We start from the raw sequence: 226,400 nt of genomic DNA on the forward strand, positions 1-226,400 counted from the left end.
GCATGGTCCCGCCGATGTCGACGACCACCGGTTCGCCGATCCCGATCACCCGGTCGGAGGTGCCGTGGTGCGGACTGGCCCCGTTCGGGCCGGCGGCGACGATCGCGAAGTCGGCGGTGGCGTGGCCGGCCTCCCTGATCCCGACCGAGATGTCGGCGGCGACCTGCGCCTCGGTCCGGCCGGGGCGTAGCCACTCGGCCATCCGGTCGTGTACCGCGTCGATCGCGGCGCCGGCCTCCCGCAGCGCCGCCACCTCGGCCGGCGACTTGCGCAGCCGCAGCCCCCGCAACACCTCGCCGGCGAGCCGCTGGGTGGTGCCGGGCAGCGCGGCCCGCAGCGCGAGCACCTGCTCGGCCCACATCCGGTCGCCGAGCCCGACCGCGCCGACGGGGCCGCCGAGGGCCCGCACCACCAGCGGGTACGGGTCGGTGCCGTCCGGATGGTCGACGATGCGTACGCCCGTGCGCGGCGCCGGTGACGCCTCGGCGGCCGGCCGCTCCAGGGTCGGTACGACGAGCGTGGGCGTACCGGTCGCCGGCAGCACCAGGCAGGTGAGCCGTTCGAGCGCGTGCGCGTGGTAGCCGGTCAGGTAGCGCAGGTCGGAGCCCGGCGGGATGAGCAGGGCGTCCAGGCCGGCTTCGGCAGTGGCTTCCTGGGCTGCCGCCAGCCGGTGCGGCGGATAGAGGTCTTCGTCACCCACCTCCTTAGCTTAACGGTCGTTCGGGCGCATTCGACCGCCGGGACAGCCCGGAAAACATCTCCGCCCGGCACCTCGACTCCGCGTTCCGGAGGAGTCCCGGAGCCAGGAAAGGGGTCGGCAACCGACAAGGCGATGTGTCTTGACAAGAAAAGTTGTCGGTGAAAGAGTTCTCCCACGGCCGGCGCCACCGGGAGCCGGCGACCAGATCTTCGACACACACCGAGGAGTTTCGAGATGACCACCATGACCACCGCCCAGCCGATCACCCCGACCGTCACCGCCGCCCCCTGCAAGGGTCGGGTCCGCCGGCTCCGGCTCGGTGCCGTCGGCGCCGCAGTGCTGGTCAACAGCGCGATCTACCTGGGTGGGCGTGCCTTCGGCACCGACTTCGTGCTCACCGCCCCGGGCAACCCGGTGCCGCACCCGCTGATCGTGGCCGAGATCGTCGTCATCACCGCGGTGTTCGGGCTGCTGGGCTGGGGCAGTCTGGCCCTGCTCGAACGCTTCACCCGCCGGGCCCGGCAGATCTGGGCCGTCCTCGCCACCGTGGTCCTGGCGCTGTCCTACGTGCCGCTCGGCATCGAGCTGGCCACCGTGGATACCAAGATCCTGCTGGGCGTGATGCACCTCGTGGTCGCCGCCGCGCTCTTCCCGATGCTGCGCCAAACCGCGGTCCGGCGCTGAACCCGCCAGCCCCACCCCGCTCCCCCACCCCCGCATGAACCGCAGGCGGCGACCCGAGAAGCGGCCCGGATCCGACGGCTGGAATGCCAGCGGTGGGATCCGGGCCGCTTCCGTCGCCGCACCGCGACACCGTCGTGCCCGCCCCGGTGGCGGAGCGTCTCCCGACCGGTCGGAGCGGGTGCCGTCGACCCGCCGTCAAGGGGCCTGCGACCGGGGCGGGCGGTGCTGTGCCAGGCTGTCCGGGTGAACGACAGCCGCCCCCTGCTCCTCATCGACGCACCGAGCCTCTACTTCCGGGCCTACTTCGGCATCCCGGAATCGGCCGCCAAGGCGCCGGACGGCAGCCCGGTCAACGCCGTCCGGGGCTTCCTGGACATGCTGGCGACCCTGATCCGCACCCGCCGGCCCGACCGGCTGGTCTGCGCGCTGGACTACGACTGGCGCCCAGCCTGGCGGGTGGCCCTGCTGCCGTCGTACAAGGCGCACCGGCTGGCGCCGGAGGGCGGCGAGGTGGTGCCGGACACCCTCTCCCCACAGGTGCCGCTGATCCTCGAACTGCTGGCCGCGATCGGTATCCCGGCGATCGGGGTGGACGGCTACGAGGCCGACGACGTACTCGGCACGCTGGCCGCGACCTCGCCGGCACCGGTGGAGGTGGCCTCCGGCGACCGGGACCTGTTCCAGCTCATCGACGACAGCCGGCCGGTACGGCTGCTCTACTGCGGCCGGGGCGTGGCGAAACTGGAGGACTGCGACGACACCGCCGTCCGGACCAAGTACGGCGTGCCGGCCGCCGGATACGCCGACTTCGCCGCGCTGCGGGGCGACCCCAGCGACGGCCTGCCCGGGGTGGCCGGGGTCGGCGAGAAGACCGCCGCCCGGCTCGTCGACCGGTACGGCGGCCTGGACGGCATCCTCGCCGCGCTCGACGACCCGTCCTCCGGCTTCGCGCCCGGGCTGCGGACCAAGCTGAACGCGGCCCGGGACTATCTGGCCGTCGCGCCGACGGTGGTCCGGGTGGCCCTGGACGTGCCGCTTCCACCGTTGGATCCCACCCTGCCGGCGGCGCCGGCCGACCCCGACCGGCTGCTCGCGCTCGCCGAGCAGTGGAACCTCGCCGGCCCGTGCCGCCGGCTGGTCGACGCTCTCGCCGGCAACAGCGTGCCCGCCTGACCCGGCCCGCCGGCGACCCCGTGCCGCCCGCCGCGGTGCCGGCCGGTGCCGTCTGCACGGGTGTCGGGGAGAGCGGCCCGCCGAGGCGCGGGAGGTCAGAAGGGCTGGCGGGTCTTGAAGCGCCGGCCCGGACCGGAGGTCGGGGCGGAGCGCTCGGCCGCGCCTGCGGCAGTCTGCTCCGTGCCGCGCCGCTCGGCCGCCACCCGGTCGGCCGCCAGCCGCTCGGCGGCGCGGTCGGCCAGGTACGCCGAGGCGGCGCGGTCGTCCGCGGTGGGGGTGGCGAGCAGGGCGTAGAACAGTACGAACGCCACGAAGATGACGATCAGCATGATCGGCAGCAGCAGGTTCGCCCCGCTGGCGCCGGTCGGTGCCGGGGCGGACGGCTGGGGGTGCACCGACAGCGCCGCCATCCCGGTGTAGTGCATGCCGCTGACCGCCAACCCCATCACGAAGGCGGCGCCGGTCACCGCCCAGGTCCCGCTTACGTTGACGGCGAGCCAGAGCGCGGCGGTCGCGGCGACCACCGCGATCAGTACCGAGACCACCACCAGCGAGAACTCGTAGTCGATCCGCCCGCGCATCCGCAACGCCGACATGCCCAGGTAGTGCATGGCGGCCACGCCGAGCCCGGCGAACACCCCGCCGAGCAGGATCCGCGGCCAGGCGACCCGTCCGAACACCGCCACGACCAGCCCGACCCCGACGGTGAGCACCGCGACCAGGGCGCTGGCCACCGTCATCGGCACGTCGTACCGGATCGGGGTACCGGCGACGCTGAACCCGAGCATCGCGGTGAAGTGCATGGTCCAGATGGCCGTACCGCCGATCGCCCACGCGGCCAGCGCCAGCCACCAGATCCGCCGTCCCGGGGTGGTCGCCTCCCGGACCCGTACCGCACAGAGCAGCCCCAGGAACGAGCCGAGGACGGCGAGTCCGTAGCTCAGCACGGGCGTGACCCAGCCGTACTGGAAGTGGTGGATGGTGGCCATCTCGGTGATCTCCTCGCGCCGTCGCACGGCGGTCCCGCGCCCCCGAATGATGATCACTTGGGGTCCGACCAGCCACAACGGTGGTTCGGGCGGTTCTGCTGGCCGGAGGGCCCTGGGCAGGGTGCCCGGAAAGATCATCACCGGAGGAGTGCCGGCTGGCCTGACGGAACACGACGGCTGGCTGAACAGCCGAGCCGGAGGCGCGCGGCCGTCAGGTCGCGCCGTGGTAGGCCAGTACCCCTCGATTGATCGTCGCCATCGCCTGCCGCGCCGTGCCGCGCAGCTCCACCGAGGCACCCGCCGAGTCCGCGACCTGTCCGAGCAGGTCCACCACCTGGCGGGCCCAGCGCACGAAGTCACCCGCCGGCATGTCGCCGTCCAGGTTGTGGCCGCTGGCCAGTACCTTCGCCAGCGCCTCGCCCCGGGCCCACCGGTACACCGGCCAGACGAAGCCGAGATCGGGCTCCCGGGTCACCTCCAACCCCCGGGCCGCCTCGTCGGACTCCAGCTCGGCCCAGATCTTCAGGGTCTCGCCGACGGCGTCCGACACCGGCCCCCGGGGCACCGAGGCGCGCTCGTCGGTGTCCCGGCGCGCCTCGTAGACCACCACCGAGACCGCCGAGGCCAGCTCCGCCGGGGAGAGCCCGTCCCAGACCCCGCGCCGCAGGCACTCCGCCACCAGCAGGTCCGCCTCGGTCCAGATCCGGCCGAGCATCCGGCCCGCGTCGGTGACCTCGCCGGCCTCGGAGAGGTAGCCACGGGCGGTGAGGATGCCGCAGACCCGGTCGAAGGTCCGGGTCAGCGATCCGGTACGCCCGGAGACCCGCTGCCGCAGCTCGGCGGTGTCCCGCTCCAGGCGACGGCGACGCTCCGCCCAGCGGGCGTGTTCCTCCCGGTCCGGGCAGCCGTGGCAGGGGTGCCGGCGCAGCTCGGCGCGGAGTTGGCTGAGCCGCTCGTCCTCGCCACCGCCGCCCCGGGACCGGCCACCACGCCGGGCGTGCCGGTCCAGCCCGGTGCCGCTGACCGCCGCGGCCAGATCCCGCCGGGCGGCCGGCGAGCGGTGGTTGAAGTGCTTCGGTACCCGGATCCGGGCCAGCACCTCGGCCGGGGTGGTGAAGTCGCCGGGGGTGATCCGGCCGGCCCAGCGGTCCTGGGTCAGCACCAGCGGGCGGGGCTCGCCGAACCCACCGACGCCGGGATCGAGCACCACCGCCAGCCCGGCCCGCCGACCCGACGGCACCCGGATCACGTCACCCACCCGCAGCCGTTCCAGCGCGGCGAGGTTGGCCGCCCGGCGCTGCGACTGACCCTGTCGGGCCAGCGTCTGCTCCCGGTCGGCGATCGCGAGCCGCAGCCCGAAGTACTCGTCGAAGTCGCCGTGGTGGCAGCGCACCTCCGCGCCGTACGCCTCGATGGTCTCGACGTTGCGCTGCACCTGCCGGGCCAGGCCGACCACCGACCGGTCCGCCTGGAACTGCGCGAACGACGACTCCAGCAGCTCCCGGGCGGGCGCGGCACCCACCGACCCGACCAGGTTCACCGCCATGTTGTACGACGGCCGGAAGCTGGACCGCAGCGGGTAGGTACGCGTCGAGGCCAGCCCGGCCACGTGCCGGGGATCGACCTCCGGCGACCAGACGACGACGGCGTGCCCCTCGACGTCGATCCCCCGCCGTCCGGCCCGGCCGGTGAGCTGGGTGTACTCCCCCGGCGTCAGGTCGACGTGCGCCTCGCCGTTGAACTTCACCAGCCGTTCCAGCACGACGCAGCGGGCCGGCATGTTGATCCCGAGCGCCAGTGTCTCGGTGGCGAAGACCGCCTTCACCAGCCCCCGGACGAACAGCTCCTCGACCACCTCCTTGAACGCCGGCAGCATCCCGGCGTGGTGGGCGGCGAGGCCGCGTTCGAGGCCGTCGAGCCACTCCCAGTAGCCGAGCACGGCGAGGTCCTCGCCGGGGACGCTGGTGATCCGGCTCTCCACCACCCGGCGGATCTCGGCCCGCTCGTCCGGGGTGGTCAGCCGCAGCCCGGCGGCGAGGCACTGCGCGACGGCGGCGTCGCAGCCGGCCCGGCTGAAGATGAACAGAATCGCCGGCAGCAGCCCCTCGCGGTCGAGCCGCTCGACGATGTCGGCCCGGAGCGGGCCGCGCCAGCGGGGCCCCCGGGGACCGCCGCGCCCCCACCCCGGCCCGTGCGTACGGCCGTCGCCGAGTTCGAGCCGGCGCAGCATCTCCCGGGTGTAGCGGAGCAGTTCCGGGTGCACGTCGTGTTTGCGGGCCGCGTCGGCGTCGTGGAACAGGTCGAACATCCGCCGGTTGACCAGCATGTGCTGCCAGAGCGGCACCGGGCGGTGTTCGCTGACCACCACCTCGGTCTCACCGCGTACGGTGATCAGCCAGTCGGCGAACTCCTCCGCGTTGGAGACCGTCGCGGAGAGCGAGACCAGGGTCACCGACTCTGGCAGGTGGATGATCACCTCTTCCCACACCCCGCCCCGGAACCGGTCGGCGAGGTAGTGCACCTCGTCCATCACCACGTACGCCAGGCCGGTCAGGCTCGACGAGCCCGCGTAGAGCATGTTCCGCAGCACCTCGGTGGTCATCACCACCACCGGCGCGTCCCCGTTGATCGCGTTGTCCCCGGTGAGCAACCCCACCTGGTCGGAGCCGTACCGGTCCACCAGGTCGTGGTACTTCTGGTTCGACAGCGCCTTGATCGGAGTCGTGTAGAAGCACTTCCGGGTCGGTCCGTCCGGATCGGCCCCGGCGTCGGTGCGCAGCGCCAGGTGCACGGCGAACTCGCCGACAACGGTCTTGCCGGCGCCGGTCGGGGCGCAGACCAGGACACCGCTGCCCCGCTCCAGCGCCTGACACGCCTCCCGCTGGAAGTCGTCGAGATCGAACCCCAGTTGCTGGGCGAACTCGTCAAGCGCGGGAAACATGCTGGCCTGCGCGGCCCGGCGGCGCGCCGCGGCGTACCGCTCGGCGGGGCTCGACATGAACCCAAGATTAATGCGTACCGGGTGGTCGCACGTCGGCAGGCCGTAGAGCGGGCCTTCGGGAGCCGGTCGGTAGGGTGCACGACGTGCCGGATCATGCCGAACCGCCCAAGCCTCGTACGTCGAGCGGAACCTCCGATCCCGCCCCCGGAACGCCACCCCGGCGCCCGGTGGACGCGGTGCTCTTCGACTTCCACGGCACCCTCGCCCAGGTGGAGGAGCCGGTCGCCTGGGTGACCGCCGCCGCCGCGGCCTGCGGGGCGACGCTGGACCGCGCCCGGGCGACGGCGCTGGCCGACCGCCTGGTCACCGCCGGCCGGGCCGGCGGACCCCTGCCGGCCCGGGTCCCTCCGCACCTGGCCGAGGTGTGGGCGGAACGGGACCTGTACGGCCCCGCCCACCGGGCCGCCTTCGTGGGACTGGCCGAGACGGTGGACAGCGGCGTGCACGGCCTCGCCGAGGCCCTCTACGACCGCCTGCTGGTCCCGGACGGCTGGCTCCCGTACGCCGACACCAGGGCAACCCTGCAAGCGCTGCGCGCGGCCAAGGTGCCGGTGGCGGTGGTCAGCAACATCGGTTTCGACCTCCGGCCGCTCTTCGACGCCTGGGAGCTGACCGAACTGGTCGACGCGTTCGTGCTCTCCTACGAGGTCGGGCGCTGCAAGCCGGACCCGGCTATCTTCTACCGGGCCTGTGGCCTGCTCGGTGTCGACCCGGAGCGCACCCTGATGGTCGGCGACACCCCCGCCGATGCCGGGGCGGTAGGCGCCGGCTGTGCGGTGCTGGTGCTGCCGGCGGCCGAGCCGGGGCAGGTCAACGGGCTGACCGCGGCGGTGGACCTGGCGGTCGCGAACGGCCGCTGACCGGCGTGGCCCCCGCCGCCCCCGGGTGACTGGCCGGGAGGGTGTCTCGGCGCGGCGGATCAGCGCAGCAGGCGTACGGCGCCGGGGACCGCGGTCACGGTCACCGGAAGCGGCAGCGCGCGTTCACCGTCGGCGTACCCGACGATGCCCTCGGCGACGAGTTCGACCGTACGGGCCCGCTGGGTGTGCACCATCGGGTGCGCCAGGTGGGTACCCCGGTAGACCCGGGGCTTGATCCGGGTCAGCGTCGTCCGGCCGACCGGGCCGGCGTAGACCACGTCGAGCAGGCCGTCGCCCGGGTCGGCCGTCGGGCAGATCCGCATCCCCCCGCCGTAGCTGGGGCAGTTGCCGACCGCCACCAGCACCGCGTCCAGCTCCCGGGTCACCCCGTCCAGCCGGAGCAGGTAGCGGCGGGGCCGCAACCGGGCCAGCTCGACCAGGATGGCCAGGTCGTAGCGGCGCGGGCCGCGCGGCCAGGACATCCGGTTGGCCCGCTCGTTGACGAGCGCGTCGAAGCCGGCCGCCAGCACCGCGCCGTACCACCGCCGGGCGCCGTCCGGACCGGTCATCCGGGCCAGATCCGCCGGGCGGGTCCGGCCGGCGGCGGCCGCCGCCGCGATCGCGTCGACCGCGGCGAGCGGGTCGGCCGGGTAGCCCATCCCGACCGCGAAGTCGTTGCCGGTGCCCGCCGGGACCGGGCCGAAGGCGACGCCGGTACCGGCGACCGCCTGGAGCGCCAGATGGACCGTGCCGTCACCGCCGACCGTCACCAGGGCGGCGGCGCCGTCCACCACGGCGGCCCGGCAGGCCGCGCTGGCCTGCCCGGGAGTACCCGCCTCGAGCAGCCGCACCGGCCGCCCCACCGTGCCGAGCCGGTCGAGTACGGCCGGCAGCAGCCCCCGGAACCGGCCCCGTCCGGCGGTCGGGTTGGCCAGCACCGCCAGGTACCCGTCGGCCAGCCGGCCGGCGGAGACGGAGCCGGGCAGTTGATCGTTGGCGGTCACGGCGAGCACCGTACCGCCCGCCGTGCCGCCTTCGACAGCTCAGGTCATGTCGTCGTAACGCCGGTCGATCGGCTGCGGCGCCGGGACCGGGTCCGGTGCGGAGACCGGCGCGACCGCCTCGACCCGCTCACCGGCGGTCACCGGATCCGGTTCCAGGTCGAGCGGCGAGACCTCGTCGTCGTCCAGTCCGGCGTAGACCTCCTTGCCGCGTCCCCGGCGCCGGTCGTTGAGCATCGCCACCCCGACCGCCGCGAAGTAGAGCGCGCAGAGACAAATGGCCAGCGCGGTCATACCGAACGGGTCCGGGGTGGGCGTGACGATCGCCGAGAAGAGGAAGAACACGAAGACGGCGATCCGCCACCAGCCGAGCATCTTCCGGCCGCTCACCAGCCCGACGAAGTTGAGCATCAGGACGATGAGCGGGAACTCGAACGCGACCCCGAACATCAGGATCATGTTCGTGACGAAGGAGATGTACCGGGTGATCTCCAGGGTGTTGGCGACGTCCTCGCCGGCCAGGCCGACCAGGAACTCCAGCCCCTTGGAGACCACGAAGAACGCCAGCACCGCGCCGGCCGCGAAGAGCGGGGCGGCGAGCGCGGTGAAGATGTAGGCGTACTTCCGTTCGTGCCGGTGCAGCCCCGGGGCGATGAACGCCCAGAGTTGGTAGAGCCAGACGGGTGCGGCGACGATCAGCCCGACCCAGAGGGCGATCTTGAGGTCGAGCAGGAGGATGTCCGCCGGACCGAGCTGGGTGAACTGGCACTTGCCGTCCACGGTCGAACCGTCGAGCTCGCAGTAGGGCTGCTGGAGCAGGTGGCGGACGTTGTCGGCCAGCCAGATGCCGAGCCCGAAGCCGACCACGATGCCCAGGGATGCCTTGAACAGCCGGTTGCGCAGCTCCCGGATGTGCTCGATGAGGGTCATCGAGCCGTCGGCGGCTCGCTCGAACCTGCTCGGACCGCGCCGGCGCAGCAGGGCGAAGGCCACGGGACGGGCCCCGGTCAGTTGTCGCGGACGCGCTGCACCGGGTCGTTGACCGGCGCCGCGGGCGGCTGGTAACCGGGCTGGTGCACGCTGGTCGGGTGGACGGTGTCACCCGGCAGCGGCTGGCGGCCCGCCTGCGCGTCGGCCTTCTCGGCCAGGTCCTTGTCGTCTTCGGAAAGGCTCTTCGTCTCGGCCTTGATGATCCGCAGCGAGCGGCCGAGTGACCGGGCCGCGTCCGGAAGCCGCTTCGCGCCGAAGAGCAGGACCAGCACAGCCACGAGTACGAAGATGTGCCACGGCTTGAGGGCGCCCATGGAAGCTCCAGTTCGATGTTTTGTCCAGCAAAGGGGTGTGTCCTGGCCCATCGTACGTGCGTCGGGAAGGAGTGCCACCCGCCAGGCTGGTGACTTTCCGGCCGGCTGGTGAAGTCTTGACCAACCTGGGGCATCCGTCAAGCACATGATCGACGGCCCTGAGCAGGGACTATCCCTCGGCGCTGCGGCGATTCTCCGCCAGGTTAGTCTTCGCCGCCGCGCTTGGCGCGGATCAGCACGAGCCGCTGCTGGAGCGTCTCGACCTGCTGCTGCATGGCCTCCGCCCGGTCCTGCACGGCCAGCGCCACCCGCTGGAGGTCCTCGGCCTGCTCCTGGCGGCGCTGCAGGCCCAGCGCGGCCCGGTGCAGTCGCGGCAGCCGGGTCAGCACCCGGCGGACCGCCAGCCCCAGCACCAGGAGCCCGACGAGGACGGCCGCGAGCACGATCCACTTCACCACGTCGGCCAGCCTAGTGGCTTCCGGCCGTGGTCGCCGGATCGGCGCCCGGGGCCAGTTCGACGCCCGAACCCGGGGCAGCCGCCTCCGGTGCGCCGTCCGGGGGCAGCGTGGCGTACGCGTCGAGCGCGGCGGCGGCCCGGTCGCGTACCTGGTCGGCGAGTTCCGCGGGGGCGACCACCGTGACGTCCGGCCCGAGCCCCAGCACGAACCGCCGGGCCCAGTCGAGGTCGGTGACCCGCAGCGAGACCAGCCACTCCCGGCCGGCCCGGTCGGCGTCACCGGCACCCGGATCCGGCTCGACCCGCTCGCACGGGTAGTACTCGGTGATCCACCGGCTGGACCGGCCGACCCGCAGGGTCACCAGCGGCAGGTCCTGGTCGGGGCGGAAGATGCCGGCGCTGAGGTCGTGCAGCCGGGCCTGTGGTGGCGGTGCGGCCGGCTCGTCCAGCTCGACGAGCGCGTCGATCCGGTCGGCCCGGAATAGCCGCACCGACTCCGCCCGCCGGCACCATGCCTCGAGGTAGGCCAGCCCGCCGACCATCAGCACCCGGATCGGGTCGACAGTGCGTTCGGTGGTCTCGTCCCGGGTCGCGGCGTAGTAGGTGATCCGCAGCGCCCGGCCGCGCTGCACCGCGCCGTGCAGCGCCGCCACCCGGTCGCTGTCCCCCGGCATCCGTACCGCGACGGGGGCGTCGGCGAGTTCGCCGGCCGCGTTCTCGATCTTGGCGAGGGCGCGTTCGATCGCGTCCCGGTTGGCCATTCCCGGCGTCTCGGCGAGCATCCGCAGCGCGACCACCAGCGCCAGCGCCTCGTCCGGGGTCAGCCGCAGCGGGCGGTCGATCCCCGCGTCGTAGGTGATGGTGACCCGATCACCGTCGAAGGCCATGTCGATCAGGTCGCCCGGCCCGTACCCGGGCAGGCCGCAGACCCAGAGCAGCTCCAGGTCCTCGCGTAGCTGCCGCTCGGTCACCCCGAGGTCGGCCGCTGCCTCGGACAGCTCGATCCCCGGCCGGGCCAACAGGTATGGCACCAGGTTCAGCAGTCGGGCCAGCCGGTCGGCCGAGGTCCGCGCAGCGCCGCCGGACCGTTGCGCCGGACGAGTCACGCCGGCTCCCCCCTCTGGTCAGTTCCCGGGGCCCCAACCCCGGTCCGCCCCGCGTTACCCCGACGCCCGGGCGGTCGCCATCTCGTCGTGCCGGGCGGTGATCTCCTTGAGCCGCTGGATCACGGCGTCCCGGATCTCCGGCGGATCGAGCACCCGGACATCGGGACCGTAACCGACGAGCCTACCGGCGAGCGACTCGGCATCGGCGTACGGCAGGACCAGGCGGTCGCCGTCGGGCCCGCTGATCACCTCCCGGGCCCACCTGCGGAGCCCGGCGGCGCGGCCCGGTGCGACCAGCACGGTGGCTCGGCCGGAGCGCTCCACCGGACCGGACCACTTGGCGACGTGGCTGATCAGGTCGACGCCGACCGGCGGGGAGAAGGCGCCCGGCCTACTGATCATCCGGACCGCCCCGCCGACGATCCGGGAGAGCCGGAAACAGCGGGCCGCGTCGCGGTCGAGGTCGTGGCCGACCACGTACCAGCGGGCTCGCCAGCAGACCACGCCCCAGGGTTGCAGCCGGCGGCTGGTCGGGGCGTCGCCGTCGGGTACCCGGTAGTCGAAGCCGACGGTGCGCCGATCCCGGGCTGCGGCGGTCAGCGGCCCGAACGCCGGGTCGACGGTGACCACCGGCTCCACCCCGAGGGTGGCCTGCGGGTCGACGTCGACACCGGCGGCACGGAGCTTCGCCAGCCCGGAGGAGGCCGCCGCGGCCAGCCCCGCGTGCCGCCAGAGCCGCGCGGCTATGCCCACCGCCGCCGCCTCGTCGGGCTCCAGCGGGATGTCCGGCAGCGCGTACTCCCGGTGGGCGATCCGGTAGCCCGGCTCGGCGTCGAAGGCGCTGGCCGTGCCGGTCTCCAGTGGTACGCCCAGCTCACGCAGCTCGGCCTTGTCCCGCTCGAACTTGCGCTGGAAGGCCTCGTGGTCACGTGGGTCGTCCGGATCATGCTCATAGCCCGGCACGGTCGCGGCGATCTGCGCGGCGGTCAGGAACCGTCGGGTGGACAGCAAACAGATCACCAGGTTGACCAGGCGTTCGGTACGGGTCCGCGACACGACACAGACGCTAGCAGTGTCGGATCACGAAGCGGGTACCCGCGCGGCACCCCGGCCGACCGGTCAAGGCGGTCTTCCTGGAGGACACCGCCGCGCTGATCGGGATCTCGGTGGCCGCCGCCGGACTTGCCCTGTCCCACCTCACCGGCACCGAGTTCTGGGACGGGCTGGCCTCGATCCTGATCGGGCTGCTGCTCCTGGTGGTCGCCACCATCCTGGCCCGGAGCAACATCTCGCTGCTGGTCGGCCGGGCCGTACCGCCGCCGATGCACGACGAGATCCACCGCGAGCTCTGCGGGCTGCCGACGGTGGACCGGGTGGACACCCTGCTCACCATGCATCTGGGCCCGGACGACATCCTGGTCGCCGCGAAGGTCGACTTCCGGGACGAGGCGACCGGGGCGGACGTCGAGGCCGGCGCCGAGGAGGCCGAACGCCGGCTGGTCGCGCGCTTCCCGCACATCCGGTACGGCTTCCTCGACCCGACCCGGAGCGGCCGGCCGTAGCCGGTTACCCTGCCGGCCATGGTGCGATGGCGGTCCGGCACGGTCACGGCGGTCCGGCGGAGCTGGCGCGGCGCCGTCGAACTCGACGTCCGGCAGTCCGACGGAGCGCAGGTGCGGGCGCTGGCGTACCCGGAACTGGTCGGCACCCCCGAGCCGGGCGACCGGGTGCTGCTGAACGTGGGCGCGCTGCTGATGGGACTCGGCACCGGCGGGTACGCCCTGGTGGTGGCGCTGCCGGACCGGCTGCCGGCGGATCCGCCCCGGACGGTCGACACCCGGGACGCCGGGCATCTGGTCAAGGCCCGCTACACGCCGCTGCAACCGATCCTGCTCGGTGTCGACGAGGAAGCCTCCCCGCACCGGACGGCGCTGGTCGACGCCGACGACCTCGGCGGGCTGCCGGTGGTCACCGCCGACCTGCACTCCGCGCTGCCGGCGATCGTGGCGGGGATCCGGGCCGACGCGCCCGACGCCCGGATCGGCTACCTGTGGACCGACGGCGGTGCGCTGCCGGCCTGGTTCTCCCGCACCCTGCACGGGCTGCGCGCCGAACTCGCCGGCACGGTCACCGTCGGTCAGGCGTTCGGTGGCGACCTGGAGGCGACGAACCTGCACAGCGGACTGCTCGCGGCCCGGCATGTGCTGCGGGCCGACGTGGCGATCGTGGCGCAGGGGCCGGGAAACCTGGGCACCGGCACCCGGTGGGGCTTCTCCGGGGTCGCCGTCGGCGAGGCGGTCAACGCGGTCGCCGCGCTGGGCGGCCGGCCGGTGGGCTCGCTGCGGATCTCCGGCGCCGACCCGCGGGACCGGCACCGGGGGCTGTCGCACCACAGCCTCACCGCGTACGGCCGGGTCGCGCTGGCCGCCGCCGACCTGGTACTCCCGGCGGAGTTGCCGGCGGAGCTGGCCGCGCTGGTCGAGCCGGCCGTGACCGCGCTGGCGCGGCGGCACCGGGTCGTCCGGGTGCCGGTGCACGGGCTCGACGAGGCGCTGCGGGCCAGCCCGGTCCCGCTTTCGACGATGGGCCGGGGACTGGCCGAGGAGCACGCCTACTTCCTGGCGGCGGCCGCCGCCGGCCGGTACGCCGCCGGCCTGGGCTGACCCGGCGCCTGGGCGCTCGGCGAACCCGGTGGGGTGCGGGTCAGCTCAGGAAGACCAGCGCCAGCCAGCCGGCCACCACCAGGACGAGCGCGAGGGTGAGCACCCAGGTGGGCACGGTGTACTCACCCCGGCGGTTGCGCTCGATCTCCTCCCGGATCTTCGCCCGCCGCCGCTCGATCCGGTTCTGCCGGATCGTCTCGGGGCGGCGGTGCTCGTCGTCGTCGCGACCGTCTGGATGCGTCATAGCGGGAGAAAGCCTAACTGCCCGGCCTCACATGCTCGCGATCAGCCGCTCCACCCGCTCGTCGTACGCCCGGAACGGGTCCTTGCAGAGCACCGTGCGCTGGGCCTGGTCGTTCAGCTTGAGGTGCACCCAGTCGACGGTGAAGTCCCGGCGCTTCTCCTGGGCGTGCCGGATGAACTCGCCGCGCAGCCGGGCCCGGGTGGTCTGCGGCGGGGTCTCCTTCGCCTCGAAGATCTCCGGATCAGTGGCGATCCGGTCCACCTGCTTACGCCGCTCCAGCAGCCCGTAGAGGCCACGCCCCCGGCGCAGGTCGTGGTACGCCAGGTCCATCTGGGCGATCCGGGGGTGCGACAGCGGCAGGTCGTTCTTGCGCTGGTAGCGCTCGATGAGCTGGAGCTTGGTCACCCAGTCGATCTCCCGGGAGACCGGCTCAAGGTCGCCGGTCTCGACCGCGCGCAGCACCCGGCCCCAGAGCTCGACCACCCGCTTCGCGGTCTGGTCCCCGCCCCGCCGCTCGACGAACTCGGTCGCCTTGGCCAGGTATTCCTGCTGGATCTCCAGCGCGCTGATCTCCTTGTTCGAGGCGAGCCGGACCTTGCGCCGGCCGGTGATGTCGTGCGACACCTCCCGGATCGCCCGGATCGGGTTCTCCAGCGACAGGTCGCGCATCACCACCCCGGCCTCGATCATCCGCAGCACGATGTCCGCGCTGCCGACCTTGAGCAGGGTGGTGACCTCGTTCATGTTCGAGTCGCCGACGATGACGTGCAGCCGGCGGTAGCGCTCGGCGTCGGCGTGCGGCTCGTCCCGGGTGTTGATGATCGGCCGGCTGCGGGTGGTCGCGGAGGAGACGCCCTCCCAGATGTGCTCGGCACGCTGGGAGAGGCAGTAGACGGCGCCGCGCGGGGTCTGCAGCACCTTGCCGGCGCCACAGATGAGCTGCCGGGTGACCAGGAAGGGGATCAGCACGTCGGCCAGCCGGCCGAACTCGCCGTGCCGGGAGACCAGGTAGTTCTCGTGGCAGCCGTACGAGTTGCCGGCCGAGTCCGTGTTGTTCTTGAACAGGTAGATCTCACCTGCGATGCCCTCGTCGTGCAGCCGCTTCTCGGCGTCGACCAGCAGACCCTCCAGGATCCGCTCGCCGGCCCGGTCGTGGGCCACCAGGTCGGAGACCGAGTCGCACTCGGGGGTGGCGTATTCCGGATGGGACCCGACGTCGAGGTAGAGCCGGGCACCGTTGCGCAGGAACACGTTGCTCGAGCGGCCCCAGGAGACCACCCGGCGGAAGAGGTAACGGGCGACCTCGTCCGGGGACAGCCGCCGTTGGCCGCGGTAGGTGCAGGTGACACCGTACTCGGTTTCAAGGCCGAAGATTCGCCGCTCCATGATTGGAGATTAGTCGCCCGAGGCCCGAGTTGGTCAGCCTCGGGCCGTGGCGTTGTGTGGGAACTCCGGCGGCCGATCGTCGTGGACCGGTCACCGACCGGGATCCTCGAGGATGCCGAAGAGGTACTCGCCGTAGCCGCTCCGGCTCAGCGGCTGGGCCAGCTCGCGGAGCTGCTCGTCGGAGATCAGCCCGCTGCGCCAGACCACCTCCTCGATGCAGCCCACCTTCAGGCCCTGCCGCTCCTCGATCACCCGGACGAACTCGCCGGCCTGGACCAGCGAGGTGAAGGTGCCGGTGTCCAGCCAGGCGGTGCCCCGGTCCAGCGCGGTGACCTGGAGCCGACCCGCCGCCAGATAGGTCTGGTTGACCGCCGTGATCTCCAATTCGCCCCGGTCGCTCGGGGTCAGCCCCTTGGCGACCTCCACCACGTCGTTAGCGTAGAAGTAGAGGCCCGGGACCGCGTACCGGGACTTGGGTTTCTCCGGCTTCTCCTCGATCGACAGCGCCCGACCGTCGGAATCGAACTCGACGATCCCGTAACCCTCGCAGTTCGCCACCGGATAGGCGAAGATCCGGCCACCGTCCGGGTCGCCGTTGCGGGCCAGGCTCCGGCCCAGTCCGGCGCCGTAGAAGATGTTGTCGCCGAGGATCAGCGCGACCGAATCCCCGGCCAGGAACTCCTCGCCGAGAAGGAACGCCTGCGCGATTCCGTCCGGACTCGGCTGCGCGACGTACTCCAACCGGAGGCCCCACTGGGAGCCGTCGCCGAGGAGTCGCCGGAACTGCCCCTGGTCGTCCGGAGTGGTGATGATGAGGATCTCCCGTATTCCCGCCATGACCAACGTGGAGAGCGGGTAGTAGATCATTGGTTTGTCGAAAACCGGCATGAGTTGTTTCGATACGGCCTGGGTGATCGGCCAGAGCCGCGAGCCGGTGCCGCCCGCCAGCAGGATTCCGCGCATTCGCGCAGGCTACCGGGGGGGTAGCCGGTTAGGAGAGTCAACTCGCCGACAGCTCGGCCTGACGGTGCGGCCGACAAACGGCGCATAGACTTTCCGATTCATGAGGATCCTCGTGACCGGTGGAGCCGGGTTCATCGGTTCTGAATACGTACGTATGCTGCTGACCGGCACCGGTCCCCGGCTCGCGCCGAGCGCGGTCACCGTGCTGGACAAGCTCACCTACTCCGGCAACCTGGCCAACCTCGAACCGGTCCGCGCCGACCCCCGGCTCCGGGTGGTGGTCGGCGACATCTGCGACCCGGCGGTACTCGACGAGGTGGTCCCCGGGCACGACGTGATCGTGCACTTCGCGGCCGAGTCCCACGTCGACCGCTCGATCCACCGAGCCGCCCCGTTCGTCACCACCAACGTGCTCGGCACGCAAACCCTGCTGGAGGCGGCGCTGCGGCACCGTACCGGCCGGTTCGTGCACGTCTCCACCGACGAGGTCTACGGCTCGATCGAGCAGGGTTCCTGGACCGAGTCGACCCCGCTGGCGCCGAACTCGCCGTACTCGGCCGCCAAGGCCGGCTCCGATTTGCTGGCCCTGGCCTACCACCGCACCTACGGGATGGACGTGGTGCTGACCCGCTGCTCCAACAACTACGGGCCGTACCAGTTCCCGGAAAAGGTGATCCCGCTCTTCGTCACCAACCTGCTCGACGGCGGCACCGTGCCGCTCTACGGCGACGGCGGCAACGTCCGGGACTGGCTGCACGTGCACGACCACTGCGTCGGGGTCGCCCTGGTGCAGGACAAGGGACGGCCGGGCGAGGTCTACCACATCGGCGGCGGCACCGAGCTGACCAACCGCGAGCTGACCGCCCGGCTGCTCGCCGCCTGCGGCGCCGACTGGGACCGGGTCAGGCCGGTCGCCGACCGGATGGGGCACGACCGCCGCTACTCGCTGGACATCACCAAGATCAGTGAGGAGCTCGGGTACGCCCCCCGGATCGACCTCGACCGCGGGCTGGCCGAGACGGTCACCTGGTACCGGGAAAACCGGGCGTGGTGGGAGCCGCTCAAGGCGCGGCTGAGCGGCGAGGAGATCGGGCGCCCCGGGCCGGACGTCCGGTGACCGTGCAGCGGGACGCGGAGCCGCCGAGCGCCCAGCCGGACGCGGAGCCGCCGAGCTGGCTGGTGACCGGGGCCGGCGGGATGCTGGGCCGGGACCTGGTGGCGGTGCTCTCCGCCCGGCACCCGGGGCGGGTCACCGCCGCCACCCGGGCCGAGGTCGACCTGACCGACCCGGCGGCGGTACGGGCAGCGGTGGCCGGGCACCGGATCGTGGTCAACGCCGCCGCCTGGACCGACGTGGACGGCGCGGAGCAGCGGGAGGCGGCCGCTACCGCCGTCAACGGCACCGGGGTGGCCAACCTGGCGGCGGCCTGTGCCGAGACCGGCGCGCGACTGCTGCACATCTCCACCGACTACGTCTTCGCCGGCGACGCCGACCGGCCCTATCCCGAGGACGCCCCGACCGCGCCGGTCAACGCGTACGGGCGGAGCAAGCTCGCCGGGGAGCTCGCCGTCGCCCGACTGCTGCCGCAGACCGGATACCTCGTACGCACCGCATGGCTGTACGGCGCACACGGCCCCAACTTCGTCACCACGATGCTCCGGCTGGCCACCCAACGCCCGCACCTCGACGTGGTGGACGACCAACACGGGCAGCCGACGTGGTCGTACGCGCTCGCGGAGCGGCTGGCCGAGCTCGGCGCCGCCGCCCACCGGGGAGCCGCACCGGCCGGCATCTACCACGGCACGGCGAGCGGTCGGACCAGCTGGTACGGCCTGGCCCGCGAGGTCTTCGCCCGGACCAGGCTCGACGCGGACCGGATCCGTCCCGTCGGCAGCGACCGGTTCCCCCGCCCGGCCCGCCGGCCCGGTTACAGCGTGCTCGGGCACGCCGGGTGGTCCCGGGCCGGGCTGGCCCCGATGGCGGACTGGCGGGCGATGCTCGCCGAGGCGCTGCGACCGGACGGAACGCTGGCCGACGCCCGCCGGCCGGCCGGACCGAGCCACGCCGCCGCCGACCGGATCCGCTCCGGCTCGCGTTAGCGGCGCGACGGGGCGAGTGGCAACGTGCGCGTCCGGTCCCCTGACCGGACGCGCACGGGGCGGCGACTGGAGCGGCGCGGTCCTACTCGGACTTCTCCTCGCCGTTGGTCGACTTGTCAGTGCCGGCCGACGTGGCCTTGCCCTCCAGGTCGGCAGAGCCGGCGGACTCGGCCGGCTTGTCCGGGCCGGGGGCCGGGGCCTTCGGCTCGGCCGGCGGTGCCTCGCCGCCGTCGGCCCTGGCCGGTGCCCCGTCCAGCAGCGAGACCAGCGCGGCACCGGTGATCCGGCGGAAGGTGCGGCCGACCCGCCGCCGGTCCAGGATCGCCACCTCGAGTTGGCTGGCGGCGATGGTCCGGGGCGCACCGCCCTCGCCACCGACGCTGCCGAGCGCCCGGACCGCCAACTGGACCGCGTCGTCCAGCGACATCTCCGGCTGGTGCTGTTCGCGCAGCGCCCCGGTGACCGCCTCCGCCTGCCCGCCCATCGCCATCCGGCCGGGCTCGTCGTTGACCGAACCGTCGTAGGTGATCCGGTAGAGCTCGTCCTGCTCCGGTGTGCTGCCCACCTCGGCGACGCAGATCTCCACCTCGAACGGCTTGGACTGCTCGGTGAAGATCGCGCCCAGGGTCTGGGCGTACGCGTTCGCCAGCGCCCGGCCGGTGACGTCCCGCCGGTCGAAGCTGAGCCCGATGGCGTCCGCCATCCGTACTCCCGCGCGGCGCAGGTTTTCGAACTCGTTGTACCGGCCGACCGCCGCGAAGGCGACCCGGTCGTAGATCTCACTGACCTTGTGCAGGGCGCTGGAGAGGTTCTCCGCCACGAAGAGCACCCCGCCGGAGTAGCTGAGCGTCACGGCGCTCCGCCCGCGCGCGATGCCCTTGCGGGCCAGCTCCGAGCGGTCGCGCATGATCTGCTCGGGTGAGGCGTAGAACTGCATGGCCACGGCGGCGGTTCTCCTAACCGGTTCTGCTGACGACGGCGGGTTGCGGGTGGTGCGGGGCGGTCAGCCGCCCGGGTTCTCCATCCGGGCGGCGACCACCGCTTCGGCGACCTCGGCCGCCTCGGCGTCGGAGAGCCGGTTGGTGCCCTCCGCGGTGGCCGTCATCACCACTGGGAAGATGCGGCGGCTCAGGTCGGGACCACCGGTGGCGCTGTCGTCGTCGGCGGCGTCGTAGAGCGCCTCGACGGCGATCCGGATGGCGTCGGGGGTGCTCAGCCCGGGGCGGTACCGCTTCTTCAGCGCCGCCTTCGCGAAGAGCGAGCCGGAGCCGATGCCGTCGTAGCCGGTCTCCTCGTAGGGCCCGCCAGCGACGTCGAAGCTGAAGATCCGGCCGGCCTTGGCCGGGTCGGTGGCCGCCAGGTCGAAGCCGGCGAAGAGCGGGATGACCGCGAGCCCCTGCATCGCCGCGCCGAGGTTGCCACGGATCATCGCGGCGAGCCGGTTGGCCTTGCCGTCGAGGGAGAGCATCGCTCCCTCGATCTTCTCGTAGTGCTCCAGCTCCACCTGGAAGAGTCGCACCATCTCCAGGGCGATGCCCGCCGTACCGGCGAAGCCGACCAGCGAGTATTCGTCGGCCGGGTGCACCTTGCGGATGTCCCGGCTGGAGATCAGGTTGCCCATGGTGCCGCGCCGGTCACCGGCCATCACCACCCCGTCCGCGGTGCTCAGCGCGACGATGGTGGTGGCGTGCGGAACGAGCTCGCTGGCGGACCCGGGCGGCAGCGGCCGGCGACCGGGCAGCAGGTCGGGGGCTGCCGTGCTCAGGAACTGGGTGAACGAGGACGTCCCCACGTTGAGGAACACGTCTGGTAGACGCCCGGTTGGATCAAAAGCCGCTGCCACGTGCTCCCTCTCAGCTGTCTCATCACGTCGCCCGGATCCCCCGCGTCAGCGCGGGAACCGGGCGAGGCCACCGTTGCGGTTGAAGCAGAGTATCCCCCGGATCTCCCCGGTGCGATGATCGTCGCCGCCGTGTTGCGCCACTCCCGACGGCGCCGGACCGGTGTGCCCCGGCCGCCGCCGGTGCGCCGGCCGGTCGCGCCCCGGGCGCCAGGGTCGGGCCCCGCGCTCCACGCTCGGCCGCCACGCCGGTGCGTCGGCACAGACACACACCGCCGCGCACCGCGCCGGGTTCGGCGTGGGTGGACCACGTCCGACCCGGCCCGGGTACGGCTACTGTCCGCCCTTCTGGACGTAGCCCCGGACGAACTCCTCGGCGTTCTCCTCGAGCACCGAGTCGATCTCGTCCAGCAGGTCGTCGACGTCCTCGGTGATCTCCGCGTGCCGCTCGGCGACCTCCGGGTTCGCCTCGGTCGCGACCTCGTCGACCTCCTCGTCCCGGCGCGCCTTACCGGACTGTGACTGACCGCCGGTGTCACGGGTAGCCATATCTGCTGCCTCCTCCACGATCGCCTGGGGAAAACTTACCTCGGATGGACGACGAATCCTTCGGCACCGCCGCTGCCGGCGGCACGGGGCCCGGCGTCAGCCACCGGTGATCGTCTCCAGCAGGTCCTTGGCGCTCGCGCACCGGTCGAACAACGCTCCGACGTGCTTGCGGGTGCCCCGCTCGGGCTCCATCATCGGGACCCGCACCAGGGACTCCCGGCCGACGTCGAAGATGACCGAGTCCCAGCTCGCCGCCACCACCTCTGAGGCGTACTGGGCGAGGCAGCGGCCCCGGAAGTAGGCCCGGGTGTCCTCCGGCGGTTCGGTCATCGCCGCCCGGGTCAGCTCCTCGGGCAGCAGCGTCGCCATCGAACCCCGGCTGACCAGCCGGTGGTAGAGGCCCTTCTCCGGGCGTACGTCGGAGTACTGCAGGTCGACCAGTTGCAGCTTGTGCGAGGCCCAGCCGAGCTTCTCCCGCTCCCGGTAGCCCTCCAGCAGCCGCAGCTTCGCCACCCAGTCCAGTTCGCCGGCGCAGAGCATCGGGTCCCGGCCGAGCCGGTCGAGTATGCCCTCCCAGCGGTCGAGCACGTCGGCGGTGTCGGAGTCGAGGTCGTCGCCGTACCGCTCGTCCACAAAGGAACGAGCCCGCTCGAAGTACGCCCACTGCAGGTCGAGCGCGGTCAGCCGGCGGCCGTCACGCAGCCGGAGCCGGTGTGACAGCGACGGGTCGTGGCTGACCGCCTTCAGCTCACCCACCGGGTCGGCGATGGCCAGGTCCGGACTGAGCGCCTTCTCCTCGATCATGGTGAGCACCAGCGCCGTGGTGCCGACCTTGAGATAGGTGGAGATCTCGGACAGGTTGGCGTCACCGATGATCACGTGCAGCCGGCGGTACTTGTCGGCGTCCGCGTGCGGCTCGTCCCGGGTGTTGATGATCGGCCGCTTCAGCGTCGTCTCCAGGCCGACCTCGACCTCGAAGAAGTCGGCCCGTTGCGAGATCTGGAAGCCGGGCTGCGAACCGTCCTGGCCGATGCCGACCCGGCCGGCGCCACAGACGATCTGCCGGGTCACGAAGAACGGTGTCAGGTACGCGACGATGTCGGCGAACGGCGTCTGCCGGCGCATCAGGTAGTTCTCGTGCGCGCCGTAGCTGGCGCCCTTGTTGTCGGTGTTGTTCTTGTAGAGGTGGATCGGGTGGGTCCCGGGGATGGTGGCGGCCCGCCGGGACGCCTCGGCCATCACCCGCTCGCCTGCCTTGTCCCAGCGGACCAGGTCCAGCGGGTTGGTCACCTCGGGAGTGGAGTATTCCGGGTGGGCGTGGTCGACATACAGCCGGGCGCCGTTGGTCAGTATCACGTTGGCCAGCCCGAGGTCCTCGTCGGCCAGCGCCTCCGCCGGGTCGTAGGCGGCTCCGGAGTAGGTGAAGCCGCGGGCGTCCCGCAGCGGGGACTCCTCCTCGTAGTCCCAGCGGGCCCGGCCGCCCCGGGCCAGCTCCGGGCGGGCGCCGTAGGCGTTCACCACCTGCGAGGAGGTCACCATCGGGTTGGCTCCGGCCTGGCCGGGCACGGAGATGCCGTACTCCACCTCGGTGCCCATGATCCGCCGGACACTCATGCCGCTGCCTCGCTTCGCTCGGCGCCGCCATGAGGCACGGCCGCCCTGAGCCTGATGATTCGCTCGCTACGCTCGCTCATGCCGGCACTCCGCTTCGCTCCGTGCCGCCATGAGGCACGGCCGCCCTGAGCCTGATGATTCGCTCGCTACGCTCGCTCATGCCGCCGCCTCGCTCCGCTTACCCATGTCGTTGAGCCTAGTCCGCGCCGCCGCCGGATTGTTCGCCCGGTGTGTCGACACGGCCACGGTACGCCTTCACTGCCCGTTCGACCCGATTCGATCTCGGTGGTTCCGGGGCGCGCCGCGGGATCCCGGACAGCACTGTGGGCGCCGCGACCGCGGCGCCCACAGATGCCGTCGTCCGTTACAGGTATTGGCCGGTGTTGCTCGCGGTCTCGATGGACCGGCCAGCCTCCGCGCCCTTGCCACCGGAGACGAGGGTACGGATGTAGACGATCCGCTCCCCCTTCTTGCCGGAGATCCGGGCCCAGTCGTCGGGATTGGTGGTGTTGGGCAGGTCCTCGTTCTCCCGGAACTCGTCGACGCAGGCGTCGAGCAGGTGCTGCAACCGCAGCCCCTTGCGCCCGGAGGAGAGGAATTCCTTGATCGCCATCTTCTTGCCCCGGTCGACGATGTTCTGGATCATCGCGCCGGAGTTGAAGTCCTTGAAGTAGAGGACTTCCTTGTCGCCGTTGGCGTAGGTGACCTCGAGGAAGCGGTTCTCCTCGGTCTCCGAGTACATCCGCAGCACGACCGCCTCGATCATGGCCGCGACCGTGGACTGCGGGTCGTTGCCGTGCTCGGTCAGGTCGTCCGGGTGCAGCGGCAGGCCGGTGAGGATGTACTTGGAGAAGATGTCCTTGGCCGCCTCGGCGTCCGGCCGCTCGATCTTGATCTTCACGTCGAGCCGGCCGGGGCGGAGGATCGCCGGGTCGATCATGTCCTCCCGGTTGGAGGCACCGATCACGATCACGTTCTCCAGGCCCTCGACACCGTCGATCTCGCTGAGTAGCTGCGGGACGATGGTGTTCTCCACGTCGGAGGAGACGCCGGAGCCCCGGGTCCGGAACACCGAGTCCATCTCGTCGAAGAACACGATGACCGGGGTGCCCTCGCCGGCCTTCTCCCGAGCCCGCTGGAAGATCAGCCGGATGTGCCGCTCGGTCTCGCCGACGTACTTGTTGAGCAGCTCCGGGCCCTTGATGTTGAGGAAGTAGCTGGTGTGCTTCTCCTCGCCTCGCCGCTCGGCGATCTTCTTGGCAAGCGAGTTGGCCACCGCCTTGGCGATCAGCGTCTTGCCGCAGCCGGGTGGGCCGTAGAGCAGGATGCCCTTCGGCGGCCGGAGCTGGTGCTCGCGGAAGAGGTCGGCGTGCAGGAACGGCAACTCGACGGCGTCCCGGATCTGCTCGATCTGGGCCTGCAGGCCGCCGATGTCGCCGTAGTCGACGTCCGGCACCTCCTCCAGGACCAGTTCCTCGACCTCACTCTTCGGGATCCGCTCGTACGCGTACGCCGAGCGAGGCTCGATCATGAGCGAGTCACCGGCCCGCAGCGGCGCGCCGATGAGAGTCTCCGCGAGGTGGACGATCCGTTCCTCGTCGGCGTGGGAGATCACCAACGCCCGGTCGCCAGCGCCGCCGGAGGGGCTGTCCAGCACCTCCTTGAGCATGACGACCTCGCCGACCCGCTCGTAGCCGAACGCGTCGACGATGTTGAGCGCGTCGTTGAGCAGGACCTCCTGCCCACGACGCAGCTCCGCCACGTCGAGCGAGGGTGACACCGCCACCCGGAGCTTGCGACCGCCCGTGAAGACGTCGACCGTGCCGTCGTCGTGCCGGGCCAGGAAGACACCATAACCGCTGGGCGGTTGCGCCAGCCGGTCAATCTCCTCCTTGAGCGTGACGATCTGGGCGCGTGCCTCCTTGAGGGTGTTCACGAGCCGTTCGTTGTTCTCCGTGAGTCGAGCCAGCTGCGCCTGTGTCGCCGCCAGCCGTTCCTCAAGCTGCCGGACGTGTCGAGGGCTTTCGGTCAACTTGCGCCGCACCAGAGCGAGTTCCTCTTGAAGAAACGCGACCTGGGTGGAGAGATCGTGGGCCTCCTTCTCCCACCGTGCGGCGCGCGAGTCCGCGTCGTCGCTGCGTGCCACGTCCCACCTCCCCGGGGGCTTGAACGTTCTGCCCTAACACTAACCGCTATGACGCTGATTCGGTTCCACGCAACACCCTCGTCGCCGAACCTTGATCACGTCGTCGACGACCGGTCGGGCCGATGTCGGCCGATCGGGGTACCGTCGCGACGGCCCGGGCAGGGCTGCGCGACCGCCTCCGGCGCTGCCGACCGGCGGCCTCGGGTCGCGGCTGACCAGGGACTCCCACGCCGTAACGCCGTCCTGCCGGCGCCACGGTCCCCGATTCGGCGTCGCGGCGCCACCGCACGTCGCGGCGCCGGCGACCCCGCCAGGTAAGGCTCGGGTGCGTCGCGCCGAGGCCGGGCACACCGGAAACCGCCAGCCGGGCCGGCGGGACGGTTCGGGGACGCGAGGGCGGCGACGGGACGCTCCGGCACGGCGAGGGCGTGAGGTTTCCCACGGGCGAGTACGGGGGCGTTTCTTCACGGCGACCGTGTCACAGGGTGGGACGGCCGACCACCGAGGCGACCAGCCGGGCGAACTCCTCCAGCCGGGAGATCTGCCCCGCGCCGCCGTCGTCGAGCGTCTTGCCGAACCGCAGCGCGTCGTGCCGGGGCGGCACGTGCGCGTCATCGCCCGGCACGCCCTCGTCGAGCGAGCTGAGCAGCAGGTAGACGTCGATGCTGTCGACCCGGATCTGGCCGGTCGGCGTACGGCTCAGCCGGCGCCGGCAGCCCACCTCGCTGACCGTCGAGACCGGCACCACCCGCAACGACGACGTCATCGAGCCCGCCGGGCCGTCGTCAGGTGGCACGTCCTCGCCGTGCCAGAGGATCAGCCGGCTGCCGTCACAGATCGCGACCTCCTGCCAGACCCCGTTCACCTCGTTGACGAAGCGCTCCAGGGTGAAGCCGAGCACCGAGGCACCGTTCAGCACTCCGGTCAGCGCCTCCATCGCGACATCCGGATCGCGCAGGTACGCCCGGGCGGCCGACTCCAGGTCCCGGTACGGCGACCAGTCCGGGAACACGGCCGGCAGGTCTCCCCCGCCGAACGCCGGCCGGCTCATGCCGACACCCCGCTGCACTCACTCATGCCGGCACTCCGCACTGAGCTGCCTGATTCGCTGCACTGAGCTGGCCGATTCGCTCGCTGCGCTCGCTCATGCCGTCTCCTCGCCGTGCTCGGCACGCCCGCTGATGCGTCGACTCCGGCGGGAAAAGTTCACTCCGCAGCCCTCCCGGAGGTCGCCTCGGCCTCCTGCCGCGCTTGGCGGCGCAGCGCGTACGCCTCGGCGCCCTTGCTGGGCTTGCGCCGGCGCGGCGGCGCGGTGACCCCGGGCGCGAGCCGGCGACTGGAGACGAGGAAGGCGGTGTGCGCGATCATGCGGTGGTCTGGGCGCACAGCGAGCCCGTCCGCGTGCCAGTCCCGGACCAGCGACTCCCAGGCCCGCGGCTCGGTGAACCCGCCCCGCTCGCGCAGCGCCTCGACCAGCTCGGAGAGCTGGGGCGTGGTGGCGACGTAACCGATGAACACCCCGCCCGGGACCAGCGCGCGTTCGACCATGTCGAGCGCCTCCCAGGGGGTGAGGAGGTCAAGGATAATCCGGTCGAAACCGGACTCTTGGCAGTCTGCCACGTCGCCCACCCGGAGATTCCAGGCTGGATGCGGTCCACCGAAGAAGGATTCCACATTTCTGCGAGCGATTTCGGAGAAGTCCTCGCGCAGTTCGTAGGAATGCAGTTCGCCCTCCGGGCCGACGGCCCGGAGCAGCGAGCAGGTGAGCGCGCCGGACCCGACACCGGCCTCCAGGACCTTCGCGCCGGGGAAGATGTCGCCCATCGTGACGATCTGGGCCGCGTCCTTGGGATAGATCACCTGCGCACCGCGCGGCATGGAGAGTACGTAGTCCGCGAGCAGCGGCCGCAGCGCGAGGTACGCCGTGCCGCCGGTCGAGGTGACCACGCTCCCATCCGGCAACCCGATCAACGCGTCGTGCTCCAGTGCGCCGCGATGGGTGTGGAAAGACCGCCCGGGCTCCAGTGTGATGGTGTGCATCCGACCCTTCGGGTCGGTGAGCTGGACCCGGTCACCGGGGCGGAACGGCCCTCGGTGCGCCGGCACCGGTGCGGTCGGGACGGCGGGGACGGCGGTGGGCTGTGCGGTCACTGAGTCATCTTCCGTTTCGGCTCCAGGAGCTGCGCCAGGTCGGCGATATGCAGAACGCCGACCACATCTTCGCCTGAGGTCACCAGGTACTGCGCGCCCGGGTGGGCCTGCACCGCGTGCACCACCTGCTCACCGCCGAGCCCGACGGCGAGACTGGGCACCCCGTCCACGCCCCGGGCCACCGCGTCCACCGCCACCCAGGGCCGGCGCTCGACCGGTACGGCGTCGGCGGCGGTCCGGTCGACCAGCGCCACCAGCCGGCCAGACGAGTCCGCGACCCCGAGCGTCGAACCAGGTTGCCCGGCGTCCACCCCGCGCCGCTGCGCCTCGGCCAGCGGCGTGCCGCTCGGCACCGAGAAGACCGGCCGGGCCAGCCGGGCCAGGTCGATGAGGGGGAACCGGCGGCTGATCCGGGCCGCCCGGATCGTCTGACCGGCGCCCTGCCAGAGGGTGAACGCGACCAGCAGCACCAGCGCCAGGCCCAGCCACGGCAGCCCGCCGAGCCAGGTCAGCAGCGTGAAGAGCACGGCGGTGCCGATCGCCACGGCCCGGCCGAACCAGCCGGCCACTTCGGTGGCCAGGTGCCGGTCCCGGGTGACGGCCCAGACCCCGGCCCGCAACGCCCGACCGCCGTCCAGCGGCAGTCCGGGCAGGATGTTGAAGAGCCCGACCAGCAGGTTGCTGGCGGCGAGTTGGAAGGCGAACTGGTTGGCCAGGGTGCCGTCCGGAATGGCGAGCGTGGCGCCGACCCCTACCAGCCCGAGTACCAGGGAGACCGCCGGCCCGGCGAGCGAGACGAGCAGGTCCACCCGGGGTGTCGGGGCGTCCCGCTCCATCTCGGTGTAGCCGCCGAGCAGTTCGAGGGTGATGCCGCGCACTCCGATCCCGTATCGGCGGGCGGTCAGGGCGTGCCCCAACTCGTGCAACAGCACTGAGCCGAGCAGCAGGACCACGAAAACCAGCCCGACGAGATAGCCGGTGAGCTGCGACAACCCGAGCTGCTGCCGGACGAACTCGCCGTACATGACGGTGATCAGGGCTACCAGGAGCAGCATGGACGGGTTGAGGTAGACCGGGACGCCGAAGACCCGACCGACGGTGAGGCCGGGCCGCCGGTCAGCGCCGCGTCGCGGTCGCGAGTTTCCCTCCATCTCCTCAGATGCTACGGAACATCCCGTCGGGTGGGCCCGCCGGTTCGGCCGGGGTGACCGCCGACGATCGGCGCCGGTACGCATGGCGGGGCGGGTGGGCCGGGTTCGGTCGTACCCGTGACATAGCCTTCCGGACATGACGGCGGAGACGGTGACATCGCAGACAGCCATGGGCGGCCCGGCAGATCTCCCGACGGAGACTCCGGCCGCGTCGCGGGTCACCGCATCGCTGTCACCGTCCCGGGCGGCCGACTTCAAGACCTGTCCCCTGCTCTACCGGTTCCGCAGCATCGACCGGCTGCCGGAGCGGCCGAGTGTCGAGCAGGCTCGCGGCACCCTGGTGCACGCGGTGCTGGAACGCCTCTTCGACCTGCCGGCCGAGCAGCGGACGCCGGCCGCCGCCGGTGACCTGGTGGCGCCGCAGTGGGACCGGCTGGTGACCGAGCAGGCGGAGCTGGCCGAGATCTTCACCGCCGGTGACCTCGCCGGTCCAGCCGAGTTCCTGACCTCGGCCCGCGATCTGCTCGACGGCTACTTCACGGTGGAGGATCCCCGTCGGCTGGAGCCGGCCGAGCGGGAGACCCTGGTCTCCACGGTGGTGGACGACCAACTGCTCATCCGGGGCTACATCGACCGGCTGGACGTCTCGCCCGACGGCGCCCTGCGGGTGGTCGACTACAAGACCGGTGGCGCGCCACGGGAGGCGTTCGAGGCCCGGGCACTGTTCCAGCTCAAGTTCTACGCCCTGGTGCTATGGCGCACCCGGGGGGTGGTGCCCAGGGTGCTGCGCCTGCTCTATCTGAAGGACGCGGAGGTCTGCGACTACACCCCCGACGCCGAAGAGCTGGCCCGGTTCGAGCGCACCGTGCTGGCGCTCTGGCGCGCCATCGAGCAGGCCACCCGGGCCCGCGACTTCCGCCCCAAGCCGAGCCGGCTCTGCGACTGGTGCAGTCACCAGGCGCACTGCCCCACCTTCGGCGGCACTCCGCCGCCGTTCCCGGAACCGACCGCGCCGGTCGACCCGACCGCTCCGATCCCGCCACCGTCCCGGCCCGGCGCCCGGTCGGCTCCGGCTCCGGCTCCGGCTCCGGCTCCGGCTCCGGCTCCGGCTCCGGCGAGCGTACCGGGCGCCCCGGCGCTGCCGAGCCAGTCGACCGGGCCGGGCCGGCCGGGCGCGGCCCGGGGGCTCGGGGTCGACTCCGCCCAGGAGGAGCACGGATCCTCCTGAAGGAGGATCCCAGGGTCGCCGCTGGCGACGACCTGTCGCGCCACACAGCGGCTAGCGTCGCCAGCATGACCCCAACCGATGCTCCCGTGACGCCGGCCCCCGGCCGGATCCGCGGGAGCGGGTGGCGCATCCGGCTCGATCCCGGGCAGCGCAGATGGCTGGCCCGGGACGGGCTGCTCGCGGTCGCCGCCGTCGTGGTGGAGGCGGTACTCGTCGGCACGGCGCCGCCGGGCGTCGCCCCGTGGGGGTGGCCCGGGACGGCGTTCTGGAGCGTCCTCTCCGCCGCCCCGATTGCCCTGCGCCGGCTGGCTCCGTGGACGGCGGTGATGCTGGCCGTCCCGATCTTCGTCGCCTCGGTACTGGCCGACGCGCAGCCGGTCACTGTCGGGGCCACCTTCGTGCTGCTGACCTACACCACCGCCGCGCTGCTGCCACTTCGCCAGGCGGCGCTGGCCGCCGGGGCGCTCTGGGGACCGGCGCTGGCCGTCGCCCTCGTCGAGCCGCCGCCGCCCGACTTCACCGAGCCCTCCCCCGCGTACCTGGTCTTCACCCAGGTACTGCTCGCGCTGGTCTGCTTCTTCGTCGGCCGTACGGTGCACGCCCGGCGGGCCACCATCCTGGCCCTGGAGGAGCGGGCCCGGGTCGCCGAGGAGAACCAGCGGTCGCTGGCCGACCAGGCGGTCGCCGACGAGCGCCGGCGGATCGCCCGTGAACTGCACGACGTGGTCGCGCACCACGTCAGCGTGATGGGCGTACTGGCCACCGGGGCGCGCCGGGTGCTGTCCCGGGATCCGGCGGCCACCGACGGTGCACTGGGCACCATCGAGGAGACCAGCCGGACGACCCTGCGCGAGCTGCGCCGGCTGCTGGACGTGCTGCGTACCGACGCCGAGCCGGCCGCCGAGCTGTCCCCGCAACCGGGACTTGCCGGCATCGAGGCGCTGGTGGAGCAGGTGCGGGAGGCCGGCCTGCCGGTGACCCTGCGGGTGGACGGCACGCCGGGCCCGCTGGACCCCGGGGTGGCGCTGACCGTGTTCCGGATCGTGCAGGAGGCACTGACCAACACCCTCAAGCACGCCGGCGCGGCGACCGCCCAGGTGCGGTTGAGTTTCGGGGTCTACTGGCTGATCGTCGAGGTCGCGGACACCGGCCGGGGCCCGGCGCCGGAGAGCGGGCGGCTGGGGCACGGCCTGGTGGGAATGCGCGAACGGATGGCCCTCTACGGTGGAACCCTGCGCACCGGGCCCCGTCCCGGTGGCGGATACCGGGTGTACGCCAAGATGCCGATGGAGCAACTGGGCGCGCCGATCAACAAGGGGGCGGCATGAGCGAGCGTCGCGAGCGAATCAGCCAGCTCAGTGCGGACAAGCCTCATGACGGCACGCAGCGAAGCGGAGTGCCGGCATGAGTGACGGCAGGGACTCCGGCCGGCCGGTACGCGTCCTGCTCGCCGACGACCAGCCGCTGCTGCGTACCGGATTCCGGATGGTGCTGGGCGCGGAGGACGACCTGGACATCGTCGGCGAGGCCGGGGACGGCGTCGAGGCGGTCGACCTGTCCCGACGTCTGCTCCCCGACGTGGTGCTGATGGACATCCGGATGCCCCGGATGGACGGGGTCGCCGCCACCCGGGCGATCATCGACGCCCGGCTACCGGTCCGAGTGCTCATCCTGACCACCTTCGACCTCGACGAGTACGTCGTCGGCGCGCTCCGGGCCGGGGCGAGCGGCTTCCTGGCCAAGGACGTACCCGCCGAGGACCTGGTCACCGCCATCCGCACCGTCGCCGCCGGCGAGGCGGTGGTGGCGCCCCGGATCCTCAAGCGGCTGCTGGACCGGTTCGCCGAGACCCTGCCCGACCCGGACGCCACCCCGCCCAAGGCGATCGGCGTGCTCACCGAGCGGGAGCGTGAGGTGCTGGTCCAGGTGGCCCGGGGGCTATCCAACGCGGAGATCGCCCGGGTGCTGTCGGTCAGCGAGACGACCATCAAGACCCACGTCGGGCACGTGCTGACCAAGCTCGGCCTCCGCGACCGGGTCCAGGCGGTGGTGCTGGCCTACGAGACCGGGCTGGTCCGGCCCGGCGCGTGACGGTGCCGCCATGGCCCGTTCCGCTTGATCGGCTCGTGAAGGTGCCGTCCCCGCGAGCGGAGCCCAGCTCGATCGACCAACCGGCCGCCGCCCCGACGCCGGTGTCGTCCCGAACCCCCGACACCCGTTCACCGTCCCGAGGTCGGTCGCGCACGCCCGCCGACGGTCCCGACGGCGGGCGTGCGCGACCGACCCTGAGTCGTGCTCCGGGTGGGGCCGTCCGGCAGGCGTAGTCGGCGGGCGGCGTACCACCCTGGAGGAGTAGGCCCGACGGCCCGGAGGGCGTACGACCCGCCGGCCGTGGAGTCGTCCAGCCGGAGGACCGGCCCGGGGCACGGGGGCGTACCCGAAGACCATCCCGGCGCACGACGGCCCGCCGGCTTCCCGCGGCTACCGTTCTCCTCAGGTACGGCGAGGGTGGCGGAGGTTCCGCCGCCCGGGCGGATGGAGGGGACGACATGACCGCGACGACGGGGGCAGCGGAGCGGACCGGATCGACGTTCCGGCGATCGACGCACAGCGCAAGCGGATCATGACACACTGATACGACCTGTCCCGAGATCCGGCAGCCGGAGCCGGACAGTGGGGCCGCAACCAAACGTATCCGCCCGATGAGGAATCGGACCGTGAAATGCCGAGCCGATCCGGACCACGAACGAGATCGGCGAACGCCGGCGAGTCGTAGCCCCGGCCCGCCGGGATGCCGACACCGGCGGAGTTGACGGCTCCGACACATACCAGTCAGGGGCAACCCTGATTCGGTATCAGGGCGCACCCGCAGCGAATTTTCCGCGTCGAACTCCGTCGCGGGACGGACGCCGGGGTTGCCCGGGTCGCCGAGGATGGATGCTGCCGGTCGGACCAGGTGGTCCGGCCGGACCAAGAATGTCTAGGGGGAGATGAAAGTGACCGCGACGGTAGCTCGAGGTGCCCAGATGGCCGCCCGGGCCAACGACGTGTGGAAGGTGTACGGCAGCGGGGAGGCACAGGTCGTCGCGCTGCGCGGCGTGAATGCGGAATTCGAAAGGGCCCGGTTCACCGCCATCATGGGACCGTCCGGATCCGGCAAGTCCACCCTGATGCACTGCCTCGCCGGCCTCGACTCGGTAACCCGGGGGACGATCCATATCGGCGACACCGCCGTAACCGGACTCGGTGATGCGGGTCTCACCAAACTGCGCCGGGACAAGGTCGGTTTCATCTTCCAGCAGTTCAACCTGCTGCCCACCTTGACCGCGCTGGAAAACATCCTGCTGCCGCTCTCGATCGCCGGTCGTAAACCCGACAAGGAATGGCTCGACACCGTCATCGACACCGTCGGGCTGCGGGACCGGTTGGGGCACCGCCCGGCCCAGCTCTCCGGCGGGCAGCAGCAGCGGGTCGCCTGTGCCCGGGCACTCGCCTCCCGTCCCGAGGTGATCTTCGCCGACGAGCCGACCGGCAACCTGGACTCCCGGGCCGGCGCCGAGGTGCTCGGCTTCCTGCGCCGCTCCGTCGCGGAATACCAGCAGACCATCGTGATGGTCACGCACGACCCGGTGGCCGCCTCCTACGCCGGCCGGGTGATCTTCCTCGCCGACGGCCAGATCGTCTCCGAACTCATCGAACCGACCCCGGAGACCGTGCTGGACACCATGAAGAAGCTCGACGGGCTCGCCGAGGCGGGGCTCTGATGCTGCGCGCGACCCTGAAGAGCCTGCTCGCCCGCAAGGTCCGGCTGGTTCTCTCCGGCCTGGCCGTCGTGCTCGGCGTGATGTTCGTCTCCGGCGCCTTCGTCCTCACCGACACCCTGGGCCGGTCCTTCGACACCGTCTTCAGCGACGCGTACGCCGGCACCGACGTCGGCGTCAGCGCCAAGCCGAAGATCGACGTCAGCGAGATGGAGGGAATGGAGGTCGCCGCCACCTTCCCGGCCAGCACCCTGGAGCAGGTTCGTAAGGTGCCCGGGGTGGCCAGCGCCACCGGGGTGGCCGCAGCCGACGGCGCCCGGGTGATCGGCAGCAACGGCAAGGTGCTGACCTCCGTCGGCCCGCCCCAGATCGGCTCCAACTGGACCGGCGAGAGCGGTCAGGTCCAACTGCGCGAGGGCCGGGGCCCCACCGCCGACAACGAGGTGGTCGTCAACGCGGGGGTGGCCAAGGCGGCCAAGCTCGCCGTCGGCGACCGGGTCGGCATCCTGACCCTGCAACCGAAGCGCGAGTTCACCGTGGTCGGCATCTACGGCTACAGCGGTGACCGGGACAGCCTCGGCGGCGCCCAGGAGGTCGCGTTCACCGAACGGGTCGCCCAGGAGCTGATGCTGGGCCAGCCCGGCGTCTTCTCCGAGCTCAGCGTCAAGGCGGCCGACGGGGTCGACCCGGCGAAGCTGCGCGACGACATCGCCGGCGCCCTCGGCGGCGGCTACGTGGTCAAGACCGGCGAGCAGCTCTCCGAGGACGCCTCTGCCGGGCTGAAGGAGGGGCTCGCCTTCTTCAACAACATCCTGCTCGGCTTCGCCGGGGTGGCCCTCTTCGTCGGCATCTTCCTGATCCTGAACACGTTCTCGATCATCGTCGCCCAGCGCACCAGGGAACTCGCGCTGCTCCGGGCGATCGGCGCCGGCCGCCGCCAGGTGATCGGCTCGGTCCTGGTCGAGGCCGTCGCGATCGGCCTGGTCGCCTCGGTACTCGGGCTCGGCGCCGGGATCGGCGTGGGCGCCTTGCTGGCGTACGTCTTCGGGCAGACCGCCGGTGGGCTGCAACTGGCCGGGTTGGGCGTACCGCCGGCCGCGGTGATCAGCTCCTTCGCGGTCGGCCTGGTCGTCACGGTCATCGCGGCGGTACTTCCGGCGATGCGGGCCGCCCGGATCCCCCCGGTGGCCGCCATGCAGGACGTGGCGACGCCGGACCGGCCGCTGACGAAGATCTCGGCCGCCGGCGCGGTGGTGGCCGCGCTCGGCGGCACCCTGATGGCGCTCGGCCTCAGCGGCACCGGGGGCAACACCCTGCTGACCATCCTCGGCGGCGTGCTGCTCTCCTTCGTCGGGGTGGCCCTGTTGACCCCGCTGATCAGCCGACCGGTGGTCGGGCTGCTCGGCCGGCTCTTCTCCTGGTCGGTGCCGGGCAAGCTGGGCCGGTTGAACTCGGGCCGCAACCCGCGCCGTACCGCGATCACCGCCGCCGCGCTGATGGTCGGCATCGCCCTGGTCACCGGCGTGACGGTGATCCTCGACTCGGCCAAGAGCAGCATCACGGCGCTGGCCGAGGACACCATCCAGGCCGAGCTGGTGATCTCCGGGGCGCAGACCGGCCCCCGGCCGCCGAGCTTCGACCCGGCGGTGCTGGACCAGGCCGCCGAGCTACCCGGCGTGGCCATGGTGGCCGGCCTGTACGGCGACCGCGCGGTCATCGGCGGCAAGCAGGGCTGGATCACCGCGACCAGCAGCGTGCCCGCGCTGCGGGAGATCTACCGGGCCACCCCGACCGCCGGCAGCATCGACTCGCTCGGCCCCAACCAGCTCATGGTCGACTCGAAGACCGCGAAGGACCGGGGCCTGTCGGTCGGGGACACCCTGCCGGTGCAGTTGTCCCGGGGCGATGCCCGGACCTACACGGTGAGCGGCATCTACGCCGAGTCCGACCTGTTCGGCGGGTTCGTCGTTCCGGCCTCGGCGGCGGCGAACTTCGCGGTGCCGCAGCCGACGCAGGCGTACCTGAAGCTGGCGCCGGGCGCCTCGGTCGACGAGGTGATGCCGCGGGTCGAGACGCTGCTCGCGGACAGCCCCGAGGTGTCGGTAGCCGACCGGGCCGACTTCATCGAGCAGCAGGCCGGCCAGCTCGACGGTCTGCTGACGATGATTCAGATCCTGCTGGCGCTGGCGATCGTAATCGCCGTACTCGGCATCGTGAACACGCTCGCGCTGTCGGTGCTGGAGCGGACCCGGGAGCTGGGTCTGCTGCGGGCCATCGGCCTGCGGCGGAGTCAGACCATGCGGATGATCACCGTCGAGGCGGTGGTGATCTCGGTCTTCGGTGCCCTGCTCGGGGTGGCGGTCGGCACCGGGCTCGGCGCCGCCGTGGTCCGGGCGCTGCGCGAGGACGGCATCACCAACCTGGTGCTGCCGTGGACCGAGATGGGCGTCTTCCTCGGCCTGGCGGCCGTGGTCGGGGTGATCGCGGCGGTGCTGCCGGCGATCCGCGCCGCTCGGCTGAACGTGCTCGGCGCGATCGCGCACGAGTAGCGGGCCGGCCTGCGGCCGTGGGGGTCCGTGGGCAGCAGGGCCGGGGGCGGCGTCGGGACGGGCGCCGCCCCCGGCCGCGTTTCCGTTCCTGTACGCCGCCGCCGGCGGCGTTCGGTTGCTGGACGCCGGCCCTGGCCACGTTCCGTTGCTGGACGCCGCTGGCCGCGTCCCGGACCCGGGCGCCGCCCGGCCGGGTTCCGGCTACGGTGCCCGGCGGGTCGAAAGCCGTGGCGGCGCCCGGGGCACCGGCTCAGCGCGTGGTCAGCGGGGCAGGTCGAGCGGGGAGAGCAGGCCGGAGAGCAGGTCCAGGTCGACTTCGGTCAGCGTCTCCAGCAGGCGTACCCCGTCGGCCGGGTCGATCGGCACCGCGTGCGGCACGGCGAGTACGGCGGCTCCGGCGGCGAGCGCACTGGCCACCCCGGCCGGCGAGTCCTCGATCGCCACGCAGCGGGAAATCGGCACGTCCAGCAGCCGGGCCGCCGTCAGGTACGGCTCCGGGTCCGGCTTGGTGGCGGCCACCTCGTCACCGCAGACCACCACGTCGAAGGTGTCCCGGCCGAGCGTCTCCAATGCGATCTCCACCACCGCGCGCCGGGTGGAGGTGACCAGCGCGGCCGGTACCGCGGCGGCGCGTACCGCGGTCACCAGGGCCAGCGCCCCGGGCCGCCACTTCAGGTCGGTCAGGAACAGCTCGCCGACCCGGCGGTCGACCCAGGCGGCGCTGACCGCCGGGTCCCGCCACGGCTGGCCCAGGTCGCTGTGCAGGATCTCCATCGAGACGGCCATGTCGGTGCCGACCATGGCGAGCCGGGCCGCCTCGGAGAGCGTGCCGCCGTAGTGCGCGGCGAGTTCCTGGAGCCCGATGTCCCACAACCGCTCGCTGTCCACCAGCGTGCCGTCCATGTCGAAGAGCACTGCGGCGAGATGCTGGCTGTTCAGGGCTTCCTCCCGGATCGGACGCGAGCTGCCGGGTCCGATCCTGCCAACGCGGGTGGATGATCTCCCGGTACCGGCCCGGAAGTGTGGCGGATGCCTCAGCCGGGCCGGCCGGGCCGGGCGCCTCACCGGTCTGGCCGCCCCGGTCGCTCAGCCGAGGTCGCAGGCGTCCAGCGAGCGCTGGTAGCCGGCGAAGAACGCGTCGGTGCGCTGCTGCGCGGTCCCGTGCGCTCCCTCGGCGAACCAGGGCTGGCCGGGCTCGTCGGCGACCGCTCGCAGCCCGGCGCCCAGCTCGTCGAGGTCGCCGTCCTCGATCGTCAACGCCCGGGCCCGCACGGAGTCCCCGAGGTACGCCCCGGCCATGCAGTCGGCCTGCAACTCCTGCTGGATGGTGAAGTCGTACCGGATGCCGAGCCGCACCTGCACGCCGTGCGCGTACTCGTGCCCGAGCAGGTAGTACAGGAACGCGTCGCCGACCTGCCGGAACGCGGCGACCGCCCAGTTGACGTCGTACGCGATGAAGTCGCCCGCCGAGCAGTAGACGGCGTTGTTGCGCGGCAGTACCTGGCCGGCACAGTCGACCTCGCCGTCTCGTTGGTAGGTGACGATCCGGCGGATCGGTCGGAACCGCTCCCCTGCCGCCTCGAACCGCCCCGTCCAGTACTCCTCGGCGACCCGCACCGCACCTTCGATGTCGCGCTCGAACTCGTCCACCGTCATGGTGCCGTCGGCCCCGGCCCCGGCGCTGCCGCTCGCGGCGGGCGTTCCCTGATCGCCCGGCACCGACGGATCGTCCTCGCCCGTCCCCCCGGCGAAGCAGGCGCCCGCGACGACCAGCGTCACGATCAGCGCGAGCGGCGGCCAGAACCGGTCGGTACGGCGCAACGGACGCATCGCGGCCTCCCACGGGTCGACGGACCAGAACACTTCCCAGGGTGGGCACCGGGCCAAACCCCGCCCGGTGAGCGGCCGGAGACCCGCCACAAGTATGCGGCGGCGCGGTACCAGGTATGCGGAGTGCGCCGGCCCCCGTGCACCGGCCGGCCCGACCAGGGCGGCATCGAACAGCTTGCGCACCGGCCGGCCCGTGCGCCGCGCCGCGCCGCGCCGCATTTCCCGCGATCACGTGAGATTGTCGCCGCGGTTCCCGGCTAGACCGGAGGCGTGACGACGACCAACGCCCTGTCGGGACGGGCCACAACCGACCGGGCCGCAACCGACCGGGCCGCAACCGACCGGGCCGCAACCGCCGGCGACTGAGCCGGCCGCCGGAGCCCCGCCCAGGATCGCGGCCACCGCCGGCGCCGTGGCCGCCACGCTCGGCGCGGCCCGCCGCACTCCCGTCCGGTGCCGAGCGGCGGCCACGCCCCCCCCCCCCCCCCCCCCCCCCCCCCCCGCCGCAGGCCGGGAGCGACCGCGCGACCATCCGAGAGGAGTCCCATGACCGTTCCGCTGGGCCGGACCCGGCGCAACCTCGGCGCCCTCACCGTACTGACCGTCGGTGCCGCGCTGACCGGCGCACCACTCTGGACAGTGCTGGTGCTGGCCCTGACCTGCTTCGCCATCCCGGCCGCCGTCGGGCTGCACGGCGGATCCCGGCTGGTGCGGACGCTCCTGCTCGGCGCGGCCTCCCCGCGGCCGCCGCAACACGAGCACGTGCATCGGATCCGACCACCGGAAATCAGTCGACGAAGGGAAGAACTGGTATGAGCCGAACGTCGCGCGACGACCTGCCCGAGCCGAAACGCGGTACCGCGGGCGGCCTCGACGTCGGACCTCGAAACGTCGGGCTGGACCGGCAGAACCCGGATTTGCTGGTACCGCCACCAACCGACCGGGGCACGGTGCCCAACCTGAGGTTCTCGTTCTCCAACGCGCACACCCGGATCGAGGAGGGCGGCTGGACCCGCGAGGTGACCCAGCGCGAGTTGCCGATCGCCAGCACGCTCTCCGGGGTCGACATGGCCCTCGAACCGGGCGCCTACCGCGAGCTGCACTGGCACAAGCAGGCCGAGTGGGCGTACGTGCTGGCCGGAAGCTGCCGGATCGGCGCGGTCGACCAGGAGGGGCGCAACTTCCTCGACGACGTCTCCCAGGGCGATCTGTGGTTCTTCCCGAAGGGGGTGCCGCACCACATTCAGGCTCTCGACGACGGGGTGGAGTTCCTGCTCGTCTTCGACGACGGCGCCTTCTCGGAGAACGGCACCTTCCTGATCAGCGACTTCTTCGCGCACACCCCGAAGGAGGTGATCGCGAAGAACTTCGGCTGGCGTACGGAGCAGCTCGCCGACCTGCCGGAGAAGGAGAAGTACATCTTCCGGGGGCAGGGACCGCCCCCGCTCGACTCGGACCGGGTGATCAGCCCCACCGGGGACGTGCCGCGTACCTTCAAGCACCGGTTGCACGCCCAAGCACCCGAGCGCTTCGACGGCGGCACGGTACGGATCGCCGACGTGACGAACTTCGCCGCCTCCACCACCATCTGCGCGGCACTGGTGGAGATCGAGCCCGGCGCGATGCGCGAACTGCACTGGCATCCCACCGACGACGAGTGGCAGTACTACATCTCCGGTTCCGGCCGGATGGGGGTCTTCGCCGGCTCCGGCGTGAACCGGACCTTCGACTACCGGTCCGGCGACGTCGGCTACGTGCCGTTCGCGTACGGCCACTACATCGAGAACACCGGCAGCGAGCCGCTGGTGTTCCTGGAGATGTTCCGCAACCCACGGTTCGAGGACATCTCGCTGGCCCAGTGGATGGCGAACACCCCGCCGCAGGTCGCCGCCGACACCCTCAACCTGCCCCGCTCGCTGGTCGAGTCGATCCCGAGGACGAAGCGGCCGATCGCCTCCTGATCCGGGGCAGCACCGCACCGGACCCGCCCGGGTCGCACCGGCCGGATCAGTCGCGCCCCGCCGGCTCGCCCGGCGCCGGAACGGGCCCGGCCGGCTCGGGTCCTGCCGGGGTGGGCCGGGTCCGGTCCTCCCGGGCGGCCCACAACCGGGCCAGTTCCAGCCGGTTCCGCACGCCCAGTTTCGCGTACACCGCCCGGAGCTGGGCGTCGACGGTGTGGAAGGAGACGAACAGGCTCGCCGCCGCCTGCTGCTTCGTCGCCCCGCCGGCCAGCAGTTCGGCGACCCGGGTCTCGGCGGCGGTCAACGCGCCGAACCCGGCGCCGTGCCGGCCGGCCCGGTGCCGGCGCTCCGACGCCACCAGGGCTCGCCCGCGGCGGACCGCCCGCTCCTGGTCACCGGTCGCACCGAGCCGGCCGAACAGCGCGGCGGCCTCCTCGGCCGCCCGCCGGGCCTCCGCCCGCCCGGTGCCGGGCGTACCGGCCAGGTCGTGCAGCGCGTCGGCCAACGCCGGCCGGGCCGAGGTGGTACGCAACTGCCCCACCGCGCTGCGGAGCAGCACCGGATCCTGCTCCACCAGCCCGGCGACGTGCTGCGCGACGCCCCACCACAGTCCGCTGTCCACCCGCTCCGCGATCCGGACCAGCTGGTCGGCGAGCTGCCGCGCCCGGTGCGGGTCGCCGAGCAGCGACGCGGCCCGGGTCAGCGCCGGCGCCTGCTGCGGGACCAGGAGCAGGGGGCGTACCGACCGGGCCAGCGTGTCGACGGCCGCCCGGAGCAACCCGGCGTGCCGGCCGGGCTCCGGGTCGAAGGCGGCGGCGCCGGCCAGCCGTACCCACGCCACGGCGTCAGGCCAATCCATCGGCGGCTCGACGCCGGCCAGCAGCTCGCGGGCGGTCTCCGGCTCGCCCTGCCGGAACGCCACCTCCACCCGTACCGCCAGCAGCTCGGCGTGGACCTCGTCGGCGAGCTGGCCGGCGGGACAGCGCCGCAACGCCAGGCCGGCCCGGGCCGACGCCTCCGGAAGTTCACCCGCGGCCACCCGGAGCCGGCAGTCCAGCGCCGCCAGCATCGGCTGGGCCGCCCCGCCCAGGCTGCCCAGATCCACCTCCGCGAACCGCAGTGCCGTGCCGGCCTCGTCGTACTCGCCGCAGGCGAGCTGGCAGGCGATCCGTTCGGCCCGCAGGAAGGCGGCCTGGGCCCGGGCCGCCGGCGCGCTCGGGTCGACCTGGCCGAGCACCTGCCGGGCGGCCGGCAGATCCCCGCCGGCCAGCGCATTGCCGGCCCGGGCCAGCGCCAACCGGATCTCGCCGTCCGGGCTCGGCGCGTCGGCGTGGGCCCGGTCCGCCGCCGCCAGCAGCGACTCCAGATCCGGCCGACCGAGCCGGCCCGCCACCGCCGCCAGCGTGCTCAGCAGCCAGCTCCGGTGCCCGGGCAGCAGGTCGGGCTGGGCCAGGGCCCGGTCCAGGTAGTCGAAGGCCAGCGACGGCCGGCCGGTGGCGTACCAGGCGCCGAGCCGGCCGAGCAGCAACGCCCGGTATCCGGCCCCGGCCCGATCGGCCGCGATCTCGTCGCCGAGGATCGCCAGCGCCGGCTCGATCCGGCCGGCCAGCATCAGGTGGTCGACCGCGGCCAGCGCCCAGTCCCGGCGCAGCTCCGGACCGAGCGCGGGATCCTGACCGGCCCGGGCCGCGAGCAGCAGGTCGGCCGCCGTCGACGGATCGACCGCCGGATCGGCGACCAGCCGGGAGACCAGGGGTACGTCGACCCGCCCGGCCACCTCCAGCACCCGGAGCAGGTGCTCGGCGGCGGCTGCCGCGCGCGCCCCGTCGGCCAGTACGCCGGCCGCCCGGTTGTGCAGCGCGGCCAGCAACGACGGCGGGATTCCCCGGCGTACGGCATCGCGCAGCTCGACTGAGCCGGGCCGCAGACCGCCGGGCGAGTCCACGAGCGCACCCCGGGCGATCAGCGCCTCGACGTCGTCGTGCAGCCCCGGACCGGACCGGTCGGTCATCCGCTCCACGAACCAGATCTGGCACGGGTCGTCGCAGATCGCCACCGCCCGGAGGATCCACCGCTGGGCGGTGGAGGCGACCGGTAGCCCGTCCGCCGCCGGCCCGCCCGGCCGGTCCAGAGTGAACGACGTGGCCATGGCACCCCCTCGGCGGCGACCGTGACCGGGCACGAGACGGATTCGGCCTCCATCCGGAGGCTATCCACGGCGTTCCCGACCGCGCCGGAGTTCGCCGGCAATTACCTCCGCCGGTTACCGGGCGTCTCTCCGCCGCCGGTCACCTGGCGTTGAAGTAGCTGGCCTCCGGATGGTGCACCACGATGGCGTCGGTCGCCTGCTCCGGCACGAGCTGGAACTCCTCGGAGAGCCGGACCCCGATCCGCTCCGCGCCGAGCAGCTCGACCAGCTTCGCCCGGTCCTCCAGGTCCGGGCAGGCCGGATAGCCGAACGCGTACCGGCAGCCCCGGTAGTCGGTACGCAGCAGCCCGGCGAGGTCGGCCGGGTCGTCGTCGGCCACGGTACGGCCGTCGGGCAGGGTCAGCTCGGCCCTGATCCGGCGGTGCCAGTACTCGGCGAGAGCCTCGGTGAGCTGCACCGACAGCCCGTGCACCTCCAGGTAGTCCCGGTACTCGTCACCGGCGAAGAGCTTCGCGGCGTACTCGCTGATCGGCTGCCCGACGGTGACCAGTTGCAGCGCGACGACGTCGAGCTGGTCGCCCCGGGGCCGGAAGAAGTCGGCGAGGCAGAGCCGGCGCTCCTGCCGCTGCCGGGGGAAGCTGAACCGGGCCCGTTCGGTGGCGCCCCGCTCGTCGAGCAGCACCAGGTCGTTGCCGTCGGAGTAGGCCGGGAAGTAGCCGTAGACCACCGCCGCCTCCAGTACCCGGTCGGCGGCGAGCCGGTCGAGCCAGGAGCGCAGCCGGGGCCGGCCCTCGGTCTCCACCAGTTCCTCGTAGCTCGGCCCGGTCCCGCCGCGCGACCCGCGCAGCCCCCACTGGCCGAGGAACGTCGCCCGCTCGTCGAGCAGGGCCGCGTAGTCGGCCAGCGGGATGCCCTTGACGACCCGGGTGCCCAGGAACGGCGGCGCCGGCACCGCGACGTCGGTCGCCACGTCGGAGCGGACCGAGTCGTCGGAGAGGTCCGGCAGCGCCACCGTGGCCCGGGCCCGCTGCCGGTCCCGGCGGGCCCGCCGGGCGGCCAGTGCCGCCTGCCGCTCGGCGTCCACCACCGGGGCACCGCCGCGCTTCGCCGCCATCAGCCGGTCCATCAGGGACAGTCCCTCGAAGGCGTCCCGGGCGTAGTGCACCTCGCCCGGGTAGGTCGACCGGAGGTCGTCCTCGACGTACGACCGGGTCAGCGCCGCACCGCCGAGCAGCACCGGCCAGCGCCCGGCGACCCCCCGGGACGCCATCTCGGCCAGGTTCTCCTTCATCACCACGGTGCTCTTCACCAGCAGGCCGGACATCCCGATGGCGTCCACGGCATGCTCCTCGGCGGCCTCCAGGATCGCCGCGACCGGCTGCTTGATCCCGAGGTTGACCACCTCGTAGCCGTTGTTGGACAGGATGATGTCGACCAGGTTCTTGCCGATGTCGTGCACGTCGCCCTTGACGGTGGCGAGCACGATGCGGCCCTTGCCGCCGTCGTCGGACTTCTCCATGTGCGGTTCGAGATGGCCCACCGCGGCCTTCATCACCTCGGCCGACTGGAGCACGAACGGCAACTGCATCTGGCCGGCGCCGAACAGCTCGCCGACCACCTTCATCCCGTCCAGCAGCAGTTCGTTGATGATGGTCAGCGCCGGCCGGCTGGTCAGCGCCTCGTCGAGGTCGGCCTCCAGCCCGTTGCGCTCGCCGTCGACGATCCGCCGCTTCAGCCGCTCGTCGACCGGCAGCGCCGCCAGCTCCTCCGCCCGGCTGGCCCGGGCCGAGGCGGCGTCCACCCCCTCGAAGAGTTCGATGAACCGCTGCACCGGGTCGTGGCCGGGCCGGCGCCGGTCGTAGACCAGGTCGAGCGCCGCCTCGCGCTGCTCGTCCGGGATCCTGGCCATCGGCAGGATCTTGCTGGCGTGCACGATGGCGCTGGTCAGGCCGGCCTGCACGCACTCGTGCAGGAAGACCGAGTTGAGCACCTGCCGGGCCGCCGGGTTCAGCCCGAACGAGACGTTCGAGATGCCGAGCGTGAAGTTGACCCCGGGATAGCGGCGGGCGATCTCCCGGATCGCCTCGATCGTCTCGATGCCGTCCCGGCGGGTCTCCTCCTGGCCGGTGGCGATCGGGAAGGTGAGGCAGTCGACCAGGATGTCCCGCACGTCGATCCCCCACCGGCCGGTGAGGTCGTCGACCAGCCGGGACGCCACCCGCACCTTCCACTCGGCCGTCCGGGCCTGCCCCTCCTCGTCGATCGTCAGTGCCACCACCGCGGCGCCGTGCTCGCGGACCAGCGGCAGCACCCGGGCGTACCGGGAGTCGGGGCCGTCGCCGTCCTCGAAGTTCACCGAGTTGACCACGCACCGGCCGCCGAGCATCTCCAGCCCGGCCTCGATCACCGCCGGCTCGGTCGAGTCCAGCATGATCGGCAGGGTGGAGGCGGTGGCGAACCGGCCGGCGATCTCCCGCATGTCGCGTACGCCGTCCCGGCCGACGTAGTCGACGCAGAGGTCGAGCAGGTGCGACCCGTCCCGGGCCTGGCTCCGGGCGATCTCCACACACGCCTGCCAGTCCCCGGCCAGCATCGCCTCCCGGAACGCCTTGGAGCCGTTGGCGTTGGTGCGCTCACCGACCATCAGCACGCTGGCGTCCTGGGCGAACGGCACCTGGTGGTAGAGGCTCGCCACCCCGGGCTCCGGCTCCGGCGTCCGGGGCCGCGCCACCGCGCCATCCAGCCGGTCCACCACCGCCCGGATGTGCTCCGGAGTGGTACCGCAGCAGCCGCCGACCAGGGACAGGCCGTAGCCTGCTACGAACCCCGCCAGCGCGTCCGCCAACTCCTCTGGGGTCAGCGGATAGCGGGCCCCGTCGGCGGTCAACTCCGGCAGGCCGGCGTTCGGCATCACCGACAGCGGGATCCGGGCGTGCCGGGCCAGGTAGCGCAGATGCTCGGTCATCTCGGCCGGCCCGGTGGCGCAGTTGAGGCCGATCAGGTCGATGCCGAGCGGCTCCAGCGCGGTCAGCGCCGCGCCGATCTCGCTGCCCAGCAGCATCGTCCCGGTGGTCTCGACCGTGACGTGGCAGATCACCGGCAGCTCCCGGCCCGCCTCGGCCAGCGCCCGGCGGGCACCGACCACCGCCGCCTTGACCTGGAGCAGGTCCTGGCAGGTCTCCACGATCAGCCCGTCCACCCCGCCGGCGACCAGTCCGGCCGCGTTGCGCTGGTACGCGTCGCGCAGCTCCCGGTAGCCCAGGTGTCCCAGCGTCGGCAGCTTGGTCCCCGGCCCCATCGCGCCGAGTACGTACCGGGGCCGCTCCGGGGTGCCCGCCGCATCGGCGGCCTGCCGGGCCAGCCGGGCGCCGGCCTCGGCCAGCTCGGTGATCCGGTCCTCGATGCCGTACTCGCGCAGGGCGGAGAGGTTGGTGCCGAAGGTGTTCGTCTCGACACAGTCCGCCCCGGCGGCGAGGTACGCCTCGTGGACCCGCCGGACGACGTCGGGGCGGGTCACGTTGAGTATCTCGTTGCACCCCTCGTGGCCCTCGAAGTCGTCCAGGCTCAGCTCGGCCGCCTGCAACATCGTCCCCATCGCACCGTCGGCGACCAGCACCCGGTCGCCGAGCGCGTCACGCAGCGGAGTCGGCACGGCTCCAGGCTAGCCCTGACGTCGTTCCGGCGACCCGTTGTAGGCGTAGCGTTCCGCAACATACGCCGGTCGGACAATCGCCCCTTCCGTCCCGGATGTCCGGGCCGACCCGATGGCGGCCGACCGCCCGGAGCGTGCCCCCGGCGACCGAGCCGGCGCGGCCGGCGGGCCGCATCCGAGTCAGGGACGTAGGCTGACGGACGTGAGGGACAACAGGGACGGCAGCACCAGGCACATCGCGGGCACGACCGGACGGCACCGGACCGCCCGGCTCGGCCGTGGCACGCACGCTGGGGGTAGGGCGTGACCGAGTTCGACGGGCTGCCCGTACTGCGCTCGCCGGTCGCGATCGCGGCCTTCGAGGGCTGGAACGATGCGGCCGACGCCTCCACCGCGGCGGTCGAACACCTCGAACAGGTGTGGCAGGCACGCCAGATCACCGAACTCGACCCCGAGGAGTTCTACGACTTCCAGGTGAGCCGACCGACGATCACGATGGCCGACGGCGAGACCCGCCGGGTCGAGTGGCCGACCACCCGGTTCATGAGGGCCAGCCCGGACGGTACCGACCGGGACGTGGTGCTGATCCGGGGCATCGAGCCGAGCATGCGCTGGCGCACCTTCTGCGAGCAGGTGCTGGAGCTCTGCCACAGCTTGGAGATCAACCGGATCGTGCTGCTCGGCGCGCTGCTGGCCGACGTGCCGTACACCCGGCCGCTGCCGATCAGCGGCAGCGCCTCGGACAAGGACGCCGCCGAGCGCTACCAGCTCACCCCGACCCGCTACGACGGCCCGACCGGGATCGTCGGGGTGCTGCACGACGCGGCCACCCGGGCCGAGGTCGACGCCGTGTCGTTCTGGGTGCACGTGCCGCACTACGCCAACAACCCGCCCTGCCCGAAGGCGACGCTGGCCCTGCTGCACCGGGTCGAGGAGGTGCTCGACTTGCCCGTCCCGATGTCGGACCTGGCCGAGGAGGCCGCCGAGTGGGAGCAGCGGGTCCGCACCGCCGCCGAGCAGGACGCCGAACTCGGCGAGTACGTCCGCGAACTGGAGGAACGGGTCGGCGACGCCGGCATCCAGCCGCTGACCGGCGACGAGATCGCCCAGGAGTTCGAGAAGTACCTGCGCCGTCGCGGCGGCTCGGCCGGCCCCACTGCCGGCTCCTGGTAGACCCGGGTTGCCGCGCCGGCAGCGCCACCGGGCCGGCCACTCCGGCGTGGCCAGCCCGGACAGGTGACGCCCGCCCGCGACACCGTCCCGCTTCCACCCGTGGCGCCCCCGGCTGACCACCGCACCGCGCGCGGTGCCGCACCCTACCTACCCACCGCCCAGCCGCCGCCTCCGGCGCTCCCGGATGGCTGCCATGTCGACCTGGACGCCAGAGCCGCTACCCGAGGGGTGGTAGCGGCTCTGGCGTCCAGGTGAGCAGCGGTGTGCCCGGCGGAAGCGGTGCCGCAGGCGGGTGTCGGCGCTGACGGTGGCCGGCCCGAACGAGGATTCGCTTTCCGCAGTTGCCTCCGTTCCGGTTGCCCGGCGCACACCCCGTACGGCATCCTAGGAACCTAGCGTTCTTGTGGGATCGAGACCTGGACGGGAGCAGCGGTGCAGATCAACCCGGGAGCGGCCGAGTTTCCCCACCGACAGATCGCCGCGCAGTTGCGAGCGCGGATCCGGGCCGGTGACTGGGCGGCCGGTGAGCGGCTGCCGTCCATCCCGGCCATCGCCGAGATGTTCGGGGTGGCCAAGCAGACCGTGCAGCGCGCCATCGACCAGCTCCGGGTGGAGGGGGTGCTGATCACCAAGCCGGGTTCCGGCACGTACGTCCGGGGCACCCGACGCCGGCTCAACCGGCTCTCCCGGGGCCGGTACGGCGGCCACCGGGGTTACCACGCCGACCTGGCCGCCCGGTACCGGCAGCAGTTGGTGCAGGTGGGCCGGGCACCGGCCCCACCCGAGGTGGCCGACGCCTTCGGGGTGCCCGACGGCACCGAACTGATCGTCCGGCGGCACCTGGTACGCACCGAGGAGGTGCCGGTGGAGGTCGGCGCCTCCTGGTTCCGCACCGCCGACGCCGCCGGCACCAGTCTGGAGCGGATGGAGGCGTACGGCCGGCCGCTCTACCAGGAGGCCGAGGAGGCGATCGGCCGGCGCTACGTGTCGGCGACCGACCAGATCAGCGCCCGGCAGCCGAGCCGGGAAGAGGCGGAGATCCTCCAGATCCGGCCGGACACCCCCGTGCTGCACCTGCTGCACGTCGCCTACGACGCCAGTCACCGGCCGATCGAGGTGGCCCAGGCGACCTGGCCCGGTCCGATGACCACGCTGACCGAGCGGTACCAGGTCCCCGGCCCGGCGCCGGAGGCCGACCCGGACCCGGGACTGGTACTCGGCTGAGCCGCGCCCCCAGGCCGAAAAGCTCCTCCGTTCAGGGCGGCGAGGACGTCAGAGCTTGATGCCGAGCAGGGCGTCGACGGTGGCGGCCATCAGGTCCGGCGCGGCCGGATCGGCACCGGACCGGGACAGCGCGGCCTCCGCCCAGCGGTCCACCAGGGCCAACGCGCCCGGCGTGTCCAGGTCGTCGGCGAGCCGCTCGCGTACCCCGGCCAGCAGGTCCGGGCCGGCGGGCCCGGACGGCGCGGCGGCGGCCTCCCGCCACCGGGCCAGCCGCTTCGTACCCTCCTTGAGCAGATCGTCGGTCCACTCCCGGTCGCTGCGGTAGTGGCCGGCGAGCAGCGCCAGCCGGACCGCCATCGGGTCCACGTGGTCGGCCCGGAGCCGGGAGACGAAGACCAGGTTGCCCTTCGACTTCGACATCTTCTCGCCGTCCAAGCCGATCATCCCGGCGTGTACGTAGTGCCCGGCGAACGGCTCCGCCCCGGTCAGCCGCTCGGCGTGCGCCGCCGAACACTCGTGGTGCGGAAAGAGCAGGTCGTTACCGCCACCCTGGACGTCGATGGTGTCCCCGAGCAGCGCCATCGCGATCACCGCGCACTCGATGTGCCAGCCCGGCCGGCCGGGGCCGAGCGGGCCGCCCTCCCAGGCCGGCTCGCCGTCCCGACCGCCGCGCCAGAGCAGCGGGTCGAGCGGGTCCCGCTTGCCGGCTCGGTCCGGATCGCCGCCCCGCTCGGCGAAGTAGCCGAGCATCTCCTCCCGGGAGAGGTTGGACTCGTAACCGAACCGGGGCGCGGCGGAGACGTCGAAGTAGACGTCCCCGGTGCCGTCGTCGAGCCGGTACGCCGCACCGTCGTCCAGCAGCACCCGGACCTTCTCCGCGATCGCCGGGATCGACTCGACAGCGCCGACGTAGTGGGCGGGCGGGATCATCCGCAGGGCCTCCATGTCCTCCCGGAACAGCGCAGTCTCCCGCATCGCCAGGACCACCCAGTCCTCGCCGTCCCGCTCGGCGCGCTCCAGCAGCGGGTCGTCGATGTCGGTGACGTTCTGCACGTAGCTGACCGGATGGCCGCCGTCCCGCCACACCCGCTGTACGACGTCGAAGGCGATCATCGTGGCGGCGTGCCCCAGATGGGTCGCGTCGTACGGGGTGATCCCGCAGACGTACATCGTCGCCGGCCCGGAGGGGCGGGTCGGGTGCACGCCGCGGCGCGCCGAGTCGTACAGAGCGAGCTGCGGTCCCCTGCCCGGCAGCCGCGGAATCTCGTGACCCATCCAGGTTTCCATGGTCACCAGCCTAGTCAGCCGGGCGGACTCGAACCCCGGCCCGCCGGGCGGGGTGATCAGATCGACAGGACCGCCCGGACGGCCCGGAGCGGGCCTGGGACGTCAGCGGCCGGCGGCGGGGCGGCAGGCGCTGGCGTCGGGGACGTCAGCGGCCGGCGTCGGGGGCGGCAGGGTGCCGGACGGGGTTCAGATCGGCGGCCAGGGGATGGCCGGCCACTCCTCGGAGGGCTCCGGAAACCGGGCCGTCGCCAGCAGCCGGTCGACCCGGCGCGCCAGCGCGGCGACCTCGCCGATGGTCAGGTGCTCGGCCAGGCTCTCCCCGAGCGGGCCGGCCAGCTCCCGGGCCAGTCCGGTCAGCATCTCCAGCGCGTCCGGCGGCAGGTCCCGCCGGGACCAGCCCCAGAGCACCGTCCGGAGCTTGTCCTCGAAGTGGAAGCAGACCCCGTGGTCGACGCCGTAGATCCGGTCGTCCGGCCCGACGAGCACGTGCCCGCCCTTGCGGTCCGCGTTGTTGATCACCGCATCGAGTACGGCGAGCCGGGCCAGCCGGGGGTCGTCGGCGTGCGCGAGGGCGTACGGGGCGCCGTCGTCGTCACGGGCGGCCGCGACCCGGAACCACCGGGCCGGCAGGCTCCGGGCCGGTACGAACCCGACCAGCGGCTCGGCCTGCTCCGGCTCGTCGATCCAGAGCTGGCAGGCGCCGGGGCCGAGCGGGCCGTCCCGGAGCACCGTCGGCGGGACCAGGTCCCACCCGGTGGCCCGGGACAGCAGGTAGGCGGAGACCTCCCGACCGGCCAGGGTGCCGTCGGGAAAATCCCAGAGCGGGCGCTCACCCCGGATCGGTTTGTAGACGCAGCGGGCGGTGACCCCGTCCAGGGTCAGGAACCCGCGCAGGGTCGTGTTGGAGGCGTCGACCAACCGACCCTCCAGCTCGAATTCGCCCCCGTGCAGGAGGCGCAGGGCGTCGCTCTCGTCCAGCACAGGCCGCAGTTCGGAAGAGGTCACCGGGCCGGTCCCGGCCGCAGCAGTGCGACGGTCACCGGTGGTAGCCGTTGTGTCGGGGACAGAGGTGCCCGGCCGGGTCGAGCGGCTGGCCGCAGAGCGGACACGGCGGCCGGCCCGCCGCCACCACCCGGCGGGCCCGCTCGATGAACTCGCGGGCCGCCTGTGGGGTCAACCGGACCCGCAGCCGGTCGAGGTCGTCGTCCGGCTGCTCGTCCTCCTCGTCGACCTCTTCCTCGCCGCCGAGCTCGACCTCCGCCTCGGCCTCCCCGGCCGCGATCGCCTCGATCACCACCGTGGCGGTGTCGACGTCGAAGGCCAGGCCGAGGGTGCCGACCCGGAACTCCTCGTCGACCGGCGTGTCCAGCGGCTCGTTGTCCGAGGTGACCGGGGGCGGCTCGGGCAGCTCGACGCCGAACCGCCGGTGCGCCTCGGTCAGCAGTTCCTCCAGCTTCTCGGCCAGCAGCGAGACCTGGACCTTCTCCAGCGCGACGCTGACCAGCCGGCCTCCGCCGCGCGCCTGGAGGAAGAACGTCCGCTCACCCGGCGGACCCACAGTTCCGGCGACGAACCGCTCGGGCGGCTCGAATGCGTGCACCTGGTGGGTCATACCCACGACCCTATCCGGCCGGATACCACACCGCGCAGCCCACCGACCCGAATCACCGTACGCCCCGATCCGGTCGCGGCGGGCCACCGCCCGGGTCGATCTGACCGGGCCGGCCGGTCACCGTTTCCGCCCGTCGGCCGCGCCCGCCCCGGCGCCGGGCACCCCCAGCCCACCGGCCGCGTCCGGGGAGGCCGCCCGGGAGCGGCTGGCGGCGCCGTCCGGGGGCGCCGATCCGGCGCCGGCCGCGCCCACGCCGCCGCCGACCGCCGCGTCCGAGGAAACCGCACGGGAGCGGCGGCGCCGGGTGGCGGGCGGCGGGACCAGGCTGGTCAGGTCGCCGCCGGTGTCGTTGAGCCGCAGCACGAACGGGCGGACTGGGGTGTAGCGGATTCCGGTCACCGAGCCCGGATCCGCCACGATCCGCTGGAACTGGTCCAGATGTACGCCCATCGCGTCCGCCACGATCGCCTTGATCACGTCACCGTGGCTGCACGCCAGCCAGACCGCCTCCGGCCCGTGCTCGGCGGTGACCCGGGCGTCCCAGCGGCGTACCGCCTCGACCGCCCGGGCCGCCATGCCGGCCATCGACTCCCCGTCCGGAAAGACCGCGGCGCTCGGGTGCTGCTGCACCACCTGCCACAGTGGATCCTTGGCCAGCTTCTTCAGCGGCTGGCCCTGCCAGGTGCCGTAGTCGCACTCGACCAGCCCCTCCTCGACCACCGGTGCGGCGTCGGGCAGCGCCAGCTCCAGGGTCTGCCGGCACCGGATCAGCGGGCTGGTCACCACCGCCGCCAGCGGGATCGCCCGGAGCCGGCCGCCCACCGCCGCCGCCTGGGCCCGGCCGGTGTCGTCGAGTTCGACGGGTTGCCGTCCGGCCAGGCCGCCGTCGGCGTTCGCCGTGGTCCGGCCGTGCCGGAGGAGCAGAAGGGTCGCCACGACCACACCCTACGTTCCGTCCGTCGGGGCGCCGGCGCGAGCCGCCGGTCTACCGGTCGCCGCCCGCCGGGCGCCGCGCGGTGGCGGCCGGCGCCCCGTGGCGGGCGAGGGTCAGGTCGCGCTGATCGTGCCGGTCAGCAGCAGGGCCAGGACCAGGCTGCCCAGCGCCACCCGGTAGAGCACGAAGACGTAGAGGGTGTGGTGTGCGACATAGCGCAGCAGCCAGGCGATGGCGGCGTACCCGACGCCGAAGGCGATCACCGTGGCCACGATCATCTGTGCCGGGGTGGGGATCGAACCGCCGCCGGAGGTGTCGAAGACGTCCGGCAGGCTGAAGATCCCGGACATCACCACCGCCGGGATGGCCAGCAGGAAGGAGTACCGGGCCGCCGCCTCGCGGGTCAGGTTGAGGAAGAGCCCGGCGGTCAGCGTGCCGCCGGACCGGGACACCCCGGGGATCAGCGCCATCGCCTGGGCGAAGCCCATCACGATGCCGTCGCGGAGGGTGAAGTTCTCGATCCGCCGGGTCTGCCGGCCCCAGTACTCGGCGAAGGCCAGCACGAACGCGAAGACGATCAACGTGGTGGCGACCAGCCACAGGTTCCGGGCAGCGGTGCGGATCTGGTCCTTGAACAGGTAGCCGAAGACGCCGATCGGGATCGAGCCGATGATCACGTACCAGCCCATCCGGTAGTCGAGACTCGACCGGACCGACTTGTCCCAGATCCCGACCACCCAGACCCGGGTGATCCGCCAGATGTCCTTGGCGAAGTAGAGCAGCACGGCGGCCTCGGTGCCGAGCTGGGTGACCGCGGTGAACGACGCCCCGGCATCCTGGTCGAAGAAGATCGCCGAGGTGATCCGCAGGTGTCCGGACGAACTCACCGGCAGGAACTCGGTGAGGCCCTGGACGATTCCCAGGACGATTGCCTCGATCCAGCTCACCCGCGCACCCCGCTCATCGCCGTACCCCGCCCGTCGCCCACCGGCCTCCGGTCTCCCCGCCCGGTCACTGAACCTTCTTCCGCCTCCCCTTGCGGTCCGATGGACCGCAAGATCGGATGCCGTGCGCGAGCGCCGCGCGGTTCAGGTGGAAAGAGGTTCACTCGCCAACCCCGGCGAGATCCAGCGCCTCGGCGCAGGTACGCAGGGTCTGGATGCCGCTGTCCGCGTCGGCGACGAAGAGGGTCACCGAGAGCGTGGTGACCCCGGCCGCCGCGTACTCGCGCATCCGGTCGGCGATCCGCTCCTTGGGGCCGAGCAGGGACGTCCGGTCGATGAACTCCAGGGGTACGGCCGCGGCCGCGTCGCGCTGCCGCTTGGCCAGGTAGAGGTCCTGCACCTCGCGGGCGGCGTCGCCGTAGCCCATCCGGGTGGCGAGCTGGTTGTAGAAGTTCTGCTCCCGGCTGCCCATCCCGCCGACGTAGAGCGCGGCGTACCAGCGGACCAGCTCGGCGCAGCTCGCGACGTCGTCGCCGACCACCACCGGCACGCTGGGCACCACGTCGAAGCCGGCGAGTTCCTTGCCGGCCCTGGCCCGGCCGGCGGCGACGGTGCCGAGCTGTTCGGCGGCGAAGTCCGGGGCAAAGAAGATCGCCAGCCAGCCGTCGGCGATCTCACCGGCCAGTTCGAGGTTCTTCGGGCCGACCGCGGCAAGGTAGATCGGGATCTCCTCGCGGGGCGGGTGGAAGCCGAGCCGGAGCGCCTTGCCGGGGCCGTCCGGCAGCGGCAGGCGGTAGTGCGCGCCGTCGTACTCCACCGGCTTGCGGGCGATGGCCAGCTTGACGATGTCGACGTACTCCCGGGTCCGGGCCAGCGGCTTGGCGAACCGCACCCCGTGCCAGCCCTCGGAGACCTGCGGGCCGGAGACGCCGAGACCGAGCCGGAACCGGCCGCCGGAGAGCGTGTCGATGGTGGCGGCGGTCATCGCGGTGGTCGCCGGGCTGCGCGCCGGGATCTGCATCACCGCCGAGCCGACGTCGATCCGCTCGGTCTGGCCGGCCAGCCAGGCCAGCATGCTGGGCGAGTCCGAGCCGTACGCCTCCGCCGCCCAGACCACCGAATAGCCGAGCCGGTCCGCCTCGCGAGCGAGGGCAAGATGGTCCGCCGGAGTGCTCCACGCGGTCTGGTATCCGAGGCTGAGCCCGAGTCGCACTGGTTCTTCTCCCCCATCCATCCGCAAGTCGCATCAGGGTACGCAATGACCCCCGAACGCCCTCCGCTGACCCGCCGATGCCGGACCCGTGCCCGGACGTCGGCTTTGTACCAGTCGCCCCGGAGCGGGATGGTGGGAGCGAGGATATCGGCGGAGCGATGTTCTGAATAAGGTTCAACCATGCAACAGCGACCGCTCGGCCGAAGCGGGCTGGCGGTTTCCCGGCTCGCGCTCGGCACCATGACCTGGGGTCGGGACACCGATGCGGACGACGCTGCCGCCCAACTGAAGAGTTACCTGGACGCCGGGGGCAACCTCGTCGACACGGCCGACGTCTACAGCGACGGTGACGCCGAGGCGGTGATCGGCTCGCTGCTCGGCACCCTGGTGCCCCGCGACGACCTGCTGATCGCCACCAAGGCGGGGCTGCGACCGGGCGCCGGCCGCCGCCGGGACACCTCCCGGGGCCATCTGCTGCGCACCCTGGACGCCTCACTGCGCCGGCTCGGCACGGACCACGTCGACCTGTGGCAGGTGCACGGCTACGACCCGGCCACCCCACTGGAGGAGACGCTGGCCGCGCTGGACCACGCGGTGCACAGCGGCCGGGTCCGGTACGTCGGCGTCTCCAACTTCTCCGGCTGGCAGACCGCGCAGGCCGCCACCTGGCAGGCCGCCTTTCCCGGCCGGGCCCCGGTGGTCGCCGCCCAGGTGGAGTACTCGCTCCTGGAGCGCGGCATCGAGCGGGAGCTGCTGCCCGCCTGCGAGGGGCTCGGGCTCGGCGTACTGCCCTGGTCGCCGTTGGGGCGCGGGGTGCTGACCGGGAAGTACCGGCACGGCCGCCCGGCCGACTCCCGGGCCGCCTCGGCGCACTTCGAACCCTTCGTCGCCCGCTATCTGGAGCCGCGCTGCTCCAGCATCGTGGAGGCGGTGGCCACCGCGGCCGGCGGGCTCGGGGTGTCGCCGCTGGAGGTGGCGCTGGCCTGGGTGCGGGACCGGCCGGGGGTGGTCGCCCCGATCCTCGGCGCCCGCACCGTCGGTCAACTGCTCGGCGCGCTCCAGGTGGAGCGGATGACCCTGCCGCTGGAGATCACCCGGGCCCTCGACGACGTCTCGGCCGTCCCGGTCGGCTACCCGGAACGGGATAGCTGACCCCGGAAAGCGGACAGCCGACCCCGGAGGCGGACACCGCGCGGCTCACCCGGGGAAGGACTGGTGTCGCCCTGCGAGGGTGGGCAGGATAGAGGACATGGACTACGAATACGCGCCATTGCGGTTACCACCGAATGTCGACCGGATGACCGCAACGGCGCAATTGGCGATCCAAGCCGAGTTCTCCGGCTGGGAGCTGGCCCGGGTGCGACTGTTCCGTGACGGTACGCGGCAGGTGGTGCTGCGGCGTCGCGTGGTCAATCAGTCGCAACCGGGCCTCTCCTACTGAACCTCTTACCGGGCCCGCTCGGACTCCTCGTCGGCGTCCGACAGGAACGGGTGCTCGTCCAGCCGACCGACGAGCCGGTCGTCGGCCCCCGGCGTGAACGGTCCGCTGCTGTCCTCGTCGTCGAAGGACTCCAGGTCGAGCGGGACGGACACCTCGCTGACCATCACGACGCCGTCCAGCGGGTCCAGCTCGGGGATGTCCAGGGCGCCGAGCGACCCGTCCCCGGTCTGTAGCAGCTCCAGCACCGCCTCGCCGACACCCTCCACCGCCGGCGCCTCCTCCTCGTCCGGTACGGCGGCCCGCCGGGCGGCCTGGGCCACCCGGAGCAGGGCGGCGACGCTCGGCACCCGGTAGTCGCGCCGGTGGCGTACGGAGAGGACCAGCGGGTGCGGGTCGCTCGGCTCGGAGCCGTCGGCACCGCCCAGGCCCACCCCGAAGCGCTCGTCCGCCTCGTCCGGATCGATCGCCTCCACGTCCCACGGCGTGACCTCGCCGAAGGCGTCGAGCAGTTGCTCGTCGTACTCGTACGACGCGTTGTTGAGCTCGACGTACGCCTGCCACACGGCATCGTCGTCGATCCGGCCCTCGGCGGCCCGGACGGCGGCGAGGTGCGCCCGGGCGGTCTCGATGACCCGTTCCAGGGCGGCGTCCAGCTCGGCGTGCTGGTCGGTCATGGTGTGGCCTGTCCCTTCGCTGCGATGTCGCCAGCCCGCCGACCGCGGCGCGGGCGGGAATTCGATGCGCCGACGCGGGCCGGGATTGACGGACCGAGAATAGGTGGAACCGGAAGTAGATGGATCAACCGGGGAACCGTAGACGAGTGCCGCCGGATGTGCCAGGCGGACGGTCAGCTCTGCCGGAGGAACCGGTCGAGCACCCGCACGCCGAACTGTAGTCCGTCGACCGGCACCCGCTCGTCGATGCCGTGGAAGAGCGCGGAAAAGTTCAGGTCGGCCGGCAGCCGCAGCGGCGCGAAGCCGAAGCAGCGGATGCCGAGCTTGGCGAACGCCTTGGCGTCGGTGCCGCCGGAGAGCATGTACGGCACCGGCCGGGCGCCCGGGTCCTCGGCCCGCAGCGCCGCCGCCATCGCGTCCACCAGGTCGCCGTCGAAGCTGGTCTCGATCGCCGGCTGCCGCTGGACGTGCTCGATCTCGATGTCCGGCCCGATCACCTCGCGGAGCTGCTCCATCAGCAGCTCGGACTGGCCGGGCAGGCTCCGGCAGTCGATGGTGGCGCTGGCCCGGCTGGGGATCACGTTGTCCTTGTAGCCGGCGGCCAGCCGGGTCGGGTTGGCGGTGTTCCGGATCGTCGCGCCGATCAGGTTGGCGATCGGCCCCAGCTTGGCGATCGCCAGCTCCGGGTCGTTCGGGTCGAGGTCGATGCCGAGCGCCTCGGAGACCTGCTCCAGGAACGCCCGGACGGTCGGAGTCACCACGATCGGGAAGCGGTGCCGGCCGACCCGGGCCACCGCCTCGGCCAGCGCGGTGACGGCGTTGTCGTCGTGCACCATCGAGCCGTGCCCGGGGCGGCCCCGGGCGTGCAGCCGCAGCCACTCCAGGCCCTTCTCGGCGGTCTCGATGAGATAGAGCCGCAGGTCCGGGCTGACCGTGTAGGAGAAGCCGCCCACCTCGCCGATCGCCTCGGTGGCGCCCTCCAGCAGCTCGGGGTGCCGGTCGACCAGGAAGTGCGCGCCGTACTCGCCACCGGCCTCCTCGTCGGCGGTGAAGGCCAGCACCAGGTCGCGGGGTGGGCGTACCCCGGTGCGCTGCCAGTCGCGGACCACCGCGAGCACCATCGCGTCGAAGTCCTTCATGTCGATGGCGCCCCGGCCCCAGAGGTAGCCGTCGGCGATCTCGCCGGAGAACGGGTGCACCGACCACTCGCCCGCGTCGGCCGGTACGACGTCCAGGTGCCCGTGCACCAGCAGCGCGCCCCGGCCCGGGTCGGTGCCGGGGATCCGGGCGACCAGGCTGGTCCGGCCGGGGGCGGACTCGCGAAGTTGCGACTCCACGCCGACCTCGGCGAGCTTGGCCGCCACGTACTCCGCGGCGGCCCGTTCACCGACGGTGGTCTCGGGGTCCCCGGTGTTGCTGCTGTCGATCCGGAGCAGGTCCCGGCACAGGTCGACGACCTCGTCGGCGGCGCTCGGGTGGGTGGACGCGGGCTGGCTACTCATGCGGTTCTTCATACCAGCCGAGCGGCCCGGTGCGTCCCGCCCCCACCCGGTGTCGGGTTTCGCCATCTGGACCGGAGGGTACCTGCGGATGTCCGCGGAGCAGCGCCGGTCGATGGACCGGCCGGATCGGCGGACCACAGTGAGGAGGCCAATCGTGAGCGTGCCACTGCCGCCGCTGCCCCCGACCGGTGACGACGAGGACTACCGGCCCGGCGGGCGCAGCATGGTGGAACTGCTCGCCGAGGAACACGACCAGATCGTGGCGCTCTGCGGCGAGCTAACCGACGACACCGCACCGGAACGGCGCAGCGAGGTCGCCGAGGTGCTGACCGCGACCGTCGCCCGGCACCTCTCCGGCGAGGAGCAGTACCTCTACCCGGCCGTGCGAAGTGCGCTGACCGAGGGTGGGCCGCTGGCCGACCGGGAGATCGCGGCGGACACCGACATGTTGCGTACGCTGCGGGAACTCGCGCAGGTCACGCCGACCGAGCCCCGCTTCGCCGAACTCGCCAACGAGGTCACCGGGCAGCTGCGCCGGCACGCGTCGACCGCGTCGACGGAGATCTTCCCGGCGCTGCGGGCCGCGGCCAGTGCCGCCGACCTGATCCGGCTCGGCAACCGGGTGGAGATCGCCGAGGAGGCCGCGCCGACCCGGCCGCACCCGGACGCCCCGGCGACACCGCCGTGGAACCGGGTGGTCGAACCCGCGCTCGGCGTGGTCGACAAGGTACGCGACGCGGTGAGCGGCCGGCCGACGTACCTCGACGACCTGACGCCGCCGTCGCCGACTGCGGCCACTCCGCCGGCGGCGACCTGAACGCCGGCGGGATGACATGATCCTGCTCGGCCCGGTGCGGACCCGCGCCGGGCCGAGGTGCGTGGTGGGACGGAGGTTTGGCGGTGCGAGACGCGCTGGTGGTCCGGGGTGGCTGGGAGGGACACGTCCCGGTGGCCGCGACGGAGGTGTTCCTCCCGTTCCTGCGGGACGCGGGTTTCACCGTCGAGGTGCACGATGACCTGGCCGTGTATGCCGACCCGGATCGGATGGCCGCCGCCGACCTGGTGGTGCAGTGCTGGTCGATCGGGACGATCAGCGACGAGCAGGCGGCCGGACTGGTCGCGGCGGTCCGGGCCGGGACCGGGTTCGCCGGTTGGCACGGCGGGATCGTCGGCGCCTTCCACCACAACGCGTACCACCAGCTCACCGGCGGGGTCTTCGTGCACCATCCGCCGGGCTTCCTCGACCACGAGCTGACGGTGCTGCCGGAGCGGGCCGACCACCCGATCGTCCGGGACATCGGGACGGTACGGCTGCACACCGAGAAGTACTGGGTGCTGACCGACCCGCTCAACGACGTACTCGCGACGGTCACCTTCGACCCGGAACCGGCGGCCGAGCAGGGGGCCGGGGCGGCGGAGCGTACGCCGTGGGACCGGTCGGTCACCCTGCCGGCGGTGTGGACCAGATCCTGGGGTGCCGGCCGGGTTTTCGTCTCGACGGTCGGCCACAAGCTCGACGACCTGACCCTGCCGGCGATCCGGACGATCACCGAACGAGGGCTGCTCTGGGCCGCCCGTCAGATTTAGGTGTCCGTTCGGTCGCAGTTTGGGTTTCCTTTGGGGGATCTTTCACTAGTCAAAGGTCTAGCCGTGAATCCCTTTCGGGTCCTACCGTCACGCTATGAACCTGGAGCTGCGGCACCTCAAGGTGGTCTGCGCGATCGCGGAGACGGGCAGCGTGACGAAGGCGGCCTCGACTCTGGGCCTGGCACAGCCCGCGCTCACCGCACAGCTCCAGCGCATCGAGCGGACTCTCGGCGGCCCGCTGTTCGAGCGGGACCGACGCGGCGCCCGACCGACCGCGCTGGGCGAGCTGGTGCTGGCCCGGGCTCGGGTGCTGCTGCCCGCGATGAAGGGGTTGCAGGACGAGGCGGCCCGGCTGGCCGGTACCGGCACCACGATGACCCGGTTCCGGTTCGGCGGGGTGAACAGTCCGATCCTCGGTGGACTGGTGCACCGGCTCGCCGCCGACCAGCCGCACGCGCAGATCAGCACCCACGCCTCGTGGTCGGTGGACGAGCTGGCCCAGATGGTACTCAGCGGCCGGCTCGATTTCGTGCTCTCCGGGGTCTGCGGAGACGCCGTACCGTCGGCGGAGTTCGGGCTGACCTGGCGGGCCGTGGCGGTGGACGCGGTCTTCGTGCTGCTGCCGGAGGCGCATCCGCTGGCCGCGCACGACGAGGTGCACCTGGCGGCGCTCGCCGGGGAACGCTGGGCGGCGGCGCCCGGCGACGGCTGCTTCGCCGACTGCTTCGTGGCGGCCTGCGCCCGGGCCGGCTTCACCCCGGCGAAGATCTACGAGACCGACATCCGTAGCTGCATCGACCTGGTCGAGGCGGGTGAGGCGATCGCGCTCGCCCAGGCCACCTTCCGGCCGGTCTCCGGGCTGGTCACCCGGCCGCTGGCGCACACCCCGCTGCGCTGGCGGCTGCTGCTCGGCTGGCACCCGGACGCCCCGGCGGCCGGCATCGCCGACCGGGTGCTCGGGCACGCCATCGCCGCATACACCGACTCGCTGTCCCGCAACCCGAACTACCTCGCCTGGTTGGCCCGGAACCCGAACTTCGGCCCGCAGGACCTGGCCGCCGCCTGACCGCCGCCCTCATCCGGCGCGGTCAGCCGGCGGGGACCCGTCGGGCCAGTCGCCACCAGATCGCGAGCTGGCCGACCGCCAGGACGACGGCGAACGGCAGCAGGGTCCATGCCCCGACCCCCTGGGCGATGGCGCCGGCCAGCCAGGGGAAGACCGCCCCGCCGATCACCGACACCCCGTTCAGCACGCCGATCGCGGTCGGCACCAGGCGGCTGGCCGTCAACCGCGGCACCATCGCCATCGCGGTCGGGAAGAGCGGCCCGAGGAAGAACCCGAGCAGCACCAGCGCGACGCTGGCCACCGCCGCGACCGGCACCGCCCAGGCGAGTACGGCGCTGACGGTCACCCCGACCAGGCAGCCGGCGCTGGTGGCGGCCGGGGTCAGCCCGGCCCGGGTGGCCAGCGGGCTGATCAGGAAGCGTCCGGCGGTCAGGCCCAGCCAGTAGCCGCTGACCGCGTAGCCGGCCAGTACCTCCGACTGGTCGTAGCCGCCGACCAGCAGGCTGAAGCCCCAGTTGCCGACGCTGATCTCGAGTCCGACGTAGACGGCGAGGAACACCGCCGCCAGCACCACCGCCGGCTGCCGCAGCGCCGCGACCAGCAGCCCGCCGTTTCCGGGCCGGCCGGGCACACCCGCTTCGCCGGGCGGCGGCCCGCCGACCGCCGCAGCGCCACCGGCGGCGGTGGGGCCGCCGTCGTCCGGGCCCCGACGTTTCGGGTACGCCAGCAGGAAGCCGACGACCAGCGGCAGGCCGGCCAAGGCGAGTACCAGCCAGACCGCCGTCCACGGCAGCGAGCGGAGCATCCAGGCGGCCAGCGCGGGTGCCAGCAGCGCCCCGACGCCGAAGAACGCGTGCAGCCGGTTCAGCAGGGTCGTCGCCCCGGTCAGTTCGCTGAGGTGGGCGTTGAGCACCGACTCCAGTACCCCGATGCCGTAGCCGGCCACCACCTGCACGGCCACGAAGGCGAGGAACGGCGGGCGGAGCGCCGTGTAGAGGCCGGCGAGGACGAAGGCGCCGCCGCCGACCGCCAGCGCGGCCCGGGTGCCGAGACGGTCGATCAGGCCGCCGGTGGTGATCCCGGCCAGCAGGAAGCCGGCCGAGAAGGTGAAGAAGGTGATCCCGATGGTCGCCTTGTCCACCCCGTAGTCGTCGATCTGGGCCGGCAGCAGTACCCCGCCGACCCCGGCGCTCAGGCCGACCAGGACGAACGCGGCGTACGCCAGCAGGACCACCGGCCGCCGGGCGGGTCGGGTGACGGGCAAGACGGCTCCTCGGCGACGGTGCGGTGCTGATCGACGGCTCGACCGGACGAACAAGATTACGAGGCGCCGCCGCAGCGCGGAAGATCCGTTCGGCCGGCTGGCGGGGGCGGTATGAGCTAGCCGGGATATACCTCGGTCGATTGTGGCCGGTTACCTTAACCGTGCCCTGCCCGACCCAGAACCGCTGGTACCGAGGCGACCGTCGACATCGCCGCGGCCCGCGGGGCTGACCCCCGGTCGGCGGGGCACCGGCCACCGTGTGCCGTCCGGTTCCGGGCCGGACGGCGCACGGGCCGGACGGCGCACGGGCCGATCGGCCCTGCTGTCCGCCCCCCGCCGCTGCGGGCCGCCCTGCTGCTGCCCGCGGCTCGACCGCTCCCGTGCCACTCGCCACCGCCTCCCTGCCCCCGGGCAGGGAGGCTGGCCGATGCGCGGCTGCCGGTTCCCCTCCCCCACCGAACTTCCGTTCCGTAAGGAGACTCCGGATGAAGCGAAGACTCGGCACACTGGCAGCGGTGACCCTGCTGCCGGTGGGCATCCTCGGCACCGTGGCCCCACCCGCCGGCGCGGCGCCGGACAACGGCACCCGGGACACCGCCCCGGTCACCGCCGAGGCCGCCACCCCCGAGATGCTCACCGCGATGCAGCGCGACCTCGGACTCACCGCCGCGCAGGCCCGGACCAGGATCAGCCGGGACGACCAGGCCAGCCGGGCCGACGCCGGGCTGCGCAAGTCGCTCGGCCGGGCGTACGGCGGCGGCTGGATCTCGCCGGCCGGTGACCTGGTGGTGGCGGTCACCGACCGCGCCCAGGCCGCCCGGGTGACCGCCGCCGGTGCCCAGCCGAAGCTGGTCGCCCGCAGCGCCGCCCAGCTCGACGGGGTCAAGTCCGGACTGGACCGGGCCGCCGCCAAGGCGCCGGCCCGGTCGGTACCCGGCTGGTACGTCGACGCGCCCACCAACAGCGTCGTGGTGCTGGCCAGCGGCGGTACGGCGGCCGCCACGGCGTTCGTCGCGGCCAGCGGGGTGGACGCCACGGCGGTACGGATCGTCGCCACCACCGAGGCGCCCCGGCTCTACTACGACGTCCGGGGCGGCGACGCCTACTACATGGGCGGCCGCTGCTCGGTCGGCTTCTCCGTCACCGGCGGTTTCGTCACGGCCGGGCACTGCGGCCGGACCGGTACCGCGACCCAGGGCTACAACCAGGTCGCCCAGGGGACCTTCCGGGGCTCGTCCTTCCCGGGCAACGACTACGCCTGGGTGCAGACCAACACCAACTGGACCCCGCAGCCGTGGGTCAACGACTACGCGGGCGGCAACGTGACGGTCGCCGGCTCGACCGAGTCCGCGGTCGGCGCGGCGATCTGCCGGTCCGGCTCGACGACCGGCTGGCGGTGCGGCACGGTGCAGGCGAAGAACCAGACCGTCAACTACGCGGAGGGCTCGGTGAGCGGCCTGACCCGGACCAACGCCTGCGCCGAGCCGGGTGACTCGGGCGGCTCGTGGCTCTCCGGCCAGCAGGCCCAGGGCGTCACCTCCGGCGGCTCGGGCAACTGCTCGTCCGGTGGCACCACCTACTTCCAGCCGGTCAACGAGATCCTCTCGGTGTACGGGCTGACCCTGCGTACCAGCGGGGGCGGGCCCGGTGAGCCGCCGCCCACCGGTACCTGCACCGGCTACGCCAGCACCTTCAGCGGCTCGCTGCCCGCCGGCGGGGTGCAGTACCAGCCGAACGGCAGCTACTACCAGACGACCCGGTCCGGCACCCACCGCGGCTGCCTCGACGGACCGTCCGGAGTGGACTTCGACCTCTACCTGCAACGGTGGAACGGCAGCTCCTGGGTGACCGTGGCCCAGGGCACCTCACCCGGGCCGGACGAAACGACCTCGTACAGCGGCACGGCCGGGTACTACCGGTACGCCGTCGACGCGTACAGCGGGTCGGGCAGCTACACCCTCGGCGCCACCGCGCCCTGACCGGCGGACCGGTTCCGCCACCCGGCGTATCCGCCTCGACCGCCCCGGGCTCCCCGCGCGCGCCACGCGGGGAGCCCGGCGACGCGGCCCGGCGCAGGTACCTCGACGCCGACCGGTGCGAACCGGCCGCAAGCGGGTACCGGTACCGGCATGACCGACATGATCCCGCCCGAGGACGACCGGGAGACGGTACGCCGGGTCGCCGCCGCGCACACCGCCGCCTCCCGCGACGTCGAGGCCTTCCTGCGCCGGGTACCGGCGCTGCCGAGCCCCGAGGACATCGCCGAGTACGCGGCGCTGCTGGCCCGGGAGGAGGCGCTGCGTACCGAGCGGACCGACGCCGCCGACGCCGCCGGGCTGAACGTCCCGAGCATCGGCGGTGCCTGAACCGATCCCCGTCCGGCCCGTTCGCGGCGCGTGCGCACGGACGGGCCGGACGGGGATGGGTCGCGGTGCAGCCCCGGCTACCGCTCGATCAGCGGGTCGTGGCCGAGGTCGAGCAGGGCCCGCCGCCAGTCCTGGTCGGTCGCGCCGGCGGGTGGCCGGGTGTCGATCAGGTCCTGGATCTCGGCGACCGTCTCCCGCATGAGCTGGATGTCGCCGTCGGTCAGGTCGACCTTGCGCTTGCCCAGGATGGCGAGGATCTGCCGGCCCGGCTCCGGCAGCCCGAGATCCGGGTCGGCGCCGAACGCCTGCTCGCCGGAGCCCTGGGTGAGCAGCCAGTTGCGGAGCTGCTCGGAGCTGAGGTTGACGCGGCTGTGGAAGTCCTGCCACAACTGCTCCACCTCCGGCTCCACCCGTTGCTGCCGGGCCATCACGCCTCCTCCGCCGGCGGCGACTCGGGCCGGGCCGGCTCCTCCTCGGTACGGTTCCGGTTCCGCTGCGGTGGCCGGGGGCGCGCCGGGCCTGCGGCGGCGGCCGGCGGCCGCAGTACGGCGTCGGTCTTCGCGCTCTTCTCGCGGTTCTCCTCGGGCTGGCTCACGCCGCTCCCCTCCTCTCGTCCCGGCTCCCACCGGGCAGGTCGTGCCGGCAGATCCGGGTCCGCGGCGGCCCCCGCGTATCCGGCGGGCGAGGATCCCGGACCCCCGGCGGGCGGGCGCGCTCCCCGGCCAGGCCCGCTGGTCCGGTATGTCCGCGGCCCGGGCGGGCCGCCGGGCGGCCGCCGGCTCATCGGCCGTGCGTGGCGGTGGCCGGGCTGCGCCCGCCGGGCCGCTCCCCCGCCGACACGTCGAAGGTCAACTCGCCGTCCCTGGCGCCGACCGTGATCCGTTGCCTCGGTTCCACGGTCCCGTCCAGCAGCATCCGGGAGAGCCGGTTGTCGACCTCCCGCTGGATCGTCCGGCGCAGCGGCCGGGCGCCGAACTGCGGCTCATAGCCGTGCTCGGCGATCCAGTCCACTCCCTCGGTGGTGAACTCGACCTCGATGTCCTGGGCACGGAGCCGACGGCGGGTCTCGTTCAGCAGCAGTTCGGTGATCTGCCGGAGCTGCTCCGACTCCAGCCGGCGGAAGATGATCACCTCGTCGATCCGGTTCAGAAACTCGGGGCGGAACTGCTCCTGCAACCGGCGCATCAGCCGGTCCCGCAGCTCGCTGTTCTCGTCGTCGGCGGGGTTGCCCGCACCGCCGCCGAAGCCGACACTGCGCTGGGCACCGGTGATCAGCTCGGAGCCGAGGTTACTGGTCATGATCAGTACGCTGTTCCGGAAGTTCACCGTCCGGCCCTGGCTGTCGGTGAGCCGCCCGTCGTCGAGTACCTGCAACAGGATGTTGAAGACGTCCGGGTGCGCCTTCTCGATCTCGTCGAGCAGCACCACCGCGTACGGGCGGCGCCGGACCGCCTCGGTGAGCTGCCCGGCCTCCTCGTACCCGACGTAGCCGGGCGGGGCGCCGACCAGCCGGCTCACCGTGTGCCGCTCCTGGAACTCGCTCATGTCCAGCCGGACCATCCGGTCCTGGTCGCCGAAGAGCGCCTCGGCCAGCGCCCGGGCCAGCTCGGTCTTGCCCACCCCGGTCGGGCCGAGGAAGAGGAAGCTGCCCATCGGCCGGTCCGGGTCGGCCAGCCCGGTACGGGACCGCCGTACCGCCTCGGCGACCGCGCTGACCGCGTCGTCCTGGCCGACCACCCGCTCGTGCAGGTACCCCTCCAACCGCAGCAGCCGGTCCCGCTCCTCCTCGGTGAGCTGGCTGACCGGAATTCCGGTGGCCCGGGAGACCACCTCGGCGATCTCCTGCGTCCCCACCTCGGGGACCGCCGGCTGGTCGCCGTTGCCGCTCGCCACGTGCAGCCGCTCGCGTACCTCGCGCAGGTGGTCGCGCAGCTCGGAGGCGCGCTCGTACTGCTCGTCGGCGACGGCCTGGTCCTTCTCCCGGCGTACCTCCTCCAGTTCCCGCTCCAGTTCCCGCACGTCGCCAGCGGGCGTCCGGGTACGCAGCCGCACCCGGGCACCGGCCTGGTCGATCAGGTCGATCGCCTTGTCCGGCAGGAACCGGTCGGTGACGTACCGGTCGGAGAGTTCGGCGGCGGCGACCAGCGCCTCGTCGGTGAACCGGACCTGGTGGTGCGCCTCGTAGCGGTCCCGCAGCCCGCGCAGGATGGTGACGGTGTCGTCCACTGTGGGCTCCGGCACCAGCACCGGCTGGAACCGCCGGGCCAGCGCGGCGTCCTTCTCGATGTTGCGGCGGTACTCGTTCAGCGTGGTGGCGCCGATCACCCGCATGTCGCCGCGGGCCAGCGCCGGCTTGAGCATGTTGCCGGCGTCCATCCCGCCCTCGGCACCGGCACCGCCCGCGCCGACCAGGGTGTGCAGCTCGTCGAGAAAGATGATCAGCTCGTCGCCGTGCGCCCGGATCTCGTCGATCACCTTCTTCAGCCGTTCCTCGAAGTCGCCCCGGTAGCGGGTGCCGGCGACCAGCCGGGCGAGGTCGAGCTGGACCACCCGCTTGCCGATCAGCGTCTGCGGCACGTCCCCGTCGCAGATCCGCTCGGCGAGTCCCTCGACGATCGCGGTCTTGCCCACCCCGGCCTCGCCGATCAGCACCGGGTTGTTCTTGGTACGCCGGGACAGGATCTCCACCGCCTGCTCGATCTCGTCCATCCGGCCGATCACCGGGTCGATCTCGTCGGCCCGGGCCAGGTCGGTGAGGTCCTGGCCGTACTGGTCGAGGGTCGGGGTGCCCCGGTCCGGCTTGGCACCGCCGTTGCCGCCGCCGCTGGCGCTGGCCGCCTGCAACGACTGCGGCTGGATCCGGCCCGCCGCCAGCATCCGGCCGGCCGGCGACTCCGGGTTCAGCGGCAGGGCCATCAGGATGTGCTCCGGCCCGATGTAGGAGGCGCCCATCGCCCGGGAGAGCTGGTGTGCGTCGAGCAGTGCCCGCTTGGCCGCCGGGGTGAGCGACATGTTGGACGGCACCTGGCCGTGCTTGGCCGGCCGGTCCACCCGCTGCTCGCCGCCGAGCGCGCCGAGCAGCGCCTCCGGGTCGGCGCCGGCCCGGCTGATCAGGTCCCGCAGCGGCTCCCGTTGCAGGGCCGCCCAGAGCAGGTGGTCGGTGTCCAGATCGCTGCTGTTGGCCTGGGCCGCCCGGCGCGCCGCGTCCGCGAGCAGCTCCCGGGCGTCCGCGGTCATCAGCCTGGTGATGTCCACCCGCTGCCCCTGCCGGCGGCTTTCTCCCCGGCCGAAGTACCGGGCCAGGAACTCGTCCCACGGATCGGGGCCGAAGTCGCCGGGTCCCTGCGTCATCTCATGTCCCCCTCACGGGCGCGGGCACTGGCGTCACCTCGGCTACCCGGCGGAAGGCCCGACAAACGCGGCGTAACCACAGGCCGGGTGGCGGGGATGGCAGGCTGGGCGGATGGCAGCCGAACCTCTCCTCGTCGTGGACGCCGCCAACGTGGTGGGGTCCCGCCCGGACGGCTGGTGGCGGGACCGCGCCGCGGCCACCGCACGGTTGCGGGACCGGCTGGCGGTCCTCGCCCGGCTCGGCCTGCCCGGGCTGGCCCCGCCGGTCGAGGTGGTGCTGGTGGTGGAGGGCGTGGCCCGCCGGGTGGGGCCGGCCGAGGGCATCCGGGTGGTGGCGGCGGAGGGCTCCGGCGACGACGCCATCGTGGGCCTGGTCGAGGCGGAGGCGGCCGGCCGGGGCTGCCTGGTGGTCACCGCCGACCGGGCGCTGCGGGCCCGCGTCACCGCCCTGGGTGCCGGGGTACGCGGACCGCGCTGGCTCACCGAGCCGCTGGACCGGGTCCCGGAGAACTGACCCCGTCAGCCTGGAAGTTGCAGGATTGAGCTGGCCTTTCCCGGGTGCCGCCAGACAACTGTCGGAGATCCGACTGAGTAGTCGTGCGGTGGCACAAAGTGGGAGGAAGCCTGCCGTATGGCCGACGTCGACGGGACCACCTGGGAACGGACAGCCGGGCAGCAAACGCCCAGGGCGCCGCAGAGCGCCGATCGGGATAAGCTCTAATTAGAGCCCTCCCCGCCCCCAGGAGGTTTCGTCGTGGCGAGTGTCGCCGAGCTGAAAGCGGCCATCGATGCCGCACTCCAGCAGATCGGCGACGGCCAGGCCGCGGTGCAGGCCGCCAGCGACAAGCTCGCCGAGGCGCAGCAGACCCTGGCCGGAGCGCTGGAGGGAAGTGGACACTCCACTGTCGACGCCGCGCAGGCGTCGCTCTCGCAGGCCGCCCAGGAATTGGAGGAGTGCCTCGCCGCGACGCTCGCCGCCGTCGAACACGCCCAGCTCTACGTCTCGACGCTGTAGAGCAGCGGATGTCCATCATCGAGGAGCTGGGCGCCCGGGTGCGGGCCGCGTCCGACGAACTGCCGGTCGAGCTGGTGATCAAGGCACTCGACCACCTGAAACTCGCCTCCGAGCGGCTGCGCTGGGTCCGGCAGGAGTCGGCCGACCCGATGGGCGTACCGGAACTGTCGGCCGCCACCGAGCACCTGGAGACGGCTGGGCACGCGCTGCGGCTCGCCCAGGACCAGTTCGCGACGTACCTGGCCGCGATCGGGCTGGGCCGGGACGGACCGCCCGCCGCCGGCCCGGAGCGCCCGCCCGCCCGCCCCGGCGCCCGGGGCCCGGCGGACTCGTCCGGCCCGGTCCGGCGGGCCGCTCCCGCCGCCACCGGCGGCTGGTGGTCGGTCCGGGTGGCCGAGCTGTTCGACCGGCGGGACACCCCGGCGCCCAAGCCGGACCCCGAGATCACCGACCCGGAGGAGCTGCTCCGCCGGGTGACCAGCGGCGTCCGCTCCGGCGACCGGACCCGGCTGCACACCGAACTGCGCGCGGTCGAGGCGAACGTCGGGCTGGGACTCGCGTCGGTCGCCCCGCCGATGCTCCGGGACCTGGCCGCCGAACTGCTCGGCCATCCGCCCCGGGCAGCGGACCTGCCGAGACTGCGCCGGGAGGTCACCGGACAGGTGCGGGACCTGGTGCCCAACCTGCCGCCGGGAGTGCTCGACACGCTGCTCAGTCGGGTCTGCCGGATGCCGCCACCGAAGGAACCGGTCGAGCAGCCGCATCCGGCCGACCCGGCGGTCGCCGCCGGGGTCCTCACCGGACTGCTGATGCGCCGCCTCGGCCTCGACCAGCGCCCCGTCACCGCTCGCGCACCCCGGGACACCCATGCCTGACCTACGGACCCAGCTCGTCGACCGGGTCCGCACCATGCTGTCGCACGCGCTGGGCGCGTCCCGGGCCCGGCTCACGGCGGCGCGGACCGAACTTGGTACCGCACAGGACCGGCTGCGCCGGATCCGGGAGGCGGCCGCCCGGGTTCCCGGCCGGGTCGGTGCGGAACGGGACCGCCGGGTCGCCGAGCTCTCGGACCGGTACGGGGCGGAGATCGACCGGCTCGCCGCCCGGGCTGCCGAGGCCGCCGCCCGGGAGGCACCCGGTGCCGCCAGTACGGAGTGGACGGGCTGGCAGCCCAGCCCGGTGCTCCGGGGCGAGGCACCGGGACCGCTGCGGATCGGCACCGTACGGCTGCCCGGCAGCGTGCCCGTACCGGCGCTGGTGCCGCTGCTCGACGCCGGCCACGTACACCTGTCCGGGGCTGATCGGGGCGGCTGCGACGCGGTGGTCGCCGCGCTGCTGCTCCGGGCCCTGGGCCGGGCCGATCCGGGCGCGCTCCGGCTGGTCGGCTACGACCCGGAGCACCTCGGTGGCGGGCTGGCCGGCTTCGCCCCGCTCTCCACCGCCGGGCTGCTCACCTTCGTCGGGCCGGGCGGGCTGGCCCGGCTCCTCGACGACCTCGTCGACCAGATCCGCCGGATCAACGAGACCGTGCTGGCCGGCGAGTACGCCTCGCTGCGCGAGCTGGCCGCGGCCACCGGCCGGCGCCCCGAGCCGTGGCGGATCGCGGTGCTGCTCGGCGGCGACGAACTGTCCCGGCACGAGCGGGGCCAGCTCGACCGGGTGGCCCGGACCGGCGCCGCCTGCGGCGTGCACCTGGTGGTACGCGGCATCGAGCTGCCCGACGAGCCGGACGTGCACCGGGTGGTGGTCGACGGCGGCACCGCCCGGCTGACCGGCTGCCCCGAGCTACCGGTACGCCCCGACCCGGCCCCGCCGGCCGCACTGGTCACCGAGACCTGCCGGGAGGTGGCGACCCGGGTCAACGCCGGCCCGCCACCGACGCCCTTCACCGACCTGCTCCCGCCGGCCGACGAGATGTGGCGGGAGGACTCGGCCGCCGGTCTCGTCGCGCCGATCGGGGACGGTCCGCACGGCCGGCCGGTAACGCTGACCCTCGGCGACTACCCGCCGCACGCGCTGATCGGCGGCCCGTCCGGTACCGGCAAGACCAACCTGATCTTCGCCTGGATCGGCTCGCTCGCCGCCCGGTACTCCCCCGCAGAGCTGGAGTTCTACCTGCTGGACTTCAAGGAGGGGGTGTCGTTCGCCCGGTTCGCCCAGGGTCGCCGCGACCCAAGCTGGCTGCCGCACATGCGGCTGGTCGGGATCAACGTCAACACCGACCGGGAGTTCGGGCTGGCCCTGCTGCGGTTCCTCGCCGAGGAGCTGCGCCGCCGGGCGGACGCGGCCAAGCGGCACGAGGTGACCAAGCTGGCCGAGCTGCGCGCGGTGGACCCGACCGGTCGCTGGCCGAGGATCGTCGCGGTGGTCGACGAGTTCCAGATGCTGCTGGCCGGCCGGGACGCGGTGGCCCGGGAGGCGGCCGACCTGCTGGAGGATCTGGCCCGGCGGGGCCGCTCCCAGGGGATCCACCTGGTGCTGGCCTCGCAGGACGTCCGGGGTATCGAGGCGCTGTGGGGCCGGCCGGCGCTGGTCGCCCAGTTCACCCTGCGGATCGCGCTGCCCAAGGCGCTGCGCATCCTGGCCGAGCGCAACGACGCCGCGCAGGTGCTGCCCCGGCACCACGCCATCGTCAACGCCGAGTCGGGGATGTCCGAGGGCAACCAGGTGGCCCGGATCCCGGCGGCCAGCGACTGGGGTACCTGGAGCGACCTCCAGCACCGGCTGTGGCGGATGCGCCCACCGGATGCGGCCCCGGCCCGGCTCTTCGACGGCGACGCGATCCCCCGGCTGGACGAGGCACCGGACTTCGTCGCGCTGCGCCCGCCGGGCGAGCCAGCCCCGGTGGGCAGTCCCCGGGACCGCGCGGCCGGCGGGGCGATCTGGCCGGACGGGGTCGGGCCGGAGCGGAGCGCCGCGCCGAACGGCGGCACACCGGGCCAGGCCGGCGGGGACCGGCCCGGCGGTGCGGAGCGGACCGGCGGCGGCGCCCGGGGGCCGGTGGCGCTGCTCGGCGAGATCATCGACGTGCAGGCGCGCTCGGCCGGGATGCGGCTGCCCCGGGCACCGGGCCGGAACCTGGCCGTGCTGGGCACCGGGGTGGACGAGGCCTGCGCGGTGCTGGACGCGGCGGCCCGGTCGCTGCGCCGCCAGCACCGGCCCGGCACCGCCCGGTTCTCCATCGCCTGCCTGGACCCGGACGCCGACACCGCCGCCCGGGCGCTCTACGAGGCGCTCGGCACCGACGCCGCCTGGTACTCGGAGGACGACATCGGCGAGCTGATGGCCGAGACGGCCGACGGGCTGGGCTCCGGCGGCACCCCGGGCGAGCCGCACTACCTGCTGCTCTACGCCGTCGACGCGGCCGCCGGCCAGCTCGGCACCACCATCGGGCGGCGGTCCGGCCTGGACCACCTGCGGCACGTGCTGCACAACGGGCCGGAGCGGCGTACCCACACCCTGGCCTGGTGGCGGGGGGTGGCCCGGCTGCGAGCGGACCTCGGCGGCCCGGCGTCGCGTACCGACCAGATCGGCGCCTGGGTCGCGCTCGACGTGCAGGGTGCGGAGCTGACCTCGGCGCTCTACCCCGGGGCCGGCGGGGGGCCGGACTGGTACCCCCGGCCGTGGCGCGGGCTCTTCTTCGACCGCTCGGTGCACCGGACCGGTCAAGTGATCATCCCCTATGGACCGTACCGATGAGCGGCGACCTGGAACGGGAGGTCAGCTACGCCCGGGCGATCCGGCGGCTCGCCGAACTGACCGGCCGGGCCGAGGCGGAGCGTACCGAGGCGAACGGCTGGTACGAGCGCCAGTGCGCCGCCGCCGAGCGGGCGGTACGCGACGCGGAGCAGGCGGTGCGCCGGGCCGAGGCGGAGGTGGCGGCGGCCCAGCAGGAGGTGGACCGTACCGAGGCCGAGTCGGTTCACCTGTGGAGCATCCTGCGCGGCCAGCTCGGTGCGGCGGACCGGCGGATCGGCGAGCCACCGGTGCCGCGCAACGGCGCACCGGCCGACGTCGAGGCGCTGCTCGACGGGGTCCGGGAGCTGCTGGACCGGGCCCGGAAACCGGGTGAGCTGCCGCCGGCGACCCGACCGCTGCTGGCGCTCTTCGGAGTGCTCGGCGCGGCCGCCGCGTACGCCCTCGGGCTGGCCGCCCGGGCCGCCGGTGACCGGTACGGCGGCGACCTGGCGGTGGCCATGCCGGTACTCGGGCTGCTGGTGACGCTGCTCGGCCCGGTCGTCGGGCTGGCACCGGCCCGGGTACTCGCCGACCGGCGGCACGCCGGCCTGGACGTACGGTCCGCGCTGGTCGTGGTGGTCGCCGGGCTGGTCACCACCGGGGCCCTGTTCGGCCTGCTCCGCTGACCCGCTCGCCGTCGGGGCCGGGCAGCGGACGTCGGGTCGGGACCGCGACCGCGTCGCGGAGCAGGCGGCGCGCGCCCCCGACGCCGCCGCCACAGAGTCGCGGTCCCGCCCTCGGCTCAGGCCGGGACCGCGACCGCCTCGCGGAGCAGGCGCCGGGCCAGCACGATCCGGTCGGCGTCGTCGTCCAGCCCGGGGAGGTCGCCGACCCGGTGCACCCCGCCAGAGAGGAACGCCCGGACCGCCAGCGCGCACTGGGCCGGGAAGGTCACCGTGCGGTCGAAGAGCGACAGCACCACCCGGCCCGGGCCACCGTCGTCGCCGGCCGGGTGGGCCGTCAACTGCCAGCGCAGGCCGTCCCGGGGGGCGAGCCGGCTGTCGGCGTCCAGCGCGGTGATCGCCGCCGCCTGGGCGAGCGGCCGGATCGGCGCCGGTCGGGCCGCCGGCCAGGCCCGGGCTCGCAGCCGGGCGGCGACCGCGCCGGGGTCGGCGCGCAGCAGCCAGTCCCGCAGCGCCTCGACGGTCGCGGTCAGCTCCGGCTCGACCTGGTCGACCTCGGCCACGTCCATCCGGAACGGCAGCGTGGCGCGCAGTCGCGGATCCTCGGCGGCCAGTTCCAGCAGCGTCTCGACGATGGCGTACCGGGTGAGGGCCCGGACGCCGACGGTCAGGTGCAGGCTGCTCTCGTCCTGTGCCCGGGCGCTGTGCAGCCATCCCCGGGGCAGGTAGAGCGCGTCACCGGGCCCCAGCACCACGTCCAGCGCGGGCGGGCCCTCGGCGACTGCGGCGACCTCGTCGGCCCGGCCGCCCCACGACTGCCGCTCCAGCGGGTCGGGCAGCACCGGCTCGTGGACCTGCCAGTGCTTGTGCCCGTCGACCTGGAGCACGAAGACATCGTGCGTGTCGTAGTGGGTGGCGAAGCCCTGGTTTCCCGGCGGCGTCAGATAGGCGTTCACCTGCAGCGGCTGGCCGAGGTGCAGGCCCAGCTCGCGGGTAAAGTCGATCAGTGGCGGCCAGGTCCGGTGCAGTCCCTGGAGCACCAGGGTGGCGCCGTCGGCGTAGAGCGCGAGGATCCGCTCGTCGAGCACCTGGTCGGTGATCTCCGCCCCGGCCCCGCCGCCGCCGGTGTACTGCCCGGTCGGCAGCACCTGCCCGTTCTTGGCAACCCGCAGGAACGGTGTACGCAGTCCGCGCCGACTGAGCAGTTCGTCGGCGTCGGACGGGCTGAGCAGGTCCCGGAAGCCGTCCGGGTTGCTCAGTTCGACCGCCCGGGAGAGCAGTGCGGCCCGTCCCCAGTACGCGGCGGCGAACTTCGCCGGCTCGACCGCCACGCAGCGGGCCAGGGCCGATCGGCCCAGCGTGCCGGTCCGCCCCACCGGGCCGGTGGACCGGGCCGGGCGACCGTCGCCGCCCGCCCCGGTCGCCGGATCCGGGGCGGCAACGGCCGGCGCCACCGGTCCAGGTGCCGCGGTCGGCCGCTCGGTCGGCGGCGCGTCGGGCAGGTCCGCCCGGGAAGCGTCCGCCGGGGAAGCGTCCGCCCGGGAAGCCTCCGCCGGGGAAGCGTCCGGCCGGCACTCCGGCGCGACCGTGCCGGTCGACCCGTCGTACTCGGTCATCGCCGGTGGCCAGTGCTAGCGGGCGGCGCTGTCGGCGCCGCCGTCCTGCTGCCCGGGTACCGCGCCCGCATCGGCCGGACCCTCGGCACTGCCGTCGGCCCCACCGTCGTGCTGCCCCGGGGTCGCGCCGCCGTCGGCCGGACCCTCGGCACTGCCGTCCGCACCGCCGTCGTGCTGCCCCCGGGTGGCTCCGGCGTCGGCCGGGCCTTCGGCGGCACCGTCGGCGCCACCGTCCCGGCCCAGCGGGTTGGCCCCGCCGTCGGCCGGCCCCTCCCCACCGCCGCCGCCCGTGGTCCGGATGTCGTCGTCGTCGAGTCTCATCGGGTGCTCCCTCGGGTCAGCGCCCCGCCGCGCGGCCGGGCGTCGCTACGCGGGTGGTGGTACCCCGCCCCCGATCACCTCTAACCCGGCAAACCGGTCCGCTCCCGTGCGCGGGTGACTCGCGACCCAGCGGACCGCTGGCGGTCAGCCGGTACGGCAGGTGGCGCGGTTCGGGGCAAAGTGCCTGCCCGGCAACGGCAGGCGATGCCGACGCATGCCCGGCGCGCACCGCCGCCCCGAAATGTCTCGACAGGCCACCCCGGCTTCTACCGGAAATCTCCCGGAAGTTCGTCCGGCAGGCACCGGGAACCGTCCGGGTAGATCACTTCCGGGCGTACGGCGCCGAGCTGTCCCGGACCACCAGGTCGGTGGAGAGCTCGACCCGGGGCGTGTCCAGCGGCTCGCCGCCGGCCAGCCGGAGCACCGTCCGGGCGGCCAGCAGCCCCATCTCGGCCAGCGGCTGGCGCACGGTGGTGAGCGGGGGCGACGCCCAGCGCGCCTCCGGCAGGTCGTCGAAGCCGACCACGCTGACGTCGTCGGGTACCCGCAGACCGCGCCGCCGGACCGCCTCGTACGCCCCGAACGCCATCTGGTCGCTGGAGGCGAAGATCGCCGTCGGCGGCTCGTCGAGGTCGAGCAGCGCGGCGCCGCCGGAGTAGCCGGACTCGTGGTAGAAGTCGCCGGGCACGATCAGCTCGTCGCGCAACGGGATGCCGGCGGCGTCCAGGGCGGCCCGGTAGCCGTCGAGCCGGGCCCGGCTGCACAGCAGTCGCGGCGGGCCGGCGATGAAGCCGATCCGGCGGTGGCCGAGCGAGAGCAGGTGCTCGGTGGCGCGCAGCCCGCCGGCCCAGTTCGTCGCGCCGATGGTGGGGATGTCGAGGTTCGGCACCCCGGCGGGGTCGACCAGCACCATCGGCACGTTCAGCCGGCGCAGCTCGGCGTGCACCGGCGGGGCGAGGTCGCTGGCGACCAGGATCACCCCGTCGGTGGCCCGGGTACGCAGATTCTGCAACCACTGCCGGGTCGAGGTCGACCGGCGGTGGATCGCCGAGACCACCGTGCCGACCCCGGAGGCGTGCGCGACGTCCTCCACCCCTCGGATGATCTCGACCGCCCAGGGGCTGTCCAGGTCGTTGAAGATGAGGTCGATCAGGCTCGCCCCGGCCCTCGGTCGGGTGGCCCGTCGGCGGTAGCCGTGCCGGCGGAGGAGTTCCTCCACCCGTTCCCGGGTCTGCGGCGCCACGTCGTTGCGGCCGTTGAGTACCCGGGAGACCGTCGGCACCGACACGCCCGCCTCCTGGGCGATGGCGGTGATCGTGATCCTGCGTCCTTCGTCGACCGTCACGAGGCAGCTCCTTCGTTGAGGCTCCAGCCTACGACCGAAACACTTTCGCGGGTGCACCGGCGTCGGTCGCGCGCCCTCCCAGTATTTTGCCGCAGGTTCCGGGGTTGACTGACCGCACGGTGGGCCATAACGTTCCGAGCGAGTTACGGAACAATTCCGGAAAGTTTACGCCGGAGAGGATCGTCCATGCCCCGTTCCGCCGCGACCACGATCCCTCCAGCTCGGACGGCCGGTGCCCAGACGGTGATCGATTCCTGATGGCGATCCCCGGCGACCCGGTCATCCCCGGCTTCCACCCGGACCCGAGCGTCTGCCGGGTCGGCGACGACTACTACCTGGCCTGTTCGAGCTTTGAATACTTCCCGGGCGTTCCGATCTTCCACAGCCGGGACCTGGTGAACTGGACCCAGCTCGGCAACGTCCTCGACCGGCCCAGCCAGCTCGTCCTGCCGCCCGGCACCCCCTCCTCCGGCGGGGTCTATGCGCCCACCCTGCGGCACCACGACGGCCGGTTCTGGCTGATCACCTCGAACGTCCCGCACGGCGGCACCCTGCTGGTCACTGCCGAGGATCCCGCCGGTCGCTGGTCGGAGCCGGTGCACCTGCCCGACGTGCTCGGCATCGACCCCGACCTGGCCTGGGACGACGACGGCACCTGCTGGTGCACCATCGCCGGCATCGACCAACTGCGGATCGACCCGCTCCGGGGGACGGTGCTGAGCCGGCCGCAGCGGATCTGGTCCGGCACCCCCGGTGCGCAGGCCCCGGAGGCACCGCACCTCTACCAGGTCGACGGCATCTGGTATCTGCTGATCGCCGAGGGTGGCACCGAACGCGGGCACGGCATCTCGGTGGCCCGGGGCCCGGCCCCGGACGGCCCGTTCGAGCCGTGCCCGGCCAACCCGATCCTCAGCCACCGCAGCACCGACCACCAGGTCCAGAACACCGGACACGGCGACCTGGTGCGGGCCGCGGACGGCTCGTGGTGGCTGGTCTTCCTCGGGGTACGCGCCCGGGGCGGCACGCCCGGCTGGCACGTACTCGGCCGGGAGACCTTCCTCGCCCCGGTCACCTGGTCCGACGGCTGGCCGGTGGTCGGGCCGATCGGCACGGTGCCGCGTACCACCGCCCCGTCCCCCGCGCCGGTGGGTGCCGCACCGGCGCGGGACGACTTCGACACCACCGAGCTGCATCCGCGGTGGATCTCGGTCCGGTGCCGCCCGCCGGAGGACGTCTCGCTGATCGAGCGCCCCGGCTGGCTGACCCTGCGGGCCCGGGGCGGCTCGCTCGACGAGCCGACGGTGACCTTCGTCGGCCGCCGGCAGGAGCAGCACGACGTCCGGGTACGCGCCCTGGTCGACGCCGGCATCGGCCGGGGCGGCCTGGCGGTACGCCTCGACGAGGCGCACCACTACGCGGTCGAGCTGGGCGGCGGCGAGGTCTGGGTACGGGCCCGGATCGGACCGCTGTGCCAGCGGATCGGCAGCCGCCCGGTCACCGGCCCGGTGGTGCTGCGCGTCGAGACCTGGGCCTCGGGGCCGGGTATGGACCACCCCCGGCAGGAGCCGGACGTGGTGCGGCTCGGCTACGAGGCGCCGGGCGGCGAGTTCGTTGTCCTCGCCGAACTCGACGGGCGATACCTCTCCACCGAGGTCGCCGGCGGCTTCACCGGGCGGGTGATCGGCTGCTACGCGACCGCCGACGCCATCGGGGTCGACTGGTACGACTACCGGGTCCTGGCCTCGCTGGACCGGGCCGAGGTGGTCGACGACGACCTCGTCGACGCCTGAGCCACCGACGTTCCTACCCGGTGCCGGCGGCGGCGACCGTCCGTTCGAAGACGACCGCCTCGTAGAGCGGGCTCATCCCCACCGACTGGTAGAGCCGGACCGGACCGATCGGGTTGCTCAGGTCGACGCCGAGCCCGGCGTACTCCCGGCCCTTGCCGGCGTAACAGGCGAAGGCCCGGGCCAGCAGCGCCGCGCCGACGCCCCGCCGCCGGTGTTCCCGCAGCACCGCCAGCTGCTTCACCCAGCCCTCGTTCTGGTCGAGGGTCTGGTCGGCGGACTGGAGGATGCCGACCGGCTCGCCGGCCACCTCGGCGACGAACCACTCGTCCCAGGCGACGCTGGGCAGCGCGGCCACCTGGGCCCGCCACTGTTCATAGCTGGCCGGCTGGTAGTCCGGGGTGTCCCGGAAGGCCGAGTCCAGGATCCGGTGGAAGGTGCGCAGCTCGGCGTCGTCCGTCGACCGGACCGGCCGGACCAGCACCCCCGGCGGCGGGGGCGGCGGCTCGGCGGCCACCCCGGCCAGCGGCCGGCGCATCCGGGCGTACCGCTTGACGAACTCGAAGCCGGCGTCCCGGAGTACGCCGATCCAGCGTTCCTCGGTGGGCAGCGCGAGCGCCCGTACGGTCATCGCGGCGAGGCCAAACTCGGCGGCCCGCTCCGCGGAGCGGGCGAGCTGCATTCTCAGCAGCGGCACCTGGGCCGGCAGCCCCAGCTCCGGGTGCACGTAGACCTCGACCGTCTCCCGGGGCCCCCGGTTGGAGTCCTCCAGGTAGGACCAGCCGCGCACCTCGCCGTCCGGGTCGAGCGCGAGCCAGGTGTCCCGGGCCAGGTCGAGGTCGGGTGCGGTCAACACCTCGCGTACGTCGTCGGCGCTGAAGTCGGGGTGTCCGAGCGCCGCGATGTCGCTGGCGTGCACGACGGCGAGGATCGCCGGCACGTCGTCGAGGCCGGGCCGGCGCACGGACCAGCCGGGGGGCAGTGGCATGTCGAGCATCTAACCCCGGTCGGCCGTCCCGCGCCGCCGATTTTCCCGCCAGCGGGCCGAGGGTCAGCGGGCGAAGGTGCCGACCATGTTGCCGCTGGCCAGTTCCAGTTGCCGCACCGCGTCGTGCACGTCCGGCGCCTGCGGCGCGCCGGGCAGTTCCAGCGGCCGGTTCACGGCGTAGAGCCGGAAGAAGTACCGGTGCGGGTCGTCGTTCATCGGCGGGTGCGGGCCACCCCAGCCGGTCGTGCCGAAGCCGTTGGCCCAGACCCGGCCGCCCGGCGGGGTCTGGCCCTCGTCGACACCGCCGGAGGTCGCCTCGATCCCGGTCACCAGCCAGTGCAGGAACGGCGTCCGCCCGGCGTCCCGGTCCTCGACCAGCAGGATCAGCTCGGTCGCCTCCTCCGGCACCTCCGACCACTCCAGTGGCGGCGAGATGTTGCCGCCGTCCCGGGAGAACCGGTCCGGCAGCCGGTCGTGGTCGTTGAAGGCGCGGCTGCGCATCAGGATCCCGGCCATGGCGTCGCCCTCCTCCCGGTTCGGGATCTCTCCGGCCGCCACCGGCCGACGACGCCGGTGGTGCCGCTCGTCTGCTTCCGGGCGTACCCGCAGTGGGCCGGCCGAAACAGCCGCCGGCCGGGTCGCCGCGCGGTCAGCCGCGACGCTTGCCGCACCGGCGTGCGATCTGCCGCCCGAGACCCCGACGCTTGCCGGCCGCCCGGTCGAGCAGATCGTCGAGGAGCAGGGTGAGGCCGGCCCCGATCAGCCAACTGTCCTTGGCGATCGGCACGCCCTGCTGGGTCGGGCGGGGGCTGCCGGGCTCGTGCATGCCGGGCGTCGCCCAGTACAGCCGCATCAGGCTGCCGCCGAAGCCGAGCAGGCCCAGCCCGACCAGCGCGGACGGGACGACCGGGAGCAGCAGGGCGGCGCCGAGGGCCACCTCGGTGCCGGCCATGAGCCGGGCGAACTGCTCCGGCGGGACCCGCTTGATCGGCGGGATCGCCCCAACCGCCATCCCGTGCATGCCCGCCGCCTCCTCGCCCTGGAGGTTCCACTTGGAAACGCCCGAGTTCAGCACGAACGCGCCGATCGCGAGGCGCAGCGGAAGATGGGACACGTTCATCGGTCGCTCCGCTCTGCCGGTACCGCTGTCCGGGCACACCTACCCGGATAGCCCGCCCGCACACCGGGTACCCCGAACGGCCGGTCCCGGCAGCGGCAGTACGAGATCATGGTCTTCCGGTACGCCCACCGGCCGGTCCGAGCCGCCGGAGCCGGTAACCTCCGTCGGCATGGTCGCGCTGATTCCCGCCGAACGGATCACGGAGGCGGCGAACCGCATCCGGCCGCACGTGCTGCACACCCCGACGGTGGCCAGTCCCGGGCTGGCCGAGGTACTGGGTGTGCCGGTGGTCCTCAAGCTGGAGACGCTCCAGCACTCCGGCAGCTTCAAGCCCCGGGGCATCGCCAACAAGCTGCTCTCGCTCTCGCCGGACGAGCTCGCCGCCGGGCTGGTCACGGTCAGCGGCGGCAACCACGGGATGGCGCTGGCCGAGATGGCGGCCCGGATGGGCGTCCGGGCCACCGTCGTGATGCCGGCGAAGGCTCCGGCCCGGTCCGCCGCCCGGGTCCGGGCCACCGGTACGGAGCTGGTGCTGACCTCCGACGTCGCCGCCGCGTTCGATGTCGCCGAGCAGCACCGGCGGCGCGGGATGACCTACGTCGACCCGCTCGGCGACCCGGCCCTCGTCGCCGGGCACGGCACGGCGGGCGCGGAGTTCGTCGCCGACCGGCCGGACCTGACCGACGTCCTGGTCAGCATCGGCGGGGGCGCCTTGATCTCGGGGGTCGCCACCGCGATCAAGGCGGCGAAGCCGGGGGTACGGATCTGGGGCGTGGAGACGGTCGGCGCGGAGTCGATGTCCCGGGCGCTCGCCGCCGGGCACCCGGTACGGGTCGACGTCACCTCGATCTCGACCACGCTCGGCGCGCCGACGGTCACCGAACTGACCCTGGCGCACGTCCGGGCGTACGTCGAGGAGGTGCTGCTGGTCTCCGACGCCGAGGCGGTCGACGGGGTGCTGACCGCCGCCGAGGAGGCCAAACTGTGGCTGGAGCCGGCGGCCGGCTGCCTGCTGCCGGCCGCCCGGCGGGTGGTCGAGCGGGTCGGTGCCGACGCCGTGCTCGGGCTGCTCTGCTGCGGTGGCAACGTCACCGTGCCGGACGTGCTCGGCTGGGCCGCCCGGACCGGTGCCCGGCCGGAACCGCTCGCCCCGCCGCCGGCCGCTGCCCGGCACTGAGCCGGGGGCCGGTACGTGCGGTGCCGGCCCGACTCGCGGTGCGGCCGGGTCAGCCGGAGAGTTCCCGTTCCAGCGGGGTACGGAACTGCGGCGTGATCCGGGCCTCGCCGAGCCGTCCGGTCAGCTCATCCACCGCCGCCTCCACCGCGCCGACCGCCTCGGCGCCGACGTCCTCCAACAGCCGGTACGCGATCTCGCCGCCCTTGCGCTGGGCCCAGCCGCCGACGATCCGGCCGTCCCACCACACCGTCGGGCCGATGTTGCCGGACCGGTCGAAGAGCCGGGAACCGTGCCCACCGAGGAACCACTCGCGCCGGGACCAGCCCATCGGAGTGGGGTCCAGACCGGGCAGCAGCGCCGCCCACGGCTCGACCGGGGACACCGGTTCGAGGTCGTCGGGGAGCAGCAGTCCGGTGCCGCCGTCCAGTTCCACCTCGACCGGTTTGACCCCGGCGAGCGCCCGGCGCGTCTGCCCGACCGTCCACCCGGCCCACCAGCGCAGGTCCTCGGCCGGCGCCGGCCCGTACCCGGCCAGCCAGCGGCGGGCCAGCTCGACCTCGGCCTCCTCGGCCGTCCACGGCTCCGGAGCCACCCGATACCACCGCTGCGCTAGCGACCAGCGGTACGGGCTGTACCGCCAGGTGCTGCGCGGCCGGCCCCGGACGATCCGCCCCTCGGCGGCGAGCAGCAGAAGCAGCCGGGCGACCACCCGCTGCCGGCCCTCGTACGACTTGCCCCTGGCCAACACCAGTGGCTGACGCAGCCGCTCGTCCTCCTCGGCGAGTTCCGCCGAGGTCACCTCGCCGCGCGCCTCGATCGCCCGCAGCGCCACCGCCTCGACCTCGGCGAGCCAGCGCTCGACGTCGTCGGCGACGCCTGCCTCGGCGAGGAAGCCGAGCAGCTTGCGCCGCTCCCGCCCGGCGACGGTCCGGGCCGCCGCCTCGTGCAGCACCGGCACGGACTCGACCGGGGTCACGAACATGGTCCGGCGCATGGCGAGCATCCGGATCAGGGTCCGGTCGTCGTAGAGCACCCGGTCGACGGTCCGGGCGTCGATGTCGGCGCCGGCCAGCCGGGCGAAGAGCGCCAGATAGACCGTGGGCGGGTCGGAGGCGTGCAGCGCCACCAGGTCTCGGGCGACCTCAACCGGATCGTCGGCCCGGGCGTCGGCCGCCAGACGGTGCCGCCGGCCGATCCTGGCCCGCCGCTCGGCCACCTCGATCCGCACCCTGCCTCCTCACCCGCCGGTCCGCCGAACCCCTGTCTAGCAGAGTGGGCGGACGACTCCGGGCAGCCGGGCCGGGCCGCGCGGTCGATGCTATCCGGGTACGTCGTACGTCTCGACGACGCGGCGCTCCAGGCACGGCACGAGCTGTTCGACGGCGAGCTCCCTGAAGTGCGGCGTGTCGCGGTGCGCCTCGAACGCCTCGCGGGACGCGTACCGTTCGAGCAGCACGATGGTGCGGTCGTCGTCCAACTGCTGGTAACCCACGAAGGAGAGGCATCCCGGCTCGGCACGACTCGCCTCGATGAACCCGGGCAGCAGCGCGCGGACCTTCTCCTCCGCACCGGCAGAGATCGTCCAGTGGGCGACGACGAGCAGTTCGGCCATCGCAACCTCCCTTCGTGACGGCCCGAGGTCTCGGCGCCGATGGTCATCCTGACGGACACACCATCGGCACCGAGACTCCGCCCCCGGATCGGCCCCGCCGGCCGGCGGGGTAGGGCCGCGCCCCCCGCCCCGGTCAGCCCTGCCCGAACGAGCCGATGTTGACCATCCGCACGCGCAGAACTGTCTGCGGCACCGGTGCGGGACGCCGTGTTACGGAACGATCGCGTCGACGTAGCCGCCGTCGACCCGGACGGCCGCGCCGGTGGTGGCCGAGGCGAGCGGCGAAGCCAGGTAGCTGACCATGTTGGCGATCTCGGCGGGCTCGATCAGCCGCTGGAGCAGGGACTGCGGCCGGTGCAGCCGCATGAACTCGCGCTGCGCCTCGGCCCACGACAGGTTCCGGTCTACGAGCTGGTAGACGAAGTCCTCCACCCCGCCGGTGTGGGTCGGGCCGGCGATCACCGAGTTGACCGTCACGCCGGTCCCGGCGGCGGCCTTGGCGAACCCCCGGGAGACGCCGAGCAGCGCCGTCTTGGAGACCCCGTAGTGGATCATCTCGGCCGGGATGGCCACCGCCGAGTCGCTGGCGATGTACTGCACCCGTCCCCAGCCGCGTTCCATCATCCCGGGCAGGTAGCTCCGGGTCAGCCGTACCGCGGCCAGCACGTTGACCTCGAAGTAGCGCCGCCACTCCTGGTCGTCGATCTCCAGCGCCGGGCGGGCGCCGAAGATGCCCAGGTTGTTGACCAGGATGTCGATGGCGGGCAGCAGTTCGAGGGTCCGCGCCGTGCCGTCGTCGGTGGCGACGTCGGCCGGGACCTCGACCACCTCGGCGTCCGGCACCTCGGCCCGCAGCGCGGTCGCGGCCCGCGCGACGCTGTCGGGGGTACGACCGTTGACCGCCACCCGCGCGCCGGCTCTGGCCAGCCCGGTGGCGATGGCGGCACCGATGCCCTGGGTCGATCCGGTCACCAGCGCGGTCCGGCCGGTCAGCTCGATCTGCACGGTCATGAGGCTCCCCAATGATGTGAGCGGTCCGGGAGGACCGGCACGTATCACTACAGATCCGACCGTAGTGCCGTACCCGGACGGCGGCGCGGCGGGCACCACCCGCCGGTGGTACCCGCCGCAGGGGCGACGTGGCGTCAGGGCTGCCGCCGCACGATCGGCAGGCTCGCCCAGATCCGGCCGAGTCCCCAGGCGTCGGATCACCCGGCCTGGGCGAAGAGCGCGTCGACGACGTACTGCGCCGGATGCTGTCCATCGAGGAGGGCGTGATCCGGGTCGCCGTCCGGGACGGCGTGCTCTCGCTGCGCGGCCGGGTGGACCGGCGCAGCACCGCGCAGATCGCGGTACGGCTTGGCTACGCGGTGCCGGGCGTGGCGAGCGTGACCGACCGGTTGGAGTACGCCTACGACGACGTCGAGGTCCTCGGGACGGGCATGATCGCTTGAGGGTCCCCGGTTCCGGGGTGGCTTCGCGGCCGGAAGGGCCCGCGACGGTCGCCGGGTCTGCCCGCCGATAACCTGTCGCTCCGGCCGGCGCCGCTACCTACGATTGGCCGCCATGGAGGACGTGGAGATCCCCGGGTGGGCCCGGGACGTACGCCGGGTGGCGGTGCTGACCGGGGCCGGCATCTCCACCGACTCGGGGGTGCCCGACTACCGGGGCCCGGACGGGGTCTGGACCCGGGACCCGAAGCTCGCGGACGCGTTCACCCACGACCGCTTCATGGCCGACCCGCAGGTGCGGGCCCGGTTCTGGCGGACCTATCTGGGGCACGCCGCCTGGCGGGCCGAGCCGAACGCCGCGCACCACGCGCTGGCCGAGCTGGACCGGGCCGGACTCGCGGTGCGGATCCTGACCCAGAACGTCGACGGCCTGCACCAGATGACCGGGATCGCCGCCCGCAAGGTGCTGGAGCTGCACGGCAGCATGCGCTCGGTGGTCTGCACCGGCTGCCGGGCACGGTCCGGCGCGCGGGCGACCCTGGACCGGGTGGCGGCCGGCGAGGCCGATCCGCCGTGCCGGGACTGCGGGGGCATCCTCCAACTCGCGGTCGTGCTGTTCGGCCAGTACCTCGATCCGGACACGCTCGACCAGGCCAAGCGGATCGCGGCGGCGAGTCAGCTGATGCTCGCGGTCGGCAGTTCGCTGCTGGTCGAGCCGGCCGCCTCGCTGTGCCGGCTCGCGGTGGGGGCCGGTGCCCGGCTGGTGATCGTCAACCGGGACCCGACCCCCTACGACGACCTGGCCGACGAGGTGATCCGGGAGCCGATCGGCAGCGCGCTGCCCCGGATCGCCGCCGCGCTCACCGCCACCGTCCGGGCGGGCTGACGACCGCGTACGGTATACGAACTACCGTTCGTCTCAGCCGATCGACCGCCCGCCGATCGGTGAGGCATCGATGATCAAGGCAGCGCGCACCGGGGGCTAGGTTCCGGGCGAAGAGCAAAGCCACCGTGGCCGGCGTCGACCCGGGACGACCCATCCGGGGTACCGCGCCACGCCCGCCCTGCCCGCAAGCGAGGTACGCCGTGTCGCTGATGTCCGCACTCGACCACCAGCACACCGTCGCCCCACCGGGATACAGTCGCTGGCTGATACCACCGGCGGCACTCTCCGTGCACCTGTGCATCGGTCAGGCGTACGCAACGAGTGTCTACAAGAACTCCCTGATCGCGCACTTCGACGCGAGCCAGACCGCGATCGGGGTGATCTTCAGCATCGCCATCGTGATGCTCGGCCTCTCGGCGGCGCTCGGCGGGACCTGGGTGGAGTCGAACGGGCCGCGCAAGGCGATGTTCGTCTCCGCCTGCTTCTGGAGCGCCGGGTTCCTGGTCGGCGCGCTCGGCATCGCGACCGGGCAGCTCTGGCTGGTCTACCTCGGCTACGGCTTCCTCGGCGGCATCGGCCTCGGCATCGGCTACATCTCGCCGGTCTCGACACTGATCAAGTGGTTCCCGGACCGCCCCGGGCTGGCCACCGGTCTAGCGATCATGGGCTTCGGCGGCGGCGCGATGCTGGCTAGCCCGCTCTCCCGGCAACTGCTCTCGCTCTACGACTCCGGCTACGACCCGGCCAACTCCGCCTCGGTCGCCTCCGGCGGCGCCCTGGTCGGGCTCTTCGTCACGCTGGGCGTCGGCTACTTCGCGATCATGATGTTCGGAGTAGTCAACGTCCGGGTGCCGGCGCCGGGCTGGCGCCCCGCCGGCTTCGATCCGGGTACGGTGGCCGTCAAGCCCCTGGTGACCACGGCGAACGTCTCGGCGTCGAACGCGATCCGGACCCGGTCGTTCTGGCTGCTCTGGGTCGTGCTGTTCTGCAACGTCACCGCCGGGATCGGGATCCTGGAACAGGCCAGCCCGATGATCCAGGACTTCTTCCGGGACGGCGGCACCTCCAGCGTCACCATCGCGGCGGCCGGCGGCTTCGTCGGGCTGCTGTCACTGTTCAACATGGCCGGCCGGTTCGTCTGGTCGTCCACCTCGGACGTGATCGGGCGCAAGCCGATCTACCTGGTCTACCTGGGCGTCGGCATGGTGCTGTACGCCCTGCTCGCCCTGGTCGGCTCCACCGCGACCGCGCTCTTCGTCCTGCTGGCCTGCGTCATCCTCTCCTTCTACGGCGGCGGCTTCGCCACCGTGCCGGCGTACCTGCGGGACCTGTTCGGCACCTACCAGGTCGGCGCCATCCACGGCCGGTTGCTGACCGCCTGGTCGGCGGCGGGGATCGCCGGTCCCCTGATCATCAACGGCTTCCTGGACGCACAGGGCAAGCCGGGTACCCTCACCGCCTCCGCCTACCGGCCGGCACTGTTCACCATGGTCGGTGTACTGGCCATCGGGTTCGTGGCGAACCTGCTGATCCGGCCGGTACCGGACCGCTTCCACGAGCCGGTCCGGACGGCGGAGACGCCGGTTCCGGACGCCACAGAGGGTGAGCGGTCCGACACCCCCGACGCCGCCACGGCCGCCGAGGCGACCGGGACCGAGAGGAGCACCACCCGATGACCGGGCAACCGAACAACCAGTCCGGCCGACTCTGGATCTCGTGGCTGCTGGTCGCCGCACTCCTCGGGTACGGCGTCGTACAGACCGTCATCACCGCGGCGAAACTCTTCACCGGTTGACCCCGGATTGCCCACCCCCGGGGGGCAGCCAACTCCACCGATCGTGAAACATAATCGGCACGGGACTCATCCCCCCGGCCCGTTTTCCCGTACCTGATGTGGGTCGGACCGCCGTCGAGCGACGCGCGGCGGTACGACTCCGCCCAAAGTGGCGCGATCAGGACAGGGCACAATGGGCGGCCGTGCTCGTCGCGCGACGAGCGGGCAGGCGGGGCGCGGTGGTGGGCGCCGAGGCGGAAGATCGAGGAGCAGATGGCCCGGACGAGACAGATGCAGCGTGCCAGCGTCCCCATGAGCTTCACCAGCCGGGGAAGCACACCCAAGCCGCAGGGTGCGGTAGCGGTGCTCGTCGTCTCGACATTGGCGGCGGCGTGGGCGGCGGCGATGCTGAGCCCGATCGGTGGGCTGATCAACGCCTACATGTTCGTCTACATGACGTTCTTCGCCGGGCCGGCCACCCTGGTGTCACTGAGCCTGACCGTGATGGTCGGTCTGGTGGCGACCGACCGGATCGTCCTGCTGATCCGGCACCGGGTACTGCTCCAGTCGGCCCACCGGTCACTCGGCATCATCGCGGTCTTCTGCCTGGTGCTGCACGTGCTGACGAAGATCGCGGCCGGGCACATCAGCCCGGACAAGGCGCTGCTGCCGTTCGTCAACGGCGCCAACGTCTACGTCGGGCTGGGCACCGTCGCCGGGGCGATGATGGTGGCGGTGCTCTGGACCGGTCTGGTCCGGGCCCGGTTCGCCGGAGTCGGCAAGCCGTGGCTGTGGCGGACGCTGCACAGCATCTCGTACGCCGCCTGGCCGATCGCGCTGGTGCACGGGCTCCAGGCCGGTCGGGCCGCGGCCACCTGGGTCACCCTCAGTTATCTGCTCTGCGTGGCTCTCGTGCTGGCGCTGCTGGGTGTCCGGCTCTCGGTCACGCTTGGTCGCAAGCGTGCCGAGCAGGGCCAGACCACCGGCGCGCTGTCGCCGGTCGGCCGGCCCGGCAAGCCGGGGCGGCCGGGCAAGCCGGGTAAGCCGGGCCCGATCGGCCGGACCAGTTCGATGGCGCCGGCCAAGCGCCGGACCGCCGACGAGATCCGGGCCAGCCGGGCCAACTCCCCGGGCCGGGACAGCGGCCGGAGCCGGCGCAGCCGGTGGGAGGACGACACCTTCGCCGGCCGGCGCGGCGGCCGGAGCAATCGCTGGGACGACCCGGACACCCTGAGCGGGCGGCGCGGCGAGCCGGGGAGCAGGTCCGCCCGCGACGACCGGGACACCTACGGCGGCCGGATGGACGACACCCAGGGCGGTGGCCGGCGTCGCCGCGAGAGCCTCTCCGACCTGCGCGGCGGTGCGGAGGCGGCGATCGACGCCTGGGCCCTGGCCGGAGAGCTGGACAGCACCCACGCGCCCCGGGGCCGGTCCGACCGGTTCGCGGTGCCCGAGGTGCCGCCGCCCGGCAGCATGTCGGCCGGCGCGGACCCCGACGGCGACCTCACCGACGCCGAGGTGCCCTGGGACAGCCCACGGCGCTGGGCCGCCGACGGGCCGGGAGACCCGTGGGAGCGTCCACGGGGCGGCGAGGACGACGCGATGTACCGCCGGCCGCGCGCCTGGGACGACACCGGCCGCGACGAGCCCGGCGAGAGCCGGCGGTCGCGCCGGGACACCGACGGGTCGGGGCGGCGGTCGTGGCGGGAGCCCGAGGACGAGCCGACGTCGACCGGTGCGACCCGGGCGGGCCGGCGACGGCGGGCCGCTGACGAGGAACCGGCCGACCGTTCCGGACGGCACAGCCGGGCGCGCGGCGGCGACGACGCCGAGGAGAGCACCGCGGAGTGGGGCCGGGCCGCCCGGTACGAGCCCAACCTCGTCGCCCGGGCGGACGACGAGGATGACGACGACGACAAGCCTGCCCTGATCGACCTCGCCACCCGCCGGTCCCGCAGGTCCGACGAGCCGCCCAGCCGGTCCTCCCGGCGCGGGGACGACTCGGACGAGGCGGCCGAGGAGGGCGCGTACTGGACCAGTCTGAAAGGTGAAGCGCGGTGAGTCTGACCGCCGTACCCCCGGTCGCCTGCTTCGGCGAACCCCGGCTCACCGCCGGGTTCGACGAGTTCGGCCGGCTCGACCTGGCCGCGCACGAGATGGTGCACGGTGCCGTCAACCCGCTCTCCCCCAAGGGCCTGCTCCGGCTGGTCGAGGGAATCGAGCTGAAGGGCAAGGGTGGCGCCGGCTTCCCGTTCGCCCGCAAGTTCCGGGCGGTGCTGGAGTCGGCGGACCGCCAGGACCTGCCGACCGTCGTGGTGGTGAACGCGACCGAGGGCGAGCCCGGCGCCTGGAAGGACAAGGCGCTACTCACCCGCGCACCGCACCTGATCCTGGACGGAGCCGCGATCGCCGCCTACGCCCTGGACGCCGACGAGATCGTCATCGGCGTCGCCGACGACGGCATCGGCGAGGCGTCGCTGACCGCCGCGCTGGCCGAGCGCCGGATGCCGGTACGCACCGGCATCGTCACCGTGCCGCACCGGTTCATCTCCGGCGAGGGCGGCGCCCTGGTGCGCGGGATCAACGGCGAGGCGCACATCCCGCCGGGGCGCAAGGTGCGGGCCAGCGACACCGGGGTGGGCGGCCTGCCGACGCTGCTCTCCAACGCCGAGACCTACGCCCAGCTCGCCCTGGCGGCCCGGCTCGGCCCGTACGAGTACGGCACGGTCGGCACCGCCGACGAGCCCGGCACGGTGCTGCTCACCGTGACCGGCGCCGCCGGACGGCCGGCGGTGGTGGAGTGCCCGACCGGCATTCCACTGCGGGACGTGCTGGAACTCTGCGAGACGCCAGAGGGGCCGGGCGTGCTCACCGGCGGTTACCACGGCAAGTGGATCAGCGCGGAGGGTGCCGCCACCGCCGAGGTGTCCCGGGCCGGTTTCGCCAAGGTCGGCGGCGCGCTCGGCGCCGGCATCATCATGCCGCTGAGCGCCGAGGTGTGCCCGCTCGGCGAGGCCGCCCAGGTCGTCACCTACCTGGCCGGTGAGTCCGCCGGGCAGTGCGGGCCGTGCCGGCTCGGCCTGCCGGACCTGGCCCGGTCGCTGGACCTGATCGTCGGCGGCAGCGCCGCCGCCGAGGTGGTCCGGGCGGCGGCCGGTGCGGTGAAGGGCCGCGGCGCGTGCAGCCACCCCGACGGCACGGCGCGGTTCGCCACCTCGGCACTGGAGATCTTCACCGAGGACCTGGAGGCGCACGCCGCCCGGGGCACCTGCGGCAAGAAGGTGAAGGGCATCCTCGGGCTGCCCAACGCGGCCGACGCCCCGACCTCGAAGCTGGTGGTGGACTGGTCCCGCTGTGACGGGCACGGGCTCTGCGCCAGCGTGGTGCCGGAGTTCGTCCGGCTGGACTCCAACGGCTTCCCGTCGTTCCCGTCCACCCCGGTGCCGACCTGGCTGGAGGGGGGCGCCCGCAAGGCGGTACGGATGTGCCCGGCCCTGGCCCTGCGGATGACCCCGGTCAACGGCTGATCGTTCACCGGCCCGGAAGGCCCCCTTCCGGCCGTCCTCGCCACCCGGCCGCGTACCGGACAGCGGCACGGGCGAGGATGGGTCCATGGAAGACGATCTTCTCCTGGCCCGGCGGGCCGCGCTGACCGGTGCCGCCGTCGCCCTCCGGTACGTCGCCGACCTCGGCCGGCTCGACCGGGAGCGCAAGGCGGACGGCAGCGTGGTGACCGAGGCCGACCGGGCCGTCGAGGCCACCATCCGGGAGGTACTGGCCGGGGCGCGGCCCGACGACGCGATCCTGGGCGAGGAGGTCGGGCAGACCGGGCGGGCCGCCCGGCGCTGGATCGTCGACCCGATCGACGGTACGGCCCAGTTCGTCGCCGGGGACGACCGCTGGCAGGTGCTCGTCGCGCTGGAGGAGGCCGGCGAGATCGTCGTCGGGGTGGCCGCGCTGCCGGCACAGCGGACGATCTGGTGGGCCCGGCGTGGCACCGGTGCCTACCAGGCGGAGATCTCCGGGACCGAGGTGACCGGAGAACGGCTCCTCCGCTCCGGCGAATCCGGCGCGGCCGACCCGCTGCCCGGCAGCCGGCTCGGGGTGGTACCGCCGGACGAGCAGGTCTACCCGGCCGAACGCGAGATGATCGCCCCGCTCCGGGCGGTCACCACGCCGACCTCGTGGCGTACCCACGCCGCGCTGCTGGTGGCCCGGGGCGAGCTGGACCTCGCGGTGCAGACCCGGGGGCAGGTCTGGGACTTCGCCGCCACCTCGCTGATCGTGACCGAGGCGGGTGGCCGGTACAGCGGATTCGACGGGCGGTCCCGGCCGGCCGCCGGACCGTCGCTGTTCGCCCGGACCCCGGCACTGCACGACGCCGCGCTGCGCCAGCTCGGCGGCGCCGGCCGGCCCGGGCCGGCGACCGGTTCAGCCTGACCGACGGGCCCGGACGGCGAAGACGATCGGGGTGGGTGCGCCGCCCTCGGCGAACCGCTCGAAGGCCAGCCCGGCGTCCAGGAACATGTGCAGCAGTTCGGCCAGCGGACGGTGCGTCGCGCCGACCTTGTCCCGGATCCCCTGGTCGGTCCAGGACTCCTTCGTCCAGTTGCTGTCCCGGTAACCGGGGCGGATCAGCACCGCGTCCCGGTCGGCGCGGTCGGCGAATCCGCCGCAGAAACACGGGTGGACGCCGACGTGCACGAAGGTCCCGCCGGGGGCCAGCACCCGGGCCGCCTCCCGGAGCACCGCCGGATATCCGGGCATGTCGGTGTGCACCATCACCGCGACGACCGCCGGCAGCGCACCGTCCCGGACCGGCAGCCGGGTGGCGTCGCCCCGCACGATCGGCAGGCGGCCGCGGGCGTACCGGAGCATGCCGGCCGAGAGGTCGACCCCGAGCGGCGTCCGGCCGAGGGCGCGGACCGCGTCGGCGTACGCCCCGGTGCCGCAGCCGAGCTCCAGGCAGGGTCCCTCGCCGGGGCCCAGCAACAGGCGCAGGGTCCGGCCGATCTCCAGATCGTCGTCGGCAACGGTGCGCTGGGACAGGAACTCCGTCTCGTACCAGTCGGCGATCTCGTCGTACGCCGCGCCACCACGCATCGGTTCCTCCCCCGGTCGGCTGCACGGTTCCGGCTCCATTTCCGCATCACACACTGGTGCCGGGCCAGCCGTGTTCGCTCAGGGCGCAGGCCGACCGGGGCAGCGGGCCCCGGATGGCGACGGTCGGCCGGGTGCCCGGCCGGCCGTCGGTTCAGCGGGTGAGCGGGATCAGGGCGTGCCGGGCAGCAGCACGTCGAGGAAGGCGTTGCTGAACACCCGGTGCGGGTCGTAGCCGTTCAGCTCCGCCACCGCCCGGTCCCAGGTCGGGTCGGGCGCCTGCCGGTAGGAGTCCGGCACCGTCCGGGTCAGCATGGTCGGGTCGGCCCAGGCGGCGGAGTCGGTGTAGCCCCAGCCCTTCGACCACTCGACCCGGCTGCCCGCGTACGAGCCGGTGTAGTTGGTGAAGAAGAAGGTCTCCATCTCCCGGTAGAAGGCGTGCGCCCGGGGCGCGGTCGGGAAGGTCAGCACGTCGAACCAGACCACGGTGTCCCACTCCGGGTGGTCGGCCCGGGGCCGGGCCGCGGAGAGCGCCGGCGGCTCCGCCCCGGGTACGCCGACGTCGGCGGCCCGGTCCAGCCCGGCGACCCGGATCTCCACCTGGCCGGTGACCGGGAACTCCCCCCGGGCCTGGTACCCGGCCAACTGCCGCTGGTAGAACCGGGCGAACTCGTGCACCACCCGCTGGATCGAGCCCCGGTTGGTGTGCACCGCGTACCCGTTGGCGGTCTCCCGCAGCGTGGTCGGCTTGACGTAGAGCAGCAGGTTCTTCGACGGCCCCCACAGGTCGGTGGCGAGCGTGCCGGTCAGCCCGGCGGCGGCGGTGGTGTACTGCACCTGCCCGAACGTCGGGGTCAGCGCCCACGCCCCGGTCAGCAGTTGCTCGGCCAGCTCCGAGACCGGCTCCGGGACGTTGTCGGAGAAGACGTAGTTGTACGGGGTGACCACCGGGCGGGAGGTCAGCGGCCGGGTCGGGCTGACGCTCCAGACCTTGAGCCACGGGTTGTCGGTGAAGGCGAACCAGATCGCCTCGACCCGCCCGGCCGCCGCGACGTGACTGGCCAGGGTACGGCCGCCGGTGCCCGGGGCGGCGAACAGTTCCGACGCGGGGATGTCGACCCGGCTGACGCACCGGAGGTTCTGGTTGGGCCCGACCCGCATCGTCACCTCGGTGACGAACGCCCGGCCGACGTGGGTGAGCAGCGCCGTACAGTCCGGATCCGAGCGGTCGAAGGTGCGCAGCGCGTACCCGCCGGCCGCCGCGTCCCAGACCACGGCGGTGAGCGACAGGATGAGGTTGCTCAGCGACCCGTAGGTGTGCCCGGGTGCCAGCGTCTCGCCGTCGGCCGGCACACTGGTGCCGTGGCCGTTGATCGCCAGCACCCCGCCGACGCTCAGGTCGCCGGGGGCGGGGGTGTTGGTCACGCCGAGCCCGTGCTCCTCCAGGAACGCGAGGAAGTCCTCCATCGAGGCGCCGGCCTGCACGCGTACCGCCGCGGGCGCGGTGGAGAGCACCGCCATCGCGGTCAGGTGCCGGGTGGTGTCCACCAGGATGGTTCGGTCGGCGGCACCGTCGGCCGGTACGGTCAGCGGTGCCCAGGTGTGCCGGTGGCCCCGGGCCCGCACCGAGTAGCCGTTCCGGTACGCCCAGTTGGTCACGGTCACCACGTCGGCCGCCGTCCGGGGGGTACAGGTCCAGACGCCGTCGGCCTGGATCTCGCCGGCCCAGTTGCGGTACGCCGCGCGCTCGACGGGTACCTCCGCCGGAAAGTCCGGCGGTGCCGGGCCGTCCCCCGGCGTCCACAGTGTGCCCAGTGCCGTCACGGCGGACGCTTCGAGGAAGCCGCGTCGGGTGAGAGCCATCTCGTTCCCCTCTGCTCGGACAAGGTCGACGCCGGCCGCGAAAAGATCGTTGCCGGCGCGAAATGATCGCGCCTTACCCTGGGGCCGCTCGACGGAACTCGGTCGGGCGGACAAATGGGGGTCGCTGAGCAAAGCGACAACGCCGGCACACCGCCGTCAACGGCGGCAGATCACCGCCAACCCGGCAGCCAGCGAGCCGGCGGGAACCGGGCCCGGCACGCCACGCCCGGCACCGGCCGCCGGGTCGCCGTTTCACTAGAGTGGCCCCGTGCGTGACATCGCGGTCTTCTCCGGCAGTGCCCACCCCGAGCTGGCCACCGAGATCTGCCACCACCTCGGCGTCCCCCTGCTCCCGACCCGGATCTCCCGGTTCGCCAACGACTGCCTCGAGGTGCAGTTGCAGGCGAACTGCCGGGAGCGGGACGTCTTCCTGATCCAGCCGCTGGTGCCGCCGGTGCAGGAGCACCTGGTGGAGCTGCTGCTGATGCTGGACGCGGCCCGGGGCGCCTCGGCGGGCCGGATCACGGTGGTGATGCCGCACTACGCGTACGCCCGCAGCGACAAGAAGGACGCCCCGCGCATCTCGATCGGCGGGCGGCTGGTCGCCGACCTGCTCACCACCGCCGGCGCCAGCCGGATTCTGGCCGTGACCCTGCACTCGCCGCAGGTGCACGGCTTCTTCAGCATCCCGGTCGACCACCTGCACGCGCTGCGCGAGCTGGCGACGCACTTCCGGGGGTACGACCTCACCGACACGGTGGTGGTCTCGCCGGACCTCGGTAACGCCAAGCAGGCGGCCGCGTTCGCCCGGATGCTGAAGGTGCCGGTGGCGGCCGGGGCCAAGCAGCGGTTCTCCGACGACAAAGTGGTGATCAGCACGGTGATCGGTGACGTGGTCGACCGGGACGTCATCGTGCTCGACGACGAGATCGCCAAGGGCAGCACAGTGTTCGAGCTGCTCGACCGGCTGCGCGAGCAGAAGGTGCGCAGCGTACGGGTGGCCTGCACGCACGGCCTGTTCGCCTCGGCGGCGCTGCGCCGGCTCTCCGCGGAGCCGGACATCGCCGAGATCGTCTGCACCAACACGGTGCCGATCCCGGCGCGGGACCGCACCGACAAGCTGACCGTGCTCTCCGTCGCCCCGGCGCTGGCCGAGGCGATGCGCCGGATCCACAACGGGGAGTCGGTCAGCGCCCTGTTCGGCTGACCCGGCAGGGTATGTTGCCCGGGTGACAGAGCAGGTCGTGCAGATCTACACCGACGGCGCGTGCAGCGGCAATCCCGGTCCGGGCGGCTGGGGCGCGGTGCTGCGGTACGGGACGGTGGAGAAGGAACTCCACGGCGGCGAGGCGGTGGCCACCACCAACAACCGGATGGAGCTGATGGCGGCGATCCAGGCCCTGGAGAGCCTGACCCGGCCGGTGACGGTGCAGATCTACGTCGACAGCACCTACGTCCGGGACGGCATCACCAAGTGGCTGCCGAACTGGAAGCGCAACGGCTGGCAGACCGCCGCGAAGCAGCCGGTCAAGAACGCCGACCTGTGGCAACGGCTGGAGGCTGCCGCCGCCCGCCACCAGGTGCGGTGGCACTGGGTCAAGGGGCATGCCGGGCATCCGGAGAACGAGCGGGCCGACCAACTCGCCGTCCGGGGCATGCGGGAGGCCACCGGCGGGCGGGGGCGCCCGTCGGTCGTACCAGCCTGACCGCGCAACACCGGGCCGGTCAACCGTAGGTTGACGGATGACGGATCGTCAACCTACGGTTGACGCATGGAACGACTGCCGGTCCGCCTCGACGACCTCATCGCGTATGTCCACCGCCAGCACCCCACCGGGGACGCCCTGGAACGGCTCACCGACGCGGTACTGGTCGGCGAGTACCTCGGCGACCTCGCCGACCACCTGATCGGGCACTTCGTCGACCAGGCCCGCCGTTCCGGTGCCTCCTGGACAGACATCGGCCAGAGCATGGGGGTCAGCAAGCAGGCCGTGCAGAAGCGCTTCGTGACCCGGCGGTCCGACCAGGACGAGCAGATTCCGGCCAGCGCCTTCGCCCGGTTCACCGACCGGGCCCGCAACGTGGTGACGCAGGCCCAGGCGGAGGCCCGGGACGCCGGCAGCGCCGAGGTCGGCACCGCACACCTGCTCCTCGGCATCCTGCACGAACCCGACGGCCTGGCCGGCCGGGCACTCACGGCACTGGGCGTCTCCGCCGAGGCGATCCGGGCCGGCGTCCGCGCCGCCGAGCCCGGAGCCGCGGCATCCGACGATCCGGTCGGGCCGCCGGAGGCGGCGGAGCACCTGCCGTTCTCCGCTGACGCCAAGCGGGTGCGGGACCGCACCTTCGCCGAGGCGCTGCGGCTCGGGCACAACTACGTCGGCACCGAACACATCCTGCTCGGACTGCTGGCCGCCCCGACCGAGCCGGGCGCCCGGATCCTGACCGGACTGGGCGTGACCCGGGACCGGGCCGAGGAGTGGATCGTCGACACGCTGCGGGACATGTCCCGGTCGGCCAGTTCCGGCAGGTGAGCACCGGGACATCGGGCGCCGGGACGCTCTGGCGCAGCCGCGACTTCCCGCTGTTCTGGACGGGTCAGGCGCTCTCCGCGCTGGGCGACTCGTTCTCGCTGCTCGCCGTACCGCTGCTGGTGTTGCACGCGACCGGCTCGGTGGCCCGGATGGGCCTGCTGACCGGGCTGGTCGGGGCGGCGTCGGTGGCAGCCGGGATCTTCGCCGGCCACCTGGTCGACCGGGTGGACCGGCGGCTCCTGCTGCTCGGCTGCGACCTGTTCCGGGCCATCGGGTACGCCAGCATCCCGGTGATCTGGCTCTTCGCACCGCAGCTCTGGCTGCTCTACCTGGTCGCGCCGGCCTGCGCCGCCGCGGGAATGGTGTTCCAGGTCGGCTACGTCGCCGCCGTGCCGGCGCTGGTCGGTCCGGCCCGGATCACCCGGGCGAACGGCCAGCTCTACGCGACGTACGCGGCGGCCGGGATCATCGGTCCGGTACTGGCCGGGCTGCTCTCCTCGGCCGTCGGGCCGACCGCCGCGCTCGCCGTCGATGCCGGCACCTTCGCCCTCTCCGCGCTCGGCCTCTGCTTCGTCCGGTTCCGCAGCCAGCCGACGCACCGGGCCGGGGACGCCGCGGCGGACGTACTCGACTCCGGGCCGACTCCCGGGGCCCGGGCCGGCCGGACCGGCTGGTCGGACCTGTTGGTCGGGATCCGGTTCCTCTGGCGGCACCCGGTGCTGCGCACGTTGACGGTCCTGCTGTCGTTCCTGACCTTTCTCACCATCGGGCTGACCGACGTCTTCATCTACCACGTCAAGCACGACCTCGGCGGCTCCGACGGCACCGTCGGGCACGTCCTCGCCGCCGCGGCCGGGGGCACCATCGTGGCCGCGCTGCTGGTCGCGCCGGTACGCCGGTCGCTGGGCTTCGGCACCTGCTGGATCGGGGCGTACGCGCTGGGCGGGCTGGCCGTCGCCGGTGCCGGACTGACCCGGGACGTACCGGCGCTGGCCCTGCTGGTCGCCGCGTACACGTTCGGGACCAGCCTCGCCGGGATCTGTTCGATGTCGCTGCGCCAGCAGGTCACCCCGGATCATCTGCTCGGCCGGGTGACCTCGGCGTTCTGGACCCTGCACTCCGCGCTCGGCCCGCTCGGCGCGGCCGTGCTGACCGGGGCGGTGGCCCGGTACGGCACCGCACCGGTCTGCCTCGCCGCCGGACTGACCTGCCTCGGCATCGCCGCCGCCGGCACGCTGACCCCGATCCGGGTGCCGCGTCCGGAACTCGTAGCGGCCCGGACCGCCGATCCCGCCTCGGGCTGAACATCTCGGGGCTTGGTCACTCGTCCGCAGGTGATCGCACCCGAGGTCCGGCAAGCTTTGTCCCGGGGCGCCGAATACCCGCGCAGCCGCACCGGGACGCTGACCGGTCGGACGGTGGCCGGACACCCGGCCACCGTCGACCACACCCAGTCAGGGACTGGTGCAGGTCAGGTCGCTGGGCGGGGTGTTGGTCCCGGTCCACGAGCCCTGGAAGCCGAACGTGGCCGACCCGTTGGCGCCGAGCGTGCCGTTCCAGCTCACGTTCCGGACCGTCACCGACGATCCGCTCGCGGTCAGCGTGCCGTTCCAGAGCTGGCCGATCGTCTGCCCGTTGGCGAAGGTCCACCGCACCGTCCAGCCGTTCAGCGTGCTGGTGCCGTTGTTGCGCACCGTAACCTCGCCCTGGAAGCCGCCCTGCCACTGGTTGATCTGCCGGTAGCTCGCGGTGCAGGCGGTGCCGCTCGGCGGCGGGGTGCTGGTCGGCGGCACGCTCGGCGTCGGCGAGGAGGTGGGCGGCCGGGTGGTGGCGGTGGGCCCCGGGGTCGCGCCGACCGGCAGGAAGCGCAGGATCCGGTCGTCGGTGGCGGCCGGCGTGCCGCGGCCGTCCCGGTTGCTGGTGGCCACCCAGAGCGAGCCGTCCGGGGCGCGTTCGACGGTACGCAGCCGGCCGTACTGGCCGGTGAGCTGGGCGGTCGGGCTGCCGGCCACCCCGCCGCTGCCGTTCAGCGGCACCTGCCAGAGCCGGGTGCCGCGCAGTGCGGCGACGAAGAGCATGTTGCCGTCGATCGTGGCACCGCTCGGCGAGGCCTCGGCGGTCGACCAGGTGACGATCGGGTTGCGGAACCGCGGGTCGTTGCCCTGACCCTCCACCGTCGGCCACCCGTAGTTGCCGCCGGGGACGATGTAGTTGACCTCGTCCCAGGTGTTCTGCCCGAACTCGCTGGCGTAGAGCCGGCCCTGGGCGTCCCAGGCGAGCCCCTGCACGTTGCGGTGGCCGAGGCTGTAGACCAGGGAGCCGGCGGTCGGGTTGTCCGGCGGGGCGCTGCCGTCCGGCCGCATCCGCAGGATCTTGCCGTTGCGGCTGGACGGGTTCTGCGAGTTGGCGGTCTGGCCCGCGTCGCCGACGCCGGCGTAGAGCATGCCGTCCGGGCCGAAGGCGATCCGGCCGCCGTCGTGGAAGTTCGCCCGGGCCAGTCCGGTGAGGATCGGCGTCTGGGTCTGCGGCGCGTCCAGCCGGAACCGGACGATGCGGTTGTCGCTGGCCGAGGTGAAGTAGGCGTACACGTAGCGGTCGCTGGCGTAGCTCGGCGAGACGGCCAGGCCGAGCAGCCCGGCCTCGCCGCCGGGCGAAACACCGGAGATGGTGGCGACCTGCTGCGGAGTCTGCCCCGGGCGGATCTGCACGACCCGGGCGGTGTCCCGCTCGGCGACCAGCGCGCTGCCGTCCGGCAGGAAGGCCATCCCCCAGGGCGCCTGGAGGTTGGTGGCGACGGTCTGCGGCCGGCTGAAGTCGAACTCGCCGGCGGCCAGCACCCCCACCCCGCCGCCCGGTGCCGATGTCGTGTCGGCGACGGCGAACCCGGCGCCGCCGAGCACGACGCCGAGCGCCGCACCCATGACGAGAAGCCGACTACTCCTCATGCCGCACCTCCAGGCGGACCAACCTCTTCCCCGGGCACGGCCGCCCGACGATACAGAGATGTCCGTCAATGTATCACCGGTGCCCGGGCGCGGTCTAGATCAGCTCCGCCGAGGGCGGACGAGCCGGTCCCCGCCCGGCCGGCCCGCCCGCGTCCTCGGCGGGTTCCCCCGCCCGCCCTTCACCCGGGTGCGACCACACCCCACCGGGTGGCGGTCCGGTCGGACCGGGCCCCCACTTCCCCGGCCCCCTGCGCGAGCACGAAACCCGCCGCCCGCCGCCCGGCGGACCAGAGATGATCATCACGCTCGACGTGCCCCGCCGGTGGGATACCGTTCTGTTGGTCCCGAGGCCGTCGCATGAGTCACCGTCCCTTCCATCCGTCGGGCGCGGGCCCGCGCGGCCCGTGACGGCCGGTGTCCCACCGCGCCGGCAGAGCCGAACGATCCGCAAACTTTCGGCGCCAGTCCGATAATTCGCTGTGATGCGGCGCACGCTACGACGCTGTGAACGAACGGTCAAGGATTGCGCCGGCCGGAAACTTGCGAGCTACTTTCGGCCTAAGTAGCCTCTCGACGCGGGCCCGACTTTCCGGAAACATGTCGGAAGTACGTGCGCGCCCGCGTCCAACCTCACTTCGACATGCGGGCGGCTCTGGAAGAGGCCAGCAACAAGCGACAGGAGGCTGCCCGTGAGCAGCAACCGCAACGCCGCCGACACCAGTCGGACAACCACCGACGTCGAGCGGCTTGAGGTCACGGGGGTGCACGATGGGCATCCGCACGACGGACAGCTCACCGCTACCACAACCGTCCCGGCGGACGCAGCACCCAGCGACAGCCCCGCTCCCGACGCCCCGCCCCGCTGGCAGGACCCGCGGCTGCCCGTCGCACAGCGGGTCGACGACCTGGTCGCCCGACTCTCGCTCGAGGAAAAGATAGCGCAGCTCTACGGCGTCTGGGTGGGTGGCGACGCCACCGGTGAGGACCTGGCGCCGCACCAGCACGAGATGGCCAGCGAGGCCCCCGACTGGCGCGGACTGATCAGCGCCGGCCTGGGCCAGATCACCCGGGCGTTCGGCACCGCGCCCGTCGACCCCGCCCTCGGCGCCCGGGCACTGGCCCGGATGCAGGAGGAGATCGTCGCCGCCAACCGGTTCGGCATCCCGGCGATCGCGCACGAGGAGTGCCTGACCGGCATCATGACCTGGAAGGCGACCGTCTACCCCACCCCGCTGGCCTGGGGCGCGACCTTCGACCCGGAGCTGGTCGAGCGGATGGCCGGGCAGATCGGCTCGGCGATGCGGATGCTCGGCGTACACCAGGGGTTGGCCCCGGTGCTCGACGTGATCCGGGACCTGCGCTGGGGGCGCTGCGAGGAGTCGATCGGCGAGGACCCCTACCTGGTCGCCACCGTCGCCACCGCGTACGTCCGGGGCCTGGAGTCCGCCGGCGTGGTCGCCACCCTGAAGCACCTCGTCGGATACTCGGCCTCCCGGGCGGGCCGCAACCACGGGCCGGTCGGCGCCGGCCCCCGGGAGCTGGCCGACGTGCTCCTCCCGCCCTTCGAGATGGCTCTGCGGGACGGCGGCGCCAGATCGGTGATGCACGCCTACAACGAGATCGACGGCGTCCCGCCGGCCGCCGACCCGGAACTGCTCACCCGGCTGCTCCGGGACGACTGGGACTTCACCGGCACCGTCGTTTCCGACTACTTCGGAATCAGCTTCCTGCAACGGCTGCACAACGTCGCGGCCGATCTGGGCGAGGCGGCGGCACTGGCGCTGGCCGCCGGGGTGGACGTCGAGTTGCCGTCGGCGCACTGCTACGGCAGCCCGCTGATCGACGCGGTCCGCGCCGGCACCGTACCGGAGGCCCTGGTCGACCGGGCGGTGACCCGGGTCCTGCGGCAGAAGTGCGAACTCGGCCTGCTCGACGCCGAGTGGTCGACGGTGCCGCCGGCACTCGCCGCGATCGCCGAACGGAGCAACGGCGACGCGCCGGGCATCGTCGAGGGCTCCGTCGACCTCGACCCGCCGGCCAGCCGGGCGCTGGCCCGGGAACTCGCCGAGGAGTCGGTGGTGCTGCTGGCGAACTCCGGGGCGTTGCCGCTACGCCCGGAGAGCCGGATCGCCATGGTCGGGCCACTCGCCGACGACGTCGCCGGGATGCTGGGCTGCTACACCTTCCCCGGCCACGTCGGCAGCCAGCATCCGGAGCTGCCGGACGGAGTCGAGATCCGGACGCTGCTCGCCGCGCTCCGGGCCGAGCTGCCGGAGACCCCCATCAAGTACGCGCCCGGCGGCACCGTCGACGGCCCGGCCGAGGCCGAGGCGATCAGTGCGGCCGTGGCGATGGCCGCCGAGGCGGACGTCTGCGTGGCGGTACTCGGCGACCGGGCCGGACTCTTCGGCAGAGGCACCTCCGGCGAGGGCTGCGACACCGACGACCTGCGGCTGCCCGGCGCCCAGGCGGAGCTGCTGGCAGCGCTGCTGGACACCGGAACCCCGGTGGTGCTGGTGCTGCTCGCCGGCCGCCCGTACGCACTCGGCGACTCGGTCGACCGGCTCGCCGCCGTGGTGCAGGCGTTCTTCCCTGGCGAGGAGGGCGGGCCGGCGGTGGCGCGGGTGCTCAGCGGGGCGGTTTGCCCGTCCGGCCGGCTGCCGGTCGGAATGCCGCGCAACCCGGGCGGCCAGCCGAGCACCTACCTCAACCCGGTGCTAGGCCAGAAGACCGAGGTCAGCAGCGTCGACCCGACCCCACTCTTCCCGTTCGGCCACGGCCTGTCGTACACCAGGTTCAGCTGGCCGGAGGTGCGGGTGGAGGGTGCGGTGCCGGTCGCGGAACGGCCGGTGCAGGTGCCGACCGACGGTGCCGTCACCGTCTCGGTCTCGGTCCGCAACGACGGCGACCGGCACGGCACCGAGGTGGTGCAGCTCTACCTGCACGATCCGGTGGCCCAGGTGACCCGCCCGGTGGTCCGGCTGATCGGCTATGCCCGGGTGCCGCTGGACCCGGGCCAGACCCGCCAGGTGGACTTCCGGGTGCACGCCGACCTCTCCTCGTTCACCGGCCGACTCGGTCACCGGGTGGTCGAACCCGGTGACCTTGAGCTACGGCTCTCCGCCTCCAGCGCCGACCACCGGCACACCGTCCCGGTCCGGCTGACCGGCCCCGAGCGGCGGGTGGACCACCGCCGACAGCTCATCGCCGAGGTGACGCTGCACTGAGCCTCTTCAACCTCCCCTCGCGGTCCGCGTAGGCCGAAGGCGGAAGTCGGGGCGCCCGCGCCGCGCTGTCCAGGTTGAAGGTTCAGTGACCAGCCGCCCGGCGCCCCGATGGTCGGCGGTTGGGGCGCCGGGCCCGGTCGGCCTGGCGGTCGGTCGTCCGACGGGTGCCCGGCCGGTCGAGCGGGCATACTGACCGGGGTGATCCTCGTCGGCACCTCGGGGTGGCAGTACCGCGACTGGCGGGACCGGTTCTATCCGACCGGCCTGCCGCAGCGACGCTGGCTCGAGCACTACGCCGAACGGTTCGGCACGGTCGAGGTGAACAACGCCTTTTACCGGCTGCCCGAACGGGACGTGTTCGCCGGCTGGCGCGCCCGTACCCCGGACGACTTCTGCGTCGCGGTGAAGATGAGCCGCTACCTGACGCACATCAAGCGGCTGCGGGAGCCGGCCGAACCCGTCACCCGGTTCCTCGACCGGGCCACCGCGCTCGGTGACCGGCTCGGTCCGGTGCTGCTGCAACTGCCGCCAAACCTTCCCGCCGACCTCTCCGCGCTGGCCGAGGTGCTGTCCCGGTTTCCGTCCGGCGTACGGGTCACCGTGGAGCCCCGGCATCCATCCTGGTGGACCGAGCGGACCCGGCGGGTGCTGGAGCGGTACGGCGCCGCGCTCTGCTGGGCGGACCGGGGCGGCCGGCCGGTGACGCCGCTGTGGCGTACCGCCGACTTCGGTTACCTGCGACTGCACGAGGGCCGTGCCGAACCCCGCCCCCGGTACGGCCGGTCCGCGCTGCGCTCCTGGCTGGACCGGATCGCCGCGGCCTTCCCCGGCGACGAACCGGTCTTCGTCTTCTTCAACAACGACCCGGGCGGGGCCGCGATCGTCGACGCCGGTGCGCTGGCCGCACTCGCCCGGCGCCGGGGCGTACCGGTCAGCCGGACGCCGTGACACGTCCCGACCGACCGGCGGTCGCCCGCCCGGCACCGCCACCTGGGCAGGCGGTACGCCGGACTACGGCATGATCTTGACGAGATCCTTCGGCATGCTCGACTTGACGTCGTCCCACTCGCCGTCGGTGACGTGCCGCCGCAGCGCGTTCAGCACCGTGTTGACCACGGTCGCCGGGCCGCCCTCGACGTCGAACGGGAAGCCGGCGCGTACCTCGAAGAGGAACTCCTCCCGATTCAGCTTGATCGGGACGACGCTCGGGTCCCAGCCGTCGAAGTAGAGCCCGCGCACCAGCAACGGCAACTGGGCCGCGAAGTGCGCGCTCTCCTGCACCGGCAACCGGTCCCGCAGCAGGTGCAGTACGGTCCGCAGCGCCGCGTACGACTGGTTCCGGCGTTCCTTCGGCCACCCGTACGCCTGCTCGATGTCCTTGAGGATGAGGTTGGTCTTGTCTATCGATGTCTCGAAGGCCGAGTACGAATTGTTCGTCACGACTGATCCCCCGTCCCGTCTCGGCTACTGGCCACCCTTGCCATGCTCCCCGGGGTGCGGGTGAGCCCCGCTCACCCGGGGCGGGTGATTCCGGCTGGCTACGCCGACAGGAGGTCGCGGAGCTTCTCGGCGTTCGTCTGGGCGTAGTCGCGGTAGCAGTTGTTGAACAAGACGTGCGTCTCGGCGGTTTCGCCGGAGAGTTCGCGCAGCTTGGGCGCCCAGTCCGCCAGCTCCCGCTCGGAGTAGTGGTAGCCGAACTTCTGGTAGATGTCCTTGCTGGTCCACTTGTCGCTGTGCCCGTGGAACCGGACCACCGCCAGGTCGGCGGTGGCGGCCAGCACCGGCGGCACCGACGAACGGTGGCCCTGCGGCATGTCGACCGAGACGTACGCCAGCTCGTGCTTGCGGAGGAACTCCAGCGTCTCCTCCCGGTTGCCGTCGGCGAACCAGGAGGCGTGCCGGAACTCGAAGACCGGCCGCAGCGGGCCGCAGCGCCGCCGCACCTCCAGCAGGTACTGCTTGTTGTCCCGGCGGATGGTGAACCACGGCGGGAACTGGAACAGCAGCGCGCCGAGTTTGCCCGCCTCGGCCAGCGGTTCCAGCGCGGAGAGGAAGCGCGTCCACACCTCCTCGTACGCCTGCGCCGGCAGATCACCCGGGTAGACGTTCTTCTTCTCCGTCTCCGGCCGCAGGTCCTTGTAGAGCGCGGAAACCCGGGTCGGATGCCCGGTGAGCAGGCTGAACGCCTTCACGTTGAAGGTGAACCCGGCCGGGGTGCGCCCCACCCACAGTTCGGCGGTCCGCTCGGCGGGCGGCGAGTAGTAGGTGGCGTCGACCTCGACCAGCGGAAACCGCTCGGCGTAGTAGCCCAGCCGCCGTTCCGGGGTGTCCGCGCCCGCCGGATACCAGCCCGATTCCAGCAGCGTCCGATCGGTCCAGGAGGCCGTGCCGACCTTGATCTCACCCATGACTCCAGTTCACCCGCCCCGGCCTGGGCGGGCAAGCCGGGCGCGGTCGGAGCGGACGGGCCGGGCGCGGTCCACCTCCGTCGTCGGTCGGGTCCGCTCAGGCCGCCCGGCGTTCCCGGGACTGCTTGCAGGTGACGCAGGTGGTCGCGGAGGGGAAGATCTCCAGCCGCTCCACCGGGATCGAGTCGCCGCAACCCTCGCACCAGCCGTACGTCCCCTCGGCCAGCCGGCTGAGCGCGTGCTCGAACTGGGCCCGTCGGTCAAGGATGGTCCGCAGCAGCGACTGTGCGGTGTCCCGCTCGGCCGTCTTCGTGCCGCTGTCCGCCTGGTCGTCGCCGGCCGTGTCGCCGACCTCCACCAGTCGCAGCACCTGGCTCTGCGCCAACGCCTCGTCGTATTCGACGGTCAGCTCGTCGTAGCGGGCCTGCAGGGCACGGCGGATCTGGTCGCTGTCGGCCGCCGAGCGGCGAGTACCGATTGCCTCGTTGACGAGCATGCGCTGCCTGCCTTTCCGTCGAAGGTACGGATCTGCGGTCCTGGACGGTATTGTCCGGGTCGCTCCGTCATGAGCAGCGCGATTACCCCACCGCCGTCGCCGGCAAACCGCCGATTTCCCGCCCCGCCGTCGGCCCTGGCCGGCCGTGCCGAGCGGTCAGCGGACGCTCTCCGACTCGACCAGCGCCGGGTGCCGGGGATCGTCCAACCGGACCACCACGTCGGCGAAGGACGCCGGCCCGACCTCCTCGGCGTACCGGGCGAATGCCGGCAGGGTCCAGCGCTGTGCCGGGGGTGTACGCCGGGCCAGCGCACCGGGCGAGAGCACCAGGTGGACCGCCAGGTCGAACGGGAGGCCGCCGCCGAGCAGCAGCGGCCCGCTCACCAGTACCACGCCGCCGGGCGGCAGCGTGACGTAGTCCGCCCGGGTGGCCCGGTCGGTCTCGGCGTTCCACAGCGTCGGCAGGATCCGCCCCGAACCGGCCGGGCCGGCGGGGTCGAGCACCTCCCGGCGCATCCCGGCCTCGTCGAGCCAGCCTAGGTAGTACGCGTCCGGGTTGGTGCGGCCCTGCTCGTAGCGGAGCGACGCCGGCCGGAGGAAGTCCGCCGCGTCGACGCGTACCGCCGGGCGGCCCCGGACCCGCAGCGGGTCGACCAGCGCGGCGGCGAGCCGGCCCGGCTCGGCGGCCGGCGGCCCGTCGACCGCCACCCGCAGCCAGCCGCCGGCACGCTCGCCGGCCAGCCGGTCGGCCAACTCCTGCACCAGCAGTTCCGGGGTGATCGGGCGGACCCTCATCCGACCATCCTGCCCCGGCCCGGAGCGGCGCCGACCGCGCGGGGGCCGTGGTCGCGGCGGATCCGCCGGCGGTCGGGCGGCGGGACCGCCCGGGTGCGCGCCGGAGTAGCACGCCCGCCGGCCGGCGCCCCGGTCAGGCGTCGCGACGGCGCAGCACGAGGTAGCCGCCGAGCAGCGAGGCGGCGGTCCAGAGCACGAGGATGCCGATCCCGGTCCACGGTCCGTAGTCCCGGACCCACCGGCCCTCGTCCTGCGGCCCGGCGAGGTGCAGGATCACCCAACTGGTCTGGTCCGGCAGGTACTGGGTGACGGTACGCAGTCCGGGGATGTTGCCGAGCCCCTGCGAGCCGAGGAAGAAGACCGGCAGCAGTACCGCCAGTGCGCGTACCGGGCTGCGCAGCATCGCCGCCACCCCGAGCGCGAAGAGGCAGAGCAGGACGAGGTGCAGGCAGCCACCGATCACGGCGGTCACCGCGCCGTCCGCGCCGAGCCCGACGCCGTACCGGCCGAGCGCGGCCTGGGCAACGAAGAAGCCGACCAGCACGGTGGGTACCGCGACCGCGCTGGCCAGCAGCGCGGTGCCGAGCACCTTGCCGGCGTAGCAGCGGCCCCGGCGCGGTACCGCGACCAGGGTGGCCCGGATCGTGCCCGAGCTGTATTCGCTCGCCATCACCAGCACCCCGAACACCACCAGGGCGAGTTGGCCGAGCGTCAGGCCGTAGAAGGCGGGAAAGAGCGGGTCGAAGCCGGCCGTCCGATCCGGTGGCCGCGACCCGAAGCTGAGCCCGGCCAGCAGGCTCATGCCGACGCCGACGACGAAGGTCGGCAGCAGGGTCCAGACCGTCGACCGGACGGTCCGGATCTTCGTCAGCTCGGCCCGCAGCACCGCACCGAGCCAGGGCTGGGCGGCCCGGTCCCGCGCCGGCCCGCCGGTCGGCACGCTGGTTTCCGGCACCGCACTCACCGCTCTCCCCCGTCCATCCGCCGGCCACCGGGCATCCGCCTACCACCGTCCACGTCCGGCCTGCCCTCCGCCCGCCGGTCCCCGGTCGCGCCCCGGTCGGCGTCCGCCGGCCGGTCGCCGCCGGCCCGGTAGGGCACCGCCGTCGCGGTGAGCCGCATGAACGCCTCCTCCAGGGAGGCCCGCTGCACGCCGACCTCGTGCACGGTCAGCCGGTTGGCCGCGACCAGCTCCCCGATCCGGGCAGCCTCGCTGTCGTACGCCAGCAGCGTCCCGTCCGGCTCCGCCTCGACCCGGATGCCGGCGGCCACCAGTACGCCCCGCAGCCGCTCCGGCTCCGGAGTCCGGATCCGTACCGCCGTGCCGGAGTTCGCCTCGACGAACTCGCGCATCCCGGTGTCGGCGAGCAGGCGGCCCTGCCCGATCACCACCAGGTGGTCCGCGGTCAGCGCCATCTCGCTCATCAGGTGGCTGGAGACGAAGACCGCCCGCCCCTCGGCGGCGAGCCCGCGCATCAGCTCCCGGATCCACCGGATGCCCTCGGGGTCGAGCCCGTTGACCGGTTCGTCGAAGAGCAGCACCGGCGGGTCGCCGAGCAGCGCGGCGGCGATGCCGAGCCGCTGGACCATGCCGAGCGAGAAGCCGCCGACCCGCCGTTTCGCCACGCTCTGCAGACCGACCAGCGACAGCACCTCGGCGACCCGGGAGCGCGGGATCCGGTTGCTCTGCGCCAACCAGAGCAGATGGTGGTACGCCCGCCGTCCCGGATGCGCGGACCGGGCCTCCAGCAACGCGCCGACCGAGCGCAGCGGTGCGGCCTGCTCCGGGTAGCTCCGGCCGTCGATCAGCACCTGCCCGGCACTCGGGCGGTCGAGACCGAGCATCATCCGCATCGTCGTCGACTTGCCGGCGCCGTTCGGTCCGAGGAAGCCGGTCACCTGTCCGGGCCGGACGGTGAAGGAGATCCCGTCGACCGCGACGGTTCTGCCGTAGCGCTTGCTGAGATTGCACACGTCGATCACGCCCGCCACGCTAGGCAGTTCGGGTCGCCGGAACAGTCCTCGAAAGTCGTCGACCCCGGCCACCAATGTCGACGGGCCACGCCGGTCGCGTGCCGGAGTCGGCGGTGCCGGAGTCGGCGGCCGGTGCCGGTGGGTGACCGACGGACGTAACCTGCTGGCATGCGCCGACACCTGCTGCCCGTTGTCGTACTGCTGGCGGAGACCGCGTTGCTGCTGGCCGGAGCCCGGAACGGGGCGTCACCGTGGGACGTCGCCGGGCACGCCGGGCTGGTGGCGCTGGTCATCGCGGTACGCCACCGGGCTCCGGTCGCCGCGCTGATGGGCGCGCTGCTGCTCGTCACGCTCTCCGACGGCGGGTACGTGCTGCTGCTCTGGGCCGCCTACCAGGCGGGGCGGGAGTCGCTGGACCGTACCCGGGCCGTCATGCTGGGCGGGGCGCTGACCGGCGCGCTCGCCGTACATCTGGTGAGCGCACCGGCGGACCCCCGGACGATCCCGAACCTGATCTCCACGTACCTGGTCTTCGCGGCGCTGCCGGTGCTGGTCGGCCGATACCTTGCCCAGCACGAGCGGCTCGTCTCCACCCTCGACCGGCACAACCGGCAGCTCCGCCGGGAACGGGAGCTGCTCGCCGAGCAGGAGCAGCTCCGGGAGCGGCTGCGGATCGCCCGGGACATGCACGACTCGCTCGGTCACCGGCTCAGCCTGGTCTCGGTGCAGGCCGCCGCGCTGGAGGTGGCGGAGCTGCCGCCGGTGCAGCGGCAGGCGGTGCGGCAGCTCGCCGGGGCCGCGCGCGGCGCCCTGGACGAGCTCTACGAGCTGGTCGGTGCGCTGCGCGGCGGGCATGGCACCGATCAGCGGTCGCCGGGCCCGGAGCGGATCGGCCCGCTGGTGGCGGAGTTCCGCGCGGCCGGGACGCCGGTGACCCTGCGCGAGGAGGGAACTCCGCGCCCGCTGCGGAGCACGGCCGGGCGGGCGGCGTACCGGGTGGTCGAGGAGGGGCTGACGAACGCGCTCAAGCACGCCCCCGGCCAGCCGGTCACGGTACGGCTCCGGTGGGAGCCGGACGCGCTGCTGCTCACCCTGGACAACCCGCTGCCCGACCGCCCCGCGACGCCCACCGCCCCAGGACGCACCGCTCCAGGACGCACCGCCGACAGCGGCGACGCCGTCGACGTCGGCACCGGCGGCGGTAAGGTCGACGGCCACCGGCCGGGGCTGGTCGGGCACGGGCTGGCCGGGTTGCGGGAACGTGCCGACCAGGCGGGCGGATTCGTGGCGTACCGGATCGTCGAGCCCGGCGATCCCGCCCATCCGGACGGCGGCGGGCGGTGCTGGCGACTCCTCGCGATGCTGCCCGCCGCGGAGCCGGGCGGGGAGAGCGCGGAGCCACCCGCTCCGGCCGGGATCCGTACCCTGGCCCTGGGGATCAGCACCGCGGCCGTGATGTTCGTGGCGATGCCGGCGAGCATGCTGCTGGGAGTGCGGTGACGTGATCAGGGTGCTGCTCGCCGACGACGAGCCACTGATCAGGGCCGGCATCCGCACGGTGCTGGAATCGGCCGGCGACATCGAGGTGGTCGCTGAGGCGGCGGACGGCGGGGCGGCGGTCGACGCGGCGCTGCGGCACCGGGCCGACGTGGCGCTGCTCGACATCCGGATGCCGGTACTGGACGGGCTCGACGCGGTCGACGAACTCAACCGGCGGGTGCCCGGACTCCGGGTGGTGGTGCTGACCTCGTTCGGGGCGGAGCCGAACGTGCTGCGGGCGGTGCATGCCCGGGTGGCCGGGTTCGTGCTGAAGAACTGCACGCCGGAGGAGCTGATCCGCGCGGTACGGGCCGCACACGATGGAGACGCCTACCTCTCCCCCGCGGTGACCCGGCTGCTGCTCGGCATGGTCGCGCCGGAACCGGCGGGGCGCCGGCGGCAGGCGCGGGACCGGCTGGCGGTGCTGACCGCACGCGAGTCGGAGATCCTCTGCCTGGTCGCCGAGGGCCTGTCCAACGCGGAGGTGGGTCGGCGGCTGCGGATGAGCGAGATGACCATCAAGACCTACGTGAGCCGGATCCTGGCGAAACTGGACTGCACGAACCGGGTGCAGGCGGCCCTGCTGGCCCGCGACGCCGGACCTACCCCGTGGAGTTGACGACTCGCCCGGGGTAGGCCAGGGGTGACAGTCGACAGGTCAGGCGCTCCGGTCGATGGTCACCACCGCGTCGTCGGCCAGCCGGTAGCCGACCCCGTAGACGGTGGTGATCAACGGTACGTCGCCGACCTTGCCGCGCAGTCGCCGGATGTGCACGTCGACGGTGCGTACCCCGGTGTGCTCGTAGCCCCAGACCGCGGTGAGCAACTGGAGCCGGGTGAAGACCCGCCGGGGATGCGCGACCAGATGCATCAGCAGGTCGAACTCCAGCCGGGTGAGCGGCAGCGGCTCGCCGCCGAGCAGCACGGACCGGGACGCCGCGAGGATGTGCAGCTCCGACGCGCCGGTGGCGGTGGCGGTGACCGGCCGGGCCGGAGTGCGCGGCACGGCGGCGTCGGCGCGGCGCTCCGCCTGGCCAGCGAACCCACCGGTGATCGTCGCCTCGCCCTGTTCCACCAGCTCGCGGGCGGCTTCGAGCAGCCGACGGGCCGGTGCCGTCAGGACCTCCTCGTTGCCGACGAGCGGGATGGATAGCGTCACCGTCAGCGTCGGCGTCGGTGCGGTCGACCCGGCGGGCCGGCGGGACGCTCCGGGCGGTCGACCGGGGCCGACCGGCTGGGCGCTGTGCCACCCGGTACGCGACGAGGCGGGGCTGACCGACATGGTCCTCCTTGGCTGCAACGGGTGTTCCCCCACGGCCCGAACCGCCGCTGCCTCGATGCTTCCGGCCACCGGGGCGAGGGTCAAGGGGACACGACGATGCATGAATGTGACAATCGACAAACTCACCGGAATCACTTGCTCGCTCTTAGTACCAGATCACGCCGCGCCCCGCACACCCGGCAGGATGGTCAACATGCGGGGTGTGGTGACGGGGTTCGCGGTGATCTGGTCGGTCACCCTGGTCGGCTACCTCGTCGGCCGGCACGACCTGCTCGGCCCGCACGGCACCGCGGTGATCGCCCGGCTGGTCTTCCTGATCGCCACGCCCGCGCTGCTCTTCGGCACCCTGGCCCGGTCCACAGTGGCCGATCTGTTCACCCCGGCGCTGGCCGCGTTCGTGCTGAGCACCCTGATCGTAGCGGCGGCCTATCTCCTCGTCGCGCGCTTCGGCTGGCGCCGCCCGGTCGGCGAGTCGACCGTCGGGGCAATGTCCGCGTCGTACGTCAACGCGGCCAACCTCGGGCTGCCGGTCGCCGCGTACGTGCTGGGCGACGTCTCCTTCGTCGCCCCGGTGCTGATCTTCCAGGTGCTGGTGGCGGCCCCCCTGGCACTCGGGGTGCTGGACGCCACCACCACCGACCGGGGCCTGTCGGTACGCCGGTTGGCGCTACTGCCGGCCCGAAACCCGATCATGCTGGGTTCGGCCGGCGGGTTGCTGGTCTCGGTCTCCGGCTGGCAGCCACCGGCCGAACTGCTGCGCCCGTTCGACCTGGTCGGTTCGGCCGCCGTCCCGCTGGCCCTGATCGCGCTCGGCATGTCGCTGCCCGGAAGTCGCCCCCTGGCGGTCGGCCCCGGCGCCGCGCAGCGGTACGTCGCGGTGACCCTCAAGATCGTCGTGCAACCCGTGGTGGCGTACCTGATCGCCCGGTACGCGCTGGGCCTGACCGGGCCGGCCCTACTGGCCGCCGTGGTCACCTCGGCCCTGCCGACCGCGCAGAACGTCTTCGTCTTCGCCACCCACTACCGGCAGGCCCAGTCGCACGCCCGGGACGTCGTGGTGCTCTCTACCATCGCCGCCGCCGTCTCACTCGCCGCGATCGCCGCCCTGCTGGGCTGACCGCAGCCGCCCTGACCGCCGGACCGCAGCCGCCCTGACCGCCGGACCGCAGCCGCCCTGACCGCCGGACCGCAGCCGCCCTGACCGCCGGACCGGAGCCGGCGCTTCCGGACTCCACCGCTCCCGGCCCCGCACCCCGTCGGTCAGGCACCGTCGTCGATCCGTACCGGGGCGTCGTCGGCGAGCCGGTAGCCGACCCCGTGCACGGTGGTCACCAGCGGCACCGACCGGGCCACCTTGGCCCGCAGCCGGCGTACGTGCACGTCGACGGTGCGGGCGACGGCGTGCTCGTACCCCCAGACGTTGCTGAGCAACTGCAACCGGGTGAATACCCGGCGAGGGTTGCGGGCGAGGAAGACCAGGAGGTCGAACTCCAGCCGGGTGAACGGGACGGGTCGCCCGCCCTGGAGCACCACCCGGGGCCCGGTGAGCACCCGCAGCGCCCCGGTACCGGCGCCGCCCGGACCGGTCGTCCCGGCACCGGAGACCGCCGCGTGGGCCGACTCGGCGACCCCGGAGGCCGGATCGACGACACCGGAGGCCGGATCGACGACACCGGCCAGGACCGGCTCCGGCAGGCCCGGCAGGCCCGATCCAGCGACGCCGGGCAGCACCGACCCGGCGAGATCGGGCAACGCTGACCCGGCGACGCCGGGCAGCACCGAGGTGGCACCGTCGGCCAGCAGCGAGTCCGGCAGGTCAGGCAGCACCGGGTCTGGCAGGCCGGGATCGGTGCCGGCCCGGCCCGGCAGGTGGGTCTCGGTCGCCACGTCGGCGCCCTGGTCGCGCAGTTCCCGGACCAGTCCCAGCAGCAGGGCCAGCTCCGGGGTGACCCGCCCGCCGACCAGCGGGAGGTCGACGGTGACCCGGATGACCGGCGCGGTCTCGGCAGCCGGCGACCGGCGCCGGGCCGAGGCGGCCCGGCCCGGTCCGGCCGGTGACGGCGTACGCGGGTGGATGGCGACGACCGACATGGGAACTCCTTCGTGCGACGTTGGTCCGGTCCGCCCGCGTGCGGTGGCGCGCGGGTCAGGTGAGCGCCCGCCGGGGGATCACCGGCGGGGCGAAATCGGGTTGGGCGTAGACGTCGGTCGGCCCGAAGGCGGGCAGCCCGAGCCCGCGCCAGGCGACGAATCCGCCGACGATGTCGGTGGCCCGGTGCAGGCCGAGATCCTGGAGCGCGGCGGCGGCCAGTGACGACGTGTAGCCCTCCTGGCAGAAGACGATGACCGGCAGGTCGTACCGGTCGGCGAGCGGGAGCCGGGCGGAGCTGCGCGGGTCGAACCGCCACTCGAGGACGTTCCGCTCCACCACCAGCGCGCCGGGGACCGATCCGGTGGCGGCCCGCTGGGTGGCCGGGCGGATGTCCACCAGCACCGCACCGGCGCGGGCGGCGAGATGCCCCGCCTCCGGTTCCAGGCGGCGCAGCCGCGCCCGGGCGGCGGCGAGGATCTCGTCGATACTCCGCGAACCGGCCGGGGCCTGCGCTCGACGACAGCCGTCGACCGGCTCCCGGAGGTTGGTCAGGTTCACCGTGCTGTCCTTCCGTCGTGTCGGGCCCCGAACCCGCACCGGATGCCGCACCCGGTCACCAGGCGACTCCCGCCTCGGCGACGTCCGCGACCCGCAGCCGCCCGCCGTCGAGCCGGTAGCGGGTCATGCTGCGCAGCGCGGGACGGTAGACGTGCACGCTCACCGCGGGTCGGTCGCCGTTGTTGGCCACCCGGTGCACGTGCCGGGCACCAAACCGGCGGCCGGTGCCGGTGCCGAGCTGGCGGGGGCGGAGCCGGCCGCGCGCCACGGTCTCCTCGACCAGCGTTCCGGCGGCGACCAGGAAGGCGCCGGCGGATCCGCCATGGTCGTGCAGGTCCGTGTGCTGGCCGGGCAGCCAGGTGAGCAGCCACACCTCGTGGTCGGTGGCGCTGGCCAGGCGGTGGTACCAGCGCGCGACCGGATCGAAGCGCAGCGGCACCGGCCAGCCGGCCGGGCCGGCCGCGTCCGCCGCGTACCGGCGGGCGACGGCCAGCGGGTCCGGCCCGGTCAACGGGTTCGAAGAAATGGAGATCATTTTCGGTCCTCTGGGCACGTGTTCGACTACCGGTGAGAGTAGCCCATAAAACCTATCTGCTTAGTGGGTTTTACCACAAGCCCCGATCGGCACCCGGAGTGCCCCTCCCGGTGGACCACCGACCGGAGAAGCCACCCGGAGCGCCGAGGTGTCCGCTCAGGCGCCGCCCTCGTTCAGGGTGACCGTGATCGGCTCGTACCCGGTGCCGGTCACGTCGAGGCCGGCCGCCCGGAGCTGGTCCAGCGCCGCCCGGACGTGGTCGTTGGTGTACGCGGTCGGCTCCGCCCGCTTGGACAGCACCGTCTTGCCGTCCTGGTTGCGGGTGGTCAGCGCCAGGTCGACGGTGGCGTTCCAGGCCGCCTCGTCGACCACCCCGATCCCGCCCGGCGACGGCCAGACCAGCTTGTTGACCTCGTTCGCCTGCCACAGTTGGTGACTGGCACCCAGTTTGGAGCCCCGCTTCACCACCAGGTCACGGCAGTGCGGCACGTTGTCCCGGCAGTAGATCCACCCCTTCAGGGTGCCGGCCAGGAACTTCGTCGCGGTCTCCTGGTACGCCTTGTCGTTCGACAGCCGCTCGCTGCTGGCCCAGACCGCGTCCTGGAGCATCGCCGTGCCGACCGTGTTCCAGTCGAGCACGGTGAACGCCTCCGGCCGGTAGAGCTGACCGGTCCTCGGGTCCTTCGCCTCCAGCAGTTGGGCGTACTCGTTGTAGCTCATCGCCTGGGCGGCGTCGATGTCGCCGCGCAGCAGCGCCTGCATGTCGAACTGCTGCTGCACCAGCGTGACGTCCCGGCCCGGGTCGAGCCCGGCCCTGGTCATCGCGGCGAAGAGTTCGAACTCGTTGCCGAACCCCCAGTTGCCGACCTTCTTGCCCCGCAGGTCGGCGGGCGAGGCGATCTTCTTGTCGGCGAAGCTGACCTGGTAGGTCCCGGACCGCTGGAAGATCTGCGCGATCTGGGTGATCCCGGCGCCCTGCTCCCGGGAGGCGAGCGCCTTCGGCACCCAGGCCACCGCGAAGTCGGCCTGCCCCTGGGCCAGCACGGTCTGCGGCACGATGTCGACGCCGCCCTCCAGGATCTGCACGTCCAGGCCCTGCTCGGCGTAGAAGCCCTGGTCGGCGGCGGCGATGAAGCCGGCGAACTGGGCCTGGACGAACCACTGCAACTGCAGGCGGACCTTGGTGGTCCCGCCCGCCCCGGTGCGCGGGGTGCCGGCGGTGTCCGCCGTGCCGCAGCCGGTCAACAGGGCGACGCTCAGTATTCCGGCGACGAGGCCGCGGCCGAGGTGGCCGCCGAAACCCGGAAGCAGACGTGCCGATGTTCGCATCGTTCCTCCAGCGGTGAACTCCGTTCGGAGCCGGTCGGCCCCGGGGTCGGGCTGCGCCGGGCGGGCGAGGGCCAGGCGGGTCGGGACTCAGCCCGGCCGCCGCGCGCGCCAGGGCATCGCGAGGCGTTCCAGGCCGAGGGCGGCGAGATAGAAGACGAGACCGAGTACGCAGGCCCCGAGCACGAAGGCCCAGGCGCGCGGGTACGCGGTGTACGAGGCGGCCGAGGTGATCCGGGAACCGAGCCCGTCCTGCCGCCCGCCGAAGTACTCGGCCACCACGGCGGCGATCACCGAGAGCGAGGCAGCCTGCCGCAGTCCGGTGAAGACGAACGGCAGCGCCCCGGGCAGCCGGACCAGCCGGGTGAAAGCCCAACCGCCGGCCGCGTAGCTGGCCATCAGCTCCCGGTGCACCGGATTGACCTCGGCCAGCCCGCGCAGCGTGTTGAGGAAGACCGGGAAGAAGACCACGATCGCCACCACCAGCCGGCGCGGGATGCTGCTGGTCGAGGAGAACATGTTGTTCAGGATCGGGGCCAGCGCGATGATCGGCAGCGCGTTCAGCGCCGCCGCGACCGGCAGCGACACCTCGGCCAGGAAGCCGAACCGGCTGGCCAGCATCGCGGCGCCGAGCGCGGCCAGCGCGCCGAGGAGCAGCCCGGTCCCGGCGTTGCCGCCGCTGGCCAGTCCGACCTGCCAGATGGTGACCCGGTTGTCCCAGAACTCGGCGCCGATCCGGGACGGCGCCGGCAGCAGGAACGGAGCCACCCGGCCGAGGGTGACCGTCAGCTCCCAGAGCACCAGCCCGAGTACCCCGACGAGCAGCGGCGGCCAGGCGGACCGGACCAGCCCGGCGGCGCCGCCGGTCATGCCGGTGCTCCGGCGGCAGCAGGGTCCGCGCCCATCGGCGGGGCTGACCCTGGCGCTGGTGGGGCTGACCCCGGCGTGCCCCGCAGCGCCTGCCGGACCCGGGTGATGCCGGCGAAGAACGCCGCCGACTGCCGGGTCGCCTCGGTCCGCTCCCCCAGCTCCACCCCGACGATCTCGACGATCCGGCCGGGCCGGGCGGACATCACCACCACCCGGTCCGACAGGTAGACCGCCTCCGGGATCGAGTGGGTGACAAAGACCGTACTGGTGCCCTTGCGGGCGCAGATCCGCAGCAGTTCGTCCTGCAACCGTTCCCGGGTCATCTCGTCCAGCGCCCCGAACGGCTCGTCCATCAGCAGCAGCGGTGGGTCCACCGCGAGCGCGCGGGCGATCGCCACCCGCTGCTGCATGCCGCCGGAGAGCTGGTCCGGATAGTGTCCGGCGAAGTCGGCCAGCCCGACCAGTTCCAGCATCTCCCGCGCCTTGGCCTGCCGGTCCCGCCGGTACAGGCCGCGCAGCTCCAGCGGCAGTTCCACGTTGCGGGCCACCGTCCGCCAGTCCAGCAGCCCGGCCTGCTGGAACGCGATGCCGTACGCCAGGTCCCGCCGGGCCTGCCGGGCCGACCGGTCCGCCACCCGTACCGTCCCGCCGGTCGGCGGCACCAGGTCGGCCACCAGCCGGAGCAGGGTGGACTTGCCGCAGCCGGACGGCCCGATCAGGCTGACGAACTCGCCCCGGCCGACCGTCAGGTCGACGCCGCCGAGCGCGGTGACCTCGTCCGGGCGGCCGGCGTTGAACACCTTCGTCACCCCGGCCAGCTCGACGGCCGGGCCGGGTGCGACCGGCCGCCCGGCGCGACCGCCCGGGGTCGGGCCGCCGGCCGACGCCACCACCCGATCGGTCACCGCCTCGACCCGCCGGTCGACCACCGCCTCGGTCTCGGCCCGGTCGGTCACCGCCTCGGGCGCCCGATCGGTCACCGCACCGGTCTCCATCTCCGTCACCGCGTCGAGGCCCTTCGTCGGGGGGACAGCAGCAGTTCCGCGAGGCCGACCGCGCCGGCCACGACCAGCCCGAGCAGCGCCGCACCGAGCAGTGCGGTGTAGACCTTGGCCGGGTCGGTGGTCGCCTCCCGGGCGTACTCGACGACCAGCCGGCCGATGCCGCCCCGGGTACCGGTGGAGATCTCCCCGACCACCGCGCCGACCACCGCCGCCGCGCCGGCCAGCCGCAGTGCCGGGAAAAGGTAGGGTCGGGCCGCCGGCAGCCGCAGTTTCACCAGCGTGCGCCACCAGCCAGCCGCGTAGCTGCGCATCAGCTCCTCGGCGATCGGGGCCGGGGACTGGAGTCCGCGCAGCAGCCCCACCGCGATCGGGAAGAACGCCAGGTACGCCGCGATGGTCGCCACCGACATCCACGGCTGCCACGGCCGGGAGCCGATGCTGAACTGCCCGCCCCAGCCGGCGATCACCGGGGCCAGCGCGATCAGTGGCACGGTCTGGGAGAGGATCACGTACGGCAGCAGGCCCCGCTCGGCGACCCGGAACCGCTGCATCAGCACCGCCAGTACGGCGCCGACCAGCACCGCCACGGCGAAGCCGACCGCCACGGCGCGCAGGGTGAACGCGGCGGCCCGCAGCACCACCACGCCGACCGGCTCACCACCGGCCAGTTCGGGATCGGCGAACCGGCCGAGGATCTCGGCGACGTGCGGCATGGCCCCGTCGTCGGCCCGGGGCAGCAGCCGTACCCCGAACAGCGTCGTGCCGTCCGGATCGCCGACCGCCTTGTAGCCCTCCCAGAGCAGTACGCCGAGCAGCGTCGCACCGAGCGTGCCGGCGACCACCCGGCCCCGGCCCCGCCAACCGCCACTCGCCGGCATGCCGCGCTCAGCCCGCCGTCGCCGGCACGTCGGGACCGGTCCGGGGTGCCGGTGCCCGCGGCGGCGCCCCGGCCAGCGCCGGGATCACCGACTCGCCGTACGCGGCCAGGGTGTGTTCCTTGTCGTCGTGCTGGAGATAGACGGCGAACTGGTCGACGCCGAGTTCCCGCAGCGCGGCCAGCTTCTCCAGGTGTGCCGAGACCGGCCCGAGCAGGCAGAACCGGTCGACGATCTCGTCCGGTACGAAGTCAGTGTGGGTGTTGCCGGCCCGGCCGTGCTCGGCGTAGTCGTAGCCGCGCCGCCCGGCGATGTAGTCGGTCAGCGCTCTCGGCACCGCACCCGAGCCGCCGGCGCCGTACCGGGCGACGATGTCGGCGACGTGGTTGCCGACCATCCCGCCGAACCACCGGCACTGGTCGCGCTGGTGCGCCAGGTCGGCACCGACATAGGCGGGTGCGGCGACGCAGAACGTGATCGCCGCCGGGTCCCGGCCGGCCCGTTCGGCGGCCCGCCGGACCGTGCCGATCATCCAGGCCGCGATGTCCGGGTCGGCGAGTTGCAGGATGTAGCCGTCGCCGACCTCGCCGGCCAGCGCCAGCGCCCGGGGCCCGTACGCGGCGATCCACATCTCCAGCGCCCCGCCGGAGACCCACGGGAACCGCACCTGCCGCCCCCGGTAGTCGGCGGTCCGGCCGTGCGCCAGCTCCCGGATCACCGTCACGCAGTCCCGCAGCTCCCCGATGGTGGTCGGCGGATAGCCGAGGGTACGCAGTGCCGAGTCGCCCCGGCCGATCCCGCAGACCGTACGGTTGCCGTACATCTCGTTGAGGGTGGCGAAGAGGGAGGCGGTGACGGTCCAGTCCCGGGTGCCCGGGTTGGTGACCATCGGGCCGACCGTCACCCGTTCGGTCTCGGCGAGGATCTGCGAGTAGATCACGAACGGCTCCTGCCAGAGCAGGTGCGAGTCGAACGTCCAGACGTGGCTGAAGCCGGCCGCCTCGGCCTGTTTCGCCAGCGCCACCACCTCGCGGGCCGGCGGGTCGCACTGGAAGACCACCCCGATGTCCATCAGCCGCTCACCGCACCCTCGGGAAGCCGAGGTCGACTCCGCTTGAGGCCGGATCGGGCCAGCGCGAGGTGACCACCTTGGTCCTGGTGTAGAAGGCCAGCCCCTCGGGGCCGTACATGTGCAGGTCGCCGAAGAGCGACGACTTCCAGCCGCCGAAGCTGTAGTAGGCGACCGGCACCGGGATCGGCACGTTGATCCCGACCATCCCGCAGACCACGTCGTACTGGAACCGCCGGGCCGCGCCGCCGTCCCGGGTGAAGATCGCGGTGCCGTTGCCGTACTCGTTGGAATTCACCAGTGCAAGGGCCTCGGCGTAGCTGTCCACCCGGACCACCGACAGCACCGGCCCGAAGATCTCGTCGAGGTAGTAGCCGGAGTCGGTCGCGACGTGGTCCACCAGGGACGGGCCGAGGAAGAACCCGGGCCCGTCGGCGGCCGGCAACGCCCGGCCGTCCACCACCACCCGGCCGCCGGGCCGGTCCAGGTAGGCCCGCACCCGGTCCCGGTGCTCGCCGGTGATCAGCGGTCCCATCTCGGCGTCCGGGTCGCTGGCCGGGCCGACCCGGATCCGCGCCATCCGCTCCGAGATCGCCTCGACCAGCGAGTCGGCGACCGCGCCGACCGCGACCACCACCGAGACGGCCATGCAGCGCTCCCCGGCCGACCCGAACCCGGCCGAGACGGCGGCGTCGGCCGCGGCCCCGACGTCGGCGTCCGGCAGCACCACCATGTGGTTCTTGGCCCCGCCGAGCGCCTGCACCCGCTTGCCGGCGGCGGTGCCGGCGGTGTAGATCGACCGGGCGACCGGGGTGGAGCCGACGAAGGAGAGCGCGGCCACGTCCGGGTCGGCGATCAGCGCCTCCACCGCCGACCGGTCACCCTGGACGACGTTGAACGCCCCGTCCGGCAGCCCGGCCCGGCGCAGCAGGTCGGCCAGGAGCAGCGAGACGCTCGGGTCCTTCTCGCTCGGCTTGAGCACGAAGGTGTTGCCGGCGACCAGCGCGGTGCAGAACATCCACATCGGCACCATGGCCGGGAAGTTGAACGGGGTGATCCCGGCGACCACCCCGAGCGGCTGCCGGATCGAATAGACGTCCACCCCGGTCGCGGCCTGCTCGCTGTAGCCGCCCTTGAGCAGGTGCGGGGCGCCGGCCGCGAACTCGACGTTCTCCAGACCCCGGGCCAGCTCGCCGGCCGCGTCGGCCACCGTCTTGCCGTGCTCGGCGGAGAGCAGGGTGGCGATCTCCTTCCGGTTGGCGTCCACCAGGTCGCGGAACCGGAACATCACCTCGGCGCGCCGGGACAGCGACGCCGCCCGCCAGGCCGGTTGCGCGGCGGCGGCGGAGCGGACCGCGGCGCGTACCTCGGCGTCGGTGGCGGCGACCACCACGGCCTGCCGTTCTCCGGTCGCCGGGTCGTAGACCGGCAGCCACCGGTCCCCGGTGCCGGCGACCTCGGCCCCGTCGATCCAGTGTGGAATCTCCCGCATCACGCCACCTCAGTTCAGGTAGGTCGACAGTCCGCGCCGCAGGTAGCGCCCGTGCCCGCGCCGCCCGTGGTACGCCCCGTCGGCGACCAGTACGCTGCCCCGGCTGATCACGGTGTCGACCCGGCCGGCGATCTCGTAGCCCTCGTACGCCGAGTGGTCCATGTTCATGTGGTGCGTGCCGACCCCGATGCTGGTCCGGCCGGCCGGGTCGTAGACGACGATGTCGGCGTCGGAGCCGGGGGCGAGCACCCCCTTGCGGGGATAGAGCCCGAACATCCGGGCCGGGGTGGTGCCGATCGTCTCCACCCAGCGCTCCAGGGTCAGCTTGCCGTCCACCACGCCCTGGTAGAGCAGGTCGACCCGGTGTTCCACCCCGCCGATCCCGTTCGGGATCTTGGAGAAGTCGCCGAGCCCCAGCTCCTTCTGGTCCTTGAAGCAGAACGGGCAGTGGTCGGTGGAGACCACCGCCAGGTCGTTGCTGCGCAGCCCCTGCCAGAGGTCGCGGTGGTGCGACTCGTGCTTGCTGCGCAGCGGCGTCGAGCAGACCCACTTGGCGCCCTCGAAGCCCGGTGCGCCGAGCTGGTCCTCCAGGGTCAGGTAGAGGTACTGCGGGCAGGTCTCGGCGAAGACGTTCCGGCCGGCGTGCCGGGCCGCCGCGACCTGGGCCAGGGCCTGGCTGGCGCTCAGGTGCACGATGTAGAGCGGGCAGTCCCGGGCCACCTCGGCGAGCCGGATCGCCCGGTGCGTCGCCTCGGCCTCCAACGCCTCCGGCCGGGTCAGCCCGTGGTGGATCGGGTCGGTCTCGCCCCGGGCGAGCGCCTGCTGCACGAGTACGTCGATCGCGATGCCGTTCTCGGCGTGCATCATGATCACGGCGCCGTTCTCCCGGGCCCGCTGCATCGCCTTCAGGATCTGGCCGTCGTCCGAGTAGAACACCCCCGGGTACGCCATGAAGAGCTTGAAGCTGCTGATCCCCTCGTCGGCGACGAGCATGTCCATCGCCTTGAGCGCGTCGTCGTCGACCCCGCCGAGGATCATGTGGAACGCGTAGTCGACGTGGCAGTTGCCGTCGGCCTTGGCGTGCCAGGCGGCCAGCCCGTCCTGCACCACCTCGCCGGTCCGCTGCACCGCGAAGTCGACGATGGTGGTGGTGCCGCCGTACGCGGCCGCCCGGGTGCCGGTGTCGAAGGTGTCGGAGGCGTTGGTGCCGCCGAACGGCAGTTCCATGTGGGTGTGCGCGTCGATCCCGCCGGGGATGACGTACTTCCCGGTGGCGTCGACGACCTGGTGGTCGCCGTCCGGCGCCCGCCCGGGGACGAAGAGCGCGACGATGGTCTCGCCGTCGACCAGGATGTCGGCGGCATGCGTGCCGGTCGCCCCGACGACGGTGCCCCCACTGACCAGCAGTGTCATGGCGTGCCTCCTGTTCAGGGCTGGACGAGACCGCCGTACGCGTCCGGGCGGCGGTCCCGGTAGAAGGCCCACCGGTCGCGTACCTCGGCGAGCAGGCCCAGGTCGAGGTCCCGGACGATCAGTTCCGGGGCGTGGTCGTCGCCGACCTCCCCGACGAACTGCCCCTCCGGGTCCACGAAGTACGACGTGCCGTAGAAGTCGTTGTCGCCGAGGTCCTCCACCCCGACCCGGTTGATCGCGCCGACGAAGTACTCGTTCGCCACCGCCGAGGCCGGCTGCTCCAGCTTCCACAGGTACGCCGACAGGCCCCGGCTGGTCGCCGACGGGTTGAACACCACGGTGGCGCCGGCCAGGCCGAGCGCCCGCCAGCCCTCCGGGAAGTGCCGGTCGTAGCAGATGTAGACGCCGATCCGGCCGACGGCGGTGTCGAAGATCGGATATCCGAGATTTCCGGGGCGGAAGTAGAACTTCTCCCAGAACCCCTTTACCTGCGGGATGTGCGTCTTCCGGTATTTGCCGAGATATCTGCCGTCGGCGTCGACCACCGCGGCGGTGTTGTAGAGCACGCCGGGCTGCTCCTGCTCGTACATCGGCAGCACCATCACCATGCCGAGTTCGGCGGCGAGCGCGGCGAACCGCTCCGTGGTCGGGCCGGGGATCGACTCGGCGTACGCGTAGTAGCCCTGGTCCTGCACCTGGCAGAAGTACGGGCCGTAGAACAGCTCCTGGAAACAGATGACCTTGGCGCCCTGTGCGGCGGCCTGCCGGGCGTACTCCTCGTGCGCCTTGATCATCGATTCCTTGTCGCCGGTCCAGTTCGTCTGCACCAGGGCCGCGCGAATGATCTCTGCCATGGTCGAACCTCCTCGGCACCGTGCCCGCTGATGGTGCTCGTCGGTGGAGAGCCTGCTGACCTTGCGATGACCTTGTGTGACCTTTGATTTTCCGACCGGATGGCGTAGGACTTTAGTGACACAAGTCGGGGCGGACAATGGCCAATTTGTTACTGATTTTTTCGGAGAAGTAACATGCTGCAGCTCATCGCCGGTGCGATCGACGACCGTACGGCCCGGGGCGTCGCCGCGGCGGTGAGCCGGCTGGTCCGTACCGGCGAGCTGCCGGCCGGCACCCGGTTGCCGACGGTCCGCTCCGTCGCCCGGGAACTGGGGATCAGCCCGACCACGGTCAGCGAGGCGTGGCGCTCGCTGGCCAGCGCCGGCGCGATCCAGACCCGGGGTCGCTCCGGCACCTTCGTGCTGCCACCCAACCGGCTCCGGCAGAGCCTCCGGTACGCCCGGCTCACCGCCAGGCCGGCGACGCTGCCGCACGACTTCTCCACCGGCGTACCCGATCACGACCTGCTGCCGGACCTGGCGCCCGCGCTGCGCCGGATCGGCGACACCCGGCTCACCACCTCGTACCTGGAAGAGCCGGTGCTGCCCCGCCTGGAGGTGGTACTCCGGGACCGCTGGCCCTTTCCACCGCAGCAGCTCACCGTGGTCGACGGCGCACTGGACGCGCTGGACCGGCTGGTCGCAGTGGCCGTCCGGCTCGGCGACCGGGTACTCGTGGAGAACCCGGCCTTTCCACCCCTGCTCGACCTGCTCGACACCGTCGGTGCGGTACCGGTGCCGGTCTCGCTGGACGGGTCCGGCATCGCGCCGGCCTCGCTCGCCGCCGGGCTCGACCGGGCCCCGGTGGCGCTGCTGCTCCAGCCCCGGGCGCACAACCCGACCGGCATCTCGATGACGCCGGAGCGCGCCGCCGAGCTGGCCAGCGTGCTCGCCGGGCACCCGCTGGGCGGCACGGTCGTGGTGGTCGAGGACGACCACGCGGGCGACATCGCCTCCGCCCCGCCGGTCTCGCTCGGCGAGTGGCTGCCCGAGCAGGTGGTGCACATCCGTAGCTTCTCCAAGAGCCACGGCCCCGACCTGCGGCTCGCCGCCGTCGGCGGGCCGGCCGCGCTGGTCGCCTCGGTCGCCGACCGGCGCCTGCTCGGCCCCGGCTGGTCCAGCCGGGTGCTCCAGGCCGTACTGCTCGACCTGCTCACCGATCCGGCGACGGTCCGGGTGCTGGCCGGCGCCCGCCGCGAGTACGCCCGCCGCCGCGACCTGCTCACCGCCGCGCTGGCCGACCGTGGTGTCGACGCTCCGGCCCCGGACGGGATCAACATGTGGATTCCGGTACGCGACCAGCAGCAGGCGATGCTCTCGCTCGCCGCGCACGGGATCGCGGTCGCCCCCGGCACCCCGTTCGAGATCGATCCGCTCGGCACCGACCACGTCCGGCTCACCGTCGGGTTGGTCCGGGACGGCTTCGACGACCTGGCCGACCTGCTCGCCGACGCGGCCGGCGGACCGAACCGGGCCAGCGGCCGGCGCCTGCGTACGCTGCGCCGCAGCATCCGCTGAACCGCGCCCGGCGGGGCGGTACGGCGGTGCTGCGAGCGGTGGCTCTCACCGCCACGGTGGCGGCGGTGGGGCCCGGACCGCGAAGAGGGTCTGCTCGCCGTCGGCCACGTAGACCGTGTCGCCGGTCGCGGCGGGCGCTCCCGAGTTCCGGTCCCCGGCCGCGAAGTGCCAGCCCACCTGGCCGGTCGCCGGATCGAACGCGTACACCGTGCCGTCGCCGGCCGCGCTGGAGTAGAGGATCGCACCGGCGCTGACCAGCTCGGACGCGTGGAACGCCGTCGACCAGAGCAACTCGCCGGTCGACGCCCGATAGGCGTTGGTACGCCAGCGATCGAAACAGCAGCCGGTGCCGAACGGCACGTAGACGGTGTCGTCCCGGACGACCGGGGTGGACACGAGATCGGACTCGTGGCTCCACAGTTTCCGGCCGTCCGACAGGTCGAAGGCCCCCAGGTAGCTGGCGGCGGCCGTGATGTGCACGGCCCGCTCCGAGACCACCGGGGCGGCACCCACCGGGCCCGGCAGCCCTGGATAGCTCCACCGGACGGCACCGGTACCCGCGTCGAGCGCGTACAGCGTACGGTCGCCGCCGACGTAGACGACGCCGTGCACCACCGTCGGACCGGTACCGTCCGAGCGGCCCAGGTTGCGGCTCCAGCGGAGCTGGCCGGTGGCCTGGTCCAGCGCGTAGAGGCTCGGGCCGAGGCTGCCGTGCTGGTCGGCGACGTAGACGAGCCCGTCGGCCGCGCTCAATGTCGAGCGGAGACTGCCGCCGACCCGGTAGCTCCAGCGGATCCGGTGGGTGTCGAGGTCGAGCGCGTACAGCAGCTCGGAACCGGCGAGGTAGAGGACGCCGTCCGCGATCGTCAGGGTGGTGTCCGGTTCGGGGACCGGATGCGTCCAGCGGACGGCGCCGGTCGCGGCGTCGAGCGCGTAGAGGGTGCCGTCGGCGCTGCCGAGATAGACCGTGCCGGCCGCGACGACCGGCCCAGCGTAGGTCTCGTCGGCGGCGGTGAAGGTCCACCGGAGCTGCGGGCCGGTGGGGCCGGTCGGTCGGCCCGGCAGTCCCAGCCGGACCCCGGGAAGGTAGCCGAGCAGCAGCGCGAGGACGGCTCCCGCCATGGCTCCGGCGAGGGTGCCGCCGCGGCGGCGACGGGTTGGCCCGGGCAGGACCGGCGGGCCGTTCGGGCGATGGTCGATCCCGGTGAGGTTCACGTTTCCCACCCATTCCCAGCGCACGTCGGCTACGACGAAGCGGAGTCCGGGTAAGCCACCACTTACCCGGTCATGGTAACCCGCGAAATGACGTACTTCAATCAAACGGGCGAACGGCAGCAAAGCATCGCCAGCAGCGTGTCGGGCTGGGGATCCACGTCACGACTCCGGTGCCGGCCGCCAGAACGCGCGTTCGTAACCGGTCACCACGACCAGTAACGCCACGATCAGGCCGAACGCGGCCAGCGCGGGCAGGTGCCTTCCCGCCGGCAACAGCAGCAGCGCCACGCCGACCGCGCCGAGTTGCGCCCGAGGCGCCGACCGGACGGCGACCCAGAGGAACGGAGGCCGGCCCGCGAGGTAGCTGGCCGCCCCACCGTAGAGGGCGATGACCGACGGCCAGTCCAGGGGTTCACCGGCGAACCCGCCGGAGCGGTCCTCCGCCAGCGTCGCGACGACCTGTTCGATCCCGAGCGCCGAGTAGATGATTCCGGTGATCATCAGCAGGTAGGCCAGACCGTACCCATCGGCGGCGATCCGGTCGCGCTCGGGCGGCGGGGCCCCGGCCAGGGCACGGGCCGCAGCCGGCCCGACGTTCTCGAAGTACAACCGCCACAGGCAGACCGTCGCGAGCAGAGCCAGCAGGGCGGCCGCCAGCACCGGCGGGTGCGTGACCGCCGTCCCGGCCCCGGTGCCGACGGAGATCAGCGACTCGCCGAGCGCGATGATCAACGCCAGGTTGTGCCGCTCGCTGAAGTGAACGGGATTGCGTAGCTGCCAGCCTCCGAAGGCGGCGAGCGAGAGCCGTTGACCACCGATGTCGACCAGCAACGACACCGCCCAGAGCAGGGTCTGTGCGGTCCCGCCGTACAGCGCGCCGAGGACGAGCGGGATCCAGGCGAGGACGATCGGGATCGCGAGCACCCGCAGTCCGGTACGTACCGCCGGGTCGTGTGCGGCGACCCGGTAGTAGAGCCCGAGGTGCACCGCCCGGAGCGTCACGTAGGCCATCACCAGGATCAGCGGTGCCCGCATCGACCCGGCCTCGGTGCGCCACGCGTCCGGGATCACCAGCGCGGCCACGAACAGGGCGGCCATTGCCAGCAGCGTGCCGGCCCGGATCAGCCCGACGTCGGCTCGGGCCTGGTTGCTCAGCCAGATGTACGCCCCCCACGAAAACCACAGCAACAGCAGGAGCACCGCTCCCCGCGCCATGCTGGTGAAGCTGGGCGGATGTCCCATGAAGGCGATGATCTGGGTGAGCGCGAAGACGAAGACGAGGTCGAAGAAGAGTTCGAACGGGCTCGCGCGATCGGTTCCGGCGCTGGTCGGCGCCGTTCGGAATCGGAAGAAGCGCCGCATGGGGATCCGTCCTGATGACGACAACCTCGGATCCCGCCATGGCTCGGGCGAGGGGTGCCGGAGGCCGGCATCAGGGAGTCCGCCAGTACGCGGTCATCCTAACCCCGATGTTCACGTACCTCGTTCAAACGGGTGAAAGGCGCAAAGCACTGCGCCCCGTCGAATGCTCGCGACGGCAGGTACACCTGATCCACTCCGAGCTGCACGACGAGTTGCGCGAAGCGGGCCACGAGGTGGCGACCGGCGAGATGGGCGAGAACGTCACCACCCGGGGCGTGGACCTGCTCGGGTTGCCGGTCGGCACGCTGCTCCGGCTCGGTGACGCGGCCGTGGTCGAGGTGACCGGGCTGCGCAACCCGTGCGTGCAGATCGACAACTTCCAGCCCGGGCTGCTCAAGCGGGTCGTCCACCGTGACGAGGCCGGCAACCTGGTCCGGCTCGCCGGCATCATGGGCGTGGTACGCGAGGGCGGCGAGATCCGCCCCGGCGACGAGATCAGCGTCGAGCTGCCGCCCGAGCCGCACCGCCCTCTCGACCGGGTCTGAGCTGGCGCGGCCGCGCCAGAGCCGGTCTCAGACCAGCAGGCCGCCGGTCGCGCGGATGTTCTGCCCGGTGATCCACTGCGCGTCCGGTCCGGCGAGGTACGCGACGACGGCGGCGATGTCCTCCGGTTGCCCGAGCCGGCCCAGCGCGGTGAGGGTCGCGGTCCGGGTCAGCGCCTCGGCCGGGTTCGACGCCCGGAGCATGTCGGTGTCGGTGGCGCCGGGCGAGACGGTGTTGACGGTGATGCCCCGGGGGCCGAGTTCCCGGGCGGCCACCGCCGTGAACTGTTCGAGCGCCGCCTTGCTGGCGCAGTAGAGGGCGAGCCCCGGTGCCGGCAGCACGGTGTTCAGGGTGGAGATGTTGACGATCCGGCCGCCGTCCCGCAGCACCGTGGCCGCCTCGCGCATCGCCAGCAGCGGAAACTTCGCGTTGACCGCCATCACCCGGTCGAACTCCTCGGCCGTGATCCCGGCGATCGGTGTCGAAGCGACGATCGCAGCGTTGTTGACCAGGATGTCCAGGCCATCGCGGACCGGAACGAACATCGACCCGAGACTGGCCGGGTCCGCCTGGTCCGCGCGGACGGCAACCACGTCGCCGTACCGGGAGACGAGGTCGTCGGCCGCCGCCTGGTCGCTCCGGTAGGTGAAGACCACCCGGGCACCGGCCTCGGCGAGCCGTTGCACGATCGCCCGGCCGATGCCCCGGGAACCGCCGGTGACCAGTGCCGTCCTGCCGTCCAGTCTCATGGGTCGGGACGCTATCCGGAGCCAGGTGCGTGGTCTTGAAGAAATGCGCACAGCGCGGTCGGGGTGAGGCCGGAGAGCGCGCGTACCTCGCGGGTGAAGTGCGGCTGGTCGGCGTACCCGGTGACGGCCGCCGTTCCCGCCAGGTCCGCGCCCTCGACGAGGAGCCCGATCGCGTGTTGGAACCGAGCGGTCCGGGCCACGGCCGCCGGTGACAGGCCGATCTGGCGGCGGAAGCCGAGTTCGAGATAACGGCGGCTGACTCCGAGCCGGTCGGCCAGCGCGCCGATCCGGAGCCGCTCGGGGCTGTGCGAGAGCCGCCACCAGGCTGCGGTGACCAACCCGCCCGCCGGCCCGGGCGGTGCACCGGCCAGCCAGCCGGTGAGCACCTGGTCGAGGAGTGCGAACCGGCTCGGCCAGTCCGGTGCCGCGCCCAGCCGCTCGGCCAACCCGGCGGCGCGCCGGCCGACCAGCTCCGACAGCGGTACCGTGGCCTCGGCCAACTCCGGCATCGGTACGCCGAGCAGCGCCGACACCCCGGCCGGCGTCATCCCGACGCTCACTCCGTACGCCCAGTCGGTCTGCCCGGCCACCGTCGCCGTGCGGCGGGCCCCGGTGACCAGGGCGTACGGGTCCGCGAAGTCGACCAGCAGGATGGCGTAGCTCAACGGCAGCAGCCGGTGCGGGATCCGAACCCGGGCTCCGGCCCGGAATCCCGCATAGCCGAGCACATGGTGCCGCAGCCGTGGGTGCGGGAGCCGGACGATCGTCTCGCACGCCACGGCCTGTGGTTCCGCCGGTATCGAATGGATCTGCGTCAGCCGGGCCATCAGCCACCATCATGGCCGACCGGGCACACCACCTGCTGCGGGCGGGTTGATGCTGCCCGCTGCCGCCCCAGCTAGCCGGCGGACCTCCCCGCCCCGCCGGCTCCGGCCGCCGCCGTCGGAAGCTCGACGACCCGATCCGCCCAGCGGCTCATCAGCGCCGGGTCGTGCGTGACGAGCAGGACCCCGGCCCGGTGGGTCCGCTGGTAGTCGGTGATCACGGCGGCGACGTGTGCCTGGGTGGAGGCGTCCAGCATGGCGGTGGCCTCGTCGCAGAGCAGATAGTCGGGGCGGTGGGTGAGGGCGCGGGCGAGGCAGGCGCGCTGGAGCTGCCCGTCGCTGACCGCGTGCGGGCGCCGGCCGAGCAGGTCGGGGGTGAGTCCGACGAGGTCGGCGAGTTCGGCGACCCGCCGGCGGATCCCGTCCTCGGGATGCCGGGTGGCTCGGAGCGGTTCGGCGATCAGGTCGGTCAGGCTCAGCCGTGGGTCGGCGGCGGCGCGCGGACTCTGGAAGAGCACGGCGATCCGGGTACGCACGGCGACCGGCACGGCGTACCGGGTGCCGGTGACCGGGGTACCGTCGACCGTCACCCGTCCACGATCCGGCCGGTGCAGCAGGGCGAGCACCCGGACCAGGGTGGACTTGCCACCGCCGGACGGCCCGCGCAGCCCGACCGTCTCAGCTCGGTCGATCCACAGGCTGACCCGGTCGAGCACCACCTGCCGCCGGTAGCTCGCGGTGACCTCGTGCGCGGCGAGTTGCGCGGGTACGGGTGCGGGTGCGGGTACGGGTGCGGTGGTCACGACGGCGCTCCGGCGGAGAGCGGGTGGTGGCAGGCGACCGCCCCGGCGTCGTACGCCGTCAACCCGGGTTGCCGCTGGCAGGCGTCGGTGGCGTACGGGCAGCGAGCGGCGAAGGCGCAGCCGTCCGGCAGGGCGGTGAGCATCGGCGGATGTCCGGGTACGGCCCGGAAGGCGCGATCCGGCAGCGCGTCGAGCAGGGCGACACCGTACGGGTGGGCGGGTGCCGCGAAGAACCGCCCGGCCGGCAGGTGTTCGACGATCCGGCTGGCGTACATCACCGCGACGGTGTCGGCGACCCGCTCGGCGGCGGCCAGGTCGTGGGTGATCAGCACGACGGATTGTCCGCTGTCGCACCTGCGGCGCAGCAGGTCGAGGGTGTGGTCAACCAGGGGCCGGTCCAGCCCGCTGGTGGGTTCGTCGGCGATCAGCAGGGTCGGGTCCGGGACGAGGGCGAGCGCGGTAACCAGGCGTTGCGCCATGCCGCCGGAGAGTTCGTGCGGGTAGCGGTCCAGGTCGGCGATGTCGAGGCCGACCTCGGCGGCGACACGTTCGGCCGCTCCGGCGGCTTCGGCCCGACTGTGCCGGTGGGCCCGGAGCGTCTCCTCGATCAGCCGCCGGCCGGTACGCACCGGGTTGAGCGCGGTGGCTGGGCTCTGCGGCACCAGACCGGCCAGCCGGCCCCGGACCCGTCCGGCGAGTACCCGTTCGCCGCAGCCGACCAGGTCGATCGGGCCGCTCGGGTCGCCGCCGGGCTGGCGCAGCCGGGCCTGGCCGGTGACGGTGGCGTTCCGGGGCAGCAGCCCGAGCAGGGCGTGGGCGAGCACGGACTTGCCGCAGCCGGACTCGCCGACGACGGCCAGCAGCTCGCCGGGGTGGACCCGGAGGGTGAGGTCGGTGACGGCGTGCACGGTCGCGTCCCGGAGCCGGAACCGGACGGTGAGCCCCTCGACATCGAGCACCGGCCCGGCACCGGCGAAGCGTGTGGCGTCGGCGGGCGGCTTGGTCTGCGTGGCGGTGATGCTCTGATCGATCTTCACAGCTGCAACTCCGCTCGGACGCGGGGATCGAGCCGGTCCCGCCAACGAGCGGCGAGTACGGCGATGGCCAGGGTGACCACGACGATGACCGCTCCGGGGGCGAGGCTGGCCCACCAGGCGCCGGCCAGCAGCGATCCCTGGCCGTCGTTGATCATGTTGCCGAGCGAGGCGAGGTGCGGTGGCAGGCCGAGCCCGAGAAAGGAGAGCGCGGTCTCGTGCCAGACGGCGTGCGGGATCATCAGCGTGATTGCCAGGGCCAGCCGGGGCAGCACGTGCGGCAGCAGGTGTCGGGTCAGCACCCGGCCCCGGCTCGCACCCCCGGTGATCGCCGCGTCCACGAACGGCCGGGTACGGAGGCTCAGCAGTTCGGACCGGACGATCCGGGCGGTGGAGAGCCAGTGGGTGAGCCCGATCGAGGCGATCACCGCGCCGAGGCTGGGGCGGAGCATCGCGACGATGAAGATGCCCAGCAGCAGGTGTGGCAGGGCCGCGACGGTGTCCACGATCCGCATCAGTACCCGGTCGACGCGGCCGCCGACGGTGCCGGCGATCCCACCGACGATCCCGCCGATCACGGTGGCGACCAGCGCGGCGACCGCGCCGACCAGCAGCGAGACCCGCAGCCCGTAGAGAGCGCGGTGCGCGACGTCGCGGCCGAGGTCGTCGGTGCCGGCCGGATGGGTCCAGGACGGGGCCAGCCGGGTACGGTCCAGGGCGACGGCGCTCTGGTCGAGCGGCCAGAGCAGGGGTGCGAGCAGGCAGGCGGCGATCGCCAGCACGAGCACCGTGCCGGCCACGGCCGCACCGGTCTGGCCGGGACGCAGCCGTAGCCGGGACCGCCGGCCGGCGAGCCCGAAACGGGTACGGGTCAGCTCAGCCATCGAGGCGCACCCGGGGATCGGCGGCGGCGTAGCCGAGGTCGGCGGCGAGGTTCGCGGCCAGCACCACGGCGGTGGTCAGCAGGGTGATCGCGGCCAGCAGCGGGAAGTCGCTGCCCAGCGCGGCCTGCACGGTGACCGCGCCGAGTCCGGGCAGCGAGAAGACGGTCTCGACCAGTACCGCACCGCCGACGAGTTCCGGCAGGTGCGTGCCGACCAGGGTGAGGAACGGCAGCAACGCGGTCCGTAGCGCGTGCCCGAACAGCACCGTCCGGCCGGGCAGTCCCCGGGCCCGGGCGGCGAGCACATGGTCGTCGCGGAGGCTCTCGGCGACCGCGTCCCGGACGAAGAGCACGAACCACGGGAGCTGGGAGACCGCGAGGACGCCGATCGGCAGCACGAGGTGGTGGGCGACGTCGGTCCACGAGGTGCCGGTCGCGGTCACGTCGGTCAGGCCGCCGGCCGGCAACCAGCCCAGGGCGAGGGCGAAGAGGGCGATCGCGGCCAGGCCGAGCCAGAACACCGGCATCGACCCGACGGCGTACGCGGCCGCCCGCAGGCCGCGGTCGAAGAGCCCACCGCGCCGGTACGCGGCCAGCGATCCGAGCAGCAGGCTCGCCACGAGTACGACGCCGAGCGCCGCACCGACCAGCAGCAGCGTCCAGCCGGCCCGGGCCGCGATGACCGAGCCGACCGCCTCGTGCCGGCTCGTCGACCAGCCCAGGTCGCCCCGGAGCAGGTTGCCGACCCAGCGCAGGTACTGCACCGGCAGCGGGTCGTCGACGCCCCAGTTGGCCCGGAGCTGCGCCAGGTTCTCCTCGGTGGTGGTGAACGCCGCTGACCCGGCGTACTGCTTGGCGGGGTCGACCGGGGAGGCCGCGCCGAGCGCGAACATGCCGATGCTGGTGGCGACGAGCACCGGTACCGCGACCAGCAACCGGCGCCGGACCACGGCACCCGCCCCGGCAAGCCGGCGCCGGGTCGGTTGCCGGGTCACCGCCGGGTCCAGGTGTTGATGTTCCACCAGAGGCTGTTCGCCACGTCGTGCTCGTGCGGCTCCACCCGGGGCACCACGCCGTCGATCGAGTCCCGCAGCACGTAGGTGTGCTGGAGATAGCTGAGGTACACCCACGGGACGTCCGCGGCGAGCTGCTTCTGGAACGTCGAGTACGCCGCCTTGCGCTGGGCCGGGTCGGACTGGTCCCGGCCCTGCTGCAACGCCTGGTCCACCACTGTGGACTTGTAGTGTCCCGGGTTGAAGTAACCCTGCCCGGCGAACCGGGACCCGAACAGTTTGTAGGAGACGAAGTCCGGGTCGTACGGGGTGCCGTAGCCCATGATCAGAGCGTCCGAGTTGAGCCGCGGGTCGATCGCGTCCCAGGTCAGCCCCTCCGGGGTGATCTCGATGCCGACCTTCTTGGCGTCGGCGGTCACCGCCAGCGCCAGTTCCTTGCGCAGGCTGTCGCTGGCCGGGTACATCAGGGTGAACCGGGCCGGGCGGCCGTCCCTGGCCCGGATGCCGCCCGCACCGGCCCTCCAGCCGGCCGCGTCGAGCAGCGCGGTGGCGGCAACCGGATCAGCGGTCGGCTTGCCGGTGACGGCCGGTTCGGCATATTCCGACGTGGGTGGGACGGGGCCGTAGGCCGGTTCACCGGCGCCGCCGAGTACCCCGGCGACCATCGCGGCCCGGTCGACGGCGAGGTTGAGCGCCCGGCGGATCGCCGGGTCGGCGGTGACCGGGTTGCCCATCGGCAGCATCACGCCCCGGTAGTCGGCCGTCGGCACCCGCTCGACCCGGTAGCCGGCGCGGCCGTCGAACCCGGCGGCGAGCTTCGGGGCCAGCTCGGCGACGTCGAACTCGCCGGCCCGCATCCGCTGGGCCCGGATGTTGTCGTCGGCGACGAACGCCACCACCAGCCGCCGGTTCGTCGGCCGGCCGCCGAAGTACCGGTCGTTGGCGGTGAGCACCAGCCGGTCACCGGGGGTCCAGGACTCCATCTGGTACGGGCCGGTGCCGACCGGCCTGCGGTTGAACTCGGCCCTGTTGACGTCCTGCCCGCTCAGTGCCCTGGCCGGCACGATGCCGAGGGCGAGTCGTTGCAGGAACGGCGCGTACGCGTACCGGAGCCGGAACACCACCGTGCCCGGGTCCGGCGCCTCGACCGACTCCAGCATCTCCAGGTCGGACCGGAGCGTCGAGTCGACCTTCGGGTCCAGCACGGTCCGGTAGGTGAAGACCACGTCGGCGGCGGTGAGCGCCGTACCGTCGTGGAACACCACCCCGTCACGCAGCTTGGCCGTCACCGTCCGGCCGTCCGCCGAGACCGTCGGCAGTTCCGCCGCGAGGCCCGGCACCAGCCGGTTCTGCGCGTCCCGGGCGACCAGCCCGTCGAAGATCAGCGACGCCCCGTCGACACCGTAGTTGAGCACCGGGTTCAACGTGTCCGGTTCACCGGCGGTGGCGACCACGAAGGTGTCACCGGCCGCGGGCGCGCCGGGCGTCGTCGATGACGAGCAGGACGCGAGGGCGAGCAGGCCACCGGCGGCGGCCACCGCCGCCAGTCGTCGGACGGTCGGACGGATCCGGATCACGGAGGTCTCCCACGGAGGTCGGACGTGGACGCACCGGCCGACCGGCCACGGTGGTCGACACCGGCGCCGGACAGCCTGGGACCGGGCGCCGACGACCTGACAGAGCCGGCTGGCTCGGGCAGTGCCAGGTCAGCAACACCCTTGGCTGATCACGGTGGCAGAGTTGCAAAGTTTTGGCAACAACCTAGGACTGGCTTTAAGCCTGTGATCTTGTCCGCGTAACCGGCCGGCCGACTGCCGGTCCGGTTAGCCCGGCACCGGCGGGTGACCCGGACGCCTCCGGCACCATCGCCACAACGCGGCAGCAGCAAGACATCCGATGGTCCGTAGTTGTGGCGAGGCGCTGGCCTGGCGTCCGGCACGTTGAAGTAGACGAGCCGATTGGTCAGGACTCCACGTCCAGGAAGCACGAGTGCTCACCGGCTGGCGGCTACCTACCCACCAGGAGTTTGCCGGATGGCTCACTCCCAGAACTCATTAGATCCGGATGGCGGATCATGAGGGTCCCGGTGCATGATCAGCGCGGCCGCCTTCGAGAAGCGCCCCTTCGACATCGACGTCATCAATCCACTCCGCGAACCCAGGCGGCGCCGCGAAGATTGCCCAGGTCTTACGGCCGTGGGGCTACCGCGTCCACGTCACGCCGGGCTCCACGGAGGTCGGCGATCTCGACGGGCCTGCGGTGAGCTGATCGAATCGAACGCGCCGCCGGAGCGGCCATAACGCTCGGACAGCGGCAGATCCGGATGGGCTCCCCTGAGTTCGACAGCGGCCTGATCGTCGATGCCGGTCAGGGTTCAGACGCGCGGGCCGCGCAAAGGCCGCTGGCAAACGTCCACCCCGGCGACGGCTTTCATGTGCTCAGTAGAGGTGTTTCACGGTCGATCAGGTGAAGGTGCTCGCGCCACACCACGCCATACCACGCCACGCCGTGCAGCAGGCGTGGCGGGAGCGGCGTACTCACCGTGGGGCTCGTCGGTTGATCGTGACGGCACAGAGGTTTGGCTGGGGGTCATGGGACGATCACCACGCCGCCGCGGACGCCGCCTTGGGCCAGCCGGTCGTGGGCGGCTGCGGCGTCGGCGAAGGGGTACACGTCAGCGACCCGGAGCGGGATGTCGCCGCTGGTGACGAGTTTGACCAGTTCACCCAGCCGGGATCCGTCCGGTAGCACCTCCAGCGCGAAGGTCCGGATTCCCCGCACCGGCTCCGGGCGAAGCGGGGGTGACGCGGCCACGTAGCCGCCGCTGTCCCGGATGAGGTCCAGCAGCGAGGGGCCGATCACCGCCAGGTCGATGACCGCGTCGTACGTCCCCGTCGGATCGTCGGCGCGTGACAGGAACGCCGCGCCTAGCGACTCGACGAACTCGCGGTCGTCGGCCCCGGCGAGTCCCGTGGCGTGCAGACCGGTCGCCCGGGCCAGCGCCAGAACGAACCCGCCGACCTGCCCGGCGGCGCCGGTGACGAGCACGGTCGAACCCGCCGGGAGCGCTAGCAGGTCGAGGGCTTGGGCGGCGGCGAGGCCGTTGGTCGGCAGGGTCGCCGCCTCGGTAGCGGGGACGCCGGCAGGCGCGGAGGTCAGCCAGGCGGCGTCGAGGACTACGTACTCCGCGTGGGCACCGACCGTGGTTTGTAGCCACGGCGAGAAGCTGATGACCTCGTCGCCGATCGTGAACTCCTCGACCGATGGGCCGACCGCGTCGACGCTGCCGGCAACGTCCCAGCCAGGCGTGTACGGCAGACCGGTCGGTAACGGGGCCGGGAATCGGCCGGAGCGGACCATCAGATCGACCGGATGTACAACTGACGCCGCGACCCGCACCCGCACCTGCCCTTGCCCGGGCTCGGGCACCGGCACGTCGGCCACGTGCAGGACCTCCGGCCCTCCGAACTGTGCATAGCTGACTGCGCGCATCGCCGTCTCCTTCGTGAGACCTCGTGATCACCATGACCGTACGAATCACCGGCACTGTGAGAAAGTAGGTACCGTGAAGTGCCTAGGGCACCGGGCGGAGGGCAGGATGGCGACGACGACCGCGGCACAGCGCCGCGAACAGGCCAAACGGGACTACGACGCGTTCCTGGAAGGTTGCCCGACCCGTGAGCTGCTGAGCAGGCTCACCGACAAATGGGTCGCCCTGGTGATCCCAGCGCTCGCCGGCGGCCCGCAGCGGCACGGCGAGCTCGCCAACCGCATCGCCGGCGTCAGCCAGAAGATGCTCACCCAGACCCTGCGGACGCTGGAACGCGACGGCCTGGTCACCCGCACAGTCACTGCCTCGGTGCCGGTCCGTGTCGACTACGCGCTCACCCCGCTCGGCCATGAACTGTTCCCGGTCATGATCGCGATCAAGAACTGGGCGGAGACGCACATGGACCGCGTCTTCGAAGCCCGGATCCAATTCGACGCACGCCCCTAAACCTCCTCAGAGACGGCGCAACATGTCCGCCCGTCGGCATGATCGGACGCCGCGCGCCAGCCCTACGCCGCCACGCTCTGTGACCCGTGCGCAGCCGGCCGCCGCGCGTGCTCCGCGGCAAATCCGCGCACGTGATCATGCGCCGAGCCGTGCTGACCGGCGTGAGAAGAGGGAACGAGTGGCGCCGGCTTTGCAGAAGACCTGCGCTGGTCAGGGCTCGCGGACGAACGTGGCGCATTCCGGGCAGTCGTCGAGGTAGCGATGCCGGCACTCGACAGTGTGCTGGAGAAACACGATGGCCTGCTGTGTACGGCCGACCTCGCTCTCGAGCGCGGCGATCTTCGCCCGGACGACCGCCTGCGCCGCCGTCTTCGTTAGCGCCATGGCCGCTACGACTTCCGGTAGGGAAAGCCCCACAACGCCCGGGGCTGGGCCGCGCAGCTGCGGGCAGGCGACGTTGTCGCAGGCCCCGACTTTCCGCGCACGGCTGTCGTCGACGAGCGGGACGTCGCGGCCGCGGCCGCCGCCGTCCTTCTCGCGCCCCAGACGCAACTGGATCACGGCCCGCACCTGCTGACCGGACCAGAACTCCTCAACCGCGCCGACCAGGTCGCTCAACTCGGGTCCGCGCTCGGACGCCGCCTACGCTTCGACGCGGTTCCCACCGAGCTCGCGCAAGCACACATGCTCGCGGACGGCCGCCCCACGGCACTCGTGGAAGCGTTGATCTCCGCTTCGCTGCACCGACCCGAGTCGAACCTCATCACCGATCACGTCGAACGCCTCACCGGGCGACCAGCCGGCACCTTCGCACGATGGGCCGCCGATCACGCAGCCGAGTTCCACTGACCGACATCCTGTCTCGCATTCACAATCGCCGCCCGGCCTGTCGTTCAAGTCAAGCCCTGTATCGGATTCAGCAGGGATGGATCCGAAGCGACCTCATGCTCGCCGGTCACTTCTGCGATGCGCAGAAGTCCGCCCGATGCGCCACGTTGACTAGGTAGGCCAACCGGCCGAGCCGCGTATCGCTAATCAGGGAGCCGGTACGGCGGACGCGCGCAGTGCCGCGGCCAGCCACTCGAACGGGAACCGCTCCGGCGGCAGGTTGCTCACGGCGGTGACCAGCGCCATGTACCGGTCGAACGGTCCCTCCGGCTCCGGCGGCGTGCGATCCCACTCCGCGCCCGCCAGCATGTGGTCGGCCGCCTGGATCCGGAACTCGGGCGTGTCCGGAATCCCGGGGCTGTCCGGTGTCGCGAAGATGCCGGTCAGCCACCCGATCCACCGGTCGGCGATCTCCCGCCCCCGCAGCGAGTCCGGCGGCACCCGCTCCCGCGCCGCGTCCATCACCGCCTGGCCGATCGGCGTGGCCGCCTCCAGGGCGTCCAGCATCGGCGACGAGGTCATCAGCGGCCCGGCCCCGGTGGTGCACACCTCGTACAGCTCACGGCGCAGGGCCTGCCGGACCTCGCTGTCCCGGACCAGCTCGGCCAGCTCGATCCACGCCTCCAGCTGCGCCGCGGTGGGATGCTCGGGCAGCGCCGGCCGGGCCGCCCGCCACCACTCGACCATCCGCTCCGGCGGCTCCCAGCCGGTGGAGACCTCGGTCCAGAACTCGTCGATCAGCCGGTCGCGCTCCTCGTCCGGCATGCCGGCCAGCTTGTGCATCAGCGTGACCTGCTCGGCCGTGGAGTCCTGCCGCAGGATGGCCGACAGCACCGCGCGACGGCTGCGCAGCCGTGCCTCCTGCCGGTCCAGCAGGGCCAGGTGGGTGGTGGCCAACTCGCGCAGCGTCGCCTCGCCGGCCAGCATCCGCCTGATCTCGTCCAGGCTGGCGTCGAGTTCCCGTAGCGTCCTGACCAGTTCCAGCCGGGCGATGGCCGACACGTCGTACCGGCGGTGGCCGGCCGGGGTGCTGGCGGCCGGCGTGACGACACCGGCGTCCGCGTAGTACCGGACGGCGCTGACGCTCAGGCCGGTCCGCCGGGCGACATCCCCGATGGCGTACAGCTCGTTCATGTCCACGACGCCCACTATGCGATCTCAAGCGGCTTGAGATACAAGCCCCTAATCAGGTCGCCTGGCAATCTCGGGTCACGGCCCAGGCTAGGTCGCCCGGCCATTCCAAGATCACGTACCCGCTCTTCGGCACGTGACGAGGGGTTCACCGTGGTGGGGCCACCTCGACGTACCGCCGGTGGATCATCCGGGCCGCGACCACCAGCAGGGTCAACCGCCGAAGTCGGCGCCCGCCTGGTCTGCGACGAACTCGGTGGCCTGGCCCAGGAAGCTCCGATAGTCCAGGTGCGCGGCGAGGCTGGTCCCGTTCTGGCAGAACCGGTCGTTGGCGTTGCAGTAGGACTGGATCCGGTCGGCGAACGCGTTCAGCTGGCCTGCTCTGCGGGGGAAGATGCCGGAGGCCTGGCCATCGGTGACGTTGAACGACTCGCCAGCGGTGAACGTCGGGTCGCCGAAGAGCAGCACGGAGGAGATCCGGGAGGCGAGGTCGGCGGTGAGTGCCGAGCTGCCACCGAAACCGCCGCCGACCAGCGCATCGCCCATCACGTTGGCGCCCTGCGAGTAGCCCATCAGGACGAAGCGGGTGTCGGCGCACTGCGCGGCGGTGGCCGCCATGACCCGCTGGATCTCGGCGACGCCCTGCCGGACGCTGGCGGCGTAGTTGAACAATGTTGCCGGGTAGTTCAGTGCGGTGGCACGGACGGTTTGCGGCAACTGCTGCGTGATCTGCTGGGCCAGCGGCGTGAGGATGATGCCGAGGCCGGGAGGTTGGAGGCTGCCCCGGGCGCCGATGATCTCCACTTGCGGGCAGGTGTTGTCGGGCGCCTCGGCGGCGTAGGTCGGCGACGCGACCGCCAGCCCGGCTACCGTGGCCGCGCCGGCGACCACGAACGCCAGCAGCCGCCGCCGGCGTGTTCGGGTTCTGCTTCCGTTCATGCTCTCTCAGCTCCTTCTCCCAGGTCAATGAGGGTAAGGGCCCGGGAGCAGGAAGGATAGAGGCCCGGGTAGAGGGTGGACGCTTTCGATGGTCCTTTTCACAATCCGCGCTGGTCGTGTGCCATCCGGCGGGCGTTTTGTGTGCCTTGCGGCTGGCCGGAGTCGCACCGGACGGTCGGCCTCGACCACCGGCAACTCCCGGATCGGGGGTCACCGCAACTCCGCCCTGGTCGGATCGCGCGACCGTGGTCGCCAGCCGCCGTCCCAGCAGGATCGTCGCGGCGGCGACACGCTCTGTCACCGACATCGGACTGATCGGCGGGACAACCAGGAGTGCGGTCGTCCACCGCCTGGACCAGCCCGCCTCCAACAGCAGTTGGCTCTGCACATCGTCGAGATTCGGACCATTCATACACAAACGAGAGACGCCGCACGACGACGACACCACCCTCGCTGCCGGCATAGCCGCACCGGAGATCCGTGCCGGTCTATCAGACATGGCAGGCCCACCGCGCGATCGTGAGCGTCACACATCCAGGCCACCCGCCCAGACGCGTACGACCAACAACCCTCGCGCCGATGGCCAACGAACCTTCGCAGATCAGGACGCTGCTGTCGCTCAAGAGCGCGGGGCCGGCCAATCAACGATCGCTGTCACAACCAGCGTTGCGGGAGGCGCCGTACCTCGCTGGCCTCAGCGTTCGAACGTGAGTGCGAATCGATTTCCCCTGTTCGCTCACGACGCGGAGTGGGCCGTGGAGGAAGTCGTGGGGGAGGCGGCGCGAACAGGACGATGGCTCAGCGGGTCACCGGACCGGGATGAGGTCGCGCGGGTACTCACGGAGGTGTCGGCCGGCCGAGGGCGACGTGCCGCAGCCGCCGCGCCGGTACGGCGCGCGGGGGACGCGGACGCGGGAGATCGGTCCGCGGCTGGTGCGTTGGCGGTGCCGGAGAAACCGGCCGATCTGCTGCCGTCAGGGCTGCGCCGGGGCCCACGGTGCAACCTCGCTGTTGCTGCTGTTGCTGGCGGGTGCCATGGCGGATACGGACCTGTGGAGCGCGGTGGTGGGCGCACCGAACCTCGCCGGCTGGCCGATCCGAGACCTGCTCGACATGCTGTCCGATATGAAGGACTCGCCGGCACTCTCCCAGGCGCTTCGCCACCGAGCGCTTCGTCTATAGCGCGCCGCGGCACCTGCCTGACGGCCCGACAAGCCCGGATCTCGGTGGGACAGCGCGGATCGCGGCCATGAGCGTGCGTTAGCGCCGCGACGGTCCAGGCACATGATCGGATCGGTCCGCAGCGGTCGGGCGCGGCCGGAGTGCCTTCGGCCAGGCTTGACATCGAAAGGAGATCTCGTGATCTCGGCACTTTCCGCGGTGATACAGCGGACGCGTTGGCAACTGGCAGCCGCAGGACGCCCGTCCGACTGGTGGGATCGCGTATTCAACTGTCGTCTATTCGGGCGGATGGTTGCGGCGGTCGTCACTGATCGTGTGCTGTTCGACGTCGCTGGTTAGGCGACATCTGTCGTACCGGTTTCGGGGAACGTGTCGTGGGCCTGTGACCGGTGGATACGGGCGTGGCTGGGTTCCCCGCCTCGGTCAGGGCCAAGCCGAGGTTGTCCAACGCCGTGCCTTCGCGCCACCTACCCGGAAATTCGTGACGCAACGCCGGACGCCTACCCGGCCAGCGGAAATGCGGCCGGTTTCCAGGCTTTCGCAGAACTCTCTCAACTGAACATTTATGCGAGAGCCGGGCCGCGCGGGCAGGACTCATTTCAAGGGCCTGCATCGTCAGGCCGGTGGCCAGTTCTGCAAAGCTGCGTCGGCCACCTGTTGCAGGTCCTCGCATGTCGCGCCGCCTGCTGCCTGTACGGCCACGCCGTTCGCGATCGTCATGACGTAGCGGGCGATCTTTTCCGGGTCAGCGCTGGCGGGCAGGTCGCCCACCTGGACGGCCTGCCGGAACCGGTCGCGGAGCAGCGCCTGGCCGTGGGCACGCCACTCGGCCAGGGTGTCGCGGGCGACTCGTCCGGTCTCGCCGGCGGCCAGTGCGCCCTGGACCCCGAGGCAGCCGGCGGGGAGTCCGGGCAGTGTGTTGGCGCGGGCCGAACCAGCGAGGAAGGCCATGGCGACCTCGCGGGCGGTGGGTGCCTGCAGCGCCTCGGCGACGTAGGCACCCGGCCCTTCCGCGTAGCGCTGCAATGCCTTGCGGAACAGGTCCTCCTTGTTGCCGTAGGCCGCGTACAGGCTCTTGCGGGAGATACCCATGGCCTGGGTCAGGTCGGTGAGGCTGGCACCTTCGTAACCCTGCGCCCAGAAGACCATCATCGCCTTCTCGAGCGCCGCCTCGGCGTCGAACGCCCGTGGACGGCCGATCTGTGACGTGCGCATCGCCACATCCTACCGCTTCTACACCGATCGGTGCCGAACTGATACTGTCGCATTCTGCACCGATCGGTGTAGAAGTTTGAACAGTTCAGAGCCGCCCTTACGACACAGGAGAAAAGAGGAGCACCATGATCGGGAGTGATCTGCGTGACTGGTACATGCGGTACGCCGAGGCGCTCAACGCCCACGAGTTCGACCGCATGGACGAGTTCATCAACGACCAGGTGCTGCTCGACGGCCAGCCCGGCACCCGCGACGACGTCGTCACGGCCCTGAAGGGGATCGTCGACGCCGTTCCGGACATTCACTGGGAGGTCGACGAACTGCTGTTCGACCGGGACGGCATCGCCGTCCGCGCCATCAACACCGGCACCCCGGTGAAGGAGTGGCTCGGTGTCCCAGCCTCCGGCGCCTCGTTCAAGATCGTCGAGTACGCCATCTACAAGGTCCGTGACGGCCGATTCGTCCAGATGACGAACCTGCACGATTCGGCCGAGATGCTCCGGCAGCTGACCGCCTGACCGCCGAGAGGCTCTGGGCTGATCCGCCGACCAGCCAGAGCCTCTCCGGGCGGTCAGTAGTCGTCGTAGGCCGTCCTGGCCGGTCAGCTGTTCATCGGTTCCCGCAGCGGCCGGTAACCGTCCGCGTCGAGCTGGGCGAGTTCACCGTCGATGTCGACGGAGTGGGTGCCGTAGAAGTGCACGTTCTCGTGGTGGGTCGGCCAGATGTGCGCCAGGACCTCATCGTCGACCTCACGTCCGGCGCCGGGGAGACCGGCGACGTTCCGGGCGCGCCGCTGTCGGGTACCCGTAGGGCGATCGTTCCCTCGGTTTCGCACAGCTCGACCGTGCAGCGCGCCTGCGGAGCGTGCCGTACGACATTGTTCAGCGCCTCCTGCGCGATCCGCACCATCGCCGCGCCGACCTCGGCGTCGACCGGGCCGTGCGGTCCAAGCCGGGCGTGCACGGCGACTCCGGCGGCACGGGTGGTCGCGATGATCGCGGGCAGCTCGCTTAGCCCGGGCCCGGAGTCTCGCAGGGTACGCACGAGCCCCTGCATCTCCTTGAGGGCGTCTCGGGCGTGCGTCTCGATGTCGGCGAGGGTTTCGCGTAGCTCGGCCTCGGGAGTATCCGGCAGTGCCCGGGTCACGCTGGCCTCGGCGGCGATCCCCCCGAGCGTGTGTCCCACGACGTCGTGCATCTCACGGGCCACGTTCAGCTGCACCCGCATCCGGCCAGCGCACCGTCCCGCCCGAATTGCCAAGATCGGATGCACTGACATCGACAGATCCGGAAGCCGAGCGGTGCGCCGTACTCGGAGCCTCCGTTACGCAGTGTTACCGATTACGGCCGCCGTCGAATTCAGTGCGACGAAGGTGTCGGCCGCCTATGACCAGCTGAACGGGCTGTTCAGCGAGGCCGCCGAGGAGTATGGCGGGCGGGTTAGTCCGTGGACGGCGGGAAGGCGCGGTTCTCGTCGTGGGGCGTCCGGTTGGTGAGGCAGTGGTGCAGGAGGCCGACGAGTCGGTTGAACAGGTTGCGTTGGGCGGAGGCGCGCTCGAACCCGCCATGTCCGGCGAGATCCTGGAGCTGCACCACAGCAAGCACCACGCCGCGTACGGCAAGGGCAGCAACGACGCCCTCGACCGACTCGCCGAGGCGCGGGAGAAGGGCGACTACGAGACCCTTGTCTGGCTGGAGAAGACCTTCGTGTTCAACCTCTCCGGCCACGTACTCCGCTCGATCTTCTGGAACAACCTCTCCCCCGACGGCGGCGACCGCCCCGACGGCGACCTCGCCGCCGCCATCGACGAACACTTCGGATCGTTCGACGCCTTCGGCAAGCAACTCTCCGCCGCCACCAAGAGCGTGCAGGGGGCGAGGCGGATGACCTGCCAGGAGCGCGGGCCACGTTCCTGGTGCACCACCGGCTCGAGCCAGCCGACCCAAGATCTGATCCCGGTGGACCCCACCCCGGTCCCGACCGCCGCCGAAAGCCGTGCAACGGGCCGCCGGTGTCGTCGCCACCCGACACCGCGGTGACCTCGACGGCGCCGAGGCCCTGCTGGCGGCCTTCCCTACCGCACAGGCCAGAACTCTCGGCTTCTATCTCCTGGCCGACCTCGCCCTCGGGCTGCTGCGTTCCCAGAGTGGACAGTCGATGGACGAGCTGATCCGGGAACGCTCCCTGCACCTGGCCACCGCCGCCGGCCGACCACCCGGCGGTGGCGAGCGACGGTAGCGCCGGCACACCTTCCCCGCCCGGCGGGACGGACCGCCGCCCGTCCCGCCCGGCGGGTCCCGGCACGCGTACGGCATCCGGCGTCGGTGATCCGGGCAGCGTTCGAGGAGCGCTTCCTCGACTCGCTCAACGGTCGCCGCTGACCCGGTTCCGGCGCTGGAAACGGCGGCCGGGAGGCAATGACCCTGACGTCTCCGTCACCCTCCGCAGAACGACTCGACCACTTCGATCTCCCCGGGGTAGACGTCGGTGTCGGTCGCCACCGCCCGCCAGTAGACCTGGCGCTCAAGCAGCTGGGTGCTGACCCGGTGGATCCAGGGATGCTGACTCGGAGGCGTGGCCCGGTGGATGGTGGGCTCGGCGTTTACCACCCGGTACTCGAAATGGATCACCCCGTAGCCTTCGGCGGCGAGAAAGATCCCCCTGGGGCCGGTGCACACTGGCGAGTACCGCCAGAGACTCGCGTCGTTCGCATGCGCCGGCGTGGCCAGGAAGGTAGTCCCTAGTGCAACGAACGCGAGCGCGAGGCCCGCCACTCGTCGGGCTTGTGCGGCAACACGCATCATGCTCACTCCTCTCCAGGCAGGGGTACGGCCCCCCACGTTGATCGTGATGAGCGGTGAGTCTGCCAGCACGCTCCTTCACATCGACTTCACGCCGAACACGTGCGCAACGCCGCAGGCCCTGGGTACTCATCGGGAGGTCGGCGGGGTCAGACGGAGCTGACGTGTGCCGCCAGCAGCCGCCATCCGGGGCCGTCGGTGTGGATCCAGGTCCGGGTGTACCGGACCCGGGCGGTGAACGGCGGCGCCGGGAGTGCGGGATCAGCCGGTATCGGGCGCCTCAGCGGGACGAGGGCTCCCAGACCGCGCCATCGTGCGCGAAGAGCACCCGGGCCGGGTCGAGCCGCATCAGCCGGGGCAGCCACTCCGGCACCGGCGGCAGCGGTTCCGCCACCCCGTCCCGGGCCGCCCGCAGGGCGAGCTGGGCCGCACCGAACTGGAAGGCGAAGTCGTGGGCCTGCCCGGCCAGGATCACCGTGCCGTCCGGTTGGCGTACCACCAGCGACTGGTGCCCGACGGTGTGCCCGGGGGTGGGCACCACCCACACTCCCGGCCAGATCTCGGCCTCGCCGTCCAACTCCTCGTAGCGGGCGGCCGGGAAGTCGACAAGTTCGGGGATGGTGTGACCGGGCTGGCGGGCCACGGCCAGTTCGGCCCGCTGCACCACGACCGGCCGGCCGGCCAGCGCCGGGTTGCCACCACAGTGGTCGAAGTGCAGGTGGCAGTTGACCACCAGCAAGATCTCGCCGGGCCCGACCCCGGCGGCGGCCAGCGCGTCGAGCACCGGCCGGCGGACCGGGCGGTAGTGCGCCTCGGTCTCCGGATCGACCTCGCCGATCCCGGTGTCGAACAGCAGCAGCCCCTCCGCCCGCCGGACCAGGTAGCCGTACGCCGGCTCGACCCGGGGATGCGGCTCGCCCGCCTCCGCCGCCGGCCGGACGAAGTAGCCGAGGTCGAGTCGGCGTACCGCGGTGTCGGGCTGGTTCACCGGTCCATCGTCGCGGCCGGCGGCAGCCCGGCAAAGACCGGTTCACCATTGGCGTAACGGTGCCACGGCGACGGCCAGCCATACGCCCACTTGACCGGTTGAGTTCCGATCCAGTTACCTGCTTGAATGTCTCGGGAGCACCGGGCCGGGCACGTCTCACCTCTCGCACCGTGACAGGAGACAACCATGCTCCGCAGGCCCCTGCTCAGCACCGTACTGGCCGCGCTCGTCGTCGCGCTCGGCACGGTCGTCATCGCCAGACCCGCGCTACCGGCGGAGGCGCCGGCACCCGTGCGCATCATGCCGCTCGGTGACTCGATCACCGGCTCCCCGGGCTGCTGGCGCGCCATCCTCTGGAACCGCTTGCAGAACACCGGCTACACCAATATCGACTTCGTCGGCACGCTCGGCCCGCAGGGCTGCGGACAGCCGTACGACGGGGAGAACGAGGGGCACGGCGGCGCCCTGGTGACCACCGTGGCCGACCAGAACCAGTTGCCGCCCTGGCTCGCCGCCACCCGCCCGGACGTCGTACTGATGCACTTCGGCACCAACGACGTCTGGAGCAACCGGGCCACCTCGACCATTCTCGCCGCGTACGGGAAGCTGGTGGACCAGATGCGGGCCAGCAACCCGGGCATGAAGATCCTGGTCGCGAAGATCATCCCGATGGCGCCGAGCAGCTGCACCGAGTGTGGCCAGCGAGTGGTGGCGCTCAACGACGCCATTCCGGGCTGGGCGGCGTCGAAGACCACCACCGGATCGCCGATCGTGGTGGTCGACCAGTGGACCGGCTTCAGCACGGGCGCCGACACCTACGACGGCGTGCACCCCAACGCCGCAGGTGACCAGAAGATGTCCGACCGGTGGTACCCGGCACTGACGGCCGCACTGGACGGCGTCACCCCCACGCCGCCGCCGACCCGGACGCCGACCCCGCCGCCGAGCACCACCGCGCCGCCGCCCACCAGCACTCCCCCGCCGGTCGGCGGCTGCGCGGCGTCCTACCGGAGCATCGGGCAGTGGCAGGGCGGCTTCCAGGGCGAGGTGACGGTACGCAACGACGGCACCGCACCGAGCCGGTCCTGGACGGTCGAGCTGGCGTTCGGTTCCGGCCAGCAGGTCAGCCAGGCCTGGAACGCCACCGTTTCGCAGAGCGGCAACACCGTGACCGCCCGGAACGTTGGCTGGAACGGCTCGCTCGCCCCCGCCGGTACCGCCACGTTCGGCTTCATAGCCAGTTGGACCGGCAGCAATCCGGCCCCGGCGGTGAGCTGCACCTTCGGCTGACCGACCGGCCGGTGCCGCCCTGGCAGAAGCCCCGTGCCGAGGACGTCTCCGTACCCAGGAACCGGCCCTGCGTGCTCCCGTCGTGGCGGTCGGTCCCCTGGGCACGGGGAGCGGGGTACCCGGCCGCGCCGGGGCGCCTCCCCGGCCAGGTGCACGGCCGGCGCGCGGTGCGGCTCAGCCTGCGGCGACCTTGTAGCCGGCGACCGACGGCCAGCGGACGGTGAGCACCACCGCCGGTTCCGGGGCCAGCCAGGAATGGTCGACGCCCGGTCCCCAGACCACGTAGTCGCCCGGCCTGGTCAGCACGACGGTGCGGTCCCGCAACTCGACGTGGAACCGGCCGGAGACCAGCACCAGCAGGGCGGTACGTTTCTCCCCGGTCACCCACTCGGCCCGGGTGTCACCGGCCGGGTGAACGCCCCACTTGACCTCCACGTCGGCGCTGTGCCGTACGTCCACACCGGGCATGAAGTGGCCGAGCAGCCAGCCCCCGTTGTCCGCGCCGTCGACGCCCGCCTGGCCCACGTAGATGCCGTCCCGCACCCGGCCCTCCCCTCCACAGGTCGGGCAAGTTATCACGGGGACGGCCCGGTCCCCACCGCCGGGGACCGGGCCGTCCGTGCCGGGTACGGCTGTGGTTACCAGTTGCTGCCCAGGAAGCTGGGCTGGCTCTGCACGTTCAGCTCCTTGAACCTGGTCAGGTGCGCCGTCCAGATCCGCCAGTCCCGCAGCTCCAGTACGTCCAGACCCTTCTGGATGTCGTTGGAGTAGATGTGGCCGTTGTACCAGTACGCCGACCACGAGCCACCGATGAGCCGGCGGTCCGTCGTGAGCGGGCCCCGCTCCCAGTAGGCGATCTCGACCGGGCGGGCCGAGTCGGTGAAGTCGAACACCGAGACACCGCCCTGGTACCACGCCTGGACCATGATGTCCCGACCCAGCACCGGAATCAGCGAACCGTTGTGCGCGACGCAGTTCTCCAGCGTGGTGTTCAGCCGCGGGATCTTGTAGTAGCTCTTGAAGACCAGGCTGCGGCCGTCGCCCCGACCGGCGATGTCGTAGATGGCGTTGGCGCCCCGGGTCGGCGCGACGGTCTCGATACAGGTCGCCCCGGAGCCGCCACCGAGTTCGTCGGTGAAGACCACCTTGGTGCCGGAGTTGTTGAAGGTCGCCGAGTGCCAGAACGAGAAGTTCACGGTGTCCCGTACCCGGTTGATCACCCGAGGTGCCTCCCGGTTGGCGATGTTCAGCAGGATGCCGTCACCCATGCAGGCCCCGGCGGCCAGGTCCTTGCTCGGGTAGACGGTGATGTCGTGGCAGCCGCTCGTGGTCGAGCTGCCGTTGCCACCCGGGTTGCCGCCGTCCGGGAACAGGTTCGGCACCGCCACCACGGCGGCCTGGGTCGGCTTCTTCACCGGCACCTTGACGATCGAGATCGAGTCGTGCGGCGTCGCACAGCCGGCGTAGGTGTCCGACGGTCCGTACGAGGACACGTAGAGGTAGACCGACTTCTTGTCCTTGCTCGGCACCAGGGTGTGGGTGTGCGAGCCGCAGGCGGTCTTCACCGCCTTGATGTAGCGCGGGTTGCGCTTGTCCTTGATGTCGAAGATCTTGATGCCCTCCCAGACCGTCTCGCTGCGCGGCACGCTCGTGCTGGCGCACGAGTCGTCGCTGCGCGGGTCGTCGGTGGAAAGGAACAGCAGGTCACCGTAGACGGAGATGTCGTTCTGGGAACCCGAGCACTGGACCTGCGAGACGATGGACGGCCGGGCCGGGTTCTTGACGTCGTAGATGACGAAGCCCTCGTAGTTGCCGGCGAAGACGTACCGGCCCTGGAAGGCGAGGTCCGAGTCGAGGGCGCCCTCGGTGGCGAAGGTGCCCTGCTTCGGGACGTTGGCAATCTGGCGGAGGTTCGGGCTGCTGGAGATCTCGTCCACGCCCGGGATGGCAACGTCCGTTGTGGTCTGGTCCGTTGCGGCCACTGGTTGGGCGTTGCTTGCCGGAGCAACGGCAACGGTCACCACCAGGATGGAGATTGCGGCGAGCCCGACGATCCGTAGTCGCCGCGGCCCTTGTGGGGAGAGTTTGAACATCTGGCGGCACCCTTCGAAAGGGGTTGACGATTGTGCAGACCTTACCTGGAGTCGGAGTACGTCGATGTGATCCCCATCACATTGTTAATGATCAAGGAACTTCCTCTGATCATGCTCCGACCAGGTGCGGTCCACAAGGCACCAACCCGGTCCACTGGCCGGGGACAAGCCAGGATGAGACAGCTCCAAACCGGACGGATCCCGGAGAGGGCGACGAGCAGTCCACAGGTTGCCGCACCGGATAGTCGACCTCGCCCGCACCGCGCGCCTGGCCGACGGGTCGCCGGGACAGCCGGTATACAGGGGCAATGCGCAACACGACCCTGGCCGGACAGATGCGGACGGCGGCCACCGCACTGCTGGACGCGCTACCGGGGCCGGCCCGGGCGCTGGCCGCCCGCCCGTTCGACGACGAGGCCGGCCGCCGTTGGATCGAGTACCGGCCACTGCCCCGGCCGGGTGCCTGCCTCGCCGACCTCGACCGGACCGGCCGCAAGGCGACGCACCGGCTGCTGGCCACCGCGCTGAGCCCGCACGCGTACGCCCAGGCGGCCACCGTCATGGCCCTGGAGGAGGTACTCGACCGGCAGGAGGACTGGCGGCGGGGCCGGCACAGCGACGACTACCGGATCGTGGTCTTCGGCGACCCGGCCCGGGACGACCACTGGTCCTGGCGGTTCGAGGGACACCACCTGTCGGTGACGATGACCGTCGCTGGCGACCGGGTCTCCCCCGCACCGCTCTTCCTCGGCGCCAACCCGGCGACGGTGAGCTACGGCGGCCGCCCGGTCAGCCGGCCGCTCGGGCCCGAGGAGGATCTCGCCCGGGCCCTACTCGACGCCGTCGGCCCGGACGGGCGCGGCGCGGCGGTCGTCGCCGACGAGGCACCCGCCGACATCCGCAGCGGCACCCGGGCGCGGTTCGACGGCCGGATCGAGCCGGTCGGGCTCCGGGCGGGCGGGCTCGGACCCACCGGCCGGGCGCTGCTCGACCAGCTCGTCGCGCTCTATCTCGACCGGCTCCCGCCCGACCTGGCCGGCCAGGAGGCGGCCCGGGTCCGCCGGGGTGACCTCTATTTCGCCTGGGAGGGCCCGACCAGGCCGGGCGGGCGGCACTACTACCGCGTCCAGGGCGAGGACCTGCTGATCGAGTACGACAACACCAGCGAGGACGGCAACCACGCGCACACTGTGCTGCGCCGCCCGCGCGGCGACTTCGGTGCCGATCTGCTCGCCGAACACCGGGCCACCGGCCACCCCTGAGACAGCGACGCGGAGCCGGGCCCCCCGTCGTCCGCTCCGACCACGGGTCGGCCGTCGAGTCAGCCGCCGCGGCGCCGGCCGAAACCGCCGGCCACCGAACTCGCCGGCGGGCCGAACCCGTCGAAGCTGGTCGGCTCACCGCGCCCCTGGTCGAACTGCCGGACCAGGCTGCCGCCGAGTCGTACCCCGACGGCGCCGAGCAGCAGTCCGAGCAGCTCGACCGCGACCAGCCCACCGCTCGCCCCGTGCTCCGGCTCAGCCGACCTGATCAGGCAGGCGAAGACGAAGAGCACCGCGACGGCGGCGTTCACCAGGTTGAAGACGATCGCGGTGCGCCGGGTCGGATCGCCCGGCACGTCCCACAGGTCGACCATGCCGGCCGCTGTCGCGAGCCCGCCCGCGACCAGCGCCGCGACCGCGGTCCAGTAGCCGACCAGCCCCAGGATCGCCGGGCCGCCGAGCACGTCGGCCAGGTCGAAGACCGTGGCGCAGACGAACAGCCCGAACGGAAAGGTCACCAGCATGGGCTGGATCGGATGTCCGTGCACCCGCAGGCGGCTCTGCATGGTGGCGCCTCCCCGGCTCGCTCTCGACCAGCCCCAGCGTGCTACCCCCGGGCCACCCCGCCGAAACGGGCCGCATCGCGTGGCCCACGCCGGACGGTCAGCCGTCGCGGCGCCGGGCCACCGAGCTGACCAGCCGCTCGGCGACGTCCCGGAGCGGGATGGCCAGCGCCGCCGAGGCGGACCGCAACACCCGTAGCGCCTCCGTGGCCGGACAGCCACGTTGAGTCATGATAACCCCGACCGCCTGATCGATGACCTGCCCTGCGCTAAGCCTCTCGTCGGGTTCGCCAGCCGAGCCGGTCTGCCGGGACCGGTCCCGCACCGCGCCGAGCAGCAGCCCCGCGTGTTCGGCCAGCAGCATCGCGGTGAGCTGCTGACTGGCGGTCAGCACTCCGGGCTCGCGGGCATACAGGTTGATCGAGCCGACCACGTGCTCGTCGACGTCCACCGGTACGGCGAGCACCCCGCGTACGCCGAGGGCCAGCGCGCGGCCGGTCCACGGCCGCCACCGGGTCTCGGTGCGCAGGTCCCCCGACCAGACCAGTTCCCGGGAGCGGATCGCCACCATCGCCGGCCCGTCCTGGCCGTGCCGGACGTCGTCGAGGTCGCCGAGTCGAGGCTCCGAGGCCGCGACCGAGGCGGGCGCCCCGGCCCGCAGCACGGTGACCCCGCACCAGGTCACTGCCGGAATGGCGTCCCGGACGGTACGTACCAGCCGGTCCAGCGCGGCGTCGAAGTCGTCGCTCGCGATCAGCCCGGCAGTCACCTCGCGGAGCAGGGCGGCGGTCTCCAGCACGCCCGGGGCTTCGGTCGACGGCTCCGTCGTCGTCCTCAGCCTCAGCACCGGTCCGAAACCCCCGCCACCACCGCGGCTGCCGCGGTACGTCCGGTTCGTGCCGTCGCCTGTCTCATGGTCGCCTCTCCCCCGCCGTTCCCGATCCCATGCCGGTACGGACCTGCGCTACTACCCGAGCGCCGGGTGGACAAACCACCCGTTCCAGGAAGAGAACGATCCCGCCCGTCCCGGGGTTGCCGTCAGGCTTCCGACGATCAACCCCGGGATCGCGGTGTGGTCCGGGTCAGCGCGAGCCGGAGCTGAGCCGGCGGCCGACGGCGGCGATCAGGCGGTCGAGTTCCGAGCCGAACGGGTTGTCGTGCACCAGGTAGGTCCAGGTGGCACTCGGTCGCGCCAACTCTCCCTCGCCCGGCTCCCAGTCCTCGTCGAACTCGTTCTCCTCGAAGGTCTCCACCGTACGGGTCTCGATCTCCGGCACCAGCGCGTTGAACGCCGGCACCGCCGACCGGTGGAACTCGTCGAGCGGGTCGAGCCGGCCGAGCGCCCGCAGGTGTACGCCCTCGCGCACCTCGGAGAGCTCGGCCAGGTGCTGGGCCCAGAGCCGGTCGAGGTGGTAGAGCGCGATCGACCGACCGACCTTGGAGAGGAGTTCCTCGTCCATCTCCTTGGCCCGGTCCGGGAAGCGCTCGGTCAGCATCTCCGCCGCCACCTCGGTGGTGAGCAGCCGCTCCCGGCGCTCGGACAGCGCCTTGCGCTGCTGCTCGATCACCACGCTGTACCGCCAGGTGTTGCGGTGGATCTCGTGGTTGACGCCCTCGGCGATCCGCTGGGCGTGCTCGACGGCGAAGTCGACCTGCTCGTCGGTGACCAGACCGTCGGCGTTCATCCGCGGCGACGGCGGGATCGCGTCCGGGGCGTGCCGGATGACCAGGTTGTCCTCGAGGCTGACGAAGAAGACCGAGCGACCGGGGTCGCCCTGCCGGCCGGCCCGGCCCCGGAGCTGGTCGTCGACCCGCCGGCTGTCGTGCCGGCCGCTGCCGATCACGAAGAGGCCGCCGAGCTCGGCGACCCGGTCCCGGTCGGCCTGGTCGCTGCCGCCGAGCCGGATGTCGACACCCCGGCCGGCCATCTGGGTGGAGACGGTCACCGCGCCGTACTTGCCGGCCTCGGCGATGATCGCCGCCTCCTCGGCGTCGTTCTTGGCGTTCAGCACCGTGCACGGCACCCCGGCCTCGCGCAGCGCCTCGGCGAGCCGCTCCGACTCCTGGACGTCCAGGGTGCCGATCAGCACCGGACGGCCGGTCTCGTGCTGCTCCTGGATCTCCTGGATCAGCGCCTCTTCCTTCTCACCCCGGGTGGCGTAGATCCGGTCCGGGTCGTCGATCCGGACGCAGGGGGTGTTCGGCGGGATCACCGCGACCTCGAGCGAGAAGAACTCCCGCAACTGGTCGCCGACCAGCACCGCCGTGGCGGTCATCCCGCAGACGGTCTGGTAGAGCGCGACGTACGCCTGCACGGTGATGGTGCCCAGCACCTCACCCTCGGCGGTGGCGTCCAGCCCCTCCTTCGCCTCCACGGCCGCCTGGAGCCCGTCCGGCCAGCGGCGGCGCTGGGCGACCCGGCCGCGCATCTCGTCGATCAGCTCGACCCCGTCGTTGCGGACGATGTAGTCGACGTCCCGGTGCAGCAGGGCGTGCGCGTGCAGGGCGACGTTGACCGCGGAGAGCTGCTCGACGTGCTCGTCGTCGTAGAGGTCCACACCGCCGAGCCGGGACTCGACCTCGGCCAGCCCGGCGTCGGTGAAGGCGACGCTGCGGCCGTCGTCGGCCACCGTGTAGTGCCGGCCGGCGCGCAGCCCACGGACCACCGCCGCGGCCTGGTGCACCGGGTCCTGCTCGCCCGGCACCGCGCCGGCCAGCACCATCGGCACCCGGGCCTCGTCGATCAGGATGGAGTCGGCCTCGTCCACGATCGCGGTGGTCAGCGGCGGCTGCACCCGGTCGTCGATGTCGGTGACGAGCTGGTCGCGGAGGAAGTCGAAACCGGCCTCGCTGACCGAGACGTAGGTGACGTCGCAGGCGTACGCCGCCTGGCGCTCCTCGCGGGTGGACGCCTCGGTCACCCAGCCGACACTCAGCCCGAGCAGCCGGTAGACCGGCTCCATCCACTCGGCGTCCCGGCGGGCCAGGTAGTCGTTGACGGTGAGCACGTGCACCGGCCCGTTGCCCCGCCGGACGTGCCCGTACGCGGCGATCGTCGCGGTCAGCGTCTTGCCCTCACCGGTGGCCATCTCGGCGACCTTGCCGGCGAGCAGCGACATGGCGCCGAGCAGCTGGACGTCGTACGGCCGCTGGTCGAGCCCGCGCCGGGCGGCCTCGCGGCCCACCGCGCAGATCTCGACGAAGTCCTCGGCCTTGCCGGCCGCCTCGGTCAGCTCGGCGTCGTCCAGCTCGGTGAGTTCCTCCTCGCGCGCCTCGATCGTGGGCAGCAGCTTCTCCAGCGGCGCCAGATCAACTGTGGTACCCGGACGCTGGAGGAAACGCCGGACCCTGGTCTTCAACCGTTGCGACACACCCATGACGGGCAACGGTACGCGAACTCTCCGGCAAAGTGCGGCCCGCCCGGCCGCGTGCCGGGTCCGCTCTCGGCCGGGCCGGTGGCCGGATGTCCGTACCGCCCGACGCCCTTCAGTCGGTCCGGAGTGCCGCCTTGCGGCGCGGAGGCCGAATTATGGGCGAGATGTGCCCGGATGGGCGGAATGCGAGCGGGGCTCCGGAGCCCTCCCCGGAGTGCTCCCGGACGGGTACCGGGACGGTTGATCCGGGACCGGCGGGGAAGGCTGTAGGGCTGCACCGGGCCCGGCCGGGCACCGGTCGAGGCAGTGGGGGAGGTCGTCCCATGCGGCGCTCGCGTACACCCGTGTCACCGGCGCTGGAGGCGTGGTCCACCCACCGTACCGGGGTGGCCGACCAGTGGACGCCGCGACAGCTCGCGTACCTGAAAGGGGACCGCACGGTCAGTGTGGTGATCCCGGCCCGGGACGAGGAGGCCACCGTCGGCGCGATCGTGGCGGCGATCCGGGCCTGCCTGGTCGAGCAGGTCGAGCTGGTCGACGAGGTGGTGGTGGTCGACTCCCGGTCCAGCGACCGGACCGCCGTGGTGGCTGCGGCGGCCGGGGCCCGGGTGGTCGGCCAGGACGAGATGACCCGGGGGCTGCCCCGGCTGGACGGCAAGGGGGACGCGCTCTGGGCCGGGCTGGCCGCGTCGACCGGGGACCTGGTCACCTTCGTCGACGCCGACCTGCGGGAGTTCCAGCCCCACTTCGTCACCGGACTGCTCGGCCCGCTGCTCACCGACCCGTCCGTCGCGTTCGTCAAGGGCTTCTACCATCGCCCGCTGGTCGGCACCAGCGGAGTGGAGGCGGAGGGCGGCGGCCGGGTGACCGAGCTGGTGGCCCGTCCGCTGTTCAACCTCTTCTGGCCGGAACTGGCCGGCTTCGTCCAGCCGCTGGCCGGGGAGTACGCCGGCCGGCGGGACGTCCTCGAACGGGTGCCCTTCGTCTCCGGTTACGGCGTCGAGACCGCGATGCTGATCGACCTGCTGGAGATGTGCGGCCTGGACGCCCTCGCCCAGGTCGACCTCGGCGAACGCCTGCACCGGCACCAGGACACCGAGGCGCTCGGCCGGATGTCCGGGCAGATCATGCACACCGTGTGGCAGCGGCTGTGCCGGCGGGGCCTGGTCGAGGAGACCGCGCCGCCGGGGAACCTGCTGGTGCAGTTCCGCCGGGACGGCAGCAGCGCACTACCCAACCTGGACCGGGAGATCGTGGTCAGCGACGTCTCCGTCCGGGAGCGTCCGCCACTGGTGGAACTCCGGCCGTCGTCGTCCCGGGGGGCGGCGGTATGACCGGGCATGCCGCTCCGGCCGGGCCGCGCCGCAGGACGGGGCATGCCCCTTCGGCCGGGCGGGCCGGGGAGGACAGATGGGCCTGACCGTGCTGATGAACGCCGGGCCGTGGCTTCCGGTGCCACCGCCCGGGTACGGCGGCATCGAGAACGTCGTCGCCACGCTGGTGCCGGAACTGCGCCGGCTCGGCGTACGGGTGGTGCTGGCCTCCACCGCCGACGCCACGCTGCCGGTCGACGAACTGCTGTCGGTCTTTCCCGACGGCCAGTTCGGGGCGCTGCAACGGCCGTACAACCAGGTCTGCGGGATCTCGCACGCGCACCTGTCCGGGGTGGTCCGGGCGCTGCGCGAACGGGACGACATCGACCTGGTGCACGACCACGTGGAGGCGGTCGGGTTGGCGGTGCTGACCGCGATGGGTCCTGGGGGCAGTCCGGCGCTGCACACCCTGCACTGGGACCTCGGCAAGCACCCGGACCTCTACGGCTATCTGGACGGCGGTGACCGGGTCCGGGTGAACGGCGTCTCGGCGGCGCAGCTCGCCCGGGCGCCGCAGGCGCTGCGCGACCACGCGGTCGGGCACGTGCACCTGGCCACCCCGCTGGCGGTGGACGCCGACCGCCGACCGCCGGCCGAGAAGTCCAACCACCTGGTGATCCTCGGCCGGATCACGCCGGGCAAGGGGCAGCACGTCGGGGCACGGCTCGCCCACCAGGCCGGGTTCGACCTGGTGCTGGCCGGACCGGTCGGGCCGTACCGGCAGCCCGAGGAACTGGCCTCCGCCGGGCCGGAGGCGGGACAGAACCCGGACGTACGGTACTGGCGCGAGCAGGTCGCCCCGCTGGTGGACGGCGACCGGGTGCGCTGGGTCGGGATGGTGGCCGGGACCGCCCGGGACGAGCTGGTGGCGGGCGCCCGGGCCAGCCTCTTCCCGCTGTGCTGGGAGGAACCCGGCGGCACGGCGGTGATCGAGTCACTGGCGCTCGGCACCCCGGTGCTGGCGATCGGCCGGGGCTGCCTGCCGGAGTTGATCGAGCACGGCCGGACGGGCCTGCTCGCCGACGACGAGGACGGGCTGGCCGACCTGGTGCGGGAGGCCGCCGGGCTGGACGAGCGGGACTGCCGCCGGGAGGCCAGCCGCCGGTTCACCCCGGCGACCATGGCCGAGCGGTATGTCGAACTGTACGAGCAGGTACGCCGGTCGGCCGCCGCCGCGCCGGGCTGACCCACGCGGGTCCGGTCCGGGCAGCGCCGGGGCAGGACGGTCCGGCGCCGGCATGGTGTCCCGGCACAGCGCGACCGGGGAGACGGACGACACACGGAAGGGTCCAGCGCAGTGCACAGAGCCAGTTCGACGGTGACCCGGCCGCACACCGGCCGGTCACCGGTGAGCACCGCCGCGGTCGGGGTCGCGGTCGCCTTCCTGGCGCTCGGCGTACTCGGCTTCATCCCGGAAATCACCAGCAACTACGACGAGCTGCGGCTGGCCGGACACGGGTCCGACGCCCGGCTCTTCGGGCTGTTCCAGGTCTCCCTGCTGCTCAACCTGGTATACCTGCTCACCGGGGTGGTCGGGCTGGCGCTGGCCCGGACGGCCACCGGAGCCCGTGGCTTCCTGATCGGCGCCGGCGCGGTCTACCTGGTCCTGGTGGTCTACGGCAGCGCGATCGAACAGGACAGCGCGGCGAACTTCCTGCCGGTCAACGGCGCGGACAACTGGCTGCACCTGGGCCTCGGCGTCGCCATGATCGCGCTCGCCACCCTGGGTGGCCGGCGCCGGCCCCGCCGCTGACCGGGCAGCAGTGCCGGTTTTCACCCATTAGAGGCAAAGAGAGCGGAAATTACTAGCCTGCCGGGTTTTGCCGTTGGAATACCGGGTAGCCGCCCCCTCGTCCTAGCTGCGAATCAGGTACGAGGTGAGCCGGGCATGCCGAAGCGGGTGGTCACCGATCCGGGGCAGGAGCGCGGGCCGCTGGTCCTGGCACCCGCCCGATCCGGCGGCTATCCGGGCCCGGTACGCAGGGCCATCCGGGGCAGCGCGCTGATCCGGCTGCTCGGCACCACCGACGCCAAGCAGATCGGCCTGCTCTACCTGGTCACCGGCTTCGGCTTCTTCCTCGTCGGCGGCGCCATGGCGATGCTGATGCGGGCCGAGCTGGGCCGCCCGGGGTTGCAGTTCCTCTCCACCGAGCAGTACAATCAGCTCTTCACCGCGCACGGCACGATCATGCTGCTGCTCTTCGCCACCCCGCTGGCGTTCGCGTTCGGCAACTACGTCGTGCCGTTGCAGATCGGCGCCCCGGACGTGTCCTTCCCCCGGCTCAACGCGCTGGCGTACTGGCTCTACCTGCTCGGTGGTTCGCTCGTGCTGCTCGGCTTCCTCACCCCGAACGGCTCGGCGGACTTCGGCTGGACCGCCTACACGCCGCTGAGCCGGGACCAGCACTCGCCGGGGATCGGCCCGGACATGTGGGTGATCGGCCTGGTCCTCTCCGGGCTCGGCACCATCCTCGGCGCGGTCAACCTGATCACCACCATCCTGACCCTGCGGGCGCCCGGGATGACCATGTTCCGGATGCCGATCTTCACCTGGAACATGCTCTTCACCGCCCTGCTGGTGGTGCTGGTCTTCCCGCTGCTCGCCGCCGCCCTGCTCGCGCTCTACGCGGACCGGCGGATGGGTGCGCACGTCTACGACCCGGTCAGCGCCGGGCCGCTGCTCTGGCAGCACCTGTTCTGGTTCTTCGGCCATCCCGAGGTCTACATCGTGGCGCTGCCGTTCTTCGGCATCATCACCGAGGTCATCCCGGTCTTCAGCCGCAAGCCGATCTTCGGCTACAAGGGCCTGGTCGCCGCGACCATCGCGATCACGATCCTCTCGATGACCGTCTGGGCGCACCACATGTTCGGCACCGGCCAGGTGCTGCTGCCGTTCTTCAGTTGGCTGAGCTATCTGATCGCCGTACCGACCGGGGTGAAGTTCTTCAACTGGATCGGGACGATGTGGAAGGGGCAGTTGACCTTCGAGACGCCGATGCTCTTCTCGGTCGGGTTCCTGGTCACCTTCCTCTTCGGCGGGCTCACCGGGGTGCTGCTGGCCAGCCCGCCGGTGGACTTCCACACCACCGACACCTACTTCGTCGTCGGCCACTTCCACTACGTACTCTTCGGCACCATCGTCTTCGCCGCCTTCGCCGGGGTCTACTTCTGGTTCCCCAAGATGACCGGCCGGCTCCTCGACGAACGCCTCGGCCGGGTGCACTTCTGGACGATGTTCCTCGGCTTCCACGGCACCTTCCTGGTGCACCACTGGCTCGGCAACGAGGGCATGCCCCGCCGGTACGCCGACTACCTGCCCACCGACGGCTTCACCGTGTTGAACACCGTCTCCACGATCAGCTCGTTCGTGCTCGGCTTCTCCACGCTGTTCTTCATGTACAACGTCTGGAAGTCGTGGCGGTTCGGCCGGATGGTCGACGTCGACGACCCCTGGGGGTTCGGCAACTCGCTGGAGTGGTCGACCAGTTGCCCGCCGCCGCTGCGCAACTTCGACCGGATGCCCCGGATCCGGTCCGAGCGGCCCGCCTTCGACGACAAGTACGGTCCGCTCGTCGCCGACCTCGGCCGCGACCTGCCACAGCGGTCCACCCGACCGCCGCAGGAGGTCCGCGACGAACTGCGGCACGAGGAGCGCCACCCGGAGGCCGAGGTGCCCGCCCTGGAGGGGGCGCACGGCGCCGAGGCCGCGGTCGCGCACCACCCACCGGCCCGGTCCGGTGCCCGCCCGATCGAGGTGCCGGAGCCCGACGAGGTACGCCGGCCGGCGTTCGAGCCGAGCCAACCCGACGAACGTGTCGACGACGCCGCCCGGGGCGGCCCGGAGAGCCCGCGGTGGCGGACCGGACGGACCCGTGGCGACGACCAACCGGACGAGGAGGACGGCCGATGACGACGAGCGGCGTGCCGGCGGGTCCCGGGGCGCCGGTCAGTCCGCGGGCAGCGCGACCAGGCCGGCGGCGCTGAGCGAATGCTGGACCACGGGTTGCGCCCGAGCCAGCCGCCACCGGACCCCGGCCCGGTGTGCGGCGTCCCGCCCGGCGACCAGGGCGGCCAGCGCCGGTCCGTCCAGCTTCGCCACGTCGGTCAGGTCGATCGCCACCTCCGACGGATGCCGGTCGGCGACCGCCTCGACCACCGCCTGGCGCAACTGCTCGGCGGTGTCCCGGTCGATCTCCCCGGTCACCTCGACCACCACCCGCTCCCCCACCTGGCGCACCGAGAGCCGGGCCGGCTGGCCGCCGGCCTCGGCCCCGCCGGCCTGCCACGGCGACGGCGAGTCGGCGAGCATCGCCTGCCGCAGCCAGGTGAGCGCCCGGGAGAGCAGCCGGGAGACGTGCATCTGCGAGATGCCGAACCGGGCGGCGATCTCGGCCTGGGTCTGGTTGCCGTAGAACCGCATGGCGAGGATCCGCCGCTCCCGCCAGGGCAGCCGGCCGAGCAGCCCACTGACCGTCACCCGGTCGTCCACCGACTCCAGGTCGGTGTCGGACTCACCGACGAGGTCACCGAACTCCGCCGAACTCTCCCCGCCGACCGGCGCGTTCAGCGAGGCGGGACTGTAGCCGGCCGCCGACTCCAGCGCCGCGAGGATCTCCTCCTCCGGCGTCTCCAGCCGGGCGGCCAGCTCGGCCACGCTGGGCGAGCGGGACAGCTCGCTGGTCAACGCCGCCGTCGCCTGGCCGACCTCCAGGATCAGGTCGCGCAGCCGCCGGGGCACGTGCACTCCCCAGGTCCGGTCCCGGAAGTGCCGTTTGATCTCGCCGACGATGGTGATCGCGGCGTACGCGGTGAACGAGCCGCGTTCCGGGTCGTACCGGTCGACCGCGTTCACCAGGCCCAACCGGGCCACCTGTTCCAGGTCCTCCAGCGGTTCACCCCGGCCCCGGTAGCGCCGGGCCAACCTGCCGGCGAACGGCAGCGCGAACCGGACGAGGTCGTCCCGGGCCTCCTGCCGGCGTTCCGGCGGCAGGCCGGCGATTCTCGCCGCGTACGCCAAGGCGGCCGCGTCCAGGTCCTCCAGCCCACGCTCAGCCGGTGGTGTGGTGGTGATCTGTCCGAACATCCGCGCCTCCCTCAGGAAGGTCCCCCGCCCGGGATGCGAATCCGGTCATCGGTGCCGTACGGAACGGCACCGCGCCGGAAGCGAACAAGTACCGAAACTGAACGGATGAACGCCCGCACACTCCGCTGCGCAGCGCGATTGACCAGTAGCGTCAGCGTTCTTCCCGCCCTGTAGGTACTCAATCACGGGACGTGACTTCCGCGAGGAGGTTTTGCGATCAGGCGGATCAGCAGACCAGCAGCCCCTGCGGGGTACCGCTGGCCCGCAGCCCGGCCAGCGCCTCCACCACCCGCAGCGGCGCGGGTGCCGGCAGGTCGTAGGGCTGGTTCCGGAGTACCTCGGTGGCGTGCCGGGTGGCGACCGAGGTCACCGGATAGCCCCGGGCGGCGACCCGGTCCACCGCCCGGCGGAGGCGCCCGAACGAGGCCACCGCGAGCCACTGCGGCAGCCCGGCCAGCGCCGGCGAGCGCAGCCCGGGCGGCTCCGGGAGTACGTCCAGCGAGCTGAACGGTGTGCTGCCGGCCAGCCACCACTCCGCACCGGTCACGCTGCGCGCCGTGGCGTTCTCGCACCAGTACGGCACCAGCCCGGCCCGGACCACCTGCCACGGGTCGATCAGCCGCCCGCACTCCACCACGCACCGGTCGCCGCTCTTACCGGCCCCGCGCAGCCAGCTCCGGTACACGTCCGCGGCGGCGGCACTCAACGCGTCCGGGCCGGGGAAGAGCACCCGGTGCAGCGGGCTGCCGGCCCCGCGTACCCAGTCCAGCAGGCTGGTCTCGAAACCGGGCTCGACGCCCTGTTCGGCGTACCCGGGACGGCCGCCCTCCGGCGCGTCCCAGCTCGCCCCGTCACCGCCGGCCCCGTGCAGCACCTGCCCGAGCAGTTCGCTGCCGGCCCGGAAGTCGGCCGGCTCCAGCCCGCTGGCCGGGCCGCCGAGCTGGAAGCTGTGCCCGTCACCGGAGTCGAACACCGGCCAGGTACGCACATCGCGCAGCAGCAGCACCGGAGCGCCCGGCGCCAGCCGGCTGCCGAGGAACTCCCGGTACGCCTCCGGCAGCGTGTGCCAGCGGACCACCAGGGACACCGTCGAGCCGGCCAGTACGCCCCGACCGGCCGGATCGTGCACCTGCCGCACCCGTACCCCCGGATTGCCCCCGATCAGCCGGGCCGCGATCCGAGCACCGTACGCCGACGCCTCGACCGGTCTGTCCACCCGGCCGCCCGGCCACTGCACCGCCACGTCGAAACCGGCCGGCAGCCACGGCACCCCCATCGCGGTGGCCAGGTGGACCGCCCCGCCGTGCGGCGAGCCGATCACGACACCGGGATACCAGCGCGGCGGATAGTGCCCAACCATCCACCGGGCCACCCAGCCGGCGTCGAGTGCCCCGGCCTGCTCGGCGGTGAGCGCGGTGCGGGTGGCGGCCCGGGCCAGCGCGGAGCGGCGTACCGCCTCCGGCGCGCCCCGGAAGCGCGACAGCAGGGGGTGGTACCCGAGGTCCGCGCAGTCCCGGCCGCGGACCCCGCGGGACGCCACGGCCAGCAGCACCCGTCCGGTGCTCTCCGGCGACACGATGCGGTCCGGCCCCGGGAGCCCGGACCCGCCCGCGGCCAGCCACTCCTGCATCTCCCGCACCGGGCTCACCTCCCTCGTCCGCGCTGCCCGGGCCTTCCCGTCCCGATCGCGTCTAAACGGGCGGTCAGCAACCTCTCGGGCGCAATTCGGGGGACGGCCGGTTATGTCCGGCCGCAGCGCCTCCGGCCCGCCACGCCCGGGTGCGGGCCGAGTTGCCCCGGGCGGGCCGGAGCCGGATGATCCAGGGCTGTGACGCAGTTGAGTTTCGGGCCAGCCGGCGGCCCCCGGTACGCCAGCTACTTCGCGATCGCCGTCGTCCCGTTCGCCCTGGTCGTGGCGGGGATGGCCGGCTGGCAGGCGGCGTCGGGCGAGGGGCTTCGGCCGCTCGCGCTGGCGACCCTGGTGACCAGCTTGGCCGGTCTGCTGGTGGCGGTCGGCCTGCTGCTGGCGGAACGGCGGAGCCGGGCCGGACGGTCGGCGGGCCCGGACGGGATCCGCACCGGGCGGCAGAGCGTGCTCGCCTGGACCCGGGTCGGCAAGCTGAGCCTGCACAGCGGGGCCGGCGACCAGCGCCTGCTGGCGGCCTGGCCGACCGGGGCGCGCACCCCGGTCTGGCTCGGTTCGGTGGACCGGGCCGACGTACCGGCCGAGGAGGCGATCCGGCTGGTCGAGCAGTGGTCCGGTCGACAGGTCGAGCGCGCCTGATCCGGCCGTGGCCCCGGATCCGCACTCCGCCCACTACTATCACCGGGACATCCGATCCGGCCGTCACCGATGCCGACGGCCGCTACCAGGTCACCGGCCTCGGCCCCTACGCCTGGCCGTTGTTCTTCAACCGCAACGGATTCGGGCAGTGGTCGGGCGGGGTACCCAACCGCTACCAGGCCACCGCCACCACGGTCACGGCCGGCAGCACCAGCAACTACGACATGTCCATGCGGCCCGGGACCGAGGTGCGGGGAACGTTCACCAACCAGGACGGCCGCCCCTTCGACTCGGGCTGGGTGCTGGTGCACAACAACGTCACCGGCGACATCATCGGGATGACCTGGATGACCGACGGCCAGTACGGCCTGCGGGTACTACCCAGACAGCCGATCCACCTCAGCTACAACGTCTCCGACGACCAGCGGTCCTACGACGGCCCGTACGTGCCTTGCTCCGCCACCGACCCGACCACGTCAGCGGGGCAGAACGCCGCTGCGGCCCGCAACCGACAGCCGGAGCCCGCCGTGTTCAAGGTACCGACGACCGGCACCCTGACCGTCGACATCGTGCTCTGCACCACCTGACGACCCCCGGAGACCAGCCTGAGGGGCCGGCCGCACACGCAGCCGGCCCCTCAGCAGAGGCATCTGTCCGCGCTTCTGACCAAGGTGCCCGGCCGTTGGGCGGGTGTCAGACCAGGTCGGCGCCGTTGGCGGCGCGTTCGGCGAGGGTCTGGGCGCGGCTCCGGACCGCCGTGCCGGCCCCCTCCTCGACCCCGCCGGCCGTCAGGCCACGGAGGTCGGCGAAGGGCTGTTCCGGTGCGTCCAGCGGGATCGACGGGTCGACCACCGCCTCGATCAGGGTGGGCCGGTCGGCGGCGATCGCCTCCTCCCAGGCCGGCCCGATCTGGTCCGGCCGGTAGACCCCGATGCCGTGCAACCCGAGCAGCCGGGCCCAGCCGGCGTACGGGATGTCCCCGGCGCGTACCGCCTCGGGTGACGGCATCCCGGGCGCCGCCGGCCGGTCCAGGTCCGGCCAAGGGGCCTGGACCTCCCCGGTGTCCGGCCCCCGCTCCGGCTCGCCGCCCCGGCCGGCCCGGTCCTCGTTGTTGAGCACCAGCACCACCAGCCGGGGATCCGGCCACTCCGGCCAGTGCTGGGCCACGGTGATCAGCTCGGCCAGTCCGCCGGACTGCATCGCGCCGTCGCCGAGCAGCACGAAGACCGGCCGGTCCGGCCGGGCGAACTTGGCCGCGACGGCGTACGGCACCGCCGAACCGACCGAGGCCAGCGTGCCGCAGAGGTGTGCCCGTACTCCGAGCGGAAGTTGCAGGTGCCGGGCGTACCAGTAGGTCACCGACCCGACGTCGACCGCGACCGAGGCGTCGGCCGGCAGTCGCGGCGAGAGTTCCCGGAGCACCAGGCGGGGGTTCACCCGCGCGGTCGGCTCCTCGGCCCGGGCGTCGCACTCGGTCCGGGCCCGGTCGACGGCTCCCTCGATCATGTCGCGCCAGTCCCGGTTGCGCCGCTGCGGCACCCGGGACAGCAGCGCCCGCAGCGTCTCCCGGGCGTCGCCGATCAGCGGGATGTCGATCGGATACCGGCTGGCCAGCCGGCTGCCGTCGATGTCGATCTGCACCGCCGTGGCCTGCCCCGGCACCGGGTAGTAGCCGGTCCACGGGTCGTTGGTGCCGATCATCAGCAGGGTGTCGCAGCCGGCCATCAGCTGCGCGCTGGCCGCCGTGCCGACCTGGCCCAGCACGCCCGTGTGGTAGGGCAGCCGCTCGTCCAGCACCGGCTTGCCCAGCAGCGAGGTCGCCACTCCGGCGTCGAGCCGGTCGGCCAGCTCGACGATCTCGTCGGCGGCACCGTAGCCGCCCTGGCCGACCAGGATCGCGACCCGCCGCCCCGCGCCGAGCAGTTGGGCGGCGGCGTTCAGGTCCTCGTCGTGCGGCACCACCCGGGCCGGCGGCAGGCCGGGCGCCGAGGCGAGCACGCCACCGCCGTCGGGGTGCGGCAACCCGTCGGGTACGGCCTGTCCGAGCAGGTCGTGCGGCACCACCAGGCAGGTCGGGCTCCGGGTCGAGACGGCGGTACGGATCGCCTGGTCGACCAGGTAGGGCACCTGTTCCGGCACCGCGGCGGTACGCAGGAACTGGGCGCAGACGTCGCTGAACAGCCGGGGCAGCTCGATCTCCTGGTACGCGCTGCCCAGCGCGCTGTACGTCTGCTGCCCGATGATCGCGACCAGCGGCTTGCTGTCCAGCTTGGCGTCGTAGAGGCCGCCGAGCAGGTGCAGCGCGCCCGGTCCCTGGGTGGCCAGGCACACTCCGACCGTGCCGGTGTACTTGGCGTGCCCGGCCGCCATGAATCCGGCCGCCTCCGGCTGCCGGGACGGTACGAAGCCCGGATCGCCGCCGGCCCGGCGCAGCGCCTCGACGATCAGCGCCACCCCCTCACCGGGTTGCCCGAACACCCGGGGCACCCGCCAGGCCCGCAGCCGTTCGACCAGCAGGTCGGCGATGGTCCGGTCCGCCGTCGCCGTACTCGTCCGCACCGTCGACCGCCCCGGGTCAGCCATTGCGACCCGCCGGGGTGCTGGCGTCGACGTAGCGGAGGACCGCGCCTACCCCGTCGGTGAGGTCGGGCGCCTGCTCGGGGCCGAGCACCGTGACTCCGGCGTCGGTGCCGACCAGCGCGCGGACCAGGGCCGCGTCGGCGCGTACCCGCAGCGGCTGCGCGACGGACATCGCCCGGAGTTCGTCCGGACCGGTGGCGATCTCGGTCGGCTCCGGGCCGATCCAGAGTTCCTCCGTCGAGGAGGGGTCGTCCACGATCAGCATCGTGTCCACCTGGCTGCGTTGCAGGGCGGTCACCACGGCGTCCAGGCCGGCGCCGACGTCGCGCTGCATGCCGAACTTGTCCATCGCCACGTTGGTGTGCGCGGCGGCGACCTCGGCGATGGCCTGCACGGTGACGTCGTCCAGGGCGGTCTGGTCGGCGCCGGCGGCCGGGAAGCCGGCGTCGGTCTGCACCACCCGGTCCTGCCAGAACTCCGGAAGCTGTGCGGCGAGCAGTTGCCGGGCCCGGGTGTCCCCGGCGACCACGATCACCTCGGCGCCGACCCGCTCGGCCAGCGCGGCGGTGGCCGAGGCGGCGTCCTCGGCGTTGCGCCGCCAGGACGTGATCGCGTCCCGCTGGTAGTGCGAATGGTTCCAGCCGCCCCGCTGGACCCGGCGGAGCGGAAACTGGTTGCCGCCCTTGACGTGCGCGTGCCGGGGTACCCCGCCGGCGCTCACCGCGGCCACGTCCGCGCCGGTGCGGCTGGCCAGGACCCGGACCCAGGGCACCTGCTCGCGGCGCTGGGCGACCAGCGGCATGGTGTGCGCGACCGGCCCGTGTGCGGCGATGTCCTTGCGCGGCGGTGCGGTGAGGTACTCGGTGAGCACCACCTCGCCGCCGGTGGCGAACGCGGCGAGTCCGTAGTCGCCGGGCGTCGGGTCGTGCCCCCGGATCACGGCGTCGAGGGCCGCCACGTCGCGCGGGTCGGTCCGCTGCTCCGCGAGCCGTTCCTGGAGGGCCCGCCAGCGTAGGTCGAGCGCCGGATGGGCGTCGTGGGTGTCCCGGGAGGCGTCCAGGTAGACCGACGTCCACGGGCCGGGATGGGCACAGATCGGACGCAGGAAGGACAGCTGCATGGGTCGTCCCCTCTCCAAGGTCGTGCCGGGGTTACCCACGCCGGTCGGCTTGTCACCTGAGCGCCCCGCCGGGAACCACCGGCCGTCCGGTACCGCCCCCAGCAGCCACGAGTGAGCGGATCGTCACATTACGTGAAACTGATTCACTCATTGCGGGTTCATTCGCCATGATCGATACCATTTGTACTCGGGAGCGGACTCTCGGTGGTGAACGCATGGACGGTGAACTGTTTCCCGAACGGGTCGCCTGGCGTCCCGGACCGGTCATCACCGGTCACGTCGTACGGCTGATGGAGGGTTACTCCCGGGAGATCCGGGTCGGGCAGCCTGTCCTGGTCGCCGTACTCGGCACGGCGGCGGTGGTCCGGGTGGCGCTGCTGCTGCTCGCCTCGGTGCTCCGGGCCGGTGCCGGTGCGGGCGCCAGACGGAAGTGGAAGGAACTGCGCAAGGGGCCGGAGTTCCTGGTGACCCCGCTGAGGCTGCGGGACGGCAGCGGTGTGCTCTGCGAGATGGAGATCCACGGACACCTGCCGCAGAGCGCGCTGGAGCCGGCGGACCACGTCCAGGTGACCGTACGCTCACAGCAGGATGCCGGGCTCGCACCTCGGGTGGAGCGGATCGTCAACCTCACCACCGGACAACTACTCACGCCGCGTACCCCGACCATCTGGTCACACCTCGGGCCGGCGCTGCTGCTCCAGGCCGCGATCGGTCTGCTGCTGATCGGCGCGTTCGTCGCCTGGCTCGCGCTGGGACGCTAGGGCAGCACCCCGGACCGGTCAGGGTCGGGCCGCGTCCTCCAGCGGCCGGTCGGCTCCGGCCGGCTCCCCCGCACCGGTGACCGGGCCGGCGGAGGGGACGGTCAACAGGCCACGGCGGCGGGCCCACCGCTCGAAGCCGAGGGTGGCGAACGGCGGTACCGCGCAGACCAGCGCGACGCCGACGGTCAGCCAGCGCCACCGGCCGAGCCGGGCCACCAGCAGGACCAGCCCGACGTACGCGAGGAAGAGTCCACCGTGCACCGGGCCGAAGATCTGCACGCCGATCTCGTTGCCGGGCGGGCCGTACTTGACCGCCATCCCGACCAACAGGGCCAGCCAGGAGATCGCCTCGGCGACCGCCGCCAGCACGAACAGCCTCACCGCCGTACGGTGCATCCGCTCCCCTCCCGCTGGTCCGCCCCGGCGATCCCGCCAGCCGGCCGCTTGAGATCCGGTCCGGCTGACAGCTTAGGCGACGCCGCCGCCCCGGCTGTCCGGACCGTCCTCCTCACCGGAGCGGCACCGCTCGCGTGGAGGAGGATCTCCCCCTCCCGGGTGAACCGGGCGGAGCCCTTCTACGCCCAGCGGCGTACGGGTGATGCCCACCACGGGGGGACGCCAGGAGAGCGGTCACGGAGGATCATGAGGTCATGACGATTCATGGTCCCGGGGGCCGGCCGTGATCGCACTGGTGCTGGCGATCGTCCTGTCGGTGGCTTCGGCAGCGGCGTACGCGGGCGCGGCGGTGCTACAGGAGCGGCTCGCCGCCCAGGCCGGACCGACGGGGGACGCAGGGCGGGGCTATCTCGGCACCGTCCTGCGCCGGTCCGGCTGGTGGCTGTCGGTGGCGGGCAACGGCGCGGGCGCCGCCCTGCATGTCGCCGCGCTGGCGTACGGGCCGCTCTCGGTGGTGCAGCCGCTGGGCGTACTCACCCTGGTGCTCGCGCTGCCGATCGCGGCGGCCGCCATCGGTCGCCGGGCGTCGGCCCGGCAGTGGTCCGGGGCCGCCGCCACGGTGGCCGGCCTGGTGCTGCTGCTCGCGCTGACGCTGCCCGGGGCGGGCGAGCACGACCTCCTGCCCGGGCAGGGCTGGGCGCTGGCCGGGGTGGCGACCGCCCTGGTGGCCGCGCTGGTACTGGCCGGCCGGGCGAGCCGGTCGGCGCTGCCGCGCAGCCTGCTCACCGCCACCGCGGCAGGGATCGCCTTCGCGGTGGCCTCCGCGCTCACCCAACTCGTCTCCGGACTCGTCACCGACGGCGGCGCGGTGTTCTCCACCGCCGGCCTGGCGGTGGCGGTGGCCGGGATGGCCGCGGCCGGGCTGCTGCTGTCCCAGGTCGCCTACCGGGGCGCCGGGCTGGGCGCACCGCTGGCCACCGTCACGCTGGCCAACCCGGTCGCCTCGGCCGCCATCGCCGTGCTGCTGCTCGGGGAACGGACCGCGGGCGGCTACTGGGGCGGCCTGGCCGCGGTGGTCGGTGCCGGCCTGGCCGCCTGGGGCGTGCTGCGACTCGCCTCGGCCGACCAGCTCGCGCCGCGCCGTCGGCGGTCACGGCCGGGGCGCCGGGGTCCGGCGCGGCTCAGGGGCGCAGTGCCGGTGCCCTGCCCGAGCCGGTCGGCACCCGCCAGCCGCTCGTCGGTCGCCCCGGTCCGTGCCGGGCGGACCGCCACAGCACCACCAGCCAGACGACCCCGATCACGGCGACGAGCGCCAGCCCAAGCCCTTCCAGCGCCGGCATCAACACCGCCTGGACCGGGGTCGGCTGGCCCAGCGAACCGTCCAGGGTGAGCTGGCCGCGCGCGTCGGTGAAGAACAGGGTCAGGTAGAACGCGATCGTGTGCATCGCGTCCCAGAGCGCGTGCAGGATCGCCACACCCAGATAGGCGAAGAGCAGCCGCAGACCGACCACGAAGTGGTCCCGGCCGCTCGGCGCGAAGAGCACACCGCCGAGAATGGCGGTCCACAACCCGTGCCCGACCGGCGCCACCAGGCCGCGCAGGATCTCGGTCTGCACCACCTGCACCACCGACAGGCCCTGCACGGTGAAGAGCGCGATGAAGGCGTACCCGGCGGACTCCAGCGCGGAGAAGCCGAAGCCGACCGCGGCACCGAGGATCATCCCGTCCCGGATGGTCTTGGCTCTCAACCGCCGGGTCAGCAGCGCCAGCGCGGCCAGCTTGGCGGCCTCCTCGATCAGCCCGACCCCCAGGAAGAGCAGCACCGACGGGCGCAACAGGTACGACTCCAGCACGGCCGAGGCGAGGATCCCGAGTACGCCACCGGCGAGGAAGGTGCCGAAGACTCCGCTGACGGTGACCTCGCCGGTGTCCCGGCGCTGGAACGCCCAGGCCACGAAGGTCACCGGCACCAGGAAGCTGCCGAGCAGCACCAGGGTGGGCAGCAGGGTCGGGTTCCCGGTGAGGAAGATGACCACCACCGTGGCGATCCAGAGCGCCAGGCCGACCAGGAAGATCCGCAGCCACTGGCGGCGCGGCGTGACCGGCACCGCCGCCGTCCACTGCCTGCCGACGCCGTCCATCACGCCTCCGCACGGTCCGTCGCGCCCCGGTGGCCAATCCGGGGCTGGACCCGGGGCGTACCCGCTGCGGGTGGGGTCGAACGTGCCAGGACGGCGCCGCGGCTCAGGTCTTGAGTACGACCTTGACGCACTCATCCGCCTTCTGCCGAAACATCTCGAAGCCGATCGGCGCGTCCTCCAGCCGCAGCCGGTGGGTGATGACGAAGCTCGGATCGACCTCGCCACGGCGGATCCGGTCCAGCAGCATCCGGGTGTAGCGCTGCACGTGGCACTGCCCGCTGCGCAGCGTCAGCGACCTGTTCATCAGCGAACCGATCGGGAACTTGTCGACGAAGCCCGCGTACGCCCCGATCACCGAGACCGTACCGCCGTTGCGACAGCTCACGATCGCCTGGCGCAGCGCGTGCGGCCGGTCGGTCTCCAGCCGGGCCGACTGCTTGACCCGGTCGTACCCGGACAGCACCGCCGACGAGTGGTGCCCCTCCATGCCGACCGCGTCGATGCAGGCGTCCGGGCCCCGGCCGCCGGTCATCTCGCGCAGCGCCTCGACCACGTCGACCTCGTCGTAGTTCAACGGCTCCGCGCCGGCCCGCTCCTGCGCCATCCGCAGCCGGTACGGATACCGGTCGATCGCGATCACCCGCTCGGCGCCGAGCAGATACGCGCTGCGCATCGCCAGCAGGCCCACTGCACCGGCGCCCCAGACCGCGACGACCTCGCCACCGGTGAGCCCGCACATCTCGGCACCCATGTAACCGGTCGGGAAGATGTCGGAGAGGAAGAGCACCTTCTCGTCGGGCAGGTCGTCGGGGACCTTCAGCGGTCCGACGTCGGCGAAGGGCACCCGAGCGTACTCGGCCTGGCCGCCGGCATACCCGCCGAGCATGTGCGAGTAGCCGAAGAGGCCACCCGGCGAGTGCCCGAGCAGCTTCTCCGCGAGCCCGGCGTTGGGGTTGGAGTTCTCGCAGAGCGAGTAGAACCCGGTCTGACAGGCCCGGCAGTTGCCGCAGGCGATCGGGAACGGCACCACCACCCGGTCGCCGATCCGCAGGTTGCCGACCTCCGGCCCGACCTCGACCACCTCGCCCATGAACTCGTGGCCGAGGATGTCGCCGTGCTTCATCGTCGGGATGTACCCGTGGAAGAGGTGCAGGTCGGAGCCGCAGATGGCGGTACTGGTGACCCGTACGACGGCGTCCCGGGCGTTCAGGATCCGCGGCTCGGGCACCTCCGCCACCCGGACGCTCTCCCGGCCCTGCCAGCAGTTCGCCTTCATGCACCACCTCCGGTCTGCACGTGGTCGCCTCAGCCGGACGCGCGCCCGGCCCGGGGCCGCGCCGGCTGCTGGAGTACCTGCTGCGGGGTGGCCAGCCCGGCCGGGCTGCCGTCCGACCGGACGACCTCCCCGGTCTCGATGACCTGCTTGAACCGGCGCAGGTCGTCCCGGATCTGCTGCCCGGGTTCCTCGCCGAAGAGCGCTGCGACGGCCCGGCCCACCGCCCCGCCCGGGGGTGCGTACGCCAGGTCGACCCGGACCTCGGTGCCCCGGCCGCCGGCCGCGCGGGTGAACCGGACCCGCCCCGCGTTGGGTACCCGGGCGCCACGCGTCGAACGCCAGGTGATCATCTCGCTCAGGTTGTCCTCGACCAGCTCGGCGTCCCACTCGATCCGGCGACCGCCCGGGCCCCGGACGGTCCAGTGTGACCGCCCGTCCCCGTCGGAGCGGACCGACTCCACGTGGTACATGAACCGGGGCAGGTTCTCGAAGTCCCGCCAGAACCGGTAGACCTCGTCGGCCGGCCGGTTGACGGTGACGGTGGCGCTGGCCCGCAACGTCCGGCGCCGTGCCCCGGCGGAGCGCCCGCTCCGCAGCGCGGCCAGCATGTCGACGGCGGTGATCCCGGCGACGGCGCCCAGGGTCGCGGCGACCCGCTGGCGGTGTTCGCCGCGCCGGCGCGGCAGCGCCCGGGCGAGCAGCAGCAGGTCCAGCAGATCCCCGGCGACCCGGACCCAGGCCCAGCCGGCCGGCCGGCGGGCGAACAGCAGCCCGGGGACCGGCAGCAGTTCCCGGGCACCCATCGCGCGCAGGACGACGGACGGGGCCGGCATCGGGCCGTCCATCCCGATCAGCCTGCCGACCTGGTGCGGCGCCGCGAGCGCCGCGACACCGAGGCCGAGGCTCAGCAGGCCGAGCGCGCGTGGCAGGAGTTGGCCGTCGCCGTCGGGCATGTCCAGCGTTCCGTCGGGCATGTCCAGCGGTGCTCCCCGCATCGTTCCCCCGTTCACCGCCGCCCGTTCACCGCCGCCTGGCCGTCGTCGCCTGGCCGTCATCGCCAGCCGTCGTCGCGGACGCCGCGCACCATCACGCTATCGGGCCGAACCCGAACAACCGTCGCAAGGCGCCAAACCGGCCGCACCGGACCACGCGGACGGCCGGGGTGGGCACCGGGAGCGGACGGGCTCCGGCCTGTCGTCCGGAACCCGTCCGTGCAGCGCGTCGGCCGGCTCCGTCGCCGGCCGGTCGGCTACTGGCCGACCTTGATGCCGGGCTCGCCCGCCATGAACTGGATGACCTGGCGCGGCTCCCGGCCCGGGACGTTCGGGCCGCGCAGCTTGCCGATCGGCAGGATGACCCGCCGGAAGGTGCCCTCCAGCATCATCGCCGTCGCGGTGTACCAGCCGACCGCCGCGGAGGCGATCAGGATGTAGGCACCGGCGGTACGCCAGGGCGAGATGTCGGCAATCTGGCCCACGGCCAGACAGGTGGCTCCGGCGGCGAGGCTCGCCAGCACCAGGGTCAGCCCGATGTTCTCGGCCAGCGCGGCGAACGCCCCGGACCAGGTGATCGCGGCGAGCGCGGCGAACCAGAACCCGAGCGCCACGAACGGGGTCGGCTGGACCAGTACGCCGGTCGCGATCAGCAGATAGAGGATCCCGTAGGAGAGCCAGAACGCGCCCCAGATGCCGTGCATGGCGGTGGCCAGCCCGTCACGCGCCCGGTACGCCCACATCCCGGCGAGGAACTGCGCGAGCCCGCCCAGCATCGCGGCGAACGGGAAGAGGAAGGTCTGGGTGGTGGTGTTGCCGTACCAGCCGGCGAGGTTCGTGGCGACGACGAAGGTGGCGGCCGCGTAACCGAAGAGTCCCAGGATCGATGGCGCGGCCACCGGCTGCAGGGAGATCTGCGCGTGGTTACGCCAGAATTCGAACTCACCATCATGACTGGGTTGCGCCGAACGTGACATATGGGTCATCACAGGCTCCTTCTACGCAGCGGTTCGCACCGCTTTGACGCGGTCGGGCACGTGGCCACCGCCGACTACCCGATGCGAGAGCCATTACACGGAAGGTCGACTTCGTCCGCCGCCGGGCGGCCCAGGAACAAAACCGGCCGCCGACGCGCACGGTACGCGTCGACGGCCGGTGAACGACCGGGCCCTACGGCCTGGGATGGATCAGCGCTTCTCGACCGGTACGTAGTCCCGCTCGGCGGCGCCGGTGTAGAGCTGCCGGGGGCGGCCGATCTTGGTCTCCGGGTCCGAGATCATCTCGCGCCACTGCGCGATCCAGCCGGGCAGCCGGCCGAGCGCGAAGAGCACGGTGAACATCTTGGTCGGGAAGCCCATCGCCTTGTAGATCAGGCCGGTGTAGAAGTCGACGTTCGGGTAGAGCCGGCGGGACACGAAGTAGTCGTCGGCGAGGGCGATCTCCTCCAACTGCATCGCCAGGTCCAGCAGCGGGTCCGGCTTGTTCATCCGGGCCAGTACGTCCTGGGCGGCCTGCTTCACGATGGCGGCCCGCGGGTCGTAGTTCTTGTAGACCCGGTGCCCGAAGCCCATCAGCTTGACGCCCGGCTCCTTGTCCTTCACCCGCCGGACGAAGCCTGGCACGTCACCGCCGCTGGCCCTGATGTCGTCGAGCATCTCCAGCACCGCCTGGTTGGCGCCGCCGTGCAGCGGGCCGAACAGCGCGTTCACCCCGGCGGAGACCGAGGCGAAGAGGTTCGCCTGGCTCGAACCGACCAGCCGGACCGTGGAGGTGGAGCAGTTCTGCTCGTGGTCGGCGTGCAGCACCAGGAGCATGTCGAGCACCCGGGCCACGACCGGGTCGACCTCGTACGGCTCCGCCGGCACGCCGAAGGTCATCCGGAGGAAGTTCTCGACGTACCCGAGCGAGTTGTCCGGGTAGAGCATCGCCTGCCCGATCGACTTCTTGTACGCGTACGACGCGATTGTCGGCACCTTGGCCATCAGCCGCACGGTGGAGATCTCCACGTGCTCCCGGTCGAACGGGTCGAGGCTGTCCTGGTAGAAGGTGGAGATGGCGCTCACCGCGGAGGAGAGCACGGCCATCGGGTGCGCGTCCCGGGGGAAACCGTCGAAGAAGCGCCGCATCTCCTCGTGCAGCAGCGAGTGCCGCCGGATCCACTCGTCGAACTCGGCGAGCTGCTGCGTGGTGGGCAGCTCGCCGTAGATCAGCAGGTACGACACCTCCAGGAAGGAGGACTTCTCGGCCAACTGCTCGATCGGGTAACCCCGGTAACGCAGGATGCCCGCGTCGCCGTCGATGTAGGTGATCCCCGAGGAGCAGGCCGCGGTGTTGACGAATCCGGGGTCGTAGGTGACGTACCCCGTCTCTTTCAACAGGTTGCCCGTGGCGATGCCGGCTGGGCCGTCGACCGCGGGCTTGACCGGTATCGACAGCTGGCCGCCCGGGTGGTCGAGTTTGACATCCGTCATGTGATCCTCGCTTCGCCGGCAGAATCTACGTTGAATTGCCTTCACTTTTTACGGTAATCGTGCAGGGTAGCCGAGAACCTCGGGTGGTCGACCGGTGAGTGATGGATCACGCTGGTCACACGTTTGCCGTCGGGAAGAAACCTGCTAGCCGCTGCGCCGGCGCCGACGTCGCGTCCGGGCACGCGATGGCCGCGATCATGGGGGCCGGGTCCGGCCGGGACGGCGCGAATGGTCTCCGCGCACCCGGCGACGGCCGCCGCCGGCCGGGCCGAGCCCCAGGTCAGACCGGGCCTGCCCCGGCCGGGTGGGTCAGGCGCGCAGCGGGCGCAGGGTGCCGGTGTCAGTGACCTGGAACACGTCCACGGTGTTCCGGCCCGGCAGGAAGAGCGACTCGTCCGTCACCAGTGCGCCGAACCGCTGCCCGCCCGGGTCCGGCGCCACCACCGGAGCCACCGCACCGATCCGGCCGTTGACCGCCACCGCCAGCAGCGTCCCGTTCGGCACCGAGTCGGGCACGGTGCCGTAGACCAGTGCCGGCAGCCGGCCACCCGTCTGGTCGATCTGATCGAAATCGGACCGGTTCCGTACGGTCACCGAGCCGGCCTCGGAGCCGAGTGGAAGCTCGGCGACGGAGCGACCGATCAGGTCCGGTCGGGGCTGCGCCGGAAGCACCGGGGCCGCCCGACCGGCGACCACGTCGGCGAAGACGCCGGCCGGCACCATACGCGGCTGCCCCGGCTGGTCGTAGTAGTGCTTGTCGGCGGGCGCCCGGGTGGTACGCAGCGCCGAGGCGCCGTCGGTCCGCCACGGCACCTCGACACCGGCCAGATCGGCGACGGTCGGCAGCAGGTCGACGTGCTCCCAGTTCCGGTCGTCGACCGCGCCGGCCCGCTGCCCCGGCCGCTTCACGAAGAGCGGCACCCAGAGCACCTCGCCCGGCGTCCGCTGCACCGCGCCGAGCCCACGCCCCTGCACCCCCGGGGTGAAGCTGACCCCGTGGTCCGCGGTGAGCACCACCAGCGCGTCGTCGTAGAGGCCGGTCTCGTCCAGCCGGCGCAGCGTCTCGCCGAGCAGCCGGTCGGTGTACTCCAGTTGCAGCAGGTGCCGCCGGTGGGCCAGCTCGACCCAACCGTCGCCGTCGTTGGGCATCCCGTCCGGTGACCCGTAGCGGATCCCGGAGGGCAGGTAGTTCCACGGCGAGTGCGGCAGCAGCAGGTGCAGGAAGTGCAGTGTCGGCCGGACGGTCGGCCGGAGGGTGGCGAGGAAGTCGGCGAACCGGGCCGGCTGGTTCTCGTCCAGCGCGCCCCAGCGGAACTGCGGGTCCGTCGGCGGCGGCGGCTCGTCGGCGTCCCCGGCCTCGCGCCGGGTGATCTCCCGGTACGAGTCCTCGGGATCGCGCTGCCCCGTCTCGGACGGCGAGACGATCTGCTCCAGCAGGATGGCGCTCTCCCGCAGCAGCGTCGGCAGGCCACCCCGGGCGGATCCGGCGGCCCGGTCCGGGCAGACCCGTGGCGGGCAGAGCTGGGTGATGCTCTCCTGGGCCCGGATCTGGTACGGCCCGGCGAACGCCGTGAACAGGTTGTCCGGATAGCGGGAGTGGTGCGGCGCCTGCTGCTCGCCCGGATACCGGCCGGTCAGCATCGCCGGCAGCGCGTACGGGGTGTAGCCGCTCACCCCGGTCGCGTTGCGGTACCAGGTCGACTCGCCGGCCAACCTGGCGAAGTTCGGGTAGCGGCGGGCGTCGATCGCGCCGGACGCGTCGAGCAGGGAGGTCAGCGGAAACTCGTCCAGGATCAGCATCACCACCGGCGGATGGCTGACCCCGCCCCGGCTGGCCCCCGCGCCCGCCCCGGACCGCTCCCCCGGCAGCACCACGGCCGAGGCGGGCGAGGCGAAGACGAAGAGCAGCACGAAGACCAGTGGACCGACCGCGGCGACCCGGAGCACCTGGCCGGTGACCTGCCAGCGCCGGTACGCGTACGCTCCGGCGGCACCGACCGCCACCGCGAGCACGACCAGCGGCGCACCGCGTACCGGGGTGAGCTGCTTACCCACCTGGATCGCCAACGCGGCGAGCAGCAGGCCGAGGGTCACCGTGTGCAGTACCGCCCGGACCGCCCGGCCCCGGGCCGGCCCCGCGACCCGACGGCCCAGCAGCCCGAGCAGCGCACCGGTCCCCCACAGCAGCAACGGCGGCAGCACGGTGTACGCCGCCACCAGCAACAGGATGTCCCGCCGGCCGGCGCCGTGGAACAGGAAGAAGTCCGGGCTCTTTCCGGTCACGTCGAGCAGTGGCTGGGTGATCACCAGTCCGCAGAGCGCCACGATCTCCACCAGGGCCCGCAGTTCGACCCGGCCCGCCGGCTGTTCCACCGTTTCCGGCCGCTCCGCCGTTTCCGGCTGTTCCGCCAGAGTTCCCGGATGCTCCGCCGGATCCGCTGGCCGCTCCCCCGACGTCCCGGGCTCAGCCACGCGGCGTCCCGAGGTAGAGGGTGCGGGTGCCGGACGGCAGTTCGAGCCGGCGGACGATCGTGCACCGCTGCCCGAGCAGCCGTTCGAACTCCTCCCGGCGGTAGTCCGGAAAGAGTCCGGCCGGCTTGTTCGCCAGCAGCCGGACCGCCATCGGGTCCTCCGGATGCACGAACTCGACCACCAGCCGGCCGCCGCCCTCCGCCGCCGCGAGCAGCCCGACCAGCCAGTCGACCACCTCCGGCAGCGGGATGTTCCGCCCGATGGCGAGATGGTGCACCACGGCCAGCGCGAGCACCGCGTCCGCCTCGGCCCGGGCGGCGAAGGAGCCCCGCTCCACCCCGCGCCAGCCGCCGCCCGGTGACGGGTCGGCCAGGTCCATCACCAGCGGCAGCACCCGGCGCTCGCCGTCGGCCCGCAGCCGGCGGTAGAGCTGGTCGACCACGGCCGGGTCGCTCTCCACCGCGACCACGTAGTCGGCGTACCCGGCGGCCAGCCGCGAGTACGTGCCGTCGTTGGCGCCGAGGTCCAGCACCAGCCGGGACCGGTTCGGCTCGGCCAGGGCCTCGGCGACGAACCGCTCCTTGGCCTCCCGGTCGGCGGTCGAGTAGGTGCAGGTCTCCCGGTAGCCGGACCAGTGGCTGGCCGGCGGCTGCCAGTCGAGCCGGCCGACCAGCTTCGCCAGCGCGCGCAGGGTGGCCAGGACCAGCTCCCGGGAGAAGCCCGCGTCCTTCAGCTCCGCCCGGACGGTGCCGGTGCTGGCGGCGGCGTACCGGGACTGGATGGCGTCGTGCAGGTGCACGTGCTTGAGCACGCCGGCCCGGAACCGTCGGGTCCCGCCGAAGAGCTTGCGCAGCTCGCCCGCCTCGATGCCGTCGATCCGGGATCGCAGCCAGGGCTGGAAGTCCAGCCCCAGATGGGCCTGGAGCAGCAGCGGATAGAGCAGGGTCTGGCAGAACTGCCGGTAGCCGGCCCACGGCTCGCCGTCGCGGGCCGGCTCGAACGAACCGATGTCGATGAAGACCGGCTCGGCGCCCCGCCACTGGAGGTTGTACGCCGAACCGTCCTTCGTGGTGAAGCCGGCCGGTACGGCCGTACGGAGGATCTCCAGGTGCAGCAGCGCGGCGTCCCGCAACATCGCGAAGGACCACTCGTACGGGTACGACACGAACGGGATGCGCTCGTGCCGGAGTACGGCCGCCCACTGCGCGGCAGCGCTCGCCGGCAGCGTCTCCGGGTCGACGGTCTCGGTGCCGCAGACCTTGCCGTCGGCGAGCAGCCGGCCGAAGAACTCCGCACTGGCGAGTGCCCGCCAGTCCTCGGCTGCCTGCGGGCCGAGGCCCCGGAGGACCCGGCCGTCGGCGTGGAAGACCCGGTTCGCCGGGTCGCGGAAGGAGCCGGGATCGGCTCGGGGAACGGAATCGGGGGTGCTGGACGTTGCCGGGACGGGAGGTGGTGCGACCATCGGGTGTGGACCGCCCTCAGTCCTGCTTCGAGGGCTGCTTGCGGAACCGGCTGGTCAGTCTGCGCCAGTAGAGTTTCGCCGCCACCGCGACCCCGGCGACGCCGCCGACCACGGCCTGCACGATGAGACTGCCCGATCCCGCGTCCAGGTAGGCCAGATGTTCCATCTCCCGGCTACCTCCCTTTCTGTCTACCCCCGTACCCGAAAAAAGAGCGCCGTGTCCGGCCGCCTGCCCGGACGGCCCGACCCGCGCGCACGACAAGTGGCCGACGCCGCGCAACCCACCGGCTAGGTGCCGGTAAGCCGAACGTCGGATGCCGTTAAGCACACCGTACGCCGATGATCCGCCGACCGCACCGGCACCCGGAACGCCGGGCCGGCAGGTCCGATTCGTTCAAGACGCGGACGCGACCGGTTCCTACGCTGGCCGAATGACACCGAGACTAGACGCATTCGGGCTGGTCGTGGCCGACATGGCCCGATCTCTCGCCTTCTACCGGAAGCTGGGACTGGAGATCCCGGCCGGTGCCGACGCCGAGCCGCACGCGGAGTTCACCCTGCCCGGCGGAGTGCGCCTGATGTGGGATACCCACGAGATGGTCCGCTCGATCGAGCCGGACTTTTCGCCGCCGACCGGGTCGCAGATGAGCCTCGCCTTCCGGTGCGCCGATCCGGCCGAGGTGGACAGCGTGTACGCCGAGATGACCGCCGCCGGCCACGAGGGCCGTCTCAAGCCGTGGGACGCGCCCTGGGGCCAGCGGTACGCGGTGCTGCTCGACCCGGACGGCAACGGCGTCGACCTCTACGCCCCGCTCGCACCCGCAGCCGGCTAGGACCGGACAAGCTGCCGCAGTGGCACGCCGGCCAGGCTCCTGACCTCGCGGGACAGGTGTGCCTGGTCGGCGTACCCGGTGCGGGCGGCGACCTCGGCGGTCGGCGTACCGGACCGGGCCAGGGCCAGCGCGTGGCGCATCCGCAGGATCCGGGCCAGCGTCTTGGGGCCGTACCCGAACAGTGCCAGGCTGCGCCGGTGCAGTTGCCGGGTGCCGAGCCCCAGCGCGTCGGCCGTGCCGGCCACGTCGCCACCGGCGGCGAGCTCGGCGGCCAGCGGCGCGGCGAGCGGGTCCGGGCCACCGTCGGCGGCGAGCCGGGCGGCCGCGACCGACTCCAGCACTCGGCCGGGCCGGTCGTGCGACGCCACCCGCTCGGTCAACTCGGCCACCTCCGGCCCCGGCCAGAGCGCGGCGAGCGGAACCCGCTGGTCCCGCAGTGCGTGTGCCGGCAGCCCGAAGACCGCCGGGCCGGTGCCCGGCGGGAAGCGCAGTCCCACGTACCGCTCGCCGGCCGGGCCGGCGGCGACCTGCGCGACCGTGTCCGGGCCGGCCACCAGCAGACCGCTCCGGCTGGACCAGATCAGGTCCATACAGCCGTCCGGCAGGACCAGTCCCGGGCCGGCGTCGACGGTCCGGGTGACCGTCCAGACGACGGCACCGGCCAGCCCGGACATCCGTTCCCGATACACAGCCCCCAGCCTGCCAGCCGAACGGATACGGCTGCCCGGTCCGGGCCGGGTTTGTAGCCAAGGCGACACCGGTGCCGAGCGCGGGGTGCGAGCCTGTGCCGCATGGCGACCTTCGCCGGCAAGAAGATCGAGGCGTACGTCGGCCCTCGGGAACTCGGCGCGGCCGACGACCTCGAACAGGTGGTGGTCGACTTCATCGCCGGTGCCCGGGAGAGCCTCGACATCGCCGTCCAGGAACTCGACTCGGAGCCGATCGCCCAGGCGATCCTCGACGCCCGGTTCCGGGGCGTCAGCGTCCGGATGGTGCTGGAGCAGGACTACCTGCGGACGGCCAAACTGCCCCGGGTCACCGTCCGGGCCGGGGAGCCCGAGGCGGACGCCCGGCGCCGGGCCCAGTGGGAGCCGGAGGCCGGCAGCCGCAGCCTGGAGCCGAACCGGCGGATCGTCGCCGCGCTGCTGCGCTGCAACGTCGACGTCAAGGCCGACTACAACCCGGCGATCTTCCATCAGAAGTTCGTGGTCCGCGACTACCGGCAGCGGGCCGCCGGGCGGGCGGCGGTGCTCTCCGGCTCGGCCAATTTCACCGGCACCGACTGCCACCGCAACCTGAACCACGTCGTGGTCTTCCACGACACCCGGATCTGCCAGGAGTACGCCGAGGAGTTCGCCCGGCTCCGGCAGGGGCGGTTCGGGCGCGGCGAGCACGGCCGGGTGCCGAACGCGTACAACGTCGGCGGGGTGCCGGTGAAGGTGCTGTTCGCGCCGGACCACACCCCGGAACTGGAGATCATGAAGCAGATGCTGAAGGCGACCGCCCGGGTCGACTTCGCCATCTTCACCTTCTCCGGCTCGTCCGGGATCGACGACGCGATGATCGCGCTGGCCGCCGCCGGGCGTACCGTGACCGGGGCGGTGGACCCCGGGCAGGGCGTGCAGAAGTGGGCTGCCACCCACGACCTCGACCGGGCCAACATCGCGCTGTACGCCCCGATCCGGTCACCGGCCTTCGGCAAGCTGCACCACAAGCTGATGGTGATCGACGAGGCGGTGGTGGTCGCCGGCTCGTTCAACTACACGGCCCCGGCCAACCAGTACAACGACGAGAACATCTTCGTGGTCGGCAGCCCCTATCCGGACCTGCCCCGCCGGGAGGGCGGCCCGACCAACCTCGACCGGTGCGCCGAGATCGCCGGCTTCTTCCGTACCGAGATCGAACGGATCGAACTCGCCGGCCAGCGGTTCCTCGGCCGGCGGTAGCCCCGCCTCGACCTGGACCTGCCGGCGGCGGCCCGACCGGCTTGATCCGCACCGGTAGCCTGGCCGGGCGGACGACGGCGGGCCGGCACCGGGCGTCCGGACTCAGAGCCGGCGGGATCGGAGGGCAAGGTGGCGCGGCAACGGGTCGGACAGCGTCGACCGCACGAGAAACCCGCGCCGTACCGGGGCCCGGGTGGGAGCCAACCGCCGACGCTCGGCGTCGACGTCGGAGGTGTGCTGGTCACGCTCGCCGGACGCGACGAGGACACCTCGTTCTTCGGCGGCCAGCCGTTGCTGACCCCGGCGGTGCCGGGAGTCTTCGAGGCCCTCGCCGCGCTGACCGCCGAGCCGTTCGCCGGGCGGGTGCACCTGGTCTCCAAGGCCGGCCCCAAGGTGGCCGCGAACACCCGCGACTGGCTGGTCCACCACCGGTTCTTCGACCGTACCGGCATTTCCGTCGGCAACCTGCACTTCGTCCGGGAACGCCGGGACAAGGCGCCGGTCTGCGAGCGCCTCGGCATCACCCACTTCGTCGACGACCGGCTCGACGTACTCGCCCATCTGGAGACCGTCGCGCACCGCTACCTGTTCCTGGGCGGCACGGACGAGCGTCCGCCGGACGGGAGCGTTCCGGACTGGGCGACGGTCGCCGACACCTGGGCGGCACTCGCCACCATGCTCCCGGAGTCGATCCCCGCCCAGGCCACCCGCCGACCGTGACCGGCACAGTGCCGGGCCCCCTGGCCGGCATATGCCGGACGAGCGTGATACCACGGAGTCATCGTGATGACTCCGTGGTATCAGCGGTAGCGGGACATGCCGCGCACCGGGGGCCCGTCGCCCCGAGCCGCCGGGCCGAAGGGTAGCCCGGCCGAGGTCGTCGGATCAGGTCAGACCTGGTGTTCGACGCGGTGCCGCAGGTAGTCGTCGGAGGAGGTACGGGCGATCCGGATGGCCTGCTCGACCATCGGCCGCAGCTCCTCGGGATAGTGCTCCGTCTTCAGGTCGAGCCCCGGCAGGAGGCAGCGCCGCACGTCCAGGTTCTCGTTGTCGACGAAGACCCGCTGCGCGGTGTCGTGCCACTCGCGTCGGAGATCCGCCGCGCCACGCCTGCCACCGCCGCCCCTGCGCCGTCGGCTCGGGATGTTCCACGCCGATCAGCTCCGTGGGCCCGGTGGACGGATCAGCCCGTGCGTACGCCGAGCCGCTGCTCCGGCGTCGAAGCGGCCCCGGACTCGCCCTGACCGGCGTCGTGTCGCGTGGGCGGGTCGGCCGGGGGGCGTACCTGGGTCAGCGCGTCCAGCACGGCGGCGATGGCCGGATGGAGCGGACCGTCGCCGCTCGGACGGGTCACCGCGAAGATCCGGCGGCCGGTGACCGGCCGGAGCAGCGGCTCGACGTGCACCCCGGACGGTACGTTGCGCAGCGCCATCCCCGGCACCAGCGCGGCACCGAGCCCGGCCGCCACCAGGTCCAGGGTGAGCGCGAAGTCGATCGCCCGGTGCCGGATGTCGGGCTCGAATCCGGCCAGGTGACAGGCGTGCAGGGTGGACCGGCCGCACGGGGTGTGCGCGGCACTGGCCACCCAGGGCACGTCGGCAAGGTCGGCGAGCCGCCCGGTGCGCCGGCCCCAGCCGAGCGGGGTGATCAGGTGCATCGGGTCGGTCGCGATCGGGTGCCGGTCAAGCTCGGCGGTGGCGATCCCGGGCACGTGGTCGTACTCCTGCAGGACCGCGATGTCCAGCACGGCCGAGCGCAGGTCCAGCCGGCTCTGCTCGTCCTCGGCCTCGCTCACCCGGACGTCGAGATCGGAGTGCGCGGCCATCGCCCGGGCGGCCGCCGGGGCGACCAGGACGCCGGCCGCGGACGGGAAGGAGCCGACCCGGACGGTGCCGGCGACCCGCTGGTGCGCGACGGCCAGCCCGGTGACCGCCTGCTCGACGGCGCCGAGGATCCGCTCCGCGTGCCCGGCGAGCACCTGCCCGGCGGAGGTGAGCACCACGCCCCGGCCGGAGCGTTCGACCAGCGGATAGCCGGCCTCCCGGGCAAGCTGGGCGAGCTGCTGGGAGACCGCCGACGGGGTGACGTGCAGGGCGGCGGCGGCAGCGGTCACCCCGCCGCGCAGTGCCACCTCGTGCAGCACCCGGAGGCGCCGGACGTCCAGATCCATGTAGGCACGCTACAACACCCGTTAAGAATCTTGAACTGGACCTTAAACGAGCTGGCCGGCAGCGTGGTCGGCATGAAATTCCCGCACCGCATGCAGGCGGTCCTGGTCGCCGCCCTCTGGGGAGTCAACTTCGTCGTCATCGAGGTCGGCCTCCGCGACCTGCCGCCGCTGGTGCTGACCGCGCTGCGGTTCGTCGCCGCCGCGCTGCCACTGGTCTTCCTGGTCCCCCGGCCGACCGCGCGGTTCCGGTACGTGCTCGGCTACGGCCTGGTCCTCGGCGTCTTCAAGTTCGGCCTCCTCTTCGTCGCGATCGACGCCGGGATGCCGCCCGGGCTCGCCTCGCTGGTGTTGCAGACCCAGGCGTTGGTCTCGGTGATGCTCGCCGCCGCCTTCCTCAGCGAGCGGCCCAGCGGCACCCAGCTCGCCGGGGTGCTGACCGGCTCGGCCGGGATCGCCCTGCTGGCGGTCGGCGCGGGTGGGCACGCCACCGCGATCGGGTTCGCGCTCACCCTGGCCGCGGCGGTCAGTTGGGCCCTGGCGAACGTGGTGGTCCGGGCCAGCGGCGAGACCCGGCCGCTGTCGCTGCTGGTCTGGTCCAGCCTGGTACCGCCGCTGCCGCTGCTCGGCCTGGCCGGCGTGGTGGACGGGCCACGGGTGGTGCTCGACGCGATCACCGGAATGTCCTGGACCGCCGTGCTGGCGGTCGGCTACGTCGGGTACCTCTCCACGCTGGTCGGCTGGGGCATCTGGAACCGGCTGATCGGCACCTACTCGGTGGCCCGGGTCGCCCCGTTCAGCCTGCTGGTGCCGATCTTCGGGCTGGCCGCCGCCGCGCTGCTGCTCGGCGAGCCGATCACCGGTACGGAACTGGCGGCCGGCGCGGTCGTACTGGTCGGGCTGGCCCTGGTGGTGCGGGCTCCGGCGCAACGAGACGCCGGCATGTTGGAGGCCAAGCCCTCAACCCGACCGGTGGCAACGCCATCGCCTCAACGCCGGACCGCAGGCACCGGCAAGAACCTGCGCGAATGACGAAGGCGCGACACCTGGGCAGCTCCCCCGCACTGTCGGCGAGCTAGCTGGTCGGGGCGCCCGTCGCGGCACTGTCCGCCTGCCGACCGTTCGATCTGCACGCAGAGTGTGTGAAGGGTGTCGAGGTCTGTCGTCACGAACAGATCCTCAACACCCTTCACCCCGCGCCCGCAGCCCCGAACGGCTTCGGACCTACTCGTCGATCAGGTGTAGGTCGGGATGACCGACCAGCAACCTCCGCCGTGCGGCCACATGGGATAGCCGGCCTTGTAGTTGACCATATCGATGAGCGTGGTGCCGGTCGCCTTGCCGACGATGCCGTCGACGCTCAGGCCGAAGAAGCGCTGGAAGTTCTCGACCGCGCGCTTGGTCGCCTGCCCGAAGATGGTGTCGACAGCCAGGCCGGCGCCGCCGACGTAGTTCAGGCCGGCCTGTACGCATCGCACCCCGGCTGCGTTGGACGAACCCAGCCCGATGTTGCCGACGTTCGGCGATGCCTGGGCGGGCGCCACGGCCACCCCGAGGAGCAGGGCGACTGCGGCGATCACACCGATCAGGACACTCGACAGTCTCTTCACTGGCATCACGGTCTCTCCTCTGCTGCGACTGACATGCCACCCCCGTTGGTGGGGTGTGGCCGGCGACCTCTGCGGTTGCCGCCTCAGCATCCGGCAGGGCTGTGGGTCGAGTTCTCAACGGATTGTTGACGGCCGCGGGCGTGGCCGGGATCGTCAGCCGGTGAGCTTGGCGCGGACCTGCTCGGCCTCGGGATGTCCGAGCTGGTCGAGGATGTCCAGGGTGCGCTGCCAGATCCGGCGGGACTCGTCGATGTCACCCGCTGCCCGGCGGGTGTCGCCGAGATGGTTGAGGACGGCAGCCTCGGAGTAGCGGTCGCCGAAGCTCCGGATCAGGTCGAGGGCGTGCTGGTAGCAGGCTGCGGCCTGGTGGTGGTCGCCGAGTTGGTGATGGGCGTAGCCGAGGCTGTCCCAGGTGTCGGCCTCACCGGGACGGTCCCCGATCTCCTGATGCAGGACGATGGCCTGCTGGCAGTGAGTCAGCGCCTGCTGGTGGTCGCCGAGCAGCGTGTGGAACCAGCCGACCGAGTTCAGCGCCCTGGCCTGCCCGCCCCGGTGGCCGGCGGTCCGGTACAGGTCGAGTGCTCGTTGGGCGTGGCGCAGCGCCTCCCCGCAGCGCCCCTTCTGCTCGTACACCCAGGCCAAGCCACGGTGCGTGTACGCCTGGCCGGTGTGATCGCCCAACTCACGGAACAGCGCCAGCGCCTCCCGGTAGTGGGTGTACGCGTCGTCCTCCCGCCCCTGGCGGGCGTAGGCGCGGGCGAGACCCCGGTGGGCGTACGCCTGACCGGTGCGGTTGGCCAGGCGCCGCGCGGCCGCGAGCGCGGCTGTATGGGCGGTGATCTGGTCCTGCCAGTGTCCGCCCCGGTCGAAGAAATCGGTGAGGGTCCAGGTCAGCTGCCAGGTGTGGGTGCCGAATCCGGCCTGGGCGGCCAGCCGGACAACCTCGAGCAGCACCGCGTGCTCGGCGTTGAACCACGCCGTCGCCCCGGCTTCGTCGACGAGTTCCTCGGCCGTCGTACCGGGATGGACGTCGGCCAGCGTGATCAGGTCGCGGTGCGGGTCCAGCAGCCGGGCGGCGCGGTGCGCGGTGTGCAGGTAGTGGTCGAGCACCCGGTGCACCGCCGCGTTCCGGTCGTCCTCGTCGTCGAGGGCGTGGGCGAGTTCGGCCGCATAGGCGCGCAGCAGGTCGTGGAAGGCGAACCGGCCTGGAGCCTGCTTGGCGACGAGGTGAGCGCGGGTGAGTTCGGCCAACAGCGGTCCCACGTGTGCGGGTGGGCTGCCGCCGAGGCTGGCGGCGGCGGGCAGGCCGATGTCCGGGCCAGGGTGCACCCCGAGCAACCGGAACAGCCTCGCCGCGCCGGGGCTGAGCGCACGGTACGACCAGGAGAACACGGACCGCGCGTCGATCGCCGCGTCGGCGCCGGCGAACGCGTCCAGGCTGCCCCGGGCGTCGCGCAGTTCACCTGCCAACGTTGCGAGCGGCAGTCTCGGATCGATGGCTGCGCGGGCCGCCACGATCGCCAGCGCCAGCGGCAGCCGCGCGCACCGGGCGATGATCTCGTCGACGGCCGGCAGTTCGACCGCCACCCGGGCCGCTCCGAGGCGGCGGGTCAGCAGTTGCCGCGCCTCGTCGACCGAGAGTAGATCCAGCGCGATGGGGCGGGCGCCTTCGGCGGCGACCAGGCCGGACAGTTGGTTCCGGCTGGTCACCACCACCAGGCAACCCGGTGCGCCGGGTAGCAGTGGGCGGACCTGGTCGGCGTCCCGGACATTGTCCAGCACGACCAGCACCCGCCGCCCGGCCAGCAGGCTGCGGTAGAGGCCGATCTGGGCGTCCAGGCCGGCCGGGATCTGCTGCGGCGGTACCGCGAACGCGTCCAGAAACCCGCGCACCGCCTCCGCCGGATTCATCACCGAGCCGCCCGGGTCGAACCCGCGCAGGTTCACGTACAACTGGCCATCGCCGAACCGGTCGGCCACCCGATGCGCCCAGTGCACCGCCAGCGCGGTCTTGCCCACTCCGGCCGTGCCGGACAACGCCGAGATGACCACCGCGGTGGGCTGCTCGGCGGCCGCGTCCAGGATGGTGTCGAGCTGATCCAGCTCATTGCTGCGGCCGGCGAACCCGTACACGTCGGGAGGCAGTTGCGCCGGCACCCGCCGGTCCGGCGCCGCCACCGCAAGCGGCGCGGGTGCGGCCCGATCGAGTTCCCCGCGCAGGATCGCGACGTGCAGTCCCCGTAGTGCCGCCCCGGGGTCGACGCCGAGGTCGTCGGCCAGCCGCTGGCGGGTCGCGGCGTACCGGTCCAGGGCCTCCGCGTCGCGGCCGGTGGCGTGCAGGGCCCGCATCAGAGCGGCGGTCAGCGGCTCCACGAGCGGGTACTCGTCGAGCAGGTCGGTCAACGGTCCGACGACGACGGTCGGGTTGCCGACCTGCAGCTCGGCCTGGGCCCACGCCAGGACCGCATCGAGATACTGCTGCCGGCACCTCTCGCGCGTCCGCTCCACCCACCGCCCGGTGAGGCCGGTGAGGGGCTCTCCACGCCAGAGATCCAGGGCCTCGCGCAACATCGCGGCCCGCCGGTCCCCGGCGCAGCGCGACTCACGCGCCCGAGCCACCAGGTCACGAAACCGGTGCAGGTCCACCCGAAGACGGTCGATGTCGAGGACATATCCCGCGGCGGTACGGAGCACCAGCCGCTCAGACCGGTTGTCCGCGGTGTCGGAGCGCTCCAGCAGGCGCCGGATCCGGGTGACATAGGTATGCAGCGTCCGGCGTGCTCCCGGCGGTGCGACCGGGCCCCACACCCGGTCCACCAGGACGTCGACGGACATCGGCCGGCCCGCGTCGATGGCCAGCGCCGCCAGCACCGCGCACTGCTGCGGCGGCCCGACCGCCACCACGCGATCAGCTACTTGGATCTGCACCTGCCCCAGCACCCGCAACTCCATCGTCAGCCTCCGGCCGCTCCCGCCGCACTGCTATCAACGAATCGACCACCAACACTGCGCCGACATGCCACAGCTGGGTAGCTGCTGTCGTTGATCTTCCATTGCCCGGCCCGGTACCGGATGGACGTTCCGGCGAGACTGCGGTCGATAGGGCGCAAGTCCGAGGTCTTGGCTTGGCCGAGAGAGCACCGTCGGGCGCATCCGACCCGAGCCGATGAGGACGAGCCGGGCTGATCCGGCACGGCAGGCCGGGTCCGCCGCCCCGGTTGACGTCACGGCTGGAAGCGGTAGCCCATCCCCGGCTCGGTGAGCAGGTGCCGGGGCCGGGACGGGTCGTCCTCCAGCTTCCGGCGCAACTGCGCCATGTACTGCCGCAGGTAGTTCGTCTCCGACTGGTACTGCGGGCCCCAGACGTCGTGCAGCAGTTGACGCTGGCTGACCAGCCGGCCCGGGTTGCGTACCAGGATCTCCAGCAGGTGCCACTCGGTCGGGGTGAGCCGCACCTCGGCGCCGTCGGCGGCGCGTACCGCGTGCGCGCTGAGGTCCACGGTGTGCCGGCCGATCTCCACCGCCGACACCTCCTCGCCGGCTCCGGCGGCCCGTCGGGTCACCGCGCGGACCCGGGCCAGCAGTTCGTCCACCCCGAACGGCTTGGTGACGTAGTCGTCGGCACCGGCGTCCAGCGCCGCCACCTTGTCCTGGCTGCCGGCCCGGCCCGAAAGCACGATGATCGGCACGTTGGTCCAGCCGCGCAGCCCCCGGATCACCTGCACCCCGTCCATGTCCGGCAGGCCGAGGTCGAGCACCACGATGTCGGGACGGTGGCTGGCCGCCAGCCGCAGCGCGGCCGCGCCGTCCCCGGCGACCTCGACGTCGTACCGCCGGGCCCGCAGGTTGATCCGCAGCGCGCGGAGGATCTGCGGTTCGTCGTCCACCACCAGTACCCGGGTCACCTGGCCCCCTCGTCGTCCGCCACGGGTAGCCGCAGCACCATGGTCAATCCGCCACCCGGGGTCTCCTCCGGCTCCAGGCTGCCACCCATCGCCTCGGCCAACCCCCGGGACAGCGCCAGTCCCAGCCCGATCCCGGCGTGGTTGCCCCGATCGCCCTGCCGCTGGAACGGCAGGAAGGCCCGCTCCCACTGCTCGCGCGGCAGCCCCGGGCCCTGGTCCACCACCCGCAACTCGACGAAGCCACCGTGCTCGCTGGCGGTGACCGCCGGTGGCCGGTCCGCCGGGCTGAACCGCAGCGCGTTGGCGACCAGGTTGACCAGTACCCGTTCCAGCAGGCCCGGATCGGAGCGGACCGCCGGCAGGTGCGCCGGCAGGCTGACCCGGACCCGGCGGGCCAGCTCGCCCAGCTCGTCCAGGGCCGACGGCACCACGTCCTCCAGGCCGAGCAGCGCCGGGCGCAGCCCCAGCGCTCCGGCCTGGAGCCGGCTCATGTCCAGCAGGTTCGCCACCAGCCGGGTCAGCCGGTCCAGCGACTCCTCGGCGGTGGCCAGCAACTCCTCCCGGTCACCCGGGTCGAACTCGACGTCGGCGCTGCGCAGGCTGGTCACCGCCGCCTTCGCCGAGGCGAGCGGGGTACGCAGGTCGTGGCTGACCGCCGCCAGCAGTGCGGTACGCAGCCGGTCCGCCTCGGCGATCGGCTTGGCCGCCGCCGCCTCCTCGGCCAGCCGTTCCTGCCGGAGCGCCACGGCGGCCTGCGCGGCGAACGCCTCGACGATGCGCCGATCGGCCGCCGGCAGCACCCGGCCGCGCAACACCAGGCTGAGGTCGTCGTCGACGCCCACCTCCACGTCGCCGGCAGCCGGGGTACCGCAGGGCTCGGCGCCGACGTTCGCGGCGACCCGCCAGGCGCGCGGGTCCCGTTGCCGGTCCGGGCTCTCCGGCGCGCCTGGGGAGCGTTCCAGCAGGGTGACCGAGCCCAGCCCGTAGGTCTCGCGCAGCCGCTCCAGCAGCGCGGTCACCGGCCGGGCGCCCCGGACCACGCTGCCGGCGACCGCGCCGAGCAGTTGCGCCTCCGCGCTGGCCCGGGCCGCCTCCCGGGTACGCCGGGCGGCCACGTCCACCACCCCGCTGACCGCGGCGGCGACCAGCAGGAAGACCACCAGCGCCAGCAGGTTCTCGGTCTCGGCGATGGTGAACCGGTGCAGCGGCGGGGTGAAGAAGAAGTTGATCAGCAGCGAGCTGAGCAGCGCGGCGAGCAGCGCCGGCCACCAGCCGCCGACCAGGGCGATCCCGATCACGGCGGCGAGGAAGAGCAGCAGGTCGCTGCTGAGCGACAGCTCGTCGGCGAGCAGCCAGAGCAGGTACGTCAGCAGCGGGATGCCGACGACGGTCAGGCCGAGGCCGATCAGGCGCCGCCGCCGGGACAGCGCGGCCGGCGGCGTCACCAGCCGGCCCCGACCGGCCTGCTCGTGCGTGACCAGGTGGACGTCGATCGGCCCGGAGAGCGCGGTGGTGGTGGCCCCGACGCCCCGGGAGAGGATCTGGGCGAACCGGCCTCGGCGGCTGGCCCCGAGCACGATCTGGGTGGCGTTGACCCCTCGGGCGAAGTCGAGCAGCGCGGTCGGGATGTCGGTGCCGATCGCCTGGTGGTAGGTGCCGCCCAGCCGCTCCACCAGCATCCGCTGCCGCTCCAGCGTGGTCGGGTCGGCGCCGCGCAGCCCGTCGCTGCGGGCGACGTGGATCGCCATCAGCTCGGCGCCCCGGCCCCGGGCCGCGATCCGGGCCGCCCGGCGGATCAGCGTGTCGCCCTCCGGCCCGCCGGTGAGCCCGACCACCACCCGTTCCCGGGTCTCCCAGGTGGCGGCGATGCCCTGGTCGGCCCGGTACCGGTCGAGCTGGTCCTCGACCTTGTCGGCCAGCCAGAGTAGGGCGAGTTCGCGCAGCGCGGTGAGGTTGCCGATCCGGAAGTAGTTGGCCAGCGCCGCGTCGACCTTGTCCGGGTGGTAGATGTTGCCGTGCGCCATCCGCCGGCGCAGCGCCTCCGGGGTCATGTCGACCAGTTCGACCTGCTCGGCACCGCGTACGACGCCGTCCGGCACGGTCTCCTGCTGGGTCACCCCGGTGATCTGCGCGACGACGTCGTTGAGCGACTCCAGGTGCTGGACGTTGACCGTGGAGAGTACGTCGATGCCGGCGTCCAGCAGTTCCTGGATGTCCTGCCAGCGCTTGCCGTTGCGCGACCCGGGCACGTTGGTGTGGGCCAGCTCGTCGACGACCGCGACCTCGGGCCGGCGGGCCAGGACGGCGTCGACGTCCATCTCGGTGAAATCGCTGTCCCGGTAGCGGATCGTCTTCCGGGGAATCGCCGGCAGGTCGCCGAGCATCGCGGCGGTGTGCCGGCGGCCGTGGGTCTCGACCAGACCCACGACCACGTCCGTGCCGCGCGCCGCCCGGCGGTGCGCCTCCTCCAACATCGCGTACGTCTTGCCGACCCCCGGGGCGGCCCCGAGGTAGATGCGCAGTTGCCCGCGTGCCACGCTGCTGATCCTGCCTTATCTGTCGGGGCCGCCCGGTGCCGATCAGCCGCCGGCCGGGAGCTCGCGGTCCAGGGCGAGGTTGAGTTCCAGCACGTTGACCCGGGGCTCGCCGAGGAAGCCGAGCCCCCGCCCGTCGGTGTGCTCCTCGACCAGCCGGCGTACCTGGTCCGGGCTGGTGTGCCGCTCCCGGGCGACCCGGGCGACCTGGATCGACGCGTACGCCGGGCTGATGTGCGGGTCGAGGCCGCTGCCGCTGGCGGTGACCGCGTCGGCCGGTACCGCCGGCTCGGCGGGTGCGTCGCCCCGGATCGGGGTGATCAGCCCACCGGAGTAGTCCTGCCCGGGTACGGCGCACTCCACGGGCACGCCGCCGAAGCTGGCCAGGAACGGGGTGGCCGGGCAGGGCTGGTTGACGCTGACCGCCCGGGTCACCGGGCCGGTCAGGCCGTCGCGGTGGAAGACCCGCAGCACCGCACCGACCCCGTCCGGGGTGCAGAACGGGCGCCGGCCGTCCACCCCGTCGAGTTCCCCGGCCGCCTTGCTACGGGCGCAGACCTGGGTGAGCAGGCTCTGGGTACCCTCGTCCGGGTTGCCCTCGGCGTCGACCGCGCCGGGCACCGGCAGGATGTCCTCGACGCTCTCCGGCCCCAGGTTGCTGGCGGCGGTGGCGGTGGGGTCGTAGCCGTCGCCGGCCGCCGACGGGCGGCTCTGGAAGTACCGCGGGATGGGGTTGCCGTCCGCGTCGGTGAAGGACTGGCCGATCAGGCCGCTGCCGACGACGGCGCCGTCGGCGCTGCGGACCAGCGAGCCCTCGGCCCGGTCGTGCAGGCCGGGAATCTGCCCGACCCCGACCATGACCAGCGGGTAGGCCAGCCCGAGCAGCGCGGTGAAGACCAGCACGGCCCGGAACGCGGCCAGGTGTTGGGAGAGCCAGGTGGGTAGGCGCATCACGAGATCCCTGGGATGAGCGAGATGAGAAGGTCGAGGATTTTGATGCCGACGAACGGTGCGACGATGCCGCCGAGGCCGTAGAGCCAGAGGTTGCGGGTCAGCAGCTTGCTGGCGCTGCTGGGCCGGTAGCGGACACCGCGCAGGGCGAGCGGGATCAGCACCACGATGACGATCGCGTTGAACACCACCGCGGCGAGGATCGCCGATTCCGGGCTGGACAGCCGCATGATGTTCAGCGCGTCCAGGCTGGGATAGATCCCGGCGAACATCGCCGGGATGATCGCGAAGTACTTGGCGATGTCGTTGGCGATCGAGAAGGTCGTCAACGCGCCCCGGGTGATCAGCAACTGCTTGCCGATCTCCACGATCTCGATCAGCTTGGTCGGGTCGGAGTCGAGGTCGACCATGTTGCCGGCCTCTTTGGCCGCCGTGGTGCCGGTGTTCATCGCCACCCCGACGTCGGCCTGGGCCAGCGCCGGGGCGTCGTTGGTGCCGTCACCGGTCATCGCGACCAGCCGGCCGCCCTCCTGCTCCCGCTTGATCAGCGCGAGCTTGTCCTCCGGGGTGGCCTCGGCGAGGAAGTCGTCGACCCCGGCCTCGTCCGCGATCGCCTTCGCGGTACGCGGGTTGTCACCGGTGATCATCACGGTCCGGATGCCCATCCGGCGCATCTCGGCGAACCGCTCCCGCATGCCGGACTTGACCACGTCCTTGAGGTGGATCACTCCGAGGGTGCGGGCCGGTTCGCCGTCGACGTGCTCGGCCACCACCAGCGGGGTACCCCCGCCGCCGCTGATACCGTCGACGATGTCCCCGACCTGGTCGGTCGGATGCCCGCCGTTGTCCCGGACCCACTTCATCACCGCGGCGGCGGCGCCCTTGCGGACCCGCCGGGCCGGCCCGCCGGCTCCCCCGTCGACGGTCGCGTCCGGGGTCAGGTCGACGCCGGACATCCGGGTCTGCGCGGTGAACGGTACGAAGGTGGCGTGCGGGATCAGCCCCGGCTCCCGCTCCCGCAGCCCGTACGCGTTCTTGGCCAGCACCACCACCGAGCGCCCCTCCGGGGTCTCGTCGGCCAGGCTGGAAAGCTGGGCCGCGTCCGCGACCTGCTCGGCGGTGACCCCGTCGACCGGGACGAACTCCGCCGCCTGCCGGTTGCCGAGGGTGATGGTGCCGGTCTTGTCCAGCAGCAGCGTGTTGACGTCACCGGCGGCCTCGACCGCCCGGCCGCTCATCGCCAGCACGTTGCGCTGGACCAGCCGGTCCATCCCGGCGATGCCGATCGCGGAGAGCAGCGCGCCGATGGTGGTCGGGATCAGGCAGACCAGCAGCGAGACCAGCACGATCCCGGTGACCCCGTCGGCGTTGATCGCCGCGGTGTCCGGCGCCGCGCCCTGGAAGCCCTTGGAGAAGATCGCCAACGGCTGGAGCGTCACCACCGCCATCAGGAAGATGACGGTCAGCGCCGCGAGCAGGATGTTCAGCGCGATCTCGTTCGGGGTCTTCTGCCGGTTCGCCCCCTCCACCAGGGCGATCATCCGGTCGATGAAGCTCTGTCCCGGCTGCTGGGTGATCCGCACGACGATCCGGTCGGAGAGCACCCTGGTGCCGCCGGTGACCGCGCTGCGGTCGCCGCCGGACTCCCGGATCACCGGGGCGGACTCGCCGGTGATCGCCGACTCGTCCACGCTGGCGATCCCCTCGACCACGTCACCGTCACCGGGGATGATCTGTCCGGCCTCGACCAGCACGATGTCGCCATGCCGCAGCTCGGTGGCGGCGACCGCCTCGTCGCGGTACGCGCCCGGCTTCGTCCCGGGCGACCAGCCGGTCAGCCGGGTCGCGACCGTGTCCCGCTTCGCCTGGCGCAGCGTCGCCGCCTGCGCCTTGCCCCGGCCCTCGGCGACCGCCTCGGCCAGGTTGGCGAAGAGCACGGTCAGCCAGAGCCAGACGGTGATCGCCCAGGCGAAGCCGGTCGGGTCGGCGACGGCCAGCGCGGTGGTGAAGACCGCGCCGACCTCCACGATCAACATTACCGGGTTGCGCCACAGCGTCACCGGGTTGAGCTTGCGGAACGCGTCCGGCAGTGAGCGGACGAGCTGCCGGGGATCCAACAGCCCACCGCCGACCCGGCCACCGCTTTCGCGGCCGGAGGACGGCAGCCCACCAGAGGGGGCGGGCACCACCGGGCTGACAGTCATCTTCCCTTTCCTCACCATGTCGTTCAGAACTCTCATCGCGCTCACAACCCTTCGGCCAGCGGGCCGAGCGCCAGCGCGGGTAGGAAGGTCAGCGCCACCAGGATCACCGTCACGCCGGCGAGCATCCCGACGAAGAGCGGCCGGTGCGTCGGCAGCGTTCCCTCCGAGGCGGGCACCGGCTTCTGCCGGGCCAGCGAGCCGGCCAGGCCGAGCACGAAGATGATCGGTAGGAACCGGCCGAGCAGCATGCAGAGCCCGAGGGCGGTGTCCCACCAGGGGGTGTTCACCGTGATCCCGGCGAACGCCGAGCCATTGTTGTTGCTCGCCGAGGTGAAGGCGTACAGCACCTCGGAGAGGCCATGCGGGCCGACGTTCAGGGCCGTGGAGTTGTTGCCGGTGGCAAAGGCCGCCGCCGTGCCGATCAGCACCAGCATCGGGGTGATCAGGAAGTACAGCGAGGCGAACTTGATCTCCCGGGCGCCGATCTTCTTGCCGACGTACTCCGGGGTGCGCCCCACCATCAGGCCGGCCACGAAGACCGTGATCACGGCGAGGACCAGCATGCCGTACAGGCCGGCGCCGACACCGCCCGGGGCGACCTCGCCCAGCATCATGTTGACCAGCGGCATCATCCCGCCCAGCGGGGTGAACGAGTCGTGGAACGAGTTCACCGCACCGGTCGAGGTGAGCGTGGTGACCGCGGCGAAGGTCGCCGAGTTGGAGACCCCGAACCGGGCCTCCTTGCCCTCCATCGCCGCCCCCACCGCCTGCGGCACCGTACCGCCGCCGGTCAGCTCGAAGACGTTGGTCAGGGTGACGCTGACGATCGCCAGGATCGCCATCACCGCGACGATCGCATAGCCCTGCCGGTTCTGCCCGACCATCCGGCCGAAGACCCGGGGCAGGCTGAACGGGATCACCAGGATCAGCAGCAGCTCGAACCAGTTGGTCCAGGTGGTCGGGTTCTCGAACGGGTGGGCGCTGTTGACGTTGTAGAAGCCGCCGCCGTTGGTGCCGAGTTCCTTGATCACCTCTTGCGAGGCGACCGGGCCGCCGGTGATGGTCTGGGTGCCGCCGGCCACCGTGGCCACGTCGGTGCCGCCGGAGAGGTTCTGCACCACCCCGCCGATCATCAGCACGATGGCGCCGAGCACCGCGATCGGCAGCAGCACCCGCAGGGTGATCCGGACCAGGTCGACCCAGAAGTTGCCGAGTTGGTCGGTGCGGCTCCGGGCGAAGCCCCGGACCAGGGCCACCGCCACCGCGACGCCCACGGCGGCGGAGACGAAGTTCTGTACGGCCAGCCCGGCCATCTGCACCAGGTGCCCCATGGTCGACTCACCCGAGTACGCCTGCCAGTTCGTGTTCGTCACGAAGCTGACGGCGGTGTTCCAGGCGATGTGGTCGGTGACCGGGTCGAAGCCGAGCGAGAGCCACAGCTTGTCCTGCAACCGCAGGAAGGCGTAGAGGAAGAGCAGGGAGACCAGGGAGAACGCCAATACGCTGCGGGCGTACGTCCCCCAGGACTGCTCGGCCTTGGCGTCCACGCCGATCAGACGGTAGATGCCCCGCTCCAGCCGGGAGTGCCGGGTTCCGGAGACTACCCGGTACAGGTAGTCGCCGAAGGGCTTGTAGAGCGCCACCAGCACCACGGCGAGCGAGACGAGGAGGATGATGCCCGCGGTCGTCGTACTCATCTAGAAACGCTCCGGGAAAAGGAGTGCGAACAACAGGAAGACGGCCAGCCCGGCCGCGAGCACCAGGCCGATGAGATTGACCACGCTCACAGCCGCTCCACCGCCCGGGCGAGCAGGGCCAGGGCCGCGAAGAGCCCCAGCGTCAGCACCACGAACACGACGTCGATCACCGAACGTCCTCTCCAGCACGCGCGTCCAGGCGACCGGTCTCGGCCGCCCGATTCAGGTAACCCCACGGATCGGGGCGGGGTGACCGGTTCTGACACGTCGGCTACGCCGCCGGGGCAGTTCTTGACGTGATCTTGACGGCTGCCCGGCTGAGCTGCGGGTTTCCCGGCGGCCGTGCCGGGTAGCCCGGCCGGGGAGCCACACGGGGAGGGGTGCGGGATGCCGGAATCGGAAGCCTGGGTGCACGAGGCCACCGCGACGGCCGAGGGGGGTCGGCTGCGTACCGACGACGGTGAACTCTCCACCACCCTGGCTTCGCCGTTGGCGCCGCACTGCACCGGGCTCGCCCCCGAGCAGTTGCTCGCGGCGGCGTTCGCCTCCTGCCTGCACCACGCGGCGGTCGAGGCGGCCACCGGCATCACCGACGAGGCGCACACCGTCCAGGTCCGCGCCCAGGCCCGGCTCGCCCGGGACGCCGACGGGCTCTACCGGGCCGACGTACGGGCCAGCATCGCCTCGGTCGGGCTGAACCGCGACCAGCTCACCGACCTGGCCCGGTACGCCGACCGGCTCTGGCCGTTCTCCAGCGACGGCGGCCGGCACACCCTCACCGTCACCCCGGCCGACCCCGGCCGCCGCTGATCCGCCCCGCTGGCGGGCGGCGGCTACCGGAAGCCGGCGGTCACCGCCCGGTGGTCGCTGGCCGGAGTGCGGACGACCCGGGCGTACGCCGCGGTGAGCCCCCGGTAGAGCACGTGGTCGGGACGGGTCAGCGGCAGGGCGGCCGGCCAGGTGAAGCCCGGTCCCCGCCCGGCGTCCGCCTGGGCGTCGTTGAGCAGTTCGGTCAGCGGCTCGATCATGCGGTCGGTGGTGGCGGTGTTCAGGTCGCCGAGCACGATCAGCCGCTCGGCCGGGTCCTGCCGGATCCGGGTGGCGAGCGCGGTCACCGTGCGGTCCCGGGTGCCGGTGTCCCCGGCCCGGGCCGAGCCGAGATGTACGACGTAGACGACCACGTCGCCGCCGGGTGCGGCCACCACCGCCCGCAGCGCGCGGGTCCAGGCCAACCCGGTGTCGACGCCGACGTCCTCGCGGATCGGGAACCTGCTCCAGAGCGCGACCGTGGAGACGGCCGCCCGGTACGGGTAGCGCCCGGCCAGCGTCCCGGCGACCGGAGTACGGGTGTCGCCGGAGACCTCCTGCAACCCGATCAGGTCGGCCTCGGTATCGGCCAGGCTGGCCACCGTGCCGGCCGGGTCGGGGTTGCCGGCCCGCAGGTTCTGGCTGGCCACCCGTAGCCGCACCGACCCGCCACCGCCGCCGGGAAGCCACGCCGTGCCGAAGAGCACCGCCCAGAGCAGGGCCGGCACCAGCGCCCCGGCCAGCGCGATCCGGGACCGGCGCAGCACGGCGGCGAGCACCAGCAGCGGAACTCCGAGGCCGAGGAAGGGTGCGCCGCTGTCCACCAGGCTGCCCAGGCCGCGCACGTTGGGAATCAACCGGTGGCCGGCCATCAGCGCGGTCAGCAGTGCTGCCGCGACCAGGATCAGCATGCCGCGGCGCCGCCCCCGCCCGGCCGGCCCGCCATCCGCCGGCTTGATCTTGCTCTCCGCCACCGACAGCATCGTATCGGAGCCGCAGTCGACCGCCCGACCATTCGGGCCAACTCCGGACGGGCCCGACCGGGCCAGCGGAACTGGACGAACGACCGAACCAAGCGATCTTCGACGCCGGCCCGGGCGGCGGAGGCGAAGCGTGCCCGACCGGCACGGCCGCCGCGACAAGACGGACATGCCACATCTGTCCGGTCCCGCCGCAGTCGGCCTCCGGTGCCGACGACTGCCCGGTTGACCAGGCAAAAGTGTGGCGCAGACCACCGAACCGACCCGCCCCATTCAGCTCGGCGTTACCTAACCTCGGCGGGTGCATCACACGGAACACACTGATCGTGGACAGGACACCGGGGCGCCGGCTGACCGTTCGGCCGATGTCGACTCCACCGACCAGGTAACCGGCCGGCACCGGGCTGCGGCGCCGCGCCGGCTACGCCGGACCCGGGCACTGCTCTCGTCCGGCCCGGTCCGGATCGGCTCGGTCGCCGCGGTGGCCTGCTGCCTCGGCGCGGTGGTCTTCGTCGAGTCGCGGGCCGCGACCACACCGGTCGACCCGGCCCCGGGCAACCTGCTCGCCGAGCGCGCCGCCAGCGCCGAACGCCAGCCCGCCTCCCGGGCCACCGAACGAGCGCCCGCGCCGACCCCGCCCCCGACCGCCACCCCCTCCACCACGCCGACCGCCCGGCCGACGGTGGCCCGGACCAAGGTCGCCCGGGCCAGCAAGAAACCCAGCCGGCCAACCCCGGTCGCCGGGCTCACCCAGGCACAGATGGACAACGCGCACACCATCGTCCAGGTCGGGGTGAAGATGGACATCCCGCGCCGCGGGCTGGTGGTGGCGATCGCCACCGCCATGCAGGAGAGCAACCTCTACAACCTGGCCAGCGGCGTACTGCCGGAATCGCTGGACTACCCCAACCAGGGCGTCGGCTACGACCATGACTCGGTCGGGCTGTTCCAGCAGCGGCCCAGCTCCGGCTGGGGCACCGTCGCGGACCTGATGCGCCCGGCGTACGCGGCCGAGCAGTTCTACGCGGCCCTGCTCCAGATCCCCGGCTGGCAGGAGATGAGCGTGACCGCCGCCGCACAGGCGGTGCAGGTCTCCGCGTTCCCCGACGCGTACGCCCAGCACGAGGGGCGGGCCGGGACCGTGGTCGGCGCACTGGTCTGAACGGCACGCCGGACCGGCTCAGTAGCGGCGCCACTCCGCGCGGGCGTACTCCAGCACCCGGGGGTGCAGCAGGGTGGACGGCGGCAGCTCCAGCCGGTGCCGGTCCGGCGGAAAGTTCGTGGCGGCCCGCAGCGTCCCGGCGTCCAGGTAGCGCAGTGCGGGTACCTCGGCCGGCAGCCGCAGCGCCGGTGCGGCCGGTCCCGGGGCGGCGAGCAGGAACCCCCAGTCGCCGAACGAGGGCACGTCGACGTGGTACGGCAGCGTGCCGAACCCGGCCGACCGCAGCGATGCCTCGACGCACCAGTACGAGCGGGGCGCGAAGTACGGCGAACCGGCCTGCACCACCACCCGTCCCCGGTCGGCGACCACCGCCCGGACCAGCGAGTAGAACTCCACCGAATAGAGCTTCGCGGTCGCCGTCTCGTCCGGGTCCGGCAGGTCCACCACCACCGCGTCGAACCGGGCCGGCTGGCCGCGCAGCCAGCCGAAGGCGTCGGCGTTGACGATCCGGACCCGGGGGTCGGCGAAGGCGTCCCGGTTCAGCGCCCGCAGTTGCGGCTCGGTCCGGGCCAGCCGGACCACCGCCGGATCCAGCTCCACCACGGTCACCGAGCCGACGTCGGGATAGCGCAGCAGCTCCCGTACGGCCAGCCCGTCGCCGCCGCCGAGGACCAGTACCGAGCGCCGGCTGCCGGCGAGTGCCGGATGCACCAGCGCCTCGTGGTAGCGGTACTCGTCGACCGAGCTGAACTGGAGGTCCCCGTTGAGATAGAGCCGCAGGTCGGTGACGCCCTGCGAGACCAGCGGCACGGACCGGGTCAGCACGATCTCCTGGTACGCGCTGCGCTCGGCGTGCACCACCGGGTCCCGGTAGAGCTGCTGCCGGGCGGTCACCTCGAAGTCGGCGGCGCTCAGGTAGGCGTACCCGAGGACGAGGCCGACCGCGACGGTGCCGGCGGCCAGCGCGACCCGGACCCGGGCGGTCAACTCCCGCCGGAAGACCGTGCCGACCAGCGCCAGCCCGGCCAGCGCGTTCACCACCCCGACCACCAGCACGCCGCGGAGCTGGCCGAAGAAGGGCATCAGCAGGAACGGGAAGGCGAGGCCGCCGAGCAGCGCGCCGACGTAGTCGGCGGCGAACAGGTCGGCGACGGCGCTGCCGGCGGACTGTTCCCGGATCCGCTGCAACAGCACCATCAGCAGCGGAATCTCCGCCCCGATCAGCAGCCCGAGCAGCAGGGCGGTGCCGACCAGGGCCGGCGCGTAGAGGTCGAGCCAGGCGAAGGCGGCGTAGAGCCCGAGCACCGAGAGTCCGCCGAAGAGCGCGAGGGCGAGTTCGACGACCGCGAACGCGGCGGCGGCCCGGTGCTGGAACGGCTTGGCGACCAGCGCCCCGATGCCCATCGCGAAGACCATCACGCCGAGCACGATCGACGCCTGGCCGACGGTGTCCCCGATCAGGTAGCTGCCGAGCGCCACCAGGGCCAGTTCGTAGACCAGGCCGCAAGCGGCGCAGACGAAGACCGCGCCGAGCACCGCCGCCCGGGCCGCCCGCCGCCGTGGCTTGCCCGCCGGCACGCTCGGCGCGGTCTCCGGCCCCGCAGCGGGGTTCAGACGCGTCTCGGTCATCGGCTTCGACCGCGGCTGCGGCGGCCCTTCCGGGGTACGGCCGCGCTGCCGGCGCCCGGGCTCGGGTCGGTGGCGGACGCGACCGGCGGCGGATCCTGGTGCCGGCGCTCGAACACGCCGATCGCCAGGAAGAGGGCGGTGAGCAGGAAGAGCCCGGCGGCACCGAGCAGGAGAATCCAGCGGTCGCGCCAGAGGTCGTTTCCGGGATCGGGCAGCGGCGACGGTGCCGTCGCGGCAGCCGACGTGCCCGGGGCCCGGGCCGCCGAGCCGGAGCCGGTCTCCGAGACCAGCAGCGGCAACAGGACCGCTGCCTGGCAGACCGCCCAGCCGGGATCGTCGACGAACCGGTCGGGGTCGACGCCGAGCCGCTGAAGACCCCGGTCGAAGTCGATGTGTGCCAGGTCCGAGGAGCTGCTCACCCGGTACGAGGCGCTGTCGTTCGACTCGCTGCTCGCCGAGGTGTACCAGACCGCCGCGTCGATCTCCACCCAGCGGGGGCAGCGGGTCGGATCGCTGTCCACCGCGACGTTGTCGCCGAGGTTGGAGCCGACGCTCACCGGTGTGGCCTGGTACGACGCTCGGCCGCTCCGCAGCCGCCAGCCGTAGCAGATCTGCTGCGTCGTGTGCGCCCGCCGGAGCAGCGTGACGGTGTCGGTCCGCTCGGCGCGCTCGGGCGGCGACACCACCGTGCTGTCGTCGTCGGGGCCCAGCGCCCCGAGCACGATGAACCCCACGACGGCCAGGCTCACGACGACCGCCAGGACGATCTTGAGTCGCTTGGCGGTCTTCTCGGCCGCCTTCGCCCGCCCGGCGGCGACCCAGCGCGCGTTCCCGCTCCGCCCGCCGCCTCCCTTTCCGCCGGCGGCCATCAGCTGATCGCGGCCGCGATCACGGCCCCGGTCGACAGGTGCACCACCGCCGAGACCCAGACCGCCGGATGTGGCTCCGGGTCGACCAGGATCTCGCCGAGCTGCCCCGGAGTGGCCAGGTCGAGCAGGAGGAACGCCCCAGCCATGATCAGCAACCCGAGCAGCCCGTACGCGGCGCAGCTCACGATCCCCTCGACGAAGTCGTCGTGGCTGACCACGATCGCGGTGGTGACGATGATGCCCACCCCGGCCAGGTTGGAGGCGAGCAGCAGCGCGGCGTTGCGGTTGCGGTCGGCCCAGATCAGGTCGTGCAGCCGGCCCGGGGTGGCCATGTCGACCAGCAGGTAGCCGACGGCCATCAGCACGAGCCCGACCGCCCCGTAGGCGAGGGTGGCCAGCAGGTCGGTGGCGAGGGTCGTCAACACATCAGGCTCCGGAGGGATGAGGAGGTGGGGGGTGCTGGTGAGGGGTGGGACGAGGGAATGCCGCCCCGAATTACTTGCCGTCGCCCGTTACTTGCCGGCGCCGTTACTTGCCGGAGCCGGGGCCGCCGCCCCGGACCGAGCTGCCGCGTCCCCAGCCCCAGGCGTTGCCGACCGTGCTGGAGTAGCGGGGATAGGCGGTGACCAGGCGCTCCAGCAGGATCAGCGAGCCGCCGGCCAGCGGCAGGATCACCACCGAGTCCTCGTCGTAGCGCAGGTAGACGCCGCTGGCGTCGACGTACTGGTCGGCCGGCTGCCACGCCCCGGTGATCTCGTCGGCCACCACGCTCGGCGACTTGTCCGAGCGGTACGCGGTCGCGTCCCCGCCGATGTCCTGTGCCGCCGCCCGGACGTACCGGTCCCGCACGTAGCCGCGCGGGGAGAAGTTGCCGTAGAAGATGGCGAAGCCGGCGACCAGGACGCCCACCAGCGCGAACGCGCCGCCGACCACGAACCACCTGCGGTACGTCATACCGCCGTCACCACCGTTTCCGTCTCCACCAGTTCGCCGCTCTGCGGGTACGCGTGCCAGGTGCGCCAACCGATCCGACCGGTCCCGGCACCACCCGGATCGGTCCGGTGCGCCACCCGCAGCGCCGTGATCGCGTCCGGGCCGCCGGGAAAGACGCCGATCAGCGCGTACGGGTCGTCGGCGAGGTCACGCCGCAGCCGGGCGGTCGCGGCCGACATCTGCCCCGGCGCCAGCCGCCGCACCCCGGCGGTGAACCGGTAGCCGGTGGCCGGATCGGCCAGCGTCGCCGGCAGTTCGGGGCGCCGGCCGGGCAGGCAGGCCACCGTCTCGATCAGCCCGCCGCCGGGACTCTCCAGCACCACCTGGTGGGAGGCCCCGAGCAGCCGGAGCTGGAGCCGGGTCGCGGGCCGGCCCAGGTGTGTCAGCCGGCCCAGGTCGAGCAGGTGGAGCGCGGGCTGTTCCGGGGTGTCCAGCGCGAGGCTCAGCTCGGCGGCGGTGGTGTCCTCGTACGCGGTGTCCAGGGTGACCAGCATCGTTCAGCCGATCCGCCCCGCCGCCGGCCCGTCGGCGCTCTCCGTCGCCTGTGGATAGATCAGCACCTCGGCCCGGTGCAGCCGCTCGCCGGTGCCGACCTCCCAGCGCTCGCTGTCGCCGTACGCCTCGAAGGAGAGCGGGGAGCCGTCGGCGGCGACGTAGTCGTGGTAGCGGACCGTGCCGGTCGGGTCCAGTCCGGTGCTACCGGCCGAGGTGAAGGTGGCCCGTCCCGACTCGTCCCGCCGGTACCGCCGGCCGCCGACCTCCAGCTCGGCCGGGCCGGGGCTGATGTCGGCGTCCGGCAGCGCGGTCCAGAGCACCAGTTCCAGGTCGGGGTCCTCCTCGACCGAGAGCCAGAGCTTGCTGCCGTGCGCGTCGTCGAGCAGGTGCTCCGCCCAGCCCCAGGCGCCCTCCCGGAACCGCAGCGTGCCGCGTACTCCGTACGAGGTGTGCCGGATCTCCACCAGGTCGCCCGGCTTGATGGTGCGCGGGTCGCCGCGGAGCGCGTCGGCGTCGTCGTCGGCGCTCCGGAACGGATCGGTCACCCGTGTCCCGGCCGGCCCGGCGGCCCGCTTCCGGGCGGTACGCAGCGCGACCACCGCCACCAGCACGCCCGCCGCCGCGACCAGCAGACCCGCCGCCGCCACCAGGTACGCCGTCGCCCCGTCCAACGCCCGTGCTCCTCTCGATCCCGCTGGGCGCCGACGGTAACAAGGCGACGCACGCCGCCGACAGGGCATGATCGGAAATGGAGCCGGTAGGCCGGGCGAGTATCGCCGGACGGCCAGCGGGATGTCGGGCGGGCTCGCCCGGGCCGGCGTCGAGCCCGCCCGGCCGGTGCCCTGGTCAGGGGCGTTTCGGCAGCACCACGATCTGCCCGAAGAACTCGTCGATCCGCCGGATCACGTCGTTGAAGTCGTCGAGGTCGATCGGCTTGGTGACGTACGCGTTGGCCCGCAGGTTGTAGCTGCCGAGGATGTCCGTGTCGGCGTTGGACGTGGTCAACACGACAACCGGGATCGTCCGCAGGTTGTCGTCGCTCTTGACCTGGTTGAGCACCTGCCGACCGTCCATTCGGGGCATGTTCAGGTCCAGCAGGATCATGTCCGGCCGGGAAGCCTCGCGGTGCCGCCCCTCCTGGTGCAGGAACTCCATCGCCTCCTGGCCGTCGCCGACCACGTCGATCGCCTTCGGTACCTCCGAGGTGGCCAACGCCTCCTCGATCATCAGGACGTCGCCCGGGTCGTCGTCGACGACCAGGATGCGTACGGGGTTCGGCTCGGCTGCGTGCACGGCATACCTGCCTCTGGTCGTGGGGATGGAACGGCGGCGGCCCGCGACCAGCCTACGGTGTGGTCTCCGGCAAGCTGTCGACCGTCGACGCGGCGTGCGAACCCTAACCGATCAACGGTCGCCCAATGCGGCCGGGTCATGCTGTTCCCGGTCATAACGGAGCAAGTCGTCCAGGCCGCTGATCCGCAACACCCGCTCGACCCGCCCCGTCGCACCGGTCAACCGCAGCCAGCCGCCCCGGGAGCCTGCCCGGTCGTCTCCCCGGACGAACGCCGCCAGGCCGCTGGAGTCGCAGAAGGTCAGCTCCGCGAGGTCGGCGAGCAGGCGATGGTGCCCGTCGTCGACCAACTGGTCAATCTCCGCGCCGAGCCTCGGCGCGGTGGTGACGTCCAGTTCGCCGGCCAGGTGGAGGCGCACCAGCCTGGGGTGCACCAGGTGCCTGACGGAGAAAACCACACCCGCCTCCGTACGCTCAGCAGCCAATACTTGCAGTCAGGCAAGTATACGCATCGCCCAGAGCCCTACATCCAGGGCCCGGTGCCGGCCGACGGTACCGGGCGGCCCGGTCGCCGCGTTCCCCCCCACCGGCCGGCGAGGTCGGTTTGCCGGGGATGGCCGGGGGAAGGCGCGCACCGGCGGCAGCCGGGTACGGCCTGGTCAGGAAGGAGAACAGGCATGGTGGAGCGGGGCGTCCCCACGGTCACACTTCCCTCCGGCGAGGAGATTCCCGCCCTCGGCCAGGGCACCTGGGGGATGGCGGAGGACCCACGTCGGCGGGACGACGAGATAGCCGCGCTCCGCGCCGGGGTGGACGCCGGACTCACCCTGATCGACACCGCCGAGGTGTACGCCGACGGCGGCGCGGAGGAACTGGTCCGGGAGGCGCTCGGCGACCGGCGCGAGGAGATCTTCCTGGTCAGCAAGGTCTCCTCGGAGCACGCAGGCGTCACCGGGACCGCCGACGCCTGCGCCCGCAGCCTGGAGCGGCTCGGCACCGACCGGATCGACCTGTACCTGCTGCACCAGCGCGGCGACGCACCGCTGCCGGAGACGGTCGAAGCGTTCACCAGCCTGATCACCCAGGGACTGATTCGGCACTGGGGGGTGAGCAACTTCGACGTACCGGAGGTGGTCGAACTGGCCGCCATCCCGGGCGGTACCGCCGTGGAGACCGATCAGATCCCCTACAACCTCACCCGCCGGGGCGCCGAGTGGGATCTCCTCCCCCGTTGCCGCGCCGCCGGCCTGCCGGTGATGGCGTACTCGCCGCTGGAGCGGGGCCGGATGCTCGGGCACCCGGCGCTGGCCCGGGTCGCCGGGCGGCACGGCGCCACGCCCGGACAGGTGGGACTGGCCTGGCTACTCGGTCAGGACGGGGTCTGCACCGTGACCAAGGCGAGCAGCCCGGAGCACGTCCGGGAGAACCGCGCGGCCGTCGAGTTGACCCTCACCGAGGAGGACCTCGCCGAACTCGACCGGACCTTCCCGGCGCCCGACGGACCCCGACCGCTCGAACTGCTCTGAACCGCTCAGACGGCCTTGAGCCGGGCCGGCTGGCGGATCGGCTCCACGCCCAACTCGTCGGGGCGGGCGGCATCCTCGGGTGCGCCGCTGTCCGGCGGCTGGAACAGGTAGCGGACGAACTCGCCGCCCGTCTCGTTCTCCTCGGAGCCGGGCCACTGGCCGACGGCGTCCACCCCGATGACCTCCCGGCCGCCCTCGTCGGTCTCCTCCAGCAGCGCCCAGAGCGACACCGGGTAGCAACGGGTCGTGTCCGGGGCGATCCGCCAGCGGGCGTACCAACCCGGCCGGGCGGGGACGATCTCGACGATCCTCTTCATGGTGACCTTCCTCCGGCGGCACGCGGGTCTCACGGGCCGACCCGATCGTCGGCGCCGGGCGGGTGAGGCGGCCTCACCCCGGCCGGGTGAGCTCCCGGCATCCCGGGGCCCGGGTCCCGGCGCGTTTCGCCGCTGCGGGGTCGGGAAGGCGGTTGATCGCGCCGCGGGCGTACGGTCGGCCGGCGCATGGCCGACCCGGCCCGGTGGTGCCGAAACGCGGAGCGAGCCGAGGTGGGCCCGGATCGGCGATCGGCCGGTCGAACTCTTCGGGCTCACGACGACGAGCGCAGCGAGGAGACGGCATGAGCGGCAAGCAGATGGAGGGCGACAACCAGCGGCGCCGTACCCTGGCCCGGCAGGCCCGTCAGCGGGGCCGGCGGCCGAGCGAGGTCGGCGCGACCTTCGGCGCGGACAAGCAGCTCAGCAGCCTCGACCGGGGGCGCCGGGACGGTCCCGCCCCGGCCGGGAGCCGCAAGCTGAACGCCGAGCGCGGTGGCCCGGTCACCCCGCCGCCGGCACCGGCCGAGCGGCCCAAACCGGTCCCCGACGAGCTGGTCGGCACGACCACCACCGACGTTCCGGTGATCGGGTACCGGGATCTCGTCTCCGACATCGGGCGCCGGGCCGGCGTCGACTTCGAACAGGCCCGGGCGGCCGCCGGGGCCACGGTCGTCACGCTGGCCCGGGCGCTGGACACCGCCGACCGGCAGCGGCTGCTCGCCGCCGTACCGAACCAGTTGCACGACGACGGCTCGCTGGCCGCCGGCAACCGGCGCCGCGACCTGGCCGGCTTCCTCGACGAGGTGGCCCGGCTGACCCATCGCAGCCCGGAACAGGCCCGGTACCAGGCGCAGGCGACGCTGAGCGCGCTCGCCGCACAGGACGGCGGGCTGATCGACTCGCTGAACCTGCCGCCGGAGCTGCGGGACCTGCTCGGCCCGCCACCGGCCGGTGGCGGGTTGGTCGACCCGGCCGGTGCCACCGCCGCGCTGACCGACGACGAGCTGCGGGACGCGTTGGCGACCCTCCCCTACTGGTCGGGGGACCGCCGCAGGCTGACCCGGACCATCGAGCTGCCGCCGGAGAACCTGGACCGGGTGCTGGGCCGGCTGGCCCGGCTGCGGCCGGAGACCGGGCGGGGGCCGACGGTCGGCCGCGAGTCGCCGGGGACGGCGGTGCTCACCGTCCGGACGCGTTCACTGGACGCGGTGACCGCGCCGGACGTGGCGCTGGCGCACCAGATCGACGACGCGATCGACGAGGTCGGCGCCGGGATGGCCGCACCGCCGCCGGAACGGGCCAGCGGCCCTCGCTTCGGCCCGTGACGCGCACCGCGCCCGCCGGCCCGCCGCTCACCGGCGGGCCGGCAGCTCGGGAGAGGCGCTCTCCAGGGGTACGGCGTTCGCCGGCACCAGCCCGAGCTGGATCGCCTGTCGGGTGAACGCGGCGTCCAGCAGCCAGTCGGCACTGACCCGAGCCCGGTTCGCCGGCATCGCGATCAGGTGGTAGCCGCGGGTGACCGCCTTGGCCGGCAGTCCGGACAGCGGTACCTGCACCGGGTTCGCGGCCGCGTCGGTGCCGCCGAGGTCCACCACGAAGCCGAGGTCGTGGTGCCGGTACGGCCGGCGCTTGCCCTGCCCGTACGAGGCGGCGACGTTGTGCGCCGCCAGTTTCCCCTGCCGCTGGGCGTGCTGGGCGGTCATCGCCGTCGACTCGCCCGGCCGGGTCAGGTCGGGTACGGCGGCGGCGTCCCCGCAGGCGTAGACGTCGGGGAAGCCGGGCACGTTGAGGAACTCGTCGACGACCAGCCGTCCCTTCTCGGTGGGCAGTCCCAGATCGGCCACGAGCGGGTCGGGGCGGACGCCGACGCACCAGATCAGCGAGCGGGTCGGTACGTACTCGCCGTCGCTGAGCCGCACCCCGTCGGCCGTCGCCTCCTTGACCGTGGTGCCCATCCGCACGTCCACGCCCCGGGCGTCGAGCACCCGGCGGGCGGTCTGCGACATCCGCTGGTGGAGTTCCGGCAGTACCCGCTCGGCGAGGTCGAGCAGCATCCAGCGCGGCCGTACGCCGAGCCGGGGGTGCTGGGCGGCCAGCGCGTCGGTGAAGAGCTGCCCGTGCGCGGCCACCTCCGTACCGGTGTAGCCGGCGCCGACCACCACGAAGGTGGTACGCGCGTCCCGCTCCGCCTCGTCGTCGGTCGCCTCGGCCAGCTCGATCTGGCTGACCACGTGGTCGTGCAGGTAGAGCGCCTCGGGCAGCCCCCGGAAGCCGTGCGCGTGCTCGGTGACCCCGGGGATCGGCAGCAGCTTGTTGACACTGCCGACCGAGATGATCAGCCGGTCGTAGTCGAGCTGCCCGGGGTCGCCCTCGACGCCGGCGTAGTCGACCCGCTTCGCGGCCAGGTCGATGTGCCTCGCCTCGCCGATCACCACCCGGACCCCGTCCAGGGTGCCGGCGAGGGAGATCGAGACCCGACTCGGCTCCAGGATCCCGGCCGCCACCTCGGGCAGCAACGGGAGGTACAGGAAGAAGTCGGTCGGGTTCAGCAGCACGATCTCGGCCCGGCCGTTGGCGATCCGGGACAGGCTCTTGGCCGCGTGGTAGCCGGCGAACCCGGCCCCGACGATCACAACGCGCGGTTTGGTCATGAGAGGCCCCTTCCCGGCCATCCGGCGGGCAAACCCACCCGTGGAGGTACCTGGCGGGGCGGGCCGGGCGGACCAGAGGGGTCGCCGACGGCGGCGAACCGGGCGAGAAAGACGATCATGCCCGTTGACAGCCACAGCTCGCATTGATGACGATGCCTGGCATGACATCCCAGGACTCCCGAGGCGACGGGCCCACAAAGCCGAGTCGCCGTACGTTCCTGTCCGCCGCCACCGTCACCGCGGCCGCCGCCGCCACGGTCGCCGCTCCGCTCGCCACCGCCCCGGCCGCCTCCGCCAGCACCGGCGGCGGCCCGTCCGGACCCGGTCGGCCGATCCGGCCCCAGTCGCCGGACCGGGAACTGCGGGAACTGCTCCGCGAGATCGACCAGCGCCGGATCGAGGCGATCGTCCGCCGGCTCGCCGAGTTCGGCACCCGGCACACCCTCTCCAGCCAGGACGACCCGGCCCGGGGGATCGGCGCCGCCCGGGACTGGATCTACGAGCAGATGCGGGGTTACGCGGCCCGCTCCGGCGGGCGGATGACGGTGGAACTTCAGTCGTACATCCAGGAGCCGGCCTCCCGGATCCCGGTGCCGACCCGGATCACCAACGTGGTCGCCACGCTGCGCGGCGAGACCTCGCCGGAGCGGATCTACGTGGTGACCGGGCACTACGACTCCCGGTGCACGGACGTCATGGACGCCACCAGCGACGCGCCGGGCGCCGACGACGACGCCTCCGGGGTGGCGGTGGCGATGGAACTCGCCCGGATCATGGCGACCCGGCGCAGCGAGGCCACCATCGTCTTCGCCGCGGTGGCCGGCGAGGAGCAGGGCCTCTACGGTTCGGGATACATGGCGCGGCAGTACAAGGCGGCCGGCGCCGACGTGCAGGGCATGTTCAGCGACGACATCGTCGGGAGTTCGACGGCGGACGACGGCACCCGGGACCGGCGCACGCTCCGGCTCTTCGCCGAGGGCGTGCCGACGGCCGAGACGCCGGCCGAGGGCAACACCCGGCGCTCGGTCGGCGGCGAGAACGACTCGCCGAGCCGGCAACTCGCCCGGTACGTCAGCGACGTGGCGGACAACGACAGCACCGGGATGCGGATCCGGGTGATCTACCGCCGGGACCGCTACCTGCGCGGCAGCGACCACATCTCGTTCCTGGAGCAGGGCTACCCGGCCGGCCGGTTCACCGAGCCGAACGAGGACTTCGCGCACCAGCACCAGGACGTCCGGCTGGTCGACGGCAAGCAGTACGGCGACCTGCCGGAGTTCTGCGACTTCGAGTACATCACCCGGGTGGCCAAGGTGAACGCGGCGGCGCTCTGGTCCCTGGCCCAGGCCCCCGGCACGCCGAAGGGCGCCACCATCGTCACCTCGAACCTGACCAACGACACCGAGCTGCGCTGGACCCGGGGCACCGAACCGGACCTGGCCGGTTACGAGGTCGTCTGGCGGGAGACCACCGCGCCGGAGTGGACCCACGTGATCCCGGTCGGCGACGTCACCACGACCACCATCGACTTGTCGAAGGACAACGTCTTCTTCGGCGTACGCGCCGTCGACACCGCCGGGCACCGCAGCCCGGTGGCGTTCCCCCGCCCCGGTAGCTGAGCGCCGGGTCGGCCTACCCGGCGACCGGCCGCCGTCGCCCGTCCCGCCCGGCGCAGTTGGTGCCCGGGCGGGACGGGCGTGCGGAGATCCGGCCTTCCCGGACGGGAGGGCCGCCGCCCGGGAGGCCGTCGCGCGGGGCGGTGCCGGGACCCTCGGGCCGCTATGCTGTGCCCGGCTCCGATGCGGCCGGCCGCTTGCGCCCCCGGGTTTGGTGAACGCATCGCTCGATCCCTGACTGTCGCAGCGGAGACTCCCGAAGGCGGCCCGGTCAGTAACGCAAGCGCTGAGACGACGGCCGCCGGTATGGAGCTTCGATGACCACGTCGATCCCCGACCCGACGAACACGGCAGCCGAACCCGGTCCGACGCCCGCGACTCCCGGCCCGACGCCTGGGACGCCCGGCCCGACGCCCGCGACTCCCGGCCCGAAGGCGATGGCCAGGGCGCTGCGGGGCGAGTTGCGCGGCCGGTTCGACCTGGCGGTGACGCACAGCGAGTGCCTGGAGATCATCGCCCGGCAGCACGGCGTCGACAACTGGAACATCCTGGCCGCCCGGCACCCGGCCGCCACCGCACCGGCCGGCGACGAGCCGGAAGCCGCGTTCCCGTGGGGCGCCCGCAGCGGCACCATCCCGGTACTACGGATCTTCGCCGTCGACCCGGCTCTCCAGTTCTATGTGGACTTCCTCGGCTTCACCGTCGACTTCGGCGGACCCAACGCCGGCCCTGGGACCGCCTACTACGGTCAGGTGTCCCGGCACGGCACCACCCTGCACCTGGCCGAGACGGCGTACGACGCCGGGCAGGGTGCGACGGTGTTCCTCTGGATCGACGGCATCGACGAGCTGCGCGAACGGTTGAACCAGCGGCGTACCGAGGTGCCGGTGTGGGGGCCGGCGGTCTGGACGCCCCGGGTGGAGCAGGCCCAGTGGGACGGCAGGGTGCTCACCGTCGCCGACCCGTTCGGCAACCATCTGCGGTTCTCCGAGCCCGCCGACCCGAGGATCCGAGCCGGGCTGCCCCGCTGGGCGTAACGGGCCGCTGTCGCGGGGTTCGGCCTCATCGCGATCGTCGTCGGCCTCCAGGGCCTGTTCACCCCGGACGGCTGACCCCTGCTGGCCCGGCTCGGGTAGGACAGCATCGCCCGAGAGAGCGGTCAGAAGACGACACCCACGTCCCGGGCCACGATGTCGTCGAGGCAGCGCTCCGCCAGCGCGGCGACGGTCAGCGCGGGGTTGCAGGCTGCGGTGGAACCGGGGATCAGCGAGGCGTCGACGACGTACAGCCCGGGATAGCCGGCGACCCGGCCGAAGCCGTCGCAGGCCCGGCCGAGCACCGCGCCGCCGAGCGGATGGAACGTGTACGCCTCCAGCCCGTTCATGTCCAGCAGCCCGTACGGCGCGGCGGCGGCCAGCGACAGCAGCCCGTCCAGTACGCCGATCCCGGTCGGCGGTGGTACCGGGCCGGACGGCTCGCCCGACCCGGTGACCAACTGCCGCAGGGTGGCCCGGATCGCCTGCTGGGCCGCCCGGTCCCCGTCCGGCGGCCAGACCAGCCGGACGTCGTCGGCCAGCGGCAGGTACTCGAAGCGGCCGACCGGTTCGCAGATCCCGAAGCCCGGCACCGGCATCGCGTGGGTCTCCACCGGAAACGGCGCCGGACCGAACTCGATGGTGACCGCGTTCTCCGGGTCGTCCCAGCGCGTGATCGCCACACTTGTCGGGCCGCCCTGGTACGCCCCGGTCGGCTCGGGCACCAACGCCCGCAGGTGGATCCGGGACCCGTTGTTGCCCCAGTGCCGGCCGACCTCCTCGGTCAGTCGCGGCAGCGCCCCGGTGTCCCGGGCCCGGACCAGCATCCGGGAGGTGCCCATCGACCCGGCGGCCAGCACCAGGGCGTCACCGGTCAACGTCACCCGTTCCAGCAGAGTGCCGTCGGCGTCGATGTGCCGGGCCCGGACGACGTACCGGCCCTGCGCGTCGGTCGCGATGTCGGTCACCACGTGCAGCGGCCGGACCTCGGCCAGCCCGGTCGCCTCGGCCCGGGCCAGGTAGTTGCGGTCCACCGAGGTACGCGCCCCGCTGTTGATCCCGGTCAGGTACTCGCCGATCGACGCCGACGGCACCGCGTCCCCGGTCAGCTCGGCCCGGACCACGGACCAGTCGCACGCCTCGTCGATCCGCCCCGCCGGCAGGCCGGCCCGGCGGGCCTGGTCGAGGAAGAGCCGGGTGCCGGCGTACCGCTGGTGCGCCAGGATGTCGTCGGGGATGGTGCCGACCCCGATCCGGGCCCGGACCCGGGGATAGTAGCGGTCGGTCATCTCCTGGTAGTCGAGTTCGGCCGGCATCACCCGGTCGAAGACCGCCTCGGCCGGTTGCAGCAGCACCCCGTCGACCAGCGAGAGTCCACCCACGGCGGCACCGGTGACCACGTTCATGCCCTGCCCGACGATCTTCTCGAAGAGTCCGGCGTACGGCCGGTAGACCGCCGGCGGCATGCCGGGATAGACCGGGGTAGGGGTGAACCACGACGACCGGCGGTCCGGACGCAGGAACGGCGGGAAGGTGTCCCCGGCCGGGGTGACCGGCCAGCGCCGGCCGCGTTCCAGCACCACACTGCGTACGCCGGCCTCGGCCAGCCGGTACGCGGCGATCGCGCCGCCGTACCCGCTGCCTACCACGACCACCCGGTGCCGTTCCTCGACGGTACGGACGGCGGCCAGCCCGGTGGCAGCGGCGGCGGCCCCTGCGCTGAGGCCGAGGAACTCCCGGCGGGTGAGGTCGGTGGCCATGACCGCTCCCCCGTCAGTGCCGGACGCGCGTCGCGGGCTGGATCACCGTCATGGGCAACAGTGTCACCCCTCGATGGAATTTCCGCACGGCGGCACCGCGCGGCACCGTCTCCCTCCGCCGTGCGCCCGACCGCGCCTGGCCTGCCGGCCTAGTCCCGCTCTAGTCCTCTTCCTCTTCCTCTTTGCCGCCCGGGGGATCCCGCCACCGTTTCGAACTCGGTCCGGTGCGTTCGGCGTCGAACGGGTTGTCGGTCGCCTCGTCGGTCTGTTCGAAGCTCGGTCGGCGGACCTCCTCCGGCTCGGGTACCTGCACCGGCCGGGCGCCGGACTGCTCCGGTGGATAGTGCGCGACCGTCTCCCGGGCCTGCTGGGCGCCCTCCGCCATCGGTGGCTCCGGCGTCGTACGGCCGCGGTGCAGCTCGTCGCGGATCCGTTGCGGTGGTTCGGCGGCTCGTTGCGGCAGGTCCCGGCCGAGATCGGCGACGAACGGGCCGTACTTCGCGTCGAAGGCGGGCCGCTCGGACCGGATCTGTGGCATCCGGTCGAAGTTGCGCAGCGGCGGCGGGCAGGTGGTGGCCCATTCCAGCGAGTTGCCGAAGCCCCAGGGGTCGTCGACGTCGACCATCCGGCCGAACCGCCACGATTTCCAGACGTTGTAGATGAAGAACAGCGTGGAGGTGCCGAGCACGAACGAGCCGATGGTGGAGACGGTGTGCAGCGTGGTGAAGCCGTCGGTGGGCAGGTAGTCGGCGTACCGGCGGGGCATGCCCTCGTTGCCGAGCCAGTGGTGCACCAGGAAGGTGCCGTGGAAGCCGAGGAACATCGTCCAGAAGTGCACCCGGCCGAGGCGTTCGTCGAGGAGCCGGCCGGTCATCTTGGGGAACCAGAAGTAGACCCCGGCGAAGGCGGCGAAGACGATGGTGCCGAAGAGTACGTAGTGGAAGTGGCCGACGACGAAGTAGGTGTCCGTGGTGTGGAAGTCGGCCGGCGGGCTGGCCAGCAGCACCCCGGTGAGCCCGCCGAAGAGGAAGGTGACCAGGAACCCGACCGAGAAGAGCATCGGCGTCTCGAAGGTCAACTGCCCCTTCCACATCGTCCCGATCCAGTTGAAGAACTTGATTCCGGTCGGTACGGCGATGATGAACGTGAACGCGGAGAAGAACGGCAGCAGCACCTGGCCGGTGGCGAACATGTGGTGCGCCCAGACGGTCATCGAGTAGAGGAAGATCACGATGATGGCGAGGACCATTGTCTTGTAGCCGAACAGTGGCTTGCGGCTGAAGACCGGGATGATCTCGCTGATGATGCCGAAGAACGGCAGCGCCACGATGTAGACCTCGGGATGGCCGAAATACCAGAACAGGTGCTGGTAGAGGATCGGCCCGCCGTGGTCGGCGGCGTAGACGTGCGCGCCGACCACCCGGTCGGCCAACAGGGCCAGCAGCGTCGCCGCCAGCAGCGGGAAGACCACGACCGCCATCAGCGCGGTGATCAGCATCGACCAGGTGAACAGCGGCATCCGGAACATCGTCATGCCCGGTGCCCGCAGGGTCAGGGTGGTGGTGATCAGGTTGACCGAGCCGAGGATGGTGCCCAGTCCGGAGATCACCAGACCGACCACCCAGAGGTTGCCGCCGATCCCCGGGCTGTGGTCGTAGCGGCTCAGCGTCGGGTACGCCGTCCAGCCGAAGTCGGGCCCCCCGTTGGGAATGAGGAAGGCGCCGAGCACCATCAGGCCACCGAACAGGTACAGCCAGTACGCCAGCGCGTTGAGCCGGGGGAACGACACGTCCGGGGCACCGATCTGCAACGGCACCAGGAAGTTGCCGAACGCGAACGCCAGCGGGGTGGCGAACAGCAGCATCATGATGGTGCCGTGCGAGGTGAAGAGCTGGTTGTACTGCTCCGGCGAGAGGAACTGCATTCCCGGGCGTGCCAGCTCGGCCCGCATCAGCAACGCCTCGATCCCCGCTGCCAGGAAGAAGCCGAACGACGTCGTCAGATAGAGCAGCCCGATCTGTTTGGCGTCGGTGGTGGCCAGCAGGCGGAGGAGTTGGCTGCCCTTGACCGCCTCCCGGACCGGCCCGGGATATCCGCCCGAGCGGGCCGGGGCCAGGATCAGCCGCCCAGGGTCGTGTCCGGGTTCGGTGGTTACCCGTTTCCGCATCGCGGCTCATCCCATCGACGAACGGACTGGCAGGGCGAGGGCGTGGCACCGGCGCGCCGAGGCCCGGCAGGCGGAGCTGCCGGCGGGGCGCCCCGGCAGCTCAGCCGGCGGGTACGAAGACGGCCCGCACACAACCGTCGAGCTTCTGCTTGAACATGTCGTAGCCGCGCGGCGCCTCGTCCAACGGCATGGTGTGCGTCGCGAGGTGTTCGGTGACCAGCTCGCCCCGGGCCATCCGCTCCAGCAGCATGGGGATGTACCGCTGCCCGTGCTGCTGGGCGCCGCGCAGGGTCAGCCCCTTGTTCATCAGCGCGCCGAGCGGGAACTTGTCCACCATGCCGGCGAAGACACCGAGCACGAACACGCTGCCACCCTTGCGGCAGTTGTAGATCGCCTCCCGGGCCGCCACCGGACGGTCGGTCTCGATCCGCAACTGTTGCTTCACCTGGTCGTACCAGAGCTGCGGGCCGCCGCTGTGCGACTCCATCCCGACCGCCTCGATGCAGACGTCGGGACCCCGGCCGCCGCTGCGTTCCAGCAGTTCACCGCCGACGTCCTGCCGCTCGTAGTTCAGCGTCTCCACCCCGAGGTGCCGCTGCGCCATCTCCAGCCGGTCGTCGAGCCGGTCGATCATGATCACCCGGTCGGCACCGAGCAGGACGGAGGCGCGGGCCGCCATCTGCCCGACCGCCCCGGCGCCCCAGATCGCCACCACGTCGCCCGGCCGCACGCCACCGAGGTCGGCCCCCATCCAGCCGGTCGGCGCGGAGTCGGAGGCGAAGACGGCCCGCTCGTCGCTCACCCCCTCCGGTACGGCGAAGGCGCCCTGGTCGGCGTAGGGCACCCGGATGTACTCGGCGTGGCTGCCGGCGAAGCCGCCCAGCGCGTGCGAGTACCCGTAGCAGCCGCCGGGCGCGAACCCCCAGACGCTCTCGGTGATCACCGGGTTGGTGTTCCCGTTGTCGCAGAGCGAGTACTGCTTCTGCTGGCAGTACCAGCACTTGCCGCAGGAGACGAACGAGCAGACCACCACCCGGTCCCCGACCCGGTGCTTGCGCACCTGCGGACCGACCTCGACGACCTCGCCGAGGAACTCGTGCCCGATCACGTCGCCGCGCTCCATGAACGGCACGTACCCGCCGAGCAGGTGCAGGTCCGACCCGCAGGTCACGGTCTGGCGCACCCGTACGATGGCGTCCTGGTCGTTGCGGATCTGCGGATCCGGCACCTGGCGTACGGCGAGTTCGTTGGCCCCTTCCCACACCAGCGCCTTCACAGCCGGCCCTCCCTGCGCCCGTGCCGGGTGGCCAGTTGGAGCGGCTTGTTCAGCATGGTCGACTCGGTGGTCGGCGGATGGTCGGGGTGCAGCACCTCGCTGGTCTCGATGAGCTGCTTCGCCTCCCGCAGCGCGGCCCGGATCGCCTGCTCGGGATCCCGGCCCATCGCTCGCCGGACCGCCTGGGCGGCGGGGAGCCGGGCGCCGTCCCTGAGCCGTACCGCGATCTCGGTGCCCCGGTTGCCGGCTGCCGGCCGGACCTGGATCTCGACCGCGTCGCCGAGGCCGGTCAACGGCTCCGGCAGTTGGCCGTCCACGGCGATCTTGTCTGCCGGGCGGTTCACGGTGGCGACGTGCCAGCGCGGTTTGCGGCGGCCGACGAGGCGCTGCGGCCACTGCCCGTCGCCGCGCGCCGATCCGCCGAGCAGCCGCCGGGCGACCAACCCACCGGCGACCATTGCCGCCCCTCCGACCAGCCACCTCATCTGTCGGCCCCCGTCGACGTCGAATGCTGACGCGGGGCGGTCGCGACCAACCAGCGAGCCCCACCGCGCAAACCCTCTCACAACGGACGCATGACCCAGGGGGAATCCTGATACTTCGCCCGACTCGACCACGCCCCGACGCGGGCCCCGGTACCCGCCCGTATGCGTCGAACGGGAGCGGGCGCTACCGGGTACCTTCCGGGCCTGCCGCCCGCTGCCGCTGCCAGTCCGCCCGGTCCAGCGCGTACTCGACGTCGCCGTGCTCGTCACCGGGGATCCGGTCCGGCCAGTCCGCGTGGAACACCCGGACCAGCCGCAGGCCGGACTTCTCCATCACCCGCCGCGACGCGGTGTTCACGACCATGGTCTCGGCCAGCACCCGCCGTACGCCCTGCTCGGTGAAGGCCTTGTCGATCAGCGCCCGGCTGCCCTCCGTGGCGTACCCCCTGCCCCAGGCGGAACGGCGGAGCCGGTAGCCCAACTCCGGCTCGTCCGCCGGATGTCCCTCACCCGGCCGAAGGTGGAACCACCCGAGGAACTCCCCGGACGCCCGCTCCTCGACGGCCCAGAACCCCAGCCCCGGCGACTCACGGTAGTAGCGCAGCCATCGCGGCAGCACCACCTGCTCGACGTACTCCCGGGGCGTCGGCCGACCACCGTTGATGAAGTACATGACCTCGGGGTCGGCGTCGAGCGCGACGAGATTGTCGACGTCTGCCCCGGTGAACTCCCGGAGCACCAGACGCGGGGTCGTGAGATAGGCGGCCATCGGTTCACTATGCCGCGACCGGGCAGCTAGCCCAAGGTGTCGAAATCGGCGATGACCTCGTCGATCGTGTGTCGAGCCTCGGCCGCGTACCCGGGTGCCCGGTCCTGGTAGTAGGGCAGCGCGATGAGCGCGATCGACAGTGCCCGGCCCCGGGCCCGCCGCCAGGTGGCATCGTCGGCGTCGGCCGCCGCCCGGAACGTGCCCCGGGCGCCGGCCGGCAGCAGGTTCCAGGCGACGATCAGGTCGCAGGCCGGGTCGCCGACACCCACGGTGGCGAAGTCGATGACCGCGCTGAGCCGCCCATCCACGGTAAGCAGGTTGCCGGGCATCAGGTCGGCGTGCACCCAGGTGGGCGGGCCCACCCACGGCGGCGCGTGCAGGGCGTCGTCCCAGGCGGCGGTGGCCGCGTCGGTGTCGACGGTCCCGCGCAACTGGGCGATGGCGTTCCGGGTGTGCACGTCCAGGTCCGCCAACGGCCCGCCCCGGTAGGCCGCCGGACCGTCCGGTAGCGCGACGGACCGCAGGGCGCCGACGAATCCGGCCAGGTCGGCGGCGAGGTCGCCCGCCGCGGTGAGCCGGCCGGGGACCGGGTTGGTGCCGGGAAGCCAGCGCAGCACCGACCAGTTCCACGGGTACCCCTCGGCGGGTTTCCCCACCGCCACCGGAGCCGGCACCGCGACCGGCAGGTACGGCGCCAGCCGCCGTAGCCAGCGGTGCTCCTCGGCCTCCTCGCCCGCCGCCCACGGCACCCGGCACAGCCGCACCACCAGTTCCGGGCCCAGCCGGAACAGCGCGTTGACGGTGCCGGAGGCGGCCACCGGACGCACCGGTTGGTCCGCCCACTCGGGGAACTGCCCGGCGACCAGCCGGGCGACCAGCTCCGCCGAGATGTCGATCTCATCCTCGTGCATCTTCGGGACGGGCAAGACAGCTCTCCTGATCAAGGGGCAGACTTGCGGCAGCATCGCCGATGGACGGGGGACGGGGCAACCGGGTTAGGCGTTACCGCCGTCACGCCGACGCTCCCGATCGCCCGCGCGGGACAGGAGGACTCTTGGCACCGACCTCGACGCCCCTGCGCAAGTGGGGGTCCCTCACCATCGGGCTGTTCGACGCCGCCGACCCGCGCCGGGGCCACGAGACGATCCTGGAGATCATCGCGCTCGGCGAGCGGCCGGGCTTCGACAGCGCCCGGGTCCGGCACCGCCGCCTCCAGTACGGAATCGCGCACGGCGACTACGTGCAGATCCTCACCGACATGGCGACCCGGCTCGGCCCGGCCCTCGGCTGGCGCCCGACGACGACGGCCGACCAGCCGGCGGAGCAGGCGTGACCGGCGACAGCGGGGAGGCCCGCCCCGGGCCTGGCGCCCGGCGCCCGCTCGCCCGTCGGCACCATGTTCGCGGCGCTCTACGGCGAGCTGACGCCGCACCCGTGGCGGGACCCGGCCAGCGGCCGTGACGCGTACGCGCTGTTCTACGAGCGGTCGCTCGCAATGGGGTGGCTGGACGACCTCGGCGGCGTCGTCCGGTTCACGGACCGGGGCGTCGAGGAGCGGAAGACCGGGGCGGCGGGCCTGTGGGGCATGAACGACGCCGGGCAGGAGCACCCGCTCGCCGCCCCCGGCGCGTCGCTGGTCGCCTGGTTCCAGGTGGGGGTCGAGCCGCTGCCCGCCGACCGGCCGCTGCCGGTGCAGCCGTTCCTGCGCTGTACCGGCGACGTGACGGCCCGGATCGGCACCCTGGACCTGCGGGCGGTGCAGGTGCTGCTGCCCGTGCAGGGCCTCGATCCCGGATCGTCGCCCCCGGAGTACGCCGGGATGCCGTCCCTGCGTACCGCCGGCTGGTTCGGCGGCGGTGATCCGAGGTCACGTACGCCGGTGCGGGTCACCCTGGACAGCGGCCAGGCGCCGACCATCACCTCGGCGGCACCGCTGATCCGGGAACGGATGGGTCGGCTGGACCAGGACGTGTTCGAGTGCGAGTCGTACTCCCTGGACGACGCTGACCCGCCGCCGATGTCGCCGCCGTTCGACGACGGTTTCCGGAACGGCCCGACCCGGCACCGGGTGACCTTCCACGGGACGCTCGCCGAGTGGTCGCTCGATGCGCTCGGCTGGCTGGGCGGCTTCCTCGCCGACCTGGCCGCCGGGCAAGGGGTCGGTACCCCGGTGCTGTTCACCGCCAGCCGGTCGTAGCCGGCCGCTCGCGACTGGCGTCCGGGCGGCCCCGACCGGCGTCCGTCGTGGGTCGGAGGTCCGCCTACACCCACTGGCGCATCCACCGGGAGATCGCCTGGCGGCGGCTCGGCGTGGCCGAGATGAGCGACCCGACGGCCGACCGGGGAGTAGGTGGTGCGCGGACTGTCGAGCTGGGTGCACAGACGGGGCACGCCAAAGCCGGGTTGCCGAGACGGCGCATGGCGATGGGGTTTTGGGTCGACCGGCCGACCGAAGGTCGGGGCCTGGACAGCCCGGGACAGTGGGCGCACAAGCGGGGCAGCTCGACAGTCCCGCCGGCAGATACCCCGACCCCACACTACCGATCAACCTTCCAGAGACGGGGCGCTAGCCGACCGCGCCGATCCGCTTGGCGAGGTCGACGAACGCCTGCCAGCCGGCCGACTCGAAGGCCAACGTGCCGCCGTCCCGGTCCTTGCTGTCCCGAACCAATCGGCTGGATCCGCCTCTCCCCATTGACCTGACACCGCCCCGGGCCGGGAGGGCGCCGATGCGGAAATGCCGGCGGCAACCGGTACGCATCGCCGCCCTGCAACCACGTTCCGGATACCGCTGCATATTCCGGCTACGCCCGCAGATGGGTTTTGGCGCTGCTGCGCCCCGACTGCCGGGGAACCGACAGCGGCCGGACGGCCGGAACCGCAGACTCCGGGGCACACATCGAACCACCCCGATTGGAGGCCCGATGCGACTCCGTCCCCGCATCCTCGCCACTGCCCTGGTCGCCGCGTTGGCGGCCACCGTCCTCGGCCCGCCCGGGCCGAGCCAGGCCGCTGCCGCCGACCGGTTCGGCTTCGCGTACGTCGACAATCCGAGCCTGCCGGCCGCCTGGACGGTGCTCGACCCGACCCGGCAGTGGGGTAGCTGGAAGACGGCCTTCCCCGGCCTGTTCGCCGAGGGGATGCGGCAGGCACCCGGCCGCTACCTCATCAAGTTTCCGCAGGTCGGCACCGGCTCACGCGGAAACGTGCACGTCACGCCCGTGAACCGGACCGGGCACTACTGCGAGATCGTCCGCTGGGGACAATCGGGGGCGGACGAGATTGTCGACGTGCAGTGCCACAAGCCGGGCGGGGACCGGGACGATACCCGGTTCACGGTGCTCTGGACGTACAGCTCCGGGCTGGTGCCGACGGTCGAGGGCAGTCACGCCTGGCTCCAGTGGGGACCGGCGGCCATCGTGCAGGCGTACAACTCGGCAGGTGGCGGGGTGAGCGTCGCGCCGGGCGGAGTCGGGGTCTACCAGGTCCGGCTCGGCGGGGTCGGGGTGGCGGGCACGCTCGCTGGCAACCTCCAGGTGACGGCGGTGCAGCCGAACGCCGGACCGCGCCGCTGCAAGGTCGCGCGCTTCGCCGCCAGCGGGCTCGACATCGTCGCGTACGTCACCTGCTTCGACCAGGGCGGCGCGCCGGTGAACAGCGAGTTCACCCTGTCGTACCACCGTGAGCGGGCCGTGTACGGCTCGTTCGGGCCGCCGAAGTACACCGGCTACTTCTTCTCGGCGGGCGCCGGCCAGACCAACTGGAACTATCCGGCCGGCGGGTTCGGGTTCAACTCGTCCGCCCCGCTCGCCCCGGCCGGGCGCTATCTGGTCACGTATCCGTTCCTGACCGAGAAGGAGACGCATGCCCAGGTCACCGCATACGGCTCCGGCTCCGACTACTGCCACCTGACCCAACCCTGGAAGCTGAGCGCCGCCCCGGCCGCCGAGGTCGACACGCTCTGCTTCGACAACACCGGCAGCCCGGTGCCGCACGAGTTCCTCTCCACCTTCACCTCTCGGGTGTAGGCCGTTTCGCACGATGCCCGGATCACCGCCGTGGGCGCAACTGCGCCACGATCGACCGGTCGGTGATCCGGGCGTCGTCGGCGAGCAGGAACGCCTTGCTCAGGATCAGCCCGAGCCGGTCCTCCTCGAACGGCAGGAAAAGGTCGCCGGTCGCCTTCCGCCGGGCCGGCACGATGCAGAGGTAGGAGTCGTCCGGCTCCATCAGGATGTTCGCGCTGCCCAGATGGATCTTGTATGTCCGCAGGTCGCCCCGGACGACGAGATAGCGGTCGGTCAGCTCACACCGGTCGGCGATCCTCGTCCGGGGCAGGATCCGGGCCAGCGCCTCGCGGCGGACCCGGGCGGTGCTGGTCAGTTCCCGGCTGTTCTCGGCCCGCCAGTAGTCGACGTACTGCGTCCGGCCGTCCGTCCAGTGCGGGTCGGCGGCGATCGAGGTGACCGCGACGAAGAGGTCCACGTCGCGCATCGCCTCGCTGAACAGCTCCACCGGCACCTCGGTCAGCGCGCTCGGCCGCCAGGCGCCCTCGCGCATCCGCTCGAACCACACCCGGCCGGTGCTGGCGCACTCCACCCCCTCCTCGCCGAGGTAGTCGTGGTGCAGCCCGACCCGCCACGCCCCGCCAGCCAGCACTCGCCACGCCTCCGCGCTGTCCCCGCCGTCCCACGGCCCGAGCATGCTGGTCGTCCAGCCCCGCCCCTTGAGCAGCGCGTAGAGCTGCCGGTAGTGCACGACGTGCGCGGCGAACCGCAGCGAGTGGTCACCGGTCTGCTCTTCGGCCGGGGTCAGCAGGTACACCTCGCGGAACGCCTGCCGGAGCGGCTGCCGCAACCGTCGCTCGGTGAGCAGGTCCCGCCAGGCCCGGACCTCGTCGACACCGGCCCGGACCGGATGCCACAACCGGATCGGCGCCTCGGGGTCGGGCGAGGGCAGCGGCCCGCCCGCGACGTCCCGGAACAGCTCGGCGCCCTCGTCCGGCTCCCCCGCCCGCCAGCCGTCGTCCGGCAGCCCGGCCCGCCACCGCCCGGACGCGTCCGGAAACTCCCAGATCAGTCGGCGGGCCACCTGCCAGCCGAGCCCGTTGCCCGCCAGCCCCTCCCGCCACTGCCGGTACGGCTGCGCCGAGGCCGCCGGAAAGCCCGCCTCCAGGGTCCGGGCCAGCGCCGCGAGCTGGTCCTTGGCCTGCTTGACCCGGGCGCGCAGCTCCTTGAGCCGGTCCGGATGGTCCCGCCGGACCGGCGCCGGCACGGTCGCCGAGAGCGTGCCGTCGGCGCGTCGCCAGCGCAGCAGCACGTCCTCCGAGGCGGTCAGCACGGCGTGGTGGTCGCCGACCGGGACGACACACCCGCCGTCGGCGTCGAAACCGAGGTCGGGCAGCCGGAGCACCGCGTCGGGCCGCTCCGCGAGGCCGCGCTCGATCCGCTTCAGCATCCGGTCGAGCTGCTTCGACACGCCCTTGTGCCGGACCACTCCCCGGGCGGCGACCAGCGCGGCCAGCGCCTCCGGGGTGGGGAAGTCACCGGCGGCCCGGGCCAGCTCGAAGAGCAGCGCCTGCGACGGAAGGGTGTTGGCGCTGGTCGGCGCGACCGCAACGCCGAGCAGCAGCGGGCGGAGCAGCTCCGGCAGCCACGGCTCGTCACGGAGCAGCGCGATCCGGGTGGCCCGGCCCAGCACCTCCACCTCGTCCCTGCCGAACGCCTTGTCCGCCGCGTACGGCAGCTCGCCGGCCTGGATCGCGGCGACCCGGGCGTGCGCGGCCTCGAGCGCCCGGCGCCCGAAGGCGGCGTAGTCCGGGATCGCGGCGAGCCGCTGCCAGGCGTCGGGAAGCTGCGGCGGGGTGACGTAGGACCGGTTGGGGCAGACCTCGGCGACCAGGAGTTGGGCGGTCACCCCGAGCTTCACCAGCAGGTCGAACTCGTCGCGGGCGAACGAGTGCAGCGACCAGGCGAAGAGTTTGGTCAGCACCGGCCGGGTGAGCCCGCCGGCCAGCCCGGCGAGCGCGGCGACCGCGTACGGCTCGGTGACCCGGCCGTATCTGAGCACGCCCCGGGCGATGACGCCGGCCGAGCGCCTCGCCGACTCCGGCCACGGGCCGTCGCAGCGGAGCAGGGCGCCGGTGGCCAGCGTCGGATTGGCGGTGTACGGCTCGGTCCCGGCCCGCTCGGCGTGCACCGCCAGCAGTGCCGCGCACGACTCCGGGGTGAACCTCGGCTGCCGCTCCCGGAGCGCCTGCTCCACCGCCCACCGCACCGCCCAGCCGGGATGCTGGGCGGCGTTCTCGGGACGCGACAGGCCGCGGGCGGCCACCAGCAGTACCCCGAATTCCCGGTCACCGACCCGGGACAGGTCCACCGGCTCCCGGGCGGCGGCCGGCTCGGCCTCCGGGGCCGGGCCGGTCATCCGGCGCAGCAGCGCGGCCGCGTACGGCGACAGCGGCACCGACATCACCATCGTCTGCTCCACGCTGGACATCAGGCACCGGCCAGCGGCGCGGGGCGCCGGAAGGTGAACTCCGCACCCGGATGGAGGACCCGCTCCCCACCGAGGCCCCCCGTGGTGGGGGTGCCGGCCGCCTGCCGGCACCGCATGCTCGTCTCGTCGACAATGTCCCGCACCATCATGGCGCCGCAGTCTAGGCCGGACATCCGACACCGCTCCCCCACCGGCCGCCGCCCGAAGGGATCGGATAGATCTTGACGACTTCCTGTCCTTCCGGCGACTGTTCAGGCGACAACAAGTGGTCAAGATCTCCGATCGGGGGTCAGATCAGGCCGGCGAGCTTGTAGAGGACCAGGGAGCCGGCGACCGCTACGTTCAGGCTGAGGCCGGTGCCGAGCATGGGGATCTCCACCGCCGCGTCGAGGCTGTCCAGCGCCTCCGGTGGGATGCCGGTCGACTCGTGTCCGAGGACGACGATGGTGCGGCGTCGGGCGGTCGGCAGGTCGGCGAGCCGGACCGCCTCGTCGGTCAGCTCGACGCCGAGCACCCGGGCGCCTGCCGCACGCTCCGCCGCCAGCCAGCGCACCGGATTGCCGACCCGGTGTACGCAGCTCGGCCGGCGCAGCGTGTTTCCGCGCGCCAGCGCCTCGTCGACCCACCGCCACGGCGGTACGGCCAGACAGGCGCCGACCGCGTCACAGGTACGCAGCAGCGTGCCGAGGTTGGCGTTGTGCATCGGCCACAGCGGTGCCGCGACGAGGTGGCCCCAGCAGCGGTGCGCCCGGCGACGGCGGGCGGCGGCCAGTTCACGGCGGGGACGGACCCGGATCGCCGGGCTCATCGGAGGACGGCGACTCCGCCGCAGGAAATGTCGATCATGAGAGGTGTGCTTCTCGGCGCACACGGGCCATCGTCGGGAAACCGTTGGGACCAGTGTAGCGGCCAGACAGACCCGCCACCGGTCACCGGTCGAGCACGAAGTACCCGAGCCCCAACAGTCCACCATAGACGGTGGCGTACTCCCGCAGCCGGGCGTCGAGTTCGTCGCGTACGCCGGGGGCGTCCGCTCCCAGAAGCCGTCACCGAAGAACAGCCGGCCACCCGGGCGGACCAGATCGGCGAGGGCCGCCAGCGCGGTCGCCGCCCCGCCGAAGGCGTGTGCCGAGCCGAGGCAGATCACCCGGTCGGCCGGTTGCCGCCAGGTGTCCGCCGTCTGGCGTACGAAACCGACCTGGGTGATGCCACGCTCGCCCGCCGCCCGGCTCGGACGTCGGCCACATCGCGGTCGAACCCAACGTCGGCCACCTCGCGGTCGGCGGCCCGCGACGGCTACATCGCGGTCGGGCCGGGCATCGTGGCCGGCTCGGCCGGCATCGGGATCTGCAGGTACGTCGTACCGCGCAGGTCCAGCCAGGCACTGGTCGGGGTACGCACCAGCCGGAGCATCACTTCCGCGCAGGCCGGACAGCGGGCGACCACCCCGGGCGCGTTCGAGTAGACCCGCAGCGCGGCCATCGGGCCGGTCTGGCCACAGGAGGCGCACCGGCCGGTCGCCGTGGTCAGGTCCACCGCGAACACGTCCCGCATCGG

At 72.7% G+C, this 226,400-nt stretch carries 205 protein-coding genes and 6 pseudogenes (2 of these 211 only partly in view); 77 read left to right on the plus strand and 134 right to left on the minus strand.

The features are described 5' to 3' along the window. Window positions 1-700, minus strand: the 5' portion of a protein-coding gene (locus tag ACSMXO_RS21650) for a M24 family metallopeptidase (protein ID WP_455413547.1). It extends 413 nt beyond the left edge of the window; 700 of the gene's 1,113 nt are visible here — the first part of the coding sequence; it begins with the start codon at window positions 698-700; the stop codon falls past the left edge of the window. Between the two features lie 234 nt (window positions 701-934). Here ACSMXO_RS21650 and ACSMXO_RS21655 point away from each other — a divergent pair, with 234 nt between their 5' ends. Beyond that, a complete protein-coding gene (locus ACSMXO_RS21655) occupies window positions 935-1,384 on the plus strand; it encodes a DUF6069 family protein (protein WP_455413548.1) in 450 nt (149 codons plus the stop codon). Between the two features lie 243 nt (window positions 1,385-1,627). Further along, a complete protein-coding gene (locus tag ACSMXO_RS21660; RefSeq protein WP_455413549.1) occupies window positions 1,628-2,557 on the plus strand; it encodes a 5'-3' exonuclease in 930 nt (309 codons plus the stop codon). A gap of 95 nt (window positions 2,558-2,652) precedes the next feature. Here ACSMXO_RS21660 and ACSMXO_RS21665 read toward each other — a convergent pair whose 3' ends face one another. Together ACSMXO_RS21665 and ACSMXO_RS21670 are read right to left on the minus strand one after the other, a co-directional pair. Next, window positions 2,653-3,573: an MHYT domain-containing protein gene (locus tag ACSMXO_RS21665; protein ID WP_455413550.1), complete on the minus strand. Its 921-nt coding sequence runs from the start codon at window positions 3,571-3,573 to the stop codon at window positions 2,653-2,655. A gap of 184 nt (window positions 3,574-3,757) precedes the next feature. Further along, window positions 3,758-6,544 (minus strand): DEAD/DEAH box helicase, encoded by a 2,787-nt coding sequence (locus ACSMXO_RS21670; protein WP_455413551.1) that lies wholly within the window; start codon window positions 6,542-6,544, stop codon window positions 3,758-3,760. An 86-nt stretch (window positions 6,545-6,630) separates the two neighbouring features. Here ACSMXO_RS21670 and ACSMXO_RS21675 point away from each other — a divergent pair, with 86 nt between their 5' ends. After that, window positions 6,631-7,407 (plus strand): HAD family hydrolase, encoded by a 777-nt coding sequence (locus ACSMXO_RS21675; RefSeq protein WP_455413552.1) that lies wholly within the window; start codon window positions 6,631-6,633, stop codon window positions 7,405-7,407. Window positions 7,408-7,466: 59 nt separating this feature from the next. Here ACSMXO_RS21675 and ACSMXO_RS21680 read toward each other — a convergent pair whose 3' ends face one another. The 6 genes from ACSMXO_RS21680 to ACSMXO_RS21705 form a co-directional block, all read right to left on the minus strand. Then, the gene (locus tag ACSMXO_RS21680; RefSeq protein WP_455413553.1) at window positions 7,467-8,411 is read right to left on the minus strand and encodes a diacylglycerol kinase family protein; all 945 of its coding nucleotides are present in this window, start codon (window positions 8,409-8,411) and stop codon (window positions 7,467-7,469) included. Between the two features lie 39 nt (window positions 8,412-8,450). Then, complete coding sequence (tatC, locus tag ACSMXO_RS21685; protein ID WP_346260769.1) at window positions 8,451-9,401, minus strand: twin-arginine translocase subunit TatC; 951 nt, start codon at window positions 9,399-9,401, stop codon at window positions 8,451-8,453. Window positions 9,402-9,415: 14 nt separating this feature from the next. Next, window positions 9,416-9,712, minus strand: a complete 297-nt coding sequence (tatA, locus tag ACSMXO_RS21690; protein ID WP_318397170.1) for a Sec-independent protein translocase subunit TatA — start codon at window positions 9,710-9,712, stop codon at window positions 9,416-9,418. A gap of 203 nt (window positions 9,713-9,915) precedes the next feature. Further along, on the minus strand, window positions 9,916-10,170 hold the full coding sequence (locus tag ACSMXO_RS21695; protein WP_346260770.1) for a hypothetical protein: 255 nt from the start codon (window positions 10,168-10,170) through the stop codon (window positions 9,916-9,918). A gap of 10 nt (window positions 10,171-10,180) precedes the next feature. Beyond that, entirely contained in the window at window positions 10,181-11,275 is a 1,095-nt protein-coding gene (locus ACSMXO_RS21700) for a helix-turn-helix transcriptional regulator (protein WP_346260771.1), read from the minus strand. Window positions 11,276-11,329: 54 nt separating this feature from the next. Continuing rightward, window positions 11,330-12,331: a helix-turn-helix transcriptional regulator gene (locus tag ACSMXO_RS21705; RefSeq protein ID WP_455413554.1), complete on the minus strand. Its 1,002-nt coding sequence runs from the start codon at window positions 12,329-12,331 to the stop codon at window positions 11,330-11,332. A gap of 77 nt (window positions 12,332-12,408) precedes the next feature. Between ACSMXO_RS21705 and ACSMXO_RS21710 the strand changes: the two genes are divergently transcribed. Together ACSMXO_RS21710 and ACSMXO_RS21715 are read left to right on the plus strand one after the other, a co-directional pair. After that, complete coding sequence (locus ACSMXO_RS21710; RefSeq protein WP_455419284.1) at window positions 12,409-12,837, plus strand: hypothetical protein; 429 nt, start codon at window positions 12,409-12,411, stop codon at window positions 12,835-12,837. Between the two features lie 18 nt (window positions 12,838-12,855). After that, window positions 12,856-13,938 (plus strand): DUF3866 family protein, encoded by a 1,083-nt coding sequence (locus ACSMXO_RS21715; protein ID WP_455413555.1) that lies wholly within the window; start codon window positions 12,856-12,858, stop codon window positions 13,936-13,938. 40 nt (window positions 13,939-13,978) lie between these two features. Here ACSMXO_RS21715 and ACSMXO_RS21720 read toward each other — a convergent pair whose 3' ends face one another. The 3 genes from ACSMXO_RS21720 to rfbA all read right to left on the minus strand — a co-directional run bounded on the left by ACSMXO_RS21720 (window position 13,979) and on the right by rfbA (window position 16,531). After that, entirely contained in the window at window positions 13,979-14,182 is a 204-nt protein-coding gene (locus ACSMXO_RS21720; protein WP_318397175.1) for a hypothetical protein, read from the minus strand. Between the two features lie 27 nt (window positions 14,183-14,209). Next, window positions 14,210-15,568 (minus strand): Pup--protein ligase, encoded by a 1,359-nt coding sequence (gene pafA, locus ACSMXO_RS21725; RefSeq protein WP_346260774.1) that lies wholly within the window; start codon window positions 15,566-15,568, stop codon window positions 14,210-14,212. 90 nt (window positions 15,569-15,658) lie between these two features. Continuing rightward, complete coding sequence (gene rfbA / locus ACSMXO_RS21730; RefSeq protein ID WP_346260775.1) at window positions 15,659-16,531, minus strand: glucose-1-phosphate thymidylyltransferase RfbA; 873 nt, start codon at window positions 16,529-16,531, stop codon at window positions 15,659-15,661. 100 nt (window positions 16,532-16,631) lie between these two features. On the opposite strand from rfbA, the gene rfbB reads away from it, so the two are divergent. Both rfbB and rfbD read left to right on the plus strand, forming a co-directional pair. Then, complete coding sequence (gene rfbB, locus ACSMXO_RS21735) at window positions 16,632-17,648, plus strand: dTDP-glucose 4,6-dehydratase (protein ID WP_455413556.1); 1,017 nt, start codon at window positions 16,632-16,634, stop codon at window positions 17,646-17,648. Window positions 17,649-17,728: 80 nt separating this feature from the next. After that, complete coding sequence (gene rfbD / locus ACSMXO_RS21740) at window positions 17,729-18,631, plus strand: dTDP-4-dehydrorhamnose reductase (protein WP_455419285.1); 903 nt, start codon at window positions 17,729-17,731, stop codon at window positions 18,629-18,631. An 82-nt stretch (window positions 18,632-18,713) separates the two neighbouring features. Here the strand turns inward: rfbD and prcA are convergent, their stop codons facing one another. The 8 genes from prcA to ACSMXO_RS21780 all read right to left on the minus strand — a co-directional run bounded on the left by prcA (window position 18,714) and on the right by ACSMXO_RS21780 (window position 28,082). Next, the gene (gene prcA / locus ACSMXO_RS21745) at window positions 18,714-19,574 is read right to left on the minus strand and encodes a proteasome subunit alpha (protein WP_455413557.1); all 861 of its coding nucleotides are present in this window, start codon (window positions 19,572-19,574) and stop codon (window positions 18,714-18,716) included. A gap of 60 nt (window positions 19,575-19,634) precedes the next feature. Further along, a complete protein-coding gene (prcB, locus tag ACSMXO_RS21750; protein ID WP_346260778.1) occupies window positions 19,635-20,474 on the minus strand; it encodes a proteasome subunit beta in 840 nt (279 codons plus the stop codon). 330 nt (window positions 20,475-20,804) lie between these two features. Further along, window positions 20,805-21,020 (minus strand): ubiquitin-like protein Pup, encoded by a 216-nt coding sequence (locus tag ACSMXO_RS21755; RefSeq protein ID WP_101366062.1) that lies wholly within the window; start codon window positions 21,018-21,020, stop codon window positions 20,805-20,807. A gap of 96 nt (window positions 21,021-21,116) precedes the next feature. Further along, complete coding sequence (gene dop, locus ACSMXO_RS21760) at window positions 21,117-22,634, minus strand: depupylase/deamidase Dop (protein ID WP_346260779.1); 1,518 nt, start codon at window positions 22,632-22,634, stop codon at window positions 21,117-21,119. A gap of 364 nt (window positions 22,635-22,998) precedes the next feature. Then, window positions 22,999-24,780, minus strand: a complete 1,782-nt coding sequence (gene arc, locus ACSMXO_RS21765; RefSeq protein ID WP_346260780.1) for a proteasome ATPase — start codon at window positions 24,778-24,780, stop codon at window positions 22,999-23,001. Window positions 24,781-25,258: 478 nt separating this feature from the next. Further along, entirely contained in the window at window positions 25,259-25,831 is a 573-nt protein-coding gene (locus tag ACSMXO_RS21770) for a hypothetical protein (RefSeq protein WP_346260781.1), read from the minus strand. Window positions 25,832-25,986: 155 nt separating this feature from the next. Beyond that, window positions 25,987-26,931, minus strand: a complete 945-nt coding sequence (locus tag ACSMXO_RS21775; protein WP_346260782.1) for a tRNA (adenine-N1)-methyltransferase — start codon at window positions 26,929-26,931, stop codon at window positions 25,987-25,989. Beyond that, window positions 26,928-28,082 (minus strand): site-2 protease family protein, encoded by a 1,155-nt coding sequence (locus ACSMXO_RS21780; protein ID WP_455413558.1) that lies wholly within the window; start codon window positions 28,080-28,082, stop codon window positions 26,928-26,930. Before ACSMXO_RS21780 ends, ACSMXO_RS21775 begins: the two co-directional genes overlap by 4 nt. Window positions 28,083-28,218: 136 nt before the next feature. On the opposite strand from ACSMXO_RS21780, the gene ACSMXO_RS21785 reads away from it, so the two are divergent. From ACSMXO_RS21785 to ACSMXO_RS21805, 5 genes are all read left to right on the plus strand, one after another. After that, entirely contained in the window at window positions 28,219-29,310 is a 1,092-nt protein-coding gene (locus ACSMXO_RS21785) for a RecB family exonuclease (protein WP_455413559.1), read from the plus strand. Between the two features lie 65 nt (window positions 29,311-29,375). After that, on the plus strand, window positions 29,376-30,638 hold the full coding sequence (locus ACSMXO_RS21790; protein ID WP_455413560.1) for a sensor histidine kinase: 1,263 nt from the start codon (window positions 29,376-29,378) through the stop codon (window positions 30,636-30,638). A gap of 76 nt (window positions 30,639-30,714) precedes the next feature. Further along, entirely contained in the window at window positions 30,715-31,401 is a 687-nt protein-coding gene (locus ACSMXO_RS21795) for a response regulator transcription factor (RefSeq protein WP_346261304.1), read from the plus strand. Between the two features lie 905 nt (window positions 31,402-32,306). After that, the gene (locus ACSMXO_RS21800) at window positions 32,307-33,074 is read left to right on the plus strand and encodes an ABC transporter ATP-binding protein (RefSeq protein ID WP_318397188.1); all 768 of its coding nucleotides are present in this window, start codon (window positions 32,307-32,309) and stop codon (window positions 33,072-33,074) included. After that, window positions 33,074-35,620, plus strand: coding sequence for an ABC transporter permease (locus tag ACSMXO_RS21805; RefSeq protein ID WP_455413561.1), 2,547 nt, complete (start codon window positions 33,074-33,076; stop codon window positions 35,618-35,620). The genes ACSMXO_RS21800 and ACSMXO_RS21805 overlap by 1 nt, the downstream gene beginning before the upstream one ends. A 261-nt stretch (window positions 35,621-35,881) precedes the next feature. On the opposite strand, the gene ACSMXO_RS21810 is transcribed toward ACSMXO_RS21805, so the two are convergent. Both ACSMXO_RS21810 and ACSMXO_RS21815 read right to left on the minus strand, forming a co-directional pair. Continuing rightward, a complete protein-coding gene (locus ACSMXO_RS21810) occupies window positions 35,882-36,535 on the minus strand; it encodes an HAD family hydrolase (RefSeq protein ID WP_455413562.1) in 654 nt (217 codons plus the stop codon). Between the two features lie 171 nt (window positions 36,536-36,706). After that, the gene (locus ACSMXO_RS21815) at window positions 36,707-37,450 is read right to left on the minus strand and encodes a neutral zinc metallopeptidase (protein WP_455413563.1); all 744 of its coding nucleotides are present in this window, start codon (window positions 37,448-37,450) and stop codon (window positions 36,707-36,709) included. Window positions 37,451-37,996: 546 nt separating this feature from the next. Between ACSMXO_RS21815 and ACSMXO_RS21820 the strand changes: the two genes are divergently transcribed. Then, window positions 37,997-38,266 carry a hypothetical protein gene (locus ACSMXO_RS21820; protein WP_455413564.1) on the plus strand — a complete coding sequence of 90 codons (270 nt, stop codon included), beginning with the start codon at window positions 37,997-37,999 and terminating at the stop codon, window positions 38,264-38,266. Next, window positions 38,263-39,411, plus strand: a complete 1,149-nt coding sequence (locus tag ACSMXO_RS21825; protein WP_455413565.1) for an oxalate decarboxylase family bicupin — start codon at window positions 38,263-38,265, stop codon at window positions 39,409-39,411. The genes ACSMXO_RS21820 and ACSMXO_RS21825 overlap by 4 nt, the downstream gene beginning before the upstream one ends. Before the next feature lie 46 nt (window positions 39,412-39,457). Here ACSMXO_RS21825 and ACSMXO_RS21830 read toward each other — a convergent pair whose 3' ends face one another. Further along, on the minus strand, window positions 39,458-41,560 hold the full coding sequence (locus tag ACSMXO_RS21830) for a helix-turn-helix transcriptional regulator (RefSeq protein ID WP_455413566.1): 2,103 nt from the start codon (window positions 41,558-41,560) through the stop codon (window positions 39,458-39,460). Window positions 41,561-41,699: 139 nt separating this feature from the next. Then, window positions 41,700-45,200 carry a methionine synthase gene (metH, locus tag ACSMXO_RS21835; protein WP_455419286.1) on the minus strand — a complete coding sequence of 1,167 codons (3,501 nt, stop codon included), beginning with the start codon at window positions 45,198-45,200 and terminating at the stop codon, window positions 41,700-41,702. 315 nt (window positions 45,201-45,515) lie between these two features. On the opposite strand from metH, the gene ACSMXO_RS21840 reads away from it, so the two are divergent. Beyond that, window positions 45,516-46,385: a PAC2 family protein gene (locus ACSMXO_RS21840; RefSeq protein WP_318397196.1), complete on the plus strand. Its 870-nt coding sequence runs from the start codon at window positions 45,516-45,518 to the stop codon at window positions 46,383-46,385. A 432-nt stretch (window positions 46,386-46,817) separates the two neighbouring features. Beyond that, window positions 46,818-47,609 (plus strand): GntR family transcriptional regulator, encoded by a 792-nt coding sequence (locus ACSMXO_RS21845; RefSeq protein ID WP_346261296.1) that lies wholly within the window; start codon window positions 46,818-46,820, stop codon window positions 47,607-47,609. A 48-nt stretch (window positions 47,610-47,657) separates the two neighbouring features. On the opposite strand, the gene mshC is transcribed toward ACSMXO_RS21845, so the two are convergent. The 6 genes and pseudogenes from mshC to ACSMXO_RS21875 form a co-directional block, all read right to left on the minus strand. After that, complete coding sequence (gene mshC / locus ACSMXO_RS21850) at window positions 47,658-48,896, minus strand: cysteine--1-D-myo-inosityl 2-amino-2-deoxy-alpha-D-glucopyranoside ligase (protein WP_346261295.1); 1,239 nt, start codon at window positions 48,894-48,896, stop codon at window positions 47,658-47,660. Window positions 48,897-49,082: 186 nt separating this feature from the next. Next, a complete protein-coding gene (locus ACSMXO_RS21855; protein WP_455413567.1) occupies window positions 49,083-49,901 on the minus strand; it encodes an SCO1664 family protein in 819 nt (272 codons plus the stop codon). Between the two features lie 31 nt (window positions 49,902-49,932). Next, the gene (locus ACSMXO_RS21860; protein WP_346261294.1) at window positions 49,933-50,508 is read right to left on the minus strand and encodes a DUF3090 domain-containing protein; all 576 of its coding nucleotides are present in this window, start codon (window positions 50,506-50,508) and stop codon (window positions 49,933-49,935) included. A gap of 243 nt (window positions 50,509-50,751) precedes the next feature. Further along, window positions 50,752-51,450, minus strand: a pseudogene (locus ACSMXO_RS21865) (histidine phosphatase family protein); the annotation flags it as partial. Window positions 51,451-51,555: 105 nt separating this feature from the next. Then, window positions 51,556-52,389, minus strand: a complete 834-nt coding sequence (locus tag ACSMXO_RS21870) for an undecaprenyl-diphosphate phosphatase (RefSeq protein WP_346261292.1) — start codon at window positions 52,387-52,389, stop codon at window positions 51,556-51,558. A 157-nt stretch (window positions 52,390-52,546) separates the two neighbouring features. Next, on the minus strand, window positions 52,547-53,599 hold the full coding sequence (locus ACSMXO_RS21875; protein WP_455413568.1) for an LLM class F420-dependent oxidoreductase: 1,053 nt from the start codon (window positions 53,597-53,599) through the stop codon (window positions 52,547-52,549). A gap of 180 nt (window positions 53,600-53,779) precedes the next feature. Between ACSMXO_RS21875 and ACSMXO_RS21880 the strand changes: the two genes are divergently transcribed. Both ACSMXO_RS21880 and ACSMXO_RS21885 read left to right on the plus strand, forming a co-directional pair. Beyond that, window positions 53,780-54,751 (plus strand): aldo/keto reductase, encoded by a 972-nt coding sequence (locus ACSMXO_RS21880; RefSeq protein WP_346261290.1) that lies wholly within the window; start codon window positions 53,780-53,782, stop codon window positions 54,749-54,751. Window positions 54,752-54,848: 97 nt separating this feature from the next. Beyond that, the gene (locus ACSMXO_RS21885; protein ID WP_203866060.1) at window positions 54,849-55,040 is read left to right on the plus strand and encodes a DUF5703 family protein; all 192 of its coding nucleotides are present in this window, start codon (window positions 54,849-54,851) and stop codon (window positions 55,038-55,040) included. Between the two features lie 5 nt (window positions 55,041-55,045). Here the strand turns inward: ACSMXO_RS21885 and ACSMXO_RS21890 are convergent, their stop codons facing one another. Further along, window positions 55,046-55,714, minus strand: a complete 669-nt coding sequence (locus tag ACSMXO_RS21890; RefSeq protein WP_346261289.1) for a hypothetical protein — start codon at window positions 55,712-55,714, stop codon at window positions 55,046-55,048. A 173-nt stretch (window positions 55,715-55,887) separates the two neighbouring features. Next, window positions 55,888-57,216, minus strand: a complete 1,329-nt coding sequence (locus tag ACSMXO_RS21895; protein WP_346261288.1) for a M20/M25/M40 family metallo-hydrolase — start codon at window positions 57,214-57,216, stop codon at window positions 55,888-55,890. A 154-nt stretch (window positions 57,217-57,370) separates the two neighbouring features. On the opposite strand from ACSMXO_RS21895, the gene ACSMXO_RS21900 reads away from it, so the two are divergent. From ACSMXO_RS21900 to ACSMXO_RS21910, 3 genes are all read left to right on the plus strand, one after another. Beyond that, the gene (locus tag ACSMXO_RS21900; protein ID WP_455413569.1) at window positions 57,371-58,033 is read left to right on the plus strand and encodes a hemerythrin domain-containing protein; all 663 of its coding nucleotides are present in this window, start codon (window positions 57,371-57,373) and stop codon (window positions 58,031-58,033) included. An 83-nt stretch (window positions 58,034-58,116) separates the two neighbouring features. Next, the gene (locus ACSMXO_RS21905; protein WP_455413570.1) at window positions 58,117-58,803 is read left to right on the plus strand and encodes a ThuA domain-containing protein; all 687 of its coding nucleotides are present in this window, start codon (window positions 58,117-58,119) and stop codon (window positions 58,801-58,803) included. Between the two features lie 94 nt (window positions 58,804-58,897). Then, window positions 58,898-59,869, plus strand: coding sequence for a LysR family transcriptional regulator (locus ACSMXO_RS21910; RefSeq protein ID WP_346261285.1), 972 nt, complete (start codon window positions 58,898-58,900; stop codon window positions 59,867-59,869). 22 nt (window positions 59,870-59,891) lie between these two features. Here ACSMXO_RS21910 and ACSMXO_RS21915 read toward each other — a convergent pair whose 3' ends face one another. Beyond that, window positions 59,892-61,133, minus strand: coding sequence for an MFS transporter (locus ACSMXO_RS21915; RefSeq protein ID WP_455413571.1), 1,242 nt, complete (start codon window positions 61,131-61,133; stop codon window positions 59,892-59,894). 485 nt (window positions 61,134-61,618) lie between these two features. On the opposite strand from ACSMXO_RS21915, the gene ACSMXO_RS21920 reads away from it, so the two are divergent. After that, window positions 61,619-63,112: a S1 family peptidase gene (locus tag ACSMXO_RS21920; RefSeq protein WP_455413572.1), complete on the plus strand. Its 1,494-nt coding sequence runs from the start codon at window positions 61,619-61,621 to the stop codon at window positions 63,110-63,112. Between the two features lie 150 nt (window positions 63,113-63,262). Then, complete coding sequence (locus ACSMXO_RS21925; protein ID WP_346261282.1) at window positions 63,263-63,499, plus strand: hypothetical protein; 237 nt, start codon at window positions 63,263-63,265, stop codon at window positions 63,497-63,499. Between the two features lie 77 nt (window positions 63,500-63,576). On the opposite strand, the gene ACSMXO_RS21930 is transcribed toward ACSMXO_RS21925, so the two are convergent. From ACSMXO_RS21930 to ACSMXO_RS21940, 3 genes are all read right to left on the minus strand, one after another. After that, a complete protein-coding gene (locus ACSMXO_RS21930) occupies window positions 63,577-63,927 on the minus strand; it encodes a DUF3140 domain-containing protein (protein WP_455413573.1) in 351 nt (116 codons plus the stop codon). Then, window positions 63,927-64,094: a hypothetical protein gene (locus ACSMXO_RS21935; protein ID WP_346261280.1), complete on the minus strand. Its 168-nt coding sequence runs from the start codon at window positions 64,092-64,094 to the stop codon at window positions 63,927-63,929. Before ACSMXO_RS21935 ends, ACSMXO_RS21930 begins: the two co-directional genes overlap by 1 nt. 185 nt (window positions 64,095-64,279) lie before the next feature. Continuing rightward, window positions 64,280-66,850 carry an ATP-dependent Clp protease ATP-binding subunit gene (locus ACSMXO_RS21940; RefSeq protein ID WP_346261279.1) on the minus strand — a complete coding sequence of 857 codons (2,571 nt, stop codon included), beginning with the start codon at window positions 66,848-66,850 and terminating at the stop codon, window positions 64,280-64,282. A 112-nt stretch (window positions 66,851-66,962) separates the two neighbouring features. Between ACSMXO_RS21940 and ACSMXO_RS21945 the strand changes: the two genes are divergently transcribed. From ACSMXO_RS21945 to ACSMXO_RS21965, 5 genes are all read left to right on the plus strand, one after another. Further along, a complete protein-coding gene (locus ACSMXO_RS21945; RefSeq protein ID WP_455413574.1) occupies window positions 66,963-67,364 on the plus strand; it encodes a hypothetical protein in 402 nt (133 codons plus the stop codon). A gap of 240 nt (window positions 67,365-67,604) precedes the next feature. Beyond that, window positions 67,605-67,865 (plus strand): hypothetical protein, encoded by a 261-nt coding sequence (locus tag ACSMXO_RS21950; RefSeq protein WP_107259179.1) that lies wholly within the window; start codon window positions 67,605-67,607, stop codon window positions 67,863-67,865. 8 nt (window positions 67,866-67,873) lie between these two features. After that, window positions 67,874-68,740 carry a hypothetical protein gene (locus tag ACSMXO_RS21955; protein WP_455413575.1) on the plus strand — a complete coding sequence of 289 codons (867 nt, stop codon included), beginning with the start codon at window positions 67,874-67,876 and terminating at the stop codon, window positions 68,738-68,740. After that, window positions 68,733-71,564, plus strand: coding sequence for an FtsK/SpoIIIE domain-containing protein (locus ACSMXO_RS21960; protein ID WP_455413576.1), 2,832 nt, complete (start codon window positions 68,733-68,735; stop codon window positions 71,562-71,564). Before ACSMXO_RS21955 ends, ACSMXO_RS21960 begins: the two co-directional genes overlap by 8 nt. After that, the gene (locus tag ACSMXO_RS21965; RefSeq protein ID WP_346261276.1) at window positions 71,561-72,229 is read left to right on the plus strand and encodes a hypothetical protein; all 669 of its coding nucleotides are present in this window, start codon (window positions 71,561-71,563) and stop codon (window positions 72,227-72,229) included. The genes ACSMXO_RS21960 and ACSMXO_RS21965 overlap by 4 nt, the downstream gene beginning before the upstream one ends. A 116-nt stretch (window positions 72,230-72,345) precedes the next feature. Here ACSMXO_RS21965 and ACSMXO_RS21970 read toward each other — a convergent pair whose 3' ends face one another. The 3 genes from ACSMXO_RS21970 to ACSMXO_RS21980 form a co-directional block, all read right to left on the minus strand. Then, window positions 72,346-73,842 carry a cupin domain-containing protein gene (locus ACSMXO_RS21970; RefSeq protein WP_455413577.1) on the minus strand — a complete coding sequence of 499 codons (1,497 nt, stop codon included), beginning with the start codon at window positions 73,840-73,842 and terminating at the stop codon, window positions 72,346-72,348. A 15-nt stretch (window positions 73,843-73,857) separates the two neighbouring features. Next, window positions 73,858-74,163 (minus strand): hypothetical protein, encoded by a 306-nt coding sequence (locus tag ACSMXO_RS21975; protein ID WP_346261274.1) that lies wholly within the window; start codon window positions 74,161-74,163, stop codon window positions 73,858-73,860. Window positions 74,164-74,485: 322 nt separating this feature from the next. Further along, window positions 74,486-75,508, minus strand: a complete 1,023-nt coding sequence (locus ACSMXO_RS21980) for a LacI family DNA-binding transcriptional regulator (protein WP_346261273.1) — start codon at window positions 75,506-75,508, stop codon at window positions 74,486-74,488. Window positions 75,509-75,765: 257 nt separating this feature from the next. Between ACSMXO_RS21980 and ACSMXO_RS21985 the strand changes: the two genes are divergently transcribed. After that, entirely contained in the window at window positions 75,766-77,298 is a 1,533-nt protein-coding gene (locus ACSMXO_RS21985) for a glycoside hydrolase family 43 protein (RefSeq protein ID WP_455413578.1), read from the plus strand. Between the two features lie 13 nt (window positions 77,299-77,311). On the opposite strand, the gene ACSMXO_RS21990 is transcribed toward ACSMXO_RS21985, so the two are convergent. The 3 genes from ACSMXO_RS21990 to ACSMXO_RS22000 all read right to left on the minus strand — a co-directional run bounded on the left by ACSMXO_RS21990 (window position 77,312) and on the right by ACSMXO_RS22000 (window position 79,403). After that, window positions 77,312-78,283, minus strand: a complete 972-nt coding sequence (locus ACSMXO_RS21990; protein WP_346261271.1) for a GNAT family N-acetyltransferase — start codon at window positions 78,281-78,283, stop codon at window positions 77,312-77,314. 63 nt (window positions 78,284-78,346) lie between these two features. After that, entirely contained in the window at window positions 78,347-78,841 is a 495-nt protein-coding gene (locus ACSMXO_RS21995) for a YbhB/YbcL family Raf kinase inhibitor-like protein (protein ID WP_346261270.1), read from the minus strand. A gap of 91 nt (window positions 78,842-78,932) precedes the next feature. Next, on the minus strand, window positions 78,933-79,403 hold the full coding sequence (locus ACSMXO_RS22000) for a DoxX family membrane protein (protein WP_346261269.1): 471 nt from the start codon (window positions 79,401-79,403) through the stop codon (window positions 78,933-78,935). Between the two features lie 169 nt (window positions 79,404-79,572). Between ACSMXO_RS22000 and ACSMXO_RS22005 the strand changes: the two genes are divergently transcribed. Next, window positions 79,573-80,580 carry a threonine ammonia-lyase gene (locus tag ACSMXO_RS22005; RefSeq protein WP_455413579.1) on the plus strand — a complete coding sequence of 336 codons (1,008 nt, stop codon included), beginning with the start codon at window positions 79,573-79,575 and terminating at the stop codon, window positions 80,578-80,580. 49 nt (window positions 80,581-80,629) lie between these two features. On the opposite strand, the gene ACSMXO_RS22010 is transcribed toward ACSMXO_RS22005, so the two are convergent. From ACSMXO_RS22010 to ACSMXO_RS22020, 3 genes are all read right to left on the minus strand, one after another. Next, window positions 80,630-81,808, minus strand: a complete 1,179-nt coding sequence (locus tag ACSMXO_RS22010) for a winged helix DNA-binding domain-containing protein (protein ID WP_455413580.1) — start codon at window positions 81,806-81,808, stop codon at window positions 80,630-80,632. A gap of 90 nt (window positions 81,809-81,898) precedes the next feature. Next, window positions 81,899-82,192 (minus strand): putative quinol monooxygenase, encoded by a 294-nt coding sequence (locus tag ACSMXO_RS22015; RefSeq protein ID WP_455413581.1) that lies wholly within the window; start codon window positions 82,190-82,192, stop codon window positions 81,899-81,901. 210 nt (window positions 82,193-82,402) lie between these two features. After that, the gene (locus ACSMXO_RS22020) at window positions 82,403-83,203 is read right to left on the minus strand and encodes an SDR family NAD(P)-dependent oxidoreductase (RefSeq protein WP_455413582.1); all 801 of its coding nucleotides are present in this window, start codon (window positions 83,201-83,203) and stop codon (window positions 82,403-82,405) included. Window positions 83,204-83,331: 128 nt separating this feature from the next. Here ACSMXO_RS22020 and ACSMXO_RS22025 point away from each other — a divergent pair, with 128 nt between their 5' ends. The 7 genes from ACSMXO_RS22025 (at window position 83,332) to ACSMXO_RS22055 (ending at window position 90,743) form a co-directional block, all read left to right on the plus strand. After that, window positions 83,332-83,646: a BON domain-containing protein gene (locus ACSMXO_RS22025; RefSeq protein WP_455413583.1), complete on the plus strand. Its 315-nt coding sequence runs from the start codon at window positions 83,332-83,334 to the stop codon at window positions 83,644-83,646. Window positions 83,647-83,758: 112 nt separating this feature from the next. Beyond that, entirely contained in the window at window positions 83,759-84,529 is a 771-nt protein-coding gene (locus tag ACSMXO_RS22030; RefSeq protein WP_455413584.1) for an SIR2 family NAD-dependent protein deacylase, read from the plus strand. Window positions 84,530-84,735: 206 nt separating this feature from the next. After that, window positions 84,736-86,205, plus strand: a complete 1,470-nt coding sequence (locus ACSMXO_RS22035; protein ID WP_455419287.1) for an OFA family MFS transporter — start codon at window positions 84,736-84,738, stop codon at window positions 86,203-86,205. Then, on the plus strand, window positions 86,202-86,324 hold the full coding sequence (locus ACSMXO_RS22040; RefSeq protein WP_318394143.1) for an MFS transporter small subunit: 123 nt from the start codon (window positions 86,202-86,204) through the stop codon (window positions 86,322-86,324). The genes ACSMXO_RS22035 and ACSMXO_RS22040 overlap by 4 nt, the downstream gene beginning before the upstream one ends. 252 nt (window positions 86,325-86,576) lie before the next feature. After that, the gene (locus tag ACSMXO_RS22045; protein ID WP_455413585.1) at window positions 86,577-88,364 is read left to right on the plus strand and encodes a hypothetical protein; all 1,788 of its coding nucleotides are present in this window, start codon (window positions 86,577-86,579) and stop codon (window positions 88,362-88,364) included. Beyond that, on the plus strand, window positions 88,361-89,830 hold the full coding sequence (locus ACSMXO_RS22050; RefSeq protein WP_346261260.1) for an NADH-ubiquinone oxidoreductase-F iron-sulfur binding region domain-containing protein: 1,470 nt from the start codon (window positions 88,361-88,363) through the stop codon (window positions 89,828-89,830). Before ACSMXO_RS22045 ends, ACSMXO_RS22050 begins: the two co-directional genes overlap by 4 nt. An 85-nt stretch (window positions 89,831-89,915) precedes the next feature. Then, window positions 89,916-90,743, plus strand: a complete 828-nt coding sequence (locus ACSMXO_RS22055) for an inositol monophosphatase family protein (RefSeq protein WP_455413586.1) — start codon at window positions 89,916-89,918, stop codon at window positions 90,741-90,743. On the opposite strand, the gene ACSMXO_RS22060 is transcribed toward ACSMXO_RS22055, so the two are convergent. After that, window positions 90,735-91,406, minus strand: coding sequence for a class I SAM-dependent methyltransferase (locus ACSMXO_RS22060; protein ID WP_455413587.1), 672 nt, complete (start codon window positions 91,404-91,406; stop codon window positions 90,735-90,737). The two genes, ACSMXO_RS22055 and ACSMXO_RS22060, sit on opposite strands and share 9 nt — an antisense overlap. A gap of 168 nt (window positions 91,407-91,574) precedes the next feature. Next, entirely contained in the window at window positions 91,575-93,266 is a 1,692-nt protein-coding gene (locus tag ACSMXO_RS22065; RefSeq protein WP_455413588.1) for a cholesterol oxidase substrate-binding domain-containing protein, read from the minus strand. Between the two features lie 268 nt (window positions 93,267-93,534). On the opposite strand from ACSMXO_RS22065, the gene ACSMXO_RS22070 reads away from it, so the two are divergent. From ACSMXO_RS22070 to ACSMXO_RS22085, 4 genes are all read left to right on the plus strand, one after another. Continuing rightward, entirely contained in the window at window positions 93,535-94,473 is a 939-nt protein-coding gene (locus ACSMXO_RS22070) for a ribose-phosphate diphosphokinase (protein WP_346261256.1), read from the plus strand. Window positions 94,474-94,495: 22 nt separating this feature from the next. Beyond that, window positions 94,496-94,972: a ribonuclease HI gene (gene rnhA / locus ACSMXO_RS22075; protein WP_346261255.1), complete on the plus strand. Its 477-nt coding sequence runs from the start codon at window positions 94,496-94,498 to the stop codon at window positions 94,970-94,972. Between the two features lie 66 nt (window positions 94,973-95,038). Continuing rightward, window positions 95,039-95,800 (plus strand): Clp protease N-terminal domain-containing protein, encoded by a 762-nt coding sequence (locus tag ACSMXO_RS22080; protein ID WP_455413589.1) that lies wholly within the window; start codon window positions 95,039-95,041, stop codon window positions 95,798-95,800. Continuing rightward, on the plus strand, window positions 95,797-97,104 hold the full coding sequence (locus ACSMXO_RS22085) for an MFS transporter (protein ID WP_455413590.1): 1,308 nt from the start codon (window positions 95,797-95,799) through the stop codon (window positions 97,102-97,104). Before ACSMXO_RS22080 ends, ACSMXO_RS22085 begins: the two co-directional genes overlap by 4 nt. Window positions 97,105-97,254: 150 nt before the next feature. On the opposite strand, the gene ACSMXO_RS22090 is transcribed toward ACSMXO_RS22085, so the two are convergent. Then, entirely contained in the window at window positions 97,255-98,745 is a 1,491-nt protein-coding gene (locus ACSMXO_RS22090; protein ID WP_455413591.1) for a PQQ-dependent sugar dehydrogenase, read from the minus strand. A 689-nt stretch (window positions 98,746-99,434) separates the two neighbouring features. On the opposite strand from ACSMXO_RS22090, the gene ACSMXO_RS22095 reads away from it, so the two are divergent. Then, window positions 99,435-101,972: a beta-xylosidase/alpha-l-arabinosidase gene (locus tag ACSMXO_RS22095; protein ID WP_455413592.1), complete on the plus strand. Its 2,538-nt coding sequence runs from the start codon at window positions 99,435-99,437 to the stop codon at window positions 101,970-101,972. Between the two features lie 198 nt (window positions 101,973-102,170). Next, a complete protein-coding gene (locus ACSMXO_RS22100; RefSeq protein WP_455413593.1) occupies window positions 102,171-102,920 on the plus strand; it encodes a DUF72 domain-containing protein in 750 nt (249 codons plus the stop codon). A 63-nt stretch (window positions 102,921-102,983) separates the two neighbouring features. On the opposite strand, the gene ACSMXO_RS22105 is transcribed toward ACSMXO_RS22100, so the two are convergent. The 6 genes from ACSMXO_RS22105 to ACSMXO_RS22130 all read right to left on the minus strand — a co-directional run bounded on the left by ACSMXO_RS22105 (window position 102,984) and on the right by ACSMXO_RS22130 (window position 107,654). After that, window positions 102,984-103,412, minus strand: a complete 429-nt coding sequence (locus ACSMXO_RS22105) for a DUF2267 domain-containing protein (protein ID WP_346261249.1) — start codon at window positions 103,410-103,412, stop codon at window positions 102,984-102,986. A 98-nt stretch (window positions 103,413-103,510) separates the two neighbouring features. After that, a complete protein-coding gene (locus ACSMXO_RS22110) occupies window positions 103,511-104,380 on the minus strand; it encodes a DUF72 domain-containing protein (RefSeq protein WP_346261248.1) in 870 nt (289 codons plus the stop codon). 97 nt (window positions 104,381-104,477) lie between these two features. Further along, entirely contained in the window at window positions 104,478-104,876 is a 399-nt protein-coding gene (locus ACSMXO_RS22115; RefSeq protein ID WP_346261247.1) for a TraR/DksA family transcriptional regulator, read from the minus strand. 156 nt (window positions 104,877-105,032) lie between these two features. Continuing rightward, window positions 105,033-105,671: a uridine kinase gene (locus tag ACSMXO_RS22120; protein ID WP_455413594.1), complete on the minus strand. Its 639-nt coding sequence runs from the start codon at window positions 105,669-105,671 to the stop codon at window positions 105,033-105,035. Between the two features lie 133 nt (window positions 105,672-105,804). Beyond that, on the minus strand, window positions 105,805-106,626 hold the full coding sequence (locus tag ACSMXO_RS22125; protein WP_455413595.1) for an ABC transporter permease subunit: 822 nt from the start codon (window positions 106,624-106,626) through the stop codon (window positions 105,805-105,807). 5 nt (window positions 106,627-106,631) lie between these two features. Continuing rightward, window positions 106,632-107,654, minus strand: a complete 1,023-nt coding sequence (locus tag ACSMXO_RS22130; RefSeq protein WP_455413596.1) for an ABC transporter ATP-binding protein — start codon at window positions 107,652-107,654, stop codon at window positions 106,632-106,634. Window positions 107,655-107,813: 159 nt separating this feature from the next. On the opposite strand from ACSMXO_RS22130, the gene ACSMXO_RS22135 reads away from it, so the two are divergent. After that, the gene (locus tag ACSMXO_RS22135) at window positions 107,814-109,145 is read left to right on the plus strand and encodes a sensor histidine kinase (protein ID WP_455413597.1); all 1,332 of its coding nucleotides are present in this window, start codon (window positions 107,814-107,816) and stop codon (window positions 109,143-109,145) included. Between the two features lies 1 nt (window position 109,146). Continuing rightward, entirely contained in the window at window positions 109,147-109,803 is a 657-nt protein-coding gene (locus tag ACSMXO_RS22140) for a response regulator (RefSeq protein ID WP_455413598.1), read from the plus strand. A 39-nt stretch (window positions 109,804-109,842) separates the two neighbouring features. Here ACSMXO_RS22140 and ACSMXO_RS22145 read toward each other — a convergent pair whose 3' ends face one another. Further along, complete coding sequence (locus tag ACSMXO_RS22145) at window positions 109,843-110,466, minus strand: winged helix-turn-helix domain-containing protein (protein ID WP_346261241.1); 624 nt, start codon at window positions 110,464-110,466, stop codon at window positions 109,843-109,845. Window positions 110,467-110,659: 193 nt separating this feature from the next. Here ACSMXO_RS22145 and ACSMXO_RS22150 point away from each other — a divergent pair, with 193 nt between their 5' ends. Beyond that, a complete protein-coding gene (locus tag ACSMXO_RS22150) occupies window positions 110,660-111,583 on the plus strand; it encodes an AEC family transporter (protein ID WP_346261240.1) in 924 nt (307 codons plus the stop codon). A 143-nt stretch (window positions 111,584-111,726) separates the two neighbouring features. Here ACSMXO_RS22150 and ACSMXO_RS22155 read toward each other — a convergent pair. The 11 genes and pseudogenes from ACSMXO_RS22155 to ACSMXO_RS22205 form a co-directional block, all read right to left on the minus strand. Continuing rightward, window positions 111,727-112,005 (minus strand): annotated as a pseudogene (locus tag ACSMXO_RS22155) (winged helix-turn-helix domain-containing protein); the annotation flags it as partial. A gap of 607 nt (window positions 112,006-112,612) precedes the next feature. Next, on the minus strand, window positions 112,613-113,110 hold the full coding sequence (locus tag ACSMXO_RS22160; protein ID WP_455419288.1) for a rhodanese-like domain-containing protein: 498 nt from the start codon (window positions 113,108-113,110) through the stop codon (window positions 112,613-112,615). Between the two features lie 61 nt (window positions 113,111-113,171). Further along, window positions 113,172-113,651 carry a cysteine dioxygenase gene (locus ACSMXO_RS22165; protein ID WP_346261239.1) on the minus strand — a complete coding sequence of 160 codons (480 nt, stop codon included), beginning with the start codon at window positions 113,649-113,651 and terminating at the stop codon, window positions 113,172-113,174. A 156-nt stretch (window positions 113,652-113,807) separates the two neighbouring features. Continuing rightward, a complete protein-coding gene (locus ACSMXO_RS22170) occupies window positions 113,808-114,980 on the minus strand; it encodes an ABC transporter substrate-binding protein (RefSeq protein WP_455413599.1) in 1,173 nt (390 codons plus the stop codon). Window positions 114,981-115,067: 87 nt separating this feature from the next. After that, window positions 115,068-115,847 carry an ABC transporter permease gene (locus ACSMXO_RS22175; RefSeq protein WP_455413600.1) on the minus strand — a complete coding sequence of 260 codons (780 nt, stop codon included), beginning with the start codon at window positions 115,845-115,847 and terminating at the stop codon, window positions 115,068-115,070. Then, on the minus strand, window positions 115,844-116,842 hold the full coding sequence (locus ACSMXO_RS22180; RefSeq protein WP_455419289.1) for an ABC transporter ATP-binding protein: 999 nt from the start codon (window positions 116,840-116,842) through the stop codon (window positions 115,844-115,846). The genes ACSMXO_RS22175 and ACSMXO_RS22180 overlap by 4 nt, the downstream gene beginning before the upstream one ends. Before the next feature lie 5 nt (window positions 116,843-116,847). After that, on the minus strand, window positions 116,848-117,729 hold the full coding sequence (locus ACSMXO_RS22185) for an ABC transporter permease (protein ID WP_455413601.1): 882 nt from the start codon (window positions 117,727-117,729) through the stop codon (window positions 116,848-116,850). Between the two features lie 7 nt (window positions 117,730-117,736). After that, entirely contained in the window at window positions 117,737-118,798 is a 1,062-nt protein-coding gene (locus tag ACSMXO_RS22190; RefSeq protein ID WP_455413602.1) for a TIGR03842 family LLM class F420-dependent oxidoreductase, read from the minus strand. 7 nt (window positions 118,799-118,805) lie between these two features. Beyond that, window positions 118,806-120,287 (minus strand): CoA-acylating methylmalonate-semialdehyde dehydrogenase, encoded by a 1,482-nt coding sequence (locus ACSMXO_RS22195; RefSeq protein WP_455413603.1) that lies wholly within the window; start codon window positions 120,285-120,287, stop codon window positions 118,806-118,808. A 9-nt stretch (window positions 120,288-120,296) separates the two neighbouring features. Further along, window positions 120,297-121,700, minus strand: coding sequence for a dihydropyrimidinase (gene hydA, locus ACSMXO_RS22200; RefSeq protein WP_455413604.1), 1,404 nt, complete (start codon window positions 121,698-121,700; stop codon window positions 120,297-120,299). Between the two features lie 14 nt (window positions 121,701-121,714). Beyond that, the gene (locus tag ACSMXO_RS22205) at window positions 121,715-122,554 is read right to left on the minus strand and encodes a nitrilase-related carbon-nitrogen hydrolase (RefSeq protein ID WP_346261232.1); all 840 of its coding nucleotides are present in this window, start codon (window positions 122,552-122,554) and stop codon (window positions 121,715-121,717) included. Window positions 122,555-122,728: 174 nt separating this feature from the next. On the opposite strand from ACSMXO_RS22205, the gene ACSMXO_RS22210 reads away from it, so the two are divergent. Then, complete coding sequence (locus ACSMXO_RS22210; RefSeq protein ID WP_455413605.1) at window positions 122,729-124,111, plus strand: aminotransferase class I/II-fold pyridoxal phosphate-dependent enzyme; 1,383 nt, start codon at window positions 122,729-122,731, stop codon at window positions 124,109-124,111. Window positions 124,112-124,156: 45 nt separating this feature from the next. Here the strand turns inward: ACSMXO_RS22210 and ACSMXO_RS22215 are convergent, their stop codons facing one another. Then, window positions 124,157-125,335, minus strand: coding sequence for an outer membrane protein assembly factor BamB family protein (locus ACSMXO_RS22215; RefSeq protein ID WP_455413606.1), 1,179 nt, complete (start codon window positions 125,333-125,335; stop codon window positions 124,157-124,159). Between the two features lie 150 nt (window positions 125,336-125,485). Then, entirely contained in the window at window positions 125,486-126,688 is a 1,203-nt protein-coding gene (locus ACSMXO_RS22220; protein WP_455413607.1) for a low temperature requirement protein A, read from the minus strand. 107 nt (window positions 126,689-126,795) lie between these two features. Here ACSMXO_RS22220 and ACSMXO_RS22225 point away from each other — a divergent pair, with 107 nt between their 5' ends. Further along, complete coding sequence (locus ACSMXO_RS22225; RefSeq protein ID WP_455413608.1) at window positions 126,796-127,233, plus strand: MOSC domain-containing protein; 438 nt, start codon at window positions 126,796-126,798, stop codon at window positions 127,231-127,233. A 27-nt stretch (window positions 127,234-127,260) separates the two neighbouring features. Here the strand turns inward: ACSMXO_RS22225 and ACSMXO_RS22230 are convergent, their stop codons facing one another. The 7 genes from ACSMXO_RS22230 to ACSMXO_RS22260 form a co-directional block, all read right to left on the minus strand. Continuing rightward, window positions 127,261-127,980, minus strand: coding sequence for an SDR family oxidoreductase (locus ACSMXO_RS22230; RefSeq protein ID WP_346261227.1), 720 nt, complete (start codon window positions 127,978-127,980; stop codon window positions 127,261-127,263). Window positions 127,981-127,991: 11 nt separating this feature from the next. Beyond that, window positions 127,992-128,807 (minus strand): helix-turn-helix domain-containing protein, encoded by an 816-nt coding sequence (locus ACSMXO_RS22235; protein WP_455413609.1) that lies wholly within the window; start codon window positions 128,805-128,807, stop codon window positions 127,992-127,994. 71 nt (window positions 128,808-128,878) lie between these two features. Then, window positions 128,879-129,607, minus strand: a complete 729-nt coding sequence (locus ACSMXO_RS22240; RefSeq protein ID WP_455413610.1) for an ABC transporter ATP-binding protein — start codon at window positions 129,605-129,607, stop codon at window positions 128,879-128,881. Further along, the gene (locus tag ACSMXO_RS22245; protein WP_455413611.1) at window positions 129,604-130,644 is read right to left on the minus strand and encodes an ABC transporter ATP-binding protein; all 1,041 of its coding nucleotides are present in this window, start codon (window positions 130,642-130,644) and stop codon (window positions 129,604-129,606) included. The genes ACSMXO_RS22240 and ACSMXO_RS22245 overlap by 4 nt, the downstream gene beginning before the upstream one ends. After that, on the minus strand, window positions 130,641-131,525 hold the full coding sequence (locus ACSMXO_RS22250; protein WP_455413612.1) for an ABC transporter permease: 885 nt from the start codon (window positions 131,523-131,525) through the stop codon (window positions 130,641-130,643). Before ACSMXO_RS22250 ends, ACSMXO_RS22245 begins: the two co-directional genes overlap by 4 nt. Further along, on the minus strand, window positions 131,518-132,546 hold the full coding sequence (locus ACSMXO_RS22255; protein WP_455413613.1) for an ABC transporter permease: 1,029 nt from the start codon (window positions 132,544-132,546) through the stop codon (window positions 131,518-131,520). The genes ACSMXO_RS22250 and ACSMXO_RS22255 overlap by 8 nt, the downstream gene beginning before the upstream one ends. Then, complete coding sequence (locus tag ACSMXO_RS22260) at window positions 132,516-134,114, minus strand: ABC transporter substrate-binding protein (protein ID WP_455413614.1); 1,599 nt, start codon at window positions 134,112-134,114, stop codon at window positions 132,516-132,518. Before ACSMXO_RS22260 ends, ACSMXO_RS22255 begins: the two co-directional genes overlap by 31 nt. A gap of 513 nt (window positions 134,115-134,627) precedes the next feature. On the opposite strand from ACSMXO_RS22260, the pseudogene ACSMXO_RS22265 reads away from it, so the two are divergent. Next, window positions 134,628-134,805: pseudogene (locus ACSMXO_RS22265) on the plus strand (cyclic-phosphate processing receiver domain-containing protein); the annotation flags it as partial. 321 nt (window positions 134,806-135,126) lie between these two features. Here the strand turns inward: ACSMXO_RS22265 and ACSMXO_RS22270 are convergent. Next, window positions 135,127-136,029, minus strand: coding sequence for an NADP-dependent oxidoreductase (locus tag ACSMXO_RS22270; RefSeq protein ID WP_455413615.1), 903 nt, complete (start codon window positions 136,027-136,029; stop codon window positions 135,127-135,129). A gap of 106 nt (window positions 136,030-136,135) precedes the next feature. Between ACSMXO_RS22270 and ACSMXO_RS22275 the strand changes: the two genes are divergently transcribed. Next, entirely contained in the window at window positions 136,136-136,534 is a 399-nt protein-coding gene (locus ACSMXO_RS22275; protein ID WP_346261219.1) for a winged helix-turn-helix transcriptional regulator, read from the plus strand. A 210-nt stretch (window positions 136,535-136,744) separates the two neighbouring features. On the opposite strand, the gene ACSMXO_RS22280 is transcribed toward ACSMXO_RS22275, so the two are convergent. The 3 genes from ACSMXO_RS22280 to ACSMXO_RS22290 form a co-directional block, all read right to left on the minus strand. Then, on the minus strand, window positions 136,745-137,152 hold the full coding sequence (locus ACSMXO_RS22280; protein ID WP_455413616.1) for a hypothetical protein: 408 nt from the start codon (window positions 137,150-137,152) through the stop codon (window positions 136,745-136,747). A gap of 417 nt (window positions 137,153-137,569) precedes the next feature. Continuing rightward, window positions 137,570-138,562, minus strand: a complete 993-nt coding sequence (locus ACSMXO_RS22285) for a MerR family transcriptional regulator (RefSeq protein ID WP_455413617.1) — start codon at window positions 138,560-138,562, stop codon at window positions 137,570-137,572. Between the two features lie 204 nt (window positions 138,563-138,766). Continuing rightward, window positions 138,767-139,492, minus strand: a complete 726-nt coding sequence (locus tag ACSMXO_RS22290) for a cutinase family protein (RefSeq protein WP_346261216.1) — start codon at window positions 139,490-139,492, stop codon at window positions 138,767-138,769. Window positions 139,493-140,503: 1,011 nt separating this feature from the next. On the opposite strand from ACSMXO_RS22290, the gene ACSMXO_RS22295 reads away from it, so the two are divergent. Then, window positions 140,504-140,674, plus strand: a complete 171-nt coding sequence (locus tag ACSMXO_RS22295) for a hypothetical protein (RefSeq protein WP_455413618.1) — start codon at window positions 140,504-140,506, stop codon at window positions 140,672-140,674. 615 nt (window positions 140,675-141,289) lie between these two features. On the opposite strand, the gene ACSMXO_RS22300 is transcribed toward ACSMXO_RS22295, so the two are convergent. Next, window positions 141,290-141,889, minus strand: coding sequence for a TetR/AcrR family transcriptional regulator (locus ACSMXO_RS22300; protein WP_455413619.1), 600 nt, complete (start codon window positions 141,887-141,889; stop codon window positions 141,290-141,292). Window positions 141,890-142,014: 125 nt separating this feature from the next. On the opposite strand from ACSMXO_RS22300, the gene ACSMXO_RS22305 reads away from it, so the two are divergent. After that, window positions 142,015-142,407, plus strand: coding sequence for an ester cyclase (locus ACSMXO_RS22305; RefSeq protein ID WP_455413620.1), 393 nt, complete (start codon window positions 142,015-142,017; stop codon window positions 142,405-142,407). A gap of 517 nt (window positions 142,408-142,924) precedes the next feature. Here ACSMXO_RS22305 and ACSMXO_RS22310 read toward each other — a convergent pair. Further along, window positions 142,925-143,167, minus strand: a pseudogene (locus ACSMXO_RS22310) (histidine kinase dimerization/phosphoacceptor domain-containing protein); the annotation flags it as partial. Between the two features lie 197 nt (window positions 143,168-143,364). On the opposite strand from ACSMXO_RS22310, the gene ACSMXO_RS22315 reads away from it, so the two are divergent. Together ACSMXO_RS22315 and ACSMXO_RS22320 are read left to right on the plus strand one after the other, a co-directional pair. After that, window positions 143,365-143,928: a superoxide dismutase gene (locus tag ACSMXO_RS22315; RefSeq protein ID WP_455413621.1), complete on the plus strand. Its 564-nt coding sequence runs from the start codon at window positions 143,365-143,367 to the stop codon at window positions 143,926-143,928. Continuing rightward, a complete protein-coding gene (locus tag ACSMXO_RS22320) occupies window positions 143,885-144,127 on the plus strand; it encodes a superoxide dismutase (RefSeq protein WP_455413622.1) in 243 nt (80 codons plus the stop codon). Before ACSMXO_RS22315 ends, ACSMXO_RS22320 begins: the two co-directional genes overlap by 44 nt. Window positions 144,128-144,324: 197 nt before the next feature. Here ACSMXO_RS22320 and ACSMXO_RS22325 read toward each other — a convergent pair whose 3' ends face one another. Both ACSMXO_RS22325 and ACSMXO_RS22330 read right to left on the minus strand, forming a co-directional pair. After that, window positions 144,325-144,693: a hypothetical protein gene (locus ACSMXO_RS22325; protein WP_455413623.1), complete on the minus strand. Its 369-nt coding sequence runs from the start codon at window positions 144,691-144,693 to the stop codon at window positions 144,325-144,327. A gap of 277 nt (window positions 144,694-144,970) precedes the next feature. Further along, window positions 144,971-145,678, minus strand: a complete 708-nt coding sequence (locus ACSMXO_RS22330) for an N-acyl homoserine lactonase family protein (RefSeq protein WP_455413624.1) — start codon at window positions 145,676-145,678, stop codon at window positions 144,971-144,973. Window positions 145,679-145,864: 186 nt separating this feature from the next. On the opposite strand from ACSMXO_RS22330, the gene ACSMXO_RS22335 reads away from it, so the two are divergent. Continuing rightward, entirely contained in the window at window positions 145,865-146,968 is a 1,104-nt protein-coding gene (locus ACSMXO_RS22335) for a cellulose binding domain-containing protein (protein ID WP_455413625.1), read from the plus strand. A gap of 174 nt (window positions 146,969-147,142) precedes the next feature. Here the strand turns inward: ACSMXO_RS22335 and ACSMXO_RS22340 are convergent, their stop codons facing one another. After that, complete coding sequence (locus ACSMXO_RS22340) at window positions 147,143-147,511, minus strand: signal peptidase I (protein WP_455413626.1); 369 nt, start codon at window positions 147,509-147,511, stop codon at window positions 147,143-147,145. Between the two features lie 95 nt (window positions 147,512-147,606). Further along, on the minus strand, window positions 147,607-149,061 hold the full coding sequence (locus tag ACSMXO_RS22345) for an LVIVD repeat-containing protein (protein WP_455413627.1): 1,455 nt from the start codon (window positions 149,059-149,061) through the stop codon (window positions 147,607-147,609). Window positions 149,062-149,369: 308 nt separating this feature from the next. Here ACSMXO_RS22345 and ACSMXO_RS22350 point away from each other — a divergent pair, with 308 nt between their 5' ends. Further along, complete coding sequence (locus ACSMXO_RS22350) at window positions 149,370-150,323, plus strand: DUF3500 domain-containing protein (RefSeq protein ID WP_346263544.1); 954 nt, start codon at window positions 149,370-149,372, stop codon at window positions 150,321-150,323. A 59-nt stretch (window positions 150,324-150,382) separates the two neighbouring features. Here ACSMXO_RS22350 and ACSMXO_RS22355 read toward each other — a convergent pair whose 3' ends face one another. The 3 genes from ACSMXO_RS22355 to secA2 all read right to left on the minus strand — a co-directional run bounded on the left by ACSMXO_RS22355 (window position 150,383) and on the right by secA2 (window position 154,263). Further along, the gene (locus tag ACSMXO_RS22355; RefSeq protein WP_346263543.1) at window positions 150,383-150,889 is read right to left on the minus strand and encodes a DUF2231 domain-containing protein; all 507 of its coding nucleotides are present in this window, start codon (window positions 150,887-150,889) and stop codon (window positions 150,383-150,385) included. A 97-nt stretch (window positions 150,890-150,986) separates the two neighbouring features. Next, a complete protein-coding gene (locus ACSMXO_RS22360; protein WP_455419290.1) occupies window positions 150,987-151,724 on the minus strand; it encodes a GAF and ANTAR domain-containing protein in 738 nt (245 codons plus the stop codon). A gap of 244 nt (window positions 151,725-151,968) precedes the next feature. Continuing rightward, a complete protein-coding gene (gene secA2, locus ACSMXO_RS22365; protein ID WP_346263542.1) occupies window positions 151,969-154,263 on the minus strand; it encodes an accessory Sec system translocase SecA2 in 2,295 nt (764 codons plus the stop codon). Window positions 154,264-154,583: 320 nt separating this feature from the next. On the opposite strand from secA2, the gene ACSMXO_RS22370 reads away from it, so the two are divergent. From ACSMXO_RS22370 to ctaD (ACSMXO_RS22385), 4 genes are all read left to right on the plus strand, one after another. Next, complete coding sequence (locus ACSMXO_RS22370) at window positions 154,584-155,594, plus strand: glucosyl-3-phosphoglycerate synthase (RefSeq protein ID WP_346263541.1); 1,011 nt, start codon at window positions 154,584-154,586, stop codon at window positions 155,592-155,594. Window positions 155,595-155,670: 76 nt separating this feature from the next. Further along, window positions 155,671-156,819: a glycosyltransferase gene (locus ACSMXO_RS22375; protein ID WP_346263540.1), complete on the plus strand. Its 1,149-nt coding sequence runs from the start codon at window positions 155,671-155,673 to the stop codon at window positions 156,817-156,819. Between the two features lie 111 nt (window positions 156,820-156,930). Further along, on the plus strand, window positions 156,931-157,386 hold the full coding sequence (locus ACSMXO_RS22380) for a DUF4383 domain-containing protein (RefSeq protein WP_455413628.1): 456 nt from the start codon (window positions 156,931-156,933) through the stop codon (window positions 157,384-157,386). A 135-nt stretch (window positions 157,387-157,521) separates the two neighbouring features. Next, window positions 157,522-159,543, plus strand: a complete 2,022-nt coding sequence (gene ctaD / locus ACSMXO_RS22385; RefSeq protein ID WP_455413629.1) for an aa3-type cytochrome oxidase subunit I — start codon at window positions 157,522-157,524, stop codon at window positions 159,541-159,543. 36 nt (window positions 159,544-159,579) lie between these two features. Here the strand turns inward: ctaD (ACSMXO_RS22385) and ACSMXO_RS22390 are convergent, their stop codons facing one another. Further along, a complete protein-coding gene (locus ACSMXO_RS22390; protein WP_346262735.1) occupies window positions 159,580-160,716 on the minus strand; it encodes a SigB/SigF/SigG family RNA polymerase sigma factor in 1,137 nt (378 codons plus the stop codon). Between the two features lie 226 nt (window positions 160,717-160,942). Then, window positions 160,943-162,346, minus strand: a complete 1,404-nt coding sequence (locus tag ACSMXO_RS22395; protein WP_455419291.1) for a hypothetical protein — start codon at window positions 162,344-162,346, stop codon at window positions 160,943-160,945. Between the two features lie 198 nt (window positions 162,347-162,544). Between ACSMXO_RS22395 and ACSMXO_RS22400 the strand changes: the two genes are divergently transcribed. Then, window positions 162,545-163,000 (plus strand): hypothetical protein, encoded by a 456-nt coding sequence (locus ACSMXO_RS22400; RefSeq protein ID WP_346262736.1) that lies wholly within the window; start codon window positions 162,545-162,547, stop codon window positions 162,998-163,000. A gap of 119 nt (window positions 163,001-163,119) precedes the next feature. Beyond that, window positions 163,120-163,587 carry a hypothetical protein gene (locus ACSMXO_RS22405; protein ID WP_455413630.1) on the plus strand — a complete coding sequence of 156 codons (468 nt, stop codon included), beginning with the start codon at window positions 163,120-163,122 and terminating at the stop codon, window positions 163,585-163,587. 106 nt (window positions 163,588-163,693) lie between these two features. On the opposite strand, the gene ACSMXO_RS22410 is transcribed toward ACSMXO_RS22405, so the two are convergent. Together ACSMXO_RS22410 and ACSMXO_RS22415 are read right to left on the minus strand one after the other, a co-directional pair. Next, window positions 163,694-165,559 carry a thiamine pyrophosphate-binding protein gene (locus tag ACSMXO_RS22410; RefSeq protein WP_455413631.1) on the minus strand — a complete coding sequence of 622 codons (1,866 nt, stop codon included), beginning with the start codon at window positions 165,557-165,559 and terminating at the stop codon, window positions 163,694-163,696. Between the two features lie 16 nt (window positions 165,560-165,575). Next, window positions 165,576-166,700 carry a baeRF2 domain-containing protein gene (locus ACSMXO_RS22415; RefSeq protein WP_346262739.1) on the minus strand — a complete coding sequence of 375 codons (1,125 nt, stop codon included), beginning with the start codon at window positions 166,698-166,700 and terminating at the stop codon, window positions 165,576-165,578. 215 nt (window positions 166,701-166,915) lie between these two features. Here ACSMXO_RS22415 and ACSMXO_RS22420 point away from each other — a divergent pair, with 215 nt between their 5' ends. Further along, on the plus strand, window positions 166,916-167,461 hold the full coding sequence (locus ACSMXO_RS22420; RefSeq protein WP_455413632.1) for a hypothetical protein: 546 nt from the start codon (window positions 166,916-166,918) through the stop codon (window positions 167,459-167,461). 18 nt (window positions 167,462-167,479) lie between these two features. On the opposite strand, the gene ACSMXO_RS22425 is transcribed toward ACSMXO_RS22420, so the two are convergent. Next, entirely contained in the window at window positions 167,480-167,842 is a 363-nt protein-coding gene (locus ACSMXO_RS22425; RefSeq protein ID WP_346262741.1) for a DUF3817 domain-containing protein, read from the minus strand. A gap of 310 nt (window positions 167,843-168,152) precedes the next feature. Here ACSMXO_RS22425 and ACSMXO_RS22430 point away from each other — a divergent pair. Continuing rightward, window positions 168,153-168,965, plus strand: a pseudogene (locus ACSMXO_RS22430) (DMT family transporter); the annotation flags it as partial. Between the two features lie 73 nt (window positions 168,966-169,038). Here the strand turns inward: ACSMXO_RS22430 and ACSMXO_RS22435 are convergent. From ACSMXO_RS22435 to ACSMXO_RS22470, 8 genes are all read right to left on the minus strand, one after another. Then, window positions 169,039-169,998 carry a PrsW family intramembrane metalloprotease gene (locus ACSMXO_RS22435; RefSeq protein ID WP_455413633.1) on the minus strand — a complete coding sequence of 320 codons (960 nt, stop codon included), beginning with the start codon at window positions 169,996-169,998 and terminating at the stop codon, window positions 169,039-169,041. 103 nt (window positions 169,999-170,101) lie between these two features. Further along, window positions 170,102-171,274, minus strand: coding sequence for a zinc-dependent alcohol dehydrogenase (locus ACSMXO_RS22440; protein WP_455413634.1), 1,173 nt, complete (start codon window positions 171,272-171,274; stop codon window positions 170,102-170,104). A gap of 29 nt (window positions 171,275-171,303) precedes the next feature. Then, complete coding sequence (locus ACSMXO_RS22445; protein WP_455413635.1) at window positions 171,304-172,248, minus strand: SRPBCC family protein; 945 nt, start codon at window positions 172,246-172,248, stop codon at window positions 171,304-171,306. Between the two features lie 275 nt (window positions 172,249-172,523). After that, window positions 172,524-173,252 (minus strand): acetate uptake transporter family protein, encoded by a 729-nt coding sequence (locus ACSMXO_RS22450; protein WP_455413636.1) that lies wholly within the window; start codon window positions 173,250-173,252, stop codon window positions 172,524-172,526. 201 nt (window positions 173,253-173,453) lie between these two features. Continuing rightward, complete coding sequence (locus ACSMXO_RS22455; RefSeq protein ID WP_107259255.1) at window positions 173,454-174,737, minus strand: citrate synthase; 1,284 nt, start codon at window positions 174,735-174,737, stop codon at window positions 173,454-173,456. Window positions 174,738-175,046: 309 nt separating this feature from the next. Then, window positions 175,047-177,209, minus strand: coding sequence for a sulfatase-like hydrolase/transferase (locus ACSMXO_RS22460; protein ID WP_455413637.1), 2,163 nt, complete (start codon window positions 177,207-177,209; stop codon window positions 175,047-175,049). After that, window positions 177,202-178,671 carry a class I SAM-dependent methyltransferase gene (locus tag ACSMXO_RS22465; protein ID WP_455413638.1) on the minus strand — a complete coding sequence of 490 codons (1,470 nt, stop codon included), beginning with the start codon at window positions 178,669-178,671 and terminating at the stop codon, window positions 177,202-177,204. The genes ACSMXO_RS22460 and ACSMXO_RS22465 overlap by 8 nt, the downstream gene beginning before the upstream one ends. 16 nt (window positions 178,672-178,687) lie before the next feature. Then, window positions 178,688-178,837 carry a hypothetical protein gene (locus ACSMXO_RS22470; RefSeq protein ID WP_318394075.1) on the minus strand — a complete coding sequence of 50 codons (150 nt, stop codon included), beginning with the start codon at window positions 178,835-178,837 and terminating at the stop codon, window positions 178,688-178,690. Between the two features lie 265 nt (window positions 178,838-179,102). On the opposite strand from ACSMXO_RS22470, the gene ACSMXO_RS22475 reads away from it, so the two are divergent. After that, on the plus strand, window positions 179,103-179,504 hold the full coding sequence (locus tag ACSMXO_RS22475) for a VOC family protein (protein ID WP_346262749.1): 402 nt from the start codon (window positions 179,103-179,105) through the stop codon (window positions 179,502-179,504). Here the strand turns inward: ACSMXO_RS22475 and ACSMXO_RS22480 are convergent. Next, window positions 179,501-180,193: a helix-turn-helix transcriptional regulator gene (locus ACSMXO_RS22480; RefSeq protein ID WP_346262750.1), complete on the minus strand. Its 693-nt coding sequence runs from the start codon at window positions 180,191-180,193 to the stop codon at window positions 179,501-179,503. The two genes, ACSMXO_RS22475 and ACSMXO_RS22480, sit on opposite strands and share 4 nt — an antisense overlap. Before the next feature lie 102 nt (window positions 180,194-180,295). On the opposite strand from ACSMXO_RS22480, the gene ACSMXO_RS22485 reads away from it, so the two are divergent. Continuing rightward, window positions 180,296-181,450 carry a phospholipase D-like domain-containing protein gene (locus ACSMXO_RS22485; protein ID WP_455413639.1) on the plus strand — a complete coding sequence of 385 codons (1,155 nt, stop codon included), beginning with the start codon at window positions 180,296-180,298 and terminating at the stop codon, window positions 181,448-181,450. Window positions 181,451-181,579: 129 nt separating this feature from the next. Next, window positions 181,580-182,170 carry a hypothetical protein gene (locus tag ACSMXO_RS22490; protein WP_455413640.1) on the plus strand — a complete coding sequence of 197 codons (591 nt, stop codon included), beginning with the start codon at window positions 181,580-181,582 and terminating at the stop codon, window positions 182,168-182,170. A 170-nt stretch (window positions 182,171-182,340) separates the two neighbouring features. Here the strand turns inward: ACSMXO_RS22490 and ACSMXO_RS22495 are convergent, their stop codons facing one another. After that, window positions 182,341-182,484, minus strand: coding sequence for a hypothetical protein (locus tag ACSMXO_RS22495; protein ID WP_455413641.1), 144 nt, complete (start codon window positions 182,482-182,484; stop codon window positions 182,341-182,343). A 149-nt stretch (window positions 182,485-182,633) separates the two neighbouring features. Further along, the gene (locus tag ACSMXO_RS22500; RefSeq protein ID WP_455413642.1) at window positions 182,634-183,620 is read right to left on the minus strand and encodes a LysR family transcriptional regulator; all 987 of its coding nucleotides are present in this window, start codon (window positions 183,618-183,620) and stop codon (window positions 182,634-182,636) included. Between the two features lie 72 nt (window positions 183,621-183,692). Here ACSMXO_RS22500 and ACSMXO_RS22505 point away from each other — a divergent pair, with 72 nt between their 5' ends. Next, window positions 183,693-184,649, plus strand: a complete 957-nt coding sequence (locus ACSMXO_RS22505) for an EamA family transporter (protein ID WP_455413643.1) — start codon at window positions 183,693-183,695, stop codon at window positions 184,647-184,649. A 203-nt stretch (window positions 184,650-184,852) separates the two neighbouring features. Here ACSMXO_RS22505 and ACSMXO_RS22510 read toward each other — a convergent pair whose 3' ends face one another. The 8 genes from ACSMXO_RS22510 to kdpF form a co-directional block, all read right to left on the minus strand. Next, window positions 184,853-185,233, minus strand: a complete 381-nt coding sequence (locus tag ACSMXO_RS22510; protein WP_346262755.1) for a peptidoglycan-binding domain-containing protein — start codon at window positions 185,231-185,233, stop codon at window positions 184,853-184,855. 147 nt (window positions 185,234-185,380) lie between these two features. Continuing rightward, on the minus strand, window positions 185,381-188,179 hold the full coding sequence (locus tag ACSMXO_RS22515) for a tetratricopeptide repeat protein (protein WP_455413644.1): 2,799 nt from the start codon (window positions 188,177-188,179) through the stop codon (window positions 185,381-185,383). A 272-nt stretch (window positions 188,180-188,451) separates the two neighbouring features. Beyond that, on the minus strand, window positions 188,452-189,132 hold the full coding sequence (locus ACSMXO_RS22520) for a response regulator (protein WP_455413645.1): 681 nt from the start codon (window positions 189,130-189,132) through the stop codon (window positions 188,452-188,454). Continuing rightward, on the minus strand, window positions 189,129-191,669 hold the full coding sequence (locus ACSMXO_RS22525; RefSeq protein WP_455413646.1) for a DUF4118 domain-containing protein: 2,541 nt from the start codon (window positions 191,667-191,669) through the stop codon (window positions 189,129-189,131). Before ACSMXO_RS22525 ends, ACSMXO_RS22520 begins: the two co-directional genes overlap by 4 nt. A 42-nt stretch (window positions 191,670-191,711) precedes the next feature. Next, on the minus strand, window positions 191,712-192,617 hold the full coding sequence (locus ACSMXO_RS22530) for a potassium-transporting ATPase subunit C (protein ID WP_455413647.1): 906 nt from the start codon (window positions 192,615-192,617) through the stop codon (window positions 191,712-191,714). After that, complete coding sequence (kdpB, locus tag ACSMXO_RS22535) at window positions 192,617-194,821, minus strand: potassium-transporting ATPase subunit KdpB (RefSeq protein WP_455413648.1); 2,205 nt, start codon at window positions 194,819-194,821, stop codon at window positions 192,617-192,619. Before kdpB ends, ACSMXO_RS22530 begins: the two co-directional genes overlap by 1 nt. Window positions 194,822-194,862: 41 nt before the next feature. Further along, complete coding sequence (gene kdpA / locus ACSMXO_RS22540; protein WP_455413649.1) at window positions 194,863-196,518, minus strand: potassium-transporting ATPase subunit KdpA; 1,656 nt, start codon at window positions 196,516-196,518, stop codon at window positions 194,863-194,865. Then, on the minus strand, window positions 196,519-196,608 hold the full coding sequence (kdpF, locus tag ACSMXO_RS22545) for a K(+)-transporting ATPase subunit F (RefSeq protein ID WP_346262762.1): 90 nt from the start codon (window positions 196,606-196,608) through the stop codon (window positions 196,519-196,521). 297 nt (window positions 196,609-196,905) lie between these two features. Here kdpF and ACSMXO_RS22550 point away from each other — a divergent pair, with 297 nt between their 5' ends. Beyond that, a complete protein-coding gene (locus tag ACSMXO_RS22550; protein ID WP_346262763.1) occupies window positions 196,906-197,328 on the plus strand; it encodes an OsmC family protein in 423 nt (140 codons plus the stop codon). A 23-nt stretch (window positions 197,329-197,351) separates the two neighbouring features. On the opposite strand, the gene ACSMXO_RS22555 is transcribed toward ACSMXO_RS22550, so the two are convergent. Further along, window positions 197,352-198,299 carry an endonuclease/exonuclease/phosphatase family protein gene (locus ACSMXO_RS22555; protein WP_455413650.1) on the minus strand — a complete coding sequence of 316 codons (948 nt, stop codon included), beginning with the start codon at window positions 198,297-198,299 and terminating at the stop codon, window positions 197,352-197,354. Window positions 198,300-198,606: 307 nt separating this feature from the next. Here ACSMXO_RS22555 and ACSMXO_RS22560 point away from each other — a divergent pair, with 307 nt between their 5' ends. Continuing rightward, a complete protein-coding gene (locus tag ACSMXO_RS22560; RefSeq protein ID WP_455413651.1) occupies window positions 198,607-199,467 on the plus strand; it encodes a hypothetical protein in 861 nt (286 codons plus the stop codon). An 18-nt stretch (window positions 199,468-199,485) separates the two neighbouring features. On the opposite strand, the gene ACSMXO_RS22565 is transcribed toward ACSMXO_RS22560, so the two are convergent. The 8 genes from ACSMXO_RS22565 to ACSMXO_RS22600 form a co-directional block, all read right to left on the minus strand. After that, complete coding sequence (locus tag ACSMXO_RS22565; RefSeq protein ID WP_455413652.1) at window positions 199,486-201,096, minus strand: polyamine aminopropyltransferase; 1,611 nt, start codon at window positions 201,094-201,096, stop codon at window positions 199,486-199,488. After that, on the minus strand, window positions 201,093-201,965 hold the full coding sequence (locus tag ACSMXO_RS22570) for a hypothetical protein (RefSeq protein ID WP_455413653.1): 873 nt from the start codon (window positions 201,963-201,965) through the stop codon (window positions 201,093-201,095). Before ACSMXO_RS22570 ends, ACSMXO_RS22565 begins: the two co-directional genes overlap by 4 nt. After that, a complete protein-coding gene (locus ACSMXO_RS22575) occupies window positions 201,965-202,387 on the minus strand; it encodes a DUF350 domain-containing protein (RefSeq protein WP_346262768.1) in 423 nt (140 codons plus the stop codon). Before ACSMXO_RS22575 ends, ACSMXO_RS22570 begins: the two co-directional genes overlap by 1 nt. Before the next feature lie 106 nt (window positions 202,388-202,493). Then, entirely contained in the window at window positions 202,494-202,919 is a 426-nt protein-coding gene (locus tag ACSMXO_RS22580; RefSeq protein WP_455413654.1) for a DUF4247 domain-containing protein, read from the minus strand. Continuing rightward, window positions 202,916-203,452, minus strand: coding sequence for a DUF2617 family protein (locus tag ACSMXO_RS22585; protein ID WP_346262770.1), 537 nt, complete (start codon window positions 203,450-203,452; stop codon window positions 202,916-202,918). The genes ACSMXO_RS22580 and ACSMXO_RS22585 overlap by 4 nt, the downstream gene beginning before the upstream one ends. Before the next feature lie 3 nt (window positions 203,453-203,455). Next, window positions 203,456-204,124 carry a DUF4178 domain-containing protein gene (locus ACSMXO_RS22590; protein WP_455413655.1) on the minus strand — a complete coding sequence of 223 codons (669 nt, stop codon included), beginning with the start codon at window positions 204,122-204,124 and terminating at the stop codon, window positions 203,456-203,458. Window positions 204,125-204,299: 175 nt separating this feature from the next. Beyond that, window positions 204,300-204,746 (minus strand): response regulator, encoded by a 447-nt coding sequence (locus ACSMXO_RS22595; RefSeq protein ID WP_346262772.1) that lies wholly within the window; start codon window positions 204,744-204,746, stop codon window positions 204,300-204,302. A 111-nt stretch (window positions 204,747-204,857) separates the two neighbouring features. Then, window positions 204,858-205,202 carry an STAS domain-containing protein gene (locus ACSMXO_RS22600; RefSeq protein ID WP_455413656.1) on the minus strand — a complete coding sequence of 115 codons (345 nt, stop codon included), beginning with the start codon at window positions 205,200-205,202 and terminating at the stop codon, window positions 204,858-204,860. Window positions 205,203-205,421: 219 nt separating this feature from the next. Between ACSMXO_RS22600 and ACSMXO_RS22605 the strand changes: the two genes are divergently transcribed. Then, window positions 205,422-206,270 (plus strand): aldo/keto reductase, encoded by an 849-nt coding sequence (locus ACSMXO_RS22605; RefSeq protein WP_346262774.1) that lies wholly within the window; start codon window positions 205,422-205,424, stop codon window positions 206,268-206,270. Window positions 206,271-206,275: 5 nt separating this feature from the next. Here the strand turns inward: ACSMXO_RS22605 and ACSMXO_RS22610 are convergent, their stop codons facing one another. Next, window positions 206,276-206,587: a hypothetical protein gene (locus ACSMXO_RS22610; RefSeq protein WP_346262775.1), complete on the minus strand. Its 312-nt coding sequence runs from the start codon at window positions 206,585-206,587 to the stop codon at window positions 206,276-206,278. A gap of 302 nt (window positions 206,588-206,889) precedes the next feature. Between ACSMXO_RS22610 and ACSMXO_RS22615 the strand changes: the two genes are divergently transcribed. After that, window positions 206,890-207,912, plus strand: coding sequence for a DUF2267 domain-containing protein (locus ACSMXO_RS22615; RefSeq protein ID WP_346262776.1), 1,023 nt, complete (start codon window positions 206,890-206,892; stop codon window positions 207,910-207,912). 27 nt (window positions 207,913-207,939) lie between these two features. Here the strand turns inward: ACSMXO_RS22615 and ACSMXO_RS22620 are convergent, their stop codons facing one another. Further along, complete coding sequence (locus ACSMXO_RS22620) at window positions 207,940-209,238, minus strand: NAD(P)/FAD-dependent oxidoreductase (protein WP_455413657.1); 1,299 nt, start codon at window positions 209,236-209,238, stop codon at window positions 207,940-207,942. A 161-nt stretch (window positions 209,239-209,399) separates the two neighbouring features. Here ACSMXO_RS22620 and ACSMXO_RS22625 point away from each other — a divergent pair, with 161 nt between their 5' ends. After that, window positions 209,400-210,857 carry a M20/M25/M40 family metallo-hydrolase gene (locus ACSMXO_RS22625; protein ID WP_455413658.1) on the plus strand — a complete coding sequence of 486 codons (1,458 nt, stop codon included), beginning with the start codon at window positions 209,400-209,402 and terminating at the stop codon, window positions 210,855-210,857. A 314-nt stretch (window positions 210,858-211,171) separates the two neighbouring features. Next, window positions 211,172-211,891 (plus strand): glyoxalase superfamily protein, encoded by a 720-nt coding sequence (locus ACSMXO_RS22630; protein ID WP_346262779.1) that lies wholly within the window; start codon window positions 211,172-211,174, stop codon window positions 211,889-211,891. 122 nt (window positions 211,892-212,013) lie between these two features. Here the strand turns inward: ACSMXO_RS22630 and ACSMXO_RS22635 are convergent, their stop codons facing one another. The 6 genes from ACSMXO_RS22635 to ACSMXO_RS22660 form a co-directional block, all read right to left on the minus strand. After that, window positions 212,014-213,648: a GMC oxidoreductase gene (locus ACSMXO_RS22635; protein WP_455413659.1), complete on the minus strand. Its 1,635-nt coding sequence runs from the start codon at window positions 213,646-213,648 to the stop codon at window positions 212,014-212,016. A gap of 160 nt (window positions 213,649-213,808) precedes the next feature. Beyond that, entirely contained in the window at window positions 213,809-215,815 is a 2,007-nt protein-coding gene (gene ctaD / locus ACSMXO_RS22640) for an aa3-type cytochrome oxidase subunit I (RefSeq protein WP_455413660.1), read from the minus strand. Window positions 215,816-215,915: 100 nt separating this feature from the next. After that, entirely contained in the window at window positions 215,916-217,091 is a 1,176-nt protein-coding gene (locus ACSMXO_RS22645; RefSeq protein WP_346262332.1) for a zinc-dependent alcohol dehydrogenase, read from the minus strand. Further along, window positions 217,088-217,576 (minus strand): hypothetical protein, encoded by a 489-nt coding sequence (locus ACSMXO_RS22650; RefSeq protein WP_455413661.1) that lies wholly within the window; start codon window positions 217,574-217,576, stop codon window positions 217,088-217,090. Before ACSMXO_RS22650 ends, ACSMXO_RS22645 begins: the two co-directional genes overlap by 4 nt. 184 nt (window positions 217,577-217,760) lie before the next feature. Beyond that, window positions 217,761-218,345, minus strand: a complete 585-nt coding sequence (locus ACSMXO_RS22655; protein ID WP_455413662.1) for a GNAT family N-acetyltransferase — start codon at window positions 218,343-218,345, stop codon at window positions 217,761-217,763. Between the two features lie 26 nt (window positions 218,346-218,371). Beyond that, entirely contained in the window at window positions 218,372-219,271 is a 900-nt protein-coding gene (locus ACSMXO_RS22660; RefSeq protein WP_455413663.1) for an aminoglycoside phosphotransferase family protein, read from the minus strand. Window positions 219,272-219,399: 128 nt separating this feature from the next. On the opposite strand from ACSMXO_RS22660, the gene ACSMXO_RS22665 reads away from it, so the two are divergent. Next, complete coding sequence (locus ACSMXO_RS22665) at window positions 219,400-219,678, plus strand: hypothetical protein (protein ID WP_455413664.1); 279 nt, start codon at window positions 219,400-219,402, stop codon at window positions 219,676-219,678. 63 nt (window positions 219,679-219,741) lie between these two features. Beyond that, window positions 219,742-220,542, plus strand: a complete 801-nt coding sequence (locus tag ACSMXO_RS22670) for a hypothetical protein (protein ID WP_455413665.1) — start codon at window positions 219,742-219,744, stop codon at window positions 220,540-220,542. A 369-nt stretch (window positions 220,543-220,911) separates the two neighbouring features. Here the strand turns inward: ACSMXO_RS22670 and ACSMXO_RS22675 are convergent. Further along, a pseudogene (locus ACSMXO_RS22675) lies at window positions 220,912-221,016 on the minus strand (DUF397 domain-containing protein); the annotation flags it as partial. 253 nt (window positions 221,017-221,269) lie between these two features. Here ACSMXO_RS22675 and ACSMXO_RS22680 point away from each other — a divergent pair. After that, entirely contained in the window at window positions 221,270-222,373 is a 1,104-nt protein-coding gene (locus ACSMXO_RS22680; protein WP_346262326.1) for a hypothetical protein, read from the plus strand. Window positions 222,374-222,395: 22 nt separating this feature from the next. Here ACSMXO_RS22680 and ACSMXO_RS22685 read toward each other — a convergent pair whose 3' ends face one another. From ACSMXO_RS22685 to ACSMXO_RS22700, 4 genes are all read right to left on the minus strand, one after another. Then, entirely contained in the window at window positions 222,396-224,843 is a 2,448-nt protein-coding gene (locus tag ACSMXO_RS22685; protein ID WP_455413666.1) for a DUF4132 domain-containing protein, read from the minus strand. Then, window positions 224,843-225,016 carry a hypothetical protein gene (locus ACSMXO_RS22690; protein WP_455413667.1) on the minus strand — a complete coding sequence of 58 codons (174 nt, stop codon included), beginning with the start codon at window positions 225,014-225,016 and terminating at the stop codon, window positions 224,843-224,845. Before ACSMXO_RS22690 ends, ACSMXO_RS22685 begins: the two co-directional genes overlap by 1 nt. 116 nt (window positions 225,017-225,132) lie before the next feature. Then, entirely contained in the window at window positions 225,133-225,651 is a 519-nt protein-coding gene (locus ACSMXO_RS22695) for a TrmH family RNA methyltransferase (protein ID WP_346262323.1), read from the minus strand. Between the two features lie 488 nt (window positions 225,652-226,139). Continuing rightward, window positions 226,140-226,400: the 3' portion of a DUF6510 family protein gene (locus tag ACSMXO_RS22700; protein WP_455413668.1), read on the minus strand. The gene runs 66 nt beyond the window's last position; 261 of the gene's 327 nt are visible here — the last part of the coding sequence; its start codon lies off the right edge, out of view; its stop codon occupies window positions 226,140-226,142.

This window comes from Plantactinospora sp. DSM 117369 (assembly GCF_053764795.1).

What these genes read in the sequence shown, in the direction of transcription:
- ACSMXO_RS21655 (WP_455413548.1), top strand. Translation starts at nt 935, where the DNA reads ATGACCACCATGACCACCGCCCAGCCGATCACCCCGACCGTCACCGCC.
- ACSMXO_RS21670 (WP_455413551.1), bottom strand. Translation starts at nt 6,544, where the DNA reads ATGTCGAGCCCCGCCGAGCGGTACGCCGCGGCGCGCCGCCGGGCCGCG.
- tatA (WP_318397170.1), bottom strand. Translation starts at nt 9,712, where the DNA reads ATGGGCGCCCTCAAGCCGTGGCACATCTTCGTACTCGTGGCTGTGCTG.
- ACSMXO_RS21715 (WP_455413555.1), top strand. Translation starts at nt 12,856, where the DNA reads ATGGTGCGATGGCGGTCCGGCACGGTCACGGCGGTCCGGCGGAGCTGG.
- ACSMXO_RS21720 (WP_318397175.1), bottom strand. Translation starts at nt 14,182, where the DNA reads ATGACGCATCCAGACGGTCGCGACGACGACGAGCACCGCCGCCCCGAG.
- pafA (WP_346260774.1), bottom strand. Translation starts at nt 15,568, where the DNA reads ATGGAGCGGCGAATCTTCGGCCTTGAAACCGAGTACGGTGTCACCTGC.
- rfbA (WP_346260775.1), bottom strand. Translation starts at nt 16,531, where the DNA reads ATGCGCGGAATCCTGCTGGCGGGCGGCACCGGCTCGCGGCTCTGGCCG.
- rfbB (WP_455413556.1), top strand. Translation starts at nt 16,632, where the DNA reads ATGAGGATCCTCGTGACCGGTGGAGCCGGGTTCATCGGTTCTGAATAC.
- rfbD (WP_455419285.1), top strand. Translation starts at nt 17,729, where the DNA reads ATGCTGGGCCGGGACCTGGTGGCGGTGCTCTCCGCCCGGCACCCGGGG.
- ACSMXO_RS21755 (WP_101366062.1), bottom strand. Translation starts at nt 21,020, where the DNA reads ATGGCTACCCGTGACACCGGCGGTCAGTCACAGTCCGGTAAGGCGCGC.
- dop (WP_346260779.1), bottom strand. Translation starts at nt 22,634, where the DNA reads ATGAGTGTCCGGCGGATCATGGGCACCGAGGTGGAGTACGGCATCTCC.
- ACSMXO_RS21770 (WP_346260781.1), bottom strand. Translation starts at nt 25,831, where the DNA reads ATGAGCCGGCCGGCGTTCGGCGGGGGAGACCTGCCGGCCGTGTTCCCG.
- ACSMXO_RS21780 (WP_455413558.1), bottom strand. Translation starts at nt 28,082, where the DNA reads ATGGAGGGAAACTCGCGACCGCGACGCGGCGCTGACCGGCGGCCCGGC.
- ACSMXO_RS21785 (WP_455413559.1), top strand. Translation starts at nt 28,219, where the DNA reads ATGACGGCGGAGACGGTGACATCGCAGACAGCCATGGGCGGCCCGGCA.
- ACSMXO_RS21790 (WP_455413560.1), top strand. Translation starts at nt 29,376, where the DNA reads ATGACCCCAACCGATGCTCCCGTGACGCCGGCCCCCGGCCGGATCCGC.
- ACSMXO_RS21795 (WP_346261304.1), top strand. Translation starts at nt 30,715, where the DNA reads ATGAGTGACGGCAGGGACTCCGGCCGGCCGGTACGCGTCCTGCTCGCC.
- ACSMXO_RS21805 (WP_455413561.1), top strand. Translation starts at nt 33,074, where the DNA reads ATGCTGCGCGCGACCCTGAAGAGCCTGCTCGCCCGCAAGGTCCGGCTG.
- ACSMXO_RS21815 (WP_455413563.1), bottom strand. Translation starts at nt 37,450, where the DNA reads ATGCGTCCGTTGCGCCGTACCGACCGGTTCTGGCCGCCGCTCGCGCTG.
- ACSMXO_RS21820 (WP_455413564.1), top strand. Translation starts at nt 37,997, where the DNA reads ATGACCGTTCCGCTGGGCCGGACCCGGCGCAACCTCGGCGCCCTCACC.
- ACSMXO_RS21825 (WP_455413565.1), top strand. Translation starts at nt 38,263, where the DNA reads ATGAGCCGAACGTCGCGCGACGACCTGCCCGAGCCGAAACGCGGTACC.
- ACSMXO_RS21830 (WP_455413566.1), bottom strand. Translation starts at nt 41,560, where the DNA reads ATGGCCACGTCGTTCACTCTGGACCGGCCGGGCGGGCCGGCGGCGGAC.
- mshC (WP_346261295.1), bottom strand. Translation starts at nt 48,896, where the DNA reads ATGGAAACCTGGATGGGTCACGAGATTCCGCGGCTGCCGGGCAGGGGA.
- ACSMXO_RS21860 (WP_346261294.1), bottom strand. Translation starts at nt 50,508, where the DNA reads ATGACCCACCAGGTGCACGCATTCGAGCCGCCCGAGCGGTTCGTCGCC.
- ACSMXO_RS21880 (WP_346261290.1), top strand. Translation starts at nt 53,780, where the DNA reads ATGCAACAGCGACCGCTCGGCCGAAGCGGGCTGGCGGTTTCCCGGCTC.
- ACSMXO_RS21885 (WP_203866060.1), top strand. Translation starts at nt 54,849, where the DNA reads ATGGACTACGAATACGCGCCATTGCGGTTACCACCGAATGTCGACCGG.
- ACSMXO_RS21890 (WP_346261289.1), bottom strand. Translation starts at nt 55,714, where the DNA reads ATGACCGACCAGCACGCCGAGCTGGACGCCGCCCTGGAACGGGTCATC.
- ACSMXO_RS21895 (WP_346261288.1), bottom strand. Translation starts at nt 57,216, where the DNA reads ATGAGTAGCCAGCCCGCGTCCACCCACCCGAGCGCCGCCGACGAGGTC.
- ACSMXO_RS21910 (WP_346261285.1), top strand. Translation starts at nt 58,898, where the DNA reads ATGAACCTGGAGCTGCGGCACCTCAAGGTGGTCTGCGCGATCGCGGAG.
- ACSMXO_RS21920 (WP_455413572.1), top strand. Translation starts at nt 61,619, where the DNA reads ATGAAGCGAAGACTCGGCACACTGGCAGCGGTGACCCTGCTGCCGGTG.
- ACSMXO_RS21925 (WP_346261282.1), top strand. Translation starts at nt 63,263, where the DNA reads ATGACCGACATGATCCCGCCCGAGGACGACCGGGAGACGGTACGCCGG.
- ACSMXO_RS21930 (WP_455413573.1), bottom strand. Translation starts at nt 63,927, where the DNA reads ATGGCCCGGCAGCAACGGGTGGAGCCGGAGGTGGAGCAGTTGTGGCAG.
- ACSMXO_RS21940 (WP_346261279.1), bottom strand. Translation starts at nt 66,850, where the DNA reads ATGACGCAGGGACCCGGCGACTTCGGCCCCGATCCGTGGGACGAGTTC.
- ACSMXO_RS21945 (WP_455413574.1), top strand. Translation starts at nt 66,963, where the DNA reads ATGGCAGCCGAACCTCTCCTCGTCGTGGACGCCGCCAACGTGGTGGGG.
- ACSMXO_RS21955 (WP_455413575.1), top strand. Translation starts at nt 67,874, where the DNA reads ATGTCCATCATCGAGGAGCTGGGCGCCCGGGTGCGGGCCGCGTCCGAC.
- ACSMXO_RS21960 (WP_455413576.1), top strand. Translation starts at nt 68,733, where the DNA reads ATGCCTGACCTACGGACCCAGCTCGTCGACCGGGTCCGCACCATGCTG.
- ACSMXO_RS21965 (WP_346261276.1), top strand. Translation starts at nt 71,561, where the DNA reads ATGAGCGGCGACCTGGAACGGGAGGTCAGCTACGCCCGGGCGATCCGG.
- ACSMXO_RS21970 (WP_455413577.1), bottom strand. Translation starts at nt 73,842, where the DNA reads ATGACCGAGTACGACGGGTCGACCGGCACGGTCGCGCCGGAGTGCCGG.
- ACSMXO_RS21975 (WP_346261274.1), bottom strand. Translation starts at nt 74,163, where the DNA reads ATGAGACTCGACGACGACGACATCCGGACCACGGGCGGCGGCGGTGGG.
- ACSMXO_RS21985 (WP_455413578.1), top strand. Translation starts at nt 75,766, where the DNA reads ATGGCGATCCCCGGCGACCCGGTCATCCCCGGCTTCCACCCGGACCCG.
- ACSMXO_RS21990 (WP_346261271.1), bottom strand. Translation starts at nt 78,283, where the DNA reads ATGCCACTGCCCCCCGGCTGGTCCGTGCGCCGGCCCGGCCTCGACGAC.
- ACSMXO_RS22000 (WP_346261269.1), bottom strand. Translation starts at nt 79,403, where the DNA reads ATGAACGTGTCCCATCTTCCGCTGCGCCTCGCGATCGGCGCGTTCGTG.
- ACSMXO_RS22005 (WP_455413579.1), top strand. Translation starts at nt 79,573, where the DNA reads ATGGTCGCGCTGATTCCCGCCGAACGGATCACGGAGGCGGCGAACCGC.
- ACSMXO_RS22015 (WP_455413581.1), bottom strand. Translation starts at nt 82,192, where the DNA reads ATGGCCGAACTGCTCGTCGTCGCCCACTGGACGATCTCTGCCGGTGCG.
- ACSMXO_RS22020 (WP_455413582.1), bottom strand. Translation starts at nt 83,203, where the DNA reads ATGACCGTGCAGATCGAGCTGACCGGCCGGACCGCGCTGGTGACCGGA.
- ACSMXO_RS22030 (WP_455413584.1), top strand. Translation starts at nt 83,759, where the DNA reads ATGGAGGACGTGGAGATCCCCGGGTGGGCCCGGGACGTACGCCGGGTG.
- ACSMXO_RS22040 (WP_318394143.1), top strand. Translation starts at nt 86,202, where the DNA reads ATGACCGGGCAACCGAACAACCAGTCCGGCCGACTCTGGATCTCGTGG.
- ACSMXO_RS22045 (WP_455413585.1), top strand. Translation starts at nt 86,577, where the DNA reads ATGGCCCGGACGAGACAGATGCAGCGTGCCAGCGTCCCCATGAGCTTC.
- ACSMXO_RS22055 (WP_455413586.1), top strand. Translation starts at nt 89,916, where the DNA reads ATGGAAGACGATCTTCTCCTGGCCCGGCGGGCCGCGCTGACCGGTGCC.
- ACSMXO_RS22060 (WP_455413587.1), bottom strand. Translation starts at nt 91,406, where the DNA reads ATGCGTGGTGGCGCGGCGTACGACGAGATCGCCGACTGGTACGAGACG.
- ACSMXO_RS22065 (WP_455413588.1), bottom strand. Translation starts at nt 93,266, where the DNA reads ATGGCTCTCACCCGACGCGGCTTCCTCGAAGCGTCCGCCGTGACGGCA.
- ACSMXO_RS22080 (WP_455413589.1), top strand. Translation starts at nt 95,039, where the DNA reads ATGGAACGACTGCCGGTCCGCCTCGACGACCTCATCGCGTATGTCCAC.
- ACSMXO_RS22090 (WP_455413591.1), bottom strand. Translation starts at nt 98,745, where the DNA reads ATGAGGAGTAGTCGGCTTCTCGTCATGGGTGCGGCGCTCGGCGTCGTG.
- ACSMXO_RS22110 (WP_346261248.1), bottom strand. Translation starts at nt 104,380, where the DNA reads ATGGGTGAGATCAAGGTCGGCACGGCCTCCTGGACCGATCGGACGCTG.
- ACSMXO_RS22115 (WP_346261247.1), bottom strand. Translation starts at nt 104,876, where the DNA reads ATGCTCGTCAACGAGGCAATCGGTACTCGCCGCTCGGCGGCCGACAGC.
- ACSMXO_RS22120 (WP_455413594.1), bottom strand. Translation starts at nt 105,671, where the DNA reads ATGAGGGTCCGCCCGATCACCCCGGAACTGCTGGTGCAGGAGTTGGCC.
- ACSMXO_RS22135 (WP_455413597.1), top strand. Translation starts at nt 107,814, where the DNA reads ATGCGCCGACACCTGCTGCCCGTTGTCGTACTGCTGGCGGAGACCGCG.
- ACSMXO_RS22145 (WP_346261241.1), bottom strand. Translation starts at nt 110,466, where the DNA reads ATGTCGGTCAGCCCCGCCTCGTCGCGTACCGGGTGGCACAGCGCCCAG.
- ACSMXO_RS22150 (WP_346261240.1), top strand. Translation starts at nt 110,660, where the DNA reads ATGCGGGGTGTGGTGACGGGGTTCGCGGTGATCTGGTCGGTCACCCTG.
- ACSMXO_RS22165 (WP_346261239.1), bottom strand. Translation starts at nt 113,651, where the DNA reads ATGATCTCCATTTCTTCGAACCCGTTGACCGGGCCGGACCCGCTGGCC.
- ACSMXO_RS22170 (WP_455413599.1), bottom strand. Translation starts at nt 114,980, where the DNA reads ATGCGAACATCGGCACGTCTGCTTCCGGGTTTCGGCGGCCACCTCGGC.
- ACSMXO_RS22175 (WP_455413600.1), bottom strand. Translation starts at nt 115,847, where the DNA reads ATGACCGGCGGCGCCGCCGGGCTGGTCCGGTCCGCCTGGCCGCCGCTG.
- ACSMXO_RS22180 (WP_455419289.1), bottom strand. Translation starts at nt 116,842, where the DNA reads ATGGAGACCGGTGCGGTGACCGATCGGGCGCCCGAGGCGGTGACCGAC.
- ACSMXO_RS22185 (WP_455413601.1), bottom strand. Translation starts at nt 117,729, where the DNA reads ATGCCGGCGAGTGGCGGTTGGCGGGGCCGGGGCCGGGTGGTCGCCGGC.
- ACSMXO_RS22190 (WP_455413602.1), bottom strand. Translation starts at nt 118,798, where the DNA reads ATGGACATCGGGGTGGTCTTCCAGTGCGACCCGCCGGCCCGCGAGGTG.
- ACSMXO_RS22195 (WP_455413603.1), bottom strand. Translation starts at nt 120,287, where the DNA reads ATGCGGGAGATTCCACACTGGATCGACGGGGCCGAGGTCGCCGGCACC.
- hydA (WP_455413604.1), bottom strand. Translation starts at nt 121,700, where the DNA reads ATGACACTGCTGGTCAGTGGGGGCACCGTCGTCGGGGCGACCGGCACG.
- ACSMXO_RS22205 (WP_346261232.1), bottom strand. Translation starts at nt 122,554, where the DNA reads ATGGCAGAGATCATTCGCGCGGCCCTGGTGCAGACGAACTGGACCGGC.
- ACSMXO_RS22210 (WP_455413605.1), top strand. Translation starts at nt 122,729, where the DNA reads ATGCTGCAGCTCATCGCCGGTGCGATCGACGACCGTACGGCCCGGGGC.
- ACSMXO_RS22220 (WP_455413607.1), bottom strand. Translation starts at nt 126,688, where the DNA reads ATGCGGCGCTTCTTCCGATTCCGAACGGCGCCGACCAGCGCCGGAACC.
- ACSMXO_RS22225 (WP_455413608.1), top strand. Translation starts at nt 126,796, where the DNA reads ATGTTCACGTACCTCGTTCAAACGGGTGAAAGGCGCAAAGCACTGCGC.
- ACSMXO_RS22230 (WP_346261227.1), bottom strand. Translation starts at nt 127,980, where the DNA reads ATGAGACTGGACGGCAGGACGGCACTGGTCACCGGCGGTTCCCGGGGC.
- ACSMXO_RS22235 (WP_455413609.1), bottom strand. Translation starts at nt 128,807, where the DNA reads ATGGCCCGGCTGACGCAGATCCATTCGATACCGGCGGAACCACAGGCC.
- ACSMXO_RS22250 (WP_455413612.1), bottom strand. Translation starts at nt 131,525, where the DNA reads ATGGCTGAGCTGACCCGTACCCGTTTCGGGCTCGCCGGCCGGCGGTCC.
- ACSMXO_RS22270 (WP_455413615.1), bottom strand. Translation starts at nt 136,029, where the DNA reads ATGCGCGCAGTCAGCTATGCACAGTTCGGAGGGCCGGAGGTCCTGCAC.
- ACSMXO_RS22275 (WP_346261219.1), top strand. Translation starts at nt 136,136, where the DNA reads ATGGCGACGACGACCGCGGCACAGCGCCGCGAACAGGCCAAACGGGAC.
- ACSMXO_RS22290 (WP_346261216.1), bottom strand. Translation starts at nt 139,492, where the DNA reads ATGAACGGAAGCAGAACCCGAACACGCCGGCGGCGGCTGCTGGCGTTC.
- ACSMXO_RS22300 (WP_455413619.1), bottom strand. Translation starts at nt 141,889, where the DNA reads ATGCGCACGTCACAGATCGGCCGTCCACGGGCGTTCGACGCCGAGGCG.
- ACSMXO_RS22305 (WP_455413620.1), top strand. Translation starts at nt 142,015, where the DNA reads ATGATCGGGAGTGATCTGCGTGACTGGTACATGCGGTACGCCGAGGCG.
- ACSMXO_RS22325 (WP_455413623.1), bottom strand. Translation starts at nt 144,693, where the DNA reads ATGATGCGTGTTGCCGCACAAGCCCGACGAGTGGCGGGCCTCGCGCTC.
- ACSMXO_RS22335 (WP_455413625.1), top strand. Translation starts at nt 145,865, where the DNA reads ATGCTCCGCAGGCCCCTGCTCAGCACCGTACTGGCCGCGCTCGTCGTC.
- ACSMXO_RS22345 (WP_455413627.1), bottom strand. Translation starts at nt 149,061, where the DNA reads ATGTTCAAACTCTCCCCACAAGGGCCGCGGCGACTACGGATCGTCGGG.
- ACSMXO_RS22350 (WP_346263544.1), top strand. Translation starts at nt 149,370, where the DNA reads ATGCGCAACACGACCCTGGCCGGACAGATGCGGACGGCGGCCACCGCA.
- ACSMXO_RS22355 (WP_346263543.1), bottom strand. Translation starts at nt 150,889, where the DNA reads ATGCAGAGCCGCCTGCGGGTGCACGGACATCCGATCCAGCCCATGCTG.
- secA2 (WP_346263542.1), bottom strand. Translation starts at nt 154,263, where the DNA reads ATGGGTGTGTCGCAACGGTTGAAGACCAGGGTCCGGCGTTTCCTCCAG.
- ACSMXO_RS22370 (WP_346263541.1), top strand. Translation starts at nt 154,584, where the DNA reads ATGCGGCGCTCGCGTACACCCGTGTCACCGGCGCTGGAGGCGTGGTCC.
- ACSMXO_RS22375 (WP_346263540.1), top strand. Translation starts at nt 155,671, where the DNA reads ATGGGCCTGACCGTGCTGATGAACGCCGGGCCGTGGCTTCCGGTGCCA.
- ctaD (WP_455413629.1), top strand. Translation starts at nt 157,522, where the DNA reads ATGCCGAAGCGGGTGGTCACCGATCCGGGGCAGGAGCGCGGGCCGCTG.
- ACSMXO_RS22390 (WP_346262735.1), bottom strand. Translation starts at nt 160,716, where the DNA reads ATGTTCGGACAGATCACCACCACACCACCGGCTGAGCGTGGGCTGGAG.
- ACSMXO_RS22395 (WP_455419291.1), bottom strand. Translation starts at nt 162,346, where the DNA reads ATGCAGGAGTGGCTGGCCGCGGGCGGGTCCGGGCTCCCGGGGCCGGAC.
- ACSMXO_RS22415 (WP_346262739.1), bottom strand. Translation starts at nt 166,700, where the DNA reads ATGCAGCTGTCCTTCCTGCGTCCGATCTGTGCCCATCCCGGCCCGTGG.
- ACSMXO_RS22420 (WP_455413632.1), top strand. Translation starts at nt 166,916, where the DNA reads ATGGACGGTGAACTGTTTCCCGAACGGGTCGCCTGGCGTCCCGGACCG.
- ACSMXO_RS22435 (WP_455413633.1), bottom strand. Translation starts at nt 169,998, where the DNA reads ATGGACGGCGTCGGCAGGCAGTGGACGGCGGCGGTGCCGGTCACGCCG.
- ACSMXO_RS22440 (WP_455413634.1), bottom strand. Translation starts at nt 171,274, where the DNA reads ATGAAGGCGAACTGCTGGCAGGGCCGGGAGAGCGTCCGGGTGGCGGAG.
- ACSMXO_RS22445 (WP_455413635.1), bottom strand. Translation starts at nt 172,248, where the DNA reads ATGCCCGACGGAACGCTGGACATGCCCGACGGCGACGGCCAACTCCTG.
- ACSMXO_RS22450 (WP_455413636.1), bottom strand. Translation starts at nt 173,252, where the DNA reads ATGACCCATATGTCACGTTCGGCGCAACCCAGTCATGATGGTGAGTTC.
- ACSMXO_RS22455 (WP_107259255.1), bottom strand. Translation starts at nt 174,737, where the DNA reads ATGACGGATGTCAAACTCGACCACCCGGGCGGCCAGCTGTCGATACCG.
- ACSMXO_RS22465 (WP_455413638.1), bottom strand. Translation starts at nt 178,671, where the DNA reads ATGGTCGCACCACCTCCCGTCCCGGCAACGTCCAGCACCCCCGATTCC.
- ACSMXO_RS22470 (WP_318394075.1), bottom strand. Translation starts at nt 178,837, where the DNA reads ATGGAACATCTGGCCTACCTGGACGCGGGATCGGGCAGTCTCATCGTG.
- ACSMXO_RS22475 (WP_346262749.1), top strand. Translation starts at nt 179,103, where the DNA reads ATGACACCGAGACTAGACGCATTCGGGCTGGTCGTGGCCGACATGGCC.
- ACSMXO_RS22485 (WP_455413639.1), top strand. Translation starts at nt 180,296, where the DNA reads ATGGCGACCTTCGCCGGCAAGAAGATCGAGGCGTACGTCGGCCCTCGG.
- ACSMXO_RS22500 (WP_455413642.1), bottom strand. Translation starts at nt 183,620, where the DNA reads ATGGATCTGGACGTCCGGCGCCTCCGGGTGCTGCACGAGGTGGCACTG.
- ACSMXO_RS22505 (WP_455413643.1), top strand. Translation starts at nt 183,693, where the DNA reads ATGAAATTCCCGCACCGCATGCAGGCGGTCCTGGTCGCCGCCCTCTGG.
- ACSMXO_RS22510 (WP_346262755.1), bottom strand. Translation starts at nt 185,233, where the DNA reads ATGCCAGTGAAGAGACTGTCGAGTGTCCTGATCGGTGTGATCGCCGCA.
- ACSMXO_RS22515 (WP_455413644.1), bottom strand. Translation starts at nt 188,179, where the DNA reads ATGGAGTTGCGGGTGCTGGGGCAGGTGCAGATCCAAGTAGCTGATCGC.
- ACSMXO_RS22530 (WP_455413647.1), bottom strand. Translation starts at nt 192,617, where the DNA reads ATGCGCCTACCCACCTGGCTCTCCCAACACCTGGCCGCGTTCCGGGCC.
- kdpB (WP_455413648.1), bottom strand. Translation starts at nt 194,821, where the DNA reads ATGACTGTCAGCCCGGTGGTGCCCGCCCCCTCTGGTGGGCTGCCGTCC.
- kdpA (WP_455413649.1), bottom strand. Translation starts at nt 196,518, where the DNA reads ATGAGTACGACGACCGCGGGCATCATCCTCCTCGTCTCGCTCGCCGTG.
- ACSMXO_RS22550 (WP_346262763.1), top strand. Translation starts at nt 196,906, where the DNA reads ATGCCGGAATCGGAAGCCTGGGTGCACGAGGCCACCGCGACGGCCGAG.
- ACSMXO_RS22565 (WP_455413652.1), bottom strand. Translation starts at nt 201,096, where the DNA reads ATGACCGAGACGCGTCTGAACCCCGCTGCGGGGCCGGAGACCGCGCCG.
- ACSMXO_RS22570 (WP_455413653.1), bottom strand. Translation starts at nt 201,965, where the DNA reads ATGGCCGCCGGCGGAAAGGGAGGCGGCGGGCGGAGCGGGAACGCGCGC.
- ACSMXO_RS22580 (WP_455413654.1), bottom strand. Translation starts at nt 202,919, where the DNA reads ATGACGTACCGCAGGTGGTTCGTGGTCGGCGGCGCGTTCGCGCTGGTG.
- ACSMXO_RS22585 (WP_346262770.1), bottom strand. Translation starts at nt 203,452, where the DNA reads ATGCTGGTCACCCTGGACACCGCGTACGAGGACACCACCGCCGCCGAG.
- ACSMXO_RS22605 (WP_346262774.1), top strand. Translation starts at nt 205,422, where the DNA reads ATGGTGGAGCGGGGCGTCCCCACGGTCACACTTCCCTCCGGCGAGGAG.
- ACSMXO_RS22610 (WP_346262775.1), bottom strand. Translation starts at nt 206,587, where the DNA reads ATGAAGAGGATCGTCGAGATCGTCCCCGCCCGGCCGGGTTGGTACGCC.
- ACSMXO_RS22615 (WP_346262776.1), top strand. Translation starts at nt 206,890, where the DNA reads ATGAGCGGCAAGCAGATGGAGGGCGACAACCAGCGGCGCCGTACCCTG.
- ACSMXO_RS22620 (WP_455413657.1), bottom strand. Translation starts at nt 209,238, where the DNA reads ATGACCAAACCGCGCGTTGTGATCGTCGGGGCCGGGTTCGCCGGCTAC.
- ACSMXO_RS22625 (WP_455413658.1), top strand. Translation starts at nt 209,400, where the DNA reads ATGACATCCCAGGACTCCCGAGGCGACGGGCCCACAAAGCCGAGTCGC.
- ACSMXO_RS22630 (WP_346262779.1), top strand. Translation starts at nt 211,172, where the DNA reads ATGACCACGTCGATCCCCGACCCGACGAACACGGCAGCCGAACCCGGT.
- ACSMXO_RS22635 (WP_455413659.1), bottom strand. Translation starts at nt 213,648, where the DNA reads ATGGCCACCGACCTCACCCGCCGGGAGTTCCTCGGCCTCAGCGCAGGG.
- ctaD (WP_455413660.1), bottom strand. Translation starts at nt 215,815, where the DNA reads ATGCGGAAACGGGTAACCACCGAACCCGGACACGACCCTGGGCGGCTG.
- ACSMXO_RS22650 (WP_455413661.1), bottom strand. Translation starts at nt 217,576, where the DNA reads ATGAGGTGGCTGGTCGGAGGGGCGGCAATGGTCGCCGGTGGGTTGGTC.
- ACSMXO_RS22655 (WP_455413662.1), bottom strand. Translation starts at nt 218,345, where the DNA reads ATGGCCGCCTATCTCACGACCCCGCGTCTGGTGCTCCGGGAGTTCACC.
- ACSMXO_RS22670 (WP_455413665.1), top strand. Translation starts at nt 219,742, where the DNA reads ATGTTCGCGGCGCTCTACGGCGAGCTGACGCCGCACCCGTGGCGGGAC.
- ACSMXO_RS22680 (WP_346262326.1), top strand. Translation starts at nt 221,270, where the DNA reads ATGCGACTCCGTCCCCGCATCCTCGCCACTGCCCTGGTCGCCGCGTTG.
- ACSMXO_RS22685 (WP_455413666.1), bottom strand. Translation starts at nt 224,843, where the DNA reads ATGTCCAGCGTGGAGCAGACGATGGTGATGTCGGTGCCGCTGTCGCCG.
- ACSMXO_RS22690 (WP_455413667.1), bottom strand. Translation starts at nt 225,016, where the DNA reads ATGTCCGGCCTAGACTGCGGCGCCATGATGGTGCGGGACATTGTCGAC.
- ACSMXO_RS22695 (WP_346262323.1), bottom strand. Translation starts at nt 225,651, where the DNA reads ATGAGCCCGGCGATCCGGGTCCGTCCCCGCCGTGAACTGGCCGCCGCC.